Genomic DNA, 230686 nt, shown 5'->3' with positions numbered 1-230686 from the left:
CTCGTGCCGTCGGTGCCCGAGCCGCGGGAGATGCGGTTCGAGGAGCTCAAGCCGCCGCCCGAGCTGCTCGCCCGGGTCACGGCCTTTCTCGACGAGCGCCGGTGCGTCGGGGCGCGGGTGGTGGTCGAGCCGCCCTTCTACCAGGGCATCACGGTGGTGGCCAAGCTGCGGACGCGGGGTCCGCGGGAGCCGTTGCGGGCTCGTGCGCTGGCCGCGCTCAACGCCTATCTGAACCCCCTGATCGGCGGCCCGAACGGGGACGGCTGGCCGTTCGGGCGGCCGGTGCAGACGGGGGAGGTGTTCGCGGTGCTGCAGCAACTGCCGGGCGTGGAGCTGGTGGACGAGGTGCACCTGTTCAAGGCCGACCCGGTCAGCGGCGACCGCGGCACGGCCGTGCCCCGCATCGACCTGGCCAGGAACGGCCTGGTCTTCTCCTACAACCACCAGGTCAAGGTGACCACATGAGAACGGCGCTGCCCGGGCGGCGCAGCCCGCATCCGATCGGCGCGGCTCTGCCCGCCCTGTACGCCGACGACGGCTACGTCCAGCGCCTTACATCGGCTCTGGACGAGGTGCTCGCGCCGGTCTTCCTGACGCTGGACTGCCTGGACGGCTACCTCGACCCGGCGCTCGCTCCGGAGGACTTCCTGCGCTGGCTGGCCGGCTGGGTCGGGGTCGAGTCGGACGAGCGCTGGAGCACGGCCCAGCTCCGCGCGATCGTGGCCGCGGCCGTGGGGCTGCACCGGCGCCGGGGGACGTTGTCCGGGCTGGCGTACCTTCTCCGTACGCTGGCCGACCCGGACGTGGAGGTGCTGGACACCGGGGGCTGTTCCTGGTCGGAGACGCCGAACGGGTCGCTGCCCGGATCCGCCGGGGCACAGCTGATGGTCAGGGTGACCAAGGCCGAGGTGGACCTCGACTGGCTGCGGCTGCTGGCGGCGATCTCCGTGCCCGCGCACGTGCGGGTCACGGTGGTCGGGCCCGGCGCGGGGCCGGCCGATCAGGCCTCGTAGGGATCCTCCAGCGCCGCGAGGGCCTCGTTGTAGCGGCGGCGGGCCCTGGCCACGCCCATCACGTCGCCGCGCTCCCGGTTCGCCTCGATGAGCAGCCGCCAGCCGTCGTCGTAGTACTCATCGATCTCCAGGCAGCGGGTGGCCGCGGCGACCGCCTCGTCGCCGCAGCCGCGGCTCAGCTCGGCCGCGGCCAGCTCGGCCGCCGACCTCGCCGCCTGGTAGCGCAGGATCGATCGCTCGTGCAGCACCCATTCGGCGGGTCCGTCCTCAGGCAGCAGGTCGCCCGTGTAGGCCGCGACCGCGGCCCGCAGGGCGGGGATCCGCGCGTCGGGATCCCCCATGCGCCGTGCCCGTTCCGCCGCCGCCACCGAGACCCGGAACAGCTGCACGTCGCACGCCGCTCCGGCGGGCAGGTCGAGCAGGTACGCCTCGCCCGACCGGCCCACCATGCCGTGCCCGGTGTGCTCGGTCAGCAGCCTGCGCAGGGTGGACACCGCGACGTGCAGGCTGCGTATGGCGGTGGCCGGTCCGGCGTCGGGCCACAACGCCTCGATCACCTGCTCGCGGTGCACCGGCCGCCCGGTGTGCACCGCCAGCAGGCGGAGCAGCGTGCGGGCGCGCCGCCGTACCTGAGACAGGTCGACCGGCGCGCCGCCGACCTCGACGATGAAGGAGGAGAAGCAGCGGAACGTTACCTTCGGACCCATGACGCCCCCCAGGGATCGTGCCATCACAGCGTCAGACCTCGGGGCACCATCCTTGATGCAGGGCTGGGCCGGTTTTCCGCAGCCGAAGGCCCGCCACCACCAGCCCGGCGGCGGTCAGTGCCGTGCCCCATCGCGCCCAGTTGCCCATCTCTCTCGCTCCCTGTGTCCGGTGCTTCCCGGCCTCCAGGCTGACGGCCAGGCACAGGTGGCGCATGAGTAGGCATTACCCAAGTGCGGAGGGGGCGTGGAGCAGAAACCCGAACGTACGCCTAGGCCCCGATGGCCGAGAACGACCAGCCCGTGGCCTGATGGAGCGGGTCCGGTGGCATGGCGGCGCGGGCGTCGCGCAGCGCGGCGGCGGGTCCGAGGCCGCGCCGCAGGCCATCGTGCAGGGCGATCATCAGCGGCACGACGGCGTCGTCGTTGACGGGCACGCAGCTCGCCACGATGCCCGCGGTGCCGAGCGGCAGCAGCGCCGCCGCCAGCCCGAGCAGCTCGTCACCGCCGACGGGCTCCAGGCGACCGGCGTCGCATGCCGACAGGATGATCTGGTGAGGCGCGCGGCGTAACCGTTCCAGGTCGTGCACGGTGAGGGGGCCGTCGTCGAGCCGGAGCGAGGAGAACATGGGGCTGTCGGCGCGGAAGGCGCCGTGCGCCGCGATGTGGGCGACGCGGCAACCGTCGATCTCCTTCAGCACCCGCTGCGCGGCGGCCTCGCCCCGCTCCAGTACGGTCGCGGACCCGTAGGCGGCGGCCAGCGAGGGCACCTCGGCGCCGAGCCCGGCCCCTCTGACCAGCACCACCCGGTCCTCCAGCGGCCGTAACCGGCCTGCCCGCAGCCACACCTGCGCGGACGGCGACACGCTCACCGCCCGGTCCCGCAGCGACGGCAGCAACGCCCACGGCACCCCGTGCAGCCGCCCCGGCGGCACCACCACGACCGGCCCCTCCCCCAGTACGGCCCCGCCGAACAGCACCTCCTCCAGCCGCCGCCCGCACTCCTCCAGCAACCCCAGCCCGACGTCGCCGCCGTAGGCCAGCCGCCGCAGCTCGGCACAGGCGTGGTCGGCCTCAAGCGCCGCCTCCGCCAGCCGTCCGGCCCCGTACTCCCGCACCCGCCCGCGCCCGCACACCAGCACCCGCAGCTCACCGTCGACGGACACGAGCTCCACCAGCCACCCATCGCCCAGCCGTCCGAGCAGCTCGCGCACGTCGAACCGCGGACCCGCCACGCCGGAGCTCCCGTTGGCCGCCAACGTGTGCGCCCGGATCTCCCGCTCCAGCCGCGCCTGCTCCCGCCGCAACGTCTGGACCGGCCCGCCCGCGGACCTCGCGGCCTCCAACCGGCTGGAGATCTCACGGAAGGCCGTCAGATCACGGAGCAGCTCGGGATCGGCGGGCGGGCGCGGTGACGGCACCGCGAGGGCGTGCGCCCGCCACCGCTCGCTCCACTCCAGCAGTCGCCGCGGGCCACCCCCCTCGCGCCTGATCACCCGCTGCGCCAGCGTCACCAGCTCCGCTCCCTGCCCTGCCGCCCTGGCCCGCAACTCGGAGGCACCCAGGGTCATCCGGTGCTCGTCCAGCAGGTCCAGCCCTCGGTGACAGGCCGCGAACACCTCCTTGCCGTTCCCCGCCGTCTCGGCCAGGAGCGCCTGCGCCAGCCAGCCGTCCACCCGGGCGAACGCCGGTCCGCGGAACCGCCCCTGGGCCGCCGCTGCGAGCTGCACGCGTGCCTCCCCGGTGCGGCCCAGCGCCATGGCGATCCGCCCCGCCAGCAAGTGCGCCTGCGCGGCGTCCGGTGACCCCAGCTCCGCCAGCCGGGTGGCGAGCGCTCCGGCCTCCCGCGCCCACCGTCCCGACACCTCACCCCTGGCGAACCGGGTCTGGAGCAGCACCGATCGAGCCTGCGCCGACCACCACTCCCGCCCCTGCCGGGTGAAGGACCGGTAGGCGGCCCCCGCCCTGGCGATCGCCGTCTCAAGATCCCCGCAGGCGGCGGCCGCCCGCGCGGCGGCCAGCAGCAACTCAGCCCGGCGCGAACGCGCCCCGCCCAGCCGGTCGAGCCGCGCGATCGCCGCGTCGGTCTCCCGTACCGCGTCTCGTGCCAGCCCGGCGGCCAGCAGCACCGCGCACCGCTCGATGGACAGCACGTACGCCGGAGTGCCCAGCTCGGCGAAGCGCCGCTCCGCCGCCGCGAGGTGGTACAGCGCCGCGGGCAGGTCGCCGGAGCGGAACGCGGCCAGCCCTCGGTTCTCCACCGCGATGGCCTTGTCGTGCTCCTGGCCGGTGGTCTCCCACAGCCGCTCGGCGGCCGCGAAGTCGCTCTTGGCCCGCTCGGCGGACCCCATCGCCAGGCAGAGCGTGCCCCTGAGCGTGAGCGCGCGCGCCGTCCAGATGACGTCCCCGGCCCTGCGCAGGATGGGCAGCGCGCGGCGCACGTCGGCCAGCGCTTCGCCGTACCGGCCGAGCACCCACATGGCGTAGGCCCGCCGGAACAGCACGCGTGCCAGAGACTCGCCGGAGGCCAGCTGGACGCCCCTGCTCAGCGCGTCCAGGCTCTCCCTGGTACGGCCGGCGTGCACGTAGGCGACGCCCAGCGCCGCCAGCACGTCCGCCTCCCGATCCGCCGAGCGGGACCGGGCGGCCAGCGCACGGGCGCGGCGCAGATGGCTGAGCCCGCGGGCCAGCTCGCCGAAGTCGCGTTCCCAGATGCCGATCACCTGGTGGGCGATGGAGGCGTCGTACGGCCCTGGCTCGGCGGCGAGCAGCGCCCGGGCGCGATCGAGCGCCTCTCTCGGGCGCGCGAAAACCAGGGGAAGCAACTCAGCGACTCCCACGCTTCCCGAGGTCACGGATCAATGCTAAACGTGAGGAATACGTATCAAGGTGGGGGCGCCTGGATCGTTCTCATAAAGTCTCATTCGCTTCGAGAACCAAGGGGACACCCATGGCGCCGCGACGTTTCCTGGAGCAGTTCGAGCAGATCAAGCGCTCACAGGACTTCCCTGTGGCCTACACCGCCGACGGCGGCGAGGGGTCCTTCATTTACCAGAAGGGCTGTTTCGTCACCGCCAGCCACGAGGCCGACGTGGTCGAGGACCTCATCGCGACCGACCACCCAGAACTGGTGCCCACGGTGCGCCGGCGGGTGGTCAGACAGGGGACCGGGGTGACCGTGATCGAGATCGGCGACCCGGGGCGGGGCAACGACACCGGCGACCCGGACGTCGAGCTGGCCCTGAGCACGATCAACCACGGGCGCGCGGTGCCGATGGCCACCAGGATGCACATCGTCGGCATCGCCGACGTCAATTCCTGCCCCAACGACGAGCCGGAGCCGGTCGAACCGTACGGCGTCGAGCAGCTCAACCCACGGCTGGCCGACCGGATCACCACCTCCCAGGAGGTGCGGGTCGCGGTGGTCGACACCGGACTCGTCTCGGACTACAGCTCGCACGCCTGGATGAGCGAGGACGTGCACGGCCTCGGCAGGCCCGTCGAGGTGGGAGCGGACGGAGAGCTCCTGCAGTACGTCGGCCACGGCACCCACATCGCCAGCATCATCAAGGCGGTGGCGCCGAACGCCGTCGTCTGGGTGGACAACGTGCTGGCGGGCGGCAAGGCAGGCACCGCGACCGAGGAGGTGCTGGCGGAGCGCCTCATGTGGATCCTGGAGAACGAGAAACCGCACATCATCAGCCTGTCGGCCGGAACCAACACTCAGGGCGCGAGCGAACTGAAGTCCATGAAACTCTTCATGGACGCGCTGAAGGACAGCAGCACGATGTTGGTGGCCGCCGCCGGGAACAACGCCAGCACCCTCCCCTTCTACCCGGCCGCGTACGCGAAACTGCCCGCGTACCGGGACGCGGTCCTCTCGGTCGGCGCCCTGCGCAGCGACAACACGGACATGGCGTGCTTCTCCAACCGGGGCGACTGGGTACGGGTGTACGCCCCCGGCGAGCGGCTAACGGCGGCCTTCACCACCGCTCCCTACCGATATCAGCACTCCACGTCGGACCGCTGCCTGCACGGCACCGAAGACTATCCCTGCACCTGCCAGGCCCCACGCCACACCGGGGCGCTGTCGGCGGACCCGACCAGCGCCAACGCGACCGGGTTCACCGGGCTGGCCCGCTGGAGCGGCACCTCCTTCTCCACGCCGTGCGTGGCCGGCATGCTGGTCAACCAGATGCTTGCCACGAAGGAGGAGGATCCGCGCGAGGCCGCCAAGGCGCTGCTGGACTGCTACACCGTCCAGGTTCCGACCACGGACGGGCAACTGCCCTCGCTCCTGCCGCCCACTTGGACTAGTTTCAGCTACCAAGAGGCCTGACGCATAGGAAGTCCACGTGGATCACGAGTCGACCGGGGAACTGTTCCAGGCCGCCGTAGGCGGAGACGCGGCGGCCTGGAAGGCCCTCGTGGAACGGCTCAGCCCTCTGGTCTGGTCCGTGATTCGCGCGCACGGCCTGTCCCGCACCGATGGCCAGGAGGTCTTCCAGACGACCTGGTTCCGTCTGGCGCAGCACCTGCGCAGGATTCGTGAGCCGGACAAGGTCTCCTCCTGGCTGGCCACCACCGCCCGCAACGAGTCTCTCAAGGCGTTGCGGGCGGCGCGCCGGTTCACCCTCTCCGACGACGTCGAGACGTTGGAGTGGGCGGCCGACGAGCACACGCCCGAGCAGGCGGTCATCGCATCGGAGGAGGCCGTGGTGCAGGCCGAGCGGGCCAGGCAGCTCTGGAAGGCCTTCCAGGAACTCGGCGAGAACTGCCAGCGGCTGCTGCGGGTGCTGATGGGCTCGCCGCCGAGCAGCTATCGGGAGGTCGCCGTCGCGCTCGACATCGCGGTCGGCTCGATCGGCCCGATGCGGCAGCGCTGCCTGCGGCGGCTCCGTGACCTGCTGGCGGAACGAGGCGTCCGATGACCGACGACGACCGGCTCGAAGCCGACCTCCGAAGGGCTGCCGACATCATGGACCCGGTACCGGCCCACCTCATCCAGTCAGCGGTGGATGCGTTCTCACTGAGCACGCTCGACGACGAGCTGGCCGAGCTGGCCTTCGACTCGCTGGCCGAGCCCGCCGCCCCGGTACGCTCCGGTGGCGGCACCCGTCTGGTCGGCTTCACTACAGGCGCGGTCCGCATCGAGCTGGAGCTGACCATGGGCGACGATTCCTGCCGCATCCTCGGACGGCTCACCCCGCCCCAACCAGCGGACATCGAGGTGCAACAGCGCCACACCCGCACGGACGCGCTGGGCCGGTTCTCCTACGACGGCCTCGCGCTCGGGCCGTTCATTCTCCGCTGCCGCCTGCCTCATATGGTGATCGTCACCGAATGGATCACGATCTGAATCAGTCCGCCAGCGCCGGTTCCGGCAACCTGTACGTACGTGCCCGCCGTCGGTCGCGTTCCCGTTCCCGTTCGGCGTCGAGGCGTCAGCCGCCGCTGGCCTTCTGCAGCATGTCCAGGTGCGTTTGGACGATGGGCCTCGCGTCCCTGGCCAGCTGCTTCACCTCGGATGACGAGCCCTCCTGCAGTTCTTCGGCCCCGTTTGCGAGAGATCGGTGGTGGCCGGCGATCTGCGCAGCCAGCCATGCCCGGTCGAAATCCTCGCCGCTTTGCGCAGTCACTTGCTCGAGCTCGCGGCGCTGGTCAGCACTCGGCCGCTTGGGGAGGTCCACCCCTACCTGCTCGGCCACACGGCGCAGGTCGCTATCCAGTTTGGTGTGATCGGTGACTATTTTGGCGCCAAGGTCCCGGACCGTCGCGCTGGCGCCCTTCTCCTGAGCGGCTTGCCCAGCCTGGATCTCGGCCAGGTTGGATCGATGTGCTTTCCGTAGGAATTCCCGGTCCTGCTCGTTGAGGTCCGGTTGCGTGAGCGCACCGGCAGTCGCGGAAGACAGCAAGGCAACCGCAACGGCGACCAGGACAAGAGTGATCCTCTTGAACATGGAATGTCCCCCCGTGATCGAATTGTGGCCTTTGTCCGCTACCACTGAACAGGGGGATCAAACACAGAGTGATCAGTCAATGCGCGCAGCAGCCGCGTCCTCACCATTGCCCCGGAGGCAGCTCCACGCCGGCGAGGGGATCGTAGATGATGGCGCCGTCCTCCATCCGGATCACAGCTACACGTGTGACGAGGCCGGCTCCCTCCAGTGCCCGCGCCGATTCCATCGCGAACTCGGCGAAGTGGTACTGATCCCGTGAACCCGGGTAAGGCGCAGGACGCTGACACAGCACTTCGTAGCGGTCGGCGGGCCAAGGGGACACTAGTTCCTTCGTACGCTGATGACGAGAGCCATCAGTCATCTCATCCCCATCCCTACTGTCGCTCTATCCCGGTCGAAACACCACCATTTCAGCAAAAGGTGATGATCGGAACACTTCCCGTGCTCGTTTCCAGAGTAACCGGGCGGACCCCGCTGGTGATCCCAGCCGTGGCCTGGCAGAGCATTTGACCATGTTGGGGGTTATTGGCTTCCGGGTGCGGGCAAGGGCTTCAGGGCAAGCGGCAGGGCAACCGCTCCTTGCCCGACCACGGGGTTTCGCCAACTGAGGAGTCGCCGTGCTCACGCTGACCGCCGACGCGGTCGCAGCCATCCGCGACCTGACGTCACAGCCGGAAACACCGCCGAACACCGGGCTACGCATCGCATCGTCGTCTGTCGACGGTCCTGCCGGATCTCTTGAACTCTCGATCTCGGGTGGGCCGCACCCTGACGATCAAATCCTGGAAGCAGAGGGCGTCCGGGTGTACCTCGAACCGACCGCCGCCTCACTTCTGCACGACAAGACCCTCGACGCAGAGATGCTGGAGGACAGACCCACCTTCCGGATCATTCGCCAGACGACGTGATCTGACATCCGCGTGCGCGGCTCGGGGCCACCAGGGCACGGGGCGGGCGCGACTGGCTCCGTCGCTGGAGGGTAGACGCAAGGGCGACGACGCTCCTGAGGAGGTCTCATGGACAGCCCTCGTACCGCTGCCGGCAGGAGCCCCGTCCAGCTTGCGGCGTTCGTCGTCGGCGCCGTGTTCGTGCTCGTCGGCTTGCTCGGGTTCGTCCCTGGCATCACGACCAACTACGACGAGATGCGGTTCGCCGGCCACCAGTCCGGAGCGCTGTTGCTGAACGTGTTCCAGGTGTCGATTCTGCACAACCTCGTCCACCTGCTGTTCGGCATCGCCGGCATCCTCATGGCCAGGTCCTGGTCCGGCGCCCGCGCGTACCTCATCGGAGGCGGCGCCGTCTACCTGATGCTGTGGATCTACGGCATGCTGATCCGGCACGACAACCCGGCCAACTTCGTCCCGCTCAACACGGCCGACAACTGGCTGCACCTCATCCTGGCCGTCGCGATGATCGCCCTCGGCTTGCTCCTGGCCAGGCGGGGCGCCTCCGCCGTCCGCTAGGGCGAGCAGGCGTCTCGCCCTGACAAGCGACCAGACCCTGGAGAACGCCCTTCCGCGTCCACCCGGACGAGACGCGGAAGGGCGGGACCGCCGTGGGCTCGAAGAGCGGTGCATCGAGTACGGCCACACCGACGCCCGGTCAGCGTTGGAGTTGCAGGCTGCCGACCGGGTGAGGCCCCTCGGTCTCCAGGCGGTATTCGTGGCCGGACTTCTCGCGGTTGTCGTTGATGACCCGCTCGGACGGCGGCGGGTCGCCGTTCATGAGCGCCGCCTGCATCCTCTCGAACCGCTCGTGGGCCTCCTGCACGTACCCCGTCCCGAGGGTGGTGTAGTCGATCTGGGTGGCGATCAGGTCGCGGATGAACCGCTTGTTCGGCTCGAACGTGACCGGGGCGGGCAGTTCGGGGGCGCACACCTGCTCGGGGTCGCGCCCGTCGTGCTTCTTGAACAGCTCGGCGGCCAGCCACAGGTGTTCCAGCTCCATGTTGAGGTGCAGTTCCCAGATGTTCTTCACCTTGGGGTCGGACTCGGTCTCCATGAACGAGTGGTACAGGTAGCACTCGTTGTACTCGTGGTTGAGCAGCATCTCCCACCAGCTCTCGCCGGGGTCGACGAGCGATTCGTAGTGGGTGACGTGCTCCTCCTCGATCAGCCCGATCTCCTGATACAGCTGACGCGCGATCGGCTCCATGTACATGGGCCCGACGTTCATGTAGAAGTTCATGGTCTGCTGCTCCGCCGACATGATCGTCAACGCGTGCAGCTTGGACATGGGCACGGTGTTGTTCTTGTCGTACGGCTCGCGCACGTTGTCACGGGGATCGCGGTGGTGGCGGACGGTCGGCCGCCCGGGCATGACCTCGGTGAGGTTGTCGACGATCTTCTCGGCCTTGCGGTGCTCGATCATCTCGTACAGGTTGGCGTAGCGGTAGAGGTGATCGAAGTCCTCCAGCACGCCGAACTCGTAGGCCTGCCGCAGGTACGGGTCCGGCTCCATACGCGCCACCCACGAGGTCAGGTCCACGGCGACCTGCTCATAGGCGATGGTGGTCTCCAGCACCGAGGCCAGGCCGGGCAGCAGCCAGTTGACCGCCTTCTGCTGCTGCGCCTCGAGGTAACGCACGCGGGCCAGCTGCTGCTTCAGCTCGATGTCGGGGCAGTGGCGGGCCAGCTGGTGGCTGAAGAAGATCGCTTCTGTCTCGATGCCGTTCATCGTGATGATCCGGCACCGGGTGTACGGGTCGGCGTGATCGGGATCGATCGGCGTGACGTTCAGCTCGCGCCAGTTACGTAGTTGCTTGTCCAGCGGGATGCCCCGCTCCTGCAACGGATTGAAAGTCATCGGCTTCGCGCTCCTTCGCGCTGCTCGTGCTCGGCTGTGCGGGCATCCTGCTCTCGCGCTTTGTGCTCGGCCGCCTGGTCTCGCCGGCGGCGCACCCTGGTGAACGGCCGGCGGAGCGAGGCGGCGACACCCGCAGGCGGGCCTACCCGAGGACTTCGAGGACAACCTCTCCGGCTCGCTGTCGGAATCCCCAGACTCGGTAAGCCCATGCGTGACCAGCCGCCCCAGGGGTAGGCAGGCCCGTACTGGAGAGGAGAGCGATCATGAAGACGATGCCGGAGACGATGGGCGAGAGTGACGTCATCGACCTGCTGCTGGCCCAGCACGCGATGATCAGGGACATGTTCGACGAGGTCGAACAGGCGCCGCGCGATCGGCGCGGCGAGGCGTTCACCCGGCTGGTGCGGCTCCTGGCCGTGCACGAGACCGCCGAAGAAGAGATCGTCCATCCCTATGCCCGCGGCAAGATCGATGGTGGCGACGGCGTCGTCGAGGACCGTCTGACCGAGGAGAACGAGGCCAAGCAGCTCCTGCAGCGGATGGACCAGGCCGGCCCGGACGCCCCCGACTTCACCGAGAACCTCGCCGCGCTGCGCGCCGCCGTCGAAGCCCACGCCCGCAGCGAGGAACGCTACGAATTCATCCAGCTGCGCGCCCACACGACCGAGGCCGAGCGCCGCGGCATGGCGGCCGGTGTCAAGGCGGCGGAGGCGATGGCCCCGACGCACCCGCACCCGGGCACCGAGTCGGCCACCAAGAACGTCCTGGTCGGCACGCCGGTCGCGATGATGGACCGGGCACGCGACGTGATCCGCCAGGCCATGGGCAAGAAACACTAGCCGTGGAGAGGGCGGGTGCCGGCGTAGCGGGAATGGGCCACCACCAGCAGGGCGCGCCACACCCGCCCGTAGCGGGAATGGGCCACCACCAGCTGAGCGCGCCGCACCCGCCCGTGCCTTAGGGACCCGCAGCGCTGGACCAGCGGACGCCCGCGATCAAGGCGATCGGCTCACCAGCTCCACATCCCCACCCGCACCGCCACGCCGGGCGAGGCGTGCAGGATCGGGGCGCCCTCCGGGGCCGGAAGGCCGGCGGCCTGGAGCACGTCCTGCTCCAGGCTGATCAGCTCCGCGTGCTGCAACGGCCAGGCGGGATGCTCGGTCTCGGCCGCGGCCAGCCGCCCTGTCACCATCGTGAACAGGCGGTAACGGGCGGTCAGGAAGTGCGCCAGCTCGTCGCGTTCGCCCTCGGCCAGCTCCGCCCCCACGGCCACGTCCACATCGCACCGCACTCCCTCCGGCTCGGGCCACCGTCTACGGCACCGGTACCGCCTGTGGCCGCCCTCGGTGTGCACCGACATGTCCGACCAGAAGTACGGCAGCCAGTAGGAGGCGCGCCCGCCGATCGCGGCCACCAGCCGCCCGGCGTCCAACGACAGGAACCAGATGCCGGAGCGCCCGCGACCGTCACGCACATAGGTGCGGCAGTTCGTCTCCGGAAAGCTCGACAACCACGGCAGCGCCGGCATACCCGGCATCCGCGCATCCTCCATGCGGAACGGCGTCAGCCCCACCCACGCCGTCCCGTCGAACGTCTCGACCGTCAACGAGCCCGGCACCAGCGCGCTCACCACCTCGGCCGGATACCGCCAGTGCAAGAACGTCATCTGCGACCAGCGGTGATACATCACCGGGCAGGCAACGCGCGGAGGCGGCGGGGCCTTCATGCGCGCACCCGGTGTGCTGATCGCCTCGGCGACGACGCACTCGACGGTGGCTGCAACTGCGCTCCTTCGCGCTGGTCGGACCGTGCCGGCGTGGCACGCACCCGCACGCTCTACCCCAGGCTCCCGAGTCCAATCTCTCCCCCGCCCGCCCGCACGGTCTCAGCCACGGACGCCGGGCTTCGCCGATCTCGTGGGGGCAGCTGTGCGGCTGGGAGCTCGCCACGCCAGTCCGTCGTCGCCCGCTACGGCGCTGCACCCCATGCCCCACGTGGACTCAAGCAGTGCTCGCCTCTGACGCGGCGTCGGAGGAGGCACGAGATCGGACAAGGAATCCGGCGGCGGCCCCGGTGAAGAACATCAGGATGCCGTACGTCGCGGCGGGGACCGCCATCTGCGTGTTGTTCAGCAGGGCCGGGCTGAGCGCGACGGTGATCGCGAGGGTCGCGTTATGAATGCCGATCTCCATGCAGGACGCGATGGCCTGGCGGCGGCCCACTCCGGCAAGGCGGGGCGCCCAGTAGCCGACGGCCAAGCTGATCACGCTGAACAGGACCGTGATGGCGCCCACGGAGCGGATGTATCCTCCGAGATCGTCCAGCTCCTGCATCAACGCGCCGAGGATGACCAGGACCAGGATGACGACAGAAGCGATCTTCACGGGGGATTCCATCCGGTCCGCGAACCGAGGCCTGAACGTGCGCACAGCCATGCCGACCGCCACGGGGACCAGCACCAGCGCGATCACCTGCAGCGTCTTGCCGAACTGAAGGCCCAGCGTGCCTGCATCGCCGAAGTAGCTCAGGGACAGGTTGGTCACCAGAGGCAGCGTGACGACGGCCAGTACCGAGTTGATCGCGGTGAGCGTCACGTTCAGCGCGACGTCGCCTCCGAACAGGTGACTGTAGAGGTTCGCGGTCGTGCCGCCCGGCGTGGCGGCCAGGAGCATCATGCCGACGGCGAGTGCGGGGGGAAGGCCGAACGCGAGGACGAGGCCGAGGCACACGGCGGGTAAGAGCACGACCTGACAGGTCAGCGCTACGACGGCGGCCTTGGGGTAGGCCACCACACGTCGGAAGTCGGCGATCGTCAGGCTCAGACCGAGCCCCAGCATGATGATCGCCAGAGCGATGGGAAGCAAGACGCCGGCAAGGGCCATGGGCTTGATGCCTTTCCGTGTCGGACGTGCCAACGGCCACCGAGCGCGGGGCCATGCGGCGCTTCGTTGGACGAGGTCACGTGCAGACCCCCACAATGTGGGATCGCCGGGCCGATGTGAAGCGACTGCGCATGCAAGAGCACCGCCCCCCGTGCCGCTCACGTGGCAGCCAGCCGTTCTTGAGCGCGACGTCCGCCCCCTCGCCGCCCGCCGCGCTGACACCCCACGCCTGCTCCGGCGCCACGCCGCCCATCAGCCCCAGCATCGCCCCAGAGCCCGCTCTCCGCCAAGGACCGCCGGTCACAGCGCCGAGGCGGCGGCGTTGTCGCTGACCCGGATGGCCCGCGCGGCCGCTCGCTCGACGGGCAGGGCATGGACGCGCGGTGGCGCCGGTTCCGCGTACGCGGGGTCGACGCGTGAGCCGCCACCAGGGCCGGCCGAGGAGGGGTACGGCGTGGGCCACCGTACCCCTCCCGGTCAGGCGAACGCGGGCATGATCTGGTCGTGGATCAGCCTGAGCTGGGTGTCCACGTCCGCCACCTCGGGCAGTTCCCGTCCCATGAACTGCTTGACCAGCGTCGCATCGGTGATGGCCAGGATCATGTGATTGACGCCCGACGGCTCGATCTCGCGCTTGATCTTGGCCACGCACTCCTCCGGGGTGCCGGCGATGGACAGCCGCTCCCCCAGTTCGGGCGTGGTCAGCTCGATCGCCCTGGCCAGGTCGCCGGCACCGAGAGCGTCGACGATCGGCTTCATCGCGTTCGGGTCGACGCCGTTGCGTTCGAGCTGCTCGGCGGGCATGGACGAGGCGTAGAGGCCGACCATGCTGCGGGCGGCCTCCTTCGCCACGGCCGAGTCCGGGCCGGTGGCGAAGACGACCCAGGCGCCGATGTCCATCGTCGAGGCGTCCTTGCCCGCCTTCTCCGCGCCGGCTCTGAAGTGCTGGACGAGGTAGTCGTAGGCCTCGCGGGTGTAGCTGAGCGCGTGGTGCACGCCGTCGGAGTGCTCGCCGGCCGCCCGGAAGGAGCGCGGTCCGCGCATCGCGCCGAGTTTGACCGGCACGCGGTCCTGCACGGGGCGGGCGAAGGTGAACAGGCCGCTGTACTTGAAGAACTCGCCGTCGAAGGTGATCGCGCCGTCGTCCAGCAGCGTGCGCACCACGTGCGCCGCCTCCTTCACGCGCGAGAGCGGCTTGGTGACCGTCCAGTCGATGTTGTACTGCGCGAGCAGCCCGAAGTTGCCGCTGGACAGCACCGCCTCGGCCCGCCCGTCGCTGAGCTCGTCGAGCGTGGCCGCCGCCTGGGCGATCAGGGTCGGCTCGCGCAGCACCACCGAGGACACGCTGGGCCCGAACCTGATGCGGGACGTCTGCTGGGCCGCGGCGGCGAACAGCAGCCACAGGTCCTTGTGCCAGGTCTCGTCGGCCAGGCGGATAGACGCCAGCGACTCCCGCAGCGGATAATCGGGCAGCATCACGTAAGTCAACGACCCAGAGCTAAAGCCCAAGGCTTGCGCCTCACGATCCGATCTGGCCGACCGGCTCGGGACGCACTGAGCCCGCTTTCCCTGGCGGGCTCGTTGGGCATGTTGACGAATGCCCACACCGCGCTCGCCCGTCGGGAAACGTTGAGCGCGGCGATGTGGTCGGCCGGTCCAGCGAACCCGCACGACCCACAGCGAAAGCTGTCCCGGCTGGGACGATTGGCCCTCGCGGTGTGCCCGCACCAGCGGTTCGGGCACATTTGCGAGGTGTAGGCCGGATCCACCTGCACGAAGGCCACGCCGGCCCGGCGTGCCTTGTAGGCGAGGAACTCGCCTAGCTGGTGGAACGGCCAGTTCGAGAGCGTGGCCCGCTGGGATGGCCAAAGCCGTACCCGCTCGCGGATCCCCGCCAGTTCCTCGACGGCGATCCCGCGCCCGGTGCGCTGCGCATCGGCCACGATCTCGTTGGCGATCACATGGTTGGTCTCGGTCGCGAAGCGGCGCTCCCGCTTGGCCCGCCGCTTCAGCTTCCGGCGAGCCGACTTGGTGCCACGAGCCTGCAACTCGGCCCGGACCCGGGCCATCCGGCGGCGGTAGCCGGTGAGCTTCTCCCCGCTGTAATTCACACCATCGCTGGTGGTCGCCAGATTGGCGATGCCCCGATCCACCCCGATCCACCCCTGCGGGTCGGCCGTAAGCGGGGCTTGGGAGATCTCGCAGGTCGCGATCAGATACCAGGCGCCGTCGCGAAGGAGCAGATCGGACTCCCCCCGCCGATAGGCGGCCAGCGTTTTCAACTGGTCGGCAGAGCCGGTGAAGGCGATGTCCTTCACCCGGCCTCGCACCGTCCAGATCGACACCGAGCGGGTATCGTGCAGCCAGGACAGGCAGCGGTCATCGAACGGATGGGCCGCCTCTGGCCGGAAGGTGAGCGGCTTGGACTCGGCCCTGCGCCGCCGCCTGCCGGTCAGCCGGCCGTTGCGGATCAACCCTCGCAGGCTCGTGTAGGCATCGGCCACCTTCTTGATCACGTGCTGGGCCTGCTGCGCCCCCAGCCCGGCGGCCTTCAGCTCGCCGTAGACCTGGCGGCGCAAGCCGTACACCCCGAAGGTCTTGGTCTCAAAGGCGAGCCGGGAGACCTGACCGGCGGCCTGGTTGAGCTGGTGCAGGGTCGCCTCCAGCGCCTCGGCCTGCTGGGGCGTCGGCAGAAGCTTCACCTGCACCACCAGTTTCACAGTCGAACACACTATCGCGTGACCCAGGTCACCGCGAGCGATATCCCGTTAGTCGACGAGGCCGCGACGTGGTCCACAGCCTCCATGCCCACGTGCTCTTCGCACCGAAGTACCGGCGGGGCGTGTTCACCGACGAACTGCTCCGCTTGGAAGAGATCATGATCGAGGTCTACGACAGCTTCGCCGCCCCCTGCGGCGGGGCACCCCTGCCGATCATCAAGGAGCACATCGAGACGCCCGGACTGACGTCGGACCGTTTCACACCCAAAGGCAGGAAACGATTCCTCCCGGGCGAGAACCGCCGGGGTTGCTCGCTGGACAGCGCTGAACTTCATCATGCGGCCTCCTGCGGGACGGCGTCACCCGAAGGGCGTCGCCCTTGTCGCACGGCCGGCCTGGCGACCAGCAGGTAGACCAGCCCGGCGGCGACCACCAGCCCGGACAGGGCCACCAGGTAGTTGTCGTACCAGGGGGCGTCGGGGGTCCTCGGCCAGGCCATGTTGAGGATGGCGAGCACGCCCGTAGACCAGCGCGGCCACGTTGACGGCGAGCCCCGCGCGGCCCAGCGTGAACGGCCCGGACGGGCGCCAGCCGCGCAGCCTGGCCCGCAACGCCGCCAGCACCACCATCTGGAAGCCTAGGTAGATGCCGAGCACCGCGAGAGAAATGATTTTGATGAAGGCGTCTTCCGACACGTTGGAGCCGAGCACGACCAGCGCGGGCACGACGGCGGCGACCAGGAGCGCGTTCGGCGGGATCTGCCCGGCCCGGGATACCCCCTGAACGCGCGGCTGCCGGCGATCATGTCATCGCGGGCGTAGAGGCATGCAGCAGCCGGCTGGCCGCCGCCTGCAGGTTGAGCGCGGACGACAGGAACGATAGCAGCACCACGCCGAGCACGTCCTTGAGGCCGGTGGTGCCGAAAGCGGTGGTCAGCACGTTCGTGACGGGGTCGCCGTCGGCGCCGGAGACGACGGCGGCGAAGTCGGGCACGGTCAGCAGCAGCGCCAGACAGACGAACGTCGCCGCCGAGCCACCCACGTAGATGGTCATGCGCATGGCCTTGGGGATGCGCCGCTTCGGGTCGGGCACCTCCTCGGCCACATCACCGTGCGCCTCGAACCCGTAGTACTGAAATATCCCGATAAGCCCGGTGCCCAGGAATGCGACGAAATATCCGGACTCCGATCCCGCGCCGAACGAGTCGAACAGCGCCCCGAGCTCGTGGTGCCGCCGGGTGAGCAGCAGACACCCGCCCACGGCCAGCGCCCCGACCAGCTCGGTGCCGACGTGCGGGCGGCCAGGTTCGAGGCGCTGCTGCTCGGCGTGCTGGCCGCGAGCCCCACGCAGATCACGCTGGTGAACGCCGAGGGCAGGGTGGTGGCGACCAACTCGCCGCGGTTGCCCGCCGGCTCCCTGCTCCTGGATCCGGGGTCGGACCGGCTCCCGTTACCCGAGTTGCCCTGGAGCATCGTCACGTCCGCCGGGGACCGGGCGATCAGCCCCCTGTAGGGACCCGGCGCGTACTTCCCACGCGTTCCGCCGGCTCGCGTAGCAGGCCCTCTTCGGGCGCCGGAGCGGAGTCAGGCAACTGACGCGTGCGCCGGCGTCGAGCCCTGCCGCGCCCGTCGCCGAACGCGGCCGACACCCGGTCGAGGTAGATCGCGAGGATCACGACGGACAGGCCGCCCTCGAAACCGCGTCCGATGTCGAGCTGGGTGACCGCCTCGACGACGACCGCGCCCAGGCCGCCGCCGCCGACCATGCCGGCGATCACCACCATGGACAGCGCCATCATGATGACCTGGTTGACTCCGGCCATGATCGTGGGCATCGCGAGCGGCAGCTGGACGTCACGCAGGATCTGCCGGGACCGCGATCCGAAGGCGTGCGCGGCCTCGACGATCTCGGCATCGACCTGGCGGATGCCGAGCTCGGTGAGCCGGACAGCGGGCGGGATCGCGAAGACGGTGGTCGCGACGACGCCGGGCATGACGCCGATGCCGAAGAAGAAGACGGCGGGGAGCAGGTAGACGAAGACGGGTAGCGTCTGCATGAAATCGAGCACGGGGCGGAGCGCGGCGCTGACCCGTGTGCTGCGCGCCGCGGCGATGCCGAGCGGGATGCCGACGGCGACGGCCGCCACGGCGGCGACGACGACGACCGCGAGGGTCTGCATCGTCGCGGTCCACATCGCCATCGACTGGATGAGCAGGAAGGCGAGGCACGCGACGAGCGGGGGTTGCCACCGGCGCGTCGCCAGCCACGCGAGCGCGGTGAAGAAGGCCAGCAGCACCAGCGGGTGGGGGCCGATCAGCAGGACGTACGTCACGTCGACGAGCCGCAGGATCAGTGCCGAGGTCACGTCGAACACGCCGGAGAAGTGCTCCTGGAGGAACCGGACGGTGCTCTCGACCCATGTGTCCACCGGCAGGTCAGGCATGAGCTGTCACCTTCTTCGGGCTCGCGAGGGAGGAGAGGATGGCGGCGCGCGGCACCACCCCGAGCAGCCGGCCGTGTTCGTCGACCGCGGCGATCGGGACCGTGTGCCGGCCGGCGAGATGGCAGAACTCGACCAGCGGCCGGTCCACGGGCACGGTGTCGTAGTCCTGCACCAGACAGTTCCGCAGATCGTCCTCGCCGTTGCGCAGGGCGTTCGCGAGCAGGTCGTCCCGGGCGACGCCGAGGATGCGGTCCAGCTTGTCGAGCACGAAGACGCCGTTCATCTCGGCTGCTTCCAGACGTCGCAACACCTCGCCGGGGCTGTCCGACAATCGTGTGGTGCACCATGGCGGGCGCAGCACCGAGGCGGCGGTGAGCACACGTGACCGGTCGACGTCGGCGACGAAGTCGCTGACGTAGTCGTCGGCCGGTGCGGACAGCAGGTCCGGCCCGGTGTCGCACTGCACGACGCGGCCGTCCTTCATCACCATGATGCGGTGCCCGATCCGCATCGCCTCGTTGAGGTCGTGCGTGACGAAGACGATCGTCCGCTGGTCTTCGGCCTGGAGTGTCAGCAGCAGCTCCTGCATTTCCCGCTTGATCAGCGGGTCGAGGGCGCTGAACGGTTCGTCCATGAGCAGGATGTCGGCGTCGGTCGCGAGTGCGCGGGCGAGGCCGACGCGTTGTTTCATCCCGCCGGACAACGCGTCGGGACGGGCATCGCCGCGGTCACCGAGGCCCACGCGCCGCAGCGCCCAGTCGGCGCGCTCGAGCCGTTCCCTGACGGGGACGCCGCGTACCTTCAGGCCGTATGCGGTGTTCTCCCGGATGGTCCGGTGCGGGAACAGTGCGAAGTGCTGGAACACCATGCTGATCCGGCGGTTGCGCAGCTCCCGCAGGTCGCCGGCGGCCATGGCCGGCACGTCCTGGCCGTCGATGGACAACCGTCCGTCCGTGGGTTCGACCAGCCGGTTGATCATGCGGAGCACGGTCGACTTCCCCGAGCCGGACAGTCCCATGATGACGAACAGCTCCCCTCGCCGGACCGTGAAGCTCACGTCGTCGGCGCCGAGGAAGCCGCCGGCGTGCCGTACGGCCTCGTGTCGCCGATCGCCCGTCAGCAGCGGCAGCGCGCGGTTTCGCGCCAGCCCGTACACCTTGCTGAGGTGGCTGGCCTCGATCATCTGGTCACCCCTTTCCGATGACCACGTCGGCCGCGGGCTTGCCGTCGGCGCTGGTGACCCCGTTGAGCCACGTCCGCAGGACGTCGGGATGGGCGCGGATCCAGTCCTGAGCCACGGTTTCCGCGGGCTTCTTCTCCTTGTCCACACTCGAGATCCACTGCGACGCGGTGTCGGCTTCGACGCGGATCTGGGAGAGGAACCGGTACAGGTTCGGATCGTCGGTGGCGAGGCTCTGGCGCGTGAGCACCCTGATCTCACCGGCCCCCGGCCATACGCGCTTCGGGTCGTCGAGGAAGTTGAGCTTGAACTCAGGCACCATCCAGTGCGGGCTCCAGCCGAGGAACACGACCGGTTGCTGCTTCGCCGCGCGGCGCGTCACCTCGGTGAGCATCGCCTCGGTGCTGCTCTGGACCACTTTCCAGTCGCCGAGCCCGTAGGCGTTCTTCGCGATCGCATCGCTGATGAGCTTGTTGCCGGGTGTGCCTGGTTCGATCCCGAGAATCTCCCGGCCGAACGCGTCCGCGTGCTTGTCCAGATCGGCGAGCGAACGCACCCGCAGTTTGTCGGTGACGTACCCGGGGACCGCCGGCGCGTACTCCGTGCCGGTGAGCAGAGTCCCGGCGACCTCCACCTTCTTGTCCCCCAGCAGCTTGCCGAACACCGGCTCCTGACTCGGCCACCAGTTGCCGAGGTAAGCGTCCGCCTGCCCGGTCGACAGGGCCTGCCCCGCCAGGGGCACCGACACCTCCTGGGCACTGGTCTGATAGCCGAGCCGATCCAGCACCTGCGTTGCGATCTTCGTCTCCACGACGAGGTCGCTCCACGGCTGTTGCACGAACCGCGCGACATGCTTGCCGCCGGAGCCGTTACCGGAATCGGCGAACCCGCCGGTGTCCGCACCGCTGCACCCGGCGAGCAACGCGGCAATCAGCGCGAGCGCGATCGGGCCGAATGATTTCCTCGGCATCACTGAGACCTCTCTTCCACAGGAGTGCCGATCCAGATCGGCGAGGACCATGCCATTTCGCCGTCGGTCTGGTAGACGCGCACGTAGTACCAGTCCGGCGCGCCCGGCAGGTGCTGGTGCGTCACGTCGGTCCATCGCACGCGCCGCTCGCGGCCGCCGAGGGCGGTCAGCCCGCCGACGCCCGGCTGCAGTCGCAGCCGCCCCGGACCCTTGACCGGCACCTCGACGACGTTGCCGTCGAGGGCGCCCAGGGTCGTGGTGACCTCGCCCTGCGACGTCTTCACGACCACCGTGGCCGCGGGCGGTCCGATCAGGGTGAACTCGACGCCGCCGCGCTGTGCTCCGTACGGCTCGCCGAAGCTCTTCGTGGTGTTCACCCAGCAGACCCGCTGGCGGTCCACCTCGGTGATCTCCGGGCTCCAGTACGGCGTCCGCAGCACTTCGCCGCCGAGGATGCTGACTGAGCCGCTCCAGTCCGTGGGCACCGGGCTCATGCCCCACTCGACCCGGACCGGGACGGCGATCGAGTGTGGTGGCAGGCCGAGGTCCGGGAGAACGGTGTGGACGACCTCGCCGTTGCGCACGACCTCGATGCGCGCCAGGTCGCCGTACCCGCGGGCGTACACGTCCAGGTCCACCGGAGCGCCCCGCTCGGCCTCGCCACCCATGAAGACGTCGCCGATGCGCGCGTCCACGACGATGCCGCGCTGCGTGGCCGCGAACACCCGCCGCTGGTAGAGCGCGTCGAACACCGCCGCACGATCGAGCCGTTCGGCGTAGGCGCCGACGTAGCTCGCGCCGTGCCCGTGGTCGGAGGACGCGATGAGCCCGAACCGCTGCCCGCGGCGCAGGCCGTCAAGGACGAAGGTGCCGGGAAGCGTGCCGTCGGCGTACTGCCGGAAACAGCCATCGTCCTCGTAGTTGCCGCGGCAGGCTTGGAAGACCTCCACGACGCGCAGGAACTGCGGGTCGTGGTAGTCCCAGTCGAACGGCACCATCGCCGAGCCGGGATGGTGCGGAATGGTGATCGCGGGAAACTCCGGGTGCCGGCGAAGGCCGTCCCACAACCCCGCGGGCGTTTCCGATCCCTTCGCATAGGCCGAGAAGATCGGCGCGCCGCGCCGCACGTCCCCGTAGATGACGTTCTGGTGACCCATGAGCCCGGTCCACTCGAAGCCGTACAACGGCACGAAACGTCCGTCGACACGGAACAGGTCGGCCATCTTCTGGATCGACCACCACTGATAATCCGTGCTGTTCTCGGAGTGGTCGGTGACCGCCCAGAAGTCGTACTCGCACACGTCCCACGAGTAGCGGTAGAAGTCCTCGAGGGACGGCTCGTCGCCGGAGGTGCAGCGGCTGATGAGAGAGTGGCGGTGCAGGTCGCCCCAGTACAGCGCGTAGTCCTTGCCGTCCACGGTCGTCCGGTAACGGGTGCGGTCGGCATCGGCCCACCCGCGTGCCTCGCGTCGCTCGTCGCTGTGCACGACCTCGAGCCTGCGCGTCGCGATCGCCCGCCCCGCCGCGGTCAGCGTCGCGGACCTGATGGCGCCCGTCCCGTGCATCCCGTGCCAGATGACCTCGCCGTGGTGCTCCAGCAGGAACGGGCACTCCCGGCCGCCGAAACCCTCGGTCCAGGCGAGTGCGCGTTCCAGCCGGTCGTCGGTCTGCCACGCCACGAGGGCGCCGCTCGGCAGCGGGGCGAGCGCCGGTTCCTCGAGCGTGCCGTCGCTGGCGGCGAGTGTCGTCGGCGCTGACCAGCCGTCCGGGCCGAGCGTCTGGGTGGCGACCTCCCAGTAGTAGGTCATCAGGGGCAGCCGCCGGTGGATCCGGTACGCGACGGTCAGGCCGCCCGCGGGGTCGGCGACCAGGCGTGGCAACCCACTCGGGACGACGTCGAGACTGGGCGCGAGCCGGCCTTCCGGTTCGTACAAGCCGTCGTTGTCGAGGCGTACGACGCGGATCGAGGCGGAGATCTCGGGCAGCAACTCCGGGGGGATGAACTCCCCGCTCTCCCGCATCCCCAGGACACGCGGCGCGTCCGAGAGCCGGTCGGCCGGCCGTAACCGGGTGGGACCGGAGCCACCGTGGCCGGCGACCGTGATGACGTCGAAGCCGCACCAGACGGCGCCGTCCGCGGTGACCGCCAAGCTCGGGTGCAGCGCGTAGTCGCTCCCACTGGTCACCGGACGCGGGTCCGCGAGTGCGCCGGCGGGGTCGGCGCGGCGGACCACGATGCGGTAGGCGCCTTGCCGGTATTCGCACCAGGCGTAGATGCTGCCACCCCCGGGTGCCGCGGCCACCGCGGGATCCCAGACATTGCCCTCGGCCCCGCTGCTCACGGCACCTCCTTCGGAGGCGCCGTGAGCGAAATCGCTGCTGTGTCCATTTGTTCGCTCGCTTCGCTCGCTCACGAGATGTGGCTCCGACCACGCGCCGTCGCGCCACCGGCGGGCGTAAATGCCGAACCGCTTGCCCAGCGGACCCTGCCAGCAGACCTCGACGCCACCGTCGACGTGCGCGATCGCCTCCTGGTTGAAGGAGGGGTGACCGGTCGTGCTCACCAGTTCCTCACGGGTCCAGCCACCCTGTTCACCGCGGCGGCAGAAGACCGACACCTCGCCCTCGTGCGCGCGAGCGTAGAAGACCCACGGCCGGCCGTCGGCGTCGAACAGCGCGGTGGGGCGGAAGCAGTCGGCGGGTTCGCCCGAGAGCACGATGGGGTCACCCACCGCCTGCGCGCCTTCGAGGAGCCCGTCGAGGAGCAGCGCCATCACGCGATCGCCGGTGTCCTTCTCCCACTCGATCCACGCGTGGAGAACACGGCCGTCCGGTGTGGTCGCGACGCTGGGACGGGTGGCGGTCCCCGACGCCCGGACGCTCGTCCCGGCCGATCGGCGATGCCCGTCGAGACGGGGAGCCGAGGAGAGCGCCGCTTCGGCGCCCTCGAGGAACTCGGTGAGCCGGCCGCCGCCCTCGTCGACCCACATGTAGCGCAGGGGGTCCGGATCGAGCAGCGCCTCCACGCCGGACACGTCGAGGCAGTCCTCGATCGCCGCCGCCATCCGCCGGTTGAAGGTGAGCACCCGCTCCAGTTCGGCGCGCTGTCCCTCGGTGTACTCCCCGGTGTGGTGGTCGACCCCGCAGCAGCTGTGGCCGCCATGTCCCCCGTGCTGTCCGCCCACGCCATGCCCTTTCCGGAAGTCGGGTCGCCTGCTGTCACGCATCTCGGGGCAGGCATAATGGAAATGCCGATGAAATGTCGAAGAAACAAATGACGCAGTCCTCATGGAATTTCCGGACCGCCGATTGCTAAATCGTTCTTCGCGGCGACCGCGACAGTCAACAAAAACGGGCGGGCAAGCCAGACCGGCTTTCAACCGCTGCTATAGAGTCTCTCTATGGCCGTGCGAGGGCTCGTCGACGCGGCCGGGCGCGGTCTCTCTCCGCACCATCTCGACGAACGCCTGTCCCGCGTGCGACAGCGGCTCAGGACGCCACAGCAACCGGACACGGCGTACGACGGGCGGATCGATCACCCCGATGCGGGCGCCTTGACGTGCCGCGTCCTCCGCCATCGGACGGGGAAGCAGTGCCACGCCGGCACCGGCGAGCACCAAGGGGACGATCGCCGCGCGGTGCGGCGTCTCCACTGCGATGCGCAGGGGAACGCCCGCCCCCGCCAGTGACTGCTCCAGCAGTGTCCGCGTCGTCGTGCCCGGCGGCGTGGTGATCAGATCCATCGCGGCGACCTGGGTCATCTTCACCGACCGGCCGGTCGCCATTTCGGCATCCGGCGGGAGAACCGCGAGCATCTCCTGCTCCCGGAGCTCCAAAGCGCGCAACCCCGCCGACGGCACGGAGAAATCCGCGAGGCCGAGTTCGCATTCACCGACCCGCACCATTTCCGCGACCGCCGCCGCATGTTCTGGGTCCTCGATGCGGATATCGACTCCCGGATGGGCACGACGGAATGTGCCGACGAGACCGGCCAGCGGGTCCACGGCCAACGTGGTCAATGCGACGATGTCGAGGCGTCCCGCCTCCAATCGGGTGACCTGCTGAACGGACGACAGCGCGGACTGAAAGGCGCGCAGGACCTGCTGCGCGGAGCCCACGAGCGCCTGCCCCTCCGGCGTGAGCCGGACACCGCGACCCAGCCGGTGAAACAGCGAGGTGCCGAGCTCACGCTCCAGCGTCCGGATCGTGTACGAGAGCGACGGCTGCGCGACCCGCAGGGCGGATGCGGCGCTCGTGAAGCTGCCGTGCGAAGCCACCGCGAGAAAATACTCGAGCTGCCGCCGATCCACTCGAGCCTCCTACCATCATCGCCACCCGCCTCGTCGTACGGTCTCGGATCAGCGGAGGGATGCGATCGGTCCATCGTAGCTGAGACGATAGGGGCGTTCCGATCGCCCAGACGCCAGACGCCGCCCACCAGAAGGAGCGGCGGGATCGGAAGCGGTCAGGCTTGGCGCGTCACGTAGCCAGCGACAACACCACGAAGCACTACAAATCGGTCTTGACATCTGCTTTCTCCAGCCGCACGCTGTTGCGTATAGCGCTAGACGTTTCTCTTGGCGAAACCGGGATGTGACTCGATGATTCAAGCGTGCCCTCTGGCGTCACTGCCGCGAGGAGAGGCCTTCCGGGTCGAGGCCGATCCGCCGATCGCGGTGTTCCACACCGAGGACGGCGAGATCTACGCCATCGACGACACCTGCACCCACCAGGACGCCTCGCTCGCCGACGGCTGGCTGGAGGGCTGCGAAGTCGAGTGCCCCCTGCACGCCTCGCGCTTCGACCTCAGGACCGGCGACGTGGACGCACCGCCCGCCAAGCGCCCCGTCCGCACGCATCGCGTGGTGGTCGAGAACGATGTCGTCTACGTCGTTCCCTCCGAAGCTCCGCCCAACCTGCCTCCCGGCGTCACCGTGAAGGGGCAGGCGTGAGGAGCGTCTGCGTGGTCGGCGCCTCGCTCGCCGGCTTGCTGACCGCCCGCGCGCTGCGCGCCCAGGGCTACGACGGCCGCCTGATCCTCGTCGGCGAGGAGATCCACCGCCCCTACGACCGTCCCCCTCTGTCCAAGGACTTCCTCAGGGGCGTGCTCGACGATGCCGACCTGGCCCTGGAGTCCGACGGCGAGGACCTGGACGCCGAGTGGCGGCTCGGCGTGGCCGCCGTCGGCCTGAACGCCGCCGCCCGCCGCGTCACGCTGAGCGACGGCACCGAGGTCGCGGCCGACGGCATCGTCATCGCCACCGGCGCCTCGGCCCGCCGGCTCCCCGGCACGGACGGCCTGGCCGGCGTGCACACCCTGCGTACCCTGGACGATGCCCGCGCCCTTCGCCACGACCTGGCGAACGCGAAGCGGATCGTCGTCATCGGCGGCGGTTTCATCGGCACCGAGGTCGCCGCGACGGCCTGCGACCTCGGCCTGGACGTCACCCTCGTGGAGTCGGGACAGACGCCGCTGGCAGGCGTGGTCGGAGCCCAGATGGCCGAGGCCATCGCCGGCCTCCATGAGCGGCGCGGCGTCCGGTTGCTGCGCAGCGCCCGCGTGACGGCGCTCACGGGCGAGGAGCGGGTCGACGCGGTACGGCTGGCCGACGGCGCCCTCCTGCCCGCGGACGTGGTCGTCGTCGGGATCGGCGCGTCGCCCAACATCGCCTGGCTCAAGGGCAGCGGCCTGCTGCTGGGCGACGGAGTGCTCTGCGACGAGGGCGGCGCGGCGATCCGGGACGAGAGCGGCGGGCCGGCCCGCGAGAACGGCGGCGGGAAGGGCGGCGGCCCGGCGGCGGGCATCGTCGCGGTCGGCGACTGCGCGGCCTGGTTCGACCCCGCGCTCGGCCGGCACGACCGGTGTGAGCACTGGACCGGCGCGCGCCAGCGGGCCGGCGTCGCGGCGGAGACGCTGTTGTCGGGCGGCGTCGCCCGGCCCGCGCGGCCGCGGCCGGCCTACATCTGGTCCGACCAGTTCGATGTGAAGATCCAGTTCGTCGGGCGGGCCCGCCATGCCGACACGGTCGTGGTGGAGGAGGGCGACCCGGCCGATCACAGCTTCCTCGCCGTCTACCGGCAGGGCGAACGGCCGGTGGCAGTGCTGGGCGTCAACCAGGTCCGTCTCTTCTCCCGCTGGCGCCGCCAGTTGGAGACGGCGGTCTGAAACCAGGAGTGAATCAATGGCTCATGAAGTACGCGGCGTGGTCGCGACGGGCAAGGGCAAGCCGGTCGGCCTGGAGACGATCCTCGTCCCCGATCCCGGCCCCGGCGAAGCGCTGGTGAAGGTGCTCGCCTGCGGCGTCTGCCACACCGACCTGCACTATCGCGAGGGCGGGATCAGCGACGACTTCCCGTTCCTGCTCGGCCATGAGGCGTCGGGCGTGGTGGAGTCCGTCGGCGCGGGCGTCACCGACGTCGCGCCCGGCGACTTCGTCATCCTCAACTGGCGCGCGGTGTGCGGATCATGCCGGTCGTGCCTGCGCGGCCGGCCGCAGTACTGCTTCGCCACGCACAACGCCGTGCAGAAGATGACGCTGACCGACGGCACCCCGCTGAGCCCGGCGCTCGGCATCGGCGCGTTCGCCGAGAAGACGCTGGTGGCCGCGGGCCAGTGCACCAAGGTCGATCCGGCCGCCTCCCCCGCGGCGGCGGGCCTGCTCGGCTGCGGCGTCATGGCGGGCCTCGGCGCGGCGGTCAACACCGGCGCGGTCAGCCGCGGCGACTCGGTCGCGGTCATCGGCTGCGGCGGGGTCGGCAACGCGGCGATCGCCGGAGCCCGCCTGGTCGGCGCCACCACGATCATCGCGGTGGACGTGGACGGCAGGAAGCTGGAGTGGGCGCGCGGCTTCGGCGCGACGCACACGGTGAACGCCAAGGAGGCCGACCCGGTCGAGGCGATCAGGGAGCTGACCGGCGGGAACGGCGCCGACGTGGTGATCGACGCCGTGGGCCGTCCCGAGACGTTCAAGCAGGCGTTCTACGCGCGCGACCTGGCCGGCACCGCAGTGCTCGTGGGCGTGCCCACTCCGGAGATGACCCTGGACCTGCCGCTGCTGGACGTGTTCGGCCGCGGCGGGGCGCTCAAGTCCAGCTGGTACGGCGACTGCCTGCCGAGCCGCGACTTCCCCCTGCTGATCTCGCTCTACCTGCAGGGCCGCTTCGACCTGGACGCGTTCGTCACCGAGACCATCGGCCTGGACGGCGTCGAGGAGGCGTTCGCGAAGATGCACCACGGCGACGTGCTGCGCTCGGTGGTGGTGCTGTGATGGATCCGCAGCGCAGCGAGGACATCCATCACAGCGCCCGCCGGGCGGAGCCCGGCCAAGGAGCACTGCGCGTCGAGCGCCTGGTCACCTCGGGCACGTTCAGCCTGGACGGCGGCACCTGGGAGGTCGACAACAACGTCTGGCTGCTCGGCGACGGCGACCAGGTGCTGGTCATCGACCCCGCCCACGACGCCGCCGCGATCGCCGAGGCCGTCGGCGACCGCCGGGTCGCGGGGATCGTGTGCACGCACGCGCACGACGACCACGTGAACGCCGCGCCCGAGCTGGCCGCCCGCACCGGCGCGCCCGTCCTGCTGCACCCCGACGACGAGGTGCTGTGGAAGCTGACGCACCCGGCGGCCACGCCGGACCAGGCGCTGGCGGGCGGGCACATCCTGCGCTTCGGCGGCTCGGCCGTGCACGTGCTGCACACGCCGGGGCACGCCCCCGGCTCGGTCTGCCTCTACGTACCCGAGCTGGGGGTGTTGTTCTCCGGGGACACGCTCTTCCGCGGCGGCCCCGGCGCCACCGGGAGGTCGTACAGCGACTTCCCGACGATCATCAAGTCGATCAGCACAACGCTCCTCACCCTCCCCGGCGAGACGGTGGTGCACACCGGGCACGGTGACGACACCACCATCGGAGCCGAGGCTCCGCAGCTCGAGGACTGGATCCGCCGAGGACACTGACCCGGCCCGCACCCACAGGAGTACTCCCGTGACCACGTCAAGCGTGATCCCCACCCTCCCCGGCCGCTACTACGTCGACCCCGAGATCTTCGCCCTCGAGCAGAAGAACATCTTCGAGTCGATGTGGTTCTGCGTGGTGCGCTCGTCCGACCTGGGCAAGCCGGGAGCGTTCAAGACCGTGCAGGTCGGCACCGAGAGCATCCTCGTCACCAGGTCGAGGAACGGGTCGGTGCGCGCGTTCTACAACGTCTGCCGTCATCGCGGCGCCACCATCCGCACGGAGGAGTCCGGCGAGGTCAAGCGGGCCTTCCAGTGCCCGTACCACGCGTGGACCTACGACCTCGACGGCAAGCTCATCGCCGCGCCCAACCTGACCAAGATGGCCGACCTGGACCGGGTCGAGTACGGCCTGGTCAAGGTGCACGTGCGGGAGTGGCTCGGCTACGTGTGGGTCTGCCTGGCCGACGATCCGCCCTCCTTCGAGGACGACGTGCTCGGCGCGGTCACCGAGCGGCTCGGCGCGCTGGAGCTGATCGACAACTACGACGTGCCGAGCCTCGAGGTCGGACGGCGCATCGTGTACGACGTCCAGGCCAACTGGAAGCTCATCATCGAGAACTTCATGGAGTGCTACCACTGCGCCACGATCCACCCCGAGCTGACCGAGGTGCTGCCCGAGTTCGCCGACGGCTACGCGGCGCAATACTTCGTCGGCCACGGCGCCGAGTTCGGCGAGGAGATCCAGGGCTTCACCGTTGACGGCTCCCCCGGGCTCGACCGCATCCCCGGCGTGAGCGAGGAGCAGGACAGGCGCTACTACGCGATCACCGTCAAGCCGCAGGTCTTCGTGAACCTGGTGCCCGACCACGTGATCGTGCACCGGATGTTCCCGCTGGCCGTCGACCGCACGGTGGTCGAGTGCGACTGGCTCTATCTGCCCGACGTGGTGGCGAGCGGCAAGGACTTGGACAAGTCGGTCGAGCTCTTCCACCGCGTCAACGAGCAGGACTTCGAGGCGTGCGAGCGCACCCAGCCGCGCATGAGCTCGCGCACGTACGCCAAGGGCGGCGTCCTGGTGCCGAGCGAGCACCACATCGGCGCCTTCCACGAGTGGGTCCAGAACCGGATCGGCTGAGCGATGGAAGAGGAGGACGAGGGGCTCCAGGCCGGCCCGCCCAAGGACTGGGCGGGCGGGCTGCCCGCGGTGGGACACGCCTGGCCGGAGGGCGAGCACCGCAGCCCGGCGGAGTTCTGCGAGAACGGCGCCCAGGCGACGTCGGGCACCCTCCCCGGTCGGATCGTGCACCTCTGGCCGGTCAGCGTCCGGAGGGACGTGTTCACACGGGCTGGCAGCGTCGCTGCCGGTACCAGGGCACGAAGGCGATTGGCGGATGCCGGGCATTTGGCTGTGCCCAGGTCCTGTGCAACCACAGGATCGCTGAGCCGATCAGAGAGGCTCACCGAGCGCGCTGCCCAGCGCGCCCAGGGACGAACGCCGCTTCCCCACCGCGACCGGCAGGGCGAACTTCACCGTCAACCGGCTGGAGGTGCTGCGGGTGCCGCCGGGACGGCTGCTGTTGCAGGCGGTCCGCCGGGTGATCGCCTACCCGACGGCACGCGGCTGCTGCGCGGCCTATTTCCCGGAGACCAACGTGCTGGTGCCGCTGGACTCGGTGCCCGAGACGTCCAACACTCCGACGTCGAAGAGCGTGGTGGTGCGGCTGGCGCGGGCTAGTCCGCGTAGCCGAGCCGCCCGCTGATCTCGTCGGCCCCACCGATGAGGACGGAGGCGAGCTGGTGCATACGCTCGGCGCTGAAGCGGTAGGCGGGCCCGGACACGCTGACCGCGGCCACGACGTCCCCGTGGTAGGAGCGAATGGGCGCGGCCATGGCGTTCAGCCCGTCCTCCAGCTCCTCCAGGCAGTAGGCGTAGCCCGCCTTCCTGATCTCGGCGAGCTGCTTCTCGAGCTCGGCCACGTCGGTGATGGTGCGGTCCGTGAGGCGCTCCAGCGGCCTTTCGGACAGCAGCTTCGCCCGCTGCTTGTCCTCGACGTGGGCCAGGAGCACCTTGCCGCTGGAGGTGGCGTGGAGCGGGGTGAGCTGGCCGACCCAGTTGAAGGTGGTGACGGCGGACGGCCCGCGTACCTGGTCCAGGTTGACCGCGTAGGAGGAGCGGAGCACGGCGATGTTGACGGTCTCACCGATCTCCTCGGCCAGCCGCTGGCAGACGGGACGGCTGCGCCGGCCGAGGTCCATCTGGGTGTTGACGCCTCCGGCCAGGCGGATGATGCCGAAGCCCAGGCGGTATTTGCCCCGGTCCTCGGCCTGCTCGACCAGGCCGCGCGCCTCCAGGGCGCCGAGCAGCCGGAAGGCGGTCGACTTGTGCACGTCGATCTCGGCGGCCACTTCGCTGACGCCGGCTTCGCCCCGCCGGGAGAGGATCTCCAGCACGCTGATCGCCCGATCGACCGACTGCACGCCCCCACTACCCGAGTCGTTGCTCATAGCGAAACTGTAAGTGCTGTGAGGAACTCACGCGAGCTGAAGTGCCCAAAAGATCTCCTGTTGCGAGTAGTGCAACGAAATTCACATAACGCTACGATTCCGTGAAACGCGCGAGCGAGACGAGGCAACATGACGTCACAGCAGTACGACTTCGTCATCGTCGGAGGCGGCTCGGCCGGCAGCGCCCTGGCCAACCGGCTCTCCGCGGACCCTTCCACCCGGGTGCTGGTGCTCGAGGCGGGCCGGCCCGACTACCCTTGGGACGTCTTCATCCACATGCCGGCGGCGCTCCCCTTCCCGTGCGGCAACCCCTTCTACGACTGGCGTTACGAGTCCGAGCCCGAGCCGTTCATGAACGGCCGCCGGATCCACCACGCGCGCGGGAAAGTCCTGGGCGGTTCCAGCAGCATCAACGGCATGATCTTCCAGCGTGGCAATCCGCTGGACTACGAGCGCTGGGGCGGCGATCCCGGGATGAAGAACTGGGACTACGCCCACTGCCTGCCGTACTTCAAGCGGATGGAGAACTGCCTGGCCGACCCCGGCACGCCCTGGCGCGGCCATGACGGGCCGCTGGCGCTGGAGCGCGGCGCGGCGAGCACGCCGCTCTTCACGGCCTTCTTCGAGGCGGTGCAGCAGGCCGGCTACCCGCTCACCGACGACGTCAACGGCTACCGCCAGGAAGGCTTCGCCCGCTTTGACCGCAACATCCGGCGGGGCCGCAGGCTCAGCGCGGCCAGGGCGTACCTGCACCCGGTGATGAAGCGGCCGAACCTCACGGTCAAGACGCGGACGTTCGTGACGCGGATCCTCTTCGAGGGCAAGCGGGCCGTCGGCGTCGAATACGACGGCGGGACGGTGCGCGCGGGAGAGGTCATCCTGTGCGGCGGCGCGATCAACTCGCCTCAGCTCCTCCAGCTGTCCGGCATCGGGAACGCCGACGAGCTGCGCGCCCTCGGCGTCGACGTCGTGCACCACCTGCCGGGCGTGGGCGAGAACCTGCAGGACCATCTGGAGGTCTACATCCAGCACGGGTGCGGCAAGCCCGTCTCGATGCAGCCGAACCTGCAGAAGTGGCGCCACCCGTGGATCGGCGCCCAGTGGTTGTTCCTGCGCAAGGGGCCGGGCGCGACCAACCACTTCGAGGCCGGCGGCTTCGTGCGCAGCAACGACGACGTGGACTACCCCAACCTCATGTTCCACTTCCTGCCGATCGCGGTGCGCTACGACGGCTCCGCACCTGCGGCCGGACACGGCTACCAGGTGCACGTCGGCCCCATGTACTCCGACGCGCGCGGCTCCGTGAAGATCAAGAGCAGCGACCCGCGGCAACATCCCGCCCTGCGCTTCAACTACCTGTCCACCGACCAGGATCGGCGCGAGTGGGTGGAGGCCGTCAGGGTGGCCCGCGACATCCTCGGCCGGCCGGCGCTGCAGGAGTACAGCACCGGCGAGCTGTCACCGGGGCCCTCCGTCGAGACCGACGAGGAGATCCTGGAGTGGGTGGCCAAGGACGGCGAGACGGCGCTGCACCCCTCCTGCACGGCCCGGATGGGCATCGACGAGATGTCCGTGCTCGACCCCGAGAGCATGCGCGTGCACGGCGTGGACGGGCTGCGCGTGGTCGACGCCTCGGCCATGCCGTACGTGACGAACGGCAACATCTACGCGCCGGTCATGATGCTGGCGGAGAAGGCGGCCGACCTGATCCTCGGCAACACCCCGCTGCCGCCGGAGTCGGCCGAGTTCTACCGGCACCGGTCCTGACCCCGTATTCGCACGTCATCGCGGTCGGCCTGCGCGCCTCCGCCCTGCCGGGACGAAGCGGCAGGAGCGGACTGCGGGCCCGGCGAACGCTTGAGGCGGTGAGGGACTCCCTCACCGCCTCAAAGACCGGAAGGTCAGCGGAAGACGACGGTGCGGTCGCCGTTGAGCAGCACCCGCTGCTCGCTGTGCCACTTCACCGCTCTGGCCAGCACTTGGGCCTCGACGTCCCGGCCCACGGCGACCAGGTCGTCGGGGTCGAGCTCGTGGTCCACCCTGGCCACGTCCTGCTCGATGATCGGCCCCTCGTCCAGATCCGCCGTCACGTAGTGCGCCGTCGCCCCGATGAGCTTCACGCCGCGCTCGTGCGCCTGGTGGTACGGCTTGGCGCCCTTGAAGCCCGGCAGGAAGGAGTGGTGGATGTTGATCGCCCGCCCCTCGAGCTGTTTGCACAGGTCGTCCGACAGGATCTGCATGTAGCGGGCGAGCACCACCAGGTCCGCGTCGTACTCGGCGACCAGCTCCAGCACCCTGGCCTCGGCCTCGGCCTTGCCGTTCGACGTCACGGGCACGTGGTGGAAGGGGACGCCGTAGGAGGCGGCCAGCGGCTCCAGGTCCGGGTGGTTGGAGACGACCGCGGGGATCTCGATGTTCAGGCCGCCGACCTGGCGGCGGAAGAGCAGGTCGTTCATGCAGTGGCCGAACTTCGACACCATGATCAGCGTCCGGGTCGGCGTGGCGGCGTCCTTGAGCTGCCAGGTCATCTGGAAGGACTCCGCGACGTAGGTGAAGCCCTCGCGCAGCTCCTCCAGCCCGTCCTGGGAGGCGAAGTGCACCCGCATGAAGAAGCCGCCGCCCTTGCGGTCGTTGAACTGCTTGCTCTGCAGCATGTTGCCTCCGTGCTGGATGAGGAAGCTGCTGACCGCGTAGACGATGCCCGGCTTGTCGGCGCAGGAGATGGTGAGGATGAACTCGCGCCCAGGAGCCATCGCTCCTCCTTGTGTTGCGTATTACGCAAATAAGAGACTTATACGCAACAGCGTGAACGGAGAGCGGCCGGTCCGTCAAGAGGGGAAACTCCACCCAGCGCAGGGGTAAACGGATCACAACGTATGGATTCGGCCAGTGATTCCCCCAAAGCCTTGACGAACCACCAGCGGCCGGTCAATCCTGTTCCTCATTAAGCACTAGCTTGCGCCATGCGCAACGATCTGGGGTGTGTCGGATGACCGACCTCTACATCGGCGGCAACTGGACGAGGCCGATCGCCAATGGGCAGCGGCACATCCACTCGCCCGCCGACGGCAGTCTGGTCGCCACGGTGGCCGAGGCCACGGCGGCCGACGCCGAGGCCGCGATCGCGGCCGCCCGGCACGCCTTCGACGCGGGCCCCTGGCCGCAGACCCCGGCCCGCGAGCGCGGCGCACTGCTCTACAGGGTAGCTGACCTGCTGGAACGCGACCGCGACAGGTTCGCGAGAGCCGAATCGGGCGACACCGGCAAGCGCCTCGTGGAGAGCGAGTACGACGTCGACGACTCCATCGCCTCCCTGCGCTACTTCGCCGGGGTGGCCGGCACCGACGCGGGGCGGGTGATCGACACGGGCCGGGACGACGCCATCAGCCGCATCGTCCACGAGCCCGTCGGCGTCTGCGGCCTGATCACGCCGTGGAACTACCCGCTGCTGCAGGCGACGTGGAAGGTCGCCCCCGCGCTCGCCGCCGGCAACACCTTCGTGCTGAAGCCCAGCGAGCTCACCCCCAGCACCGCGATCCTGCTGATGCGCGCGCTGGAGGAGGCGGGCCTGCCCGCGGGCGTGGCCAACCTGGTGCTCGGCGCGGGCCACGAGGCGGGCGCGCCGCTGGCCGAGCACCCGGCCGTGGACCTGGTGTCGTTCACCGGCGGCGTGACCACCGGGCGCCGGATCATGGCGGCCGCCGCGGCCACCGTCAAGCGGGTGGCCCTCGAACTGGGCGGCAAGAACCCCAACATCGTCTTCGCCGACGCCGATCTCGAGACCGCGATCGACTTCGCGCTCACCGCGGTGTTCCTGCACTCGGGCCAGGTCTGCTCGGCCGGCGCCCGCCTCCTCGTCGAGGACTCCCTGCACGACGCCTTCGTGGACGAGGTGGTGCGCCGGGCGGAGCTGATCCGCCTGGGCGGCCCCTTCGACCCGGACGCGCACACCGGCCCGCTCATCTCCGCCGCGCACCTGGCCAAGGTCGAGGAGTACGTGGCGGCGGGCCTGGCCGAGGGCGCGGTCCTGCGCTGCGGCGGCCACCGGATGGAAGGCCCCGGCTTCTTCTACCGCCCCACCGTGCTCGACGAGTGCAAGCAGGGCATGCGCGTGGTGCGCGAGGAGTCCTTCGGCCCGGTGCTCACCGTGGAGCGCTTCACCACCGAGGACGAGGCCGTGCGCCTCGCCAACGACACCGAGTACGGCCTGGCCGGCGCGGTCTGGACCCAGGACGCCGGCAAGGCGCAGCGGGTGGCGGGCCGGCTGCGGCACGGCACGGTGTGGATCAACGACTACCACCCCTACGTGCCGCAGGCCGAGTGGGGTGGCTTCAAGCAGTCAGGCATCGGCCGCGAGCTCGGGCCCACCGGCCTGGACGAATACCGCGAGATCAAGCATGTCTGGCAGAACATCCGCCCACGCCCGCAGCGGTGGTTCCCAGCGAACTGACGCCCCCCGACGACCAAGAGGTGGTCATGACCGCACCGTCACTGACCGAACGCAACCCGCTCGGCACCGAGACACCCCCGATCCTCGACGTGAAGGGGCTCTGGAAGGTGTTCGGGCCCAAGGCTGACCGCGTCGTCGGCACCACCCTCAGCCGCGCGGAGCTGAAGGAGCAGACCGGCTGCGTCGCCGCCGTCCGCGACGTCTCCTTCTCGGTACGGCGCGGCGAGGTCTTCGTCGTCATGGGCCTGTCGGGCTCGGGCAAGTCCACCCTGGTCCGCTGCCTCACCAGGCTGATCGAGCCGACGGCCGGCGAGATCGTGCTCGACGGCGAGGACATCCGCCAGGCGGACGAGAAGCGGCTGCGGGAGCTGCGCAGGCACCGCATGGCCATGGTCTTCCAGCACTTCGGGCTGCTGCCGCACCGGTGTGTGCTGGACAACGTCGTCTTCGGGCTGGAGATCCGCGGGGTGCCCAAGCAGGACCGCTATGTCAGGGCACGCGAGGTCGTCGGGCTGGTGGGCCTGACCGGCTTCGAGAACTCCTACCCCGACCAGCTCTCCGGAGGCATGCAGCAGCGCGTCGGCCTGGCCCGCGCGCTGGCCGCCGATCCCGAGGTGCTGCTGTTCGACGAGCCGTTCTCCGCGCTCGACCCGCTGATCAGGCGGGAGATGCAGAACGAGATCATCCGCCTGCACCACGAGGTCGGCAAGACCATGATCTTCATCACGCACGACCTGAGCGAGGCGCTCAAGCTGGGCGACCGCATCCTCATCATGCGCGACGGGGAGCTCGTCCAGATCGGCACGCCCGACGAGGTCGTGGGCGCGCCGGCCGACGACTACGTCAGGGACTTCGTCAGCGACGTGCCGCGCTCCCACGTGCTGACGCTGCGCTGGATCATGCGCGACCCGCTGCCCGACGAGCCCCTGGACGGCCCCGAGCTGGGCCCCGACGTGGTCATCAGGGACGCGGCGCACAGCGTGATGTCGGCCGGCCGGCCGGTCCGCGTGACCGAGAACGGCGCCCTGCTCGGCGTGGTCACCAGCGTGGAGATCCTCGAGGTCATCGCAGGAGGGCAGTCCTGATGGCTCCCGTGACTGCCGCGGTGACGGCAGTGGCCACGCGGCTGCGCGGCCGGAAATACCTCATCCTCGCGGTGCTCGCGGTCTGGGTGCTGGGATGGGCGCTGCTGCACGGGCGCGACACGCTGGAGCTGGGCGGCGCGGAGCTGACGCCGGTGCACAGCTCGCTCAACCAGGGCATGGACGCCATCGACGACGGCAGGAACAGCAACCCGTTCTTCCTCTACTTCGTCAACTACATCCGGCTCTTCCTCGACGAGGCCGTGACGTTCGTCCAGGCCCTGATCAGCCAGCCGTCCTTCGGGCGCCCGCTGCCCGTGCTGGGCTGGCTGGGCGTGACGGCCCTGGCGACGGGGGTCGCCTTCCTGTACGGCAACAGGAAGTCGGCGCTGCTCACGGCGGCGGGCCTGATCTCCTTCGGGCTGCTGGGCCTGTGGGAGGAGAGCATGGACACGCTCGCCCTCACGCTGACCGCGGTGGTCCTGTCGCTGGCCGTGGGCATCCCGCTCGGTGTGTGGGCGGGGATGAGCGACCGCTTCCACCGGGTGGTCACCCCCGTGCTGGACTTCATGCAGACGATGCCGACGTTCGTCTACCTGGCGCCGCTCACGCTCTTCTTCCTCATCGGCCCGGCCAGCGCGACGGTCGCCACGATGATCTACGCGATCCCGCCGGCCATCCGCATCACCGCGCACGGCATCCGCCAGGTCTCGCCCGACACCCTCGAGGCGGGCACCTCGCTGGGCGCCACCACCGCCCAGTCGCTGCGGCACGTGCGGCTGCCGATGGCCAAACAGACGATCATCGTCGGGGTCAACCAGACCATCATGGCCGCGTTGTCCATGGCCACCATCGCGGCGCTCATCGACGCGCCGGGCCTGGGTCAGACGGTGCTGAAGGCGCTGCAGACCCTGGACGTGGGCACCGCGTTCAACGCGGGCCTGGCCATCGTCATCATGGCGGTGGTGCTGGACCGGGTGACCTCGGCGGCCAGCCGCCGGGTGGAGGCCGAGCGCAGGGCCGGCCGGCTGCTCAGCCCCGGACGGCGGCGGCTCCAGGTCACGGGCGTGCTCGGGGTCGCCGCGTTCCTGTGTTACCTGTCCTACACCTACGTCTGGGCGGCGGAGTTCCCCGCACAGGCCAACGTCGGCCCCTACGTGCGCCGAGCCGCCGACGCGGCGAGCGTCTGGGTGCAGGACAGCCTGGTCGGCGTCACCGAAGCGGTCAAGAACCTGCTCACCAACGGGCTGCTCAACCCGTTCGAGGCGCTGCTGACCGGCTCGCCGTGGTGGCTGGTCTTCGCCGTGGCCGTGGCCGTGGCGCTACTGGCGGGCAACGCGCGGGCGGCCCTGGCGACCGCGATCGGCCTGGCGGTGCTGGTCCTGCTCGGGCTCTGGCAGGACAGCATGGTCACGCTGGCCTCGACCGTGGTCGCGACGGTCCTGGTCATGGTGCTCGGCCTGGTGGTGGGCGTGTGGATGGGCCGCAGCGACCGGGCCGACACCATGCTGCGCCCCGTCCTCGACGCCGGCCAGACCATGCCCCACTTCGTCTATCTGGTGCCGCTCCTGGGCCTGTTCGGCCCGACGCGGTTCACCGCGATCATCGCGGCCGTGATCTTCGCGGCCCCGGTCGCGATCAAGCTGGTGGCCGAGGGCATCAGGCGGGTCTCCCCCACCACGGTCGAGGCCGCCACCTCGGCGGGGGCGAGCACCTGGCAGCTCATCTCCAAGGTCCAGCTGCCGATGGCCCGCAGCGGCGTGACGCTCGCGGCCAGCCAGGGACTCATCTACGTGCTCTCGATGGTCGTCGTGGGCGGCCTCGTGGGGGCGGGGGCGCTCGGCTACGACGTCGTGGCCGGCTTCTCGCAGCACCAGCTCAGGGGGAAGGGGCTGGCCGCCGGGCTCGCGATCGTCGTGCTCGGCATCGTGCTCGACCGCGTCATGCGCGCCGCCACGCAGCGGGCAGACGCGGCGGCTCACGGTGGGCAACCGCACAACTAACCGAAGACGGGCCCCTCGGCCCGAGGAACCACCAGGAGGACCTAGGTGACGAATTCGAGGAGCGGAAAGGTCAGGGCACTCGTGCTCGTAACCGGCATGGGCCTCTTTCTCAACGCCTGCGCGGGCGCGAAGGTCGGCGAGACGGCCGCACCGGCCGCCGGCGGAGGCAGTGCCAAGGCGTGCGGGACACTCAACCTCGCGATCAACCCGTGGGTGGGCTACGAGGCCAACGCCGCGGTGATCGCCTACGTGGCCGAGAAGAACCTCGGCTGCACGGTCGTGAAGAAGGACCTCAAGGAGGAGGTCGCCTGGCAGGGCTTCGGCACCGGCGAGGTGGACGCGATCGTGGAGAACTGGGCACACGACGACCTGAAGAAGAAGTACATCGACGACCAGAAGGTCGCCGTCTCGGCGGGGCCGACGGGCAACAAGGGCGTCATCGGCTGGTACGTGGCCCCGTGGATGGCCGAGAAGTACCCGGACATCACCGACTACAAGAACCTCAACAAGTACGCCTCCCTCTTCAAGACCTCCGAGTCCGGCGGCAAGGGCCAGCTCCTCGACGGCGACCCTTCCTACGTCACCAACGACGAGGCCCTGGTCAAGAACCTCAAGCTGGACTACAAGGTCGTCTACGCGGGCAGCGAGACCGCGCTCATCACCGCCTTCCGCCAGTCTCAGAAGCAACAGAAGCCGATCCTGGCCTACTTCTACGAGCCCCAGTGGTTCCTGTCGGAGCTCAAGCTGGTCAAGGTGAACCTGCCCGCCTACAAGGAAGGCTGCGACGCCGATCCGGAGAAGGTGGCCTGCGACTACCCGCCGTACCAGCTCGACAAGATCGTGAGCAAGAAGTTCGCCGACTCCGGCAGCCCCGCCTACGAGCTGGTCAAGAACTTCACCTGGACCAACGACGACCAGAACCTCGTGGCGAAGTACATCGCCGAGGACAAGATGACCGCCGAGGAGGCGGCCGCCAAGTGGGTGGCCGACAACCCGGACAAGGTCAAGGCCTGGCTGCCCAAGAGCTGACCGGCTGCCGCGAACCCGGCCCGATCGCACGCGCGATCGGGCCGGGTTCGCGTGCGTTCCGCGGCGCCGATGAGCGGCACGGAATTAGACAGAACGCCCCTTGACACCCGCAATCCGGCAGGCGACGCTTGTTGCGGGAAGCGCGTTAGGTTGCATATGTCGCAACAACACCGGAGGTGGCTATGACGGGCCCGAGAGTCGTCATCATCGGGGCCGGCGTGGTCGGCGCGGCACTCGCCGACGAGCTGTCGGCCCGCGGCTGGACCGACGTCGCAGTGGTCGACCAGGGTGACGTACCCGCCACCGGCGGCTCCTCCTCGCACGCGCCCGGTCTGGTGTTCCAGACCAACGGCTCCAAGACCATGGCCGAGATGGCCCGCTACACCGTGGAGAAGTTCGTCGAGCTGGACAGCTTCCTCCAAGTGGGCGGCCTGGAGGTGGCCACGACCCCCGAGCGCCTCGCGGAGCTGCAGCGCCGCCACGGCTGGGCGACGGCATGGGGCCTGGAGGCCCATCTGCTTTCCCCCGCCGAGTGCGTGGCCAAGCACTCGCTGCTGGACCCCGGCAAGGTGCTCGGCGGCCTGTTCCTCCCCACCGACGGCCTGGCCAAGGCGGTCAAGGCGGTCCAGGCGCAGCTCACCAGGGCGACCGAGCGCGGCGTGCGGGTGCTGGCCAGGCACGAGGTGCTGGACATCAGGACCGAGGGCGGCCGGGTCGCCGCGGTGGTCACCGACCACGGCGAGATCCCCGCCGACGTGGTGGTCTGCTGTGCCGGGATCTGGGGGCCGCGCGTGGCCCGCATGGTGGGCATGGAGCTGCCGCTCACGCCGCTGGCCCACCAGCTGGCCTGGACGGGTCAGATCCCCGACCTGGCCGGGCAGACCGGGGAGGCGACCCGGCCCATCCTGCGTCACCAGGACGCCGACCTGTACGTCCGGGAGCGCTACGACACGCTGGGCATCGGCTACTACGGCCACCGGCCCATGCCGGTCAGCCCCGACGACATCCTCTCGGTGGACGCCGCCGAGGTCATGCCGTCGGTGCTGACCTTCACCCCCGACGACTTCGCCGACGCCTGGACCGAGACCCAGAGCCTGCTGCCGGGGACGCGGTCGGCCAAGGTGGAGGAGGGCATCAACGGGCTGTTCTCGTTCACGACCGACCACATGCCGCTGATGGGTGAGTCGCGCGAGGTGAAGGGCTTCTGGGTGGCGGAGGCCGTGTGGGTCACCCACTCCGCAGGGGTCGCCATGGCCATGGCCGAGTGGCTGGTCGACGGCCACTGCTCCTCCTTCGACCTGCACGAATGCGACGTCAACCGGTTCGAGCCGCACCAGATAGCTCCCGACTACGTGCTGGCGCGCGGCTGCCAGAACTACGTCGAGGTCTACGACATCATCCACCCGCTGCAGCCCATGGAGCATCCGCGCCCGATGCGCACCAGCCCGTTCCACGTCCGCCAGCAAGAGCTCGGCGCGATCTTCCTGGAGGCCTCCGGCTGGGAGCGGCCACAGTGGTACGGCGCCAACGCCCCGCTGCTCCAGGGCCGCGACATCCCGACGCCCGGCGACTGGGCCGCCCAATACTGGTCGCCCATCGTGGGCGCGGAGGCGCAGGCCACCCGGGAGTCCGTCGCGATGTACGACATGACCGCGCTCAAGCGCCTGGAGATCAGCGGCCCCGGCGCGGTCGGCTTCCTGCAGTCCCTGGTGACCGGCGACATCGACAAGTCCGTCGGCTCCGTGACGTACTGCCTGCTCCTGGACACCGACGGCGGCATCCGCAGCGACATCACCGTCGCGCGCCTGGGCCCCGAGCTGTTCCAGGTCGGCGCCAACGGCAACCTGGACCTCGACTGGCTGGACCGGCGGCGACCGCGCGCGGTCCACATCCGGGACATCACCGCGGGCACCTGCTGCGTGGGCGTGTGGGGCCCGCGTGCCCGCGACCTCGTCCAGCCGCTCACCGGCATCGACCTGACCGCGCTGCGTTACTTCCGCGGCGCCCGGGGCTACATCGGCAACGTGCCGGTCACCATGCTGCGCCTGTCGTACGTCGGCGAGCTGGGCTGGGAGATCTACACCACCGCCGACATGGGACTCAAGCTCTGGGACACGCTCTGGGAGGCCGGGCAGCGGCACGGCGTCATCGCCGGCGGCCGCGGCGCGTTCACCAGCCTGCGCCTGGAGAAGGGCTACCGCTCCTTCGGCACGGACATGACCTTCGAGCACGACCCCTACGAGGCGGGGCTCGGCTTCGCCGTCAAGCTGGACAAGGGCGACTTCGTCGGCCGCGAGGCGCTGCTGGAGCGCAAGCAGGAGGTGCGCCGGCGGCTGACCTGCCTGCTCACCGACGAGGTCGTCATGGGCAAGGAGCCCGTCTACGACACCGACGGCGGTCCGGCCGGCTACGTCACCAGCGCCGCCTACGGATACACGATCGGCAGGGGCATCGCCTACGCCTGGCTGCCCGCCGACCTGGCGAACCCCGGCCAGGAGGTGACCATCGGCTACTTCGACCGTAACGTACGCGCCGTCGTCGCCGAGGAACCGCTCTTCGACCCCACGATGCAGCGGCTGCGCGGTTAGGAGAGGACATACATGATCGACACCCCGCTGGACGTGGTCGACCCGGAGGTCCACGCCGCCATCGGCGCCGAGCTGGCGCGCCAGCGCTCGACGCTGGAGATGATCGCCTCCGAGAACTTCGCGCCCGTCGCCGTCATGGCGGCGCAGGGCTCGGTGCTCACCAACAAGTACGCCGAGGGCTACCCGGGCCGGCGCTACTACGGCGGCTGCGAGCACGTGGACGTGATCGAGCAGATCGCCATCGACCGGGTGAAGGCGCTGTTCGGCGCGGCGGCGGCCAACGTGCAGCCGCACTCCGGCGCCCAGGCCAACGCCGCGGCCATGGCCGCGCTGCTCGAACCCGGCGACACCATCCTCGGGCTCGACCTGGCCCATGGCGGCCATCTCACGCACGGCATGCGGATCAACTTCTCCGGCCGCCTGTACAACGTGGTCGCCTACCACGTACGCGAGAGCGACCACCTGGTGGACATGGAGGAGGTCGAGCGGCTGGCCCGCGAGCACCGGCCCAAGCTGATCATCGCCGGCTGGTCGGCCTACCCCCGCCACCTGGACTTCGCCGCCTTCCGGCGGATCGCCGACGAGGTGGGCGCGTACCTGCTGGTGGACATGGCGCACTTCGCCGGCCTGGTGGCCGCGGGCCTGCACCCCTCCCCCGTGCCGCACGCCCACGTCGTCACCACCACCACGCACAAGACCCTCGGCGGCCCGCGCGGCGGCGTGATCCTGTCCACGGAGGACCTCATCAAGAAGATCAACTCGTCGGTCTTCCCCGGCCAGCAGGGCGGGCCGCTGGAGCACGTCATCGCCGCCAAGGCCGTCGCGTTCAAGATCGCCGGCGAGGACGCCTTCCGCGACCGGCAGCGGCGCACGCTGGAGGGCGCCAAGATCCTCGCCGACCGGCTGCTCGCACCCGACGCCGCCGAGGCCGGGGTCAAGGTGCTGACCGGCGGCACCGACGTGCATCTCGTCCTGGTCGACCTGCGTGATTCGGCGCTGGACGGCAAGCAGGCCGAGGACCGGCTGCACGCCGCCGGGATCACGGTGAACAGGAACGCGGTGCCGTTCGACCCGCGCCCGCCGATGGTCACCTCCGGCCTGCGCATCGGCACGCCGGCGCTGGCCACGCGGGGGTTCGGCGCCGACGACTTCGCCGACGTGAGCGACGTCATCGCGACGGCGCTCACGCCGGAGGCCGACCTGTCCTTCCTGCGCGGCCGGGTCGAGGCCCTGGCCGGCAAGCACCCGCTCTACGAGGACGTCCGATGAGCCCCCACGCCCCGGGCGCCGACCTGCCCGAGCACCCCGACCGGCTGTGGAGCGCCACCGAGCCCAAGGCGTCCTACGACGTGGTGATCGTCGGAGCCGGCGGGCACGGCCTCGCGACTGCCTACTACCTGGCCAAGAACCACGGCATCACGAACGTCGCCGTGCTGGAGCGGGGCTGGCTGGCGGGCGGCAACATGGCCCGCAACACCACCATCATCCGCTCCAACTACCTGTGGGACGAGAGCGCCGGCATCTACGAGCACGCGCTGAAGCTCTGGGAGGGGCTGGAGGAGGAGCTCGACTACCCGCTGCTGTTCAGCCAGCGCGGCGTGCTCAACCTCGCCCACAGCCTCCAGGACGTCCGCGACAGCATGCGGCGGGTCGAGGCCAACAGGCTCAACGGCGTGGACGCCGAATGGCTGGACCCCCAGCAGGTCAAGGAGGTCTGCCCGATCGTCAACGTCTCCCCCGGCGTCCGCTACCCGGTGCTGGGCGGCACCTTCCAGCCCCGGGCCGGGATCGCCAAGCACGACCACGTCGCCTGGGGCCTGGCCAGGGCGGCCGCGGCGCTCGGCGTCGAGTTCATCGAGCACTGCGAGGTCACCGGGCTGCAAGTGCGCGACGGCCGGGTGACCGGCGTGGAGACCACCCGCGGCACGATCGCGGCGGGCCGGGTGGCGCTGTGCGCCGCCGGTCACACCTCGGTCGTGGCCGCCACGGCTGGGATCGATCTGCCGCTGCAGAGCCACCCGCTCCAGGCGCTGGTCTCCGAGCTGCTGGAGCCGGTGCATCCCACGGTGGTCATGTCCAACGCCGTGCACGTGTACGTCAGCCAGGCGCACAAGGGCGAGCTCGTCATGGGGGCGGGCATCGACGCGGCCAACTCCTACCGCCAGCGCGGCGCCTTCCACATCATCGAACAGCAGATGGCCGCGGCTCTGGAGTTGTTCCCGGTCTTCGCCCGGGCGCACGTGCTGCGTACCTGGGGCGGCGTCGTGGACGTCTCGCCCGACGCGTCACCGATCATGGGCCTCACCCCGGTCGAGGGCCTCTACCTCAACTGCGGCTGGGGCACCGGCGGCTTCAAGGCGACGCCCGGCGTGGGCTGGTGCTTCGCCCACACCGTGGCCAACGACGAGCCGCATCCCCTCAACGCTCCCTTCTCCCTTGACCGATTCGTCACCGGGGCGCTCGTCGACGAGCACGGCGCCGCCGCGGTCGCCCACTGAGGAACGCCACGATGCTGCTGATCCCCTGTCCCTGGTGCGGCCCTCGCGACGAGGCCGAGTTCCACTACGGCGGCCAGGCCCACGTCGCCTACCCGGCCGACCCGGGTGCGCTCTCCGACGAGGAGTGGGCCCGCTACCTGTTCTTCCGCGACAACCCCAAGGGGTCCTTCGCCGAGCGGTGGAGCCACTCGGCGGGCTGCCGCCGCTGGTTCAACGCCGTGCGCGACACCGCCACGAACGAGATCCACGCCGTCTACCGGGTGGGCGAGCCGCGGCCGGTGACGCCGTGAGGCGCGCGAGCGGGGGCCGGATCGACCGCGGCCGCACGCTGCGTTTCCGCTTCGACGGCCGCGACTACACGGGACACCCCGGCGACACGCTCGCCTCGGCGCTGCTGGCCAACGGCGTGCGCCAGGTCGCGACGAGCGTCAAGCTCGGCCGCCCGCGCGGTGTCTTCGCCGCGGGCAGCGAGGAGCCCAGCGCGCTGGTGCAGATCGAGGAGCCGTTCCCCGAGCCCATGCTGACCGCGACCACCGTCGAGTTGTACGACGGCCTGGTCGCGCGCGGGCTGCCCGGCCAGGGCCGCCTGGCCACCGAGCCCGACCCCGCCCGCTACGACGCCACCCACGCCCACTGCGACGTGCTCGTGGTGGGCGCGGGCCCCGCCGGGCTGGCGGCGGCCAGGGCCGCGGCACGCGCGGGCGCCCGCGTGATCCTCGCCGACGAGCAGCCCGAGCCCGGCGGCAGCCTGCTCGGCACCGCCGAGCAGGTGGCGGGCCTGCCGGGCGCCGAATGGGCGGCGGCGGTGACGGCCGAGCTGGCGGGCCTGCCCGAGGTCACGATGTTGCCGCGCACCACGGTCTTCGGCTACTACGACGACAACCACCTCGTCGCCGTCGAACGGCGTACCAACCACCTCGGCGGCGCGGCGCCCGCGCACGTGGCCAGGGAGCGTATCTGGCGCATCAGGGCGAAGCGCGTCGTGCTGGCCACCGGCGCGCACGAGCGGCCTGTCGCGTTCGCGGGCAACGACCTGCCGGGTGTGATGCTGGCCGGCGCCGCGCGGACCTACGTCAATCGGTACGGCGTGCTCCCCGGCCGCCGCGCGGTGGTGTTCACCTCCGGCGACAGCGCCTACGCCGCCGCCCTCGAGCTGGCCGGCGCAGGAGTGGAGGTGGCCGCCATCGTCGACGTGCGGCCCGCGCCCGGCGCGTGCGCCGACCGGGCCCGCGCGGCCGGCATCGAGGTGCTGACCGGGCACGTGGTGACGGCAGCCGCCGGGGACCGCCAGGTCTCCTCGGTCCTGGTGGGACCGCGCCAGGAGGGCGGGGCCGTCGCCGAAGGCGAGCGGTCGTTCGACGCCGACCTGCTGCTGGTCTCGGGAGGCTGGAATCCGGTCGTGCACCTGTTCAGCCAGTCGGGCGGAACGCTGCGGTACGACGAGGCGCTGGGCACGCTGGTGCCCGGAGCGTCGCGGCAGGCGGTCGCGGTCGCGGGAGCGGCGAGAGGCGTGTTCACGCCGGCCGGATGCCTGGAGGACGGCGCCGCGGCGGGCGGCGATGTCCCTGCCGGCGTCGAGGTCGTGCCTCAGGGCGTGCCGTACTGGCTGGTTCCCGCGGCGGACTACGGCACGCACTTCGTCGACCTGCAGCGGGACGTGACCGTGGCGGACGTCGTGCGGGCGACCGGTGCCGGGCTGCGCTCCGTCGAGCACGTCAAGCGCTACACCACCGCGGGCACCGCCCACGACCAGGGCAAGACGTCCGGCCTACTGACCACGGCTGTCATGGCCCACGTCCTGGGCGTCCCGGTGGGCGATCTCGGCAGCACGACGTTCCGCGCTCCGTACACGCCGGTGAGCTTCGCGGCGCTGGCCGGGCGCGACCGCGGCCTGCTGCACGATCCCGTCCGGGTCACGGCGCTGCACGAGTGGCACGCCGCGCACGGCGCGCTGTTCGAGAACGTCGGGCAATGGAAGCGGCCGTGGTACTACCCGCGCCCCGGCGAGGACATGGAGGCCGCGGTTCTGCGCGAGTGCCGGGCGGCGCGGGAGGGCGTGGCGGCGATGGACGCCTCCACGCTCGGCAAGATCGACGTGATCGGGCCCGACGCGGCGGAGTTCCTCGACCGGCTGTACACGAACATGATGAGCACGCTGGCCGTCGGCGCCATCAGGTACGGCGTGATGTGCCGGGCCGACGGCATGGTCTTCGACGACGGCACCGTCATCAGGCTCGCCGAGGACCACTTCCTCGTCACGACCACCACCGGCAACGCGGCGGCCGTCCTCGACTGGATGGAGGAGTGGCTGCAGACCGAGTGGCCGTGGCTGCGCGTGCACCTGACGTCGGTCACCGAGCAGTGGGCCACGGTGGCGCTCGTCGGCCCCGGGTCGCGCGAGGTGCTGAACGGACTCGCCCCCGGACTGGCCGTCGGCGCGGCCGACTTCCCGTTCATGACCTGGCGGGAGGCGGAGGTGGCGGGGATTCCCGCGCGGGTGTGCCGGATCAGCTTCTCGGGCGAGCTGGCCTACGAGATCAACGTGACCTCGTGGGAGGGCCTCGCCCTGTGGGAGGCGATCATGGACACCGGGGTCGTGACGCCGTACGGGACCGAGACCATGCACGTGCTGCGGGCAGAGAAGGGCTACCCGATCGTCGGGCAGGACACCGACGGCACGGTCACGCCGCAGGACCTGGGCATGTCGTGGGTGGTGTCGAAGAAGAAGGCCGACTTCATCGGCAAGCGCTCGTTCGCCCGGGCCGACACGACCCGCGTGGACCGCAAGCAGCTCGTCGGGCTGCTGCCGGAGGACCCAGGGGTGCTGCTGCCCGAGGGGACGCACCTGGTGGAGTTCTCGAGCCTGCCGGAGCCGCCCGTGCCGATGCTCGGGCACGTGACCTCGAGCTACCGCAGCGCGGCGCTGGGGCGTACCTTCGCGCTGGCGCTGGTCAGCGGGGGGCGCGACCGCGTCGGCGAGCGGCTCTACGCGCCGGTCGGCGACGATCTCGTGCCCGTCACCGTGACCTCTCACATCCTGTACGACCCGGAAGGAGCACGCCGCGATGGCTGAGCGCAGGAGTCCGGCCGCGGCCTTCGCCGACCGGTTCGCGACCGCTTCGAAGAGCGAGGCGCTGACGCTGGCGGAGATCCCCTTTCTCCGGCAGGTCAACGTGCGCGTGGACCCGGCGAGCCCGGCCGCGGCGGACCTCGGGGCGGTGCTCGGCGTGGCGCTGCCCGTCTCGCCGGGCACCGCCGTGCGGTCGGGCGAGGTGACGGTGGCCTGGCTGGGGCCCGACGAGTGGCTGGTGATCGGCCCTGAGGGGTACGCGGCCGAGCCGTTGCGCGAAGCCCTCGGCGACCGGCACGGGTCCGTGGTGGACGTGTCGGCGCAGCGCACCACTCTGCTGGTGGGCGGGCCTCGGGCCCGGGATGTGCTGGCCCACGGCTGCGCCCTCGACCTGCATCCTTCGGTGTTCGGCCCGGGCTCGTGCGCGCAGACCATGCTGGCGCGGGCCCAGGTCGTGCTGCTGTCCCAGCAGGAGGGTTTCCTGGTGCTGGTGCGCTCGTCGTTCGCGGCCTACCTGGCCGAGTGGCTGCTGGACGCGGCGACGGAATATGTGACATGAGCATCGGCGTCTTCGACCTGTTCAAGATAGGCATCGGCCCGTCCAGCTCCCACACGGGCGGCCCGATGGCGGCCGCGCACAAGTTCGCCCGAGGCCTGCACGAGGACGGCCTCCTGCCGCGCGTGGCGCGCGTCGAGGCCATCCTGTACGGCTCACTCGGCCTCACCGGCAAGGGCCACGGCAGCGACAAGGCCGTCCTGCTGGGCCTGTCGGGCGAGAAGCCCGAACTCGTGGACGTGGACTCGATCGACGAGCGCCTGGCCGCGATGCGCGCGTCGGGCACGGTCAAGCTGTACGGCACTCACGAGATCCCCTTCGTCGTCGGCGAGGACCTGATCTTCGAACGCAAGATCTCGCTCCCCGAGCACCCGAACGGCATGCGCTTCACCGCCTACACCGCGGACGGCGGCACACTGCGGGAGAAGGTCTACTTCTCGGTCGGCGGCGGCTTCGTCGTGGACGAGCAGGCCACCGGCGCCGACCGCATCAAGCCGGACGACACCCTGCTCCCCTACCCCTTCACCACCGGCGAGGACCTGCTCAAGCACTGCGGGACCACGGGCCTGTCGATCTCTGGGCTGATGCTGGAGAACGAGCGGGCCTTCGGCCGCACCGAGGCGGAGATCCGCGCGGGGATCCTGGACCTGTGGCGGGTCATGTCCGAGTGCGTGCACCGCGGGATCTCGCGGGAGGGCGTGCTGCCCGGCGGGCTGCGCGTCAAGCGCCGCGCCCACGCGCTGCACCGGCGCCTGCGCAGCGAATCGCCGGAGAAGGACCCGCTGCAGGCCATGGACTGGGTGTCGCTGTTCGCGCTGGCGGTCAACGAGGAGAACGCGGCGGGGGGCCGTATCGTGACCGCCCCGACGAACGGCGCGGCCGGCATCATCCCCGCCGTGCTGACCTACTACACGCGCTTCGTGCCGCGGGCCGACGACGAGGGCGTGGTCCGCTTCCTGCTGACGGCGGCGGCGATCGGCGTGCTGATCAAGGAGAACGCGTCGATCTCCGGTGCGGAGGTGGGCTGCCAGGGCGAGGTCGGCTCGGCCTGCGCCATGGCCGCCGCCGGGCTCACCGAGGTGCTCGGCGGCACGCCCGAGCAGGTTGAGAACGCCGCCGAGATCGGCATCGAACACAACCTGGGCCTGACCTGCGACCCGATCGGCGGCCTGGTGCAGATCCCGTGCATCGAACGCAACGCGGTCGCCTCCATCAAGGCCATCACCGCGGCCAGGATCGCGCTGCGCGGCGACGGCCGCCACTTCGTCTCTCTGGACAAGGCCATCAAGACGATGCGCGACACCGGCCGGGACATGCTGGACAAGTACAAGGAGACCTCGCGCGGCGGCCTCGCCGTCAACGTCATCGAGTGCTGACGGGCCGCCTGATCAGCCATGATCGGCCGGCTTGGTGGCCGTCACGAGGGCGTGCGCCGGCGAGCGGGTGAGCTCCTGCCAGGGACCGGCGGTGCATCCCGCCGCCTCCAGCCATCCCCGGATCGTCTCCGCCGGGTACAGGGCGCCTCCTTGCGTGTGCCACAGGTTGAGCGAGAATCCCGCGCCGAAGGCGAGGTCGGCGGTGGTGCCGCAGGGCAGGCTCTCCAGGACGACCAGCAGGCCGCCTGCCCGTAGCGTGCCCGCCGCCTTGGCGACCAGCGCGGCGGCGTCGGGCGCGCCGAACCCGTGCAGCACGTTGAAGAGCACGGTCACGTCCTGCTCGCCCGGCAGGTCGGCGGTGAGCAGGTCGGCCGTCCGCCAGGTCAGCGGTCCGGCGGAGCGCTCGGTGACGGCGCCGTCGACGATCGTGCCTGACAGCCCGGGGTACGCCCGGCAGAACGCCTCGGCGTACACCCCGTGATCGCCGCCCAGGTCGAGCAGGCTCTTGCTGCCCTCCGGCAGCGGCACCCGCGAGACGACCTCCTCCGCCAGCCACTCGGCGAGGCCGCGTTGCAGGTCGTGGAAGGCCGAGGAGAGGTCCGGGCGGGCGGCGAGCCAGGTGTAGAAGCCGCCCGCCGGCGTCCCGGAGCGCACCGCGGCCGCGAGCCCGTCCCACTGCTCCTCCACGATGGCCTGCCACAGGCCGAGGATCCGCCCGTAGTCGACGGGTGAGGTCGAGCAGAGCCAGGCCGCCGTCGCGGGCGTGTTGGCGTGCCGGCCGTCGTGGCGTTCCACGTATCCCGTGGCACGCAGCAGTCCGAGCAGCTGCTCCAGCCCGTCGGGGGCGGCGCCGACCGCCGCGGCGAGCTCGTCGGTCGTCAACGGTCCGGCGGCGAGCGCGTCGAACAGCCCCAGCGTGCGCGCGGCCCGGATGGCGTGGCAGGCCATGAGGCCGATCAGGTCCAGCATCGGCGCCGGGGCCTCGCCCCGGCGGAAGGCGGCCACCTCGTGGGGTGACAGGTCGACTGGCATGGGGTTCCTCTCAGGTGGCTCTTCCGGTGACTTCTCAGGCGGCTCTTCCGGTGACTTCTCAGGCGACTCTTCAGGCGACGGGGACCGGGACCGGCCGGTGCTCCAGGCGGCGCAGGGCGGGCAGCGTGGCCAGGACGGCGGCCATGGCCAGCAGGAGCAGCCCGTCGAGAAGCAGGACGAAGGCGATCCCACGTCCTTCGCCGACGCCGACGAGCAGACCCACGCTGTCGGCAAGCGCCCCGCCGGGCACCAACGCCGGGTTCAGCAGGTGCTCGGCCACGGGCGCGGCGAGCAGGTAACCGACAGGGACGGCGGCCGATCCGAGGGTGTGCACGGTGCCCATGGCCCGTCCCAGCACGGCCGGATCGATGCGGCTCTGCAGCACGGCGTGCGCGCAGCCGTTCACCACGGGCAGCGTGAACAGGAACCCGGCGGCGGCCAGCCCAACCAGCAGCGGCGAGGGACTCAACGTGTGCAGCACGAGGAAGACCCCGCCGAGCGCCATGAACGCCGTCATCCCGGTGATCTTCCGGCGCGGCCCGCCCCAGGCGCCCATGACGAGGCCGCCGGCGAGCATGCCCGCGCCTCCGGCGAACATCAGCACCCCCAGCACCCCGGGGTCGGCGAAGGACAGGATCAGCGGCTGCACCAGCACCCCGGCGACGGCGAAGGTGAAGTTGAATCCGGTCAGCGCGGCCACCAGCGCCGGCAGCCCGGCCCGGGCGCGCAGGTGGCGCAGGCCCGACCCGAGATCCTGCAGTACGGCAGGCCGCTCTGTGGCGGCGCCCGGCCGCAGCACGGCGGCGGGCAGCCGGATCAGCAGCAGGGCCGACATGGCGACGCCGAAAGTGGCCAGGTCGAGCACCACCACCCCGGTCATCCCGACCGTGGCCAGGAGCGTGGCCCCGAGGACGGGCGCGGCGATCTGGATGCCGGCGGACAGGTGCATGAGCCCGTTGGCGCGGCCCAGGTGCCGTTCGGGGATCAGCAGCGGCGTCATGGCCTGGTAGGCGGTCAGGTGGAAGGCGCCGCACGCGCCGCTGACGGCGCCGGCCAGGGCGACGTGCCACACGGCCAGCGCCTGCGTCCAGATCAGTGCGGCGAGGGCGGCCGTCGACAGGGCGGCCAGGCAGTCGGTGACGATCATCACGTGGCGCCGGTCGAACCGGTCGACGATCACCCCGGCGAACGGGCCGATGAGGATGCCCGGGAGCATGCCGCTGAGCACGACGAGCGCGAACCCCGTCGGCGACCCGGTGCTCTGGTACACCCACACGCCGAGCACGAAGGTGGTGAGGCTGGAGCCGACGGACGACAGCAGCGACGCCGTCCAGATGAGCGCGAACCTGACGATGTTCATGCGTCCGCCACCTCCTGGCGCTGGACGAGCGCGCCGTCCGCGTTCATGCGTGCACCACTTCGGCCAGGCGGCCGGCGTAGCGCCGGATGAGCGCGCCGTCAGCGGGCGGGCACACGATCCCGGCGCGGGCGAGGACCCGCTCGGTGTGACCGCAGTCGAAGGCGGGCCGCCGGAACTGCGGGTCCGCCGCGGACAGCACCGGCGCGAACGGCGCCATCGGGCTGTCCGGGCCCAGGTCGCGGGCCTGCGTCCGCCACGTGTCCCACGGCACGCACGTGGCGTCGAGCGCCTCGGCCATCTCCCGGTAGGAGATCGTCGCGCCGTTGAAGTAGTGGAAGTCGCCGGCCGCCGCGGGATCGGTGATCAGGTGGGCGATGCCCGCCGCGACGTAGTCCACGGGTGCCATGTCCTCCTCGATCGGCAGGTCGGGCACCATGCCGAGGCGGACGCACGTGGCCAGCAGGCGGCTGAAGTAGTCGCCCGCGTTGCCCTGGCCGGTCTCGCTGTGCCCGCTGACCCGCGCCGGCCGGTGCACCATGACCGGCAGGCCCGCGTCCCGCGCCCGGCGCACCAGCCGGTCGGCCACCCACTTGCTCTGGTCGTAGCCCGTCTCCAGACCGGCCGGATCGTCCGGGGCGGTCGTCTCGGCCACCACCCGGTCCCGGTGGGCTCCGCCCAGGAAGACGCCGAGGGTGGAGACGAAGTGCAGGCGGGCGCCGCCGAGTCCGGCCAGCCGCAGGGCCTCGACCGTGCCGCCGACGTTGACCGGGCTCATGCGGTGGAAGCTCTCGTGGAAGTTCACCTGCCCGCCGTTGTGGCAGATCACCTCCACCGCGCCGGCCAGTTCGGCGAACCGCTCCTGGTCCAGGCCGAACCGGGCCGAGCCCAGATCGCCGGGCAGCCCGCGCAGCCTGCCCGGCGGCGCGTCCAGCCCGTAGTCCCGCAGGTTGTCCAGCACCCGCTGCCGGGCCTGGTGCTCGTCGGCGGCCCTGACCAGGCAGACGATCTCGGCGTCGGTGCGGGCCAGGAGCTCGCCGATGAGGTGGGCGCCGAGGAAGCCGGTGGCCCCGGTCAGCAGGATCGCCGGGCTGCGCCGTACCGGGGGTAGGGTCCTCGGCCGGACGGCGAGGTCGGGCGGCAGGACGGCGAGCGGTTCCAGGTCGAGGTGCTCCTGCTCGGCTCCGCCCTCCACGGCGGCGGCGAGCTCGGCCAGGTCGGCCGTCTCCAGCACCGCGCGCAGGGACACGTCCATGCCGAGCTCCCGCTTGATCTCCGCCACCACCCGCCCGGCCAGCAGCGAGTGCCCGCCCACCTCGAAGAAGTTGTCCGACCTGCGCACGTCGTGCACGCCGAGGACCCGCTGCCACACCGCGGCCAGCGCCGATTCCGTGCTGGTCGCGGGCGCCTCGCCCGCCGGGCCCGGCAGGGGCGGCAGCGCCGCCTGGTCCACCTTCCCGTGCGTGGTGCGCGGGATGGCGGCGACCATCATGAACGCGGCCGGCACCAGGTATCCGGGCAGCCGTTCGCGCAGGAACGTACGTAACGTGCCCGGCGTCAGCTCCGCCGCGCCGGTCGCCGCGTAGGCGATGAGGCGGTCTCCGGAGACGACGACGGCGCTGTCGGTGACGGCCGGGTGCGCCCTGATGGCGTGCTCTACCTCGGCCGGTTCGATCCGGTGGCCCCGGATCTTCACCTGGCGGTCGCGCCGGCCCAGGAACTCGATCGCGCCGCCCGGCCGTACCCGCGCCAGGTCGCCCGTCCGGTACAGGCGCGCCCCGTCGGGCCCTTCCGGGTCGGGCACGAAGGCCGCCGCGGTCAGGGCCGGCTCGCGTACGTACCCATCTGCCAGGCCGGCCCCGCCCAGATGCAGCTCGCCCACGCCGCCGGTCGGCACCACGCGTCCCGACCGGTCCAGGACGCGGGCGCGCACGTGTGGCAGCGGCGTGCCGATCGGCACCCGGCCCTGGTCGCCGAGCCGGTCCGTGCCGCCGATCCGGTGCACGGTGGCGCAGACGGTGGCCTCGGTGGGTCCGTAGTGGTTGAACAGGGCGCACCTGCCGCGGGTCAGCCGCTGCCAGGCGCGCACATCCTCGACCGGCACCTCCTCGCCGCCGACCATCATGATCTCGACCGGCCAGCTCTCGGGGACGCCTGTCTCGGCCAGGTCGGCGACCCAGCGCCGCCACAACGCCACCGGCGCGTCGACGGCGGTGACGCCGTGCTCGGCACAGAACCGTACGAGCTCCGCGCCGTCCAGCCGAGCCGGCTCGGGATGGATGACCAGGGTGCCGCCGGAGGCGAGCACGGGGAACAGGTCGCCGACGGAGGCGTCGAAGGTGAGGGGCGGCAACATGAGCACCCGGTGCTCGGGCCCGAAGCCGTGCACGTCGACGAACGAGCGGGTGAACTCCGCGACGGCGCCGTGCGGCACCTGCACGCCCTTGGGCGTGCCCGTCGACCCGGACGTGAAGATCACGTACGCCGGGTCGCCGGGGCGCACCCGCCGGCCACCGGACACCGGCGCCCTCGCCCCCGCCACGTCCCCGCCGGACACCGGCACCTTGGCCCCCGCGAACGTGTCCAGCTCGGCCAGCCTGCCGGGCGGCGCGACCACCGCGACCGCCTGCGCCTGACGCAGCAGAAGCGCCGCCCGGGCGGGCGGATGGCCGGGGTCGAGCGGCAGGTACGCGGCCCCGGCGAGCAGAATGCCGATGACGGCGGCGATCCCGTCCGGCCCGGCCGGGAGCGACACCCCGACCACCGCACGCCCGTCGCCGGACTCGGCGAGCGGCTGCAGCCTCGCCGCCAGCTCCAGCGCCCGGGACACCAGCTCGCCGTACGGGAGCGACTCCCCCGGGGCCAGGACGGCGGGCCGGTCCGGGGCCTGCTCGGCCTGCCGCACGATCAGGTCCGCCACACTCTCCCAGACCCCGGACGGCGGCGGCGCGGGCGGTGCGGCACGGCCCGCCCCGGCGTCGAAGGAGATCCGGCTCACCGGCAGGTCCGGGTCGCCGGTGAGGGCCTCGATGGCCGTGGTCAGATGACCCGCCAGGGTCGCCACGGTCTCCGCGTCGAACAGGTCGGCCGCGTAATCGAGGTACAGTTCGACGTCGTCGCCCACGGTGACGTACAGGGTGAGGTCGAAGCGGGCCTCCGGGGCGGGCAGCTCCCAATGTTCGAGCACCAGGTCACCGGCCGTCCGCGGGCGGCCGTCCAGGTGGTCCATGACGAGCATGACCTGGAAGAGCGGGTTGTGGCTGAGGTCGCGGCGGCCTCCGGCCAGCTCCACGACCTCGTCGAACGGCGTGCCGCCGTACGCGAGGGCCTCGGCCACGGTCCGCCTGCTCTGCCGGAGGAGGTCCGCCACGGTGGGGTCGCCGCCGAGATCCAGCCGCAGCGCGACGGTGTTGGCGAACATGCCGACCGTCTGCCCGAACTCCGGCGCCGTGCGACCGTCCATCGGGCATCCGACGACGACGACGTCCTGGTCGGCGCACCTGCCCAGCGTGACGCCCAGGGCGGTCAGCACCATGGCGAACACCGTCGTCCTGGTCCTGCGCGCGCCCTCCACCAGGCCGGTGTGCAGGTGGGCGGGCAGGACCCAGCGATGTTGCGCGCCGCGCCCACTCGGTACGGCAGGGCGGGGCCGGTCGGTCGGCAGGCCCAGCAGGGAGGGCGCGCCGGCCAGCCGGGAACGCCAGTAGTCGCGGGCGGCCGGGCTCCGCCGGGCACGGTCCCGGTTCTCCCGGCCGAGCCAGGTGACGTAGCCGGAGAACGGAACGGCAGGCGCGGCGGGCTCGAAGGTCCCGGCCAGCATGCCGTACAGCTCGGTGAGGAGGATCTGCAACGAGCGCCCGTCGCAGATCGCATGGTGCAGGCACAACACGAACACGTGGTCGTCCGGCGCCAGCCGGACGAGCAGCGCCCGCATGAGCGGCGCCCGGCCGAACTCGAACGGCCGGGCCACGAACGTGTCGCACACGTCATGCGCCGTGGCCTCGTCGGGAACCTCCACCAGCTCCAGGTCCACGTCGACCTCGTCGCTCACGATCTGGACCGGGCGCCCGTCCCCGGCGTCCGCCAGCCTCGTGCGCAGCGCCTCGTGCCTGGCGGCCAGGCGGTTCAGTGCCAGGCGCAGCCGGCCGGGGTCGAGGGGCCCGCGTAACCGGTCCCCGGCCCTGACCTGGTAACCGGATGGGTCCTGCCCGGCCTGGTGCAGGAACCACAGCCGTTCCTGGGCGGGCGTCAGGGGGAAGCTCGTGGCCGTCATGGCTTGGTCACCAGGTCTCTCAGGTGCCCGGGCACCTGCTCGCCGAACAGGTCACGGTAGGCGGCCAGGTGCATCTCGTCGGAGACGAGGAACGGCAGGTCGGTCGGCACCATGTGCCTGATCACCAGCATCGGCACCGGGCTGTGCAGCGGGCGGAAGTCGGGGTTCCACAATCCGCTCTTGTCGGGTGGCCCGTCGTGGAACTCTCCGATCATCAGGCCGTGGACCACGTAGGCGTCCTTGAGCTCGCGCTGCGCGGCGTCGATCACCTGCCGCGCGTCCCGCATGCCGGGCAGCAGGACCAGGATGGTCGTCGACTGCGCGGCGGGCCCGCCCCGGGGGGCGAGGTCGAGGAACCAGTCGCGGTAGGGCGCCAGCAGGGTGCTCAGGGACGCGACGGTGTGGCCGTGGCCCGGCTGGACGGCCAGCAGGAAGGTCCCGCGGTCAAGGGACGCCTGCGTGTACGGGCACACCGGCCCGCGCCGGCCCAGCTCCGCGTGCGGCCGGCACAGGTAGGCACGCGCCCACGCGACGACGGCCCGCAGGTCGGCCTGGTGTTCGCCGATCAGAGGGTGGGGGGCGAGGTCCGCCTCCACGTCGGCCGGATCGAACAGGACGAGGGAGTCGTCGTACGGATGTCTGATCATCGAGGGGTCCTCTCGGAGCGCCGCCCGAGCACGGCGAGCAGGCCGGCGACGGCCAGGCCTGCCCCGGTCGCGGCCAGCGCGGCGGCCACCCGGTCCTGACGCCGAGCGCGGCGCAGCGCCTCGCCGTAGGGCACGGTGGTGTGCGAGACGAGCGTGTACAGCGGCACCCAGGTGCCGGGGAACGCCTTGTGCAGCAGCAGGTCGAGGCGCTTCCTGGCCAGGCGCAGCGGCGAGCGCATGCCGTCGCGCAGCTCCAGGAAGTTCTGCGCCGACAGCTCGGCCAGGACGTCGGTGTGCGGCTTGCGGGAGTGCTCGTAGGCCGTGAAGGCGGCCTGCCGGTCGCGCGGGTGCTGGGCCAGCATGCGGTCGAGGACCAGGCAGTCCTCGAACGAGGCGTTCATGCCCTGGCCGTAGAAGGGGTAGACGGCGTGGGCCGCGTCGCCGACGAGGACCATCGTGTCCCGGTGGTGCCACGGCGCGGTGCGTACGGTCGTGAGATGCCCCATCGGCGCGGTGGACGCCTGCTCGTCGAGGTCCGGCACCAGCTCCGCGAGGTGGGGGAAGGCTTCGGACACCGGGTCCGGCGTCTCGTCGCGCGGCAGGAAGAGCGTGCAGGTCAGGCTGTTGTCGATGTTGGGGTGGGCCACCCCGAGACCGCGCTCACCCGGCCAGATGTGCAGGGCCTCCAGCGGTACCGCGGGCCCGCCGCCGGGCCTGGCACGGATGGTGACCTCCTTGTAGCCCCACTCGAGGTACTCGCGGCTGAAGTCGGCCGGCAGGCCACGCTGCATCTCGGTCCTGACGAGCGAGGAGGCGCCGTCGGCGCCGACCACGAAGCCGGCGGCGAGCTCCGTGCCGTCCTCCAGGGTGACGGTGCCGCCGTCCCTGCCGACGGCCACGCACCGGGTCTCGAAGCGCAGCCGCACGCCGGGCTGCTTCTCCGCGTGCTCGACCAGCAGGCAGACCAGCGCGTCCCGCCTGATCGAGTGCAGGATCTGCGACGGGTCCTTGCCGTAGGGATAGAATGCGGGCCGCCGGCCGGCGGTGTGCACCATGCGGCCGCGCATGGGCACGGACAGCCGCTGGGCCTCCTGCCACAGGCCCACCTCGCGCAGGGCCGTGATCGCCCGGGCCGACATGCCCAGGTTGATGGACCGGCCGCCGTCGTGGCGGGCCGAGCGGGGGTCGGGGCGGCGCTCGACCAGGTCGACCTGGTATCCGCGCCGCGCGAGCAGGCTCGCCAGCAGGGGGCCGGCCAAGCCCGCTCCCACGATGACCGCGGTGGAGTCCACGCCCCTTCACCCCCCGCCGCGTACGCTCAGGGGACGCATGTCGGTCCACACGGTCTCGATGTGCGCCAGGCATTCCTCACGGGTGCCGGCGAAGCCGGTGGCCCGCCAGCCGGGAGGCAATTCCCGGTCCGCAGGCCAGACGGAGTACTGCTCTTCGTGGTTGACAACCACCAACACGTCGCTCACACCATCTCCTCGAGAACACGCCGATCGATCTTTCCGTTGGGGGTGAGTGGCAGGGAGTCCAGGCGGATCACCCGGGTCGGCACCATGTACGCCGGCAGGATCGCGGCCAGCCGGGTACGCAGGCCGGGACAGTCACCGACGACGAACGCCACCAACGCGTCGCCGGACACGGCCGCCACGGCCTGACGCACGCCGGGCAGCTCTTCCATGGCGGCCTCCACCTCTCCGAGCTCCACCCGGTAGCCGCGCACCTTCACCTGGGTGTCGGCTCGGTGCAGGTACTCCAGGCCACCGTCCGTACGCCGCACGATGTCGCCGGTCAGGTACAACCTGCTGCCGGGCTCGCCGTACGGGTCGGGGACGAAACGTTGGGCGGTCAGGGCAGGCCGGCCGAGGTAGCCGTCGGCCACGCCCACGCCGCCGATGGCGAGCTCGCCCTGGCCGACCTGGTTCAGCCGGTCGTCCACGACGTGGACCGTGGCGCCGGGCAGCGGGTCGCCGATCGAGACCGTCTCCGGCTCCTGTGGCACCTCCCACGAGGTGGCCCAGACGGCCGCCTCGGTCGGGCCGTACATGTTGACGAGCCGGCTCACGCGGGCACGCAGGTCTCTGGCCAGGGCCGCGGGCAGCGCCTCGCCGCCGATCAGCGCGGTCAGCCGCGGGTTGCGGAACCCGGCGTACAGCAGGACCCGCCAGCCCGACGGGGTGGCCTGCATGTGGGTCACGCCCTCGCGCTCGATCAGCGCGGCGAGCCGTTTGCCGAGGATCGCCGCCTTGGGCTCGATGAGCACCAGCCGCCCGCCGGTCACGAGCGGCAGGTAGAGCTCCGGCACGGACATGTCGAAGGTGAGGGAGGCGGCCGAGAGCCAGACGTCGTCGGCCGTCGACGCCACCAGTTCGCGCATGCCGGCGAGGAGGTTGGTCAGCGCCCGGTGCGACACCATCACCCCCTTGGGGCGGCCGGTCGAGCCCGAGGTGTAGATCACGTACGCCGGGGACGCGGGGTCCTGAGGCACGGTGGGGAACTGGGCGGCAGGAGGCGGTTTCTCGTGCCCGGCACCGGCGGGGAGCCGCAGCGCCGGTGCCTCGCCGTCCAGCCGCAGCGCCGGTGCCTCGCCGTCCAGCCGCAGGGCCGGCACCGCGGTGCTGACCGGCTCGCCCGCGGTCACCTGCAGCTGGGCGCCCGAGTCGGCCAGCACGAGCTCGATGCGGGCCGCCGGGTGCGCGGGATCTAGCGGCAGGTACGCCGCGCCGGTCCTCAAGACGGCGAGCATCGCCGTCACGCAGGCCGCCGACTTGCCCGCGCAGATGCCCACGAGAGTGCCGGGCCCCGCTCCGGCCGCGGCGAGCCGGACGGCCAGCCGGTCCACGGCCGCCTCCAGCGCGGCGTAGGTCAGGCGCTCGTCGCCGGCGACGAGCGCGATCCGGTCCGGCGTGCTCGCCGCCTGGCGCTGGAAGGATTCGACAACATTTGGGAGCGCTCCCAATCTGGGCACAGTCTACTCCGGTGACATTCCGGCCGAGTCAGGCGCTCAGCAGATCTTCGATGGCCTGGGCGGCCGCCGGCAGCCCCGGCTGCGCGGCCTGCGCGTACCCGGCCACCCGTTCGCGGTAGCCGTCGGCGGCCAGAGCGGCACGCAGCAGTGGAACGATCTCCTCCGAGGTCCACCGCCGCTCGGGCAGCCAGGACCCGAGCCCGAGCCTGGCCAGGCGCATGCCGTTGTCGCAACGATCGAAGCCGTGCGCCAGCAGCACCTGCGGGACGCCGGCGGCCACGGCCCTGACGACGGTGCCGATGCCTCCGTGGTGCAGCACCGCCCGGGCGCGTGCCATGACCTGGTGGAAGGGCAGGTGCGGGAACCAGGAGACGCCCGCGGGCAGGCGGTCGGGCACCAGGTCCCGGTGCCTGGCCACGACCAGAGCGGGCACCTCCGCTGCCGCGCACGCCGCCACGGCGGCCGCGTAGAACCGCTCGTGGATCATGCGGCCCGTCCCGCCCGTCACGATCACGGCGCCGCGGTCGAGCAGGCGCTCGACCTCCGGCGGGACCGGGTCCAGGAAGGCGTCGTCGCCGTACGGCGCCCCGGTCAGGCGCACCCGCGACGGCGCGGCGACCCCGGCCCGGTCGAACCACTCCGGCCATAACCCCAGGTGGAGCCGGGCCGAGGTGAACCAGGAGGCCCAGTCGCCGACCGGCGCCAGCCCGAGCACCGCGCGCACGGCGTCGAGCCGGTCGCTCATGGTCTCCCGGTACATGTGCACGGCAGGACGTTCGGACATGTACTGGACCGGCGTCACGGCGACCCATGCGGTCGGCACCTCCAGCGCCTCGCCGGCGAAGAGCGTCGAGATCGCCGTGGTGTGGCGCCCCACGAACACCGTCTCCCCGGGCACGTGACGGGCCTTGAGCACCTCGCATTCGACCCCGATCTGGTCGAACAGCCCGATGGCGTCGTAGAAGCGCCGCCAGCGGTCCATCCCGGCGCCGAGCAGCATCGGCGTGTCCGCCAGGTACCGCTCGTAGTCGCGCTCGGTGTCGATGGGCGTGAACTCCAGGCCTTCGCGCCGGGCCACCGCCTCGAAGGGGGCGTGCGTGAGGATCTCCACCCGGTGCCCGCGCTCCCGCAGGATCCGTCCCAGGCCCACGAACGGCAGGACATCGCCGTGCGTGCCGTGGGTGACCATGATGACGGTCGTCATGAGGACTCCCCGGTCGCGACCAGGGTCCGGGACTCCTCCTCGATCGCTCGCGCCGCCTGGGCGACGGTCAGTCCCTCGACGAAGAGCACCTCCACCGGTAACTCGATCCGGAACTCGCTCTCCACCATCGCCAGGAACTGGACCATCGCCAGTGATTGGCCTCCCAGCTCGAAGAAGTCCTGGTCCGCGGAGGTGACCTCGACACCGAGAATCTCGGACCACAACCGCATGACCTCGGTTTCGAGCACGCCGAGCATCGCCATAACACGTTCTCCTCACAGCGCAGAAAGGACGCCCGTCGCCAGGCGAGAGAAGGGACCTTGCGCCTCGAACGGCGCTCATCGCCCGCGAAGGAGTTCAACACCTAGGCGCGGATCACGCGCCCGATTCCAAGATCATGGATTGCCCCCGAACCAAAACGCTAGGCTCGCGTCAGCGGGCGGGTCAACCTTTTCAGAGCCATCTTCGCTTCTGTTAGGACGCCGGTTGGGAGCGCTCCCAAAGATCCTCCATCGTCTTCCCGGCAGCCCAGGCGCCGCTCCGGCCGCATGGCGCCGGCACGCCCTGCGCGGCGACCACTCCTCTCCAAACTGCGTCCATGCAGGTCAAACCGCGGCCTTGGATCTCAGTTACCGCCGGCCGGGCTCGGGTGGCCGCCGCCGGTCGGGACTGGTGGGTGGCGAGCCTCGGTGTTGGTGCGGTGCCGAGCGGCAGCAGAATTCACCCCACAGACGCCCGCCAGAGCCGGCAAACATACCGGCGATATACCGGGCTCGATGTCACCGGGAGAGGGTCAGTCCTCCTCGGGTGCCTCGTCGAGTTGCACGGCGTTCCGCACCGCGGTGAGGTCGGGCTCGGTGTCGGAGGAGGCGAAGGGAGCATGGGGCGCGTGATCCGCTGGTGTCCGAGTCGTTCGAGGTCCTGGGCCGCCTTGCGGAACTCGACGCTGACCGAGATCGCTGTCTGCCGCACCGGCTCGTAGGCCAGGTGTGACGACCTACGGGGAGGGCGGCCGTGCCTGGCCGCCCCTTCCCTCGGAATGCGGACACGGACCATGGGTAGCGCACGGCTATGTCCGAGGTACTGATGGGACGTTACCGGCTGATCGCGGAGCTGGGCCACGGCGGGATGGGCACGGTGTGGCGCGGCCACGACGAACTGCTCGACCGGGAGGTCGCGATCAAGGCGATCGCCGGCGGCATCGATCGGCCGGAGAACGAACGGCTGATACAGCGGAGCCTTCGCGAGGCACGCGTCGCCGCACGGCTGAATCACCCCAACATCGCCGACGTCTATGACGTCGTCGAGGAAGACGGGCGGCTCTGGATCGTGTTGCAGCTGGTCCCGGCTCCGTCCCTCGGCCAGGTGATCGCCGGCAAAGGTCCGCTCGCACCGTCGGCGGCGGCGCGGGTGGGGCTGGACCTGCTGGCCGCGCTGGAGGCCGCACACGCCGCGGGGGTCGTGCATCGCGACATCAAGCCGGACAACATCCTCCTGCCGGAGGGCGGGGGCGCGGTGCTGACCGATTTCGGTATCGCGGCCGTCTCGGACGACGATGACCCGCTCACGCGGCCCGACGTGGTGCTCGGCACCCCCGCCTATATCGCTCCGGAGCGGGCCACCGGCTCGGCCGCCGGCCCCGCCTCAGACTTGTGGTCGCTGGGCGCGACCCTGTACACCGCCGTCGAAGGCCACCCGCCGTTCGCCCGCGACACCGCCATGGCCACACTGGTCGCCGTCGTCCACGACGCGCCGCAACCCTTCGGACGCGCCGGAGCGCTCGCCACGACGATCTCCGCGTTGCTCCACAAGGACCCCGCCAAACGGCCGGGCGTCGCCCGAGCGCGGGGGATGCTGCAGGCGCTGCTCTCCCAGGACCCGCTCGTCCAGACGGCTCCCACGGACACCATCGGGCGCGGGCCCGCGCGGCGCCACGTCAGGCATCTGGCGGCCGCGGTCCTGACGCTCGCAGCGTCTTTCGCGGCCGCCGTCATGCTGGATGAGCCTGCCGTACGGGCTCGTGGTCCGGCGCAACAGGCGGTCGAACCACCGCAGCAGGTTCATCACGCCGAGGCGGTCCGGCTGGTTCAGCGGATACCGAAAGAGCGGCGCGTTGCCGCCCCGGCCGGTGATGATCCGCCGCCCGCCAAGACGGAGCGACCCGTGATCACCGGCGCGTACGGCCACGACCAGAAAGGCAGCCATCCCTCGAAGGGCAAAGGCAACAACGGCAAAGGCCACAAACGCCACAAAGGCTAGACACGCTGCCTGCGATCCGGCTCGGCTCATGGCCCTGACCGCCGCGAGGTGTCGATGACGAATTCGCGGTTCCCCACCAGATCGGCCGGCTCCCGGCCCCAGCGACAGCCGGCGTCGGTGGTCTGACGTTTGGACACGCTGACCGCGAAACCGTCGATGGCTCCCGATGTGGGCGCTCCGGGTGATCGTGGAGATGGCAGGTCCCTTTGAGAACCGGAGCGTTCGCGCCGTGCGATAGATGAGGTGTGAGACCGTTCAGCTTCGGGCGGCGCGAGCCTCCTCCCGACCCGCGCAGGGACAGCACCTTCGACGTCAGCGCCGACAACGCCTCCGACGTGGAGCTCGTCGTCGCCGTGGCGGCCCGGAGCAGCGCCGCACTGCGCGTCCTCCACCGACGCCACGCACCGTGGCTGCGGGCCAGGCTGGCTCGCCGCTGCGCTGACCCGGACGTCGTGGATGACGCGCTGCAGGAAACGTTCCTAGCGGTGTGGCGGTCGGCGGGGCGGTTCGAGGGGGACGATCCGGCGGGCTGGCTGTGGACGATCGCCATCCGCCGGCTCATCTCGGCGCTGCGCGGACGTGGGTCCCGCTGGATCGGCACCGGTGTCGAACCCGACGACGTGTCGAGGGCCCCGACGGCGTCCGCCGAGGACGTCGTGCTGCTCGGCGTCGAGCACGGTGACCTGGGCGCCGCCCTGACCAGGCTCTCCCCGGAGCTGCGCGCGGTGATCGAGGCGACCGTGCTGGACGGTCTCACCACCAAGGAGGCCGCACGCCTCCTCGGCATCCCTGAAGGCACGGTCAAGACCCGCGCGATGCGGGCCAGGGGCCGGTTGCGCGAGGACCTGTCATGACTGGCTGGCACATCTCCGATGACCTGCGTGAACGCTACCTGGCGGGCACGCTCGAAGCCGCTCTCGCCATGTCCGTGGATGCCCATCTCGGGCGGTGCGCGGAGTGCCGGGCTGCGGTGCCGTATGAGCGGGACTGGCTGGAGGCGTCCTGGGCGCGGCTCGAGACCGAGCTGATCAGGCCGCGGCCGAGCATGGGCGAACGTGTGCTGCGGTACGGCGGCGTACCCGGCCACCTGGCGAGGCTGCTGTCCGCCACGTCGACGATGAGCCGGGCATGGGTGGTGGCGGTGGCGGCCGCGTTGGGGTTCGCGGTGCTGGCGGCGCGGCAAGAGACCGACGTGGTGACCGCGTTCCTCGTCGCGGCGCCGGTACTGCCGCTGACCGGGATCGCGCTGGCGTACGGTCCGCACGTGGACCGGGCGCACGAACTGATGGCCGCCACTCCGCTCGCCGGACCGCGGCTCCTGCTGACCAGGGCCACCACCGTGCTGGCGGTGGCGACGTTTCTGGCCGCGATCGCCTCACCGCTGCTGCCCGCGCCGCCCGGCCTGAGCGCCGCCTGGCTGCTGCCCTCGCTGGCCACGTCGTCAGGATGCCTGGCGTTGTCGAGCCGGCTGCCCGTGCCGATCGCCGCACTCGCCGTGGGCGGGTTGTGGCTGGCCATCGTCGGTACGGGCGGCCTGGCCTCCGGGAGCTGGCTGGCGGTGTTCGGGCCGGTCGCGCAGATCGTGTACGGCTCGATCGCCTTGTTGATGTCCTTCCGCGTCTACAGAGTGAGCATCGCATGATTCAGATCAAGGGCTTGACCAAGGCATATGGCGGCAGGCGAGCGCTCGACGGCCTCGACCTGACCCTCGGCGCCGGCGTGACCGGCCTGCTCGGCCCGAACGGCGCCGGCAAGACCACCTTGCTACGTTGCCTGGCCACCACGCTGGCCCCGTCCGGAGGCTCGATCGACGCGTTCGGGCTGGACCCGGCGGACCCCGTCCAGCGGACCTCCTTGCGGCGGAGGCTGGGCTACCTGCCGCAGGATCCGGGCTTCTATCCCCATTTCACCGCGTTCGACCTCGTCGACTACGTCGCGATCCTGAAGGAGATGACCGATCGTGAGCGGCGGCACGCCGAGGTGCGCCGGGTGCTGGCCGAGGTGGACCTGACCGGGCAGGCGAAGACGAAGGTACGGAAGCTGTCGGGCGGCATGCGGCAGCGGCTGGCGCTGGCACAGGCGCTGCTGGGCGAGCCCGATCTGCTGATCCTCGACGAGCCGACCGTGGGGTTGGATCCGGAGCAGCGGATGATGTTCCGGGCGCTGGTGTCGCGGCTGGGCGAGAGCCGTACCGTCGTGCTCTCCACGCACCAGACCGAGGACGTCGCAGCGCTGTGCGAGCGGGTGATCGTCATGCGGGACGGGCGGCCCGTCTTCGACGGGACGCCCGGCGAGCTGGCGGGGGTCGCGGCCGGGCGGGTGTGGCTGTCGGACGAGGCGCCGGCGGCCTCCAGGGTGTTCTGGCGGACCGCCGACGGGCGCTATCGCACGCTGGGCGACCGGCCACCGTCGGGGGACGTGGCGGCGCCGGGGGTCGAGGACGGCTATCTCATGCTGCTCGGCGAGGAGGAGGCGGCGTGACGCGGCAGCTGTTCCTGTTCGAGGCGCGCCGGTTGCTGCGGCACCCGCTGGTGTGGGGCGCCACCGCGCTGGTGCTGGCGCTGCAGACGTACCTGAGCCGGGGCGATCAGCCCCACCTGGGCGTCGATCCGGTCTATGTGACCGGGCTGTCCACGTGCCTGGCGGCGGCGGTGCTGATCGTGGCAAGCCTGGCCGCCTCACGGGACGGGCGGCACGGCATGCCGGAGAGCCTGGCAGGCCTGCCTGGGCGGGCCGAACACCGGACACGGGCGATCCTGCTGGCCGCGCCGCCCGTCGCGGGGCTGGCCGCGGCGGTGGCCGTGTTCGGCTACCTCGGGATCCGGTCGCTGAGCGGGCCGGCGGCGGGGCGGCTGGATCTGTGGGAGCCGTTGACGGCTGTCGCGGCCGCGGTGTTCGCCGCGACGCTCGGGGTGGCCGTCGGGCGGTGGGCGCGGTGGCTGATCGCCGGGCCGATGGTGGTGGCCGTGCTCGGCTACTTCATCTTCACGAACGCCCAGAACGGCGCCGCGGGGTGGCTGCTGCCGGTCATGCAGGAGTACCGCCCGGACTGGCCCGACCGCCCGTCCGGAGTGCACGTGGTCTACGTGGTGGCGCTCGCGGTGCTGTTCGGCGGGATCGCGCTCCTGCGGCATCGGGCACGCCTCGCGCCCGCCCTGACCGTGGTGGCGGCGCTGGGTGTCGCGGTGCCCACGGGGGCCATCGCGGCGGCCGAACCGCCGGTCGTGCGGCCAGAACCCGGCGAACTGTCCCTGGACGACGTGGATCCGCGGGTCCGCGAGCGCTACTTCGGCCAGGACGCGCATCGGTGCTCGGAGCGGCAGGGCGTCACGTACTGCGCGTATGTGGGCTATGAGCCGTGGATCCCGTTGTGGGAAGAGGTCGTGCTGCCACCGGTGGCCGCGCTGCCCGCCGCTGTGCGCGCTCGCGTGCCTCGGGTCCAGCAGACCTCGCAGATGTGGTACTTCGGCCATGACCTCGACACTCCCCTGGTCCGGACGCCGATGACGTGGGGCCGTCCGGACCAGCGCACCCTCGTGGCATTGGACGTGGCCCTGTGGGCGACCGGGCTGCACGATTCGGCCAGAAAGGCGTGGGCGGCGGCCCCCGACAAGGGGTGCGACGTGCGCGGACAAGCTCGTACGGTCGTGGCGCTCTGGATCGCCGGCCAGGCGTCCCCGCCTGAGCCGTCCCGCTATTTCGCCTCCGACTACGCGTCCGGCCTCAAGTTCGGGAGCGACTGGGGCGCCGCTGAGGTCGGCTACGCCAAGCTGCTCCTGGCCACTCCCGGTGCCCGCGAGAGGGTGCACGCCAACTGGGACACGCTCATGAGATCCACCACGACCATCGACCAGGCCCTGCCGCTGCTCGGCCTGGAGCGGAGGTTCGACGCGCCGAGGGGAGCCACGCCATGTCTCTGATGTCGCCCACCGCCAGGAACGACGTTGTGCCAGGTCACGTGCCTGCCGTCGTCCCGGCCCGCTGGCGGCCGGTCCTCCTGCTGGTCCGGCCCCTGATCAAGGCCATCGATTGGGCACCGATCGCTGTGGTCACGGCGTTCGTCGCGGCCCTGCTGGCGCTGGTGCGGGCCGGGGAGCCGCTGGCGGGGGGCGACGCGTTGGTGCTGATGCGGATCGCCGGCACCCTGCTCGGCTCGGCCGCCGCCTTCGCGCTGGTCGACGCCATGTCGGCGGACCTCGGTCCGGCGGCCGTACCGAGGTGGGTACGGCAGGCGCTGCGGTGCGCGCTGGCAGGAGGGGTGGCGGTCGCCGTGTGGTCGGCCGCGTTCCTCTACGCCCTGTTCCGGCTCCCCGCAGGCAGCCTCTTCCCGGTCGGTGACCTGCTGGTGGAGATGGGGGTATGCCTCGGGATCGGGCTGGCCGCCGCCGCGACCGCGGTCCGCTACGCGCCTGGCCGGCAGGCGGCCATGGCGGGGGTGGTGGTTCAGCTGGGGCTGGTTCTCGCGACGCTCCTGCTGCCGGACCAGGTCTGGCTGTGGCCGCCCACCTGCGGCTTCGGGTTCTGGGACGAGGCTCACCGGTTCTGGCTGGCGATGTTGCCGCTGCCGTACGTGTGGCTGGCGCTCGCCTGCCGCGACCTGCGGCGCTGATTCCGAGCAGTCACCCCAGGGGCGCCACACGTCAGCTCAGCGTGACGAGGTGTTCACGGATGACTGCTCAGGATCGTAAAGTGTCAGAATGGGAGTCGAGATCACGTGCCCGCCGTGGCACGCGAGCGCCGGTCGCCCGGGGACGGCGCAGCGAGACAAGCCTGATCCGCGTCAGCGGGGGCCCGCCTCAGTGGAGCGGCACTCCTAGACCGGCCCGTGATGCCATGTGCCTGCGCCGCGATTGATCGGCATCCCCGATGCGCGAGCGCGGGACGTAGTCCTCTGCCCATGCAGCCCCACGGCTGACGAACGACAAGGATCACCCCCCATGTCTCAGATCAGTCCTCCGAGTCCTACCGAGGCCGGCAGCGACGGCCAGCCCAGCCTGAAGCGGGTGATGGGCCCCGGCCTGTTGCTGCTGTTCATCGTCGGCGACATTCTCGGCACCGGGATCTACGCGCTGACAGGCCAGGTCGCCGGCGAGGTGGGCGGCGCCGCCTGGCTGCCGTTCGCCATCGCCTTCATCGTCGCGCTGATCACCGCGTGCTCCTACCTGGAGCTGGTGACGAAATATCCGCAGGCCGCGGGTGCCGCCCTGTACGTGCATAAGGCCTTCGGCAGGCACGTCCTGACCTTCCTGGTGTGCTTCGCCGTGATGTGCTCGGGCATCACCTCGGCATCGGCCGCCTCGCGGGCCTTCGCCGCCAACCTCACCACCGGTTTCGGTCTGGACGTGGGCAACGGCGTCATCCTGCTGATCGCCCTGGGCTTCATGCTCCTGGTGCTGGCCGTCAACCTCCGCGGCGTCGGCGAGAGCGTCAAGATGAACGTCGTGCTCACCGCGGTCGAGCTCTCGGGCCTGCTGCTCGTCATCCTGATCAGCCTGTACTTCATCGCCGGCGGCAACGCGGACTTCTCCCGCGTCGTCGCCTTCGAGACCGCCACCGACAAGAGCGTGTTCCTGGCGGTCAGCGCCGCGACGTCGCTGGCCTTCTTCGCCATGGTGGGTTTCGAGGACTCGGTCAACATGGCGGAGGAGACCAAGGATCCGGCACGGATCTTTCCCCGGATCATGTTCACCGGCATCGGTATCACGGGGCTGATCTACATCCTCGTGTCGATCTGCGCCGTCGCCGTGGTCCCCGTCGGCCGGCTGGCCGAGAGTGAGACCCCGCTGTCGACGGTGGTGCAGACCGCGGCACCCGGCTTCCCGATCTCCGACCTGTTGCCGTTCATCTCGATGTTCGCCGTCGCGAACTCCGCACTGATCAACATGCTGATGGCCAGCCGGCTGCTCTACGGGATGGGCAAGCAGGGCGTGCTGCCGTCCTTCCTGGCGAAAGTGCACCCCTCCCGGCGCACGCCACAGGCGGCGATCGTGTTCACCACGGCCATCGCCCTCGGGCTCATCACCTTCGTCTCGCTGAGCCCCGACAGCCCTGTCGTGGCGTTGCTGGGCGGGACGACGTCGCTGCTGCTGCTCGCGGTCTTCGCGCTCGTCAATGTGTCCGTTCTCGTGCTGCGCAGGGACGAGACGGGGGTGGAGCACTTCAACGCGGGCCGTGTCCTTCCGGTGGTGGGCACGATCACCTGCCTCTACCTGGTCCTGCCCTGGTCCTCCGGCCGGCCCGCAGGCCAATACCAAATCGCGGGCGTGCTGCTGGCGATCGGCGTGATCCTCTGGGTGATGACCTGGTGGTCCGCCAAGAGGAAGGTGTGACGGGGCCCGGCGCCCCGGTGGTCCGGACGAACCGCTCCTTGCGGAACATGAGCTGAGCTCTATTCTCCGTTTATGGGAGCAGTGTCGTCTGGAGCGGCGCGTCTGGCCGCAACCGCCATGGCCGCCGTCCTCGCAGGCACGTTGGTGTCCGGCCACACGCCTGACGCTGCGGCCGCGCCCACGGCCCAGACCCCGCTGACCGTCACGGCCAAGCAGCAGAGCTGGGTCTTTCGTGACGGGCACGGCCGCGAGGTGACGCTGCGCGGGTTCAACGTGTCCGGCAGCACCAAACTCTACGAGAACTCCCTGCTGCCCTTCCTCGGCGTCGCCGACGCCGCGCGCTCGGCTCAAGCCATGCGCGACCTCACCGGCGCGAACGTGATCCGGTTCCTCATCAGCTGGGAGGGCGTGCAACCGTCTCCCTCCACCATCGACTACGCCTACCTCGACAAGGCGGTCGAGCAGATCCGCGCGTTCACCGGCCGGGGAATCCGCGTCCTGGTCGACTACCACCAGGACCTCTACTCCTCGTACCTGTTCAACCAGGGCAGCTGGTACACCGGGGACGGCGCGCCGGAATGGGTGGTCAAAGCCGGGAACTACCCCAAGGAGTCGTGCGGCATCTGCTTCCTGTGGGGGCAGAACATGCAGACCAACGAGGCGGTCCGCAGGGCCGCCTACGACTTCTGGCGGGACCGGCGCATCAGCACGGCCGCGGGCGAGATAGGCGTCCAGCAAGCGTTCCTGCACCAGGCGACGGCCGCCATGAGGCACATCAAGCAGCGATTGCCGGAGGAGGAGTTCGCCTCCGTCATCGGATTCGACCCGTTCAACGAACCCTACGACGGAGGCCTTTCCGGGCAGAGCGGCCTGGAGTGGGAGAAGACATACCTGATGCCCTTCTACCAGCGCTTCCGCGCCGCCATGGACGCCGCCGGATGGGCGTCCAAGCCGGCCTTCGTGGAACCCCTGGTCTTCTGGAACACCGGCTTCTTCGAGGAGGGCGGGCTCGCCACGGTCGGCGCCCTCGGCACCCGGTACGTCTTCAACAGCCACTTCTACGACGGCGCCCGCATGACGATCGACCCGTCGCCGGCCTCGGACGGTGTGTACGACCCGGCGATGAACGAGATCCGCGAACGGGCCCGCACCCTGGCCACCGCGCCATTCGTCTCGGAATTCGGCAACAAGCTGTCGGGGAACGGCAGCGACCGCACGCCGTGGATGGTGCGAGCCATGTACCAGGCCATGGATTCCGGGGTCCCCGGGAAGAACTGGTGGCAGGACGCCGCCGCCGTCGGAGACGTACTCTCCTCCACCCAGTGGCACTGGGACATCTACAGCGGCCGGCACCACGAGCTGATGAACCGCAACCCCGACAAGGTGCAGACCGAGGGCGACGCGTGGAACGACGAGGACTTCTCCGTGGTCGCCGCCGACGCGTCGGGTGTCGTCAGCACCCGGCTGGACCGGGCGGTGCTGGATCGCCTCTATCCGTCCGCGGTCGCCGGTGACCTGCTGGCCTTCGCCTACGAGGACCTCGCCCGGTCCGGCTACGGCGGTGCCGGGCAGCAGCAGGCCTGGCTGACCGTCCCGTCCTCCATGCCCAACGTCGCCGCGCTGGCCAAGGACCGGCGATTCGGTGTCGTGGTCTGGCGCGAACCCGCCACGGCCCCGAGCGCCCCGACCGAGCTGCACCTGCCGGCATCCTTCACCGCCGCGACCACCGTCGTGGTCGGCGATGTGGCCACCCGCGTGGGCCTGCCCGCCTCCGGACCGGCGGCGATCGCGACGGAGACCGGCTCGCCCACCGCCCACCGCCTGCTGCTGACACCCTCCGGCGCGACCCCGGGCACCGTCCACGCCACCCTGGTGATCAGCGCGGCCACCGGCCCCACGCCTACCCCCACGCAGCTGGCGGCCGCCGCCGCCGAGCTGGCCGCGTGGAAGAGCCGCCGCTTCCCCACCTGATCACCGGCGAGCACCAAGCCGATCTTTCTCCGGTGGCGCGGAAGGCGCTCAAGCGCTCCTGCCCTCGGAGGTCGTCCAGCGGCCGGACGGCGCCCATGAACATCACCTTTCGGGGAATATCCGAAACTTTCACCATCCTTCCCTGTGCGCCAGGGCGTCAGAAGGCTCACCAGCCACGCCAGCTGCCTTCACAAGCCCTTCACAACACTCCACGGCGTATTGACAACTCAACTGATGCGCCCGACACTTTCGCCATCAAACCGATAGTTTCGGCGTCTCGCCCTCGCCCGGCCTTCACGAGGAGGAAGCACGCACATGAACGTCGCCCCTGCCCACTCGAAGAGTCGCAGACGCGGCCGCATCAGGCTGCTCATCGGCCGTGCCTGCGCCTTAGCCGTGGCGCTGGTCGTGGCCGTGGCGATGCCGCCCGGTATCGCCAACGCCGCCCCGATAACCTCCAACCAGACCGGCACCAACAACGGCTACTTCTATTCGTTCTGGACCGACAGTCCGGGAACGGTCTCCATGGAGCTCGGATCCGGCGGCAATTACAGCACCTCATGGAGGAACACCGGGAACTTCGTCGCCGGAAAGGGCTGGAATCCCGGCGGGCGCAGGACCGTGAGCTATTCAGGCAGCTTCAATCCGTCCGGCAACGCATATCTGACCCTCTATGGGTGGACGAGAAACCCGCTCGTGGAGTACTACATCGTCGACAACTGGGGCACGTACCGGCCCACGGGGACGTACAAGGGCACGGTCACCAGCGACGGCGGCACGTACGACATCTACCAGACGACGCGCTACAACGCCCCCTCCATCGAAGGCACCAGAACCTTCAATCAGTACTGGAGCGTCCGGCAGTCGAAGCGAACGGGCGGAACCATCACTTCCGGTAACCACTTCGACGCATGGGCTCGTTATGGCATGAATCTGGGCAGCCACGATTACATGATTCTCGCAACCGAGGGATATCAGAGCAGCGGGAATTCCAATATCACGGTGGGCGGCTCCTCCTCCGGCGGCAACCCCGGCGGCGGTGGCTGCGCCGCGACGCTGTCCGCGGGTCAGCAGTGGAGCGACCGGTACAACCTCAACGTCTCGGTCAGCGGTTCGAGCAACTGGACCGTGACGATGAACGTGCCGTCCCCAGCGAAGATCATCGCCACCTGGAACATCAGTGCCAGTTACCCCAGCGCCCAGGTGCTGACCGCCAGACCCAACGGCAATGGCAACAACTGGGGTGTGACGATCCAGCACAACGGCAACCGCACCTGGCCAACGGTCTCCTGTAGCGCGAGCTGACCCCAACCACCCGCACCGGTGTGGCGCGGCGACCGCCCATGGCCGCCGCGCCACACCGACCCGAACACGGCGGTGGCCACCGGCGACACGTCGCGATCAGGCCTGGCTGCTGACCCTGGCGTAGGCCGCGGGTGGCATGCCCACCACGGCGGTGAAGTCGCGGGTCAGGTGGGCCTGGTCGGTGTAGCCGAGTTCGGCGGCCAGCGTGGCGAGCTCGACCCCCTGGTGGACGCGCTCCGCGGCCTCATGCAGGCGGAAGCGGCGGATCACCCACTTGGGGCCGATCCCGACATAGTGGCGAAACAGCCGCTGCAGCGAGCGCACTGACCGCCCCGATCGGGCGGCCAACTCGTCGGCCCTGGTGATGGACACGTCGCGCTCCACCATCGCCACCAGCGCCGCGACCTCCTCGACCAGCGGATCCTGCGCCGGCTCCATGCTCAGCAGGAACGTCTCGATGAGCGCGATGGCGGCCCGGGCGTCGGGTTCGGCCAAGACCTGCTCAGTCAGGGTCGAACCGGCTGGGCCGAACATGTCACCGATTTCCACGAAGCGGCCGGTCACGTCGGAAACCGGGCCGCCGAGGAACGGCCGGAAGCCGCCGGGACGGAAGCGCGTGCCGATGACGCGGCCGCTGCCCTTCATCGTGTAGGAGAACCCTCCCTTGATGACTCCGGCGATTTGGCGGAAGTCCGAGGTGATGGTCATGTTCACCGTGGGGTGCGAGACGATGCGCTGTTCGTACGGCTCGGCGAGGTCGGTCCACGTGACGACCCAGAAGTGCTCGACGTACGCCGAAGCCTCGGGCGACGGCGCCTGCCGGAGGAAATCGAAGGCGTCGAGACCCGCGTACGGGTTGATCCAGCCGCGCAGTCGCGTTTCTACAAGCCGCGCCTCGGGCAGGCGGGGCACGATGGCTGCCATGGACGACATGATGCCGGTGATGACGCGTGCCATCGAACGGACCGCGGGATTGGTACGCGCCGTGCGGCAGGAGCAGTTCGGGAACTCCACGCCGTGCGCGAAGTTCGACGTCAAGGATCTGATCAATCACCTCGAGTGGGTGGCGGAGATGTTCGAGTCGCTGGGCCGCAAGGGGCCGATGACCGAGCAGGGGCCTTACGCGGGCGACTTCCCCGAGCGGGCGGAGCGCATGCTGGCCGTTTGGTCGCGGCCCGAGGCATGGGAGGGGACCAGCCCCGCCATGGGCCTGCCGATGAACGCGCTGGCCCATATGTACCTCGTCGACATGGTCGTGCACGGCTGGGACCTGGCCAGAGCCACGGGTCAGGACTACGAGCCGGACCCTGAGGCGCTCTCGCGGGCGTTTCACTTCACTGAGCAGATGGTGGAGATGGGCAGGCAGCGCGGCGCCTTCGGACCGCCGGTGGCGGTGCCGGACGATGCCCCGCAGTTCGACCGCCTCCTCGGCATGATCGGCCGGGATCCCGCCTGGACTCCCTGATCCGCTCCAGCCCTGTCCGGCAGAGTCGCAACCGTCCGCAGCCGGACCGGCTACTCCCGTGCCGTGTCGCGGGGCCAGCCAATTGAAACCAGTTACAGGCAGCTCTAGGCTGACGGCATGATCCTGGACCGCTTCCAGATCGCCGGCGCCGCCGCGATCGTCACCGGCGCGGGCCGGGGCATCGGCGCCGCCACCGCTGTCGCGCTCGCCCAGGCCGGGGCGGACGTGGCGCTCTGCGCGCGCACCGAGGAGCAGCTCCGCGCAGTCGCCGACCAGGTCGAGAAGGCCGGCCGGCGAGCCCTGGTCGTCACCGGCGACCTGGCCGTGCCGGGCGTCGCCGAGGCGCTCGCGGAGCGGGCGGTGGAGGCCTTCGGACGGCTGGACGTCGTCGTGAACAACGTGGGCGGCGCGCTGCCCCGCGCGTTCCTCGACACGAAGCGCAAGCATCTCGAGAACGCGTTTCAGTTCAACGTCGGCATCGCGCACGAGCTGACCAGGGCTGCCGTCCCCCATCTCCTGGACGGCGGTGGCGCGGTGGTGAACGTCTCGTCAGCCGTGGGCCGTGTGGCCGGCCGAGGCTACCTGGCGTACGGCACCGCCAAGGCGGCGCTCGCGCACTACACCCGGCTGGCCGCTCTCGACCTCGCCCCCGCCGTGCGGGTCAACGCGGTCGCCGTCGGCGCGGTCGCCACCTCCGCGCTCGACATCGTCATGAACGACGAGGCCCTGCGTACACAGATGGAGCAGGCCACGCCGCTGCGGCGGATAGGCGAGCCGGAGGACGTGGCGGCCGCGGTGCTCTACCTGGTCTCCCCCGCCGCCCGCTATCTGACAGGCAAGGTGCTGGAGGTGGACGGCGGCATCGACCGGCCCAACCTCGACCTGGGGCTGCCCGACCTGTCCTGACGGGCCGGCTCGCGGCCCACGTGGATCAAGTTCGGGAGCCTCATAGCCGTGTCCTGGCAGAGCGCGACCAGGCCGGCTTGATCGGCGCCAGTAGCGACAGGGCGGCCAGCAGGAACGTCGGCACGAGTGCCCAGCGCAGCAGGAGGTGGCTCACTTCCTGGCTTTTGGTCACGGTGCCGAGGGAACTGCCGATGCTCTCGTACACCTCATCCAGCGAACTGGCGGACTGCGCGTCGTAGGCGCGTCCGCCGCTGCCGTCGGCCAGCGCGCGCAGCGTCTCGGCGTTCGGCGGGACCGGCATCTGACGGCCCTCGACCTCCACGGTGCCGTCCGGGGTGCCGAAGGCGATGGTGGAGACCGGCACCTTGTTCCTGCCCGCCTCCCGTGTCGCCTCGGGCACGGTGCGGCCGGAGGTGTTGTCGCCGTCGGACAACAGCACGATCGCCGCCGGTGGCGGATCGCTGGCGGCCTGCGCGTCGAAGGAGCGGATGGCGTCCAGACCCGAGAAGACGGCCTCGCCGATGGCGGTGCCCGTCGACGGCTTGAGCGTGTCGATCGCCCGTACGACCGCCGCATGATCGATGGTCGGGGAGACGACCACCGCCGCGGACCGGGCGAAGGTCACCAGGGCGACGTTGAAACGATCGGGCAGGTTCGTGATGAACGTCTTGGCCGAGGTCTTGGCCGCCTCCAGCCGGGACGGCGGGATGTCGGTGGCCACCATGGACAGCGACACGTCGATGGCCACCACGATCGTGGCCCGGTCCCGCGGCACTTGCACCGACGCCGCCGGGCGCGCGGCGGCCACGATGAGCAACCCCATCACCAGCGTGAACAACGCCGCCGCGACATGCCGCCACCATCCCGCCCGATCGGGGGCGACCAGGTCGAGCAGCCGCAGATCGGTGAAGCGCGCCGCGTAGCGAGGCCGCCAGAGCTGGACGACGACGTACCCGGCCACGCCGGCGACCAGCACGACCAGCAACCACAGCCAGCCAGGACTCTGAAAGGTCACCCGCCCCTCCCCCGGGGATCATCGACGCTCGCGCCCCTCAAGACGGACAGAAACCCGCCCTTGCGTACGAACGCAAGCATGTCTGCATCTACCCACAGCCGCTACCGCACATTCGTTCACCAGGGCATGCACGGCACGTCACGCGGACCCGGGGTCCTCCGGACGGAGAACGTCCAGGCCGGCCGGTGAGGGCCGACCTGGACGGTCATGATCAGACGAGGTCGAACCGGTCCAGGTTCATCACCTTGTCCCACGCCGCGACGAAGTCGTTCACGAACTTCTCCTTCGCGTCATCGCTGGCGTAGACCTCCGCGAGCGCGCGCAGCTCGGAGTTCGACCCGAAGACCAGGTCGACACGGCTGCCGGTCCACTTGACCTCGCCCGTGGCCTCGTCGCGACCCTCGAAGGTGTTCGCGTCCTCGGACGTCGACCTCCACGTCGTGCCCAGCTCGAGCAGGTTGACGAAGAAGTCGTTGGTCAGGACCCCGGGGGTCTTCGTGAAGACGCCGAGCTGCGACTGCTGGTAGTTCGCGCCCAGGACGCGGAGGCCGCCGACGAGGACGGTCATCTCAGGGGCGCTCAGGGTCAGCAGGTTCGCCCGGTCGAGCAGCAGGTATTCAGCCGCCAGCCGGTTGCCCTTCCCGAGGTAGTTGCGGAACCCGTCGGCGGCCGGCTCGAGCGCGGCGAACGACTCCACGTCGGTCTGCTCCTGCGAGGCGTCCACGCGGCCCGGCGTGAAGGGCACCTGGACGTCGACGCCGGCGTCCTTGGCGGCCTTCTCGACGGCCGCGCAGCCGGCCAGCACGATCACATCGGCGAGCGAGACCTGCTTGCCGCCCGTCTGGGCGCCGTTGAAGGCCTTCTGGATCCCCTCCAGGGTGCCCAGCACCGTGGCCAGCCGGTCGGGGTCGTTGACCTCCCACCCGCTCTGCGGCTGGAGGCGGATGCGCGCACCGTTGGCGCCGCCGCGCTTGTCGCTGCCGCGGAAGGACGAGGCCGACGCCCACGCGGTGGACACGAGCTCGGACACCGACAGGCCCGAGGCGAGGATCTGGCTCTTGAGGGAGGCGATGTCCTCGGCGTCGATGAGCTCGTGCGTCACCGCGGGCAGGGGGTCCTGCCACAGCAGCGTCTCGGCCGGGACCTCCGGGCCGAGGTAGCGCACGATCGGGCCCATGTCGCGGTGGGTCAGCTTGAACCACGCCCGGGCGAAGGCGTCCGCGAGCTCGTCGGGGTGCTCGAGCCAGCGCCGCGTGATCTGCTCGTAGATCGGGTCGAACCGGAGCGACAGGTCGGTCGTCAGCATCGTCGGGGCCACGCGCTTCGACGGGTCATGGGCGTCGGGGACGGTGCCCGCCCCGGCGCCGTCCTTCGGCCGCCACTGGTACGCGCCTGCGGGGCTCTTGAACAGCTCCCACTCGTAGCCGTAGAGGATCTCGAGGAAGCTGTTGTCCCACGTCGTCGGGGTGTTGGTCCAGATGCCCTCGAGACCGCTGGTGATCGTGTCGGCGCCCTTGCCGGTGCCGAAGGAGTTCTTCCAGCCGAGGCCCTGCTCCTCGATCGGCGCGGCCTCGGGGTCGGGGCCGACGTGCTCCGACGGGCCCGCACCGTGGGTCTTGCCGAAGGTGTGACCGCCCACGATCAGGGCGGCCGTCTCCTCGTCGTTCATCGCCATCCGGCGGAACGTCTCACGGATGTCGCGGGCCGCGGCGATCGGGTCCGGGTTGCCGTTGGGGCCCTCCGGGTTGACGTAGATGAGGCCCATCTGGACCGCGCCGAGCGGCTTCTCCAGCTCCCGGTCGCCGGTGTAGCGCTCGTCGCCGAGCCAGGTGGTCTCGGGACCCCAGTAGACGTCCTCGTCAGGCTCCCAGACGTCCGCACGTCCGCCGGCGTAGCCGAAGGTCTTGAAGCCCATCGACTCCAGGGCGACGTTGCCGGCGAGGATCATGAGGTCGGCCCACGAGAGCTTCTGGCCGTACTTCTTCTTGACCGGCCACAGCAGGCGGCGGGCCTTGTCCAGGTTCCCGTTGTCCGGCCAGCTGTTGAGGGGCGCGAAGCGCTGCTGGCCGGCCCCGGCACCGCCGCGGCCGTCACTGATGCGGTAGGTGCCCGCGCTGTGCCACGCCATCCGGATGATGAACGGTCCGTAGTGGCCGAAGTCGGCCGGCCACCAGTCCTGCGAGGTCGTCAGCACCTCCGCGATGTCCCGCTTCACGGCCGGGAGGTCGAGGCTCTTGAACGCCTCGGCATAGTCGAACTCCTCACCGAGGGGGTTGGCCACGGCGGGGTTCTTCGCGAGGATCTTCAGATTGAGCCGCTCCGGCCACCACTGGCGGTTTCCGCCGCCCTGCGTCGGGTGGGGTGCGCGCGTGTGCGCGACCGGGCAGCCGCCCTCGCCCTCCGGCTTCGGGTCTGTGACGATTGCGTCGTGGTTCTCAGACATGGAAATCCTTCCGGACTATGCGGATCACAGTGCTCATGCAGTGCGGGCAGTGGAACAGTCGGGGCACAGGCCCCAGAAGACGACCTCGGCCTCGTCGATCGAGAAGCCGTGGTCGTTGGAGGCGGTCAGGCAGGGCGCGTGGCCGACCACGCAGTCCACGTCGGCGACGACACCGCACGACCGGCACACGATGTGGTGGTGGTTGTCCCCGATGCGTCCCTCGAACCGGGCCGGGCTGCCGGCCGGTTCGATGCGCCGGACGAGTCCCGCCGCGCTGAGCGCGTTGAGGGCCTCGTACACGGCTTGAAGGGAGATGTGGCCCACGCGGTCGCGCACCCCAGAGGCGATCGCCTCGACGTCGAGGTGGTCGCCGCTCCGGACGGTTTCGAGCAGCGCGACGCGGGCGGCCGTCACCCGCAGGCCGGCACCGCGCAGCTCTTCGGCGGTCGTCGGGGTCTGGGATGCGGTCATGAGCCAAACCTACCTTCATAAACGCGAACAGTTCAAGACAACGAATAGTCCAAGTTTAGGTCGCGTTCGGTAAGGTCCGTCCCATGGCGCGTCAGCCGGTGGGCTCGCCGAACGGGTGACCGCCGCCACGTGCCGCTCGAACGCCGCCACGGCCGTCTCCTCGTCCACCATGTCGGCCCCGAAGCGCCAATCGAGGCCGAAGAAGAACCGGCCGATCTGGTCCAGCGCCGGTCGCCTGCGTTCCATGGACCCGAACACCTGGCGGGCCAGTCCTGCGTCGCCTGGTAGCCGGCGAAGACCCGGTCCCAGTCCTCGCGTGCCTTCACCTCGCCGGCGGCCACCGACAGCCACCGGTCGACGTGGTCGGGATGGGTCATCACCTCGGCCATGTGGTAGCAGGGGGCGAAGCCCAGCCGTTCCAACGCGGCCTTCATCGAGGGCAGAGGCTCGACGCCCAGGTCCGATCAACGTCAGGTGTCGGTCAGCGGGGGAATCCACCCCCGCCTGGCGTGCGGGCCGCGATCAGCCCGTGCCGTCACGAGCTCGTAAGGAAGTCGCGCGGCGGATGCTCCTACGCTGACCCCATGACGACAGCGCGAGTGACCGTGATGCTGGCCGCGGCGGCCTTGGTGTTGGCAGCCTGCGGCAACGCCGGAGGCGAGGGGACGGCCAATCCGGCGGGTGACCAGGCGGCGGCGCCGCCGGCCACCGTGACATCCACGCCGGCGGGTTCGGCCGACCCCGCGGCGACGGCAGCGGCTACGCCGGCCGAGCTGGCGTTCTCGGCCACCACACTGAGCGGCGAGTCCTTCCAGGGCGCGAGCCTGGCCGGCAAGCCGGTGGTCTTCTGGTTCTGGGCGCCGTGGTGTCCCAAGTGCCGTGCGGAGGCTCCGGCTGTCAAGGCGGCCGCCGCCAAGTTCGGCGACGTGGCGTTCGTCGGCGTGGCCGGGCTGGACACCGAGGCGGCGATGAAGGAGTTCGTCCAGCAGACCGGCACCGGTGACATCGTGCACCTCTCGGACGCCAAGGGCGCGGTATGGACCAAGCTGGGCGTCAGCGAGCAGTCCACGTTCGTGTTCATGAAACCGGACGGCTCCACCGAGAAGGCGTCAGGCCCGCTCAGCCAGGACGGCCTGGACGGCCACGTCCGTCAGCTGCTCGGCCAGTGAGAGGGCGCACATGAACGCGGCCGACCTGCCGCTCGCCCTGGCGTTCACCGCCGGCACGGTGGCGGCGTTCAATCCGTGCGGCTTCGCGATGCTGCCCGCCTATCTCACCCTGCTGATCGCCGACGATGGGGCGTCGCGCCGCGGCCCGCTCCCCCGGGCGCTGCTGCTGTCGGCCGCGATGACCGCGGGATTCGTCACGGTGTTCGGTGTTTTCGGGGTGATCGTCACCGTGCTGGCGGTGTCGGTCGGCCGCTACCTGCCGTGGGTGACGCTCGTCATCGGCGCGCTCCTGGTCGGGCTCGGCATCCGGCTGCTGGCCGGGCGCGAGCTGGTGCTGCGCGTCCCGGGGCTGAACACCGGCCGCCCCACCACCTCGCCGTTGTCCCTGTACGGCTACGGCCTGTCGTACGCGGTGGCCTCGCTCTCCTGCACGGTGGGGCCGTTCCTGGCGGTGACCTCCGCCGCCCTGTCCGGGGCCGGAGTGCTCGGCGGGGCGGCGGCGTTCGTGACCTACGCGCTCGGCATGGGCCTGGTCGTGACCGTCCTGTCGCTGGCGGTGGCGCTCGCCCGCGCCGCCGCGGTGGCCAGGCTGCGGCGGCTGCTGCCGTATGTGTCCCGGGCCAGTGGCGGTCTGCTCGTCCTGGCGGGACTGTACGTCATGTATTACGGCTGGTACGAGCTACGCGTCTTCGCCGGGCAGGCCGCCGGCGACCCGATCGTGGGCGCCGCGACAGCCGTGCAGGGTGTTCTGACGGGTTGGGTGGCGGCCATCGGCGGAGGCCGGCTCGCCGTGGCGTTCGTCCTGCTGGCGCTTGCCGCGCCGGCGCTGCGTGCGCTGCGGCGGCGGCGCGCCGGAGCTCGACGCACGCTCAGCGATTCCTGATCGTCGGAACCCGGAGGTCCGCGCCGCGTACAGGCTGCCACTTGTACGCGGCACGTCGGGCGGGGGCGGCCGGTCAGCTGGTGACGGTCCTGTCCCGCAGCAGGAAGTAGCCGACGGAGTCGGCCTGCTTGTAAAGGTGGAACTTCTCGGCCTTGGGCTTGGCCGACTTGTCCGCGGTGACGATGGTGACGACCACGTACTTCTTGGCCACGTTCGCGCGGATCTGCCCGTACGCGAACGTGGCGTGGGCCATGTCCCGGCGGAAGTTCACCGGATCCCCCGTGAGCTTCCCCATCCGCGTGGCGGCGGTCTTGGCGGCCTTCTCTGTCGGGAACGACAACATGACCTGCACCGCCTTGAGATGCCCGCGGTACGCCGAGTAGGCGACCTGCACGGCGCGCTCGCAGTTGTTCTTGGCCAGCACGCCCTGGGCGTCCACCGGATCACACGTGTCGTACGTCCAGCCGCCGACCTTCTTGGCGTCGAACTTGACGCCGCCCAGGTTGAACTTCCAGTCGTCGAACTCGGTGTGAGCGATCTGTGATCCTGGCGCGGCCTGCCCCGCGGTGGGCGGGGGGTCCGTGGGCTCGGCGGGCGGGCTGTCCGTGGGGTCGGTGGCCGGCTCCGTCGGTTCGCCCGACGGCTCGGCCGGCGGGGGGTCGGACTGCCAGGGTGCCGTCGTGGGGGCCGACGTCTCGGTGCCCGGCTGGGCGGCGGCGGGCTTGGAGCCGGAGACGTTGACGTAGGCGACCGCGCCGGCCGTGCCGCCGGCCAGGAGGAGCACGCCCAAGCCGATGGACAACCCCATGATCAGGGTGTTGTTGCGCTTGGGCGGCAGACCGTAGTCGAACGGGGCCGGGGACAGGCCGTAGGGGTCGTCCTGGCCGTACTGGCTCTGCGAACCGTACGGGTTCCGGAGGTCGTACGGGCTCGGGGGGTCGTACGGACCCGGGGGATCGTAGGGGCTCGGGGGGTCGTACGGGCCCGGGGAGTCGTAGGGGCTCGGGGGGTCGTACGGGCCCGGGGAGTCGTAGGGGCTCTGCGAGTCGTACGGGCTCTGGGGCGCGTAGGGATGGTGCGGACCCTGCCGGTCAGGCGGTCCGGGTCGGCCGTGCCGGCCCGGCTGCTCGCCGAAACCGCCTGGCGGGCCCCCTTGGCGCGGCTGTGGGCCGTGTGCCGGCCGGCCGGGTAACTGGCTCTGGCCGGCGGCCTGCGATCCGTATCCGGGTCGCGGGGTCGCTGGGCCGGACGACGGCTGGCCGTACCCGGGCCGGTCGTGTCCCTGCGGTGCTCCCTGTGTCTGCGGGCCCCACGGGTCTTGCGGGTGGGGCTGTGGAGGGTAAGCCATTGCCCCATTGTGCGGTGGCCCATCACCCCTGCTCCGGGGAGCGCGCCAGATGGCATGAGAGTGAACCGGGCCTCTGCGCGCGTACGTACTAGACCAAGGCCTCGGCTGAGATCGGCCCCACCCGAAGCCTCCGCAGGGACGACAAAGCCCCCTCCGATGAGCGGAGGGGGCGTGCCGTAGCTGATGGAGGGGTCAGCCGACCGTCTCGAGCCACTTCTCGACGACCGGGATCTCAACGCGCTGGTAACCGCCGAGGTAGCGGCAGTTCTGGGTGTAGCCGTAGCTGGTCACGGCGACGATGTAGCCGTTGAGGAAGACGGGCCCGCCCGAGTCGCCGAAGCAGGTGCCGCCGGTGCCGCGGGTGTCGTTGTAGTTGCCGTTGGCCTGCAGGATCTGCTCCGTGAGCTTCTGGCCGGGCGAGGTGGCGAAGCGGCGCTGGAGGGGGTAGCTCATCGGCTGCGGCTTCTGCGGGCCGCTGACCGGCTTGCGGACCTCGGTGCCGTAGCCGACGAACGTGAAGATCGTCTTGTTGAGCTGCGGCTGCTCGTACCCGTCGAGGTAGCGCGAGGGGGCCATCTTGGCCGGGGTGATGCCCGAGACCGGCTTGTCGAGGACGATCACGCCCACGTCGTTCCAGTTGTCCAGGTCCGTGAAGTCGGAGTACTGCGGGTGGGTGCCGGCGGTGCCGGAGAGGTAACCGGCCTTGGCGAGCTCCTCGGCGGTGTATCCCTTGCCGGGGTCGGCCGCGGTGGGGAACGGCGCGGGCGGGTTCTCGGCGATGACCGAGGTGAAGGTCACGAGGGTCTTGCCGAGCGTGCCCTTGGTGCAGTGGGCCGCGGTGAGCACCACGGTGGGCGAGACGAGGGTGGCCGAGCAGCGGAACCTGCCGTCCGGCTGGTAGAAGAGGATTAAGCCGACGTTGGGGTGACGGTTGCCGTCGGCTTCTCCTCCCGTGATCGCCGAAGCGGGCAATGCCGAGGACACCATGGCGACGACGGCCACGATGGCCGCGACCACGGCATGACGGAAAACGCGCATTAGGGCTGAGATCCTTTCTTTTGTGGAAGTTCTTCCACGGAACCCCACTAGATGTCAACAGTCCCTGTGGTCACACGGCCGGCGCACGGATCACGCTTGCGTGCGCAGGCGCACCGGGCCGAAGAGTCCCGTGCGGCGCTGGCCGGCGAAGACGAAATGGGTGGGGCTGACCTCGTCGAGGTACGGGGCCAGGGTGCCGAGCACGAGGACCTCGACCACGTTGTCGCCGTCGTCCAGCTCGACGTCGAAGGCGTACGGCGAGCACACCCTGATCCCGCAGGGCCGGCCGTTCACCGTGACCTCCGCCGTACCCCTGACCCGGCCGAGGTCGATGACGCCCGGCCCTGCCTGGGCCGCGACGGTGACGCGGTAGCGGACGCCCCCGCTGTACCCCGCCAGGCCACGCTCTTCCCAGTCCCCCAGCCGCATCCGGCCCGGCCCGCAGGTGAACCGGACCGGCCCGGTGAACGCGGCGCCCGACTGCGCACTGGGGACCGTGGTCACGCGTAGCTCGCGGCCGTCCCGGCTGACCTCGACGGGCACCGCCGCGTCCACCTCGACGCCGGTCGTGCCCGGCGGCGGGTCCAGGAGGAAACGCTCCACGCGCGGGCGGGCACCCGGCACGGCGAACGTGGCGGGCAGGGCAGGAGGGCGGCCGTGGAGCCAGTCGGCCTCAGGCAGCGGGTGCGGGCGGGGACGCAGCCAGAGGGCGGCGGGGTCGCCGTGCTGGCGGCGGCGTACCCGGGGGCGGGGCGACCAGCCGGGACCGGAGACGGCCAGGCCGTCGGCCAGGACCCAGCCGTCCGACTCGATCCTGATCGTGTTGCCGCCGGGGCGCAGCAGGCGGGACACGTCGTAGCGGCGCACGCGCGGGATGTCGGCCTCCGCGTACGGGTCGAAACCGCCCTGCCTGCCCACCTCCTCACCGTTGACGAGCACGCGGCAGAACGCGGTGGAGGCCACCTGCAGCACCGGCGATCCCCCGGCGGGCACGGTCACGGTGGTCTCCAGCGGCGTGCCGGCGATCCACTCGGGACAGGCCGCGTCGGCGGGGTCGGCCACCAGGCAGGCGTAGGCGCGCAGGTCGTGCTCCTCGTCCGGGACGAGCAGCAGCTCCATCAGGTGCTCTCCGGGGGCGAGCGGCGCGAGCGTGACGGCGGCGTAGCCGGCGTCGGAGAGCGGCCGCTCGACGCCGTCGAGCCAGAGGGTCTTGGCGGCGCCCGAGCCGATCGCCAGCCAGGCCGGTGCGCCCGGCGGCACGGTGAGCACGCTGCGGAATCGGGCCTCGCCGCCCGCCGGGACCCGGCCGAAGGCGAGGAACTCCACCGGGACGCGGCCCTTGGGGCCGAGTGTCTGACGGTGCACGGGGTCCTTGTGCAGGCCGCGCGACAGTGACCACACCGAGGGGGTCCACGGGCCGTCGCCGACGCGCTGCTCGCCGCGCGGCCCGAAGGTCACGTGCACGGGCTCGCCGGCCGGCGTACGGAGAGTCCAGCGTTCGACGCCGGTGCCGCCGCCGAAGTCCGACCAGGTGTCGTCGAGGGTCGGGACGAGCTCGACGTCCCACTCGTCCCCGAGATCCACCTCCACCGGGTACGCCACCCGGGACGCCGGCGCGGGGTCGCTCCCGTCGAACACCAGCAGCGCGGCGGGCCCGTCGTCGAACGGCACGACCACCTCCACCGTGTCGCCGTCGCGGGTGTGCGGCAACGGGGCGGGCTCGCCGCCGGCGAAGGGGCGCGCGAGCAGGGGCGTGCCGGACACGCCCCTGATGGCGACGCGCATGTCGCGGGCGTACCTGGCGGGGTCGAAGCCGATCGTGGCGTCCAGCCAGCCGAGCTCCACGCCGCGCTGTCCCGGCCGGGCGACGCCGATCGTGCTCGCCATGGGGAAGGTCGCGGTCAGGAACACCAGGGTGGCGCCGTCGGCTTCGCGGACGAGTGCGGGCACCGGCGCCTCGACCCGGCGGGGCAGGGTGGCCAGTGCGTCGCCGAGGCCGGCGGCGTCCGCCACGAAGCGGACCCGGCCCGCGTCGGCGTGGGAGCGCAGGGCGTCAGGGATCGCGCCGACGGCGACCAGCAGCCCGCCGTTCGCGGCGAACTCACCGAGCCGGGCGGCGACGTCAGCGTCGAGGACGGTGACGGCGGGCATGACGACCGCGCGGTACGCCTCTTCCGCCACGGCCATGCGCCCGCCCTCGACCGTGGCACGCCGCACCGAGTCCTCGTCGATCACGTCGGCATCGAGGCGGAGCCGGTCGAGCACGCCCGGCTGGGTGGCGAACCACGCCATGTCGCCGACGATCGCCCGATACACCTCCTGCGCCCGCCGCGCCGCCGCAGCCTGGCCTGGCCCGGCCGCGATGCCCTCTTGCGCGACAGGCTGTGAAGGGGCGCCAAGGCCGCCCCCGACGTCCGCATCACCCGGCCGCGATGCGGCGGTGTCACGGGTGGACGGGACAAGGGGGTATGGGGTGCCGTCCAGGGGGGTGCCGGACTGGGCGGTGGCGGTGGGGAGGAGGACGGCGATGTCGCACGAGTGACGCCCCAGGGACAGGGCGGCGCACAGGCGGGTGACGGCGTCGGCGAAGACCCGGTGGTGCCGCCAGTACGGCTGCCGCCAGTCCGTCGACGGCGGCGCCCACTCCCACCAGCCGCGCCGCGTCGTGTAGTACACCGCGTGCGGGTTGTACAGCGTGCCCCCCGCCCGCAGCCACGGCAGCAGCCAGTCGAAGGTCTCCTCCAGCGTGCCGCCCCACCCGCTGGAGTGGAACGCCTCGATCCAGACGCGCGACCGCCCGTACAGGTGGGCGAGGGAGGCGTGCAGCCGGGCGTCGCCGTGGTGGTCGGAGCCGGGCGCGCCGTACCAGCGGTGCGTGCGCGCGTAGTCCGCGTAGAGCGCCACCCCCTCGACGGGGTGCCCGGCCCGGGCGGGATCCTGCTGGTCGCAGCCGCTCAGCAGCCCGTGCCGCTCGTGCCACTCGCTCAGCGGCCGGAAGAACGCCTCCTCGGCCAGCTCGGCGCGGGTGCGCTGGTACGCGTGCCAGTCCGGCTCCGCGAGCGAGAACTCCGCGCCCCGCCGCGCGCGGTACTCATCAGCGAAACCGGCCGACCACGTGGGCAGGGTCGGCAGCTCGTCCTGGAACGACCCGGCGATCACCCGCCCGAACCAGTGCCCGACCCGCCGCTCGAACTCCCCGTGCACCCGGTCGAGCAGCACCGCGCACGCCTCACGCGACAGGTAGTCGAAGCCGCGCAGCGTGACCGACCCGTCCGGGCCGAGCCACTGCCCGGCGAACTCCGGACGTTCCTGGACGAGCCTGGCCTGCAGGTCGGCGCCGGAGAAGCCGATCTGGTCGTAGAACCACAGGTACGCCCCCAGCTCGTACGCATCCGCGCACACCCCGTCGAACAGCTCCCACCACGCCTCCGACAGGAACGGCGGGTCGTCGGCGTCGGCCCCGAACCCCGGCCCGGACGGTGCGAGGTTGAGCACGACGAGGTTGCGCACTCCCCCGGCCACGAGCCGCTCCAGCTGCCAGCGCAGCCGGTCACGGCGCAGCGGCTCGCCGCTCCACCACCAGATGGCCGCCGGCGAGTACGCCTGCGGCGGGTCGCGGAAGACGCCGAAGACGTCGGAGACACTCACCCCTTGAGCCCGCTCGAGAAGCCCTTGATGACGTAGCGCTGCAGCGCCAGGAAGACCACCACGATCGGCAGCGCGCCGAGCACCAGCCCGGCGAAGACCAGGCCGTGGTCGGAGACGTACTGGCCGACGAAGGCGAAGACGCTGACCGGGACCGTCTCGTATCCGGAGCCGCCGAGGTAGACCAGCGGCGTGAAGAAGTCGTTCCAGATGAAGACGGCGTTGAGGATCAGCACGGTGCCGGTGATGGGCCGCAGCAGCGGGAAGACGACGCGGGTGAACGCCGTCAGGTGCGAGGCGCCGTCGATCTGGGCGGCGCTGGCGTACTCGCGGGGCAGCGCACGGATGAACCCGGTGTAGAGGAAGACGGTGAACGGCAGCTGGATGCCGGTGTAGAACAGGATCATCCCGGTGTGCGTGCCGATCAGCCCGAGGTCGCTCACCAGCTCGTACAGCGGGATCATGCCGAGCTGGAACGGCAGCACGATGCCCAGCAGGAACAGGATGTACAGCCCGTAGCCGAGCCGGCTCTGCACCCGGGCCAGGAAGTACGCGGCGAACGAGCCGAGCGCGATGAGCGCGACCAGGCTGACCACGGTGATCACGGTGCTGTTGACCAGCGACGGGCCGAGCGCCGCCGCCGACCACGCGGAGCCGTAGTTGTCGAACGTCGGCGGGTCGGGCAGCGCCAGCGGCGACCGGGAGATCTGCCCCGGGTCCTTCAGCGACAGCGACACCAGGCTGTAGACGGGGAACAGGAACGCCACCGCCACCGCGATCATGACGATTTCCAGCAAGAACGTCCTTCTCACGCGGTCACCTCCCGCCGGCGCAGGTAGTAGACCTGGACGAGCGAGACGGCGGCCACGAACAACGCCAGCACCAGCGCGACCGCCGTGCTGTAGCCGAACTTGCCGAACACGAACGCCTGCTTGTACAGCACGGTCGACAGGGTCTCGGTGGCGTAGCCGGGTCCGCCGTTGGTGGCGGCGAAGATCTGGTCGAAGAGCTTGAGGCCGCCGATCGTGGACAGCATGAGATTGATCGTGACGGCGGGGGCGAGCAGCGGCCAGGTGACGTAGCGGAAACGCTGGAAGGTGCCGGCGCCGTCGATCATGGCGGCCTCGTGCAGCTCCCGGGGCACACCCTCCAGCCCGGCCAGGAAGATGACCATGGAGTATCCCGCGTACTGCCACACCACCATGCCGGCGATCGACCACAGGGCGACCGACGGGTCGCCCAGCCAGTCGACGTGCAGGCCGAGCAGGCCGTTGAGCCCTGCGGACGGGTCGGGGTTGTAGATGTACTTCCACAGGAAGGCCACCATGACCGGGCTGACCACGACCGGCGAGAAGAAGATCACGCGGAGCAGTGCCCGGCTCTTGAGCCTGGCGTGCACGCCGAGCGCCAGCAGCAGCCCGACGCCGTTCTGGACGGCCACGATGGCCACGGTCAGCAGCAGCGTGTTGCCGATCGAGCCCATGGCCTGCTCGTCGCCCAGCAGGGTGCGGAAGTTGGCCAGGCCCACGAAGGACATGTCCTGGCCGATGCCGCTCCAGTCCGTGAACGCGTACACCACGCCGCTGATCGCGGGATAGAGCACGACCAGCGCGTACACGGCGAGCGCGGGCGCGGCGAACAACCACGGCGGCGACGCGGCGCTGAAGCGGCGCCGCGCCCCCCTGTGGGCGGGCCGCGACCGCCCGGCGGTCACTGGGGTCACTTCTTGTATGCCTCGTCCATCTTCTTCAGCGCCTCGTCGATGGTCGACTTCCCGGCCAGCAGCTCCTGGATGACGGCGAAGTGCACCGGCTGCACCTCGGCGTTGGGCCAGCGCTGGTCCATGAACGGCACCGCGCGGTCCTTGGTGAACGGCAGGAACGACTGCACGGCCGGGTCGATGCTCGAGGAGGCGTCCTGCGTGAGCGGGATGGCGGCGATCGCCTTGGCCCAGGCGTTGATGTTCTCCTGCTTGCCGAGGAAGTCGATGAACGCCTTGGCCTCCTCGGCGTTCTTGCCCTTGGCGCTGGCGCCGAGGCCGACGACGACGCCGGCCGGGATCCACACGGAGTTCGCGTCGTCGGCGCCGGGCACGGGGAACATCGACAGGTCGTCGGGCGACGAGGCCGCCTTGCGGAAGTCGGGCAGGACCGCCGACACCTGGACGGCCATGCCGGCCTTGCCGGTGGCCACCATGGAGGTCTGCTGCTCGAAGGTGGTGCCGTTGGGGTTGTCGTTGAAGAAGCCGCGTTTCTGCAGCTCCAGATACATCTCCATGGCGTCGCGCCAGCCGGAGTCGGCGAAGCTGGCCTGCCCGGCGAGCTGCTTGTCGTCGAACGTCGGGTCCTTGGCGTAGACGGTCGAGGGCACCAGCGCGTACGTGATGAGCTGGGTGACCCACGGCGTCTGGGCGCCGAGCGCGATCGGCGCCACGCCGGACTTCTTCAGCTTGTCGCAGACGGCGAGGAACTCGCTCCAGGTCGTCGGCGGCGCCTCGATGCCGGCCTTCTCGAAGACCTTCTTGTTGTAGACGGCCCCGATGACCGACGAGCCGGCGGAGAAGATGTACGTCTTGCCGTCGAGCTGGAAGGCGGGCTTGAACCCGGCCGGAATCGTCTGCGTCCACGCCTGGGCGGACAGGTCGGCCAGCAGCCCCGCCTGGGCGATCTGGGTCATCGACATCGCGCTGCCGTTGCCCGGATAGACGACGTGCAGATCGGGGGCGTTGCCGGCGCCGAGCTGGGTGCGCAGCGAGGTCTGCACCTGGTCGGTGGGAGCGTAGGAGGCGGTGATGCGCACCGCCGGCTTGCTCTTCTGGTAGGCCGCCGCGAGCTGGTCCATCGGCGCCTTCTGGTCGGCCACGCCGATGAACTTCAGCTCGGTCGTGGCCTGGCCGCCGCCGGTCGTGGCGGTGGTCTCCTGCCTGGTGGAGCAGGCGGTGGCCGCCGCGGCCGCGGCCAGACCGCCCACCATACGCAGGAACTGCCCGCGGCTCAGCCTGGCCTCGTGCAGAAGGTCGGTCATGTCCCGCCCACCTCCATGAACTGGTTGTTAAATTAACAACCAATCTTGTTACAAATGTTAGATGTGGGGAGGGTACGGTCGCCCAAGTTGGGTGTCAAGGGTAGGATTTCGCAGCCGTCCAAGAGGGTGAGAGGGCTCCGGTGGATTCGCGTCAGCACACCTCAAGCAAGGCCACCCGGTGGCGGGACATGGCCGACCACATCGTGCGGCGGGGCTCGGCCTCGGTGACGGAGCTCGCGGAAAGCTTCGGGGTGAGCGTGATGACCGTCCACCGCGACCTCGACGAGCTGGAGCGCCAGGGCATGGTGCGCAAGGTCCGGGGCGGGGTCACCGCCCAGGCCAGCAACGTGTGGGAGAGCAACATCGCCTACCGGCTCCAGGCTCACACCGCGGAGAAGGACGCGATCGCCCGGGTGGTGGCGGGGATGATCGAGCCGGGCAGCTCGGTCATGCTCGACGACTCGACCACGGCGCTGGCGGTGGCCCGGCACCTGAGCGTGCTGGCCCCGCTGACCGTGGTGACCAACTTCCTGGAGGCGATCAGGCTGCTGGCCGGCAGCCCCGACATCCGGCTCATCGCGCTCGGCGGCGAATACCGCGCCACCCACGACTCCTTCCTCGGCCTCGGCTGCGTCGACGCGGTCGAGGCGGTGAGCACCGACGTGGTCGTGGTCTCCACCTCGGCCGTCTCCGACCAGTACGCCTTCCACCAGGAGCAGGAGATCGTGCTGGTCAAGCGGGCGATGTTGCGCGCGGGCGCCCGCCGCATCCTGGCAGTGGACGGCTCCAAGCTGGCCCGCGTGGCGCTGCACCGGGTCGCGCCGCTCGACGACTTCGACGCCATCGTCGTGGACTCCGGCGCTCCGGCCGACCTGCTCCAGCGGCTGCGCGACCGGCACGGGAACGTGCACGTGGCACAGATGTAACGCAATTCGGCGTGATTTGTAACTTGAGTCTTGTTAAGAGCTCACCTGCTTGCTACAAAGTGAGGGCTTTCGACCCCCAGCTCAGGAAGCAGCATGGATCATCCCTCACGTCGATCCTTATTCGGCCTCGGCGGCGCGGCACTCGCCCTGGCCTTCACCACGAACCTGGCCGACCCCTGGACCGCCGAGGCGGCGGCCGTACGCGGCGACTACCCGTTCACGCTCGGCGTGGCCTCGGGAGACCCGCTGCCCGACCGAGTGATCCTCTGGACGCGGCTGGCTCCCAAGCCGCTGGAGCCGCTCGGCGGGCTGCCGTACAACAAGATCCAGGTGGACTGGGAGATCGCCGAGGACGAGGCGTTCACGCGCCGCGTCCGGCACGGCTCCACCTGGGCGAGCCCGGAGTACGGCCACTCCGTCCACGTGGACGCCAAGGGCCTGCGGCCGGGCCGCGAGTACTTCTACCGGTTCCGCGCCGGCGGCGAGCTCAGCCCGGTGGGCCGGACCAAGACCGCGCCCGCGCCCGGCGCCGGCCCCGACGCGCTGCGGCTGGCCTTCGCCTCGTGCGCGTCGTGGCAGGACGGCTTCTACACCGCCTACCGCCACCTCGCCGACGAGAACCCCGACGTGGTCTTCCACCTCGGCGACTACATCTACGAGTACGGCATCGTGCCGGGCGGCGGCAACCGCCGGACCCCGGTGCCCGAGCAGTTCCGGGTGCAGTGCGACACCCTCGACCGCTTCCGCATCCAGTACGGCCTCTACAAGAGCGACCCCGACCTGCAGGCCGCCCATCAGCGCGCACCGTGGATCGTCACCTGGGACGACCACGAGGTGCTCGACAACTGGGCGGGACCGAACGGCCCCGGCGGCGAGGTCACCGAAGAGGACTTCATGGTGATCCGCGCCAACGCCTTCCGCGCGTTCTGGGAGAACATGCCCGTCCGCCTGCCGGCGGCCGAGGGCCCGGACGCCCGCATCTACCGCAGGTACACCTTCGGCGACCTGGCCGAGTTCAACGTGCTCGACACCCGGCAGTACCGCGACGACCAGGTGTGCGGCGACGGGCAGCAGGTGGACTGCGCCGACCGCCTCGACCCGGCCCGGCAGATGCTCGGCGCCGAGCAGGAGCGGTGGCTGCTCGACGGGCTGGGCGACTCCCGGGCGAAGTGGAACGTGCTGGCCCAGCAGATCGCCATGATCCAGCTCGACTTCGACCCCGGCCCCGCCCAGCGGCTCAGCATGGACCTGTGGGACGGCTACAAGGCCGCCAAGGACCGCCTGATCACCGGCATGGGCGACCGCAAGGTCAGCAACCCCGTGGTGCTGACCGGCGACATCCACTACAACCTGGCCGGCGAGCTCAAGGCGAACTTCGACGACCCCGCCTCCCAGACCGTCGGGGTGGAGTTCGTGTGCACGTCGGTCAGCAGCGGCGGCAACGGCAACCCGAACACCGGCTTGCCCCCGGGCGGCAGCGACCCGGTCAACCCGCATCTGCGCTTCTCCAGCTACCAGCGCGGCTACGTCTCGTGCGAGGTCACCCGGACCCAGTGGCGGGCCGACTTCAAAGTCGTCCCGTACGTGGACCGCCCGGGCGCTCCGGTCTCCACGAGGGCGAGCCTCGTCACGCTGGACGGCGTCCCCGGCCTGCAGGCGCTCTAGGAGGTATGACTGATGCGTAAGCTCGCCGCCGCCGCGCTCGCCGCCGCCGTCGCACTGACCACGGCCGCGGCCTGGGACCCCGAGGAGCCTCCGTCCTCGGTGTCCGTCAAGGTCAAGCCGGGCGTCTCCAAGGGCACCGGCAAGCTGATCCCCCGGGCCGGCGCCGACCGGCTCGTCGCCCCGCTGGGCGTGGATCCCGCCTGCCCCGCCAAGATCGAGATCGGGATGCGCAGCGACGCGAAGAAGGCCGCGTACGCCACGATGAACGTCGAGATCGACGCGCCGCTGACCGCTTCCCGCTCGATGCTGACCAGCTACCTGCCGCCCGGCTACGAGCTCGGCGCGAAGCTGCTGGTCGCCGTCCCGCCTGGCGCGAAGGCGGGCACGTACGGACTGCGCCTGCGCACCCCCGCGCAGACGCTGCAGGTGCCGGTCGAGGTGGTCCCCCTCGACCGGCTCGACAACGGCGGCAACCTCGCGCTGCACCGGCCGGTCACCGCCTCCTCCCAGCACACCAACGCCAACTACCCGCCGTGCAGCGTCGCCGACGGCGACCGCTCCTCCAACGGCTGGGCCGGCGGCAACGGCTGGAACGACGCCACCGCCCGCGCCTGGCCGGACACCGTCGCCATCGCGCTGGGCGGCCCGAAGCAGGTCTCCCGCGTGGACCTGTACACGCTCCACACCGAGCGCTACCCGGCGAGCCGGTACGGGGTGCGCGACTGGGACGTCCAGGCCCAGGTGAGCGGCCAGTGGCAGACGGTCGCCCAGGTGCGCGGCAACACCGCCGGCAACGTGCGGTCGGACTTCGCGCCCGTCACCGCGGACGCCGTCCGCATCGTCGCGCTCGCCTCGAACGGAGCCAACGACTACACGCGGATCATCGAGGTCGAAGTCCGCTGAGCGAAGGGAGAAGCCCGTGAACACGTTCACTCGCATCACGCCGCCCCGCACCAAGGTGGGGCTGGTCGCCGGAGGGCTGGGGGCGTACTGGCCGCAGTTCCCGGACCTGCTGCCCCAGCTCCAGCACTCGGCCGCGCGGGTGTCCGAGCGGATGAAGGCGCTGGACTGCGAGGTCGTCGACGTGGGCTTCATCTCCGACGCCCAGGAGGGCGCGGCGGCGGCCGAGAAGCTGCGCGCGGCCGGGTGCGACCTCATCGTCGGGTTCCTCACGACGTACATGACGGCCACCATGCTCGTGCCGATCGCGCAGCGCAGCGGCGCGCCCGTGCTGCTGATCAACCTGCAGCCGACCGAGTCGATGGACCACGCCACCTTCGACACCGGGCAGTGGCTGGCCTACTGCGGCGCCTGCCCGCTGCCGGAGATGGCCAACGCCTTCACCCGCGTCGGCGTCCCGTTCCGCTCGGTCTCCGGCTACCTGGAGGACGAGCGGGCGTGGGAGCGGATCGGCCGGTGGGTGCGGGCCGCGCACGTCCGCGCCACGCTGCGGCATGGCCGGCACGGCCTCATGGGCCACCTCTACCCTGGCATGCTGGACGTGGCCACCGACCTGACGCTGGTCAGCGCGAACTTCGGCGGGCACGTCGAGGTGCTGGAGTTCGACGACCTGCGGGTGCGCGTGGAGAAGGTCACCGACGAGGAGGCCGCCGAACGGATCGCGCTGGCGCGGGACGTGTTCGAGCTGGCGGACTCGGTCAACGAGGAGGACCTGGGCTGGGCGGCCCGCGTGTCGGTCGGCCTGGACCGGCTGGTCGAGGACTTCGGGCTGGACAGCCTGGCCTATTACCACCGGGGGCTCGACGGCGAGATCCACGAACGGCTCGGGGCGGGCATGATCCTCGGCGCGTCCCTGCTGACCGCCCGGGGCATCCCGGCGGCCGGCGAGTACGAGCTGCGGACGTCGCTCGCCATGCTGATCATGGACCGGCTGGGCGCGGGCGGCTCGTTCACCGAGTTGCAGGCGCTCGACTTCGCCCGCGGCCACGTGGAGATGGGCCATGACGGCCCCGCCCACCTGGCCATCAGCTCCCGCAAGCCGCTGCTGCGCGGCCTGGGCGTCTACCACGGCAAGCGCGGGTGGGGCGTGTCGGTCGAGTTCGACGTGACGCGGGGGCCTGTCACCGCGTTCGGGCTGCGGCAGGACCGGGACGGCCGCTACGGGTTCGTGGTGTCGGAGGGCCAGGTGGTGGAGGGGCCGCTGCTGCAGATCGGCAACACGACCTCGCGGGTGGACTTCGGGTGCGACCCGGGCGAGTGGACCGACGCCTGGAGCGCCAGCGGCATCTCCCACCACTGGGCCCTCGGCACCGGCCACCGCCTGGCCGACCTCCGCGCGCTGGCCGACCTCCTGGAGGCAGAGGTGACACACGTCCAACCCTGAAGCGTGGCTTCAATCGTGCACGGGCCGGAACAGTTCGTTGTGACCAAGGCGAGCAGTCCTCATGTAGCCGTGCGCTCCGAGAAGGTCGCGCAGCCCTTCCTCGCTCACGTCGGTACGCTGGCGCTGCTTCACCTCCATGAGCACGGCCCGCGGCCGCAGCGTCCGGAGGGATCGGCTCATGCCCGCGAGCACGGCCGCCTCGGCTCCCTCCACGTCGATCTTGACGACGTCGAGGCGGCTCAGCCCTGCCTCCTCGGCCCAGGCGTCGAAGGGACGAACCGGCACCTGCTCGACCAATGCCGCATCGCCGTACTGGGACCGTACTCCCGCGTCGGCAGCGTCATAACGCGTGTCACCGTACAGGGAGACCGTCCCGTGATAGGCGCCCAGCGCGGTCTGCACCACCTCGACCGGCAGCCCGTTACGGCGGGCGGCGGCCCGCAGCTTCGCGGCGGAATCCGAGGCAGGCTCGAAGGCGACCACCCGGCCGCCGCCCGCGCGGCGCAGGATGCGTGCGGCGGCGAGAGCATGGACGCCGATGTGGGCCCCCACGTCCACCACGACATCCCCACGCCGGAGCTCCCGGCGGAGGAATCGGCGGACGTCCGGCTCGTAGCGCCCCGCGTAGTAGAGCATGGCCTGCAGGTTGTCGCGCAGGTCCAGCTCGAGCCTCAGCCCGTTCCTGCGAACGTGTACCGTCTCCGCCCATTCCGGCGAGATCTTGCCGAGATGCGGGTTCGCGGCCGCCAGCCTGGGCGAGATCCGGTAGGCGGTCTTCCAGTAACCGGACTCCCGTGTCGCCTGCACCCCCGCGATGAGCCGGGCGACCCTTCGGGCCACACCTGGAGGCAACCGCGGAAGGAGTCGCCAGACACCCCGCAGCACCCGCCCATCACGTATGGCCACCATGCCTCTAGCAAATCAGCGGACTCGGGGTCGGCGAGCACGGTCACGGTTTGCGGGCGATGCCCCCGAACATGAGGCGCTGGCCCACGGTCAGGTTCTCGGGGACATCCTCCTCGGGACGCCACAAGGGCAGCGGCACGACACCCGGCTCCACCAGCTCGAACCCGTCGAAGAAGGCGGTGATCTCGGCAACGGTGCGGAACCTGCCGGTGCCGAGGAGCGCGAGGAACTTCTTCTCCGCGTCACGGGAATCCTGGCTCGAGTCGCAGAAGTGGGTGATGAAGAGGTAGCTGCCGGACGGAACCGCGGCCATGTACGCCTCGACGATCCCCCGCGGGTCCTCGTCGTCGTGCAGGTGATGCAGGATGCCGACCAGCATCACGCCGACCGGGCGATCGAGATCGATGAGCCGCTTGACCGCCTCGTCGCCGAGGATCGCCGCCGGGTCGCGCAGGTCCGAGGTGACCACCGCGGTGCGCTCGTTCTCCGCCAGCAGAGCCCGGCCGTGGGCCAGCACCATGGGGTCGTTGTCGACGTAGACCACCCGCGACTCGGGGTTGGCGCGCTGGGCGACCTGGTGGGTGTTCTCCACGGTCGGCAGCCCAGAGCCCAGGTCGATGAACTGCGTGATGCCCTGGTCGACCAGGAACCGCACACCGCGGCCCAGCATCTGCCGGTTGTAGGTCGCCACGTCATAGATCTCAGGAACGACCTTGACGATCTCCGCGACGAAGGCGCGATCGACCTCGAAGTTGTCCTTGCCGTGCAGGACGACGTCGTAGGCCCTGGCGATGCTGGGCCTGGTCGTGTCGATCGCACTCTTCCAGTCGTCTGGCTTCTCGGCCACAAAGTGTCCTTCCTCGCGGAGTTTGATCACAATGATCATAGAAGGTCTTCTTGTGCTTGTGGGGTCTTGTAAGGAAGCCATGTCAGGACTACGATCTCACCATTTTTAGGAAACTTTCCTAAATAAGGAGGATGAGGTCGTGGTCCGTCCCCTGACGCGCAGGAGCCTGTTGTTACTCCCCGTCGCGCTGGTCATCACACTGATCGTCGCAACCCTGTCAGCGCCCACCGCTGTGGCAGGCAGCGCGCCGGCGACGTTCGCGCACCCCGGCGTGCTGGTCAGCAAGGCACAGCTCGACTTCGTCCGCTCCAAGGTGAACGCAGGCGCCCAGCCGTGGAAGGCCGCCTACGACCAGATGGTCGCCAGCAGCCTCGCGTCGTTGTCGCGCACCCCGAAGCCGCGGGCCGTCGTGGAGTGCGGCTCGTACTCCAACCCCAACTACGGCTGCACCGACGAGCGCCAGGACGCGCTCGCCGCCTACACCGACGCGCTGATCTGGTACATCTCCCGCGACAGCCGGTACGCGCAGAAGGCCATCCAGATCATGGACGCCTGGTCCGCCGTGATCACCGACCACACCAACAGCAACGCCCCGCTCCAGACCGGGTGGGCCGGCTCGTCCTGGCCCAGGGCGGCCGAGATCATCCGGTACACGTACACCGGGTGGTCCGCCACAGGCGTCAACCGCTTCGCGACCATGCTCAGAAACGTCTACCTGCCCGAGGTCATCAACGGCAGGGCCACCACGAACGGCAACTGGGAGTTGTCGATGATGGACGCGGCCATCGGGATCGCGGTGTTCCTGGAGGACAGGGCCGCCTACGACAAGGCCGTGAGCACGTTCCGGGCTCGCATGCCCGCCTACATCTACCTGACCAGCGACGGCGCCTTCCCCAAGGGACCGGCCGGCAGCAGCATCGACACGCGGTCCGAGGTCGTCGCGTACTGGCACGGCCAGGAGACCTTCGTCGACGGGCTGTCCCAGGAGACCTGCCGCGACCTCACCCACACCGGCTACGGTCTCGCGGCAATCGCGCACATCGCCGAGACGGCCCGGATCCAGGGGCAGGACCTCTACCCCGAGATCGCCGACCGGCTGCGGCACGCGCTCGGCCTGCACGCCAAATACCAGCTCGGTGCGGCCGTGCCCTCCTGGTTGTGCGGCGGCAACCTCACCCTGGGCCTGGGCCCGGTCACGGAGGTCGGCTTCAACGCCCTGAACCATCGCATGGGCATCGCGATGTCCAACACCCAGACCCTCACCGAGCGGCAGCGCCCGGCGGGCACCAACAATCTCTTCGTCGCCTGGGAGACCCTCACCCACGCCGGCAACCCGAACTGAAGCGTCGGCCCTTTCAGCCGCGCGGGCGACCGGCCGCCTTGGCGACCAGCAGGGCGAAGCAGACCAGTTCGGCGATGCCGAGCACGGCCATCAGGACGACCTGGAGGACCCCCGTCACACCGTTCACCACAAGGGCGAACGCCACTGCCAGGCAGCCCGCCGTGATGCTCAGCCACACCGTGGACATGTTGTCGTTCACCACAGCAAGGGTGCCGACGACGGGGGACGTTCCGGAAGTCCTGGATGTCACGCGACGGAGGTGACAGGCGTCATACGTCCGCCGCTCGGCAGACCGGCACGGTCGGGCACCACCCGGGGCAGACCGCGCAGCCACGTCTCCAGGTCCGCGGGCCACCAGCGGCCCGCGGACAGCCGGCCCAGCTCCTCCCCGACCGCGGCCGCCGAGGCGTGCACCGGCACGACCCGTACGGGCGCGGCGCCCGCCAGCACCCCGAGCCACCAGTGCCGCCAGGTCTCCGTCATCCCGTCGGGATCCAGGACAAGGTAGTAGTCGGGCAGCACCAGCCGGTCGCCGCGCAGCTCGCCCAGCGCGGCCTCGATGGCCACCTCCAGGCCGCCGACGACGCCCGTGCCGTCGAAGTACCCCGTCCACGCCGCGGCCACGTCGGCCAGCGGGTCGGCGTCGTGCACCACGTACGTCGCCGCCGATCGCGCCGCGAGCTCCATCACCTCGGCCGGCCGGCGCTCCCCTCGCGGGATCGCCCGCACGTTGTGCAGCCCGTCCAGGCCCGCGACCACGTCTCCAGCGCCGTCCCCTGCCACCACGACCACCGTACTGGTCAATCGCCGCATATCAGGCATTCTACCGGCGTAGTGGATCTCCATCGCCGCCAGGCATTTCCCGCCGCTCCTCCGATTGAGTACCGCCTACTCATTCCGCGGAGCCTGCCCAGCGGTGATGATGGTCCGTGTGACCGAGATCGAACTCACGGAGGCGCGGGCGCTCGCCGAAAGCCTGCGGAAGGTGTACACCGCGGTGGCCGAGCGCATCGGCGCGGACAACGCCGCCTCTCCCCTGATCACGAAGGTGACCGGGCATCTCGGCTGCCCGCTCAGCGACGTCGTGGTCGTGGAGGAGAAGTACCGGCTGTACGAGCACGCGGCGCTGCAGGTCGCCGCCGACCTCTACCTGGACGCGCACTCCCCCGGCGCTCAGTGGTTCGGCATCGTCGGCGGGGAGCGGCGCTGGGAGAGCATCATCAACATGCTGCTGTCGGCGATGCGCGAGGGCAGCCGGATGTTCGGCCGCCCCGACTACGGCACCGCCCCGATCGGCCCCGACGCCACCATCGAGGTCGTGCAGCTCGGCCTGGTCGCGACGACAGCGCCCGACGGCAGCCCGGTCGTCATCGGGCTGAGCAACAGGGACGACTACGACGCCTACAGCCTGCTCACCGTGCTGTCGGCCGGCCGCCAGGCGGCCACTGCCGTACGCGGCGAGATCGACCGGCTCATGCGGGAGCACGATCCGTTCCGCGGCCAGGTGCTCAGCTTCGGATTCAGCGAGCACCGGGACAACGAGCTGCTCACCTTCCTGCCCCGCCCGGAGCTCGGCGCCGAGGAGGTGATCCTGCCGGAGGGGCGGCTCGAGGCCATCGAGGATCACATCGTGGGCATCGCCGAGCTGGCCGGCCGCCTCACCGCGGCCGGTCAGCACCTGCGCCGGGGGCTGCTGCTCTACGGCCCGCCCGGCACCGGCAAGACCCACACCACGCGTTACCTCATCGGCCGGCTGCGCGACCACACGGCGGTGCTGATGACGGGCCCCGCCATGCGCAAGATCGACTACGCGGTGGCGATGGCCCGTAAACTCGCGCCGTCCATCGTGGTCGTCGAGGACGTCGACCTGATCGCCGAGGACCGCAGCCAGTACGAGACCAGCCCGCTGCTGTTCTCCCTGCTGGACGCCATGGACGGGATCAGCGGCGACGTCGACGTGACGTTCGTCCTGACGACCAACCGTGTCGAGGCCCTGGAGAAGGCCCTGGTCCAGCGGCCCGGCCGGGTGGACCTCGCGGTGGAGATCCCGCCCCCCGACGCGGCCGCCCGGGAGCGTCTGATCCTTCTGTACGCCCGGAACCAGCCCATCGTGGCCGACGTCGCCAAGGTGGTCGCCGCCACCGAGGGCGTCACCGCGTCCTTCATCAAGGAACTGCTGCGCCGCGTCATCCTGGTCGCGCTGCGCTCGGACGAGCCCGCACTCACCGACGGCCACTTCGACACGGCCCTGCAGGCCATGGCGGGCGACAATCAGGCGCTCACCCGCGCCCTCCTGGGCTCCCAGGAGACCGGCACGGTCACGGGTCCCAAGGACGAGCGAGCGCCCGCACGACTGCAGCCGCCCAGCTGCTGAACCCGGTGCGGGATTCTGACGAAGCAGGACGTGACCGCGGGGCCGTCACCATGAGGCCGTGCGCTTGGTCATCTCCTGGAGCATGAACAGGCTTGATTCGCGCGCCTTGTCCTCCCATGCGAAGACGCACGCGGTCATGATCCCGTCGAAGCCGAGGCGGCCCAGGGTGCCGAAGAACTCGTCCCAGTCGACCTCGCCCTGGCCGATGTTCAGGTGCTGGTGGACCCGGGCGGTCGAGCCCGGCGGGTTGACGATGTAGCGCAGACCGGACGAGGCACGATGGTCGAAGGAGTCGGCGACGTGCACGTGCGTGAGCAGATCACCGGCGTACTTCATGATCTCGGTCAGGTTGCCGCCCTGATGGAAGGTGTGCGGCGCGCAGTAGAGGAACGACACGAGCGGCGAGTTGATCCCGCGCACCATGTCGACGGCGGTCTTGCCGTCCTCGACGAAGTCGTCCGGGTGTGGCTCCAGGCGCAGCTCCACGCCTTCGCGCTCGAAGACGGGCAGGAGCTCCTCCATCGACCGCCAGAACATGGCCTCGCTCCGGGACGCCTGTTCGGGGCGGCCGTTGAACTCGGAGTTCATGACGGTGCAGCCGAGCTCGACCGTGATCTCGATGGCCCGCTTCCAGTAGCGCACCGCCGCCTGGCGCTCCTCCTCGGCGGGGCCGGACCAGCGGTAGAGCGGCAGCACCGAGGAGATCTTGACGTCGGCCGCGGCTAGGGCGGACCTGAAGGCCGTGACGGTGTCCCGATCGGCCCTCGGGTGCAGGAAGAAGGGCAGGAAGTCCTCGCGCGGCGACAACTCGATGTACTCGTAGCCCAGCTCCGCGACCAGCGCGGGCAGTTCGAGCAGCGGCGTGTGGCGCACCATGTACGGGTCGAGGGCGATCTTCATGGCTCGAGTTTCCTCTCAGACGTACAGGCCGGGCCGTTCGACCAGGCCGACCGGGACGGGAGCGCCCGAGTCGAGCGAGGCGACGGCGCACTCCGCGACGGCGGTGGCCGCATAGCCGTCCCACGCGCTCGGCCCGCCGACGACACCGGAGCGCAGCCCGGTGATCCACTCCTGCAGTTCGGTCAGGTACGTCGCGCCGAACCGCACCCGCCAGTCGGCCGGGACCGTCTGGGCGCGCCGGCCATGGCGGACCAGCACGTTGGCGCTGGGGTTGTCCAGCGTCACGACGCCGGTGGAGCCCACGACCTCGCAGCGCACGTCGTAGCCGTACTGGCAGTTGACGAACACCTCGACGGTGACCACGCCACCGCCGGCCAGTTCCAGCAGCACGATCTGCGGGTCGCGCACATGGGCCGCGGCCAGCGGGCTCGGCTTGGTGGGCACGACGGTCGTCCGCACGATCTCCTGCCCGAACAACCACCGGGTGACGTCGATCTCGTGAACGACCGAGTCGGTCATCGCCATCGGGCTGGTGAAGGAGTCGGGCACGACCGCGTTGCGGTGGATCATGTGAGCGAGCAGCGCCTCGCCGATCGTGCCGTCGTCGACGGCGTCCTTGACGACCTTGTAGCCGGGGTCGTAGCGGCGCATGAAGCCGACCTGGATCCATCGGCGGCCGGTGGCGACCTCCGCCTCGATGACCTTGAGACAGTCCGTCGCCGTGGTGGCCAGCGGCTTCTCGCAGAGGACGGGCTTTTGCGCGGCGATGCACGCCAGGACCTGCTCGGCGTGGAGGTCGCCCGGCGAGGCGATGACCACGGCGTCGACGCCGGGGTCGTCGATGACCTCCAGCGCGCTCCCCCGCGCCACGGCGCCGGCGCTCGCGGCGACCTGCTCCGCGCGGGCGGTGTCCACGTCGAAGACTGCGGTCACGGTGGACCCGACGACCTGGGACGACAGCCGTGTCACGTGGTCGGCCCCGATGTTGCCGGTCCCGATGACCCCGACCTTGATTGTCACGATGGCTCCTTCTTCTTTCAGGGACGCAGGCCGCAGCCGTTGAGGTACGTGCGGGTGCGGGTGGCGATGGGCAGCGGCATGTCCGCTGGGCACGGGTAGAGGTCCTGCTCGACGATCGCGAACAGGTCGGCGTCCAGCCGGCCGAGCTCGGCCAGCAACGGCTCCATGGCCGGGATGCCGGCGGGCGGCTCGATCATGGCGCCGCGCCGTACGGCCTCGGCGAAGCACAGGCCCTCCTCTCGGACCTGCCGGACGATCTCGGGATCCACCTGCTTGAGATGCACGTATCCGATCCGCTCGGGGAACGCGCGGATGATCTCGATGTTGTCCCCGCCGCAGTAGGAGATGTGGCCGGTGTCGAGGCAGAGCGAGACGACGTCGGGGTCGGTGTCCTCCAGGAACCGCAGCACACGTTCCTGGGTGTCGACGTGGCTGTCGGCGTGGGGGTGGAAGACCAGCTCGACGCCGCATTCCTCGTGGAGGACGCGGGCCAGCTCCGACATCCCGGTGGTGAGGTGCTTCCACTGCTCGGGGGTCAGGTCCACCGGCTGGGTGAGGTTCCCGTCGAGGTCGGTGTATCCCTCGGGGAGCGAGACCAGGTATTTCGCGCCGAGCGCGGTGAGCAGTCCCGCCTCCGCGCGGCACTCCTCGACGGCCTCCTTCAGCGCCTCCCGGCCGCGGTGCAGCCCGGAGAACACAGCGCCGCCGGAGAGCCGGAGCCCGCGCCGGCCGAGCTCGTCACGCAGCTGCTCCGGGTCGGTGGGCAGGTAGCCGTACGGGCCGAGCTCGATCCATTCGTAGCCGGCCGCGGCCACCTCGTCGAGGAAGCGGTTCCAGGGCACCTGGCCGGGGTCGTCGGGGAACCACACACCCCAGGAGTCGGGGGCCGTGCCCAGCCGGATGCGGGACAGGGAACCGGTGTTCGGCAACGTCATTTCCTTTCGGTGATCAGGGATTCGCGGTGGCGCCGCAGCCCGGTCTCGCCTTCGACCACGGCGGCGGTGAGCTCCTTGACGGAGGTCTGCTCGCGCGTCGTGTCGAGGATCTTGCGCCCGTGGTTCATCACGATGTGCCGGTCGCACACCTCGTACGCGTGGTGCAGGTTGTGCGTGACCAGCACGGAGCTGACGCCCTCGCCCTTGAGGCGGGTGAGGTAGGCCAGCAGGGCCTCGGTGGCCCGCACGGCCAGGGCGCTGGTGGGCTCGTCGAGAACGAGCAGGCTGCGTTTGAAGTGCACGGCGCGGGCGATCGCCACGGCCTGCTGCTGACCGCCGGACAGCGAGCTCACGAGCTGCCGGGGGCTCTTGATGCCCTCGATCGTCACGACGCTGTCGAGGATGTCCCCGGCGATGCGGTCCATCGCACGCAGCTTCAGCAGGCCGAGCCGGTTGGTGAGTTCGCGGCCCATGAAGATGTTGCGGGTGATGGTGAGCGACGGGACCAGTGCCGAGTCCTGGAAGATCGTCTCGATGCCGAGCTTCTCGGTGTCCTGGCGGGTCGGCGCGGTCAGCTTCTCTCCTCGCCAGGCGAATGCGCCCGCGTCCGCCCGGACGACCCCCGACATGATCTTGACCAGCGTGGATTTGCCCGCGCCGTTGTCGCCGAGCAGGCCGACCACCTCGCCCTTGCGGATCTGGAAGCCGACGTCGTTCAGGCAGACGTTGGGCCCGTAGCGCTTGGTGATGCCCGACAGCTCCAGGAGGACCTCGCCGCCCGGCTCGGGGCCGTTCGAGCTCATTCGGCTTTCCCTTCGATGAGGCGGTTGAAGACGGCGGCGACGACGATGATCACGCCGATGAAGAGGTTGAGGTAGAAGCCGGGGGCTCCGGAGAGCAGCAGGATGTCCTGCAGCACGAGGATGAGCGCGGCGCCGAGCACCATGCCGAGCACGCTCCCCTTGCCGCCGCGCAGCGACACGCCGCCGACCACGGCCGCGGCGATGGCCTGCAGCTCCATGCCGCGGCCGGTGCCGGGCTGGACGGACTGCGTCCGCACGGCGACGAGGATCGCGGCGAGCGCCACGCACAGCCCGAGGATGCCGAAGGCGATCAGCTTGACGCGGGTCGGGTTGATGGAGATCGCCCGGGCCGCGGACTCGTTGCCGCCCACGGCGAAGATGTGGTTGCCGAGCTTGTGGCGGTGCATGAGCACCCAGAAGAACACCGCGACCAGAGCCAGCCACACGACCTGACCGCGGAAGGGGCCGATCTGTCCGGCGAAGATGGTCTGCAGGGTCTCGCCGCGCTGCATGCGCGCGGCCGAGGTGCCGTTGTAGAACAGCGCGGCGCCGTCCCAGAACAACATCATGCCGAGCGTGACGATGAACGACGGGATCTTGAACCTGGTCACGATCACGCCGTTGAGCAGGGCGATGCCGATGCCCATGGCGAAGGTCACGACGAACGCGCCGATGACGTCCCCGCTGGAGTACCAGTGGATGAACACCAGCGCACAGAAGGTGTAGTTCATCCCCAGAGACAGGTCGAACTCGCCGGCGATCATCAGCACGCCCGCGCCGATCGCCAGGATCGCGAGGACCGGGATCGACTGGCTCAGCACGTTGAAGTTGGCCTCTGACAGGTACGGGAAGCTGTCCGGCGCCACCAGGTAGGCGACGACGCATCCGATCTGCACGAGCACGAAGATGATGCCGATCTCGAGCGCGCCGCGGCCGCGTACCAGCCGAAGCCATCCGCCGAACGGCTCAGTACGGACTCTCCGGGCGGGGATCGCCGTCGTGGGCTGATCCTCCATGGTCGGCGACGGCGCTCCGCCGCTGGTCGTGTTGCTCATGGCTGCTTGGCTCTCCATGTCCGTCGCGGTAGGCGACCGGTGGGGGCAGGCCCGGTGGCCCGTTCGGGCCCGCCCCGGTCCGGCCGGGTCAGCGGATCGTGCCTGCCAGTTGCTCGACGATCGCGACGTTGGACTTGTCCACCAGACCGCCGCCGCCGGAGTTGATCGTCGCGGGGCTGAGGTCGAAGTCGAGCTTCAGCGCCAGCTGGGCCACGGTCTGAAAGCCCTGGATGTACGGCTGCTGGTCGGCCGCGGCGAGGATGGTCCCGCTCTTGATGCCGTCGATGACCGGCTTGGACAGGTCGAAGCCGACCACCGGGACCTTGACGCCGACGTCGGTCATCGCCGCCTCGATGTTGCGGTGCGGGGTGCCGCCCAGCGGCACGATGGCCGCGATGTCCTTGTGGCCGAGCAGATACTGGCTCATCTTGTCCAGCGCGCCCGCGTCGTCGATGCCGGTCGCGACCATCTCGGTCTTCGCGCCGATGGCGTCGAGGGCCTTCTGGACCCCGGCGTTGCGCTGGATGGCGTACACCTGCTCGGGGAACTCGACCGGGGTGAACACCTTGGCGCCCTGCGGCAGCTTCGCCTCGGCGATCAGACGCCGGCCGAGCAGGAAGCCGGCCTCCTCGAAGTTCTGGCCGACGAAGCCCGAGGTGCACGCGGCGACGTCGCCTTCCTGCGTGATGTTGTACGCGAGCACCGCGATGCCGGCCTTGGAGGCGGCGCAGACGTTCTCGGTGTAGCGCTTCGGGTCGTCGATCACCACGGCGAGGGCGGCGGGCTTGTCCGCGACGGCGCTGCCGATCAGGTCGTTGTACTTGCCCGGGTCGCCCTGGCTCGTCTGCAGGTTCAGCTCGACGTTGAACAGTTCGGCCGCGTCCTTGGCGCCCTGCGAGATGGTGCCCCAGAAGGAGTCGCCGGGATCCTGGGAGAGCAGGAAGGTGATCTTGCGGTTCTGGGCCCGGCCGCCGAGCCCGGACTGCAGCCCCGCCCCCGAGGCGGCCGCGGCGGGCTCCGTGGACAGTGCGCTCGAACCGGCGCCGGCACCGTTCGAGGCATTCGAGCAGCCGGCGAGGGCGAGCGCGAGAAGGGGCACGAAAACTAGAGCGCGCAAGTTGATGACATGCCGACGACGGGGTCTGCGAATGGAGTACGGCACTTTGTTCTACCTCTCCCGGGGAGCGGCCACGGCCTTGTGGATCGGGGGGGATATCGAGAGGTCGCCGGGGCGGTGCTGTGACTCGTAGCGGCCCCTTAACGCGTCAGCCGACCGTTGTGTCGGCTGCGATTCCCCGATGTAACCGGCACATGAAGCACCTTGTCAATAGGGCGTCTTGACATTCTTTTGTCTTTACAAAGCTGACCATGAGCCGACATCCGGACTGTCACGGCATCGCACCGACCTGCGGCATCGCTCCTGACACCCGGATGCTCCGGACGCCGCAGTTCGCTAATCGGGAGCGCACGGCCTCCGGCAGCCCAGCAGGCGGAGGCGTCCTGCGACGCCACGGCCGAGCCGATCGCCGCCATCGCCTCGAGGCGAGCTCCCCTGCCCATCGAACGGTCCCGCGCGAGCGCGGCGAGCGGCAGGCATCATCGACCTGTGATGCTCCATGCGTTCGTCCGACTCTCCGAGCCGAGCACGCTCTACTAGCGCGCTCTAGTTCCTGTTACTATGAGCGGCGTCACACCGGATGTCAACAGCTTGCGACGAGCTGCGCACATCAGGAAAGGGTTGATGTTGGAGCAGGCCCCGGAATCCGAGCCGTCGAAGACGAGAGCATCGGCGCGGGCCAAGCGTCCCACGATGGCGGATGTCGCCGCGCGGGTCGGCGTGTCACGGGCGCTGGTCTCGCTCGTCTTCCGCAACGAGCCGGGAGCGAGCAAGGAGACACGCGACCGGGTCCTCCGGGCCGCCGACGAGCTCGGCTACCGTCCGGACAACGCGGCGCGGCTCCTCGCCCGCAACCGCAGCATGGTCCTCGGCGTGATGATCAATATCCGCAACGCCTTCCATGCCGACCTCGTCGAGGCCATCTACGCCGAGGCCGAACGGCTCGGCTACGAGGTCCTGCTCAGCGCCCTCGGCCCCACCCGGGACGAGCGGAAGGTCGTGGAGGCCCTGCTGGGTCACCGCTGCGAGGCGCTGATCCTGCTCGGCCCGAACGCGGGGACCGACTACCTCGCCGAGCTGGGCGCCCACACCCCCACCGTGGTCGTGGGACGCCGCGTCCCGGCAAGTGGCGTCGACACCGTCCACACCGCGGAGAACAAGGGCATGCGCCAGGCCGTGGACCATCTGGTGGGCCTCGGGCACCGCGCCATCGCGCACATCGACGGCGGTGACGGGCCCGGCTCCGCCGAGCGCCGCCGCGCGTACCGCACCGCCATGCGCGACCACGGACTCCAGGACGAGATCCGGGTCCTTCCCGGAGATCACACCGAGGAGTCCGGGGAGGCGGCAGGCGAGACCTTGCTGGGCGACGCCTCGTTGCCGACCGCCGTGCTGGCCGGCAACGACCGGTGCGCCATGGGGCTCATGCACGTGCTCAGCCGGGCGGGGGTCGTCATCCCGAAAGACATCTCGGTGGTGGGTTACGACGACAGCCACATAGCGCACCTGTCCCACATCAACCTCACCACCGTGCGGCAGGACGCCGAGCAGATGGCCACGCTCGCGGTGCGCTCGGCGGTGGAGCGCCTGGACGACCGGCGGCTCCCCTCCCGCGAGCTCATCCTCGACGCCCGCCTCGTCGTCCGCGGCACCACCGCACCGCCGCGCTCGTGACCGTCTTGCCGGGCCGGCCCGGTTCATAACCGGCGGGCTGCCCCGATCTCCGGTCGAGGCCGTGGCTCACCGGCGTTCCGGCTCACCGACGCAGGCCGGGCGGCCGCTGCTGACCGACTCGATGGCGGCCAGAGCGATGGCCAGGGCGGCCGGGCGTCCTCACCGGTGACCGCGGGGGCGTGGCGCAGACGGCCACGGGAAAGCGCGGTGACAAGCCGCAGCCAGACGGCGCTCGACGCCGCAGCGGCATTCCCCCGCCGCGGCGCGTGAGCACCGCCGTCAGTCGTTCTGCGGGAACCCGAGGTTGAGGCCGCCGTGCGACGGGTCGAGCCAGCGGGAGGTCACGACCTTGCCGCGGGTGAAGAAGTGCACGCCCTCGGTGCCGTGGGCGTGGGTGTCACCGAACAGGCTGCTCTTCCAGCCGCCGAAGGAGTAGTACGCCACCGGCACCGGAATCGGCACGTTGATGCCGACCATCCCGACCTCCACCTCGTTCTGGAAGCGGCGCGCCGCCCCGCCGTCGTTGGTGAAGATGGCGGTGCCGTTGCCGTACGGGTTGGCGTTGATGAGGTCGAGCCCCTCGTCGTACGACTGCACCCGCACGACGGACAGCACAGGGCCGAAGATCTCGTCGCGGTAGATGGACATGTCCGGCGTGACGTGGTCGAACAGGGTGGGACCGAGCCAGAAGCCGTCCTCACCGCCGTCGAAGTCCCCCTCCCGGCCGTCGACGACGAGAGCCGCCCCCTCCGCGGCTCCCGCCTCGACGTACCCTGCCACCTTGTCGCGGTGCTGGCCGGTGACCAGCGGGCCCATGTCGCAGCCGCGAGTGCCGTCGCCGGTACGCAGCTTGCTCATGCGGTCCTTGATCTTCTCGACGAGCTCGTCGGCGACGGTGTCGACCGCGAGGAGCGCCGAGATCGCCATGCACCGCTCGCCCGCCGAGCCGAAGCCGGCGTTGACCGCGGCATCGGCGGCCAGGTCGAGGTCGGCGTCGGGCAGGACGAGCATGTGGTTCTTGGCGCCGCCGAGCGCCTGGACCCGCTTGCCGTGGGCGGTGCCGGTCTCGTAGACGTACTTGGCGATCGGGGTGGAGCCGACGAAGGAGACGGCCCGTACGTCGGGGTGGGTGAGCAGCGCGTCCACGGCCTCCTTGTCGCCGTGCACGACGTTCATGATCCCGTCGGGCAGGCCGGCCTCGGTCCACAGGCGGGCCACGGCGAGCGCCGCCGAGGGATCCTTCTCGCTGGGCTTGAGTATCACCGCGTTGCCGCAGGCGATGGCGACCGGGATGAACCACAGCGGGACCATGGCCGGGAAGTTGAACGGCGAGATCACGGCCACGACGCCGAGCGGCTGCCGGATGGAGTACACGTCGACCTTGGTGGAGGCGTTCTCGGTGAACCCGCCCTTGAGCAGGTGCGGGATGCCGCAGGCGAATTCGGCGACCTCGAGCCCCCGGGTGACCTCGCCGAGCGCGTCGTCGAGGACCTTGCCGTGCTCGGCGGTGATCAGCGCGGCGATCTCGTGCTTGCGCGCGTTCAGCAGCTCGCGGAAGGCGAACAGCACCTGGGAGCGCTTGGCGAGCGAGGTGCCCGCCCAGCCGGGCCAGGCCGCCCGCGCCGTCGCGACGGCCTGGCCGACGAGCGAAGTGGAGGCGAAGTCGACGCGGCCGGTGACGGCCCCCGTCGCCGGGTTGCGCACGTCGCCGGTGCGCTCGGCAGCGCCCTCCCACGGGCGGCCGCCGATGAGGTGGGTGATGCGGGTGGTCAACGTACTCATCGTCCTTCCGGATCTGTGGCGCGGTCGCCGGGGCCGAGCTCGGGCGCCTGCACCTGCCCGTGCGGCACCGCGGCGGGTGCGGCGACCTTGCCCGGCTCCGCTCCGCGCAACTCGTGGCTGAGCTCCTCGAGCTCCTGGCCGCCGGCCATCTCCGCGGTCAGCTGCTGAAGGGTCAGCTCGTCGCGGTGCGCGTCGAGCACGACGCGGCCCAGCTTGAGAATCACGAAGTGATTGCCGACCAGGTAGGCATGGTGCGGGTTGTGCGTGATGAAGATGACGCCGAGACCGGCGTCACGGGCTTTGACGATGTACTTCAGGACGACGCCGGACTGCTTGACGCCGAGGGCGGCGGTCGGCTCGTCCAGGATGATCACCCTCGCGCCGAAATAGATGGCGCGCGCGATGGCGATGCACTGGCGCTGGCCGCCGGACAGTCCGCCCACCGGCCGGTCCAGATCGGGGATGACCACCCCCATCTTGGCCAGCTCGTCGTGGCAGATCTGCTTCATGCGCTCGATGTCGAGGACGCGCAGGAGCCCCGTGCGGATCTCGTTGCCGAGGAAGAAGTTCCGCCACACCGACATGAGGGGCGCGAGCGCGAGGTCCTGGTACACCGTGGCGATGCCGCCGGTCTGGGCCTCGCGCGGGGAGCCGAACCTGGTGGCCTCCCCGTCGACCTTCATGACGCCTTCGCTGTGGTCGTGCAGGCCGGAGATGATCTTGATGAGGGTCGACTTTCCCGCGCCGTTGTCGCCGAGCACGCAGGTGACCTCGCCCTGCCGGACCCGCAGGCTGCACCCGCGCAGCGCGTGGACGTTGCCGTAGCTCTTGCCGACGTCGTCGAGCTCGAGGATCGGAGCGCTCATCGAAGGTCCGCCTTCCTCTTGACGTACACGTTCACGATGGTCGCCAGCAGCAACATCACGCCGAGGAACGCCTTGAACCAGTCGGGGTTCCAGCCGGCGTAGTTGATGCCCAGCTGCGTCATCCCGAAGATCAACGCGCCGATCGAGGCGCCGACCACCGACCCGTAGCCGCCGGTGAGCAGGCAGCCGCCGATCACCGCGGCGATGATGAAGATGAACTCCTTGCCGACTCCCTCGCCCGACTGGACCGTGTTGAACTGGAACAGCAGGTGCATGCCGGACAGCCAGGCGCAGAAGCCCACGGCCATGAACAGGCCGATCTTCGTCGCGCGTACCGGGACGCCGATCGCCCGCGCGGCCGCGGCGTCCCCGCCGACCGCGAAGATCCAGTTGCCCACCTGCCTGCGCAGCAGGACGTGGGCCGCGACGACGGTCAGCACCACCCAGTACAGCACGGTGACCTTCAGGGTGACCGGCCCGAGCGCGATCTCGGACCCGAACACCGCCTGCGCGCTGGTGAAGCCGTCCATGTCGCTGATGTCGGCCGTGGCGACGTTGCCGGTGAGCAGCCGCGTGACGCCGAGGTTGACGCCCTGCAGGACGAAGAACGTGCCGAGCGTGACGAGGAAGCTCGGCAGCCCGGTTTTGAACAGCAGCCAGCCGTTGAACGCGCCGACGCCCAGGGCCAGGGCGAGCGCCAGGATGACGCCCACCCACACGTTGAGGCCGAAGTTCCAGGCGAGCAGCGACGCCGACAGCCCGGCGGTGGTCACCGCGACGCCCGCGGACAGGTCGAACTCGCCGCCGATCATGAGGAGCGCCACGGGGACGGCCATGATGCCGATGGCGGAGGCGCCGTAGAGGATCGTGCCGATGTTGGCGACGTTACGGAAGGGCACCGCCACCAGCATGAAGAGAGCGAAGATCACGATCGCGCCGACGAGCGACCCGATCTCGGGCCGTCTCAGCATCCGTACGGCGAGCGAACGGGTGGCGACCCGGTCGTCCAGGGCCGCCTCCGCTCTGCCCGGCTCGGTAACCGCAGCAGTCATGTCACCTCACCTCGTGCCGCTCGCGGCGAACTGCTCCACCGCGGCGACGTTGGTCTTGTCGATGAACGCCGGACCGGTCAGGGTCGCCTGACCGCCGCCGATGACGTTGCCGTTGGTCTTGTAGAGCCACAGGCTGTCGACCGCGAGGTAGCCCTGCAGGAAGGGCTGCTGGTCGACCGCCCACTCCACCTGGCCGTTCTTGATGGCGGTCACGAGCTCTTTGTTGGTGTCGAAGGTGACGACCTTGGCCGAGCTGCTGGCGTCCTTGACGGACTTGACGGCGGTCAGCGCGAACGGCGCCCCGAGGGTCAGCACGCGGTCGATGCTGGAGTCCTGCTGGAGCTTGGAGGTGATGGCGGCCTGCACGCTCGGCATGTCGGTGCCGGTGACGTAGATCTTCTCTGTGTCGGGGAAGGATGCCTTCGTGCCGTCGCACCGGGCTTCGAGTCCGACGTGGCCCTGCTCCTGGATGACGCAGAGCGCCTTCTTCGCGCCGTCCTGCTTCAGTCGCGCGCCGGCCGCCTCACCGGCGATCTTCTCGTCCTGGCCGAAGTATTCGAGGACACCCATGCTCTTCCACTGGTCGATGCCGCCGTTCAGCGCGACGACCGGGACGCCGCCCTTGAGGGCCTTCTCGACATTGGCCTTCATGGCGTCGGGCTTGGCCAGGGTGACCGCGATGCCGTCGACTTTCTTGTCGATGGCCGTCTGGACGAGGTTGGCCTGGTTGGCGCCGTCCGGATCCGCCTGGTACTCCAGTTTGATGTTGCCCTTGGCGGCCGCGGCCTCCGCGCCCTTGCGCACCAGGTCCCAGAAGGTGTCGCCGGGCGCCGCGTGCGTGATGAAAGCGACCGTCATCGTCGGTGTGCCGGCGGCGGAGGCGGGTGCGGAGGCCGCTTCGGTGGTCTGCTTGCCTCCGCTGGAACTGCACGCCGTCAACGCGAGTGCCATCATGCCACTGGTCGCCAGCACGGCGATTCTTGAGCTACGGGCCACTGTTATCTGCCTTTCGGTCTCCGCGCCCTGGATGGGGCGGATCGGGGGTGGTTTGGTGCTATTCGGGTGTCATGCGCCGCCGACGGCGCCGGCGGCCTCGTCCCCGCACCCCCCAGTGCGGGATCGTCAGTGGGGCAGGCCGCGTACGTGCGGGCGCTGCGCGGCCTTGTGCGCCGTGTACTCCTCGTAGGCACGGCGCGTGGTGTCGAGGCGGCTGACCTGGCTGACCGGTACGTCCCACCAGGACTCGCTGTCCGGGGCGTGCACCGTCGGGTCGGTCTCCACGTGGATGACGACCGGGCCGCCGTCGGCCGGCGCGGCCTTGGCGTCCTTGATCGCCTGTACGAGGCCCTCGCGGTCGCGTACCTCGATCACGGTCGCGCCGAGGCTGCGGGCGTTGGCGGCCAGATCGATCGGCAGCCGGTCTCCGTCGAGCCGGCCGGAGGCCTGGTCGCGGAAGCGGTAGCTGGTGCCGAACCGCTGGGATCCGAGCGCCTCGGACAACGAGCCGATGGAGTGGAAGCCGTGGTTCTGGACCAGCACCACGATGATCTTGACGCGTTCCTGGACGGCGGTAACCAGCTCGCCCGGCATCATCAGGTACGAGCCGTCGCCCACCATGACGAAGACGTCCCGGTCCGGGTCGGCCATCCGGACGCCGAGGCCGCCGGGGATCTCGTAGCCCATGCACGAGTAGCCGTACTCGACGTGGTAGGCCTTGCGGTTCCGGACCCGCCACAGTTTGTGCAGGTCGCCCGGCATGGACCCGGCCGCGCACACCACCACGTCCCGCGGGTCGGACAGCTCGTTGACGCAGCCGAGCACGGCGCCCTGAGTGAGCACCCCGTCGGCGAGCGCATCGGCCACCTGCGCCGGCGGATTGTAGGCCGACTCCACCCGGGCGTCCCACTCGCTCCACAACGCGGCCTGCCGCTCGCGGTAGGACGGCTCCACCTGGTATCCGTCCAGCGCCGCGGTCAGCGCGGCCAGGGCCTCGCGGGCGTCGGCCACGACCTGCAGGCCCGCGAGCTTACCGGTGTCCAGGCGGGCGACGTTGATGTTGACGAAGCGCACGTCCGGGTTCTGGAAGGCGGTGCGCGAGGCGGTGGTGAAGTCGCTGTAGCGGGTGCCGATCCCGATGACCAGGTCGGCCTCCCTCGCCAGGGCGTTGGCGGCGGTGGTGCCGGTCGAGCCGACGGCGCCCATCGCCTGCGGGTGCCCGTGCGGCAGCGAGCCCTTGCCTGCCTGGCTCTCGCCGACCGGAATGCCGGTCGCCTCGCAGAACTCGCGCAGGGCGTCCTCGGCGCCGGAGTAGTGCACTCCCCCGCCGGCCACGACGAACGGCCTCCTGGCCGCGGAGACGAGCGCGGCGGCATCGGCGATGTCGGCGGCCTCGGGCAGCGGCCTGCCCACCCGCCAGACGCGCCGCTCGAACAGCTCCACCGGCCAGTCGTACGCCTCGGCCTGCACGTCCTGCGGCAGCGCGATCGTCACCGCACCGGTCTCGGCCGGGTCGGTCAGCACCCGCATGGCGGCCAGCAGCGCCGAGGGCAGCTGCTCGGGCCGGTTGATCCGGTCGAAGAAGCGCGACAGCGGGCGGAAGGCGTCGTTGACGGTGACGTCCGCCGCGTACGGCGCCTCCAGCTCCTGCAGCACCGGCCCCGACACCCGGGTGGCGAAGGTGCCCGAGGGAAGCAGCAGCACCGGGATCCGGTTGACGGTGGCCAGCGCGGCCCCGGTGAGCATGTTGGTCGAGCCGGGACCGACGGAGGCCGTGCAGGCCCAGGTCTGCAGGCGGTCCTTGTGGCGCGCGTAGGCCACGGCCGTGTGCACCATCGCCTGTTCGTTGCGGGCCAGCACGTACGGCAGCCGGTCCGGCCCTCCGGCCAGCTCGTCCTCCAGCAGAGCCTGGCCGAGCCCGGCGACGTTGCCGTGACCGAAGATCCCGAGACAGCCGGCGAACAGCCGCTGCCGGTGGCCGTCGCGCTCGCTCCACTGGGCGGCCAGGAAACGCACGACGGCCTGGCTCACCGTCAGGCGCACGGTGCCGGATGTCGCCGAGTCCGCGACGTCATCGGATGTCGCCGAGTCCGCGACGTCATCGGATGTCGCCGAGTCCGCGACAGTGCCTGATGTACTCATCGGGGTCCTCCCATCGGCAGTCGGGGATCGACGGCTTGGCCGGTCCACGTCTGGCGCACCCAGCCGTGGGCCGGGTCGTCGCAGATCAGCCAGGCACGGGTGGCGCCGGGGCCGGCCATCACGTTGAGGTAGTAGAGGTCGTAGCCGGGCGGGGCCATGGCGGGACCGTGCCAGCCGTGCGGCACGAGGACGACGTCGCCGGTGCGGACCTCGGCGAGCACGTCGATGGGACGCTCGGCGGTGCCGTAGACGCGCTGGTAGCCGACGGGGTCCGCGCCCGCGGGGGCGCCCGGCTCGGCGCGTACCTCGAAGTAGTAGATCTCCTCGAGCTCGGTCTCCACGCCGTCGCGCTCCTCGTCGTGCTTGTGCGGCGGGTAGGAGCTCCAGTTGCCCGCGGGTGTGATCACCTCGCAGGCGATGATCGAGTCGGCGTCGAGCACCTGCGGGACCCCGAAGTTGCGTACCTCGCGCGAGGCCGTGCCGGCGCCCCGCAGTTCCACGGGCACCTCGGCCGCGGCCACGTGCCGGAACGGCGGCGGCACATCCCGCTTGCCCGCCGTCGCGCCGCACAGGGCGATCGTGCTCTCGCGGTCGCCGGCGCTGATCGTGAGGCTCGCGCCCGGCGGGACGTACGCGACGTCGGTGGGGCCGGCGAACACGCTGTCGCGCCCGGTGAGCCGGACCTTGTGGTGCTGCCCGTCGCGGTCGACGGCCGTGACGTCCGCGCCGCCCCGCAAGGGCACCACGATGATCTCGCTGTCGCCGGTGTCCAGCTCCACCCGCGCGAACGGCGCCAAGGTGGCCACGCGCAGGCTCGTGTGCGTCCACCCGGGCACGGCGTCGGTGACCGACACCGCGAAGCCGTCCTCACCGGCCGTGCCGAACGGCAGGACCCACTGTGCGTTGTCGTTCATGAGCCACCTCCGTGAACGAGCCCCGAGGCGATGTCGACCGCGGCGGCCACGTCCCCGTCCGGCGGGAACAGCAGCGCCCGCCCGACGACGAGCCCGCGCACGGCGGGCAGGTCCAGCGCCCCCTGCCAGGAGGCGTAGGTCTCGTCGGGGTGACCGGTCGGATCGCCGCCCAGCAGCAGAGTCGGCAGCGTGGTGGCGTCCATGACGCGGTCCAGGTCCTCGACCACGGGCAGCTTCAGCCAGGTGTGCCGGCTGGTGGCGCCGAGCGCGGCGGCGATGTGGATGGAGGTGATGGTCGAGTCCGGATCGAGCAGGTTGCGCACCCGGCCGTCGTGGCGGACGGACAGGAACGGCTCCACCATCGCCATGACGCCGTGGCTCGCCAGCTCGGTGACCGCCCGGCCGCTGGCCTCCAGCGTGGCGACCGTGCCCGGGTCGTCCATGCAGATGCGGGTGAGCATCTTGCCGCCCTCGAGGCCGCGGGCGGCGATCTCGTCCGCGGTGTAGGCGGTGAAGCGGTCGTCCAGCTCAAAGCTGGCGCCCTGCAGGCCGCCCCGGTTCATCGAGCCGATCGCGACCTTCTCCTCCAGCGCCCCCATCAGCAGCAGGTCGTCCAGGATGTCGGGAGTGCCGAGCACACCGTCCACGCCGGGGCGCGACAGCGCGATCGCCAGGCGTTCCAGCAGGTTGCTCCGCGAGGCCATGGCCCGGCTGTCGCTGCGGACGCCGAGCGCGCCGCGGGCCGGGTGGTCGGCGGCCACGATCAGCAGCCTGCCGTCCGCGCCCACGAGGTCGCGCCGCTTGCGGGCGGCCCATCCTTCGGCGATCCGCCACGGCTGGCGTACCCGGATCTCGGTCAGCTCGGCGATGCCCGGCCGGCTGGAGATATGGCTCATCGTCCCTTCTCCTCTTCGAGCAGGGCCAGGACTTCGGCCTCGTACGGCATGGCACTGGAGCATTCGAGGCGGCCGGCGACGATGGCGCCGGCCACGTTCGCGAAGCGCAGGACGCGGGTCAGGTCCCAGCCGCTGAGCAGGCCGTGGACCAGAGCGCCGCCGAAGGCGTCGCCGGCGCCGAGGCCGTTGACGACGTTCACGGGGAAGGGCGGCACCTCGACGCGCTCGTCCGCGGTCGCCGCGAGCACCCCCTTGGGGCCCTGCTTCACGATCGCGAGCTCCACGCCCCGCTCCAGCAGGGCGGACGCCGCCCGCTGCGGGTCGGTTTCGCCGACGGCGACCTCGCACTCCTCCCGGTTGCCGACCGCGACCGTGACGTGCTGGAGCGCCTTGCCCACCAGCGCGGCGGCCTCGCCGGGGTCGGGCCAGAACATGGGCCGGTAGTCGAGGTCGAGCACGGTGTGCGGGCGGCGGCCGCGGGCCTGCCAGGCGGCGAAGTGCGCGGCGCGCGACGGCTCCTGCGACAACCCCGTGACCGTGGCCCAGAAGACCCCCGCCTCGCGCACCGCCCCCAGCGGGACCTCATCCGGCTCGATCATGAGGTCGGGCGCGGTCGGATACCGGTAGAAGTACAGCGGGAAGTGGTCCGGGGGGAAGATCTCGCAGAACGTCACCGGTGTCGGCGGGCCGTCGACCTCACCGGCGAAGGAGTCGTCGACGCCGAAGTCGCGCAGTGCCCGGCGGACGTAGCGGCCGAACGGGTCGCGGCCGGTGCGCGTGATGATCGTGGCGCGGCGGCCGTACCGGGCCGCGGCCACCGCGACGTTGGTCGCGCTGCCGCCCAGGAACTTGGCGAACCGCTCCACGTCCTCCAGGCCGACGCCGTGGTCGAGCGGGTAGATGTCCACCCCGCACCGGCCCATGGCCACCAGGTCGTACGCCGTCATCACGCGCCCGCCGCGCTCGCCACGGCGAGCAGGTGCTCGATGCTCGCCCGGACGTCCGCGGCCGGGTCCGCGCCCGCGCCGCCGTCGGCCAGGATGGTGTCCTGCTCCAGGACGTACCAGCCGGTGTAGCCGTGGCCCTCGAGGGCGGAGACGATGGCCGCGATGTCGACGTCGCCCTTGCCGAGCGGGACGTACATGCCGCCGGCCACGGCGGCGGTGTAGGTCTCCTGGCCGGCCTGCACGAGGCGCGCCCAGTCGAGCCGGACGTCCTTGAGATGCACATGGGCGATCCGACCGGGGTGTTCGCGGGCGATCGCGACAGGGTCGCCGCCGCCGATCAGCAGGTGCCCGGTGTCCAGGCACAGGCCCACCCGGCTGCCGTCGAGCACGCGTGCCGTCTCCTCGCCGCTCTCCACCATCGTGCCGACGTGCGGGTGGAGGGTGGCCACCAGGCCGCGGGCGGCCGCGGCGCCGCTGATGCGGTCGAGGTTGCCCAGCAGGGTCGCCCAGCCGTGCTCGTCGAGGGCCGGGCGGTCGTCGTAGCCGTCCTGCCCGGTGGCGGCGGCCAGGACGACCGTCGACGCCCCGGCGGCCACCAGGCCCTCCATCGCGCGCTCGACCTCGGGAAGGGGGTCGTGCTCCGGGTCGTGCAGGACGACCGGGACGAACTGCCCGACCGCCTTCAGGTCGTACCCGGCCAGCGTCGCGGCCTTGGCCTGCGGGTCGTCGGGCAGGAAGCCGTCGGGACCGAACTCGGTGGCGGCCAGGCCGAGCGCGCGCATCTGGCGCAGCACGGTGGCCGGGTCCAGCTGGTGGCCCCAGCCCGGGACCTCGCAGACCCCCCACGAGATGGGTGCGCCGGCGATGCGGCCGGCCACTGGTGTGATCCTCATGGCTTGTCGATCCCCTCGATCTCGGACAGGGCGACGGGCCTGCGCTCGGCTCTGGACAGCTCGCACGCCTCGGCGATGCGGAAGGCCTCGAGCGCGTCGCGCACGGTGCAGGGCGATGCCAGCTCGCCGCGGGCGACGCGGGCGAAGGCGGTGAGCTCGGCCTGGTACGCCGGCAGGAACCGCTCCATGAACGACCACTTCTGCGGTCCGCGCGGGAAGTCGACGCCCTCCTCCGCCGAGCGCATCGCCAGCGAGTGGTCCAGGCCGACGGCGATCGTGCCCTTCTCGCCGTGGACCTCCATGCGCACGTCGTGGCCGCCGCCGTTGTAGCGGGTCGAGGAGATCAGCACGATCGTGCCGTCGTCCAGGGTCAGCAGGGCGCCACCGGTGTCGACGTCGCCGGCCTCGGCGAAGAAGGACGCCCCCTTGTTGCCGCCGGTGGCGTAGACGGTGGCCACCTCCCGGCCGCTGACGAAGCGCAGGATGTCGAAGTCGTGCACGTTGCAGTCGCGGAAGATGCCGCCGGAGGTCGGGATGTAGGAGGCGTGCGGCGGGGCCTGGTCGTGGGTGCCGGCCCGGATGGTGTGCACGAACCCGAGCTCGCCCGAGGCCACCGCGGCCTGCGCGCGCCGGTAGCCGGCGTCGAACCGGCGCTGGAAGCCGACGTGCACCGGCACGCCGGTGGCGGCGACGAGCTCGGTCAGCTCGGTGGTCTCCTTCAGGGTGGCGGCCACAGGCTTCTCGCAGAAGACCGGCACCCCGGCGGCGATGGCCTGGCGCAGCAGCGGCGCGTGGCCCGGCGTGGCGGTGGCGATCACGAAGCCGTCGACGCCCGCGGCCAGCAGCGCCTCGGCGTCCGGCGCCACCTTGAGGCCGAGCTCGGCTGCGACGCGCTCGGCGGCCCCGGTGTCGGCATCCGTCACGACCAGCTCGTCCACATCGTCGAGAGCGGCCAGAGTCTTGGCGTGGAAGGCGCCTATCCTTCCGACGCCCGCGAGCCCGATACGCATGCGCGTCCTCGTCCATTCACGTCGTTGGGTCGTCACTTGCCGTAGCCCGGTCCTGGTCAGGACTTCGGCGATGTGGTGAAGCCTGCCTTGTTAACAATGCCCGAGTCAAGACTTTGTCCTGACATCATTGCGTAACGTCATATACATGAGCGGAGGTACACTCTCCTCGTGGCAGTTCACGTGGGCGTGACGCTCGATCGCTCTTCTCCCGTGCCCCTCTACCATCAGCTCGCCGAGCAGCTGCGCACGGCGATCGCCAGCGGGCGGCTCCAGCCCGGCGACCAGCTGGAGAACGAGCTCGCCCTGGCCGAACGGCTCAACCTGGCGCGCCCCACCGTACGCCAGGCCATTCAGGAACTGGTCGACCGCGGGCTCGTGCTGCGGCGGCGCGGGATCGGCACCACGGTGGCGAACCCCAAGGTGCACCGGCGCGCGGAGCTCACCAGCCTCTACGACGACCTCACCCGTGCCGGCGGGCGGCCCGCGACCACCGTCCTGCGGCACGAGCTCGTCCGCGACGAACGGGTGGCCGCCGCACTCGACCTGCCCGCCGACACCGACCTGCTCTCCATCGTGCGGCTGCGGCTCTCCGGCGACCGGCCACTCGCCATCATGCGCAACTGGCTGCCCCCGCCCCACCACGGCATCAGCCGGGAAGACCTGCAGGAATCAGGCCTGTACGCACTGCTGCGCGAACGCGGGGTGCGCCCCGTCGTCGCCGCCCAGTCGATCGGAGCCCGCCCTCCGACCACTCCGGAGCGGCGCCACCTCCTGCTGAAGCCCTCCGAGCCCGTCCTCACGATGACCCGCACCGCCTTCGACTCCGGAGGCAAAGCGGTGGAGCACGGAGATCACTGCTACCGCGCCCAGGACTACAGCATCGAGGTCCTGGTCGACCAGCGCTGACGCCCCTCGGACGCCACGCGCATCATGTCTCCCCACCCGTGAAAGCGCGCAGTCTCAGCCTGGCCGCCACATTGTCGGCGAACCAGGCGTAGAAGTGCTCGTTCCGGTGGAGATCCGCGCGAACCGCCTGGCACCACTCCTCCCGGTCGAGCACCGCGAGATAGCTCCGCACAAGGTGGTCTCGGTGCTCGGGGGCGCATCCGATCTGTTCCGGCGCCTTGCTCGCCAAGTGGTCGGCGATCGCCGCGGCGTTGACGTACCTGCCGGTGGCCGGGGCCTGACGGGCAAGGTGACCGACGTGCGCCTCCAGGACAACGCGAGCAGGCGGGTAGCGCTCCAAGGTCATGCCCATGCCGGAGCACTGAGCCATGATGTTCAGCATGCGGCTGGTGTTGTCGATCAGGTCGTCGTCGACGTCCAGCCCGGTGATCGCCTCGTGGAGGTGGGCCGCCGTGGCGACCTTGCCCGCGAAGTAGCCGTTGAGGAAGTCGCCGTCGCAGGAGTGGCGCAGCAGCCACGCCCGTGCCGCGTCGCTCACGCCCCACTGGCACAACTCCTCGACAACATAGACGCGGCCCCAGCCGGCCACCCTCTGAGCCAGCCACAGCAGCGCCTCGCCGCCGAGCTTTCGCCGCAACGCCTTGGCGGCCAGCGGGCCGAAGTGGCCGGACAGCAGCCCAATCGTCTGGATCAGCTCGATGTCCTCTTCGGCCCAATCGGTGGCCAGCAGCGCCAGCCCGACGGTGACCGCACATCGATCGGTGCCATGCCGTACCAGCCATCGGCCGGTCCGCCGGACCCGTCGCAGGTCCGCCCGTAAGGCCGCCGCGGCAATGTGCTCGTTGTGATGGATAGGGATATACAGGCCATGAAAGGCGTCGGCGAGTTCGGCGGGTGCGGCATCTGCCCTGGCGAAGTGCGCATCCAAGACGACGGCGACGTCCATCCCTTCCAACCGCCGATCCTCCGGCGGCTCCGCACTGGACCGATGCAGGTCTTCGTCGGGGTACGGCTCGCCATCGCGGGCAAGAGGAGCGTCAGGGCTTTGGCGGTGCAGGCGCAGCGCGTGGTCGAAGAGACTGATCTGGGATCCGAGCAGCCTGGGCTCGGTCGTCTCGCTCACCGGCGGACAGTGGACTCGATTCTCTTGATCATGCCTGGGAGAATACCAAGCCGCACCGTTCTTGGCGTGCGGCGGGGACGCCACGTTCGGGCCCGCGCCTCCGGGCCGGGGCTTCCAGGTCTCGGTACGGCTCCCGCGCGGGAGTGCGGAGGTGACCGGGTGACGATCACGGTGGTGGTGGCCGACGATCAGGAGCTGGTCCGCAGCGGATTCGCGCTGATCCTGGACACGCAGGCGGACATCTCCGTGGTGGCGGAGGCGGGCGACGGGCACGCGGCGATCGAGGCCGTGCGCGCGTACCGCCCCGAGGTGCTTCTCCTCGACATCCGTATGCCGTACATGAACGGCATCGACGCCGCCCAGGTGGTGTGCGCGGAGACGGATACGCGTGTCCTGATGCTGACCACCTTCGACCAGGACGACTACATCTACGGCGCGCTCCGCGCCGGGGCGAGCGGCTTCTTGCTCAAGGACGTGCGCAGAGACGACCTGGTGCACGCCGTCCGGGTGGTGGCCGCCGGCGAGGCGCTGCTCGCACCGGCCGTGACCCGCCGGTTGATCGACGACATGGTGTCCAAGCGGCCCAGGAAACCGCACGTCGGGCTCGACCTTCTCACCGCCAGGGAGCGGGAGACGCTCATGCTGCTCGGCCGCGGGCTGTCCAACGCGGAGATCGCCGCGGCGTTCGTGGTCAGCGAGCACACGGTGAAGACCCACGTCAGCAACGTGTTCGCGAAGCTGGCGGTCAGGGACCGGGTGCAGGCGGTCATAGCGGCGTACGAGTCAGGCCTGATCCGGCCGGGGGGCTGAAGCCCCGGCTCCCGGCCGGGCTATCGGCTGGAGCCGGGGCGACAGCGGAGAATCTCAGGAGACTCTCAGGTAGAACGCGGTGTCGGTCGCGTATCCGTAGGAGGCGTGGCTGCGGACGGCGATGGTGTTGTGCCAGTCACCGCCGCACGCGCGGGACCCGCGCTGCACGGACAGCGAGCGCGGGGACCAGTATCGGCCCACGGCCCGGGCGTAGAGCTCCTCCGCACCGTCCAGGTCGACCTCGGGCTCCACGACGACGCAGTAGGTTCCCCGGTACGCTCGCCAGACGTCGACGATGTTCCTGCTCCTGATGATCGACCCGTCCGCCGACACCACGGCCGAGGCTTGGCCGTAGCCGTAGCCATGGTCGTGGCCGTGGCCGTGGCGGTGCGGACTGTCCGCGAGGGCGGGCGCCGGCGCCAGGATGGCGGCCGCCGCGAGCGTGAGTGCGCAGACGCGCTTGATGCTTTTCATCTCGGTGTTCCTTTCTGGTCAGGCGATGACGAGGTCGAAGCTGCCGTCGGCGAGCCGTCCGGTGCTGGGGTGGTAGACGTTGACGGTGACGGTGTTGTCCTGGCCGCAGGTCGACCACGGGCTCCCGTAGACCGGCGGCGTGTGCCTGTGTCCCGGCGGCGTGTGCCTGTGACCCGGCGGCGTGTGCCTGTGACCCGGCGGAATGTGCCTGGTGCCCTGCGACGGGCTCCTGTAGATCGGCGACGGGTTCCTCTGGACCGGCGACGGGTTCCCGTAGCCAGGCGACGGATGCCTGTAGACCGGCGACGTGCTCCCGTAGACGACGTGGGCGAGCCGCAGCGCCTCGCGGGAATTGACCTGCATCAGCGAGTCGGTGACATCCACCCTGGGGGCGACCTGGACGCAATAACGTCCGAGGCCGGCCCGCCATGATCTGATGACGTTCTTGCCGTAGGTGAGCGTGCCGTCGGCGCTGACGATCGCCGCGGCTCGCGCGTACGGGGCCCTCTGATCAGCCTGCGCGGCCGGGCCGGCGGCCATGACGAGACCGGTAGCGGCGAGCGTGAGGCCGGCCGCGAGCATGCCACGAAGCATGGAAGTTCCTCTCGATCACTTAGCGGATAAGCGACACGACAGAAAGTAAGCTCGTGGAGGCCTTCAGGACACGAGCCACCCCGCATCGAAGATCCAAAGATTCTTGGGCGGTCGCATCCGAACCAGTGGCTCAGATCAAGCGTCCTAACCGGTCCCCTCTCCGGCCGCTGGGCCCGCCGTTCCAGGGCCGCGGCCGTTTGAGCGCGCTTTACCTCAGGCGACGGAGCGGTGATCCGGCATGCGAGGCGACGCGTCCGGCCGAGCGTGTCAGCCTGGGCCGAAATGCATGCATCTCGGTATATAGGCCGAAAAATGTTGACCTTTGCACCTTCCTGTTGGTTAATCGAGAAGGGTGTGTCGCTTTCAACGGGGGAAGCGGCAGTTCATGGCCATGGGGGAAACATGACCAAGCGTCTTGTCGGCATGCTCTTAGCGGCTTCCGTCGCGACGGGGGTTCTCGCGGCGACGCCGACGGCGGCCTCGGCGTCCGCGACCAGCACGTCGGCTGGTCCGCATCTGATCGACTACAAGATTTACTTCGGTAAGTGCGAGGACACCTGCCGCATCAAGGTGCGGATCAAGAACGTGTCCCGCAAGAGGCTCTACGACGTCAGCCTGAACGCTCGCCTCTGGGTCAACGGCACGAAGGTCGGGGCCTGCTACGACTACGTCGGCGGCATCCGGCCCAAGGGAGTCCGCTGGGCCGGGTGCACCGTACGCTCGGCGAAACTCGCCCGCCTGTGGACCCGCTATCTCGACGGCGAGATCGACTTCGACACCGAGACCAAGACCAAGGTCCATTACGAGTACTACTCCTGACCAGCGGGCCAGGGGCCGATCGCTCCTCCTCGGCCCCTGGCCGCCGGGAAACACATCCGATCTATGGCGGACAACACCACGCCAATTACCCGCCCTAGCCTGTTGACAGGCCTGACATTTCGTGGGATCACCATCAAAAGATCCCACCTTTGAGGTGGGATGCTCGACCCCCGAGGAGCACCATGCGTCAGGACCTTTCCAAGCTGAGCCGCCGAGCGCTCGTCGGCGGCGCGGCGGCGGCCATCGCCGCGCCCGCGCTCGCGACCGGAACGGCGACCCGAGCCGAGGCCGCCCGCGCGTCGGGCCGGCCGGCGGATGCGTCTCTGCTTGAGGAGTGGGCGCAGGCGCCCGGATCCCACCCGGTGATACCCGACATCTCTCGCGCGGGTTACCGCCTCGGGTCCCGCCTGCCGCGGCCGAACGTGGTCACCCGGGTGACCGACCACGGCGCCCGTGCGGACGGGAGCACGGACTGCGCCCCGGCGTTCAACGCGGCGCTGCGCGCGGCCGGGGAACGGGGCGGCGGCGTGGTGCTGGTGCCGCGCGGCACCTACCTGCTGTCGTCGCCGGTCTTCATGCACTGGTCCAACGTCGTGCTCCGCGGCGCCGGGCGCGAGACAACGGTGCTGCACTTCAGCCGGACACTGGACGACGGCTACCGACCGGCCCGGCAGTCCAACGGGAACAGCCGCTGGTCGTGGACCGGCGGGCAGGTCTGGTTCATCGCGGCCGAGCGGCGGGCCCGGTCGGAGGCCGAGGACTTCGCCGGCACCGAGGGCTGGCTGCTGGGCGACACCCTCGCGGAGGTCGGCGCCGCCTCCCGAGGCCAGCGCACGCTTCTGGTGTCCAGCACCAGCGGGCTGCGCCCGGGTGACATGGTGATGCTCGAGTGCGACAACCCGCCGGACGCGAGCCTGCTGACGCACCTGGCCGGGGAGATCCCCGGCGCCCGATCGTACGACTGGCCGCGCCGCGCGCCGCAGCTCGTCACCGGCTCCGGCGGCCAGTACGTGCAGTACGCCTCCCTTCAGTGGCCCGTCCGCATCGAGGCGATCCTCGGCGACCGGCTGGTCGTCCTGGCCCAACCGCTCAAGTACGACCTGCGCCCCGGCTGGCCGGCCCGCCTGCGCGCGCTCGGCCCGACCGTCCACGACAGCGGCGTCGAGCAGCTGACCATCCGCAACGAGCCGGTCGCGATGACCGCGCACAACAAACATCCCGGCTCGAACGGGGTGTGCTTCCAGGCCGTGCACGACTGCTGGGCGAGCGACGTACGCGTGGAGAACTGCGACCTCGGCTTCGGCTTCACCTACGCCAAGTCGACCACCCTGTCCAGAGTCGTCGTGGGCGGCCGGGCCGCGCATCACAGCTTCGCCTGCCGGATGCAGTCGCACGACAACCTCGTCGACGACTTCGAGATCGAGGCGTTCACCGTGCCGGTGCCGTCCGGCGCCGTCCACCACGGACTCAATCTGGAGGGCCTGTCGTCCGGCAACGTCTGGCGGCGCGGCCGGATGGCCGAGGGCACCTTCGACACCCACCGGGCGCTGCCGTTCGAGAACGCCCGGACCGACATCACCATGGTGAACAACGGCCGTGTCGGCGGCTCGGGCGCGTCCGGCCCGCTGTTCGGCGCCCGGATCGCGCACTGGAACGTCCGCGTCACCAGCGGCAGCGCGTACGCCGTGACGATCGCCGACGTCGCACCCCGCAGCGTGACGGTGGGCGTCCAGGGCACCAACGGCACCGACAGCGAGCTTCCCCCGGACTTCACCGGCGACCTGGAGAACCTCATCGTCCAGCAGGGCTCACGCCCCCACGTCACCGACTTGTACGCCGCCCAACGCGACCGCACTGATTAAGGAGTCCAATGCCCCAGGAAGGCCCGGACCGTGTACGCGCGGGCCTCGTCGTCGGTGAGCTGCGGCCGGTCGGCGTTGACGGCCGCGCCGGGCCCGGTGTTGCGGTATTCGGCGAAGCGGCCCTCGCCCTCCCACGGGTCGTCCTTGACGTGCGCACCGAGCCAGGAGTCGCGGACCACGACGTGAGCGCCGGCGCCGGAGCGTCCCAGGGAGACGGACTTGGCCGCATCGCCTTCCAGCCGGCTGCCGGCGATGAGGAAGGAGCCGCCCGCCGTCACGGTGCCGGCGCCGAGCGACTTGATCACGCACCGGTCCAGGACGGCGGTGCCCTGGCCGCGGACGATGTCCACGTCGCCTTCCACGTGGCAGTCTCGCAGGTAGGCGCGGCCGTCCGCCTGGTAGACGCCCTCGTTGCCGAGGAACCGGGTGCCCTTGAAGGTGACCCGGTCACCGGCGGCCTGCACGGCCGGTGCCGGGCCGGCGGCGAGGGACTCGTCGTAGGCGTTCTGCAGGGTGACGTCCTTGACGGTGATGCCGCTGCCGAGCACGCCGAAGGTGGCGCTGTCCGTGGTCCCCCACGTGCCGCCGTAGAACTTCGCGCCGTTCGCGGGCAGCTCGTAGGTGATGACCACGTCCTGCGGGTTTCCGGTCGCGCCCTTGATCGTGAGGTCCCTGCTGCCCGCCCACACCCGGACCATCTCCCGGTAGACGCCCGCCTTGACGGTGATCACCGCGCCGCGGGGGGCCGCGCCGACGGCGGCCTGGACGCTGGCGAAGTCGCCGGTGCCGTCGAGCGCGACGGTGATCTCGCGTGGCTCGGGACGCTGCCCGCCGAGCGGTCCGGCGCCGTGAGTGACGATGGCGGGCACCCGGTCTGTGGGGTCGAGCCTGTAGGCGTAGTAGGCGGACGGGTCGAAGGCAGCGCCCACGTTGTCGGTGCGGCCCCGGGTGCCGTCGAAGACGTTGCCGCGCTGGACCACCTGGGAGGCGGGGTCCTTGGCCACGATCGGGTCGGGCACCGACTTGTAGTAGCTGTTCTCGACGACCAGGCGGCCGCCGCCGCGGATCATCGTGCCGTACATCGCGGTGTCCTGGACGTAGTTGTTGTACCAGTGCGCGGCCTGGGTGTTGTCGATGCTGGCGTTGCGCTGGTGGGTGCCGCGGATCCAGTTGTGGTGGAGGGTCACCTTGGTCACCACGTTGGGGGTCCAGCCGACGCCGACGGCCTTGTTGTGGTCGCTGAAGACGTTCCAGGAGACGGTGACGTAGTCGCTGTCCTTGCGGATGTCGAGCAGGCCGTCGCCGGTGCGGGTGAAGTGGTTGTGGTCGATCCACACGTGGTGGGCGCCGTCCATCTGCACGCCGTCGTAGTCCTTGGTCTTGCCGTCCCAGTCGCCGGGCACGTAGGAGTCGCGGATGGTGAGGTTGCGGATGATGACGTTGTGCACGCCGTTCAGGAAGAACCCGCCCTGGACGATCTCGGCGCCGACGCCGTCGCCGACGATGCTCTTGTCGGAGGCGACCGCGATCTCCTTGCCGTAGGGCTCCATGCGGATCGAGCCCCTGACCTTGATCACGTACGGCTCCGCTGCCGTGGCGTACCGCTCCAGGTCGGCCTGGTTGTCCACGGTCACGGTCGGGCCGGCCGCCCCACCGGTGGTGCCGTCCACGCCGAGCGCGTTCAGCCCGGCGAACCCGTCGGCGCGTCCGGACCACGGCGTGTCCGCCGTGGCCGGGGACGGGACGGCCGCCGCCAGCACCACCGCGAGCAGGACGAGCAGGGTGGGGCGTTTCATCAGGAGCCTCCGGCGGGGCGGTGCGATCAGTCGGAGGAAACGTTGCGTCAGCCCGAACGCAACGTCAACGGCAGGAAAACGCCCGCTCACCCTGCTAGCAGGCAGGATTCCCGCAATTTCGAAATTTTCGCGGCTGAGCAGCCGGAAGGCCGGCTGCGCTCGCCGGACGGCCCGGCACGGGCCTCCACGTGAAAGTTTCATCCGCGACCATGGGTTTTCCGGCCCGATCGCGGTTGTTCAGTTGACAGATCTCTTGGACGTGCTTCTTCCTCGGTGGCTACGAGGAAGGAGCACACGACATGTTCGTGCGCAAGCACGCAGGCCTCGCCCTGCTCACGGCGATCGCCTGGTGGTCGGCCCCACCGGCGGCGCAGGCGGACGTGCCCGTGCCGGGCGGCGTCTATCAGCTCAAGGTGACCAAGAGCGGCATGTGCCTGGACGTGGTGGGCGGATCCGTGGACAACGGCGCGTTGTTGCAGCAGTGGGGGTGCTCGGGTGCCACCTGGCAGCAGTTCACCCTCCGCTCGGCAGGCTCGGGCATCTACAACCTGGTCAACGTCAACAGCGGACGCTGCGTGGACGTCCCCAGCGGTTCCACTACTTCGGGGGTACGCCTGCAGCAGTGGGGATGCGGTGACGGCACCAAGCCCAACCAGCAGTGGCGGCTGACCCCGTCCGGCACCGGCACGTACCAGATCATCAGCGTCGCCAGCGGCCTGTGCATGAGCGACCAGGGCGCCTCCACGTCCTCGGGAGCGGCGATCATCCAGGAGACCTGCACCGCCAACACCAACAAACAATGGTTGTTCACCCCGGCCGGCGGACACGCCTGGTCCGACAATGCCGACGGCTTCGCCGCCACCAGCGGCAACGGCCTGACGACCACCACGGGCGGCGCGGGCGGCGCCACGGTCACCGTCACCACCTACGCCGACCTGGTCCGGTACGCCACCGCCAGCGCCCCCTACATCATCAAGGTCGGCGGCCCGATCACCGTCACGCCGTACGGCACCGAGATCAAGGTCGCCTCCAACAAGACCATCGTCGGCGTCGGCACCAGCGGCCACATCGTCAACGGCGGCTTCTTCCTCGGCGCCGGCGTGAGCAACGTCATCATCAGGAACCTGACCATCCGCGACACCCGGATGGCCGACGACGACCCCGGCGACGACCTCTACGACTACGACGGCATCCAGATGGACACCGCCCACCACATCTGGATCGACCACAACTACATCACCCGCATGAACGACGGCCTGATCGACAGCCGCAAGGACAACAGCTACCTGACCGTGTCCTGGAACGTCCTGGCCGACAACAACAAAACCTTCGGCATCGGCTGGACCGAGAACGTGACGGCGCGGATGACGATCCACCACAACTGGTTCCGCGGCACCAACTCGCGCAACCCCAGCACCGACAACGTGGCCTACGCGCACCTCTACAACAACTACCTGCAGAACGTCACCGGCTACGGCAACTACGCGCGCGGCGCCACCAAGATGGTGATCGAGAACAGCTACTACGACACGGTCAAGGACCCGTACTACAAGGACGACGCCGCCCAGTTGCGTCAGTCCGGCAGCATCGTGGTCAACTCGTCCGGGCAGCAGGAGACCGGCGGCTCGGCCTTCACCCCGAGCTCGTTCTACTCCTACACCCTCAACCCCGCCGCCAACGTGCCGTCCCTGCTCAGGACGTACGCGGGACCCCAGGCCACCATCGGCACCTGACGCTCAACGGCGGGACAGGCGGGCGTTCAGCCCAGTGACCGCGAGGGACAGGCGGGCGATCAGCCCAGTGACCGCAAGGGCAGGCGGGCGATCAGCCCGGTGACCGCCAGCCCGGCGGCGCACATGCCGGCCAGGGCCCACAGGCCCGCGTCGAAGGAGCCGGTCGCGTCCTTGAAGGCGCCGAGCCCGTAGGCGAAGGCCACTCCCCCGAGGTTGGCGCAGAAGTTGCTGAACCCCGTCACGAGGCCCGCGTTCGCCGTGCCGACATGCTGCAACGGCACGGCGAACAACGGCCCGAAGTAGAGCTGGAGGAAGACGGAGTTCACGGCGATCACCGCGATCAACAGCGGCAGGGCGTCCACGAACGGAATGAGGAAGATCGTGACGGCCAGCATGGCCAGGGACACCCCGACGACGGCCAGCGGACGTCCGAGACGGTCGGACACCCAGCCGCCGAGGAAGTTCGCCGGTGCCGTGACCGCCGCGCCGATGGCGACGACGGCACCGGCCACACCGAGCGAGAAACCCTTGTCCTCGACGATGAGGCTCGGCAGCCAGAACCCGATCCCGGTGACCACCGCGAGCCGGACGAACTGGATGAAGCCGGCCAGCCACACGACCCGGTGCGACAGGATCTCGCGAGCGTCCGCCCAGGTCGGCGGCTTCGCGTCGGCCTTGTGCGGGGCCGAGTCACCGAGCCGAGCGAAAGCCAGCAGCACCAGCAGGCCGCTGCCGCCGAAGAGGATCATCAGCGAGCGCCACCCGAGCGGGCCGACCAGCACCGGGCCGAGCGCGTTGAGCAGGATGTTGGAGGAGAAACCGCCGGCGACGTAGAGCCCCATGGCCGTGGCCCGGCGGTCCTCGGCGAACTGGCGGCTGATCAGCAGCAGGCCCGGCGCGAACACCAGCGCACGGAAGACCCCCGAGACCGCCTGATTGACCACGAGCCAGCCGAAGGAGTCCAATGACGCGAACGTGAGCGTCAGCAGGTTGGTGCCGACCAGCCCCACCACGAACAGCCGCTTGGTGTCGAACCGGTCGGAGAGGTATCCGGACGGGATCTGCATGAGCGCGTACGTGAACGTGCCCGCCGCAGCCAGCAGCCCGGCCTGCGACGGGCTGATCCCCAGGTCCTGCCTGATGAGCGGGAGGAACAACGCGATGCCGCCGAAGCAGAGGGCCTGCATGCTCTGACACACGACGATCAACGTGCGGTTGAGCACGGGCCTGCGCCGACGAGCCGCGGGGCTCACGACCTCCGTCACCGCGCGCCCCGAACTCACGATCGCCATGGTATCGGTCAGGTGTCCGGTACGTTATCGAGGTCCATGTCGGTCCTGGTCACCCACGCGGGCTCGGCCACCAGGAGGCTGAGCTGCGCGTCGGCCAGGTCCACGTCGACGACGTACCGGAACCCGGCGGCCTCCGCGGCGGCGATCCCGGCCAGATCGCCCTCCGGGACGGCGTACACCACTCGGCGGCATCGCGGGTCCGCCACGCTCACGGCCTCGACCAGCGCCCGGAGGAGTCCGGTCGTGGCCTCGTTCACTCTCAGCTCAAGGTCGTGGGCGGCCACGGGGTAGGCGTCGCGGAGCCGCCCGGTGGCGCAGCGCTCAAGCCGGACATCGGCATCATGGAGGGCCGGGGCGAGGTCGGGCACGGGCGGCACCGGCATCATGTCAGCCGCCCTCCTCGACCATGCGCCGGATGACGAGCTTCTCCAGCTTGCCGGAGGCGTTGCGCGGAACGTCGGGCACCACCTTGAGCGTCCTGGGCAGCTTGTACCTGGCCAGGTGCGCGGAGGCGTAGTCCCGGACGTCCTCCAGCGTGAGGGTCACGCCCTCGGCCGGGGACACGACCGCGACGACGGTCTCGCCCCACTGCTCGTCGGGGGCGCCGACGACCGCGACGTCCACGACGCCCGGCATGGTGGACAACACCCGCTCGACCTCGGCCGGGTAGACGTTCTCCCCGCCGCTGATGATCATGTCCTTGAGCCGGTCGACGATGTACACGCAGCCGTCCTCGTCGAGGTAGCCGATGTCGCCGGAGTGGAACCAGCCCTCGTCGTCGAGCGCGGCGGCGGTCGCCTCGGGGTTCTCCCAGTAGCCGGGGGTGACGTTGGGCCCGCGGACCACGAGCTCGCCTGCCTCGCCCGGCTTCAGCGGCTGGTTGGTGTTGGCGTCGACGACGCGCACCTCGGTGTACGGCATCGGGATGCCGGCGGAGCCGACCTTCGTCAGGGTGCGCTCGGCCGGCAGGTGGGTGGCGAACGGCGCGGTCTCGGTCAGCCCCCACGCCTGCTGCAGCAGCACGCCATGGGCGGCGTACAGCTCGATGAGCGCGGGCGGCACGGGCGCGCCGGCGACCACGACGGCGCGTAGCGAGGTGAAGTCCATGTCGAAGACGCCGGGGACCCGGCTGAGCGCGGCGAACATGGCGGCGACGCCGAACATCGAGTTGACCCGGTACGTGGCCAGGTCGTCGAGGAACCCGACCGGGTCGAACGCCCGGCGGACCAGCACGGTGCCGCCGCGTACGAGTGCCCGCAGCGCGAAGCTGTTGAGCGCCCCGATGTGGAACAGCGGCGCGCCCGCGTACGTGACGTCGCCGCGCCGGGTGTCGAGGACGGAGTCCACGTTGACGGCGTTCCACCAGGCGTTGCCGTGGGTGAGGATGACCCCCTTGGGCAGCCCGGTGGTGCCGGAGGTGAACATCAGGATCGCCGGGTCGTCGAAGGACTTGGCGACCACTGACGGCGTCGGCGTGGCCGCGGCGATCGGGCCGGACCAGGGCTCCCATCCGGGGACGCCGAAGGTGGCGGGCACCGCCGAGTCGTCGTCCACCAGGAGGAACCGGGTCAGCGCGGTGCCGCCTCGGACGTTCTCCACGCGTGCGCGGTGCCCCTCCTCGCAGACGATCGTGCGGGCGCCGCTCTTGTCGAGCACCCGCTCCAGTTCGGGCGCGGCGAGCCGGAAGTTGACCGGGACGAACATGGCGCCGATCCGGAACGCGGCCAGCATGGTGACGAGAAAGGAGGCGCTGTTGAGTCCGAGGTAGGCGACACGGTCTCCGTCCGCGACCCCGCCGTCGGACAGGACGGTCGCCAGCCGGGCCGCCTTGTCGTCGAGCTGGGCGTAGGTGAGGTCGCCGTCCGGGTAGCGGATGGCGACGACGTCGGCCTGGTAACGGGCGTTCCGCGCGACCGCCGAGGCGGGATTGACGTCGACCGGGGAGTGGGGGTGGGTCACGATCGGCTCCTCAGAGGTGGTCGCCGCCGGCGGCGCGGGCGAAACCCCGAACGCCGATGCCGCCGTCGGCAGAGATCGCGTGGCCGGTGATGGGGCCGCTCTGCTCGCGGGCCGCGAGCAGGACGTAGGGCGCGGTGAAATCGCGCGGGTCGGTGCTGGAATCATGCAACGGGATCGGCGGGGCGTCGCGACGTTCGGCGAAGGAGGCCGCGATCGAGCGATCGCCCAGCGCCAGCGATTCGGGGCCGCGCAGGTCGGTGTTCATGCCGCCGCAGGCGACGCCGTTCACCCGGACCTTGGGGGCGAGCTCGTAGGCGAGCTCGCGCATGAGGCCGAGGCAGGCGTGCTTGCTGGCGGTGTAGAGCGGGCCGCCGCCGTTGACGTGGAACGAAGCGTTGGACAACGTCATGACGATGCTGCCGCGCGTCTTCACCAGCTCCGGCCAGGCCGCCTCCGCCGCGAGCAGGTAGCCCTTGACGTTGATGGAGAAGACCTCGTCGAAGGCCGCGTCGATCTCCTTGGCGGTCAGGCGGGTGAGCTGGCGCTGGTAGTCCCACACGCCGGCGTTGGCCACGAGCGTGTCGAGTTTGCCGAACCGCTCGACGGTCTCGGCGACCGCGGCGTGCAGCCCCTCGGAGTCGCGTACGTCGGTGACGAACGTGTGCACCCTGGACGGGTCGGCGGCGGCGTGCGCGACGTCGGCGAGCTGGTCGCGGTCGCGGCCCACGATGGTGACCGAGGCGCCCTCGGCGAGGAAGCGTTCGGCGACGGCGCGGCCGATGCCGGAGCCGCCGCCGGTGATCAGCGCGGCGTACCCCTCGAGCCAGCCGCTCACGTCAGGAACCCGGTGACGAGGTCCTCGAACTCGCGCTGCCGCTCCAGCTGCACCCAGTGGCCGCACCGCCCGAACACGTGCAACTGCACGTCGCGGATCTGCTTGAGCATGAGCTGCGCGCCGTCGAGGGTGATCGTACGGTCGTCGCGGCCCCACAGCAGCAACGTCGGCGCCTTGATCTTGTGCAGGTCCTTCCACAGCGGGTCCATGCCGCCGCGCTTGGCGAAGGCGGCGTTGTAGCGGCGGTAGAAGGCGATGTGGCTCTCGTCGAGCGAGGCCTCGTAGCGGCTCCTGACGACGTCCTCGCCGAACTGCCGGTGGTCGAAGACCATGGTGCGGATGAACGCGGCCATCTTCTTCTCGCTCGGCCCGCCGCCGTTGTAGTAGCGGAACATCTCCTTCTGCCCCTCGGTGGGGGTGGGCCCGAACGGCAGCCATCCGCCGCCGGGCGCCATCAGCACCAGCCGGGTGACCCGCTCGGGACGCTCCTGCGCCATCGCGATCGCGGCGGCGCCGCCCAGGCTGTTGCCCAGCAGGTGGAAGGTGCCGATGCCGAGGGCGTCGAGCGCCTGGAAGAGCGCGTCCACGGTGATCTCGGTGATCGACCGCTTGTCCAGCTCCTCCTCGGTGGGGCGGTAGCTGCCGCCGAAACCGGGCTGGTCGGGCAGCACGACGCGGAAGTGGCCGGCCAGCGCCGGGAGGTTCTGGTGGTAGTTGCTCACGCCGGAGGCGCCCGGACCGCCGCCGTGCAGCATCACCAGCACGGGCCCCTCGCCGATCTCGGCGACGGCGATCTCGCCGAGCGTGGTGGTCACGCTGTGGTGCTTCACTGGGGCTCCCATCAGAAGAAGGTCGAGATGTTCTTCGCCAGCAGGATGTTCTGGTCGAGCAGGATGGTCCGCCGGGCGACCCGGAAGCCGTCGCCGGCGCGGCGCAGCACGTCGGTACGGCTGCCGGCGAAGACGTTCTCCTCCCGCTCCAGGCGGTTGCGGTAGACCAGGAACGCCGAGCGGACGAGCAGGTCGTCCTCGGTGAAACCGGGATGCTCGGCGGGGTCGACGTGCCGGACCATCACGTTCGTCACCAGGTGGCGGGTGCGCGAGGGCGGGTCCTCGGCCCAGGCCATGCCGGAGTCGAACCGGCGGATGCGCCAGGCCAGACTCTCCTTGCTCTCGTCGTAGTAGGCAGCCTCACCGCGTGCGGCCACCGACAGCGCCTGCTGGCGGCGCAGCCGGTTGGTGCGCGTGGGCATCCAGTAGTCGAGGTCGTCGGCCAGCAGGTCGAGCCAGTCGGCGTAACGGCCGGCGTCGAGGAGGTCGGCCTCCTCGTAGTAGAACTGCTCGACCTCGAAATGGGTGTCGCGGTCGGCACGCATCCCGGCCCGCGAGTCGGTGGCGGTGCTCACGGTGTCATTCGATCCCTTCTGGAGGGTGGAGTGGAACGGGTTGTGCCGCAGGGCGGCACGTCAGCCGCGGAGCAGCACGCGCACGTTCACGGACGGGTCGGACAGCCGCGCCGGGTCGGCCGGGATCCGGCGGTCGATCATGCGGCGCGCGGCCCGTACGGCGGTGGAGTCGTCGACCGCGGCGGCGGCGACGACCAGCCCGTCACGCAGGCCGAAGACGGAGAAGGACGGGTCTTCGAACGAGCCGCGCACGATGATCTGGTCGGCCGCGTCCATGTGGCCGACAACCTCGACGTGGCGGCCGTGCCGGTCCGTCCAGAACCACGGTGCCGGTGGCTCGGGTGCCGGCGTGCCGAGAATGGTGGCCGCCGCGCGGGCGCCGTCGTGCTGGGCCGCCTCCCAGTGCTCGACCCGCGGCCCTCGACGGGTCCGCGCGCCGTCGCCCACCGCGAGCACGGCCGGGTTCGAGGTGACCTGGCCGGCGTCCACGAGGACGCCGCCATCGACGTCGAGTCCGGCCGCCTCGGCGAGGGCGGTCTGGGGCGTCATGCCGACGCCGAGCACAACCGCGTCGAACGCCCGCAGCCGCTCCGCTCTCGCAACCGCTCCGAGCGCGGCCGCGTCGGACGTCCGCGGCTCGACGCCGCCCGCGAAGCTCGCCTCGACGCCGCCCGCGAAGCTCGCCTCGACGCCGTCGCCGGTCTCAGCGAAGGACGCGATGCCTGCCCGCAGGGTGGTGATGCCGCGCCGCGCGTGCAGTCCATGCAGCCAGGCGGCGAGGTCCTCGCCGAGTGCCGCGGCGAGCGGCATGGCCACGGGGTCGGCCAGGACGACCTCGCAGCCGAGGTCGACAGCAGTGGACGCGGCCTCGGCGCCGATCAGCCCGGCGCCGACGACCAGGATCCGAGCGCCGGGGACCAGCACCGCACGCAGGCGGTCGGCGTCCTCCGCCGTGCGCAGCACGTGCACGCGGTCGCCGACCGCACCGGGAATGGGTGGCCGGGCCGCGCCGCCGCCGGTCGCCAGGACCACCCGGTCGGCAGGCAGCAGCGTGCCGTCCCCCAGCTCGATGCCGCCGTCCGGGGTCCGCAGGGCGGTCACCGTGGTGCGGGTGAGCAGCCTCACCCCCTGCTCGTCGTACCAGTGCGGGCGTTGCAGGGCGATCTGCTCGAGGTCCTTCGACCCGGCCAGGTAGTCCTTCGACAGCGGCGGCCGGTCGTAGGGGAACTCGCCGGCGTCCACCAGCGTGAGATCCCCGTCGAAGCCGCCCGCCCGCAGGGCCGCGACCGTGCTGACGCCGGCCACGCCGCCGCCGACCACCACCACCCTCATGGCGCCTGACCGGGGAAGAGGTAGACCTCGCCGTCACGCACCTCGACCCGGTGCGGGCAGGTGCTCCGGGTGGCGGGCAGCCCCTGGACCTCGCCGTTCTTCAGGCAGAACTTGCTGGAGTGCAGCGGGCATTCGACGTAGCCGTCCTCGACCCAGCCGTCGGCCAGGGAGGCGTCCTCGTGGGTGCAGGTGTCGTCGAGCGCCCAGACGCTGCCGTCGGTGTCGCGCAGCAGCGCGATGTCATCGGCGGTGCCGGTGATCGCCTTGTCGATGGCGATGCCCTCGCCCTCGGGAATGTCGTCCAGCGCCGCGACACGGATCCCGTCGGTGCTGCTGTGCCCATTGGTTCGCTCGCTGCGCTCTCTCACTTGTCCTCCTCGTGCCAGGCGGGGGTGGTCATCAGCTCGCGCCAGCGCGCGTAGAAGGCCCGTCCTGCGGCGTCGCTGTAGAGCTCGCTGGTCGTGCCGGGGTGGCGGCCGTCCTCGCGTTCGGAGCCGAGGCCCATCTGGTAGTTGAGCGGCAGGCCGTTGGTGATGAAGCCGTGCGAGACGGCCTGCACCTCGCTCCAGTTCTCGCCGTCGTCCTGCTCGAAGATGCCGCTGGGGCCGAACGTACGCAGGTTGTACAGGCGCTGCGCCTCGCGGACCTCATGCGGCATCGACTTGTCCACGATCGTCCAGGCCCAGACCTCCATGCGGTCGGGGCCCTTGGGGTGCCAGATCCGGACGGAGCCGTTGACCGGCAGGTAGGAGAAGTTGGGGAAGACGGTGGCGTGCCCGTTGGTCAGCGGGCCCTCGACGCGGGCGTCGCCGAGCCGCTCGCGCAGCGCGTCGTAGTCCGTCCACTGGTGCACGGTCTTGGCGTCGAAGCGGTTCTTCGGGTGCACGGGGAAACCGGCGCCGTGGCCGTTCCGGCCGGCGTACTGGCGGCCGGTGCGGTGCACGATCTCGTCCTTGGGGCCCTTGCCGGTGGGCGAGAGCAGCATGAGCGCCGAGGCGTGGCTCATGTTGACGTGGTACCAGTCGGTGGCGAACTGCTCGGCCGCCAGCTTCCAGTTGCCTTCGAGCACCCACTTGTGCACGCCGCCCACGACCACGGTGCCCTCGTCGTCGTGGTCGAGCATCGCGTCCATGTACCAGGCCATGTCGCCGAGCGACTCGCGCAGCGGCACCGGGTCCGGGTTCCAGGTGCCGAAGATCAGGCCGCGGTAGGACTCGACGTGGGGCACTTCGAGCAGGCCCCATTGTCCCGTGTCGAAGGACTCGGGGTAGCCGCTCTTGTTCGGCACGCTGACCAGCTTGCCTTCGAGGTCGTACGACCAGCCGTGGTAGGTGCAGGTGAAGTTGCGGGTGGCGCCGTGGTCGGCGCGGCAGACGCGGGCGCCGCGATGCCGGCAGGAGTTGAGGAAGGCGCGGACGCGCCGGCTCCGGTCGAGGGTGACGATGACCGGGTCCTCACCCATGTAGGTGGTGAAGAAGTCACCCGGCTTGTGGAACTGGTCGGCATGGGCGAGGAACAGCCAGCTCGGCGCGAACACGCGGCGCAGCTCCTGCCGGTAGATCTGCTGGTCGGTGAAGATGGCACGATCCACCAGCCCGCCCTCGGCATCGACGAGCCCGGAGACGTCGATGGTGCGCGCCAGCTCGGCCGGGCGCCGCAGAGCCCCGCGCGGGGGTTCGCTCGTGGAGGTCATGGCGCTCAGACAACAGCAGCGGGCGGGTCCGGTTCCAACGGTCGTTCCGTACGACGGCACACGCGCTGTTCTCCGGCGATGACCGTCGGACAGCGTGGGGACATGCTTGCCGCCACCGCCGTCTCCCAGAGCGCGACCGACCCACTGGCCGGGCTCGTCCTGGGCGACGTTCCCGAGCCCGAGCGCCGGCCAGGCTGGTCGATCGTCCGGGTCGTCTCGTCCTCGCTCAACATGCACGACCTGTGGACGCTGCGCGGCGTCGGCCACCCGCCCGACCGGCTGCCGATCATCCTCGGCTGCGACGCCGCCGGGTACGACGAGGACGGCAACGAGGTCATCGTGCACCCCGTCATCGCCGACCCCGACGCCGGCCGCGGCGACGAGACCCTCGACCCGAACCGGGCCCTGCTGTCCGAGCGGCACAACGGCGCCTTCGCCGAGTATCTGACGGTGCCCACCCGGAACCTGGTCACCAAGCCTGCGTGGCTGTCGTTCGACGAGGCCGCCTGCCTGCCGGTGGCCTGGACGACCGCGTACCGGATGTTGTTCACCCAGGCCAGGATCACCGCCGGCGACCGGGTGCTGGTGCAGGGGGCGGGCGGGGGTGTCGCCTCGGCCGCGATCAAGCTGGCCGTCGCCGCCGGCGCCGTCGTGTACGCCACCAGCCGCAGCGAGGACAAGCGGCTCCAGGCTCTCGCCTGGGGCGCCCGAGCGGCGGTGCCGACCGGCGAGCGGCTGCCCGAGCGGGTGGACGTCGTCATCGAGACGGTCGGCGAGGCCACCTGGTCCCACTCGCTGAAGTCGCTGCGCCCCGGCGGCACGATCGTCATCGCCGGCGCGACCAGCGGCACGAACCCGCCCGCGGACCTCGGTCGCGTCTTCTACCTGCAGCAACGCATCATCGGCTCCACCGGATGCACCCGCGGCGAGCTGGTCGCGCTGCTCAGGATGATGGACGCGACGGGCCTGCGCCCGGTGATCGACCGCACCCTCCCGCTCGACGAGATCCACAAGGGCTTCCAGCTCATGCTCGACGGGCGGCTCACCGGCAAGCTCGTCATTAAGGAGATCGCCCCATGACTCCCGCCCACCTCCCCAGGCGCCGCTCCATCGCCGTCGGCTTGTCCCATTCGCCTCTCATCGGCAAGAACGACCCCGCGCCCGAGGTCGTCGCGGCCGTGGACGCCGCCGTGAACGCGGCCCGGGCCTTCGTCCGCGCGTTCGACCCCGAGCTGGTCGTGCTGTACGCCCCCGACCACTACAACGGCTTCTTCTACAAGGAGATGCCGCCCTTCTGCCTGGCCACCGAGGCGAACGCGGTCGGCGACTTCGGCTCGGCGGCGGGAGCGCTGTCGGTGGACGCCGAGGCCGCCCGCGCCATCGCGCGCGGCGTGCTCGACCGCGGTGTGGACCTCACCGTCTCGGCGCGGATGACCGTGGACCACGGGTTCGTGCAGCCGCTGGAGGTGCTGTTCGGCGGCATCGACCGCGTCCCCGTCGTGCCGGTGTTCGTCAACGGGGTCGCCACCCCGCTCGGCCCGGTCAGCCGCATCCGCGCCCTCGGCACCGCCGTCGGCGAGGCCGCCGCCGAGCTGGACCGGCGGGTACTGTTCCTAGGCTCCGGCGGGCTGTCGCACGACCCGCCCGTCCCGGTGCTGGACGGCGCCCCACCCCGCGTCGCCGACGCCCTCATCGAGGGCCACCCGCCCACGCCGGAGCAGAGGGCGCGCGGCGAGCAGCGGGTTATCCAGGCCGGCCGCGACTACGCGGCCGGTTCGACCACGATGCTCCCCATCAACCCGACCTGGGACAACCTGGTGCTGGACACACTGGCGAGCGGCCGTCTGGAGGACGTGGACGGCTGGAGCGTGGAGTGGATGGGCGCCGAAGGCGGCGGCTCCGCCCACGAGGTACGGACCTGGATCGCCGCGTTCGCCTCCCTCGCCGCCACCGGCGAATACCGGATGACCTCCCGCTTCTACCGGGCGATCCCCGAGTGGATCGCCGGCTTCGCGGTCGCCGCGGCAGAGCCGGAGGCGAGCCGATGACCGCCATGGAGCAGGCCGTGGACCGGCTGGCAGCCGCGGCTCTTACCGGCAAGCCGTGCCGGCCGGTCCGCGACCTCATCACCGACGTCGCGGACGCCTACGAGGTGCAGCGCCGCCTGAACGCGAACCGGACGGCCCCGGTAGCGGGCCGGAAGATCGGCCTCACCTCCCCCGCCGTGCAGCGGCAGCTCGGCGTGGACCAGCCCGACTTCGGGGTCCTCTTCGCCGACATGGAGGTGAAAGGCACCGCCCCCGTCCAGCAGCTCCTGCAGCCCAAGGTCGAGGCCGAGATCGCCTTCGTGCTCGCCGCCGATCTGACCGGCGATCTCGACCTGGGCACCGTGCGGGCAGCGGTGGAGTATGCCGTCCCCGCCCTGGAGATCGTGGACAGCCGCATCGCGAACTGGGACATCACGATCACCGACACCGTCGCCGACAACGCCTCCAGCGGCCTGTACGCGCTGGGCGCCGACCGGCTGCCGCTCAGCGCGTTCGAGCCGGTCGAGACCACGATGCGCATGTACGCCGACGGCCGGATCGTCTCCGAGGGCAACGGCGCCGCCTGCCTCGGCGACCCGCTCAACGCGCTGCTGTGGCTGGCCCGCACCGCCCGCGACGTCGGCGACCCGCTGCGCGCCGGCCAGGTGATCCTGTCCGGCGCCCTGGGACCGATGGTCCCCGTCTCCCCCGGCCTCACCGTGCGCGCCGAGATCTCCGGACTCGGCACGGTGGCCGTGACCTTCGACGACGAGGCTTCATGAACAAGACCAAGGTGGCCGTGATCGGCTCCGGCAACATCGGCACCGACCTGATGATCAAGGTGCTGCGACTCTCCGCCACTCTCGAAATGGGCGCCATGGTCGGCATCGACCCTTCCTCGGACGGCCTCGCCCGCGCCCGCCGCTTGAAGGTCCCCACCACCCACGAGGGCGTGGACGGCCTGATCGCCATGGACGGCTTCGCCGACATCGACATCATCTTCGACGCCACCTCCGCCAAGGCGCACATCGCCAACGCCGCCAAGCTGGAGCCCTACGGCAAGACGCTCATCGACCTCACCCCTGCGGCCATCGGCCCGTTCGTCGTCCCCCCGGTCAACCTCGACGCCCACCTCGGCGCGCGCAACGTCAACATGGTCACCTGCGGCGGCCAGGCCACCATCCCCATCGTGCACGCGGTCTCCCGGATGACCCCCGTGGCCTACGCGGAGATCGTCGCCTCCATCGCCTCCAAGTCGGCCGGCCCCGGCACCCGCGCCAACATCGACGAGTTCACCGAGACCACCGCGGCCGCCATCGCATCGGTCGGCGGCGCCGTCCACGGCAAGGCCATCATCATCCTCAACCCGGCCGACCCGCCGCTCATCATGCGCGACACCGTCTTCTGCCTGATCGGCGACGCCGACCACGACGCCATCAGCACGTCCGTCGAGGAGATGGTGGCCGAGGTCGCCAAGTACGTCCCCGGCTACCGGCTCAAACAGGACGTGCAGTTCACCCCCGTCGACGAGCCGGTGACCACGCTCACCGCCGAGCCGGTGACCACCCGCGTATCGGTGTTTCTCGAAGTCGAAGGGGCGGCCCACTACCTGCCCGCCTACGCCGGCAACCTCGACATCATGACCTCCGCCGCCCTGCGCGTCGCGGAGCGCATTTCAGGAGCCACCGCATGAACCTCTACATCCAGGACGTCACCCTCAGGGACGGCATGCACGCCGTACGGCACCGCATCTCGCCGCACGATGTGGGCCGCATCGTCGCCGCCCTGGACGCCGCAGGCGTGGACGCCATCGAGGTCGCCCACGGCGACGGCCTGGCCGGCGCCTCGGTCAACTACGGACCCGGCAGCAACACCGACTGGGAGTGGATCGAAGCCGCCGCCGAGGCGGTGAACCGGGCCACGCTCACCACCCTCCTCCTGCCCGGCATCGGCACCATCGCCGAGCTCAAGCACGCCTACGAGCTCGGCGTCCGCTCCATCCGCATCGCCACCCACTGCACCGAGGCCGACGTCGCCGCCCAGCACATCACCACCGCCCGCGAGATCGGCATGGACGTCGCCGGCTTCCTCATGCTCAGCCACATGGCGCCCCCTGCCGAGCTGGCGAAGCAGGCCAAGCTCATGGAGTCCTACGGCGCCCACTGCGTCTACGTCACCGACTCCGGGGGCCGCCTCACCATGGACGGCGTCCGCGACCGCGTCCGCGCCTACCGCGACGTCCTCGACCCCGGCACCCAGCTCGGCATCCACGCCCACCAGAACCTCTCCCTCGCCGTGGCCAACTCCGTCGTCGCCGTCGAAGAAGGCGTCACCCGCGTGGACGCATCGCTCGCCGGGCACGGCGCAGGCGCCGGCAACTGCCCCATCGAACCGTTCATCGCCGTCGCCAGCCTCAACGACTGGACCCACGGCTGCGACCTGTTCGCCCTGCAGGACGCCGCCGACGATCTCGTCCGCCCGCTGCAGGACCGCCCGGTCCAGGTGGACCGCGAGACCCTCACGCTCGGCTACGCCGGCGCGTACTCCAGCTTCCTGCGCCATGCCGAGGCAGCCTCCCGGCAGTACGGCATCGACGTGCGCACCATCCTGCTCGAAGTGGGCAGGCGCCGCCTCGTCGGCGGGCAGGAGGACATGATCGTCGACATCGCCCTGGACCTTCTCAACGCCTGAGTGACTGGCTTCCAAGTCGGTCACAAGTATGGAGGCCTATCTCTAGGAGTGTTCCGATTCACGTTGCACTCCCGGAGTCCCCTCATGCGTATGCGTCTGCTCACCCTCCTCGCCGCCGCCGCCCTTCCGCTGGCCGTGCTGGCCACCCCCGCCACCGCCACCCCGGCCATCTGGAAGTGGCGCACCGTCCACTCCGCCGACGGCATGGCCAGCGCCTGGGGCAAGGTGGCCATCAGCCAGTTCGGTTACGTCGTGTACGGCAACCTGGAGGACACCCGCGGCAAGGGTTGCGCCTGGGCCGTGCTGCGCGCCCAGAACGCCAGCAACGGTCGCTGGAAGGTCTACGGCTTCTACAACTGCACGCCCGGCACCGGCACCTTCCGCAAGAACTACGGCAGCGTCCTGCAGATCAAGGTCCAGGTCTGCCGCGGCGACTCCAAGCGCCCCACCGGCGAGTGCTCGAAGCAGAAGACCATCATGACCCAGGGCGGGTAGCCCACCCTGGCGGAGGCCGGTGTCCGCCCCCGCAGCCGACAGGGCTCCATCGCCCGCCGTCGCCTGCCCGCGTGGACCTTGTAGCCCTATGATCGGGTTACCCGTATTCGTCCCCGCCAGGAGTCTTGTGCCGGACATCCAGCCCCTCAAGCCCGGAGATCCCAGGTCCGTGGACCGGTACCGGATCGCGGGCCGCATCGGCGAGGGCGGGCAAGGGACGGTCTTCCTCGGAGTCGACGACGACGGCGGGGAAGTGGCGATCAAGATAATGACGTCCGTCGACGCCTCCGACACCGAGTCCCGGCTGCGTTTCCAGCGGGAGATCGAGGTCGCGTCCAAGGTCGCGTCGTTCTGCACGGTGCGCGTGCTGGGTCACGGGGTCACCGACGACCGCCTCTACATGGTGAGCGAATACGTCGCGGGCGAGTCGCTGCAGCAGCACGTCCTGGCCCGGGGGCCGCTGGACGCCTCGGCGCTCACGCGGCTGGCGGTCAACACGTCCACGGCGTTGCTCTCCATTCACAACACCGGCATCATTCACCGGGACTTCAAGCCCAGCAACGTCCTGCTCGGGCCGGACGGCCCGTACGTGATCGACTTCGGTGTGGCGCGCGCGTTCGACGACAAGACCGTGACCGTCTCGGGCGTTCTGGGCACCCCGGCGTACATGTCTCCCGAGCAGCTCGCGGGCGAGCGGGTCACCCCGGCCTCCGACATGTTCAGCTGGGGCCTGACGATGACCTTCGCGGCGCTGGGACGGCCGCTCTTCAGCGGCAACACCATCGCGGCCATGGCCATCACCCTGCGCCAGGACGAGGTCGATCTCAGCGGGATCACCGAGCCGCTGCGCTCGATCATCGCCTCCTGCCTGGTGCGTTCGCCGGAAGCACGGCCGACCGCGCGCGAGGTGCTCAACTCCCTCATCGGTCCCCCGTCGGACCCCCGTGCGGCCGATCGCCGGCGGCCCGCCGGCCGCCCGGCGCCCGCCCCTCCCGCCTTCGCACCGCCCGATTCCCTGGTCGCGTCCTTCGTGCCGCCCGACTCGGCGCCCGTCACCGTCCCGCCGGCCCAGGCGGAGATCCACGACCCGATCTCGCAGCCGACGGACGCCACTCCCGCGGCCCCGTCCTCCGACAGGCGGGCAGGGCGGCTGGCCATCGCGGTGGCGGTGCTGGTGGCGCTCACCGGAGCGGGCGCGGTGGTCCTGCCCCGGTTGATCTCGGCGCCGGCGGCGGTCCCCAGCTCCGCGCCGGCCTCCGCCGGGTTCGGGGCGCCGATCGGCTGGCGGCCCACCGGCCACTTCGCGGCGGTCACCGCCGTCGGCACGGCCGAGGTCGCCGGGCGCCTGGTCGCGGTCACCGCCAGCGAGGACGGAACCGTCCGGCAATGGGACGCGCGTACCGCGCAGCCGATCGGCGCGCCCTTGGCGGGCCACGGCGACTGGGTGCGCGCGGTGGCGACCACCTCCGTGAACGGCAAGCCCGTCGCGGTCACCGGTAGCGACGACAAGACGGTGCGGATGTGGGACCTCGCCACCGGCCGCCCCATCGGCACCCCGCTCACCGGCCACACGGGCGCCGTCCTCGCCGTCGCCACCACCACCGTGAACGGCAAGCCCGTCGCGGTCACCAGCGGCGACGACAAGACAGTGCGGATGTGGGACCTCGCCACCGGCCGCCCCATCGGCACCCCGCTCACCGGCCACACGGGCGCCGTCCTCGCCGTCGCCACCACCACCGTGAACGGCAAACCCGTCGCGGTGAGCGCGGGCAAGGACCGGGTGCTGCGGCTCTGGGATCTGGAGACCGGCGAACCCGTCGGCCGCGCCAGGGCCGGGCACACCGACTGGGTGCGGGCGCTGACCGCCACGCCGGACGCGATCGTCTCGGCATCGGACGACAAGACGGTCCGGGTGTGGGACCTGGCTTCCAACCGGGTCAGCACGATCCGCGACCTGCCCGATGTCGTGATCTCGCTCGCGGCGATCAAGACGGGGACCTCCTGGACGCTGCTGGGCGCGGGCCGTGACGGCATGATCCGCGGCTGGGACACCGCGGGCAAGCCGGTCGGCGCCCCGCTCACCGGCCACACGGGATATGTCATGGCCGTCACGGCGACCGTGGTCGACGGGGTCCCGCTCGCGTTCTCCGGCGGCGCGGACAAGTCCCTGCGGATGTGGGACCTGGCCAAGTGGAGCGCCTCCGCCGTGGCTGCGGGCAACCCGGGGCATTCCGCCGGGGTCAGGGCGGTCGCGCTGGCGGCCGTCGGCGGCAAGCCGGTGGCCGTCTCCGGCGGGGTGGACAAGACGGTCAGGATGTCGGATCCCTCGACGGGGTCGGCCATCGGCACGCCGCTGCTCGGGCACGCCGGTCAGATCATGGCGATGGCGGCAGGCGTCGTGGACGGCAAGCCGGTGGCCGTGAGCGGTGATGCGGCAGGGGTCCTGCGCATGTGGCGGCTGGACACGGGAGCGGCCATGGGCAAGCCGCTCATCGGCCACAAGGGAAGCGTCAACGCCGTCACGTTGATCAATGACCTCGTCGTCTCCGGCGGCGCCGACGGTCGGCTGCACTTCTGGAACGCCGTCACGGGAGCCCCCGCCGGTCCGCCCGTCTCCGGGCATCGCAGTCCGATCAGGGCGCTCGCGTCGGCGGTCGTCAACGGCCGGCCCGTGGCGATCTCCGCGAGCGAGGACCACGAGCTGCGGTTGTGGGACATCACCGGCGGCAAGCAGATCGGCGCCCCGCTGACCGGCCACGACGGTGTCGTCCTCGCGGTGGCGACCGGCGTCGTCGACGGCCGTCCCGTCGCGGTGTCGGCGGGTGAGGATCGTACGTTGCGCCGCTGGGACCTGATCACCGGGACGGCCATCGGCGCCCCGCTCACCGGGCATACCGATTGGGTGCGGGCGCTGGCGGTGAGCGGCGAGCGGGTGGTCTCGGCGGGTGACGACCGGTCGCTGCGGGTGTGGAGCCTGCGTACCGGCGAGGCGGCCGGCAAGCCGATCACCGGCCACGCCGGTCCCGTGTACGCGCTGGCCGCCGGCCAGGTCGGCGGCACCCCGGTCGCGGTCTCCGCCGGCACGGACTGGACCGTACGCACCTGGAGCATCCGCGGGGACTGACCAGCAGATCCTGACCATCCACGGCGAACCCGCCAACAGCCCCTGACCATTGCGCGACCGGCTACCGGACCGTGTCCACCGCATTCGCCTGCCCGGTCCGCTTGACGTATTCGCGGACGCGGTCGTTCTTGATCGCTTCGCACAGCGCGCGGGTCTTGCGATCGTCCAGGTAGACGACGCTCTGCTGCCCCTCCGTGCCGGTCCCCCGGGTGGGCATCGTGAGGAAACCGGACGCCTCCAGCCCCGCCAGGTCGACGAGGCGGCTCCGGAGCAGATCCAGGGTCACGCCGTCGTCGACGGTGACCGACTTGGTGATCGCGCGCAGCAACCCGTCGACCTTGACGGGGTTGGCCAGGGTGCCGGCGCTCAGCACCCGGTCGGAAAGGCCCTTCAGCAGCGCCTGCTGGCGCTTGATCCGGTCGAAGTCCCCGCCGGGCAGGTTGTAGCGCTGCCGGACGAACTGCAGGGCCTGCTCGCCGTTGAGATGGTGGCGGCCCGCCGTCCAGGTGACGCCGCTGCTGGTGTCGCGTACGGTCTTGGCCACCTCGACGTCCACCCCGTCCACCGCGTCGACGGCCGTGGCGAAGCCCTTGAAGTCGATGGCCGCGTAGTGGTCGATGCGGATGCCGGTCAGCGACTCGATGCTCTTGATCAGCAGGGCCGGCCCGCCCCAGGAGAACGCCGCGTTGATCTTCGCTCGGCCGCGGCCGGGGATGCTCACCCAGGAGTCCCGGGGGATCGACACGATCGCGGCGTGCCGGCGGTCTTCGGAGAGGTGGGCCAGCATGATCGTGTCGGTGCGCTGCGAGCCGGGCTGCCAGAGCGCCACCTTGGCGCCGTCTCCCGTGGTGGCGTCGTCGGCCCGGCGATCGGTCCCCACGAGCAGCCACGTCTCGCCGAAACCGGGCTTTGGCCGCGGGCGCTGCTTCTCCTCCTCCTTGGAGGTGGGCAGCGCCGCGGGTAACCGGACGATGTCGCTGTCGAGACTGGCCTGATAGATGAAGAGACCGCCGGTGCCGAGCCCTCCCAGCACCACCAGGGAAGCCAGGGATATCCACAGCAGGCGACGGAAGCGGCGCATCCCTTGTTACCTCCCAAGATCGGTCAGTGGACTATAGCTAATTGCCGGGGAGCGCCTTGCCGTCGAGATATCCGAGCCAGCGCTTCTCGACCGGGTCGTAACGCCCACCGGTGATCGCGTTCAGCGCCGACAGCTGGGTGACGTGCAACGAGTGGTAACTCCAGCGGGCGGGGTTGGGCGGCGTCGCCGTCGTCCGCGTGTAGTGGAGCAGGTCGTACGTGGTCCTGGATGCCAGATCGTAGAGCGGGAGGACCCGGTCCAGGGTCTTGAGCCCCCGCTGGAACATCTCCTTCGCGGCCTCGTCGTCCATGAGCTCGCCGACGTCGTACACGCCGATCAGGGCGAACAGGTAGCCGTTGAGCACATGTGTCGGGGTCGGCGTCGGGTACTCCTCGAACCAGTCGAGGCGGCCCTCGAACCGGCGGAGCACGCCGCCCTCCCCGACCTCCGTCCGCATGGGGCCGAGTGCCCGCAGCGCGGCGTCGCCGTAGCGCGACTCGCCCGTCTTGTCGTGCATCTTGGCCAGGAAGGCAGCCCCGATGCCCTGGGCCATGCCCGAATACCAGCCGGCGCGCAGCTCGCCGGCCAGCCCGTCGCGATAGGAGTAGGCGAAGGGCACCGGCCAGCCGCCCTTGGCATCCTGATGCTCCAGCAACCAGCGGGCCACCGTCTCGGCTTTGGCGCGGTATTTCGCATCGCCCGTGGCGACCCACTTGCTGTAATTCTCCATGCCGTATTGCACGACTTCGACCGGGTATTGGAACGTGCCGAAATCGTAGGTGCTCACCGGGATCCCGTCCGGCCCGATGGCGATGCGCCGCCAGGTGGTGACGTCCACGGTGGCGAAATGCAGCCAGGGCCCGCGCGGGTCGTGCTTCTTGACCAGCGGCGTCTCGTCCTCGAAGTACGTCGCCCGGACGACGCCGTCGGAGCCCGTGGAAACGGTCAGTCCCAGCCGTCTCCCCAGTACGTCGAGCGGCACGTAGAGCTCGTCGTTGACGCGCAATCCCGGCACGGTCTCGTTGATGAGCCCGACGGGAACCTGTGTCGCCGCGACCGAGGGGGTCTTCCGCGCGACGGCTGACTCCGACGAGGTGCAACCGGTCAGAGCGAGCAGGGCGATCAGCGCGACGATGAACTTACGCAACACAGGCACCTCTGATACCGCCCTTAACGCCTATTTCCAGAAATGGTAAGGTCGGGCCCTCACTGATCATCCCCAGGGATCCCTGCCTCCATGAACCATGATCGCGTGCATTTAGCCTATAACGGGATAGATGTCGATCCCGAAACCCAGGCCCTGACCAGGAACCGGCTGCACTGGCTCCTGGATCATCTCCCTCCGGGGCGGATCCTCGACCTGGGCTGCTCCCAGGGAACCCTGTCCGTCCTCGCCGCCCGCCGCGGCGACCGCGTGACGGGCGTCGACATCGAGGAAGAGGCCATCGCCTTCGCCTCGGGCCTGGCCGCCGAACTGCCCGCCGACGTGGCCGCGAGGCTCGCCTTCGTACGGGGCGACGGCGCGTGCCTCGGCTTCCCCGACGCGTCCTTCGACTCGGCGATCGCCGGAGAGCTGCTCGAGCACGTGGCCGACCCCGGGGTGGTCCTGACCGAGCTGCACCGGGTCCTGGCCCCGGGCGGGACGCTCCTGGCCTCCGTGCCTCACGGGCTGATGCCGCACCACGACCATCACCGCACCTTCTACCGCGCGGGCCTGCGCCGCCTGCTGGAACCGCTGTTCGAGGTCCGCGAGCTGACCGTCCTGGACCGGCACATCGCCGCGGTGGCCGTGCGGCGGGAGACGCCGCAGGGCGTGCCCGCCTTCGTGCTCACGCAAGAGGAGGCGGACTTCCTCCAGCGCGAGGAACGCCTGGAGCAGCAGCTTCAGAGCCTCCGCGACAAGCTGGCCCGGGCCAACGGCCTCTACCGCGACGTCACCGCGGCCAACGCCGAGCTGAAGGCGCAGATCGGCGGGAGCAGGGCCGGACAGTATGTCCTCGATCAGTTGTCCGCGCTGCAGGACACCGTCCAGCGGCTGTCCGCCGGCGTCGCCGACGGCGCGGCCACGGAGCGGAACGAGCTCCAGGAGTCGCTGCGCGAGCTGACCGAGGAGCGCGACCGGCTACGCGCCGACCTCCGCATCGCCGAGACGGAGATCGGCTTGCTCCGCGAGGCGGCCGGCACCGCCAAGGTGGAACGGGACAGGCTCCTGGAGTCGATTCACGGGCTGAGCTCCGGGCTGGAGGCACTGCGGGAGACGGCCGAAGCCGTGACGCTCCAGCGGGACGAGCTCCGCGCTCTCGTCCGGGCTCAGGCCGAGAGCCTGCGCACGGCCGAGGCCGCCCACCGCGACGTCGATGCCGAGCACGTGACGGCCCAGCGGGGCATGCGCGAGCGGATCATCGAGCTGGACACGGAGCTTCAGACGCAGCAGGCGGAGCTGGCCAGAATCCGTACCGTCTACAACGGCGAGCGGCACCGGCACGAGCTGACCCAGCAGCGCCTGGCCAAATCCGTCACCCTGGAGTCGAAGCTCCGGCAGGAGAACGAACGGTTACGGGCCAAACTGGAGACGGTGACCGGCCGGCTGGCGGACTACCGTGACCAGGTCACCAGGATCCGCTCGTCGCGAGCCTGGCGCATGTTGTCCGTCTACCGGCAGCTTCGCCGCCCCGGCCGGTCCAACCCCACGCAGCTCACCCGTGAGACCCGGCCCGCGACCGCGACCGGCGCCCCGACCCGCATGGTCGTCCGGCGCCCGTCGCCGCCCGCCCGCCCCGCCCCGGCGCCGCAGCCGGCGGCGGCCGCACCGGTGCCGCTGGAGGAGTTCAGGGACGGCCTGCGCGAGTGGATCGCACGGGCGAGGGCGGCCGAAGGCGACGAGGTGGTGCTGATGTTCTCGGGCACCACCTTCGTGCAGGAGGCCCGCGGCAACAGGCCCATCCGCCTGACGCGCGTCTACCTCGACCGCGACTGCCCGGTCTTCTTCAACTACTACCGCTGGCGCGACACCGACCCGCTCCCGTCGCACCCTGATCCGTTGTTGTTCCAGAGTCCGATCGACATCACGCCCCGGCTGCTCGACGAGGTGCTGAGCGCCGACTTCGGCGGCAAGCGGAAGTTGCTGTTCGCCTCGTTCCCGCACGAGACGATGGTGCGGACGCTGACGCACGCCGCCTCACGCGGCTGGGTGACCATCTACGACGCACGCGACGACTGGGAGGAGTTCGCCAAGATCGGCATGGCGAAGTGGTACCACCCCGGTTACGAGCGCTACCTCGTCGCCCACGCCGACGTGGTCACTGCGGTCTCCGCGCCGCTGGCCAAGAAGATGGAGACGCTGGGCGGGCGCAAGGTGAGCGTCAACGCAAACGCCCTCGATCCGGCCTTCCCCACCCCGACGACCCCGCGCCGGCCCGACGCCACCAGGATCGGCTACTTCGGGCACCTGACCGACAAGTGGTTCGACTGGGACCTGGTGCTCCGCACCGCCAGGACGTACCCCAGCCACACGTTCGAGCTGGCCGGCCACCAGAACCCCGACCTGCGGCTGCCGGACAACGTGCGCCTGCTCGGTCTGCTCGGCCATCGGGAGCTGGCCGAGCTGAGCGCCGAGTGGGCGCTGGCGCTGATCCCGTTCAAGAACGGCGCGCTGGCCGATGCCGTGGACCCGATCAAGGTCTACGAGTACCTCCATCTCGGCCTGCCGGTGCTGACCACCTACTTCCCGCAGTGCGTGGACTATCCGGGGGTGCGGGTCACCGAGTCCGCGGCCGAGTTCGTCGCCGCCCTCCCCCAGGTGGCCGACTCGGCCCTCGACCTCGAGGAGATCCGTTCCTGGCTGGCGCGCAACACCTGGGAGTGCCGGGTGGACGCGTACTCAGAGCTGGCCGAGCGGGTCGTGCGCAAGGGCCGCGAGGGTCTGCTGACGCTGCTGGAGTGCCGATGAAGGTGTTGTTCTGCTACCGGTACGGGGTGATCGGCGGGGTGTCCACCCAGCTGCTCAACCGGTACACCCATTTCTCGGCCGAATTCGACATCGGCGTTCTCTACGAGTCCGATCACGGCATGGTCGGGCACTTCCCGCCGGGCGTGGCCCGGGTCGCGGCCACCGACGAAGCCCGCGAGGCCGCCATCAGGGAGGCGGAGCCGGACGTGCTCGTCGTGATCGACAGCCCCAGCTTCCTGTCCGCGTGGCAGCGCGCGGGCTCGCCCGGGTCGTTGATCCTCGAAGTCCACACGACGACGACCAACCTTTCCTACGTGAGTGAGCTGGCGGTCCGCCCCGACCACATCGTGACCGTCAGCGAGTACATGCGGGGGAAGCTGAGCGCGCTGGGTCTGTCCCCGATCAGCGTGGTCCCCAACTGCCTGGACGAGCGGTGGTACGCCGAGACCGTCCCGCCCGCGCTGGAGTCCTCACCGGTGGCCTGGATCGGCAAGCTGGACGGCCACAAGCGGTGGCGGGCCGCCGCCGACCTGCTCGACCGGATCGCCACCGAGCGCCCCGGCGTCACACCGCTCATGGTCGGCGGGTACACCGCCCCGGCGAGCGAGGTGGCCGCGCTGACCACCAAGCTCACCGGCTCGCCCGCCCTCGGCTCGGCCCGGTGGCTGCCGCGCGTCGACTACGAGCTGATGCCCGCGCTCTACTCGGCCATCGGGGCGAACGGCGGGCTGACGGTCTCGACGACGACTGACGAGTCGTTCGGCATGTCAGTCGCCGAGGCGTTGGTGCGCGGGTGTCCGGTGATCGCGCCCGCGGTCGGCGCACTCCCCGAGATCCTGCCTGAGGAGGCGCTCTACGCGCCGGGGGACTCGGCGGCCGCGGCGGCCAAGGCGCTCCAGGCGCTGTCGGATCCCGCCTTCCGCGCCTCCCTGCTGAGCACGGCTCAGCTGGTCAGGGAGCGCACGCATCCGGAGTACGCGCTGGCTGCCTTCGCGAACGTGCTTCAGCGCAGCGCGAAGTCGTCGATGGTGGCCTGACCGGGCGCGGTGAGCACCAGGCCGAAGCTGATGCCCTCGGCCTGCGCCGTCCGGGGCGTCCATGTGGCCTGCCGCCAGGTCGAGGCGGCGGGGAAGACGGGGCCGTCGACCCAGCGCGACCACGCCCCGTCACCTGTCCTCGTGCTGAGTGTGAACCGCACCGGCACGGTCGAGGTGTACCAGACCGACAGGCGGCCTGCCTTCGGCGCGCACTCCCCGTCATCCTGCTTGATCGCCAGCCTGAGCCTGTACGGGTTGCCTGCCGCCACTTGGATGCGGCCGGCCCAGCGCCCGGTGCGCGCCCCTGGCACCCGGCTGAACGTGGCCGTCGCGGACCTCCCGTCCAGCTGCCAGCAGTCCGGCACCCCGTCCTTACCGAAGTAGTTCTCCAGCGAGGCGTTGATCACGATCGACGGGGCCTTGACCGGCGGCACGGGCCGCACGTCGCCGCCGATGACGTCGCCGACGGTGCGGACGGCGACCTTCCGCCCCTTCAGCCAGTCGAGGACGTCGGTGAAGATTTTCGGCTTCACCCCTAAAGGCCCGCAGTCGTCGCAGTAGTCGTGGAAGACGAGGATGGCCCAGCTCTTGCGTTGCTCGGCCGCGATCACGTACTGCTGGATCTCGGCAAGCGTGGTGCGCGCGCCGATCGACAGCGGCGTGTTGAGGTTGTACGGGTCTCCCGGGGTGATCCGCTCCGCGGCGACACCCGCCTGACCCCGGCCGCTGTTGTAGCCGCACTCCTTCACCACGGCCTCCGCCGCCGCGTTGACCGCGTGGAACGGGTAGGCGAACGATCTCGGGGTGAAGCCCATCGCTTCCAGCGCCGACCGGTCGCCGCACACCTCCCTGCGCTGCTCGTCGCGATGTAAGGCCGGCAGCCTGGCGTGCGTGCGGGTGTGCCCGCCGATCTCGTGCCCCGCCTGCGACAGCTGCGCCAGCTGGGCCTGGCTGAGATAGCCGGCGGCCTGGATGCGGGTGCTGAGGACGTAGAAGGTGCCGGACATGCCGCGTGTGGTGAGCTCCCGCGCCATCTGTTGCTGGCGCTCGAGACCGTCGTCGAACGTCAGGGAGACCACGCCGCCGTCCGCCGGCACGCCGCTCGCCGGTACGGCGCTGGGAGTGGGCCTGGCACTCTGCCCGCTGCACCCGGCGGCCGACACGGCAATGGCGATCGCCACACCCATCATCACCACACGACCCACTGTTCTCTCCTCCCCACTAGGCGGCCGACATCCTCCCATGCAGGGCTGTTTAAGCGCATGAAAGTGGATCTCAAGTGGTCCGCAGCAAAATGAGCAAAAGCCAGATGCCCGGCCACGGAGAGCTACCATGGCCCCACAAGCGGATACCGTTCGGGACATTCTTACCGTGTTGACACGCTCTGTAGTGCGGTGTTTACAGTTGGCCCCATACGCTAGATCCACAACTCTACTGCGGCAAAGACTGGGGAATCGTGAGCCCTTTGCGCCGGCGTCCAGCAGACGACCCCAGCGAGCGGCGGCGAAACCAGGAGCTGCGCTGACCATGCAGCCCATGCTGGAAGCGCGGAACCTGACGAAACGGTTCGGTCCGGTCACGGCGGTCAGCGACGCCAGCTTCGCCATCCGGTCAGGCGCCATCACCGGCTTCCTGGGACCGAACGGCGCCGGCAAGTCGACGACGTTGCGTCTCTTCCTGGGTCTCGTGCAACCGACCTCGGGCTCCGCCCTCATCGACGGCAAGCCGATCCACGAATGGCCCATTCCCAGCCTCAAGGTGGGCGCCGCCCTGGACGCCCAGTGCGTCCATCCTTCCCGGCGGGCGATCGACAGCGTGCGGTGGGCGGCCAGGCTGGCCGGCGTGCCCACCTCCCACGCCGAGGACCTGCTGGAGCGGGTCGGGCTCAGCGCGGTGGCCCGTCAGCGCACGGGCAAGTTCTCCCTCGGCATGCGGCAGCGTCTCGCGCTGGCGATCGCGCTGGTCGGCGACCCCGAGATCGTGGTGCTGGACGAGCCGATGAACGGGCTCGACCCCGAAGGCATCGCGTGGCTGAAGGACCTGCTGCGCTCGCTCCGCGACCAGGGGCGTACGGTGCTCATCTCCAGCCACCTGCTGGCCGAGCTGGAAGATCTGGTGGACGACCTCGTGGTGATCGCGGGCGGAAGGATCATCGGCAGCGGCTCCGCCACCGCGTTCATCGATCGATTCCATCCGCAGACGATCAGCGTCCTGTCGGACAAGCCGGAACCGCTGTGCGCCGCCGTGATCGAGGCCGGCGGCGAGGTCCTCGACATGCAGGGCCAGCGCATGGAGATCAGCGGGCTGACCTCCATCCAGCTCGGCGAGATCGCTCGGGACGCGGGGATAGCGCTCTTGGGGCTCACGGAGGAGCGCAGCCTGAAGAGGGCCTTCACGCACGCGACCGCCACCATCACCGACATCCCCGGCGAGCTCGGCTAGTGGCCTCTTGCGCACATGCCGCCTCGCCGCACTCCCCACACACCCCGCCCCTCCTCCGCGCACCTCGTCCCTCCGGCCCTCCCCAGGCGCCTTCGCACCCTCCGGCCCTCCCCAGGCGCCTTCGCGCCCTTCGGCCCTGCTCCCCCAGAAGGACCGTCACGAACGCAACTCCTTCCCTCGCGAAGGGACCCGCGCCGAAGCGCGGCGGGGTCGAAGGGACGCAGACAGCCGCCCCTCTCCCAAAGGATCCGCACCCGAAGCGGCGGGAAGAGACGTGCGGTGGACGACGCTAGTGGTCGTCGCGCGCCGGTTTGCGGGTTGCCTCGCCGTTGCCGTTGAGGAAGGCACGGGCCCGCCGCGCCCGGAGGGCGGTCCGCTTCACGCCGGCGACCTTCGCGATCTCCTCAGCGGTGACCAGGTTGTCGTAGGCGGCCCTGGGGTCACCGAGCAGGATCCGTGTCGTTCCGAGGTCGAGCAGGATGTCCGACAGCACGACCCGGTCGCCGATGAACGTGGCGATCTCCAACGCCTGAAGCAGCTCGGGATAGGCCTCCTCCGGTGTGCCCGCCCGGGCGGCGTGCATGGCCACCCCGCGCCGGATCTGGGCCTCGCTGCGCAGGCTGCCGCCCTCGCGGCACAGGACGAGCGCCCTTTCCAGACACTCCTGGGACGCCTGCTCCTCCCCCGTGCTGTGCAGCACCATCGCGAGCCCGCCCAGCGCGTCGGCCTCGCCCACCGGGTCCCCGCTCCTGCGCAGCACCTCGGCGGCCTCCTCGTACGTCCGGCGCGCCTTGGCCGGCTCCTGGCGGATCCGGTCGAGGTCGGCGAGCAACCGCAGCGCCAGCCCGCGGCCGTGGTCGTCGGCCAGGTGCTGGAACAGCCGCAAGGCCTCCTCCAGCCGGCGGGCCGCCCCGGCGTAGTCGCCGACCAGCAGTGAGCGATAGCCGAGGGAGTAGAGCAGGGCCGCCTCGCCGCGGATGTTCCCGGCGCCGCGGACGCTGGACAGGGCCAGCTCGTGGGACTCGAGCCATTCGTCGAAGCGGGATCCCGCCTCGTAGCGGGCGAGCGGTGCGACGGCCAGCTCCCAGCACGTCTCGGGGAACGGGACCGCCCGCCGTACGGCCGCCAGTATCGCCTCGAGGTTGGCGTCGAACCAGGCCGCTCCCTCACCGGACCACGCGGCGGCTCCCCGCGGCTGGTAGCGGGGGGCCGTACCGCGCGGGATGGAGTTGTCCTGGCCGCGCATCGAGGTGTGCGCGGCATCGGTGAGCGTCAGCCAGCCGCCGAGCGCGCGTTGCACGGCGGCCCGCAGGTCCTCCTCCGGGTCCTCGGCGAGCGCGCGGCCGGCTCCGAAGCCCAGCAGCAACTCGTGGCAGCGGAACCGCGCGCCGTCCCGCAGCGTGACCATGAAATGGCTCTCGGCCAGCTCTTCCAGCATGTTCTCCGCCACGTCCATGGGGACGTCGGCGAGCGCCGCGGTGGTCCTGGCGGTGACCTCCGCGCTGCCGTAGAAGCCGATCCTGCGGATCAGCGAGCGTGGTCCGGCGGGGAGCACCTCGTAGCCCCGCATCAACGTCGGGACGACGCTCTGGCCGTCGTGCCGCAGCTCGCTGAGGATCTTCGCCGGGTCGGCGAGGCGTTCGGCCAGGCGGGCGAGGGTCCAGTGGGGCCGGGTGGCCAGCCTGGCCGCGGCGATGTGCAGGGCCACCGGCAGCCGGGCGCACAGGTCGATGATCCGGTCCGCCGCGTCCGGCTCGGCCGCCATCCGCTCCTCGCCGGCGCCCGTGGCCAGCAGCGCGCGGGCGTCGGCGCGATCCAGCGCGGACACGGGTACCCGGACGGCGCCCTGCAGCAGGGCCAGCGGTGAGCGGCTCGTCACGAGGACGGCGCAGCCCGGATGCCCGGGCACGAAGGAATCGATGTGGCGGGCGCCGCTCACGCCGTCCAGCACGATGAGCACGCGGCGGCCGGCCAGCAGGCTGCGCAGCAGCGCGGCGCGCGCGCCCATGCCGTCCGGGATCTCGCCGGCGGCGGCCCCGAGCGCGGTCAGGAACGCGGCCAGCACGTCGCCGGGCTCGCTCAGATCGTCGGCGTAGAGCTGACCGTCGGGGTACCGGACGGCCACGCGGTGCGCGGCCTCCAGGCACAGCGCGGTCTTGCCGACGCCGCCCGGCCCGGTGACCACCACCACGGGACACGTGCCGTGGTCGTCCATCGCGTCGGTGATCCGCCGCAGCTCCGCATCCCTGCCCACCAGGGCGCCCGAGCGTGCGGGCAACTGCCGTGGCACGGGCGGGGGCGCCGGTTCGCCGGGGTTCTGGCGCTGGACCGGAGCGCCGGAGTCGGAGTCCTGCTGCGGGATCCACGTCCCGAGGTCGAGGGACGAGTCCTGGGGCGGGATCCGCGTCCAGAGGTCGAGGGCGGAGTCCTGGCGCAGGATGCGTGTCCTGAGGTCCCGCAGCGCGGGGCTGGGATCGGTGCCGAGCTCCTCCCTGAGCCGGTCCTCCAGGTCGGTGAAGGCCTGCAGCGCCTCGCTGCCCCGCTGCGACCGGTATAACGCGAGCATGAGCTGACCGCAGAAGGCCTCCCGCAGCGGGTGCTGGTCGGCGAGCTGCTGCAGCTCTGCGATCACCTCGCGGTGCCGGCCGAGCGCGAGGTCGGCGTCGATGCGGGCCTCGATGGCGGTGAGCCTGCGCTCGTCCCACACCGCCGCCTCGGCGAGGAACGCCTCGCTGTCGAGGCCGGACAGGGCCGAGCCGCGCCACAAGGCCAGGGCCTCGCCCAGCATCGTGGCCGCCCCCGCATGATCCCGATCGCCGGCCAAGAGCCGCGCCTGGTCATATAAGCGCATGAAGACGAAGGCGTCGATGGTGTCCTCGGCCGCCTCCAGCCGGTAGACGTTGTCGTGCACGTCGATGGTGACGCCGTACTTCCTGAGCTCACCGACGCCGCGGTGCACCTGGTTCCTGGCGCTCTTCGTGGGCGCGTCCCCGTAGATCGCGTAGATGAGGCTCTCGATCGAGGCGGAGCGGGCCGGGCTCAGCAGCAGATGTGCCAGCACCGCGCGCGACCGCCGAGTGGCGAGCCTGATCTCCTGGTCATGGCGCCAAATTGCCGGTTGGCCCAGAATTCCAAAGCGCATCAGAGGCACGATCCCCCTAGTTCCCCTCTGATCATCCCCTATTTAAGCAGCTTTGTCCCGGCTTACACACGACAATTCGCGACATCCACCCCGCTTGTCACCGTCACCACTTGACTGCTGCCCCCCGGCAAGTCAAGTGAGCTGGGATTTTTCTCCGTAGCGAATGGTCAGGCGATGTCCCGTCGTTCGGCGACGAAGAAGGTCACGGCGATCACGATCGCGACGTACAGCGCGAAGATCCCGAGGCCCAGCACCGGCCCCGGCCCTTCGGGCAGGATGCCCGGGCCCGCGCCGACCATCATGAACGGCAGATAGGGGTCGATCGTGTCCGGGAGGACGATCGCCAGGATCCCCTCGCCGGCGAAGGCCCACACCAGCAGGATGGACAGGGCGCCCGCGGTGCTCTTCACCAGCACCCCGACCGCGACCCCAAGCGCGGTGACCAGCGGCACGCTGCCCAGGAACGCCAGGATGGTGGCGGCTCCCCCGTTGGACAGGGGCGCGTAGGCGGTGCCGCTCGCGGTGATCAGCGAGCTGCCGTACGCGATCAGCAGGCCGACGATCGTGACGCCGAAGGCGATCGCGGCGAGGGTGACCATCTTGCCGGTGAGGACCCGCCTCCGCCAGGGGGCGACGGAAAGGGTGATCCGGAAGGTGCCGTTCCTGATCTCGCTCGTCGCGGAGAGCACCCCGAGGATCATCATCGAGAACATCACGAACTGCATGGGCGAGGCGACGGCCTGCGAGCCGGGCGGGCCCTGGACGAGATTGCCGTTGGGGCCGATGTTGGACCCCATCAGCAGGCCCACGGCCGCCACGCCCACGAGGGCGCACAGCAGCGTGATCCTGTTGCTCAGGAGCGTACGGAACTTGAGCAGCTCCGCGGCGCACACGTTGGCGAAACTCACCTAGCCCACCTCTCCCTTGATGCTCGACCTGTCCTGTGTGGCCTGCGCGAACGCGTGGTGCAGGCTGCGCTCCTCCCGCAGCTCGTAGAGCGCCACCATGGTGTCCCGCGCGATGGTCCCGACCTGCCCGGAGGCCAGCCCGGTGACCTGGATGCCATGAGAGCCGCTCGCCTGCACCCGGCCGCCGGCCTTCACCAGCGCGGGCGCCAGCGCCTTGGGGTTCTCGCACCGCACGGTGACCTTCTTCACCTGGAACCGCTGCATGAACGCCGCTGCCGAGCCGCTGCCCACGATCCGGCTCTGGGCGATGACCACGAGGTCGTCGACGAGGTCCTCCATCTCCGCCAGGAGGTGGCTGGACACGAACACCGTGCGCCCCTGGTCGCGGAACTGCCGCAGGAGGTCCTTCATCCACGAGATGCCGTCGGGGTCCAGCCCGTTCATCGGCTCGTCCAGCACGACGATCTCCGGGTTGCCGATCAGCGCGATGGCCAGCGCGAGCCGCTGCCGCATGCCGAGGGAGAACCTGCCGACCCGCTGGTTGGCCACCTCCGTCAGGCCCACCCGGTCGAGCATCACCTCGCCCTGCCTGGGGTCGACCCCGATCATCTTGGCGACCCAGCGCAGGGTGTCGATCGCCCGGCGGCTGGGGTGAGCGCACTGCGTGTCGAGAGCCGCCCCGATCTTGCGGGCGGGGACGGGCCATTCGCTGATGGGCTTCCCGTCGATGAGGGCCGAGCCGCTGGTGGGGTGGTCGAGGCCGAGGAACATCCGCAGGGTCGTCGACTTGCCGGCGCCGTTCGGCCCCAGGAAGCCGGTTATGGCGCCGGCCCGGACCGAGAAACTCGCATTGCTTACCGCTAACACCGGCCCATATCTTTTTGTCAACCCCACTGCCTGCAGAACAGTCATGAATATCCGTCCTTCGTCATCATGCGTTATTGCTCCACCCGCTCGATGAATTGCGCCAGCAACCCGGGAACCGCCTCGTCGGCCAGGACGAGGCCGTCCCCGTAGCCGACGTCCCGCACGGTGTAGGCGCCGAGCGTGCCCGCCGCCGTCGTGGCCGCGATGTTCGCCAGGCCCGACCTCCGCTGGAACGGCGAGCGGGTGATGGTCCAGCCGATGACGCCGGTGCGCTGCAGCGCCACGGTGCGGCGTACCAGCGCGCCGGACCGGGTCACCAGGTAGGCGCCGTGGAGCGTGTGTCCGAGCGACCGGTAGGAGTCGGCCGCGAGCAGGAGGGAGACCGGCACCGCGACCGCGGCCGCGACCGCCATCGACCAGCCGGCGGACCACCCCGTCAGCGCGGCGAGCACCGCCGCCGCGACGATGGCCGCCGCGCTCGCCAGGGCGGCGCGGAACATCCTGCGGCGCAGCGCGGCGCGGGGGTGGGTGCGTAGTCGCGTGGGCAGCAGTGGGCTCTCCCGCTCCCCCAGCGCCGACGCCGCCGTGGCGTGCGCCATCTGGCGGGGCGCCGGCGGCAGCAACGCGCCGGAGCCGCCGCGTGGGCCGTCCATGGTGTGGCGCAGCCCGCTCGCGAGCGCCTTGAGCCGGGTCCCCTTCCCCCAGCGCAGCATGAACGGCTCGATCAGCTCGGCGCCGCGCAGCCGCCGCTCCTCCAGCGTGAAGGAGCGCGTCGTGAGCAGCCCCCGGGTCACGCGCAGGGTGCCGGTCCGGGGCTCGCGCTCGAGGCGGAAGCGCCACCACGACTCGGTGAACAGCAGCACGGTGCCGATCGCCCCGGCGACCAGCATCATGAGGACGAACACGACGAACAGCCAGCCGGGCGCCGACTCCAGGAACGCGACGGCCCCCAGCACCGCCCCTTCGATGTCCACGGGAACGCCTAGCCTCTCGGCCAGGTTGTACGCCTGGGTGAGCGGGGCGAGGCCGATGACGAACACGAGCGGGCTCAGCGGCGCGTACCGCACCCACCGCGGGTCGATCCGGGCGATCTCCTCCGCCGCCGGCTCGGCGGTTTCCCGCGGCTCGGCGGCTTCGTTCGGCTCTGCGGCTTCCTGCGGTTCGGCGGGTGCGGGGATCGTGGCGGCGGCCTGTGCCCGGGGCAGGAGCTCCGCACGGAGGGTCGCCGCCTCGGCCGCGGAGACGGCGTCGAGCTTGACCTGATCGCGACGGTCGGTCCGGAGCGCCTGGCCGGTGCCCATGGTGACGATCGACAGGCCGAAGATCCGGTGCACCGGCCCCGACGTCACGTCCACGGTGCGGATGCGGTCGCGGGGTATCGCGACGTGCCGCCGCCACAACAGGCCGGAGTGGACCTCGACCTGCTCATCGGTCACCCGGTAGCGCGTGGTCCGCCAGCGGATCATCTCACTGCAGGTGAGGTAGACGAACAGCAGGGCCGAGACGATCTGCAGCTTGTGATCTTCCCAGTTGACGCCGCCCGAGGCCAGCGCGGTCAGGGCGATGATGCCCAGCGGCGGCAGCAGCCAGCGCAGGTTGACCAGGCACATGCGGGGGTCGAGCCGGCGCCAGCCGACGGACTGCACCCTCATGTCCTCCACCGTCACGTCGCATCCCCCGGTGTCGCCTGGGTCACCCTGTTGAGCCGGTCCACGAGGTCCCTCGCGAACTCCTCGTCCAGGCCGTCGATCCGCAGCGGCCCCATCGCCGACGCGGTGGTCACGGTCACCGCCGACAGCTTGAAGAGCTGGTAGAACGGGCCCCGCATGGTGTCCACCGTCTGGATGCGCGACATCGGCGCCACCCGGTACTGATGCCACAACCAGCCGGAGCTCGTGTAGACGGCGTCGTCCGTCACCTCCCAGCGATGCACGCGGTAGCGCCACCGCGGCACCACGATCGCGTAGCAGGCGCCGGCCAGAGCCGTCAGGAACGCGAGCACCACGAACAGGGTGCCCGCCCCGTCGGCGAACGCCGCCAGACCCAGGAACACCACGGCCACCAGCCCGTACGCCACGGCGGACCGGGTGGTCCACATCGTGATCGCCCGGGGGTGCACGGCGTTCTGGGGTGGCCTCAGGCGTACCGCTCCGGCCTGCTGCGCCACGATCAGTCTCCTTCCAGTTCGGTGACCTCGCGCTCGATCTCGTCCGCCAGCCAGTCGGCGTCGATGTCGCCGACGACCATGCTCGGCAGGGGCATCCGCCCGTACGTGCTCACCGCCGCCTCCACGACCTCGTCGGCGGTGATCTGCCCGAGCCGGTCGTACAGGCGGGTGAGCAGGCCGGCTCCCTGGCCGAACGAGACGCCGATGCGCACGAGATCGGCGATCTTCGCGGGCGAGTCCAGCCCCCACAACATCTCCATGACGCAGTACTCCCTGGCCCGGTCGAGCTCGACGGGCTCCGGCGGCTTGGCCGTGAGCTCGGGCAGCCTGTCCAGGACCTCGGTGAACACGTCCGGCACCTGCTCCTTGGGCCGCATCACCTGGATGTACGCCCGAGGGAAATCGACGAGGACGTCCCTGCCGAGGAACGCCTCGTAGCCGCTGGCCCCGAGGCCGGTGGTGCCGGGGGCGTCACGGATCGAGCGGTTGCGGTGATAACGGCCGAGCACTCCGGTGGCGAGATAGCGTGCCACGTCGTCCGGGCCGTCGGGCGGCTCCGGCGCGCTGAAGGTCACCAGGACGTTCGACAGGTCCTCCCGGGGGACGAGCAGGATCCCGCCATCCGCGGCGGTGGCGGGCACCGGCTGCGCCTGCCCCTGCCACCACTCCAGGGCGTCTTCCAGCCGGGAGAGTATCCAGGCGGGATCGGCGTTCCCCACGGCGACGAACGATCCGCCCGCCGGCACGATCATGGTCCGGTGCACGTCCGCGAGCCCGGCAGCCTCCGACGGCGCGGGCCCGAGCAGGTACGCGCGCAAGGCGTCGTCGGCGATCCGCGCCGGCGTGCGTCCGCGCAGCAGGACCCGGCCCTGCGACAGCGGCTCGGCCGCGGCCGCCGGCGTGAGGACCTCCGACAGCACGCCGAGCCACGCGTCCAGTCCGTCCGTGGTGGCGTATCCGGCGACGTCGAGCCACTGCCCATCCGTCCTGACGGTCAGCTCGCCGCCCGCGCCGCGGGCGTGCAGGCCCACGCGGGCGCGCCGGGCGAGCACATGCGCCAGGAGCTCGAGATGGTCCGGGCGCCGCCAGCCCGCGGGACCGGCGGGCAGGCGGAGGCGGAGCTCCACCACGGGCGCGCCGCCCGCGCGGATGGCGACGGCCCGCAGGCCGTTGCCGAACGTGGCCTCGACGTGCTCGCCGAGCACGGGACGCGGCTGGTCCTCCCGCCCCGGCACGGTCCTCGGCCCGCCTGACGGCTCCGGGATCCGGATGGCCTGGCCGGCCTCGCGTGCGGGCCGCTCCGTGTGCCCGGGCTTGGGCCGGGTGCGCCTGCGGCCCGGCTCGATCGTCATCACCGCGCAGGCCGCGCCGTGCAGCCGCGCCGCCGCCTTGCCGACCTGCGCGGGGGTCACCTCGCCGAGCCGCTCCGGCAGCTCGTCGAGCAGCTCGGCCCGGTCGAAAAGGGTCTCCATGCGGCCGAGCGCGCGGCAGCGTGTCTCGATGTCGTCGTGGTCGCGGTGATGCTCGGACACCAGCTCGTTGACGGCCGCCGACACCTCGCCGGAGATGTCGCCTTTGGACCACATGCCCCACTGCGTACGTACGGCTCCGACCATCTGCACGGCCGGGGTGGCGGGCGGCACGAGGACCGTCAGGAGCAGCGCGTCCGGGGCACGGGCGTCGAGCGGGCCGAAGAACCCGCAGCTCGTGCTGACCGCGGACGTCCCGTCCGGGGTGATCTGCCGGGCCATCATGCGGGCCAGGACGACGTGCGCCAGGTATCCGGGCAGGTCGGCCGCCGGATCGGGCAGCCACTGCCCGATGGTGATCGCGGTGGCGGGGATGCCCGGCTCGGTGAAGGAGGCGGTCTGGTCCATGAAGAACCCGGGCTCGGACAGGTCCGGTTGCGGGGCCGCGTCCCTCGCGGGGATGTCGCCGAAGTAGCGCTCCACCCGATCCGCCACGTCGCCGGGATCGACGTCGCCGGCCACGGTGACCACCGCGTTGCCCGGCGTGTAGTAGCGGGCGAAGAACTCCTCGCAGTCCTCCAGAGTCGCCTTCTTCAGCTGTTCGGGATCCCCGTAGCCGTCATGCGCGTTGGCGAACGACGTGTAGAGCAGCCCCGCCATGTGCGGCCACGGCATGCCGCCGTACGGCCGTTCGACGATCATCTCGCGGATCTCGGCCGCGACCCCGGCCAGTTGCTCGGTCAGCGCCTCCTGCGTGAAGCTCGGGGCGCGCATCCGGTCGGCCTCGCTGAACAGCGCCTGATCGAGCGCCGAGCGCGGCACCACCTGGTAGAACTCCGTGTAGTCCTGGTGGGTGCGCCCGCTCGCCACGCCGGCGGTGTCCCGCACATGGTCGAAGAACCCGCCGTCGGGCAGGCTCTGGCTGCCGACGAACATCAGGTGCTCGAACAGGTGGGCAAAGCCCTCCATGCCTGGAGGCTCGACCCGGAAGCCCACGCGGTAGTGGACCGCTACGGCGACCCGGGATGTGCCCGCGACCGGCGCCACCAGCAGCTTCAGCCCGTTCGCCAGCGTCCGCCTATGAATTCCGGGCATGCGGCGATCCTCCATCGAGATTGACAAGAAAATCAAGGAAGCCCGCGTACGTGGCGAGGAGCGAGGCGTCAAGCCCGACGTAGGCGGATATGTCGTGCAGGTGGCGGGCGATCCTCATGGCGACGAGCCGGTTCGTGTCCTCGCCCAGGTCCCGGCCGTACCCGTCGAAGAGCGCGTCGATCAGGCGCTGCCAGTCCCGCGGGTCGCCCTCGTTCAGCCACCGCATCTCCACGAGCTCCCCGGCGAGCCAGGCGAGATCGTGATACCAGGGGGCGGCGCACAGGTCCTCGCCGATCAGCAACTCGCCGGTGCCCTTGTCCGGGTCCACGGCGAGCGAGCCGAGACCCGGCGCGCCGTGGGAGAGCACGACGTCGGGATCGGCGTCCTGCTCGGCGCACCACCCGCGCAGCCGGTCCCAGGTCTTCGCGCCGAGCCGGTCGGCCAGCACGGCCCCGGCCGCGGCCGCCGTCGCGCTGCGTGAGCGGCCGGCCAGCCACTCCTCGAGCCTGCGCATGGCGCGGGGCGGGCCGGTGATCTCGCCCGGCGGGAGGGCGTGCAGCTCGCGCAGTGCCCGGCCGACACCGCGCAGCAGCCGTTCCAGCGGCTCCCCCGGGCCGTCGCGCAGGAGGATCCGTGCCGCGGACTCGGCACCGGCCACGTGGTAGGCGCGGAACTCGCCGTGCTGCTCGCCCGGCGCCAGCCGTACGTCCGCGCCGTCGAGCAGCCCGGCGAGCGTGCCGTTCAGCGCGGGGTCGACGGGTGCGAAGGCGCTGTGCGCGAGCGGCCCCGGCCTGCGGCGCCAGACGAATCCGCCGGCGTCGGGCGTCACCTCCATCACCAGGTGGCCCGTGCCCTCGTCGGCGGGCGCCGCTTCCTGGCGGGAGTGCTCCTCCCACCGTGCGTCGACCGCCTCGATCGCCTGCGCCAGCGTCGACAACCACGAGTCCGGCCGTCCGGTCGCGGTGCTGATGCCGGGGCGCGGGGGGACGAGCACCACGTTCGGGCGTGCGCTCAGGGTGCTCCAGTGCGCCTGGTAGGCGGCGCTCTCCACCCCGCCGGGCGGCAGCGCCGGCGCGAGGGCGACGAGCGCGCGCGTGCACTGAGCGGCCAGCAGCGCGGGGGTGTCGGCCAGGCCGAGTGCCAGCCGGCCCATGAAGTGGAGCGTCATCGGGTAGACGACGATGACCTCCGCCCACTCCGCCCAGTCGACGTGCCGGGCCTGCGCGGCGTCCTGCGGCCACTCGTCCACCATGACCTCCGCCTCGGGCGCCAGGGCCGCGCGCGTGACGAACCGCTCCGCGCTGCGCGTCACCACCACCCTGATGCTCAGTCCCGGCCGGGACTCGCGCAGCAAGGTCAGCGCGAACGGCAGGTTGCGCGCCGCCAGGGAGCCCGTGGCGACGAGCAGCAGCCGGGAGAAGCCGGGCCGGGGTGAGGTGGACGGCGCGTTCACAGTGCGGCCTGCCCCAGGATGGTCTCGATCTCGGACAGCGCCGCCTGCGGCCCGTAGGAGCCCGCCACTCCGGTCAGGTTGATCACGACCTCCTCCACGCCGGCGGCGTGGAACTCGCCCATCTGCCGGCCGATCTCCTCCGGGTCCCCGGTGAGGAACGCCCCGCCGCTGATCAGCCGCTTGACCGTCTCGACCGGCTGCTGCGGGTCGATCTCGATGCCCGACCTGGTCAGCATGTCGACGTAGTGGGGCAGCATGAGATGGCCGGCGTTGGACTGCAGGACGATGCGGGTCGGGTCCCGGTCGGGCTGGGCCACGAACATCGGCACCATCGCCACCAGCCGGGGCAGGGGACGCCCCGCCTGCTTCGCGCCTTCCTCCATCGCGGGGACGATCACGTCGCGGATGTAGGAGGCGGGGGTGAGCCAGGTGATCGCCACGTCGGCGATCTCGCCGGCCAGGCGGGCCATCGCCGGCCTCAGCACGCCGAGGCCGATCTCCACCGGCGGCGTCGGCAGGGGCGGCAGCACGTCGTGGGCGGTGAAGTGCTCACCGTCCAGGTCCACCTCTTCGCCGTCGAGGAGGCCGCGCATCGCGGTGACGTACTCCCTGACCGCCTTGAGCTGGCTGCCGTACGCGGCGCCGGCGATGTTGCGCTGGAAGTCGATCCCGCCCGGCCCGATCCCGGCGACGAAGGGGTGGCCGGAGGCCACCGCCACGGAACGGGCGTGCACGGCCGCGTCATGCGGGTGCCGGAGCGGCATGAGCGTGACGCCCGTGCCCATCGGCACCCTGAAGCCGGCGCCCGCGGCGAAGACGAAGCTGTGGTGCGGGTCGAGCGACAGGGCCTGGCCCTGCCACAGGCGCACCGCGCTCGTCCATTGCACCAGGGCGGCGAAGGACAGGATCTGCTCGTGCCGGGTGGGCATCATCGGCAACAAGACAGAGAGGCTGGGCATCATCACTCCTGTTCAGGACATCCGGACGGAATCCACGGGGCGGAGCATCTGGCCGTGGACGAGCTGGGCGTAGGGCTCGCTCTCGCTCATCAGCCGCTCGTGCGTCCCCTGCGCCAGCACCTTCCCCTGCTCCAGGAGGATGACGTGGCGGGCGTGCTGGACGGTGGACAGCCGGTGCGCGACGACCAGGACCGCCCTGTCCTCGGCGAGCCGGTCGACGACCTCACGGAGCCGGCCCTCGTTGAGGCTGTCGAGCTGGGACGACGGCTCGTCGAGCAAGACCAGCCGGGCGTCGCTGAGCAGCACGCCGGCCAGGGCGAGACGTTGCCGCTGGCCGCCCGACAGGTCGTTCTCCCCGCCGATCGGCGTGTCGAGGCCCTGGGGCAGGGCGGAGATCTCCTCGCGCAGGCCGACCTGCTCCAGCGCGTCGAGCAGGACCTCGTCCGGCACGGTCTTGTCGAGCCCGAGCAGGAGGTTGTTGCGTACCGTGTCCCGCAGCAGGGTGAAGGACTGGTCGACGTAGGCGATGCGGCCGCGCAGCTCCGACAGCGGCCAGTCGGACACCTCGCGCCCGAAGACGGAGATCGACCCCGAGTCGAGCTCCATGAAGCGCTCGATCAGGCCGAGCACGGTGGTCTTGCCGGCCCCTGACCTGCCGACCATCGCGGTCAGGCCGCTCGGCGGCACGGCGAAGCCGACGTCCTCGAGCACTGGCCGGCCCGCCTCGTAGGCGAAGCCGACCCCCTGCAGCACGACGGCGGGGGTCCCGGGCGCCACGGCCACCGGCTCGCCGCCCTCCGTGCGGTCGTCGACCTGCTCGTACGGAAGCGAGAAGACGGACTCGAACCGTTGCTTGGCCACGAGACCGGCCTGGATGGCGCCGATCGCCTGGATGGCCATGACCAGCGGAGCGGCCAGCTGGAGCAGCAGGAGCAGGAACGAGACGAGGTTCGGCAGCGAGATCTCACCGGCGACGTAGCGCACGCCGCCACCCATGATCACGACGACGAGTGCGACCTGCTGGGCGAGCGTCATCACCGGCACGACCATGGCCTCGAGCCGGGCGGCGGCGATCTCAAGGCCGCCCAGGTTCTCCGCCCGCTCGGAGAAGCTCCGCACCAGCCTGCTCTCGGCCCGGTGGGCCTTGACGACGGTGAGCGCCTCCAGGGTCGCGACGAAGTCGTCGGACAGCTTGCCGACACCCGCCTGCAGCGCCTCGAACTTCTTGCGTATCGCCTTGACGACGAAGACGACCCCGACGATCGCGATCAGGAACGATCCGACCGTCATCAGCAGCAGGATCCCGTCCAGGAAGCCCATGATGACGAGCGTCGCGAGCACCTGCAGCGCGGCCATGGGCAGTTGCAGCGGCCCGACCTCCGTCAGGCCGCGCACCTGGGAGGAGTCCGAGGTGAGCCGGGCGGCCAGGTCTCCCGTCCCCTCCCGCCTGGCGATCTTCAGCGGCAGTCCCAGCGAGTGCTTCAACGTGCGTACGCGCAGCTTGGTGACGAGGTCGATGCCGAGCTTGGACAGCAGGTAGCCGGACAGGGTGCCGGTGACCGCCGCGGCCAGCCCCACACCGACCATCCAGAGCGCGGCCGAGGTCACCGCGCCGCCGCCCTTCTCGAGCTCGGCGACGAAGGCACCGCCGATCAGCGGCAGGGCGAGCGTGGTGATGGTCGACAGCAGGGCGAGCACCACGATCGCGGCCACCTGGTTCGCCTTGCCGGCCGTCATCTCGCGTGAGAGCGCGAGCTTCTGCGTGGCGGGTTGCGCGTCCGCGGCATGCGTGGGGGCCTGCTCGGCCTGCGTGGAGGCTTGCTCTTCCGCGGAAGGCTGTGCTTCCGCGATCTTCGTGGGCGCCTGCTGTTCCACTTCTCACCTGTCCAAGAGAGTGCGTGTCAATGAGCGCGGAACTCCAGGAGCGTCCGCCTTCTCGTCGTCGGGCCCTCCCACGAGAGCTCGAGGCCGGCGGCCGCGCCGAGCCGCTTGAGCTGTTTGAGCGTGCGTACGGGCACCGGGACCGTACCGGTCAGGAGAAGGTTCATCCGGGCGGCGTCCGCGTCGTCGTCGTAGATGAGGTTCATGTCGGCCACGAGCACCCGGCCGTCCGGTCCCGCCGCATCCCCGCACCGGCGCAGGATCTTGACGGCGTCGTCGTCCGGCCAGTCGCACAGGATGGCCGACAGGAGGTAGACGTCGAACCCCGGCGGGATCGGGTCGAGAAAGCTGCCCTCGATCGCCTCGCACCGGCCGCCCAGGCCCGCCCGCTCGATGCGCTGCGCGGCGGCCCGCGCCATCCCGGGCAGGTCGAGCACGGCGCCGTGCAGGTGGGGGTGGGTGCGGGCGAGCTCGATGAGCAGCGTCCCGTTGCCGCCGCCGACGTCCATCACCCGGCGCACGCCGGACCAGTCGTAGGTGTGCACGATCAGCCGGCCGTCTCCGGCCAGGCCGCTCGCGACCTCGTCCGCCAGGACGTTGGCGTCGTCCGGCACGTCGCTCACGTCCTGCCAGAAGTCCCTGCCGAAGGCCGCCTTGTATCCGGCCTCCCCCGTGCGTACGGTGTGCAGCAGCCCCACCAGGCCCAGCTCGGCCAGGCCCAGCAGCCCGTCCATGCTCAGGCGCCGGCGCACGCTGCCGGGCGCGTCGTCCAGCAGAGGAGCGCCGAGCTCGGTCACCTCGTAGCCGCCTTCCTCGCTCCACCGGAAGATCCCACGCGAGACGAGGTAGCGCAGCAGCTTCTTCAGCGTCGCGGGATGGGCGTCCACCTTCTTGGCGAGGCCCGCCCCCGTCGTCACCCCCGCGGCCATGTGGTCCGCCAGGCGGAGCGTGGCCGCCACCCGGATGGCGAGGGGCGTGAGCAGGTCCGCCATCGCGGCCAGGTCGTCGGCGTTCGAATCTCGCATGCGTTTCCTTGAGACGTGACGAACTGGACCGGTCGGGTGTGGGCAGGCGCCCTGCATATATCGCCTGCCCACCCTTACATCCGGCTTTTCAGCAACCGAAGATGAAGGTTCTGTCCCACGCCTTGCGGGCGATCCCGCTGACTACGTAACTGGTGGCGAAACCGCCAAGTACGAGAATCGTCACAGGCGTGGCGGCGGGAGCCTCGGATTCGGCCGGCAAACTGAACTCAGATGCATCGGCATAAGCGTCGTAGCCCGCCGTGAGTTCCATAATCGCCGCCGTCTTCGACGGCCGCACGACATCGTGCATTATTTCCCTCCCTTCGCTTTCATCGCGACGAAATCGGGTCCTGTCCGCAGCGCGGTACTAACGGTTCAGGATCCAGCCGGAAACGGCGCCGGACGCGGCCGAGGCCCAAATGGCGCACTTGGCGGAGCTCACGCGGACGCCGTAGCTGACGGCCCAGATCGTGAACCACAGCTCGGGGGCGTCGGAGATCGCGGAGACCTGCAACTCACCCGGCTCGGCGTACGAGTCGTAGCCCGCGACCAACTCCATGATGGCGGTGCTCTTCGTCATGCTGTTCACCTCCTTCCTGCATCAGGTACCGGGGGGCACGTGCCGCCGCCCCCCGTCATCGCCTGGGGCGACGTCTGATTCCGTGCGAGGTCGCACGGGTCGATGTTGGCTTCGGTCAACCGGGCGGCGACCAGCGTGGAGGCCGGGACCTTGCCGGCGGCGGCCTCCACGAGCGCCTGCCCGAGCACGCCGGCCCGGTGCTGGCCGAAGCTCATGCCACGCATGACCGGCCTGCGGTCGTCGGGTTCCCACGCGGCGGCCACTCCGGGGCCCAGGGCGTGCGCGAACGCGGACGTCTCCGTACCCACGCCGGGAACGCCTGCCACGAGGGCGGCGAGATCGGTCGCGAGGTCGCGGGAGCGGGCGCCGAGATAGATCACGAGCCCGTCGCGCCGCGGGTAGAGCAGCGGGGAGGACAGCACCTTCGCGCGGTACTCGGCCTCCTGCTCCTCCAAACGGGTCAGGACCAGGCGCCAGACGGCCGGGGCCTGCTCCGGTGCCGCCAGGTGGAGGTAAACGCGCAGGATGTCGCCCCGCATGTCGCTCGGCGCCGAGCCGTGCACGAAGAAGAAGCCCGGTGAGAGCGCCGGCCGCAGCGGGGACAGGGTGACGTTCACCCGCTGTCCCGGCGCGAACGGCGGCTCCTCCAGGATCCTGTCGCGGGGCACCCAGACCCGCGGGCCCCCGCACACGACCAGGATCTTCCCGTCCACTTCCTCGTCGTCGGCGATCAGCCCCTCCGACACCGTGGTCTCGTGGGGGACGTTCTCCGCGAGGGCCTGCTCGAACTCCCTGTCCCGCAGGTGGAACGGCAGTCCCTGGCCGTCGTCCGAACGCCGCCCGGTGTGGAGCACCTCGTAGAGCGCCTGGGAGAGTTTCACCGCCAGTTCGGCGGCGCTGTCGGCCTCGACCGTGACGTCGGCGACGGTCGCGCGGAGCCGGTCGATGTCGACGGTCACCGCGTCCAGCACCGGGGCGATCCCGCCCGGCGCCACGAGGTCAGCGACGCTCATTCATCCTCCAAACCCAGGGCGATCGTGAAGCGGGCGGGCGCCAGCAGCGCGGTGCGGCCGATGCCGGCGGCGGCGCGCTGGATGCCGGAGAGCTTGGCCGAGCGCGCCCCCGAGGCCAGCAGGCGGTCCATCATGTGCCAGCCGGCGAATGCCGTGGCCCGCGCCGCGAACTCGTCGTCGAGTCCTGGCCGGACGGCCCGGTAGCCCTGCCAGAAGCCGTGGATGCGCGGCCGCAGCCGCTCGATCTTCTCCGCGCCACGCTGGAGCACCATCTCGTGGGTGAACTCGGCCGCCTCGAAGACGACCTCGTCGCCGCGCGCGCTGACGATGTCCAGGATGGAGCGGAAGAGCCATTCGCCGGCGAACGCGCCGACGTCGCGGGCCGGATCCCCGAGGCGGAAGTCCTCCCAGTCGGTGATCTGGAATCCGCCGTCCTCCGGCAGCAGGAGCTGGTCGACCCGGAAGTCGCCGTGGACCGGGACCTTGGCCGACCGACTCTCCCACTCGCACAGCGCGAGGATGCCGCGCATGAGCTCGGGGTCGCCGTGCAGGATGCTCCAGCTCTCCATCTCGCCGTAGCTCAGGTTGTGCCACATCTCCAGTGGCAGCCCGCGCAGGAGCCGCAGGTCAGGCAGTGGGAAGGGCCCGTCGTCGAGCCCTTCGCCGGCCTGGGTACCGGCATTGTGCAGGTGGCCGATCGCCTCGCCCACCTGCCTGGCGAGCTCGTCGCCGAACGATTCCTCGATCATCGCCTCGGCGCCGTTCCTGGCCTCGTGCATGAAGTCGAAGGCCACGAGCCCGGCGTCCTCGTCGGCGCCCAGGAAGGCGGGGGTCCTGACCTGGTCCGCGAGGACCGGCCGGGCCGCCTTGAACCGCTCGAAGGCGAGCATGCGCCGCAGCCTCGGCTTCGCGTCGTCTCCCCCGATGAGACGTTTGACGAAGACCTTCCTGCCGCTGTCGGTCCGGCCCGCCCACACTTCGTTTCGGCCGATGGGCGCCACCAGGGTCTCCCGATCGAACCGGCCGTAGCCGAGCCGGTCGAGAAACGCCTCGACGTCAGGCACCCGATCGAGATCGATCGGTGCCATCCAGCCTTTGGCCGTGTCCTTCTCCCCGTTTGTCAGCGCCGTCATCGCTCCCCCGTCCGAGCAGCTCCAAGGTGCTGGGAGCAAAGCTAACAACCGCCACTTCCTCCCGGCTTCCTCGCAACTTCCATGGCTTGACCTGCGCAAATGCGGGGATCGTCGGGCCAGGGACCGCTCCCCTCGGCGCCCGGCGGCCGCCGCATGACAGATGTCACATGCCGCTGATGACATCAGCGTCTACGCCGGCCGGCGGGGCGGAGTCAGACTCGTGGTATGGCCACGGAACAGCTGACGTTCGCGGAAGAGCTCATGTTGCTCGCCCATCGGGAGACCGACGGCAAGCAGCTGATCCCCAACAATGTGCTGAACATCAGCCTCACCGCCGCCGAGCTGGCCGAGCTGGCCGCGTTGGGCAAGGTGGAAGTGAGGGGCGCCGACCTGGCGGTGGTGGACAGGCGGCCGGTCGGCGACGCCGAGCTGGACGCCGTGCTCGCCCGGATGGTCAAGGTGGGCAAGACGCTGCCGGCCGGCCGCTGGCTGATCATGATCAATCCCGTTCGCAAACACCGGAACTACCTGCGGCGACTGTCGGAACGGGGTGCGTTCAAGGCCGACAGGTCCCGGATGCTGGGGCTGATCCCGGTCGAGCGGTACGGCTACGACGACACCACGCTGGTGCGCGCCGTCAAGGACAGGATCGGCAAGGTGATACGCGGCCAGAAACCCGACGCCCGCACCGTCACCCTGCTCGCCCTGGCCCACGGCAGCGGCGTGCTCGGACGCCTGGCCAACCCGGGCAAGCGGGTCGAGCAGCTGGTCCAGGACGACTGGGCCGGGCAGGCCGTCAAGGCCTATGTGGACAAGACGACGACGAAGCCCGACGACTCGGGTGACAGCGTGACCATATTGGCCGCGGGCGGGTCATAGTATCTGTTCAGTACGGCTGGCGCCGGATTCCTGCATAGTCCGGCGCCAGCCGTACGCACGTCATGGGAGACGCCGATGGGGGACGTCATCCGAGTGCTGCTCGCCGACGGCGAGCGCCTGATCCGAGAAGCCCTGGCGACGTTGCTCGACCTCGAAGCGGGCATCGAGGTCGCCGCCCAGGTCGGCCACGGGGACGAGATCGCCCGGGCGATCGAGGAGCATAGGCCTGACGTCGCCGTCCTCGACATCGAGATGCCCGTAGACGATCTCGCGCAGATCGCCCACCGGTGCGGGATCGTCATCCTGGCGAGTCTCGCCCGGCCCGGCCACCTCCGCCGTGCGATGGCCGCCGGCGTGGGAGGTTTCCTCGGCAAGGACGCCTCCGCGGAGGAGCTCGCGGCGGCGATCCGCAAGGTCGCGGCCGGCGGTCGCTACCTCGACGCCGAGCTCGCCGCCGCCGCGATGGCCACCACCGACAGCCCGCTCACCGAGCGCGAGCGGGACGCCCTGCGCCTGGCCGGCGGCGGTGCCACGATCCCCAGGATCGCGATCGCGCTCCACCTCACCGAAGCCCTCGTGCGCGGCCACCTGTCGAGCGCGATGTCCAAGCTCAACGCCGCCAGCGGCCCGGAGGCCGTCAGGAACGCGCAGCGGCTCGGCTGGTTGTGACGCGGGCATGACCGAGGCCCTCCGCCCGGCGGCGGAGGGCCTCAGCGGAGCCCGGCACGCGGGCGGTCACCTCACGAAGTACCGCTTCGCGCCGTCGGTCATCAGCAGCCCGATGAGCAGCGCGGACAGGAGCAGGGAGATCACGTTGGACACGTAGTCGGTGGTCAGGACCGCCGTGATGACGGCGACGGCGGCGGAGACGGCGTAGAGCCAGATGATGGCGGTGCGGGTGCCCGCCTGCTGGCGGGGGATCCTGATCACCAGGACCAGCTGCGCCACCACCAGGACGGCCGCGATCAGCATCAGCACCCACATCACTGCCATCGGCGGCAGCGCGGTGGAGGCGGCGGCGATCTCGGGGTCGGCCGACAGGGCGCTGACCGCGACCAGGCTCAGCGACCCGATCACCACCGCGATGATGCCGAGCACCACACCGATCCACATGAAAACCTGGACGACTCTGACCGTCCCCGGCATCTGGGGGCTTAACTCATTGTTGTGAACCATCGACCTTTCCTCTCTGGGTCGGAGAAATCGTAAGGGAGCCGCCGAGTCACTCTCCAGGGGCAAATAGTCTCAGAACAATTTCAAAGTAGCCCAGCGGCGAATTCTGGACTCCCCGCTAAGGAGATTTCTCAAACCACGAGCCGAGTTGGACAAATCGGACATACGACCCTTGGGTCACAAAATTGACTAAATCTCGATTTTTGATCGTCAACCTTGACAAGTGAGTGCGATCGTTGTTATTCGTGGAATGTCCTGCGGAGCGTTGATGCGCACGGAGTGCGGACGGGTGAGGCATGCACGGCGGGCCGGATGAACAGTCTCAGGGGAACGCGGACGAGCAGAACAAGGGCGGGGTAAACGGGGAATCAGTCGTGGATCCGGATCTGACGCGCACCATACGCTTCCCGCCGCCCAACAGGTCGACGGGCGCGCCGGCCGTCGACAAGCCGCCGCCACCACCGCCGGTCGGGTTGTGGCGGCAGCAGGACAGGGCCGGCTCCGAGCCTCCTGCCCCGGCTCCGGCTCAGGGGCACTTCGACAGGTGGAACGCCCCCGGGCCGGCCGCCTGGCCCAGCCCGGGAGGCCCTCCTCCCGGCGCGGGGGACTCTCCTGAGAACGAGCAGGCCGGATGGCGCGGCGGCGAGCCCGGACCGGGCGTCCCCGGGGCGAGCGCTCCGGGCATCGGCGAGGCAGGCGTTCCGCAGCCGGCCGAGGCCGCACCGCGCATCCCCGAGTCAGGCGTACCCAAGCCCGGCGAAGCCGCGCCGCCCCGGCGGGTCTTCCCGCCGCCTGGTCAGCCGCCGCACGTCTCCCTGCTCCCGCAGCCGGAGCAGCCCTCCTGGGAGCCGGTGGCGTCCCCGCCCCTCCCGCAGCCGGAGCAGCCCTCCTGGGAACCGGCGGCGCAGGAGCAGCCCTCCTGGGAACCGGCGGCGCAGGAGCAGCAGCCCTCGTGGGAGCCGGCGGCGCCTGTCCAGCAGCAGCCGGCCGGGGCCGCGCCGGATCCTGACCCGGCCGGGCCGGCGATGTCGTCCGAGAGCCTGCGCCCGGAGCGCTTACTGCGTACCCGCAGGCGGCCACCGTCGGGTGGCTGGCGCAAAGCCGTGTACACGCTCTCCGGCGGCCTCATACGGCCGCAGGACTCCAAGGCCGAGCGCCGCCGCCACGAGCTGATCGAGCGCATCAGGCGGCCTGTCGCCTCGGGCCACTTCAGGATCGCCGTCATGAGCCTCAAGGGCGGCGTGGGCAAGACCACGACCACCATCGGACTCGGCTCGACGCTCGCCCACCAGCGAGGCGACCGGGTCATCGCGGTCGACGCCAACCCGGACCGCGGCACCCTGTCGGAGAAGCTCCGGCTGGAGTCCCCCGCCACCGTCCGCCACCTGCTCAACGACCGGGGCGGCATCTGGCGCTACGCCGACGTGCGCTCGTACACCTCCCAGGCGCCCTCGCGGCTGGAGGTGCTGGCCTCCGACCGCGACCCCGCGATCTCCGAGGCCTTCAACGCCGACGACTACCGTGCCGTCGCCCAGATCCTGGAGCAGTTCTACTCCATCTCGATCACCGACTGCGGCACCGGAATGCTGCACTCGGCGATGGGCGCGATCCTGGACATGGCCGACCAGATCGTGCTGGTCAGCCCGGTCACGGTGGACGGGGCCAGGTCGGCGTCGGCGACCCTCGACTGGCTGCAGGCCCACGGCCATCAGAAGCTGGCCAAGGACGCGGTCGTGGTCCTGTCCGCGGTCAAGAACACCCGCAGGAACCCGGTCAACCTCGAAGAGCTCAAGGGCCACTTCGCGCAGCGCTGCCGCGCCGTGATCGGGGTGCCCTTCGATCCGCATCTGGAGCAGGGGGCGGAAGTCGACCTCGATCTCCTGCGCACCGCGACGCGGGACACGTACCTGGAGGTGGGCGCCACCATCGCCGACCGCTTCAGCCAGCGAGCAGGCGCATGACGCCGTTGCTCGACGTCACCGACCTCAGCAAGGCGCAGGCGCTGGAGGAGGTGTCGTTCACCGTGGAGCGGGGCGAGATCGTCTGCGTGGTGGGGCCGCCGGGCAGCGGCAAGACCACGCTGATCGAGTGCCTGGCCGGCGCCGCGGAGCCCGACTCGGGCAGCGTGGAGGTCCTCGGCCGCACGGTCGGGCCGGGTGATCGCCACCCGCCGGGCCTGGCCGTGAGCCTGCGCAACGAGAGCCTTCCCGATCGGATGAAGGTGGCCGAGGCCATCTCGCTGTTCTCACGCCTGTACGGCACGCGCGGCCTGCCCCCGCGCCTGATCGACCTGCTCGATCTGGAGCCGCTGCTGCCCAAGCGCTTCAAGACCCTCACCGAGGGCCAGCGCCGGCGGACCATGATCGCCCTGGCTCTGGTGGGCAACCCCGAGCTCGTCCTGCTGGACCAGCCGACGACCGGGCTCAAGCCCGGCAGCAGGCAGCGCGTCGAGCAGACGATCAGTGAGTTGCGCGCCGGCTACGGCGGGGTGTGCGTCACGCTCGACGACCTGGCCCAGGCGGAGAAGCTGGCCGACCGCGTCGTGCTGCTGCGCCGGGGACGGGTTCTCGCGGAGGGCTCGCCGTCGCGGCTGATCCGGCTGCTCGGCTCGGTCTTCGTGCTGCGGGTGCCGTCGCACATGAAGGTCGGCCGGCCGCAGGACGTACGCGTCCTGCCCTATGCGAGCTCGACCTACCTGTACGGGTCGCGGCAGGCCCTGGAGGCGGCGATCCAGGAGCTGTCCCCCATGAGCGGCGACCGGATCTGGTCGATCCGCCCGCCCACGCTCAGGGACGCCTACCTCACCCTGGCCGCCGTTCCCGAACCCGCTGCTCTGGAGAGCGGGCGATGAACGGCACCCTGTGGGCGATGGTCCGCATCGAGCTCATGCTGCTCGTGCGGTCCCCGGCCGTGCTCGCGTCCGCGGTCGTCCTGCCGTTCGCGGTCCTGCTCCTGCTGATGTTGTTCATCGGCTTCTCCTTCCCCACGCTGGAGTTCGGCGCCATGCCGGGGGTGCGGGTCATCGACCGGTTGCTGCCGGAGATGGCGGGCACCGTCGCCGCGTCGGTCGGGGTCATGGTGCTCACCACCCACGTCGCGGATCTGCGCGACCGCGGGATGCTCAGGCGCCTGAGCCGTACGCCGGCGCGTGCGGGCTCCTACGTCCTGGCCCACGCGGTCGCCGCCGGCGTGCTGGTCATCGCCTCGGTGGCGTTGTTCGCCGCCGTGACGTTCCTCATCTACGGGCCGCCGCGCTCGTGGAATCCGCTGAGCCTGGCCGGCGCGGCTCTGATCGTCGCCTACTGCGCGTTCAGCACCGGGCTGCTGCTCGGCGGCCTGCGCATGCCGTCCGCCGGCGCCCGCGTGGCGGCGCCGCTCTGCTTCGTCCTGCTGTTCGCGGGGAGCGGCCTGGGCGTCCCCCGCGAGGGGTGGAAGGGGGTGGCGCCGTGGTTCTACGAGATCACCAACTACAACCCGCTCGCCCAGCTCAACGACTTCGTCTTCCAGGCCTCCCTGGGGCGGCTGTCCGAGACCTGGCCCGCCGTGGCCGGGCTGCTCGTGGCGGCGGTCGTGGTGAACGTGCTGACCAGGCGTACCTTCGACTGGGACGGCCGCCCATGACCAGGATTCTCGCCACGCTCGCCGCCGCGTTCGTCGGCCTGACGGCGCTCACCGGCTGCGCCCAGCGGGACGAGCGCCACCCCATCGCCATCGCCATCGCGGCCACCCCGGGCGCCACGGCCAAGGCGGCGGCGGCCGCTCCCAAGGGGTCGGCGGCGCCCACGGGCGATCCGAACGACGCGATGCTGAAGCTCACCCAGTGCCTGCGCCAGAACGGCATCGACGTGCCCGACCCCGGCTCTCCCGAGGAGAAGACCTGGAAGTACGAGGGCGACCAGGCCACGCTGGAGAAGGCGACGAAGGCCTGCGAGGAGTACGCGTCGCAGATCCCCAACCCGCTCGAGGACCCGAAGGTGCGCGACCAGCTGATCCAGGTCGCCAGGTGCATGCGGGAGCAGGGCTTCGACGTGCCGGACCCGCCCCAGGAGAACCCCAACCTCAACCCCAACGATCCCAAGCTCCAGGCGGCCGCGGAGAAGTGCGCGCAGCAGCACCTGCAGGGCCAAGGAGGTGCGCCGTGAACGGCCGGCTCAAAGGAGTCCTTGTCGCGCTGGGCACCGCGGCCGTCGGCAGCGCGGTGACCGCCGGGGGCGTGCACGCCTCGGCCGCGTTCTTCGACGCGGGCCCGCGCGCCCAGGCGGACAGCACGCCCACCCCGCGTACGGTCTCCACCGCCACCAAGCCGATCACCCGCGGCGACCTCGTCGACAGGGAGAGCATCGACGGCACGCTCACGTACGCCGGCAACCGCACGATCAAGGCCGGCTCGGGCGGCACGATCACCAGCCTCCCGGCCGAGGGCAAGGTCATCAAGCGCGGCGGTGCGCTGTACCACATCGACCGCCACCCGCGGATCCTGCTGTACGGCAAGCTGCCCGCGTACCGGACGCTCAAGAACGGCGTCAAGCGCGGCCCGGACGTCGAGCAGCTCGAACGCAACCTGCGTGCCCTCGGCTACAAGAAGGGCATGACCGTCGACACCCGCTTCACCGACGCGACCCGGCGGGCCGTCCGCGAGTGGCAAAAGGACCGGGGAATGGAGCGCGACGGCGAGGTGTCGCCCTCGGACATCGTCTTCCTGCCGGAGAAGGTGCGGGTGAGCGAGACGAGCGTCGAGGTGGGCGACCAGATCGCCCCGCAACGTCCTGTTCTCGACGTCACCGAGACCGACCGGCTGGTGCGCATCAACCTTGACGCCGACAAGCAGGACATCGCCAAGGTCGGCAGGAAGGTCACCGTCAAGCTGGCCGGCGGCCAGAAGGCCACCGGCAAGATCTCCCGGATCGCGAAGGTGGCCAAGACCGTCAAGCGGTCGGACAACCAGGAGAGCGGCGCCACGGTGGAGGTGGAGATCAAGGTCTCGGCCAAGTCGCTCGGCTCCCTGGACGAGGCGCCGGTGACCGTCGAGCTCGAACGCCGGCGCGCCGAGGACGTCCTCACCGTGCCGGTGGAGGCGCTGCTCGCGCTGCCCGAGGGCGGGTACGGGGTTGAGGTCGTCGAGCCGGGCAAGCCGCCCGCGCGGATCCCGGTGAAGACCGGCGCCTTCGGCAACGGCCGGGTGGAGGTGAGCGGCGCCGGGCTCGCCGAAGGCATGCAGGTCTCGGTGTCGGGCCGATGAAGATCCTGGAGATCCGCGGCGTGAGCAAGAGCTACGGCAAGGTGCAGGCTCTGCGCGAGGTGGACCTGGTCATCCGCGGCGGGGAGATGGTCTCCATCGTCGGCCCGTCCGGCTCCGGCAAGTCGACCCTCCTGCAGATCGCGGGCACCCTCGACCGGCCGACCTCCGGGACGGTACGCGTGGCCGGCCATGACGTGAGCAGGCTGTCGGACAGCGAGCTGTCGGCGCTACGCGCCCGCTACATCGGCTTCGTCTTCCAGCAGTTCCACCTGGCGCCCGGCTCGTCCGCGCTCGACAACGTCGCCGACGGCCTGCTCTACTCCGGGCTGTCCAGGAGGCAGCGGCGCGAGAAGGCCGCGGCGGCACTGGAGCGGGTCGGCCTGGGCCACCGTCTCGATCACCGGCCGCACCAGTTGTCCGGCGGGCAGATGCAGCGGGTCGCCGTCGCGCGGGCCGTCGCCGGCGAGCCACCGCTCCTGCTGGCCGACGAGCCGACCGGCAACCTCGACTCCGAAGCGGGGGCCGAGGTCATGTCGCTGTTCCGGAGGCTGAACGCGGCAGGCATCACCATCATGATCATCACGCATGACTCCGAGGTGGCGATGGCGTGCCCGCGCCGGATCCGGGTCCGCGACGGTCTGGTCAGGTCAGAGGTCTCATGACGGCCCTTCGGCCGGCCCGGCTGCGGGCGACGGACCTGGCCCGGCTCGGCACCTCGGGGCTGCGGGCCAGGCCGATGCGCGCGATCCTCGCCGCGCTCGGCATCTCGATCGGGATCGCCACCATGGTCACCGTCGTCGGCATCTCCGCCTCCAGCCAGGAGCAACTGCTGCGCCAGCTCGACGCGCTCGGCACCAATCTGCTGCGCGTCCAGCCGGGCGACAGCCTCTTCGGCGACAAGGTCAAGCTGCCCAAGGCCGCCGCCGACATGGTCAGGCGGATCGACGGCGTCACGAACGCCAGCCAGACCGGCGAGACGGGCGTCACCGTGCGGCGCAACGACCTCATCCCCAGCGGCGTCTCACTCGGCATCACGGTCCAGGCGAGCAGCCTCGACCTGCTCGACACCCTCGACGGCAGGATCCGCACCGGCACCTGGCTCAACGCGGCCACGGAAAGGCAGCCCGTGGTGGTGCTGGGCGCGGTGGCGGCCGACCGGCTCGGGCTGAGCGCCCCCGACGTGCAGGTCTGGATCGGCAACAGGTGGTTCACCGTCATCGGCATCCTGGACCGGATGCCGCTGGCCGAGGAGATCGAGCGGTCCGCGCTGATCGGCTTCCCCGCCGCCAAGGACTATCTGAACCACGACGGTCACCCGACCACCGTGTACGAGCGATCGGCGGACGAGGCCGTCGAGAGCGTCCGCGCGATGCTGGCCCGCACGGTGAGCCCGGAGAAGCCGAACGAGGCCAAGGTGAGCAGACCGTCCGACGCACTCAAGGCCAAGGCCGCAGCGGCCGGGGCGTTCACCGGGTTGATGCTCGGCCTGGGCGCGGTCGCTCTGTTCGTCGGCGCGGTGGGGGTGGCCAACACCATGGTGGTCGCCGTCTTGGAGCGGCGCAGGGAGATCGGGCTGCGCAGGTCGTTCGGCGCCACCAGGGGGCAGGTCCGCAGCCAGTTCCTGGTCGAGGCCGTGCTGCTGTCCGCCTTCGGCGGGGGCGCCGGGGTGTTGCTCGGCTCGCTGGCCACGTTCGTGTACGCGCGGCTCAATTCGCTGCCGGCCGTGGTGCCGATGTGGGCGCTCGGCGGAGCGCTGGGCACGACGATCCTGATCGGCGCACTGGCCGGGCTCTACCCGGCGCTCCGGGCGGCGCGCGTTCCCCCGACAGTCGCGCTCACCGCCCAGTGAGGCCGGCGCTCATTGAGGGTTCTCGTTCTCGTTGGAGGGCAGGGGGGCGCCGACGCCCTCGGCCGTCTCCCACTCTTCAAGGCTCATCAACAGCAGCTCGAAGTAGTCGCGGAGTTTGCCGCGGTATTCGCGGTTGGCGGCACGCACCCGGGCCGCCTCGCGCTCCCATGACTCATCGCCGGCGCCCGTGCCCGATGCCGTGTGCTCAGAGCTCGCCGTCGACAACAGCTCGTGCCGCCTCCTGCGAGCGTCCTCGACCAGCTCGCGGCTGTATCGCTGGGCGTCCTGGATGTACTGGTCCGCGGTCTGCTGGGCCTGGGACAAGAGGCTGGCCGCGTACACGTGGGCCTCGTGCATCTTGCCGGCCACCGCCTGCGACTCCGCGGCGCCCGCGGGCTCCACGCGCGTCAGACCGGTCCCGCGGCCGACGGGGGTGGTGCCCTCCGCCTGTGTCTGCTGCGGTTCCTGCTGCTGCGGCAGCGCGGCCTGCCCGGAGTCGGTGACGTACCCGCGCAGGAGCTCGAGCTCGCTCGCGAGCGCGTTCTTCTCCTGCGTCAGCCGGGTCAGCTCTTCCTCCACCCGGTCCAGGAGGCTGTTGACCTGGTGCTCGTCCAGCCCTCGTTTGCCCAGCGGAGCGCGCCTGAAGACGATGGAGCGCAGTTGTCCCGGCGTCAGCCGTTCAGCGGAGCGCCCGAGCGACGAGGACTCGGCCTTGCGTGGCTCGTCCCACTGCGGCTCTTCCCAGGAGCCGTCCGTCGTGTCACCGGGCTCGCGCCAGACCTCGGCCTCCGCGCCGCCGTCGTCGTCGGCGAAGTGGAACGCGTCGCCGTTGACGTGGAAGCCGTTGCCGTTGTCCTGCTGGGCGGGGTATCCGGTGTGGAAGTGCTGGACCGAGTCATTCATCAGGATTTTTGGCGCGGAGACCCGGTCCTTCAGGACCGAATAAAGCACCATCCTCCTTTCGAAAACAGTATGGAAAAACCTGGTGACAGACGGTAATCTGTGCGTTGGGTGGGACGCTGGTGACGGGAGGTACGCGATGGCGATCCGCCGCTCTGCCACCAAACGGCACGGCCTGCCCTCGATGGTGCAGCTCCGGCTCGCCCTCACCCCGGCCCAAGGAGTGGCGAATCTGGCCGTCACCAACGACGGCGCGGTGCTGCCCGGCCCCGCGCTGCCCGGTCCGATCGATGGTAACGGGCATGTGCGTAGTCTGCGGGAGCGCAGGGATCGGCAACGCCGGCGTTTGCAGAAGAAGGGCACCCCTTCGGCGCGGCGGGTGCTGCGCCGCCTGTCCGGGCGTGAGCACCGGATGATGACCGACACCAACCACCAGATCTCGAAGTTCGTGGTGCGCGAAGCCGAACGCACCGGCCGCGGCATCGCCCTGGAGGACCTCCAGGGCATCCGCGGCCGGGCAAGGTCTCACCGGCTCCAGCGGCGCACCGTGCACGGCTTGGCGTTCGCCCAGCTGATCGAGTTCACCCGCTACAAGGCCGCCCGGGCCGGGGTCGCCTTCCTGCTGGTCGACCCGGCCTACACCTCGCAGGCCTGTCCCGACTGCGGGTGCGTCTCCAGAGCGAATCGGCCCGCCCGGGGTCGGTTCTTCTGCACCGGGTGTGGCCTCGCTGGGCACGCCGATCACATCGCGGCCTGCAACATCGCCGTACGCGGCGTTGCAGGCTGGGCTGCTGTCAACCAGCCGCACGCTACCGGCCTCCCTTCAGCCAGACGGGACCGTGAGAGCAAACCACCAACTTCAACCGGTGGTAGTTGACGTGGCGAACCTCTGTGTTGGAGCGGCCGCGCTCGCGAACCTCTCCAGGCGTATACGACTGTCGCTGAACCCGTTCTCGCGCAACATGCTGACCGTGCTGTCAACCATGGCAGGCGGACCGCACACATACGCGTCATAGCCGGCCCATCGCCCGTAGCGGCTGACGACCTCGCTCACCGTCCCCGAGGCTGCCACGTCCGGGTCGCCGATCTCGGACAGGGCAGCCCGGACATTGAGCCAGGAGTGTTTCTCAGCCCAGGTGCGGACGATGTCGAAGTCGTAAAGACCCTCGGGTTCGCGTGCACCGACGAACAGGGAGACCCACGGCGGCACCGGCAGCCTGATCACGTGCTCCATAATCGCCTTTATCGGAGCGAATCCCGTGCCGCCCGCGATGAGCAAGATGTTTCGCTCGGTATTCGGATTGAGAGTGAGAGTTCCGACGGGCGCGCCGAGTTTCACGATATCGCCCTCGTGCATCTCACGGACGATGGTTTGGCTGACCGCGCCGTCGGCTTTCACATGAATTTCGATGGTGTTGTCCTGCCTCGGCACATTCGCCATCGAATAATAGCGCCAGGTGTTCGGCCATTTTCCGACCTGAACGGGGGCGGACTGGCCCGGAACGTACGGGAAGGGCTCGTCGACGAGTAACCGGATCACCGCGGTGTCGATCGCCCTGCGCTCGTGACTGATGATCTCCGCTGACCAGTGCGGCGGTCTGGTCCGCGCGTCCTGCTGCGCCCCGTCGACGAGCACCTGCGACAGGTTGGCCAGGAACTCGCGCCACTCGCGCTCGAGCCCGTCGTTCCAGGCGTTCCCGGAGAACCGCTGCATGGTGTTGACCACGCTGGCACTCCACTGGGCGTAGTGCTCGGGCTCGGTGCCGAACTTGCGGTGGCAGCGAGCGAGCTGGTGCAGGTAGGAAGTGATCTCCGCGAGATTTCCGCAATTCTCCACGGCTAACGTGAGCGCACTCATGAGCCGGTCCCGCTGGCTCCGCATGTTCACCGGAAACATTTCCCGCAGCTGTGGCGCGCGCAGAAACATGTCGGAGAACAGGTACAACGGCACGCCATCCCCGTACTTGGCGACCAGCTCGAAGTTATCTCTTAGTCGCTGACAGCCCAACAAGGCCCCCCCAGCAGCGCTTCGCACCCCGAGAAACAAGTTACTGAACCGAGTCTAGACAGGGAGGCTTCGAATGTCCATTAATACTGGTAAGTTAGGTTTTCTCTCTTTGACGGCCGCTGTCGAGCGGCGCGCCGCGAGGTGGAGCATCGGCGAAGCGACCATCTCGGCTAACTCTGCCGCACCGGCGAGGCGGGCGCACTCTCGTCCACGGTGACGCGCCCGCCCTTGACCAGGAGCCAGACCATGAGCACAACCTCGCCGACGAAGGTGAACATGGCGGCTTCGATCGAAGAGCCCGGCACGAGAAGCCGGCCGAGGCTGTCCACGAGATAGCCGAGCCCCGCGATCAGGACCAGGACGCCGACCAGCCTGGGCACATAGCGCGCCTTGTACGCCAGGTATCCCAGGAGGGCCAGGTGAAGCCCGAAGAGGCTGAGGCCGGCGTCCCAGATGTCATGGAAGGCGTTGATCTTCGACAGCACCTCGGCGTCCAACCGGCCGCCGGTGGTGTCGGCGGCGCCGAGGAGCGACGGCACCCCGGCAAGCTGGGCGATCGCAACGGTGAACACTCCTGCGTACACCGCCCTGAACCAGGCCGCGAGCGTGGCGACGCCTTCGTGCACCGGCGCGAAGAACACCAGAAGCGCCCAGGCCACGACCACGTCGAGAACGGCGACCACGAGGAATCCGGCCACGCCGTAGCGGAACAGCGTCTCCGCCTCGCGTATGTTCTGCGCCGTCCGCTGCGCGTCACCTTCCGCGACGAGGTTCTCCAGGACGCCGAAGTTGGCGAAACCGGCCAGGACGGCGAGCACCAGGAGCGCGGTTCCCCCGATCAGGGCTGCCCGGCGTATCGGCTGATGGGTCGTCTCGGATGTGGTCATGCTCTCTCCCGCTGACGTGCTCGACGATGTATAAAATCTTTGACATCCACCAACGTAACGAATTTTTGACGTTATGTCTAGAATCTTTTACATCGCTTCCATCGCTGAGTGCGCTGATGCCAGAGCACGGCATGACAGCCAGGCACACGGTCTTCGGGCTTGGTCAGCCGGGAGGCAGGACGGTGGCGCCGTAGCGGGCGGCCCTGCCGGCGTGGCCGGCCTGGCGCATTCGAGGATCGCATCGCCCCCGCCGCTCGGGCGCCTGCCCGTCACGTTCCGTGTGAATGCGGCGTCAGCAGGTTACCTTCTTCACGTGGAAGGCACACGTCCCGACCAGAGGAGCCCTATGCCGACCCTCGCCCGGTTGATCGCCGCCGCCCTGCTGCTCACGCTCGCGGCCTGCGCAGACTCGTCCGCGACGCCGACCACGACACCGCCGACCACGGCACCGGCGACCGCGACACCGGCGACCACGACACCGCCGGCGACGGGTTCCGCGACACCGGGAACGGCGTCCCCGCCTCCTCCCACCGCCTCCACCCCGACTCCGTCCGCCGGACCGCAGGCGGCCGACCGGAACGATCTGGCGGCCTGCAAGGACGGCGACTGCGAGGTCGACATCAAGGCCGACGACCGGATCGCGATCGACAAGCGGTTCGGCGTGGAGCGGCTCACCATCAGCTCACTCGACGCCGACGAGGTCAGGGTCACGCTCCTGGGCTCCTCCGGCGGGCTGCAGGTCGAGGGGATGAACGTCAGCGTCAGCGGCAACTGCGTCAACGGCCGCTGCCGCGACGAAGGGAATCTCTCCCTGGCTCCCGGCCGGCCCGGCCGGATCAACGACCTGCGGGTGGAAGTCACCCACCTCACCGACGACCGCGCCATCCTGCGGCTCTCACCGGAATGAGGCGCGATGCCGGCCGTGCCCGCCGAGCAGGCTCGCCGGGGACACGACCGGCGAGGGTGTCACAGCGAGCCGTTCTCCCAGGGGCCGGTGATGGCGAAGGTGATGCCGGGCGACTGGATGTTGGCGAACAACCATCCACCGTCCCGGCTGTCGAACACCGAGCCGCACCACTCCGACCCGGTGTAGGTGCCGGGCGCCACGGACTTGCCCGGCACGCCACCGGCCGGGATGACGACCGCGTTCTCCGCGAACGGGAAGATCTCGCCGTCGGTGGTGAGCCCGTGCAGGTACTCCACGCCGGACCCGTCCTCGCACAACACGATGCCGCCGCGCGGGCTGACGCAGATGTTGTCGGGGTTGTTCAGCACGGTCGCGTCCGGCGAGGCGAACAGCACCCGCATGGTGTTGGCGGCGATCTCGTACTCGAACACCTGGCCCTGCCCGGCGGGACCGCCGCTGGTGCTGACGATGTAGATCTTGCCGTCGTGGTACCAGGCGCCTTCCAGGCGGGCGAACGAGGCGCCGCCCTTGGCGATGCCCTGCCGCACGACACTGGTCTCGTTCGCGCCGGGGTCGGGGCTGTCGATGACGACCCAGCCGATCTCCGGGTAGGCGACGCCGGTGCCGTCCTTGTAGGTGGTGTACGCCGAGGCGCCGATCGTCATCATCTCCAGCACGCCGCCCTGCGCCAGGTCGCCCTTGGCCTTCGGCCGGAAACGGTAGAAGCCGCTGGGGGTGGCGTCCTCGGTCTCGTACACCCAGCCGGTCTCCGGGTCCACGGCCACGGCCTCGTGCGAGAACCGGCCCATCTCCTTGTACGGCTTCGCGTCTCCGATCCCGTCGTGCGGCACCTCGAAGACGTACCCGTGCCGGTAGGAGCCGTTGATCTCCGTGGTCTCCTCGCACGACAGCCAGCTGCCCCACGGGGTCGGCCCGCCGGCGCAGTTGCGGATGGTTCCGCCGAGGCTCGCCCAGCTCTCCAGGAACTCACCCTTGCGCGTGTCGAAGATCAGCGACGTGGTCCCGCCGCCGGCCGCCGGGTTGTAGGCGGGTTCGACGAAGGCGCCGCGGTAGCTGCCCACCTCGTGGTTGCGGACCAGAACGGTCCAGTGGCCCTTGCCCGCGCCGCCTGCTCCACCCGCCGGCGTCCGGTCCTTGAGCGCGTCGCTGGGCGTGAACGCGGCCATGCCGTCGTGCGCGCCAGGCGTCGGACGCCCGTCGGTCATCCGGTCGCCGGTCCAGCCATGGGTCACGTACTCGAACCCGCGGGGCAGTTTGAGCAGCTCCAGGCCGGTGGTGTGGTCCTTCACCGGGTACAGCGGCCCGTAGTCGGGGCTGAAGGCCCGCTTCACCATCGTGGAGGCGTCCGCGGTGCGGGCGGACAGCGCCGCCAGCGGCCCGCCCGCCACAACGCCAAGGGTGGCGGCCGTCAGGCCGGTACGCAGGAATCCCCGCCGGTCGATGTCGGTCATCGTCAAGCTCCTTGCTCATCACGAGGGTGCCGCGCGGTGTGGACACCCCGCTGCGAGTCACCCTCCGGCCTCCCGATGTCGGTACGGCGAAACGGGGATGTCCCGCGCCTTAACACGACCTGGGAAGCGCGGACAGGCCCGGCGCGCGGTAGGAAGAGATCGAGACGCATGGGAGGAGCCGACGGTGACGTCCAAGAGCCGCGAGGAGCGCCTGCGCAGGTACTGGGACAAACATGCCCCCTCCTACGACCGGCAGATGGCGTTCTTCGACCGCAGGTTCTTCGGCGACACCCGCGCGTGGATCTGCGGTCAGGCCAGGGGCGACACGCTCGAGGTCGCCATCGGCACGGGCCTGAACCTCCCGTTCTACCCGGAAGGCGTGCGCCTGACCGGCGTCGAGTGGAGCCCGGCCATGCTGGCTCTCGCCCGGCGGCGAGCGTCCGGCCTCGGCCTCCACGCGGACCTGCGTGAAGGAGACGCCCAGGCGCTCGAGTTCCCTGACGACACCTTCGACACCGTGGTGTGCACGTTCTCTCTCTGCGGGATTCCCGATGACCGGCGGGCGCTCGGCGAGATGGTCCGCGTGCTGCGGCCTGGCGGGCTCCTCCTGCTGGCCGACCACGTCGCCGCGGCCCCCTGGCCGGTCCGCCTGGTGCAACGCCTGCTCGAAGTGGTGACCGTGCCGACGGGCGGGGAGCACTTCCTGCGCCGCCCCATCATTCTGCTTCCCGGCCACGGCCTCACCGTCGAACGGCACGACCGCTTCAGACTGGGGATCGTCGAACGCCTGGCCGCCCGCAAACCCGCGCGACCAGGCGAGGCGTGAACGAGGTCAGCGCTCGACGGCCAGCCGTACCCCCAGCCCGATGAAGATGCCTCCGGTGGCGATGTCCACCTTGCGGCGGGCGGCGGCCCGGTGGCGCAGCCAGCCGCCGATCCGCCCGGCGAGCACGCCCACGGTGCCGTCCACCACGAACTCCAGCGCGATGAGGATGACGCCGAGGATCGCGAACTGCAGCCAGACCTGGCCCAGCTCCGGGTTGATGAACTGCGGGAGGAAGGCGATGGTGAAGGTGACCATCTTCGGGTTCAGCAGGTTCGTCAGCAGACCGCTGGTGAACGCCCGGCGGCTCGACAGCGTGCCCCGGCCCTCCACGGTGATCTCGCTGTCGACGCCCTTGCGGTTCCGCAACATCTGCACGCCGAGGTAGATCAGGTACGCGGCTCCGACGATGCGTACAACGGTGAAGGCGACCGGCACGGCCTCGAAGAGCGCCGCCAGGCCGGCCGCGGCCACGGCGACGTGGACGGCCTCACTGGTGGCCACGCCGGCCGTGGCGAGCAGTCCGGCACGCGGGCCGCCGCGCATCCCGCAGCCCAGGACGAAGAGCATGTCCGGCCCCGGTGTGATCATGGCGACGATCGTGGTCATGGTGAACAGCACAAGGAGATGCGGGTCGATGGGCATGAACGGATCCTCTCAGATCGCCCGTTACGGAGCACTGAGCCAGATATGCCGCGCGCACCGACACCCTTTATTCATGAGGTGTTTCATGTCCGGTTCTGCGCTGGCGGGATAGGGGGACTTCGATCAGCCGGGAGCTTCACCGACAGCCTGGACAAGACCACGTTCGAGGGCACGGCCGTCGCGGGCGTGTCCGCCCTCGCGGTCACCCGCCCGTCGCGCGCTCTGGCGCTCGCGGACAACCTCGGCACCACCCCGCCGCACCGCCGTTGACCTGCTGCGCATCGCCGACCCGAAGGGCATCGGGCGCATCCCGGGCCGGGCCGACGACACCGAGGTGATCGTCATCGACGTGCCCGGCCTGCGCGACTGACGCACTATCGCGGGGTGAGGCTCTCGGGCACCGGTGAGCCCTTCGGTTCAGCGGGCGAGCCAGCCGCCGTCGACGGTCAGCACGTGGCCGCACACGTAGTCGGACGCGGGTGCGGCCAGGAAGACGGCGGCGCCGACGAGATCGGCGGGCGTGCCCCATCGGCCGGCCGGGATACGGCCGCGGATCTGCGGCTCCCGCACCGGGTCGGCGCGCAGCGCGGTCGTGTTGTCGGTGGCGATGTAGCCGGGCGCGATGGCGTTGACCTGGACACCGTCGCCGGCCCACTCGTTGGCCAGGGCGCGGGTCATGCCGACGACCGCGTGCTTGCTGGCCGCGTACGCGGCGACGTTGACACCGCCTTGGAAGGACAGCAACGACGCGATTGAGATGATCTTGCCGGTGCGGCGGACCAGCATCTGCCGGCCCGCCGCCCGCGTGATCGTGAACACGGCGTCGAGGTTGACGGTCATCACCGCGTCCCAGTCCTCGCCGCCCATGCTCACGGCGGGAGAGCGGCGGATGATGCCCGCATTGTTGACCAGGATGTCCACGCGGGTCTCGGCGAGCAGGCCCTCGACGTCGTCGGCGAGCCCGGAGACATGGGAGAGGTCGCGAATCCACCGCCGGGCCGAGCGGCCATGAGCCTCGACCGCCCGCTGGGTCTCGTCGAGGTCGTCGTGGTGACCGTGGAGCACCAGGTCGGCTCCCGCCCGGGCGAGGCCGATCGCGATCGCCTGGCCGATGCCGGTGCGCGCGCCGGTGACGAGCGCCGTCCGGCCGGTCAGGTCGAACAGCGGGTTCATCGCAGCTCCGTGATCGGGTACGGCTCGACGTCGGCGTAGTCGATGTTCTCCCCGCCCATGGCCCAGACGAACGCGTAGTTGCCGGTGCCGAAGCCGCAGTGGATCGACCAGGGCGGCGAGATGACGGCCTGCCGGTCGGCGACGATGAGGTTGCGAGTCTGGTCGGGGCGGCCCATCAGGTGCACGACCCGATCCTCCGGCTCGAGGCCGAAGTAGAGGTAGACCTCGGTGCGCCGGTCATGAACGTGCGCGGGCATGGTGTTCCACATGCTGCCGGCGGCGAGCTCGGTGATGCCGAGGACCAGCTGGCAGCTCTGGATGCCCTCGGCGTGAATGAACTTGTAGATGGTGCGCTCGTTGGAGCTGCGCTGCTCGCCCAGCCGGATCGGGGTGGCGTCGGCAAGGGTGCCCTTGCGCGTGGGGTGCGTGGCGTGCGCCGGTGTGGAGACGAGATAGAAGGCGGCCCCGCCCTCGCCGGCGAAGGACACCTCGCGGCTGCCTCTGCCGACGTAGAGGACCTCCTTTGCCCCTAGCTGGTGGTCGGCACCGTCGACGGTGACGGTGCCGGGATCGGTGCCGACGTTGACGACGCCGAGCTCGCGGCGGGCGAGGAAGTGGCCGGCACGCAGCGGGTCGGCGGTCTCCAGCGTCACCGGCCCGGCCGACGGGCGTACGCCGCCGACGACGATCCGGTCCTCGTGGCTGTAGACCATGCTGATGGCGCTGCCGAAGAGGTCCTCGACGAGGAAGCGTGAACGCAGCGCGTCGGTGTCGAATCCCGGGATCTGGTCCGGGTCGGTGGCGTGCCTGACCTTCATGTCGTCTCCCGGAGAGCTGCCGCGTACGCCTGCAGGGCCAGGCCTTGGCCCCAGGGTTGGATCATGTCGTCGCGGATGACGGAGTAGCCGAACGGCAGCAGCTGCAGGACCGTGCCGGCGCTGGTGCGGGTGAGCGTGCCGTCGTCGGCGACGTACGCGTGGACGCCGGCGAGTGCGCGCCACGCGGACCGGCGAAGTCGTTCCGGCTCGATGCCGAGGGCGGCCGCGCGGAACATGGCGGCGGCGATGCCGGCGGCGGCGGAGGTTTCGAGGATGCCGCGGTTCTCCGGCTGCCCGTCGACCAGCACGTCCCAGATCCCGTACGCGGGCTGGTGGCCGGCCAGCGCGAGCAGCTGGCGGCGCAGCACCTCGCGTACCGGCTGCGACAGGGCTCCCCCGGCCTCCAGGTATTCGACCGACGCCAGAGCGGTCCAAGCGTTGGCGCGGCCCCAGAAGTTCCAGATCGTCCGGCCCTCGTGGGAGCCGTGCGCGTACAGCCCGGTTTCGGGGTGTTGGAGGATCTCGGCGTGGGCGAGGATCTGCTCGCCCGCCTCCTCGATCAGCTCTGGCCGACCGGCGTGCAGTCCATAGTGGATGAGGAAAGTGCCGCCCATGTAGACGGTGTCGGCCCAGACACCGCCGGGCCAATGCTCGATGGCACCGCCGGGCGCGCGGGTCACGGCGTCGTCGTGGCGTAGCCAGTCCAGCATGCGCTCGCACGCGTCGGCGTAGCGGCGTTCCCCGGTGGCCCCGTACAGGTCGGCGCAGACCGCGCCGGGCGCGAGGTTGTTGACGTGGCCGAGCTCGATGCCGTCGCGGAGATGCCCGTCGACGAACTCGGTGACGAACGGGTGTACGGCTCTCATTAGCTCGGGAGCTCCGCTTCCTTCGCCGGCCAGGCGCATCATGCCCTGCAGGACGACGCCCTCGCCCCAGAACCAGTGGGTGAGGCCCATGGCCACGGCCCGGTCGGCGATGCGCCCGGCGGTCTTGGCGAGCACCTGCGGGGTGAGGTCCGCCAGGTCGGCGGGGCGCTGCGGCGGCTGCGACCGGCTCGCCTGGCTGGTGTCCAGGCCACGCCCCTTACTCATGTGCTCCGGCCTTTCTGGAGGTCGATCATGTGCGATCCGATGGACAGTGTCGTGTCGCCGAACCCGAGGCGGGCGTAGGGGTTGTCGAGTTGGGGAACCTCGGCGATCGTGCCGTCGGGCGCCAGGTCGGCCGGGCGGCCGTTCACGGTGAAAGGGCCGTGCCACGTCAGGTTCAGCTCGTCGCCTTCGGGGGTGGTGAAGGCGACCCCGTCGCGGATGAAGCGGGGTTCGGTCAGGGACGCGATGAAGTCGGCGTGCCGTCCGACGGTGCAGATCCAGGCTGTTCCCGGGCCGCGTGGCCGAAGCTCCTGCCAGGCGTCGGGCCCGGTGGTCACCGGCTCCGCCCCGCCCTCTGTGGCGAGGGCGACGTAGCCGGCGCCCTTACGCCCGACGGTCCACACGCCCTGCTGAATCCACTCGTCGAACTCGGCGATGGGGAACCACGCGTGCGTATAGCCCATGACGTCGTCACCGGGGATCCGGTACAGCGACAGCACCGTGCCTTCGTGCTGGCGGGCCCTGGGCAGGATCCGGTTGCCGGCCCAGGCGTTGGGCCGCGCCGACGGTGAGGTGGAGGAGTTCGGCGCGTGCGTCACGAACACCTGGGTCTCCGGCCCCAAGGTGGCGCCCCAGATGTGTTCCTGGAGGCCGGGCAGGCCGGGCCGGTAGTCGTTCGCGCACGAGAGCATCACGTCCGGGGTCTTGAACACCGTCACATCCGACCCGTACGGCCTGCTGAGCAGGTCATGGGCGAAGCGGTACGTCCCGCGATAGCTCTGCCTGCCCCACCACCGGTCCGGCAGGTCGTTCGCGGCCTGGCGGATGACCTCGGGCATGCGGTAACGGCGCGCGGTGGCGATGGCCGCGGCCGGGAGGACGGCGTCGTTGAGCGCGCCGGTGCCGAAACAGAGCCACATGATCGGCGCGGTCTCCTCCAGCCGCGACGACCGGAGCGTGGACACATAGGAGCGGCCGTGCGCGCACCCGTGGATGCCGCGCCAGGAGTTCGCCGCCAGGCTGAACAGCACCCGATCCGCGACCCCCGCCGCCAGCGCCCTGATCTCGGCGTCCTCGGCGAACTCCACCAGCGAGACAAGGGCGAGCAGGTCGATCGCGAGATAGGCGTTGGAGTCGAACTCGCTGAACCCGCCGGCGAGCTTGCGGCGCATCCACTCGGCCGCCATCTCGCGCCCGTGCGCGGAGTGCTGGGCGCCGGTCCAGCCGGTGTTGGAGAACGTCTCGTCGCTCAGCGCCGCACCCCACAGCAGCTCCGCGGTGTGCCAGACGAGCTGGTGATTCTCGGTGAAGTAGCACATGGCGTCCAGGCCGGGCTGGTCGATCCAGTACTTGAAGCCGAGCATCGCCTCCCGTACGCGCTCGCGCAGGCCGGGTTCCCACGCGTGGGCCCGGTGCCACAGATGCGCCAGCCCGACCGCCTCGAAGTCGGCGCAGTCGGCCCGGTTGCCGATCATCCACAGGGCGCGTTCCAGGCCGGTGACGACATATGACGGGTCCTCGACGACGCGGACCAGCTCGGCGGCCGAGGTTCCTTCCATGGTGGCGGCGTGGCGCAGGAATTCGGCCCGCCAGGTGGCGGGGTCACCTTCCGGAGCGGAGCGGTACTCCGGGGGCAGGACGGCGACCGGGAACTCCCTGAACACCGGCGAACCGTCGAGGGAGATCCGCAGCACCGTCTCGCCCGTCGACAACATGGAGGCGTTCCCGACCTCGTCGTCGCCTTCGGTCTTGTCCAGCCGCAGGGTCGCCCGTCCGCCGGTGAGCCGGACCAGACGCTCCTGATCCGCCCAGCGGACGCGCAGCGCGGCGCCCTCCGGGCCGATGATCGGCACCGTGCCGTCGGCCGTCCCCCAGCGGGTCACTCCCACGGCGTCGAGAACACGTTCGGCGACGGCGCCGGTGTCCTCGCGGCCGCCGCCGGGCAGCACGACGCGGACGGGCAGCCCTTCCACCCGCAGCCGCAGCACCTGGCGGCACTCGCGGAAGGCCACCTGCCACGAGGCGACGACCACCGTCGAAGTGCCGGAGGGAAGCCAAACCCGCCGGGCACGTTCGGCAGGCTCCATGTAGGTGAAGCCGTCGGACTCCTCCAGCAGCTCGCCGTTGACGAACAACAACGTCGGCCCGGTCGACGCCAGCCGGAGCGTGCGCCACTCGGCCTGGTCGACCTCCAGGTGGGTGGCTGCGAGCGCGACCCGGTACTCCGGCGTGAAGCAGAACGCGCTCCAGTCCACCAGTCCGTCGGCGCCGGTGTGCGTCCGGCGCCACTCCCCCGTGTGCTCCAGGTAGCCGATCGGGCCGCCGTCGACGATCGGCCCTATGACCGGGTCGCGCGGCAACGGCCGGTGCCGGTACAGCTCCTGCTTGAACAGGGTCACGTCCGGGCCGTTGGTCAGCACCCACCGACCCCGCTCTCCCCACGGGTCTCCGTCGGCTCTCAGATGTTTCCCGAGGTCGTCAGCGGGTTCCCGCCAGACGGGACTGACCAGCCAGTCCAGTACGGTGCCGCGGCCGTCGAGCGCGTGCACGGTGCGATCCATGTGAACCTCTACTTGAATCCGGTGTTGGCGATGCCGCGGACGATGTGGCGCTGGAGGATCAGGAAGATCACCACAACGGGGAGCATGCTGACCACCGACATCGCCAGGATGTAGTTGAACGGCACGGACAGCTGGCTGTTGAACTGCGCCAAGGCCACCGGCAGGGTGTACTTCGCCTGGTCCTGGCTGATGATCAGCGGCCACAGGAAGTCGTTCCACCGCCACATCACCGAGAAGATCGTGACCACGGCGAGGGCCGCGCCGCAGAGAGGCACCACGATCCTGGCGAAGATGCGGAACTCACCCGCGCCGTCGATGCGGGCCGCCTCGATGAGGTCGTCGGGGATGCCCAGCATGTACTGGCGCAGCAGGAACACGCCTGTCGGGGTGGCCGCGGGCGGGATGATCAACCCCCACAGCGAGTTCACCAGTCCGAGCTGCGCGGCCATCTGGTAGACGGGGATGAAGATGAGCTGCAACGGGATCATGATGGTGCCGAGCACGATCAGGAACAACACGTCACGGCCGCGGAAGTTGTACTTCGCCAGTCCGTAGGCGCACATCGTGTTGACGACCACGGTCAGCAGCGTCGCGCCGACCGTCACGATCACGCTGTTCTGCAGATAGAGGCCGAAGTCGAACGAGCTGAGCGCCTCGGTGTAGTTGGCCGTCGCCAGTGATGACGGCAGCGGTGCCGGCGGGCGCTGCGCCAGCTCGCTCTGCGTCTTGAACGACGAGAGCACCGCCCACACCACGGGGGCGAGCACCACGATGCTCAACCCGATGAGGATCGCATAGGTGAGGACCTGTCCCACGGACGGGACGGCGCTCCCGCCGATCGAGGTCCACCGACGCCGGCTCACGTCGCCTCCTTGCGCCTGCCGTACAGGAAGTTGAGCAGAGTCAGCGCGAACACCGTGACGAACAGCACCACGGACGCCGCCGCGGCCAGGCCGTACCGGATCGGGGACTGGAAGGCGTTCTCGTAGATGTACTGGACCATCAGCGTGGTCGCGCCGATGGGCCCGCCGCCGGTGAGCGTCCAGATGTAGTCGAACGCCTGGAATCCGGCGATGAGGCTGAGGATCACCACCACCATCGTGGTCGGCCGCAGCAGCGGCAGCGTGATCTTCCGCAGCTGTTGCCAGTTCGTGGCGCCGTCCATCCTCGCGGCCTCGTAATACGTCGGATCGATGCCCTGCAGCCCGGCGAGGATGATGAGGATGTAGAAGCCGATGTGCATCCACAACCCCACGAAGATCACGACGATCGTCGCCAGGCCTCCATCGACCAGCCACCCCGGCTGCCCCAGGCCGATCCGTGCCAGCACGGTGTTGAGCAACCCGTTGCCGCGGTCGAAGATCCAGCCCCAGATCAGGCCCACCACGACCGGCGAGAGCACGACCGGCAGGAAGAACACCGTGCGGAAGAACGCCCGGCCCTTGATGCGCTGGTTGAGCATCAAGGCCAGCGCCACTGACAGGACCGTCGTGAGCACCACGAAGCACGTGGCGAACACCACGGTGGCGCGCGCGGCGCTGCAGAACGCCTCCGAGCCGAACAGTTCCTGGTAGTTCGCGCCGCCCACGAAGGTGAAGTCGCGGCCGTTGCGGCTGTCGTACAGGCTGATGTTGAAGTTGTTGATCGCCGGATACACGACGAACAACCCGAAGATCAACATGTTGGGCAGGACGAACAGGTACGGTGCGAGCCGCTGGTTCCACGGTTTGGCGCGGGCGCGGCGTGAGGGAGTAGAGCTCACTTGGTGTCCTTGAGCGCCTTCTCCGCCGCGGCCTTGATCGTTTCGACGGCCTGCTCCGGTGACTGGCTCTTGGCGAGCACCTTGCCCAGGGCGTCGACGGTGGCCTTCGCCGTGGCGGCGAACGCCGGGCTGTAGGAGGTGGCGAAGGCCTGCGGCGGGGTCCGGCTCACGTCCGCGAGGAACACCTTCATGTCGGCGTCACGCTGGGGGTAGTCGATGCCGGAGGAGATGAGGTCCTTCCTGGTGGGCAGGAAATTGGCCTCCTTGGCCAGGCGTTCCTGCGACTCCTTCGAGTTCATGTAGGCGATGAAGTCGGCCGCGGCCTGCTGCCGCTTGCTCTGCTTGAACGACGCCATGAACTTGCCGCCGGGGAACCCGCCGCAGGTCTCCTGGCAGGGGTTCGGCGCGGCGGCCCAGGTGAACGTCGCGTCCTTGGCGAAGGCGCTGACCTGCCAGTTCCCGCTGATGTACACCGGGGTCTGCTGGGCCAGGAAGATCTCGTTCGCGGCCTTGTACTTGGAGCCGGCCTGCAGCCACAGGTCCGCGGGCAGCACGCCGGAGGCGTTCAGGTCGGCGAAGAGCTTCACCGCCGCCGTGGCCTTCTGCGTGTCCAGCCCCACCGAGGTGCCGTCCGCGCTGAAGAACGTGGTGCCGAACTGGCTCAGCATGGTGGAGAAGCGGTGCCCCGAGACGTCCATCGCGATCGCGTACTGGGTCTTGTTGGCCTTCTGCACCTTCTGGGCTGCCGCCACCATCTCATCCCATTTCCAGGGCTTGGTGACGTCGGGCAGCGACACCCCTGCCTTCTTGAACTGGTCCACATTGACCAGCGGGCCGTTCATGGTCAGGTCGCTCGGCACCGCGAGCAGTTCGCCGCCGGCTCCCGTGATGTAGGCCTTGGCGCCGTCGATGAACTGGCCGTCCAGCGCCGCCTTCTGGAACTTGTTCAGGTCGAGCAGATCGCTGCGGAAGGGTGAGATGTCCGTCAGCCGCGCCACGTCCGGCGCGTTCCCCCCGGACAGGCGGGCCTGGAGCCGCTGCTCCAGGTTGTCGAAGGGGACGATCTGGAGATCGACCTTCACGCCGCTCTTCTTCTCGTAGTCGGCGATCAGATTGCGGGTCGCCTGCTCGTCGGGCCCGTCGGTGAAATAGAGGTACGTCAGCGTCTTGTCATCGACCTGTTCATTCCCGCCTCCGCTTGTCGTGCCCGGCGCGCATGCGGCGAGCGTCACCATTGCGATGCAGGAGGCCAGGATCCGTCGCATCTTTGGGCTACCTTCCCAGATTCACGAAGTTGACAGGCCCGACGAATCCGAGCCGGCGGGAGATCGCGAGTGCCACTTCGGACACTCTGCGGGGGACCACGTCCTGTTTTCCGAGCATCCGCTCGCGCGGGCCCGCCACGCTGATCGCGCAGATGGGCATGCCGCGTTCGTCGCGGATCGCGGCGCCGAAGCAGAGCACGTCCGGCTCGTTCTCGCTGTTGTCGATCGAGTAGCCGCGGGCGCGGGTCTCGTCGAGCTCGGCGCGCAGCCTCGCACGGTCCGTGATCGTGGTCGGTGTGTGGGGGGTCAGGTCGAGCCGGTCGATGAGGGCATCGACCTCGTCGATCGGCAGAGCCGCGAGATACGCCTTGCCGAGCGACGTGCTGTGCATCTGGCGGCGCACGCCGAGCAGCCGGCGGACCGCGATGGAGTGGTCGGTGACGTCCTCATGGGCGACGTACACCATCTGCTCGCCGTCGCGCACCGCCATCAGGGCGGCTTCGGACAGTTCCCGGGACAGATCCCGCAGATGCGCCTGGGCGGCGAGGTAGGGGTCGAAGTTGCTGAGAGCGGCCATGCCGAGGGTGACGGCACGCTGGCCGAGACTCACCTGTTCGGTGCCGTCCCAGTCCACGTAGCCCCGCTGGCGGAGCGTACCCAGGATCCGGTAGGTGGCGCTTCGCGACAGACCCAGCCGGTCCGCGATCTGCACCGCTGTGATCGACCGCTCCGCGGCGAGCAACTCCAGGATCGCGAAACCGCGCTCCAGAGTCCCAGCCAGACGGTCAAGCTCCGCCATAGTTCCCTCTAACGGCCCGATGAATGGGAGGTGATACCGATAACTGGGAGCGAAGCTACTGATATCGCAGCGATGAGTCAATAGTCGGTAATGTGGAGCTTTGCATTACCCCATGGCCCTGGCGGTTGGTTTCGGCCCCTCCCGGGATCTCTACACCGAGGCGGAGAGGACATCGCCGAGCGCACGGAGGTCAGCATGGTGATCTTCGATTCCACCGCGCCGATCGGCACCGCGCAGGCCGTCTACCTGCTCGCCACCGCCGGGCGACTGCCGGACGACGAGTTCGAGCGGCACGTGGACCATGCCTGCCGCGCCAGGTTCCCCGAGCAGCGGGTGTTTCCGCGGGACGAGCTGCAGGGGCCGGCGCCGCTGCGCCTCTGCCGGGCGCGCGTGACCGAGCATTCGGTGCACGTCAGGGGCAGTGCTCCCGTCCATGGCAAGGGTGTCGACTCCCGGCTGGCCGTCGATCTGGGGTCCTCGGCACCGGGCCAGGGAGCCGCGACCGGTTTGCCGGGAAGATCTGCGACCCCTTGACGAACGGCAGCGCCCCGCCATCCGGTGCGCTGCCTATGTTGAGAGCATGCAGGCAGACAACCCCGACGCGACGGCCAGGGCCTGGGACGACTCCCGCTACCTGCCGATCGGGGAGCACGGGCTGATCGGCGACCTGCGGACCGTCGCGCTCGTGGGCACCAACGGCACGATCGACTGGTACTGCTGTCCGAGATTCGACTCGCCCAGCGTGTTCGGCTCGATCCTGGACGCCGACAAGGGCGGCTCGTTCGAGCTGGCGGCCGACACTCCGGCGACCACCAAGCAGTTCTACTTCCCCGACACCAACGTCCTGATCACCCGTTTCTTCGCCGAGGACGGGGTCGGCGAGATCCAGGACTTCATGCCGATCGCCGGCGACAGCCTGGAAGCCGACCGGCACCGGCTGATCCGCCGGATCACCTGCGTACGCGGCACGATGCCGTTCCGCGCCCGGGTGGCGCCCCGGTTCGACTACGCCAGGCAACCTCACACCCTCCACCAGGACGGGTCACGGACGACGTTCGAGTCGGAGTCGCTGTCCCTCGCCCTGTCCGCCAGCGTGCCCGTGGAGCCCGACGGTCAGGACGTACGGAGCCGGTTCGAGCTGGCCGAGGGCCAGCACGCGGTGTTCGCCCTCGACCGCGTGGGCGCGGGGATAGCGCCTCGGGGCTGCCCGATCGAGGAGGCGGAGGAGGAGTTCGCCGCCACGGTGCGGTTCTGGCGGAAGTGGCTGTCGGCCTCCCGCTACCGGGGCCGGTGGCGCGAGGTCGTCCACCGCTCCGCCCTGACACTGAAGTTGCTCACCTACGCGCCGACCGGTGGGATCGTCGCCGCCCCCACCACGAGCCTGCCCGAGCGGATCGGCGGCGCACGCAACTGGGACTACCGCTACGTGTGGGTCCGCGACGCCGCGTTCTGCGTCTACGCCCTGCTCAGACTCGGCTTCACCGAGGAGGCCGAGGCGTTCATGGGGTTCCTGTCCAAGCACGTCGGGTCCGACAGCGGCCTCGGCACCGGTCCGTTGCAGATCATGTACGGCATCGACGGCCGCAGCGACCTGCCCGAACAGGAGCTGACCCACTTCGAGGGCTACCGGGGATCGTCCCCCGCGCGCGTGGGCAACGACGCGGTCGGCCAACTCCAGCTGGACATTTACGGAGCGCTCATCGACTCCATCTACCTGTACAACAAATGGGGCACACCGATCTCCAGCGAACGCTGGGAGGAGGTGTGCACGCTGGTGGACTGGGTCTGCGACAACTGGGACCAGCCCGACGAGGGGATCTGGGAGACCCGCGGCGGACGCAAGAACTTCGTCTATTCGCGCCTGATGTGCTGGGTGGCCATCGAACGCGCCATGCGCATGGCGGCGCAGCGCGGCCTGCCCGCCGACATACCGCGCTGGCGGCAGGCCCGTGACGCGATTTACCGCGACATCATGCGACACGGCTGGTCCGACAGTCTGCAGGCGTTCGTCCAGCACTTCGACGACGATGTCCTCGACGCGTCCATCCTGATGATGCCGCTGGCCAAGTTCGTCTCACCCACCGACCCCAAGTGGCTGTGCACGCTGGACGCGCTCGGCCGCGGCCTGGTCTCCGACTCGCTGGTCTACCGCTACGACCCGGAGGTCAGCCCCGACGGGCTGGCAGGCCCGGAAGGCACCTTCTCCATCTGCTCGTTCTGGTACGTCGAGGCCCTGGCCCGCGCCGGCCGCCTGGACGAGGCCCGCCTGGCCTTCGAGAAGATGCTGACCTACGCCAACCACCTCGGTCTGTACGCCGAGGAGATCGGCCACACCGGAGAGCAGCTCGGCAACTTCCCGCAGGCGTTCACCCACCTGGCGCTCATCAGCGCCGCCTTCAACCTCGACCACGCCCTCGGCTAGGTGCGGTACCGCACCTAGACATCCTCGATGCTGCCCGAGAGGCTGCGGCACATCCTGTCGGAGCCGGCCAGCCATACGACCCTGAACTGGTAGCCCTGGGCCTCCCTGAGCACGGTGTCGGCGCAGAACATGGCTGTCGGCCGGCCCTCCGCCCGCACGCCGAAGCCTGGAGTGAAGGGCACCTGTTTGGCCAGCAGGCAGATCGCATCCTCCGCCAATGCCTCTACGTCGCCTCGCACCACGGCCACGACGCCCAGCGACCAGCCGTACTCGGGATCTTGGTAGACCGAGACCGCCAGGTGGTCGTTCTCGTACGCGCAGTCCGCGGCATCCGCCACCAGGACGACCTGCTTGGCGAAGGTCCTCAGCCCCGTGCGGAACTTGCGCAGCTCCTCCTCGTTGGCCATCTCCTGTTGCGGGATGGCGTCGAGCACGAGGCCGAGGAAGCCGTTCACGCCGAGGCAGGGATTCGTGGCGATCCGCTCGACGCCCTCGGGCGAGGGCAGCAGCGAGCGGGTGATCGGCCCGGCCTTGGGGCAGAAACCCTTCTTGGCCGGTGGCGGGTCCTTGGGTTGCGCCTGGGGCGGCTGATCGGCGCTGGCCTGATCACCCTGGAACTCACACCCGGTGAGGAAGCTGAAGGAGAGGATCGCGATCAACAGCCCGCTGGCAGCGGAGCGACGATTCATGGAATCAAGCGTGTGATCCCGCTCGCCGGATCGTCATGAGTAGCCCCTACTCAAACGCGTAGCGGTCGTGTGACCGGAAACGATCACCGACTTGTGCGGTGCGACCGCCCAGCCGATGACCAGCCCGGATATGAAAGGGTGCCACGTGAGAACATGACAGAGTGTTATGTTAATACTGGTGCGTGCATAACCCAGGACTCCGTCGGCGGCCGGTCCAGAAGCGCAGCATCGAGAGGTTCGAGCGCATCCTCGACGCCTGCACGCAGCTTCTCGACGAGGTGGGGCTCGACGCGCTCACGACACTGGAGGTCGCCAGGCGCGCCCGCGTGCCCAGCGGCACCATCTACCAGTTCTTCGACGGCAAACCCGGCCTGCTGTGCGAGCTGGCGCTGCGCAATCTCGAGCTGCTGCTGGTGCGGCTGCGCCGGCGCATGGTCGAGGAGACGGCCGTCACCTGGCCGCGCGCGGCGGAGATCGTTCTGATGGAGACGGTCGAGATGCGCAGGACCGTGCCCGGCTTCACCGTGGTCGACTTCGCCGACACCCGGCCCGGCGGCTCGACGTTCCTGCCGCCCGGCAAGGTGGAGGAGGGCGGCGACGTGCTGGCCGAGCGGCTCTACCACTTCGCGCTGGACGAGGCCGGGCTGCCGCCGCTGCCCGACTCTTATCGGGTCATGCGGCTGGCCATCCAGATCACGGCGGCCTCCCTCCAGCTCGCCTTCACGGCCGACCCGGAGGGCGACCCCGCCATGATCGAGCAGGGCCGCAGGGTGCTGCGGGCCTACTTCGCCGACCTGTCCGGCGCCGACGAACCGGCGACCGCCGCCCACACCCGGTCGGGCGTCAGCGGCATGTCCAGGTAGGGCACGCCGGCCTGCCGCAGCGCGTCCATGACGGCGTTGACCACGGCCGGTGTGGACGGCACCGCGTAGTCCAGGTGCCACAGTCGTCGACGGCCAGGGAGTCGATGATCTCGATGCGGTCCCGCGGAATACGTGAACATCACCGATGCCGTGCCCCGCATCACCGCGAGAGCCTGCGGGCGTGAAAGAACTGGCGGAGCAGTCCGAGATCGTGATGTGGGTGCGGCGGGCGGGCGGACCATGGACGGGCAGGCCGATCTGGGTGGTGGTGACCGGCGGCGAGGCCTACGTGCGCGCCGCCTTCGGCGCCCGCAGCGCCTGGTACCGCGTGGTACGCGGCGGCGCGCAGGCGGCCATCCAGGTCGGTGGTGAGGTCTTCCCCGCGCGGCTGGAGGCCGTCGGAGATCCCGAGCTGATCGACCGGGTCTCCGGGTGTTACCGGGCCAAGTACGCCCTGAGCTGGCCCGGTCCCGTGGAATCCATCGTGGCTCCCGAGATCGCGGTCACGACGATGCGGCTGCGGGTCGAGACCTCGTCACAGGCCGAGACCGCGTCACAAGTTGAGATCCCGGAGCTGCCTGCGTGAGGTGATGCCGAGCTTCCTGAAGATGTTGCGCAGGTGCGCGTCGACCGTGCGCGGGCTGATGAACAGCCGGGCGGCGACCTCCCTGGACGTCTCACCCCCGGCCACCAGGCGGGCGATGTGCACCTCCTGCACGGTGAGCTCCTCGCCGGCCTGGTTGGCGCGGCTGCGTACGTGCTCGCCGGTCGCGCGGAGCTCTCCCGCCGCGCGGGCCGCGAACGCCTCCATGCCGATGTCGGAGAACATCTCATGCGACTGGCGCAGCCGCTCGCGGGCCTCGCGCCGCCGCCCCTCGCGACGCAGCCACTCCCCGTACAGCAGGCGCGCCCGCGCGCGGGCCACGGTCGCGAGGCTGCCGTCCAGGTGCTCGATGGCCGCGCGGAAGGACTCCTCGTCCCCGGTGACCATGCCTCGCGCGTACGCCTCGACGCCGAGTCCCCAGGGGGTGCCGGCGGCCTGCGTACGCTCGGTCAGGGAGCGCAGCGCCGAGGCCGCCTGCTCCTCCTCGCCGCACCTCATCGCCGCCTCGATGAGCTCGGGCAGCGCGAGTCCGGCGTTGGCCAGGTCGCGCGAGGCGACGGCGCGCTGGGCGGCGGCGAGCGCGGCCGGGTAGTCGGCCAGGCCGTTGTTCAGCACCGCGGTCGCCCAGTGCACGCTGATCGTCATGAGCTGGCTCGCCGCGAGCACGCGGTCGAACAGCTCCGTGGCCTCCTGCTTGCGCCCGCGCATGGCGGCCAGGTGGATGCTGGGGTAGACCAGCGGCGACGCGCCGGTCGCCTCGACGATCGCGGCGCCTTCCGAGATCATCTCCATGGCGGCGCCGAAGTCGCCCGCGTGCACGCCGGCCGTGGCCGCCATGGCGAGGCCGATCGGCAGGGTGAAGAACGAGCCCGACGTGCGGCCCAGCTCCACGATCCGGTGCCCGATGCCGCGGAGGGAGTCGAAGTCCCAGACCTCGGCCGCGAGGATCAGTGCCAGCGAGGGGCGCCGTGTCCAGTGCTCGCCGCCCACGTCGGAGATCAGGGGCCGCAACACCGGCACGGCCGCGCGGTGTCCCTCGGTGACGAGGCTGACGATGGCGTCCAGGAGCACGTCGGTCCCCTCGCCGGGGGGCGCGTCCTTGGCCGCCGCGACGATGTCGTCCAGGCCGCCGATCAGGATGCCCATCTCGATCGCGTCGAGATAGCGGGCGCGTGACCACGCCGGGTCCAGCTCGGCCATGCGCCGTGCCGCGCCGAGCAGGTAGGCGTGGGCGCCCTCGGCGCCTCGGTGGCGTACGAACGACAGCCGGCCGCGCAGCACGTCGGCTCGTGCCAGCTGGTGCGCCGAGCCGGTCGCCACGGTGCTCAGCAGCCCGGCCGCGCGCTCGTAGTCGCCGACCTCCAGCTTGGCCTGGGCGGCGGCGAGGACCCGCTCGACCCGGCGTTCCGGATCGGTCGAGAGCTCCGCCGCGCGTTCGAGGAAGGCCGCCGTGGCCGCCACGCCGCCGCGCGACTGGGCGCGTGCCGCGGAGCCGTCCAGCTCGGCCGCGATCTCTTCGTCAGGGCCCACGCTGGCCTGGGCGTGGTGCCAGGCCAGCCGGTCGGGGTCGGTCACCGGGTCGGTGGCCGCGGCCAGCGCCTGGTGCGCCCGGCGCCGCTCCCCCGGGTCGGCGGAGTTGTAGGCGGCCGCGCGGGCGAGGGGATGGCAGAAGCGGATCCGGGTGCCGAACTCGATCAGCCCGGAGCCGGCCGCCGTCTCCGCGCTGCCGGGCTCGATGCCGAGCGACTCGGCCGCCTTCCACAGCAACTGCGGGTCGCCGACGGTGTCGGCGGCGGCGACGGTCAGCAGCAGCCGTACGCCGGTGGGCAGGCGTTCCAGCCGGGCTTGGAAGCTGCGCTCGATACGGCTCGACAGCGGTGACGCGCCAGGGAGCGCGAACCCGCCCGCCATGCCGCTCAGCCCGGCGCTGCGCGGGAGTTCGAGCAGTGCGAGCGGGTTGCCGCGGGACTCGGCCAGGATGCGGTCGCGTACCCGCTCGTCCAGAGGCGCGCGGACCTCCGCCTTCAGCAGGGCACGCGCGTCGGCCTCCGCCAGCCCGGCGAGAACGAGGGCGGGCAGCCGGTCGAGCTCGGCCAGCCGGCCCTGCTCCGGCGACGGCTCCCCCGGCCTGCCCCGCTCGGGTGCGGGCTCGCGCAGCCCGAACAGCACGGCCACCGGCTCGGCGGCGACCCGGCGGGCGACGAAGGCCAGAGCCTTGGCAGAGGCGTGGTCGAGCCACTGGGCGTCGTCCACCACGCACAGCAGCGGGCGTTCGTCTGCGGTCTCGGACAGCAGGCCGAGCGTGGCGATGCCGACCAGCAACGGGTCGGGCGTCCCGGTGTCCAGGCCGAACGCGATCTCCAGTGCCTTGCGGTGCGGCGCCGGCAGGCCGGCGACGTGGTCCAGGACGGGCGCGCAGAGCTGATGCAGGGCGGCGAACGGCAGCTCCATCTCGAACTCGGCCCCGGCGGCGTCCATGACCCGGAACCCGGACGCCGCCTGCCGGGCGTAGCCCAGCAGCGTGCTCTTGCCGATGCCGGGCTCGCCCCGCAGGACCATGGCCCCGCCCTTGCCCTGCCTGGCCGCGTCGAGCAGGGCGTCGATCTGACGGATCTCGGCGTGCCTGCCCACAAGGGCGCCGTCCGGGGACATGAGAATCACCGGCCAATGCTACGGGGCCCGTCCTGCCGGATCCGGGCGGCCTCGGGATCGCGCCTCAGGCGGTGCGGCGGCGGTGCCGGCCGCCGATCCAGCGGGATCCGGACGACGCGCGACCTGAGGATCACGGCCAGGCGCGCGACCTGAGGATCACGGCCAGGCGCGCAGCCGCGGTGACGGTCGCCGACACGGCGGCGGCGGGCGGATCGGTGATTTCTACCGATGCGACGGTTGCGGAGCCAGTGGGAGCGTGGCGGCAGCGGGGAGAACCCCCGCCCCACTCTCGCCCAAGGAGCAGTCACCGTGAACACGTTGGACACCGCCGCCACGGCCGGCCGGAGCACGACGGGCTCACCGGGCTCGCCGGGGCGGGCGCTGGCAGTCCTGGCGACGGCCCAGTTCCTGGCCGTGCTCACCACCTCGATCGTCAACATCGCGCTTCCGCAGATCCGCGGCGGTCTCGGCCTGTCGGCGGCCGGCCTGTCGTGGGTGGTCAACGCCTACGTGCTCGTCTTCGGCGCCCTGCTGCTGCTCGGCGGCAGGCTGGGAGACGCGTACGGGCTGCGGCGCGTGTTCCTGTCCGGCACGGCGTTGTTCGCGGTGGCCACGCTGGCGGCCGGCCTGGCCCCCGGCGCGACCGTCCTGATCGCCGCCCGCGCCGTGCAGGGTGTCGGGGCGGCGCTGCTCGCCCCGACGGCCCTCGCACTGGTGCTCACCCTTTACCCGGCCGGGGCGGGCCGCGGGCGGGCGCTCGGGATCTGGGGCTCGGTGTCCGGGGCGGGCGGCGCGGCGGGCGTGCTGCTCGGCGGCCTGATCAGCGGTGCGTACGGCTGGCGCGCCGTGTTCCTCGTGACCGTCCCCGCCGCCGTCGCCGTCCTGGCCGCCGGCCGGCTGCTCTTGGCCGTGGACCGGCCGCGCGCAGGCCACCTGGACGCGCCCGGTGCTCCGACCACGACCAACCAGCCACGTGGGCAGCACCTCGACGCGACCGGGGCACCGACCACGACCGACCAGCCACGTGGGCAGCACCTCGACGCGACCGGGGCACCGACCACGACCGACCGGCCACGTGGGCGGCGCCTCGATGTGGCCGGGGCACTGACCTCGACCGGCGGGCTCATCGCGGTCACCTACGCCTTGTCATCCCTGTCGGGCGTGGGCGGTGTGGCCGCCTGGGTGGCGCTCGGCGCCGGGGTGGCGCTGCTGGCGGTCTTCGTGGCCGTGCAACGGCGAGCCGCCGCGCCGCTGGTGCCGCCCCGAGTATTGCGGGCCGGCCGGGTGGGGGCGGCCAACGTGCTGATGAGCCTGGTGGGCGCCGTCTGGATCGGGCTGTTCTTCTTCCTGCCGCTCTACCAGCAGCGGGTGCTCGGGTTCACGCCGCTGGAGGCGGGACTCACCCAGCTTCCGCTGGCCCTGTCGATCATCGTCTTCTCCTGGGCCACGCCCCGCCTGGAACGGCGGCTGCCGGGCCGGGCCGTGCTGGCCGGTGCGCTGGCCGCGCTGACGGCAGGCCTGGCCTGGTTGTCGCGGGCCCCGTCCGACGGCACGTTCCTCGCCGACCTGCTCGGCCCGTCGCTGCTCATCGGGGCGGGGCTCGGCGTGGCCTTCGTCCGGCTCACCGCCCTGTCGTCGGCGGGGGTCGCCCCGGCCGACAGCGGCGTGGCCGGCGGCCTGGTCAACGCCTCCCGCCAGATCGGCGGCGCGGCCGGGCTGGCGGTCCTCACCGCCGTGTCGGGCGGCAGCGCGTACGGGGCCGCCTTCGCCGCCGCCGCCGTGATCGCCGCCCTGACCACACTGCTCTCCCTCGTCCTTTGATCACCTCTGTCACCTGGAAAATCCTGGAAAGGTTCGTCATGAGTTCCGACAAGATGAGCGTCGACCTGGCCAAGCCGTACCTGGCCGGCCACTACGAGCCGGTCGCCGACGAGACGACCGCCCGTGAGCTGACCGTCCACGGTGCGATCCCGCCGGAGCTGGAGGGCCGTTACTTCCGCAACGGCCACAACCCCAAGCCGGGCGTCACCCCGAGCCACTGGTTCAAGGGCACCGGCATGATCCACGGCGTGCGGTTGAGCGGCGGGCGCGCCGAGTGGTACCGCAACCGGTGGGTACGCACCCCCTACCTGGACGGTGTCCCGTTCACCGGCACGAACCCCGAGGTCAGCGCCGCCGGGACCAACATCATCCACCACGGCGGCCGGTACCTCGCGCTCCAGGAGGCCAACCTGCCGTGGGAGGTCACGGCCGAGCTGGAGACCGTGGGCCCGTACGACTTCGGTGGCAAGCTCACCACCGCGATGACCGCCCACCCCAAGGAGGACCCGGTCACCGGCGAGCTGTTCTTCTTCGGCTACAGCCCGTTCCCGCCGTACCTGACCTTCTACGTCGCCTCGCCCACCGGGGAGATCACCCGCGCCGAGGTCATCGACGGGGCGGGGCCGTCGCTGATGCACGACTTCGCCATCACCGCCGACCACGTCATCTGGCTGGACCTGCCCGTGGTGTTCGACATGGCGGAGCACTCGGGCATCCCGTACCGGTGGAGCGACACGTACCAGCCGCGCATCGGCGTGATGCCCCGCTCAGGACCGGCCGAGGTCACCTGGTTCGAGGTCGAGCCCGGCGCGCTGCTGCACGTCTCCAACGCCTACACCGACCAGCGCGGCCGCGTCGTCGTCGAGGGCCCCCGGTACGACCGGTCGGCCTGGGAGTCGTCGTGGAAGTGGTGGATCGGCGCCCCCGGCCACGGCGTCACCCCCGAAGCCGGCTCGGTGCACCACCGCTGGATCCTCGACCCGGCCACCGGCCGCGCCACCGAGGAGCCGCTGGACGCCCTGGTCACCGAGTTCCCCACCATCAATGAGACCGTGCTGGGACGGCCCAGCCGCTACAGCTACGCGGTCGCCTTCCCCGGCGCGGGCCTGGACCGTTTCGCCGTCGTCAAGTACGACACCTCGACCGGCGAACGCCACCTCCACAGCTTCACCCCCGACCAGATGCCGGGCGAGGCCGTCTTCGTCCCCGCCGAGGACGGCGTGGCGGAGGACGACGGCTACCTGCTCACCATCACCAGCGACCTGCGCGCGAACGCCTCCCAGCTTCTCATCCTCGACGCCTCCGACCTGCGCGGCGGCCCCATCGCGACCGTCGAGCTGCCCCGCCGCGTACCGGCGGGCATCCACGGCAACTGGCTCCCCGACCACCACTAAGGAACCTTCGAAATGATCAACGCAATCGACACCGAAGCCCCCGTCGTCGTCCGCCTCGACACCACCATCGACGCCCCCATCGAGCGGGTCTGGAGCCTGCACACCGACGTCGCCGCCTGGCCGAGCTGGCAACACGACATCACCACCGCCAGCGCCGCCGGCCCGCTCGCCCCCGGCGAGACCTTCCACTGGACGACGTTCGGCCTGGACATCGCCTCCACCGTGCACATCCTCGAGGCGCCCCACCGGATCCTGTGGGGCGGCCCGGCCCACGGCATCACGGGCATCCACCAGTGGAGCTTCGAGGAGCGCGACGGCAGGACTCACGTACGCACCGAGGAGTCCTGGGACGGCGACCCGGTCCGCGCCGACGCCGAGAACATGCGGGCGGCCCTGGAGCAGTCGCTCACCACCTGGCTCGCGCTGCTCAAGAAGACCGCCGAGTCCTGACCTCATCACTCCCCCAGCAGGGGCGGCCCGTCCAACGGGCCGCCCCTTCCCCGTCTACGCCGGCCACCATGTACATCGCCGCCGCTCTGACTCACGGGATGGCGATCTTCCTCCTGGCCGGCGGACTGGTTTGATCGCACTGCCGTGCCCGCCCTCGGGCACTCCTGGCCAGTCCTGGCCGGCGGCTGCCGAAGAGTGGTTGATTCCCGGCGGCTTCCGACGTGCAGGCGGCGGTTGAAGTGGCTCTGTGCCACGGTCGGGCGCCTTCCTCGACACTGCTCGGCAAGCAGTCACACTTCCGCACTGGCCGACTACTCAGCGGGCACGGATGCCCTAGGGTTGCCCGCAGTTAACGAGAGTTGAGCTGATTGGTGTGGACATGCCGGATGTGACGCCCGCGATGATCGCCGGGCGCTATGTGTTGATCGAGTTGATCGGCCAGGGCGGCATGGCCGAAGTGTGGCGAGGGCACGACCAGCGGCTGGACGTGGGCGTCGCGGTCAAGATCATGAATCCGTTGACGGGTGGCATCGCCGCGGGCGAGCGGTTCGCTCGCGAGTCGAAAGCCGCGGCGCGGATCGTGCACCCCAACGTGGTGACCGTGCTGGACGTCGGGCAGGACGAGCAGCGGCGCTACCTCGTCATGGAGTTGCTCACCGGTCGCAGTCTGGCCGCCGAGCTGGCCGTGCGCGGCCCGCTGCCGGTCGCTGAGGCGTGTCATCTGCTCAGTCAGGCCGCGGCCGGGCTGGACGCCGCGCACCGCGCGGGCGTGGTCCATCGCGACGTCAAGCCCGCCAATCTGCACCTGACCGCCGACGGCAGACTCAAGGTGGTCGACTTCGGTCTGGCGCACATGGCCACCGAGGCGTCGAGGCTGACCACCGTGGGCACCATCATCGGCACGCCCGCCTATCTCGCGCCCGAGCAGATCGACGGTTCGGGCGGGGAGGCCGCCACCGACATCTACGCCCTGGGCTGCGTGGCCTACGAGCTACTGTGCGGCAGGCCGCCGTTCACCGGCTCCCCCGCCGAGCTGGTCTACCAGCACGTCCATCACGCACCCGCGCCGCCCGGCAACCAGCGGCCGGACATCCCGATCGAGCTGGAGCGGCTCATCTTGGCCATGCTCGCCAAGAACCCCGCCGACCGCCCGGCCGGCGCCGAGCACGTACGCCAGGTCTTCGGCGCCGTCGCCCACGCCGCCCGCGCCCGGGGGCGGCACGCGCATCAACCGACCCAGGTGACACCGGTGCCCCCGCCCGGTGCCGCGCGGGCGCGAGAAACTCGTGTCCTGGACGCCCCGCCGTCCGGCATTCTGAACGCCGGATCGCCGCCGGGGCCGGGTTCCTCGGACGGGCGGCGGCTGCTCCTCCAGGTCGCCGCCGCCGTCGCGGCCATCGCTGTCATCACGCTGGGCGCTACGGCGGTGTTCTCCGGCTCGGGGGATCAGGCCGCGGCGCCACCGTCGGCGACGCCTTCCGATGCGGATCGCGTGTCGGAACAGCCTCAGCCGCCGGCGACCGCCAAGCCGTCCGTACGGCCGACCCCTTCGCCGACCCGAACTTCGACGCGGCCGGTCGCACGCGACCCACGGACCTGGCTGGTCGCCCTCGACCAGGCCGTGAGCGCCCAGCAGGCCCAGGGCGGCATCGACGGTGACGTGGCCGGCAAGGCGCACGAGAAGATCCGGGAAGCGGCCAAGAAGCTGGTCGAAGGCAAAACCCGGGAGGCCCGCGAGAAGATTCAGGAGCTGGGCAAGGACCTGGCCGAGGCCCGGCGCGAGGGCAAGCTTGCCGACGGCCCGCTCACCCAGTTCCTCAACCGCTCCGGGCTGGTCCTGGCCGGTGAGGGCGCCGAGGAGGAGGACGACGACTGACCGCACCGCCTGCGCGGCGCTCTTCTCAGCCGCGCCTGCCCTAGGGCATGCACGCATCCAAGCCAAGGCGCGCTGATCTTCAACAGCCGACGTTGACGTTCTACGTCTTGGAGGGCAGATGTCGCGGGCCCATGGCCTTGTTGGTGCGCACCCGGTCTTCCACCTCGGCCTGGTCTCGGTGACGGCGTCGATGAAGGCGAGCTCGCGCGAGCCGGATCCGCGGTCGCTGCTGACACAACTAGGCGCGTGGGCAGCGGCGGACGGTCACTCGGGGATCCGGTCCTCGGTGTACGGGGTGGTGACGCCCGCGTACCCGAGGTGCATGACCATGCCCTCCGAGCCGTGCTTGAAGTTGTGGCAGTGGTCCATCCAGATGCCGGGGTTGCCGGCCGTGAAGGCGACCTCGAACACCTCGCCGGGAGCCACGTTGAGCGTGTCGGTCCACCACGGGCTGCCCGTGGCCGGCACGCCGTTGCGTGACAGGACGCGAATCCGGTGGCCGTGCAGGTGCATCGGGTGGTCGATGAGGCTGCGGTTGGCGATGCGCACCTTGACGCGGTCACCCGCGCTCACCATCAGCATGGGGACGGCGGGGTAGAGCCGCCCGTTGATCGAGCTGCTGACGTAGTTGAACCGGCCCATGGCGAAGCCGAATCCGTCGTCCAGTCTGAGGTCGAAGGCGCGGTCGTAGCGGTCTTCGCCGGCCGGGGCGGCGGTGCCGTACGTGAGCGGGTCGAACAGCGGTCCCATGCCGAGTGTGTCGGGCGGGGCCGTGCCGTCGGGGCTGAAGGCCAGTGCCGCGGTGTTGGGGATCTCGTTGACGTCGATGGACAGCGTCACCGTGCTCCGGGGCATGGTGAAGGCGAGGTCGTATCGTCCGCCTGCGGCCAGCAGGAGGTCGGTCCCGGCGGTCAGCGGTGTCGCTCCCTGGATCGGGTTGCCGTCGATGGCGGTCACGGTGTACGCCGTGCCGCCGACGTGGATGCGGTGCGGCTCCTCCGAGCTGTTGATCAGCCTGAGCAGGACCGGCTCCCCCGCGGCCACGGCCTCATTGGAGGGCCGGTCGGCGGTGCCGAAGGCGGCGATCGCCTCCTCCGCCCGCGGCCACAGGTGGGTGAACACCGTCTTCTCCACCCCCTGGTGGGCGGCCTGCTGGGGGTTCTCCACGATCAGGGCGCCGAACAACCCGCGCTCGACGGTCTCGGCGGCGTCCCGGTGGGTGTGGTACCAGAACGTGCCCGGACGGTCGGGGACGAACCGGTACACGTGCCGGCCTCCCGGCAGGACGGCCTCCTGGGTGACGCCGGGCACGCCGTCCTCGGCGTTGGGCACGTCGACGCCGTGCCAGTGCAGGGTCACGCCCTCCTCGACATCGGTGTTGATCAGGGTCACCTCGACGAGCGAACCCAGCCGTACGCGGAGTTCGGGGCCTGGCGCCTTGCCGTTGAAGGTCAGTGCGTCGATCTCGCGACCCGAGCCGAGCCGCACCTTGCCGCGCGCCGCGGTGAGCGTGAAGCGCGCGTCCGGCGTCTTGTCGCGCGGGCCGGTGAGCTGATCAACGGACCTGGCCTGGGCAGCGTGGTGCGGCATGGCGCCGCTCCCCCAGTCCATCGACCCGCCGTGATGGCCGCCGGCGTGTGCGGCGGCGACGTTGGCCTGGTAGGACAGGCCCAGGACCACGGCGGGGGCGAGCAGGTACACGACGGCCGCCCACGGCAGGCGCGCCAGTCGTGAGCCGCCGGTACGCCACCTGCCCACGAGGGCGGACAGCCCGACGGCCGGCACCGAGACGATCAGCTGGATGACCGGGTCGAAGGGGATGAACAACCACACGCCCGACAGCAGGACCCCGCCCGCGGCGGCGTGGGCGGCCATGACGGGGTCGTGACGGCGGACAGCCATCAGGGCCCAGGCGATCGGCAGCACCGCCAGCGGCACCTGGACGATCAGCCGCGAGTCGGCCAGGGCCAGGCCGCCGGTGAGGATCAGGACGGCCACCGCCAGGCGCAGGACCACCAGGGTGGCAGTGCCGTACAGCGCGAAGCGGAGCCGGCGCAGGCCGGCGGGGCGCCGTGCCAGGCGTCCCGCCAGCCCGCCGGTGACCACCGCCGCGATGATCGCGGCGAGGGCCAGCAGCATGTCAGTGAGGAAGAGGGGCTCGAACATCGGTGTCAGTCCCACAGCGCCAGCGCGATCACGAGGGCCGCCACCGGCAGCAGCAACCACGGCTCGGCCAGCACCAGCAGTGCGGTGACGATCAGCGCGAACCACGCCAGCCCCTTGGCCGCCAGCCGCCTGGCCTTGCGCTTCCCGCTCTTCTTCCTCGTCTTCTCACCGCCGCCCTGTTCGATCTCTCCCTGTTCGATCTTTCCGGGCTCGACGGCCGGCACATCCTGACGGATGTCGGTGAGGGTCTCCTGCGGAGTGGACATCGGGTTCTCCTTCGCTGGTTCGTGCACCCACAGTGACGAAAGAGCGGGAGCCATCGCGTCGGCGACAATCGCCTACTCCGCGAAGCGACCTGCCGAGGCTACTCGTAGTCGGAGTCGTGCAGCCGGCCTGCTGGCACGGGTATGGCGGGGAACGGGTTGCCGGGTAGCAGGACGACCCGGCGTGCCTGGCTCGAGATGCAGCAGGGCCGGGCCGATGCCGGCCGTTCGCAGCCGGCCGATCGCTGGTGGACCATAGGGCACGTGACGTCGGAGAAAACCGCACCGGCCCCCGCCCGCGCGGCCCACTCGCCGGTGCTCGTGTTCGCCGCCGGGACGGCGGTGGGCGTGCTGGGCGGGATGATCGGCCTCGGCGGCGCGGAGTTCCGGCTGCCGCTGCTGATCGCGTTGTTCGGGTTCGCCGCGCTGCCGGCGGTCATCGTGAACAAGGCGATGAGCTTGATCGTGGTGCTCGCCGCCATTCCCGCCCGGCTGGCCGCCGTCCCGCTCGCCGACCTGGGCGCGCACTGGACGGTCGCGGCGAATCTGCTGGCCGGGAGCCTACTGGGCGCGTGGACGGGAGCGTCATGGGCGGTGCGGATGCGCGGCGCCACCCTGCACAAAGTGCTCGCCGCCCTGATGGTGCCCATGGCCGGCGCCCTGGTGCTCGCCCACACCGCCACCGTGGGCACGCTGATGCTGCCCGGTCCGGCGCAGGCGGTCGCCGGGGTGGTGGCCGGGTTCGGCATCGGTGTGGTCGCCGCCGTCATGGGCGTGGCCGGCGGCGAACTGCTGATCCCCGCCATCGTGCTGCTGTACGCCGTGGACATCAAGACCGCGGGCAGCCTGTCGTTGCTGGTGTCCCTGCCGACGATGCTGGTGGCCTTCGCCCGTTACAGCCGTGACGACAGCTTTGCCGTGCTCCGCGCCAACCTGCGTTTCACGGGGATCATGGTCGCGGGGTCGATTGCCGGAGCCCTGCTGGGCGGTCTGCTGCTCGGCGTGGTCCCCGACCTGGTGCTCATCCCTCTTCTGGCGGCCATCCTGCTGATCTCGGCGGTCAAGCTGGCCCGGCACTCGACTACTGGTGATCCGGTGACCGACCGTTAACTGGGGGCTTCGGTGCGGCGCAGTGCGAAGCGCGGGTGCGGGCCGGCCTGGCCGAGCGCCAGGTCGGCGGCCATCCGGCCGATCAGCGGGGCGAACTTGGCTCCATGCCCGGAGCAGGGCGAGACCATCACGACGGGACCGACCCGATCCAGGATGAAGTCCTCGTCCGGCGTGACGGTGTAGAGGCAGCTGGCCTCGGCGACGGGCACGGGGTCGAGGCCGGGCAGCCGCTTGTCCACCCATGCGGAGACGGCGGCCCGGGAGGCGGGGTCCACGACGCCGTCGCGGGTGCTCGCGGTGGTGGGGGTGCCGCCGTGGTGCTCCGCGACCTTGACGGCGGGCGCCGCTCCCCCGTCGCCTCCCGACGGCAGGCCGTACACGTCCAGGTCGTCCGTGGCGACCAGGGTCGGCCACGACTGGCCGGGATCGCGCTGACGGAAGTGGAACACCTGCTGCTGCGTGACCCGCAGCGGCGGCAGTCGGAGCGGCACACCGATGGCGTCGGCCAGCTCGGGCAGCCACGCCCCGGCCGCCACCACGACCGTGTCCGCCGCAAGCTCCGCGCCGTCGTCCGTGCACACCCGCACGCCGTCGCGTACGTCGATGCCGGTCACGCGGGTGTTCGTGCGCACGTCGGCGCCGAGTTCGGCGGCCCGCCGCACGCACGCCGCCACCGTGGCGTCCGCGTCCACCACCCCGGCCTCGGGGTGGAACAACACCGGACCGTCGAAGCGGATGTAAGGCCAGCGCTCTGCTGCCGCCCGCGCGGACAGCAGCTCGTGCGGCACTCCGGCGACGGCGAGCACCCGCGCCAGGCCCTCGGGGTCGTGGCCCGCGCCGAAGTCGAGGCCGCCGGTCGTGCGGAGCAACGCCGTGCCCGAGTCCGCCTCCAGCTCGCGCCAGCACTCCCCCGCCCGCCCGGTCAGCTCGACGTAGAGCGGGTCGGCGTAGGCGCGGCGGAAGATCCGCGACGTGCCGTGTGAGCTGCCGTTGCGGTGCCCGATCTCGTACGCCTCGATCAGCGTGACCTCGATGCCGCGGCGGGCGAGCTCCCAGGCGGTGGCCGCGCCCATCAGTCCGGCACCGACGATGACGATCATAGAGGGGCTCCAGGTATATCCAGTCGGTGCCCGCGAGCGGGCCACGGGTCACGGGCCACGGCCGCGGAGTCTGCGCCTCCATGGTAAGCACCCCCAAGTACCCGGCCGGGCCGCCGTGGCGCGGGCCGGGCGGGCCGGCCAGATCGCCGGCAGCGACGCCTTCCACGCCGACTTCGCCCGCGCCGAGGCGACGTCCCGCGCGGCGGAGGCCCTGGTCCACGAGACGTGGGCGGACGCGGAACGCACCCTCGACTCAGGCACGGTGCTCGGCGTGCGCCAGGAGACGATGGTGCGGCTCGCGCTCAACCACGTCACGTCGACGCTCGCCGACGTGGCCCGATTCGTCTACGCCTCCGGCGGCACCTCGGCGCTCCGCGACGGGCTGATCCAGCGGCTGTTCAGGGACGTGCACGCCGGCACGCAGCACATCACCTCCAGCCCGCAGGTGCTGCAGGAGTGCGGCCACGAACTGGCCGGACTGGCTCCGGATCAGTCGTGGGTGGTCTTCGCGCTGGAGTCGTGAGCAGGCACTTCCGGGAGAAGATCGAGGCATGATATACAATATTTCATGCACCAGCATTCGGCCTCTCGCACGAGCTACGCCGTCGCGGATGACGGGACCAGGCTTCACTGTGAGGAGACCGGGACCGGCTTCCCCCTCCTCTTCATCCACGAGTTCGCCGGCGACCACCGCAGCTGGGAACCTCAGGTCCGGCACTTCTCCCGCTCCTACCGTTGCATCGCCTACGCCGCCCGCGGATACCCGCCGTCGGACGTGCCGTCACAGCCCGAGCAGTACTCGCAGGCCCGGGCCGTGACGGACGCGATCGCGGTGCTCGACCATCTGGGCATCGACCGGGCGCACGTGGTAGGGCTCTCGATGGGCGGCTTCTGCGCCCTGCACCTGGGCCTGCGCCACCTGGAGCGGGCAGCGTCCCTCGTGGTCGCCGGCTGCGGCTACGGCGCCCAGCCGGAGCGGCAGGCAGGCTTCCGCGAGGAGTGCGAGGCCATCGCCACGGCCCTGGAGGCGGAGGGCGCCGCGGCCTTCGCCGCCCGCTACGCGCAGGGGCCCGCACGAGTGCAGTTCCAGAACAAGGACCCGCGCGGCTGGGCCGAGTTCGCGCGCATGCTGGGCGAGCACTCCACCCCGGGCTCCGCGCTCACCATGCGCGGGGTGCAGAAGTCCCGCCCTTCGCTGTACGACCTGCGCGAGGAGCTCTCCCGGCTGACGGTCCCCACGCTGATCATGACCGGCGACGAGGACGAGGGGTGCCTGGAGCCGGACCTGATGCTCAAGCGCACGATCCCCACGGCGGGCCTCGCCGTCCTTCCCAGGTCCGGTCACACCCTCAACCTGGAGGAGCCGGACCTGTTCAACCGCACGGTGGGCGACTTCCTCGCGGCGGTCGAGCGCGGCGCCTGGGGACGGCGTGACCCGCGCTCGTTGTCGGCGAGCACGACCGGCATCGAGTGACGCCTCAGGGAGCGTGATTGTCCAGGTGCTCCGCGCCCAGGATGTGCTCGCGGGTGATCCGGGCCGCCCGCGCGCCGTCCCGGGCGCGCAGCGCGTCGATGATCTGGGCGTGCTGCCGGGTGGACTCCAGATGCGTGCGCAACACCCGCGGGCCCTGCGGCATCGACTGCCAGAGCAGTCTCATGATCGCGAGCAGCAGCGGGCTGCTGGCGGCTTCGTAGATCAGGTGGTGGAAGTGGCGGTTGAGGTCCGCGTAGCGGGGATCCCCGTCGGGGATGCCGGCCAGCTCGGCGTTGAGCTCTTCCAGCCGTTCGAGGTCGGCCTCGCCGATGCGCGGGGCGGCCAGCTCGGCGCCGAGGGACTCCAGTGCCGCGCGGATCTGGAAGTTCTCCTCCGTCGCGCCTTTGTCGGCCTCGCTGACCGTCGCCCCCTTGTGCAGGTCGCCGCGCACCAGCCCTTCGGACTCCAGCCGCTGCAACGCCTCACGGACGGGCGTCTGGCTGACCCCGAACCGCTCGGCCAGATCGCGCTGCCGTAGCGGGGAGCCGGGCCGCAACTCGCCCGCGATGATCAGCTCGCGGAGAGTGGCAGCCACCATGTCGGTCTTGCTCGTGTACGTCGCCACGCTGGTGTTTCCTCCGTTGACAGGCCCGGTGGGCGAGGCGGCCGCGAAAAATTGTATATGAAATGTAAAGCGCTTCAGGACCCTCCCACGGCGAGCAATCGCCGCAGGGCCGCCGCATCCGTACGCAGCGCCTGCGGGTCGGCGGTCTCGTGGACGACCCGCCCGCGTTCGAGCACGAGGGCCCGGTCGACGCGGCGCAGCGCGAAGTCGACCTTCTGCTCCACCAGGATCGCGGCCGTGCCCCGGCGCCGCAGCTCGTCGACGACGTCGCCGATCCTGGCCACGGTCTGCGGGTCGAGTCCCTCGGTGGGCTCGTCCATCAGCACGAGCCGGCCGTTGCCCACCAGGGCCCGGCCCATGGTGAGCATCTGCTGCTGCCCGCCCGAGAGCTTCCCGGCCGGCAGGCTCCACCGTTCCCGCAGCACGGGGAACCGGTCGGCGACGTCGTCGATCGTCCACGCGCCACGGCGCGCGGCGACCTTGAGGTTCTCCCGCACAGTGAGGGACGGGAAGACCCGGTGCCCCTGAGGGACGAGGCTGAGCCCGGCACGGGCGATGCGCTCGGCGGGCGCGCCGGCGATGGGCCTGCCGCCCAGGGTGATCTCGCCTTCCCTGGGCCGTAGCAGGCCGCTGACGGTGTGGATGAGCGTGGTCTTGCCCATGCCGTTGCGCCCGAGTATGCCGAGCACCTCGCCCTCGCGGACGGTCAGCGACACGCCTTGGAGCACGTGGCTGGAGCCGTAGTAGGTGTGGACTCCGCGTACGTCGAGCAGCGCCTCAGTCATGCGCCACCTCCCCGAGATAGGCCTCGATCACCCGCTGGTCGGCCGAGATCTCCTCGGGCGTGCCCTCGGCCAGGAGCCGTCCCTGCTGGAGCACGCTGACCCGGTCCGCGAGCCCGAACGCCACCGCCATGTCGTGTTCGATCATGACGATCGTGATGGACCTGGGCAGCGCGGCGACGAGCGAGGTCAGCCGCTCGGCGTCGGCCGGGGCCAGTCCGGCGGTGGGCTCGTCGAGCAGCAGCACGCGCGGGCCGCGGCACATGGCGAGCACGATCTCCAGCACCCGCTGCTGCCCGTACGCGAGCCGCCGGACCGGCCAGTCGGCCGTGTGCTCCATGTCCCACTCGGCCAGCACCTCCACCGCACGATCACGCAACATGTCCGGCCCGCGCCAGAACACCCAGTGCGCCCGCGCCTCGGCGGCCAGCGTGAGCTGCACGTTCTGTGCCACGGTGAGCTCGCCGAAGAGGTTGGTGATCTGGAACGTCCGGGCCAGCCCCATGCGCGCCCGCCGGTGCGCCGGCCGCCGGGTCACCTCGCGGCCCAGCAGGTCCACGCGGCCGCCGACCGGCCTGACCTGCCCCGCGAGCACCCCGAACAACGTCGTCTTGCCCGCGCCGTTCGGGCCGATCAGGGCGCGCCGCTCCCCCGCGGGCACGACCAGGGTCACGTCGTCGTTGGCGTGGAAGGCGCCGTACCGGACGGTGACGCCGTGCCCGGCGATGGCGATGTCGTTCATTTCCGCACCTCCACGATCACCGGCTCGTCCGGCGCCTGTTCGGCCGGCGGCGAGGTTCCCCGGCGGAGCCTGCGCAGCCTGCCCAGGACGCCGTCGGTGAGAAACAACGCCGTCAGGATGTAGACCACGCCGAGTGCCGTCGTCCAGCGGTCGGTGTAGGTGCTCACCCAGACCTCGAGCCCCGTGACGATGGCCGCGCCGAGGAACGGGCCGAGGAACCTGCGTGCCCCGCCGAGGATGGCGAACACGAGCACCTCGGCGCTGATCTGCCAGCTCAGGCTGGCGGTGGAGACCGACCCCTGCAGGTAGACCTCGAGTGCCCCGGCCACCGCGGAGAACGCGCCGGACACGGCGAAGGCCATGACCCGGATCGTGTTCACCTGGTAGCCGGTCGCGCTCATCCGCGACTCGCTCTCCCGCATGCCGAGGATGGTCATGCCCGCGGGAGAGCGCTGGAAGGCCCAGAGCGCCGACACGCAGACGGCGGTGACGGCCAGGGCGAGAAGGTAGAACCCGCCGCCCGTGGGCACTCCGTCGCGGGGGATGCCGGGGATGCCGTTGTCGCCGCCGGTGAGCTCGGTCTGGTAGAAGGCCAGGCCGAACACCGCCTGCGAGAGCGCCAGAGTGATCAGCAGCAGGTAGACGCCGCGGACCCGCAGGCAGAACAGCCCGAAGACGGCGCCGGCCACCGCGCCGAGCACCAGCGCGACGGGCATGGTGAGCGCCATCGGCCAGGCCCAGCGGGTGATGGCGATGCCGACGGTGTAGCCGCCGATCCCGAAGAAGGCCGCGTGGCCGAGCGACGGCATGCCGCCGTACCCGAACACGACGTTGTACGCCGTCGCGAACAACCCGAGGATGAGGATCCGGCTCGCGACGAACACGGAGAACGAGTCGAGCACGACGGGCACGGCCAGCAGCAGCACGGCCGCGACCACCACCGCGAGAATCCGGCCCTTCATCGGGGCGCCGCCTTCCCGAGCAGGCCCTGGGGCCGCAGCGCGAGGACGAGGGCCACCGACGCGTACAGGGTGAACATCGCCCACCCGGGGAACAGCACCCTCCCGAACTCCTCGACGAGGCCGACGGCAAGGGCCGCGACGTAGGCCCCCGGGATGGAGCCGAGGCCGCCCACGACCACGACCACGAGCGCGAGCAGCAGCACCTCGAACCCGCTGTCCGGCGACAGGCTGGTGAAGGCGCCGCCCCAGACGCCGGCGAAGGCCGCCAGCCCGGTGCCGAGCCCGAAGACGAGCAGGAAGATGAGCGGCACGCGGATCCCGACGCTCCGCGCCATCTCCTGGTCGTCGACCGCCGCGCGCACCTTGGCGCCGATCGGGGTGTAGCGCAGCAGGGCGCTGACGAGCAGCGCCAGGCCGAGGGCGATGCCGATGAGCACCAGCCGGAACTTGGGGAAGACCAGGGCGCCGAGCTCGACCGGTCCGGTCAGTCCTGGAGGCGTCGGCGGGGAGATCGGATCGCCGCCGTAGTGGGCGAGGATCTGGTCGCCGATGACGAGCGCGACGCCGAGCGTGAGCACGATCTGCGGCAGCTCCTGACCGGTGAGCCGGTGCAACAGCAGCCGCTGCGCGGCCATCCCCGCGACGGCCGCGCCCACGACGCCGATCACCATGGCCAGCCAGTAGTCGGTGCCGCGGCTGGCCAGGTCGTACGCCAGGTAGCCGCCGAGCAGGTAGAAGGCGCCGTGCGCGAGGTTCACCGTGCGCATCAGCCCGAACGTGATCGTCAGCCCGCTGGCCACCAGGAAGAGCAGCGACCCGTAGGCGAGCCCGTTGAGCGTGTGCGTGAGCCAGCTCATCACTTGGCCCAGGTTCCCTTGAGTTTGTCGTAGCCGGGGAAGGTGAGGTACTTCTCCTCGCCGTAGGTGAAGAACTGGTTCACGTCGGGGATCGTCGAGACGATGCTGTTGACCCAGCCGCCGTCGCGCTGCTCCACCTTGCGGATGTAGATGTTGTAGACGGCCTGGCCGTAGGCGTCGAAGGACACCGGGCCGCGGGGGGACTCCACCTTGACCTTCGCCAGGGCGGCCCGGAGGTTCTCCGCCGTCGGGGCGCCGTTGATCTGGGACAGCGCCTGTTCGAGGACCATCCCGGCGGTCCAGCCGTCGTCGGCGTACTGGTTGGCGCTCTTCTTCCGCTCCTGGGTGAACGCGGCGACGAGGGCGTCGTTCGCGGCGGACTTGATCTGCGGCGTGTAGTGCAGGCTGCTGATGACGCCCTCGGCGGTGTCGGCCTCCGTGGGGAGGGTCGTCTCGTCGACGGTCGATCCGTGGGCGACCATCGGGAGCTTCACGCCGAAGTCGCGGTAGGCCTTGAGCAGCCGGATGCCGTCCGAGCCCGGCGCCACGACATAGACGACGTCCGCCTCGTCCTTCTTGATCTGGTTGACGTACGGCCCCCAGTCCTGGGTCGCGAGCGGGGCGTAGATCTCCTGGATCACCGCGCACCCGGCGTCCTCGTACGCGCGGGCGAAGCCGCCGGCGGCCTCCCAGCCGAAGGAGTAGTCGAGCCCGAGGATCGCGGCCTTCTTGTGGCCGAGGGTCTTGCAGGTGTACTCGCCGAGCGGCATGACGTCCTGGGAGCTGGTGTACGACACCCGGAAGGTGTTGCCGCCCTTCTTCCTGGTGAGCCCGTCGGCGCCGGCCACCGTGATGAGCAGCGGGACGCCGGCCTGCTCCAGGTACGGAGCCACCGCGTAGGCGATCGCCGAGTTGACCAGGCCCACGACCATCTGCGCCTTGCTCTGCTCGACGAGCTGCCGCGCCTTGGTGGTGCCCTGGGCCGGGTCGGTGCCCTCGTCCTCCTTGACGACCTTGATGCCGTACCCGGACAACACCCCGCCCTTGGACTTGAGGTAGAGCTCGAACCCGGCGTTGACGTCCGTGCCCAGTGCCGCGAACGGCCCGGTCAGCGGGTTGAGCAGGCCGACGGTCAGCGTGCCCTTGTCGCCCTTGGCGGTGGTCTCGGCGGTCGGGGCGCCCTCGACCGAGGGAGACCTGCTGCCGCAGGCCGCGACGGCCAGGAGCGCCGCCACGACGGCGGAAACGAGAAGCCGGGAAGGAGGTGATCCCATGTCGTTCTCCTCTGGGCGGGGGGCAAAGGCTCCCGGGATTACGCCTGATGTTTGGTATATCAAGTTTGATCGGTCACGTCTATGCGTGGGTTAGCGCGATGTTACGAAACGTGTGACGGCAGCAACTCGATCACGCGGGAGGCGGACAGCGGCAGCGCCCCCACACCGCCCGGCAACCCGAGCGCGTCGCGTACGGCGTTGGCGATCGCCGCCCCGGCGGCCGACAACCCGCCCTCTCCCGCGCCTTTGACGCCCAGCGGGTTGTCGGGCGACGGCGCGTCCTCGGTGACGATCGTCTCCACCCGCGGCGTCTCCGCCGCGGTCGGCACGAGGTAGTCCATGAACGTCGCGGCGAGCGGCTGCCCGTTGTCGTCGTACCGGAACTCCTCCATCAGCGCCCCGCCGATGCCCTGCGCCACCCCGCCGACGAGCTGGCCTTCGACCAGGGTGGGGTTGATGGCGCGGCCCACCTCGTAGGCGACCAGGTAGCGGCGCACCCGGACGCCGCCGGTGCCCTGGTCCACCTCGGCCAGGGCCACGTGCACGCCGTACGGGTAAGTCATGTGCTCGACCTCGAACGTACGCCGCGCCGACAGGCCCGCCGGCTCGTCCGCGGCGAGATGCGGGCTCCCCGGAGCGCACGCGGCGGCGGCCTCGCCGAGCGTCAGCCGCACGTCCGGGGTGGCGCCCACGATCACGCCGTCCGCCAGCCGGAGCTCGGACTCCGGAACGCCGAGCACGCGGGCGGCGACGCGCACGGCCCGGCCGGCCACGGCCTCGGCCGCCAGCCGCACGGCCGAGCCGGACACCACGGTCGAGCGGCTGGCCCACGAGCCCCCGCCGAACGGCTGCAGCTCGGTGTCGCCGTTGACCACCTCGACCGCGCGCGGATCGACGCCGAGGGGCTCGGCGGCGATCTGGGCCAGCACGGTCTCGATGCCCTGCCCGAGCGAGGTGCCGCCGGAGTGCACGCGCACGGTCCCGTCGGCACCGACCAGCACGTCGGCGGTGTCGTGCGGGCCGAGACCGCTCTTCTCCAGGAACACCGCGAGCCCCAGCCCCGCGAGGCGGCCCTCGGCCCGCAGCGCGGCGACCTCCTCCCGCCAGCCGGCGACGTGCGCGACGGCCGTGTCCAGCAGTTTCGGGTAGTCGCCCGCGTCCAGCACCACGTCGGTGCCGATCGTGTTGAGCGGGCGCACGTGCGGGATCTCCTCCGGCCGCAGCAGGTTGCGGCGGCGCAGCTCCACCCGGTCGACGCCGAGCCGGTCGGCGGCCACGTCGAACAGGTGCTCGCGGGCGAAGGTGCCCTCGAAACGACCCGGCGCGCGGTAGGTGCCGCAGGGGGTCTTGTTCGTGAGCACGACCCTGGCCCGCCCGGCGTAGGCGGGCACCCGGTACGGGCCCGGCAACATCGCGAGCGTCAGCTCCGGCACGAGCACGCCGTGCGTGCGCATGTAGGCCCCGTTGTCGTGGACGACGTCGTCACGCAGGCCCAGCAGCGTGCCGTCCGCCGCGAACGCCGCCTCGATGCGGTGGCGCTGCTGGCGGGAGTGGTTCACCGCGACGAGGTGCTCGGCCCGGTCCTCGGTCCACTTCACCGGGCGGCCCAGCCGCCGGGCCAGCCAGGGCACGAGGAAGTCCTCGGGGTAGAACTCGCCGCGGGGGCCGAACCCGCCGCCGGCGTCCATCGCGTGCAGACGGATCCGGTGCTCGGGCAGGCCGAGCATCGAGGCGAGGACCCGCCGGTTGAAGACGGGCACCTTGGTGGCGCCCCAGATCTCCAGCCGGCCGGTGCCGGCGTCGTAGTCGGCGACCAGGCCGCGCGGCTCCATCGGCACCGCGCTGTGGCGGCCGACGTCCAGCGTGAGCGCCACCACGGTGTCCGCGGCGGCGAAGGCGGCCGCGCAGTCGCCGTAGCCGAGGTCGAGGACGGCGGCGACGTTGCCGGCCTCGTGCAGTGCCGGCGCCGCCATCGCGGTCTCGCCGTCGAGCACCGCGCCGAGGTCGTCGTAGGACACCTCGACGAGTTCGGCGGCGTCCTCCGCGACGTACGGGTCCTCGGCGACGACCGCGGCCACCGGCTCGCCGACGTACCGGACCTTGTCCTGGGCGAGCACCGGTTGCAGGAACGCGCTGAGGTCGTGGCCGCCGACGTTCAACCGGACCGGGATCGGCGCGACGTCCTTGACGTCCTCGCCGGTGACCACCGCTGTGACGCCCGGCAGCGCCTGCGCCTGGCCCGTGTCGATCGACAGGAGGCGGGCGTGCGCGGCCTGCGCCCGGACGACCCGCAGGTGGAGCGCGCCGACCCGGCTGACGTCGTCGGCGAACCGGCCGAGCCCGCGCAGCAGCCGCTCGTCCTCCAGCCGCCGCACCCGCCGCCCGTCGCTGGTCACGATCCCGCCTTGCGTCGCTCGGCGGTGGCCAGCAGGGCTTCCACGATGCCCTGGTAGCCGGTGCACCGGCACAGGTTGGCCGCCACGACGTCGCGGACCTCCTCCTCGGTCGGCGAGGGGTTCTCGGCGAGGAACGCCTCGCCGAGCATGAGGAATCCCGGCGTGCAGAAGCCGCACTGCAGCGCATGGCAGCGGGAGAACTCCTCCTGCAGGTCGGACAGCCGCTCCCCGTCCGCCAGCCCTTCGACGGTGCGGATCTCGCAGCCGTCGGCCTGCACGCCGAAGACCAGGCAGGACCGTACCGGCTCACCGTCGACGAGGACCGTGCACGCGCCGCAGATGCCGTGTTCGCAGCCCAGATGGGTGCCGGTGTAGCCGAGGTCGTGCCGGAGCACGTCGGCGAGGGTGCGGCGGGACTCGACAACGGCCTCGTGGTCGGCGCCGTTGACGGTCAGGCTGATCAGATGCAGGTCTTTCACGTGAGCACTCCCAGGATCTGCTCGGGACGGACCGGGATGGTGTCGAGCACCTGGGTACCGGCGGCGTCGTTGACGGCGTTGACGACCGCGGCCGGGGCGCCGATGGTGCCGCCCTCGCCCATGCCCTTGGCGCCGGTCTCGCTGTGGGACGAGGGCGTCTCGAGATGGAGCACCTCGATCGGCGGGATCTCGGTCGCCGTGGGGACGAGGTAGTCCATGAGCGTCGCGGTGACCGGCTGGCCGCCTTCGTCGTAGCGGATCTGCTCGTACAGGGCCGCGGCGATGCCCTGCGCGACGCCGCCGCGTACCTGCCCGTCGACGACGAGCGGATTGATGATCACACCGCAGTCCTCGACGACGATGTACCGCAGGATCCGGGTCCGGCCCGTGCCCGGGTCGAGCTCCACCACGACGGCGTGGGTGGCGTTGGAGAAGGTGCCCGGCGGGTCGTAGGACGCCGAGGCCTCCAGCAGGTGGTCGCCGTTGAGCCGGTAGGACTGGAAGTGGGCGATGCGGGCGACCTCGGCGATCGGCATCGACGCCGCCGGCACGCCCCGCACGGCCACCGCGCCCCCGGCGAGCACGAGGTCGCCGGGATCGGCCTCCAGCAGGTGCCCGGCCGCCCGGCGGACCCGCTCGGCCAGCAGCACGGCGGCCCGCCTGGCGGCCCCGCCGCCGACGACCACGGACCGGCTCGCGAAGGTGCCCCAGCCGTACCCGCCGACGTCGGTGTCGCCCTGCCTGATCCGCACGTCGTCCGGGTGCAGCCCGAGCTGGTCGGCGACGATCTGCGCGAACGTCGTCTCGTGCCCCTGCCCGTGCGAGGCGGTCCCGGTGGTCACGAACACCGTGCCGGAGGGGTCCATCCGGATGTGCGACACGTCGTATCCGGGCGTCATGGCCATGCGCCGCTGCATGAACGCCGGCGTCCCGTACGCGGTGCGCTCGGAGAAGCAGGACAGGCCGATGCCGACGAGCCGGCCTTCGGCCCTGGCGGCGTCGCGGCGGGCGTACCAGCCTTCGGCGCGCAACCGCTCGGTGGCCAGGTCGAGCGATTCGCGGTAGCTGCCGGGGTCGTAGGTGATCCCGGTGACGCCCGTGTAGGGGAACTCGTCCTTGACGATGAGGTTGCGCCGGCGGATCTCCGCCGGGTCGAAGCCGAGCCGGGCCGCGGCCTTGTCCATCAGCCGCTCCATGACGAAGGTGATCTGGGGGCGGCTCACCCCGCGGTACGGCGCGGTGGGCGCCTTGTTCGTCGCCACGGCGCGGCTGCGCGCACGGTAGTGCCGGAGCTTGTAGGGTCCGGGCAGCTCGGTGGCGGCCATCAGCGGCTCCACCCCGGACGTGAACGGGAACGCCGAGTACGCCCCGACGTCGCAGCGGATGTCGGCGTCCACGGCGAGGATGCGCCCGTCGGCGTCGAACGCCGCGCGGATGTCGTACTCCTGCTCGCGGGCGTGGAAGGCGGCGGTCAGGTTCTCCTGCCGGTCCTCCACCCACTTCACCGGGCGGCGCAGCCGGTGGGCCACCGCGGCGACGGCGATCTCCTCACGTCCGGCCACGCACTTGAGCCCGAACCCGCCGCCGACGTCCGGCGCCACGACGCGCACCCGGCTCTCCGGCAGGCCGAGTGAGGTCGCGATGGCGGTGCGGACCTGGTGGGGGACCTGAGTGGAGACGTGCACGACGAGTTGCTCGTCACGGTCCGACCATTCCGCCAGGCAGGCCCTGCCCTCCATCGGCAGCGCCGCCAGCCGCCCGCTCGTGAAGGTCTCGGTGAGAACGAGCGGCGCGGCGTCGACGACGGCGTCGATCTCGGGGTCGTCGAACATCGTCAGGTCTACGAAGATGTTGCCGGCCACCCCGTCGTGCACCTGCGGCGCGGCGTCGAGCGCCTGCCGCAGGGACGACACGGCCGTGCCGGGCTCGATGTCGGCGATCACGGCCTCGGCGCCGTCCTCCGCGGCGTACGCGTCCTCGGCCACGACGACGGCGACGGGCTCGGCGACGTGGCGTACGGCGTCCTCGGCGAGGATCGGCATGGTGGACGGGCGGAACTCGGGCCGTTCGAGCACGGCCCGCAGCCCGGCGAGCGCGAGGTCGGCGGCGGCGAAGGCGGCCACGACGCCGGGCACCGCCCGTGCCGCGGTCAGGTCGACGGATCCCAGCGTGCCGGCCGCGACCGGGCTGCGGGCGAACGCGGCGTAGAGCGTGCCCGGCGGCGCCAGGTCGCCGACGAACCGGCCACGCCCCTGCAGCAGCCGGCGATCCTCTTTGCGGGGGACGGCCGCGCCGATCCAGCGGCCGTCCGGGCCGAGCGCGGCCTCACGCGTCATGGGCCGCGGCCTCCTCCAGCGCCCGGGTCACCAGGGTGCGCACCAGCCTGCGCCGGTAGTCGGCGCTGCCGTGAATGTCGCCGGGCGGTGACGCCTCGCGGGCGGCCACGTCGGCGGCAGCCGCGAAGGCGTCCGTGGTGAGCGCCGCCCCGGCCAGCACCTGCTCCGCCGCGGGAACCCGCACCGGCCGGGCGTCGACGCCGCCGAGCACGATCCGCGCGCCGGTGCAGGCGGTGCCGTCGGTGTCGAGGGCGGCGGCCGCCGCGACGATCGCGAAGTCCCCGCGCCGCTGGGCGAACTCGGTGAGCGCCGCACGCGGGGCGGGGCGCGGGAACACCACCTCGACCAGCATCTCGTCCGCGCCGAGCGCGGTGGTCAGGAAGCCGTGGAAGAAATCGGCGGCGGGGATCGTCCTGCGGCCGTGCGGGCCCTCGGCGACGATCTCCGCGTCGAGCAGCAGGGCGAGCATGCACCACTCCGAGGTCGGGTCGGCGTGCGCGATGCTGCCGCCGAACGTGCCCCGGGTGCGGATCGGGTAGTGGCCGACCCAGTGCGCGGCGCGCGGGAGCACCGCGTAGCCGCCGAGGACGGCGGGGTCCCGGGTGGTCTCCACCGCGTGGTGGCGGGTGAGCGCCCCGATGCGCAGCCGGTCGCCGTCACGCCGCAGGTACGACAGCCCGGAGATGCGGTTGACGTCCACCAGCGCGCTCGGCCGGGCCAGGCGGAAGTTCATCATCGCGACGAGGCTCTGCCCACCAGCCAGGATCTTGGCGTCGTCGCCGAGCTCGCCGAGCAATTCCACGGCTTCGCGGACGTCGTAGGCGCGGTGGTAGGCGTACGCTGCCGGCTTCACGCGGACACCGCCTGATGTGTCATGGGCGATCCCTTGACTGGAAGCTCTGATTTAAGTTTGGTATATCATGCATCAACTGGAGGGTGGATGGTCAAGGGTAATGGCCTGGTCCTCGATCCGTCCCGGCCGGGCGTCCTGCGCCTGCGGCTCGACCGGGGGCAGCGGCGCAACGCCCTGGACCCCGGCCTCGTGTCCGGGCTGCGTGACGCCTTCCGCACGGCCGTCGAGCGGGTGGTGATCCTGGACAGCGCCGATCCGGCGGTGTTCTGCGCGGGCGCCGACCTCGACCTGCCGGACCAGGTCCGGGCCGGGCTGAGTGACGACTTGTACGCACTCTACGAGCAGATGGCCGCGCATCCGGGCCCGGTGATCGCCGTGGTGGAAGGGCCCGCGGTCGGTGGTGGCGCGCAACTGGCCCTCGCCGCCGACCTGCGCGTCGGCGGCCCCGCTGCCCGGTTCCGTTTTCCCGGCGTGGGACACGGCCTGGCCGTGGGCGCGTGGGGCCTGCCGGCGCTCGTCGGCGCGGGTCGCGCCATGGACCTGTGCCTGACCATGCGCTGGGTGGCGGCTGACGAGGCCGCGCGCATCGGGCTGCTGACCAGGCTGAGCGACACCCCCGGCGACGAGGCGCTGGCGCTGGCGGACGAGCTGCTGCGATGCGACCGCGACGCGATCCGCCGCGTCAAGGCGGCGATCCGGGACCCGGCGCTCTTGGAACGGCTGGCGGCCGAACGCGTGGGCAACCGCCGCGCCTGGGACGGCTCGGTGGCGTTCCTCCGGCAAGAGAGGGGCACGCCCCGTGGCTGACCTCGGACGCCGGGCCCTGGGAGCGGCACATGGATGACCTGGGACGGGCGGCTTGGGAGCGGCACATGGATGACCTGAGACGGGCGGCTTGGGAGCGGCACGTGGAGGACGACGTCGCCGGCGTGCTCGCGGGGCTCGCGGAGGGTACGCTGGGGGAGGCGTTCCAGCGGACGGCGCGCCTGCGTCCCGATGCCGTCGCCATACAGGTGGACGATGACGCGCTGACCCACGCCGAGCTGGACCGACACGCGGCGGCGGTGGCCGGCTGGCTGCGCGGACGCCTCCCTGCCGGCGCCCGCGTCGTCATCGCCGCAC

204 protein-coding genes and 1 pseudogene (2 of these 205 cut by a window edge) are annotated in these 230686 nt (G+C 70.8%); 88 read left to right on the top strand and 117 right to left on the bottom strand.

The window, feature by feature from the left end; translation table 11 throughout:
• Together EDD27_RS06525 and EDD27_RS06520 are read left to right on the top strand one after the other, a co-directional pair.
• A protein-coding gene (locus tag EDD27_RS06525; RefSeq protein ID WP_127931547.1) for a putative baseplate assembly protein crosses the window boundary here: on the top strand, positions 1-465 show its final stretch. It extends 1452 nt beyond the left edge of the window; 465 of the gene's 1917 nt are visible here — the last part of the coding sequence; its start codon lies beyond the left edge, outside the window; it ends in the stop codon at positions 463-465.
• The gene (locus tag EDD27_RS06520) at positions 462-1013 is read left to right on the top strand and encodes a phage tail protein (RefSeq protein ID WP_127931546.1); all 552 of its coding nucleotides are present in this window, start codon (positions 462-464) and stop codon (positions 1011-1013) included. Before EDD27_RS06525 ends, EDD27_RS06520 begins: the two co-directional genes overlap by 4 nt.
• Here EDD27_RS06520 and EDD27_RS06515 read toward each other — a convergent pair.
• A complete protein-coding gene (locus EDD27_RS06515; protein WP_164903509.1) occupies positions 1001-1720 on the bottom strand; it encodes an AfsR/SARP family transcriptional regulator in 720 nt (239 codons plus the stop codon). The genes EDD27_RS06520 and EDD27_RS06515 overlap by 13 nt on opposite strands.
• Positions 1721-1989: 269 nt before the next feature.
• Positions 1990-4572, bottom strand: coding sequence for a CHAT domain-containing protein (locus EDD27_RS06510; RefSeq protein ID WP_127931544.1), 2583 nt, complete (start codon positions 4570-4572; stop codon positions 1990-1992).
• A 95-nt stretch (positions 4573-4667) separates the two neighbouring features.
• Here EDD27_RS06510 and EDD27_RS06505 point away from each other — a divergent pair, with 95 nt between their 5' ends.
• The 3 genes from EDD27_RS06505 to EDD27_RS06495 are packed head-to-tail and all read left to right on the top strand — an operon-like array spanning position 4668 to position 7076.
• A complete protein-coding gene (locus EDD27_RS06505; RefSeq protein ID WP_127931543.1) occupies positions 4668-6056 on the top strand; it encodes a S8/S53 family peptidase in 1389 nt (462 codons plus the stop codon).
• Positions 6057-6072: 16 nt separating this feature from the next.
• Positions 6073-6648, top strand: a complete 576-nt coding sequence (locus EDD27_RS06500) for an RNA polymerase sigma factor (protein WP_127931542.1) — start codon at positions 6073-6075, stop codon at positions 6646-6648.
• Positions 6645-7076: a hypothetical protein gene (locus tag EDD27_RS06495; protein ID WP_127931541.1), complete on the top strand. Its 432-nt coding sequence runs from the start codon at positions 6645-6647 to the stop codon at positions 7074-7076. The genes EDD27_RS06500 and EDD27_RS06495 overlap by 4 nt, the downstream gene beginning before the upstream one ends.
• A gap of 85 nt (positions 7077-7161) precedes the next feature.
• Here EDD27_RS06495 and EDD27_RS06490 read toward each other — a convergent pair whose 3' ends face one another.
• Positions 7162-7677 carry a DUF4142 domain-containing protein gene (locus tag EDD27_RS06490; protein ID WP_127931540.1) on the bottom strand — a complete coding sequence of 172 codons (516 nt, stop codon included), beginning with the start codon at positions 7675-7677 and terminating at the stop codon, positions 7162-7164.
• 617 nt (positions 7678-8294) lie between these two features.
• On the opposite strand from EDD27_RS06490, the gene EDD27_RS06485 reads away from it, so the two are divergent.
• Positions 8295-8585, top strand: coding sequence for a Fe-S cluster assembly protein HesB (locus EDD27_RS06485; protein WP_127931539.1), 291 nt, complete (start codon positions 8295-8297; stop codon positions 8583-8585).
• A 108-nt stretch (positions 8586-8693) separates the two neighbouring features.
• Positions 8694-9140 (top strand): DUF4383 domain-containing protein, encoded by a 447-nt coding sequence (locus EDD27_RS06480; protein ID WP_127931538.1) that lies wholly within the window; start codon positions 8694-8696, stop codon positions 9138-9140.
• Between the two features lie 139 nt (positions 9141-9279).
• Here the strand turns inward: EDD27_RS06480 and EDD27_RS06475 are convergent, their stop codons facing one another.
• Positions 9280-10482 (bottom strand): hypothetical protein, encoded by a 1203-nt coding sequence (locus EDD27_RS06475; protein WP_127931537.1) that lies wholly within the window; start codon positions 10480-10482, stop codon positions 9280-9282.
• Between the two features lie 263 nt (positions 10483-10745).
• Between EDD27_RS06475 and EDD27_RS06470 the strand changes: the two genes are divergently transcribed.
• Complete coding sequence (locus EDD27_RS06470; protein ID WP_241563898.1) at positions 10746-11321, top strand: hemerythrin domain-containing protein; 576 nt, start codon at positions 10746-10748, stop codon at positions 11319-11321.
• Between the two features lie 170 nt (positions 11322-11491).
• On the opposite strand, the gene EDD27_RS06465 is transcribed toward EDD27_RS06470, so the two are convergent.
• The 7 genes from EDD27_RS06465 to EDD27_RS55365 all read right to left on the bottom strand — a co-directional run bounded on the left by EDD27_RS06465 (position 11492) and on the right by EDD27_RS55365 (position 17344).
• Positions 11492-12148, bottom strand: a complete 657-nt coding sequence (locus tag EDD27_RS06465; protein WP_206641283.1) for a YqjF family protein — start codon at positions 12146-12148, stop codon at positions 11492-11494.
• Between the two features lie 334 nt (positions 12149-12482).
• Positions 12483-13364, bottom strand: coding sequence for a bile acid:sodium symporter family protein (locus tag EDD27_RS06460; protein WP_127931535.1), 882 nt, complete (start codon positions 13362-13364; stop codon positions 12483-12485).
• A 477-nt stretch (positions 13365-13841) separates the two neighbouring features.
• Positions 13842-14840 (bottom strand): LLM class flavin-dependent oxidoreductase, encoded by a 999-nt coding sequence (locus tag EDD27_RS06455; protein WP_241563897.1) that lies wholly within the window; start codon positions 14838-14840, stop codon positions 13842-13844.
• Between the two features lie 8 nt (positions 14841-14848).
• Positions 14849-16084, bottom strand: coding sequence for an RNA-guided endonuclease InsQ/TnpB family protein (locus tag EDD27_RS06450; protein WP_241563896.1), 1236 nt, complete (start codon positions 16082-16084; stop codon positions 14849-14851).
• Positions 16085-16095: 11 nt separating this feature from the next.
• Positions 16096-16422, bottom strand: a complete 327-nt coding sequence (locus EDD27_RS58550; RefSeq protein WP_164903508.1) for a hypothetical protein — start codon at positions 16420-16422, stop codon at positions 16096-16098.
• The gene (locus EDD27_RS55370; protein ID WP_206641282.1) at positions 16419-16601 is read right to left on the bottom strand and encodes a hypothetical protein; all 183 of its coding nucleotides are present in this window, start codon (positions 16599-16601) and stop codon (positions 16419-16421) included. Before EDD27_RS55370 ends, EDD27_RS58550 begins: the two co-directional genes overlap by 4 nt.
• Before the next feature lie 284 nt (positions 16602-16885).
• A complete protein-coding gene (locus tag EDD27_RS55365; protein ID WP_206641281.1) occupies positions 16886-17344 on the bottom strand; it encodes an amino acid permease in 459 nt (152 codons plus the stop codon).
• Between the two features lie 30 nt (positions 17345-17374).
• Here EDD27_RS55365 and EDD27_RS55360 point away from each other — a divergent pair, with 30 nt between their 5' ends.
• Complete coding sequence (locus tag EDD27_RS55360) at positions 17375-17596, top strand: hypothetical protein (RefSeq protein ID WP_206641280.1); 222 nt, start codon at positions 17375-17377, stop codon at positions 17594-17596.
• On the opposite strand, the gene EDD27_RS06435 is transcribed toward EDD27_RS55360, so the two are convergent.
• The 5 genes from EDD27_RS06435 to EDD27_RS06415 form a co-directional block, all read right to left on the bottom strand.
• A complete protein-coding gene (locus tag EDD27_RS06435) occupies positions 17583-18527 on the bottom strand; it encodes an ABC transporter permease (protein WP_127931532.1) in 945 nt (314 codons plus the stop codon). The genes EDD27_RS55360 and EDD27_RS06435 overlap by 14 nt on opposite strands.
• Positions 18520-19710 carry a quaternary amine ABC transporter ATP-binding protein gene (locus EDD27_RS06430; protein ID WP_127931531.1) on the bottom strand — a complete coding sequence of 397 codons (1191 nt, stop codon included), beginning with the start codon at positions 19708-19710 and terminating at the stop codon, positions 18520-18522. The genes EDD27_RS06435 and EDD27_RS06430 overlap by 8 nt, the downstream gene beginning before the upstream one ends.
• 4 nt (positions 19711-19714) lie before the next feature.
• Positions 19715-20677 (bottom strand): ABC transporter substrate-binding protein, encoded by a 963-nt coding sequence (locus tag EDD27_RS06425; RefSeq protein WP_164903507.1) that lies wholly within the window; start codon positions 20675-20677, stop codon positions 19715-19717.
• Entirely contained in the window at positions 20677-23862 is a 3186-nt protein-coding gene (locus EDD27_RS06420; protein WP_127931529.1) for a DUF3604 domain-containing protein, read from the bottom strand. Before EDD27_RS06420 ends, EDD27_RS06425 begins: the two co-directional genes overlap by 1 nt.
• A gap of 201 nt (positions 23863-24063) precedes the next feature.
• A complete protein-coding gene (locus EDD27_RS06415; protein WP_127931528.1) occupies positions 24064-24987 on the bottom strand; it encodes a LysR family transcriptional regulator in 924 nt (307 codons plus the stop codon).
• 291 nt (positions 24988-25278) lie between these two features.
• Here EDD27_RS06415 and EDD27_RS06410 point away from each other — a divergent pair, with 291 nt between their 5' ends.
• From EDD27_RS06410 to EDD27_RS06385, 6 genes and pseudogenes are all read left to right on the top strand, one after another.
• On the top strand, positions 25279-25629 hold the full coding sequence (locus tag EDD27_RS06410) for a bifunctional 3-phenylpropionate/cinnamic acid dioxygenase ferredoxin subunit (RefSeq protein ID WP_127931527.1): 351 nt from the start codon (positions 25279-25281) through the stop codon (positions 25627-25629).
• A complete protein-coding gene (locus EDD27_RS06405) occupies positions 25626-26843 on the top strand; it encodes an NAD(P)/FAD-dependent oxidoreductase (protein WP_127931526.1) in 1218 nt (405 codons plus the stop codon). Before EDD27_RS06410 ends, EDD27_RS06405 begins: the two co-directional genes overlap by 4 nt.
• A 16-nt stretch (positions 26844-26859) precedes the next feature.
• Positions 26860-27945, top strand: a complete 1086-nt coding sequence (locus EDD27_RS06400; RefSeq protein ID WP_127931525.1) for an S-(hydroxymethyl)mycothiol dehydrogenase — start codon at positions 26860-26862, stop codon at positions 27943-27945.
• On the top strand, positions 27945-28634 hold the full coding sequence (locus EDD27_RS06395; protein ID WP_127931524.1) for an MBL fold metallo-hydrolase: 690 nt from the start codon (positions 27945-27947) through the stop codon (positions 28632-28634). Before EDD27_RS06400 ends, EDD27_RS06395 begins: the two co-directional genes overlap by 1 nt.
• A gap of 28 nt (positions 28635-28662) precedes the next feature.
• Positions 28663-29769, top strand: coding sequence for an aromatic ring-hydroxylating oxygenase subunit alpha (locus tag EDD27_RS06390; protein WP_241563895.1), 1107 nt, complete (start codon positions 28663-28665; stop codon positions 29767-29769).
• 334 nt (positions 29770-30103) lie between these two features.
• Positions 30104-30394 (top strand): annotated as a pseudogene (locus EDD27_RS06385) (hypothetical protein); the annotation flags it as partial.
• Here EDD27_RS06385 and EDD27_RS06380 read toward each other — a convergent pair.
• Positions 30366-31139, bottom strand: coding sequence for an IclR family transcriptional regulator (locus EDD27_RS06380; RefSeq protein ID WP_206641279.1), 774 nt, complete (start codon positions 31137-31139; stop codon positions 30366-30368). The pseudogene EDD27_RS06385 and the gene EDD27_RS06380 overlap by 29 nt on opposite strands.
• A gap of 129 nt (positions 31140-31268) precedes the next feature.
• Between EDD27_RS06380 and betA the strand changes: the two genes are divergently transcribed.
• On the top strand, positions 31269-32906 hold the full coding sequence (gene betA, locus EDD27_RS06375; RefSeq protein ID WP_127931523.1) for a choline dehydrogenase: 1638 nt from the start codon (positions 31269-31271) through the stop codon (positions 32904-32906).
• A 134-nt stretch (positions 32907-33040) separates the two neighbouring features.
• On the opposite strand, the gene purU is transcribed toward betA, so the two are convergent.
• On the bottom strand, positions 33041-33892 hold the full coding sequence (gene purU, locus EDD27_RS06370) for a formyltetrahydrofolate deformylase (RefSeq protein ID WP_127931522.1): 852 nt from the start codon (positions 33890-33892) through the stop codon (positions 33041-33043).
• A 236-nt stretch (positions 33893-34128) separates the two neighbouring features.
• Between purU and EDD27_RS06365 the strand changes: the two genes are divergently transcribed.
• The 11 genes from EDD27_RS06365 (at position 34129) to EDD27_RS06320 (ending at position 49791) form a co-directional block, all read left to right on the top strand.
• The gene (locus EDD27_RS06365; protein ID WP_127931521.1) at positions 34129-35589 is read left to right on the top strand and encodes an aldehyde dehydrogenase family protein; all 1461 of its coding nucleotides are present in this window, start codon (positions 34129-34131) and stop codon (positions 35587-35589) included.
• A 26-nt stretch (positions 35590-35615) separates the two neighbouring features.
• The gene (locus EDD27_RS06360; protein WP_127931520.1) at positions 35616-36674 is read left to right on the top strand and encodes a quaternary amine ABC transporter ATP-binding protein; all 1059 of its coding nucleotides are present in this window, start codon (positions 35616-35618) and stop codon (positions 36672-36674) included.
• Positions 36674-38674 (top strand): ABC transporter permease subunit, encoded by a 2001-nt coding sequence (locus tag EDD27_RS06355; protein ID WP_127931519.1) that lies wholly within the window; start codon positions 36674-36676, stop codon positions 38672-38674. Before EDD27_RS06360 ends, EDD27_RS06355 begins: the two co-directional genes overlap by 1 nt.
• A gap of 45 nt (positions 38675-38719) precedes the next feature.
• Positions 38720-39703 (top strand): ABC transporter substrate-binding protein, encoded by a 984-nt coding sequence (locus tag EDD27_RS06350; protein WP_241563894.1) that lies wholly within the window; start codon positions 38720-38722, stop codon positions 39701-39703.
• Positions 39704-39885: 182 nt separating this feature from the next.
• Positions 39886-42291 (top strand): GcvT family protein, encoded by a 2406-nt coding sequence (locus tag EDD27_RS06345; protein WP_127931518.1) that lies wholly within the window; start codon positions 39886-39888, stop codon positions 42289-42291.
• A 12-nt stretch (positions 42292-42303) separates the two neighbouring features.
• Positions 42304-43560 (top strand): serine hydroxymethyltransferase, encoded by a 1257-nt coding sequence (gene glyA / locus EDD27_RS06340; RefSeq protein WP_127931517.1) that lies wholly within the window; start codon positions 42304-42306, stop codon positions 43558-43560.
• Positions 43557-44789, top strand: a complete 1233-nt coding sequence (locus tag EDD27_RS06335) for a sarcosine oxidase subunit beta family protein (RefSeq protein WP_127931516.1) — start codon at positions 43557-43559, stop codon at positions 44787-44789. Before glyA ends, EDD27_RS06335 begins: the two co-directional genes overlap by 4 nt.
• A gap of 11 nt (positions 44790-44800) precedes the next feature.
• Complete coding sequence (locus EDD27_RS55355; RefSeq protein WP_206641278.1) at positions 44801-45079, top strand: sarcosine oxidase subunit delta; 279 nt, start codon at positions 44801-44803, stop codon at positions 45077-45079.
• The gene (locus EDD27_RS06330) at positions 45076-47862 is read left to right on the top strand and encodes a 2Fe-2S iron-sulfur cluster-binding protein (protein WP_241563893.1); all 2787 of its coding nucleotides are present in this window, start codon (positions 45076-45078) and stop codon (positions 47860-47862) included. Before EDD27_RS55355 ends, EDD27_RS06330 begins: the two co-directional genes overlap by 4 nt.
• Positions 47855-48418: a sarcosine oxidase subunit gamma gene (locus tag EDD27_RS06325; RefSeq protein ID WP_127931515.1), complete on the top strand. Its 564-nt coding sequence runs from the start codon at positions 47855-47857 to the stop codon at positions 48416-48418. Before EDD27_RS06330 ends, EDD27_RS06325 begins: the two co-directional genes overlap by 8 nt.
• The gene (locus tag EDD27_RS06320; protein WP_127931514.1) at positions 48415-49791 is read left to right on the top strand and encodes an L-serine ammonia-lyase; all 1377 of its coding nucleotides are present in this window, start codon (positions 48415-48417) and stop codon (positions 49789-49791) included. The genes EDD27_RS06325 and EDD27_RS06320 overlap by 4 nt, the downstream gene beginning before the upstream one ends.
• Positions 49792-49803: 12 nt before the next feature.
• On the opposite strand, the gene EDD27_RS06315 is transcribed toward EDD27_RS06320, so the two are convergent.
• The 9 genes from EDD27_RS06315 to EDD27_RS06275 form a co-directional block, all read right to left on the bottom strand.
• The gene (locus EDD27_RS06315) at positions 49804-50823 is read right to left on the bottom strand and encodes a methyltransferase family protein (RefSeq protein WP_206641277.1); all 1020 of its coding nucleotides are present in this window, start codon (positions 50821-50823) and stop codon (positions 49804-49806) included.
• Positions 50824-50893: 70 nt separating this feature from the next.
• Positions 50894-52183, bottom strand: a complete 1290-nt coding sequence (locus EDD27_RS06310; RefSeq protein ID WP_206641276.1) for an MFS transporter — start codon at positions 52181-52183, stop codon at positions 50894-50896.
• Between the two features lie 43 nt (positions 52184-52226).
• Positions 52227-56453 (bottom strand): non-ribosomal peptide synthetase, encoded by a 4227-nt coding sequence (locus tag EDD27_RS06305; protein ID WP_127931513.1) that lies wholly within the window; start codon positions 56451-56453, stop codon positions 52227-52229.
• Positions 56450-57100: a DUF6875 domain-containing protein gene (locus EDD27_RS06300; RefSeq protein ID WP_127931512.1), complete on the bottom strand. Its 651-nt coding sequence runs from the start codon at positions 57098-57100 to the stop codon at positions 56450-56452. The genes EDD27_RS06305 and EDD27_RS06300 overlap by 4 nt, the downstream gene beginning before the upstream one ends.
• Positions 57097-58392, bottom strand: coding sequence for an FAD-dependent oxidoreductase (locus EDD27_RS06295; protein ID WP_127931511.1), 1296 nt, complete (start codon positions 58390-58392; stop codon positions 57097-57099). Before EDD27_RS06295 ends, EDD27_RS06300 begins: the two co-directional genes overlap by 4 nt.
• Before the next feature lie 6 nt (positions 58393-58398).
• A complete protein-coding gene (locus EDD27_RS06290) occupies positions 58399-58578 on the bottom strand; it encodes an MbtH family protein (RefSeq protein WP_127931510.1) in 180 nt (59 codons plus the stop codon).
• A complete protein-coding gene (locus EDD27_RS06285) occupies positions 58575-60074 on the bottom strand; it encodes an amino acid adenylation domain-containing protein (protein WP_127931509.1) in 1500 nt (499 codons plus the stop codon). The genes EDD27_RS06290 and EDD27_RS06285 overlap by 4 nt, the downstream gene beginning before the upstream one ends.
• A gap of 28 nt (positions 60075-60102) precedes the next feature.
• Complete coding sequence (locus tag EDD27_RS06280) at positions 60103-61278, bottom strand: glycosyltransferase (RefSeq protein WP_127931508.1); 1176 nt, start codon at positions 61276-61278, stop codon at positions 60103-60105.
• On the bottom strand, positions 61275-61541 hold the full coding sequence (locus EDD27_RS06275; protein WP_127931507.1) for a phosphopantetheine-binding protein: 267 nt from the start codon (positions 61539-61541) through the stop codon (positions 61275-61277). The genes EDD27_RS06280 and EDD27_RS06275 overlap by 4 nt, the downstream gene beginning before the upstream one ends.
• Before the next feature lie 808 nt (positions 61542-62349).
• On the opposite strand from EDD27_RS06275, the gene EDD27_RS06270 reads away from it, so the two are divergent.
• The 9 genes from EDD27_RS06270 (at position 62350) to EDD27_RS06230 (ending at position 73142) form a co-directional block, all read left to right on the top strand.
• The gene (locus EDD27_RS06270) at positions 62350-63537 is read left to right on the top strand and encodes a serine/threonine-protein kinase (RefSeq protein WP_127931506.1); all 1188 of its coding nucleotides are present in this window, start codon (positions 62350-62352) and stop codon (positions 63535-63537) included.
• Positions 63538-63782: 245 nt separating this feature from the next.
• Positions 63783-64391 (top strand): RNA polymerase sigma factor, encoded by a 609-nt coding sequence (locus EDD27_RS06265; RefSeq protein WP_127931505.1) that lies wholly within the window; start codon positions 63783-63785, stop codon positions 64389-64391.
• A complete protein-coding gene (locus EDD27_RS06260; protein WP_127931504.1) occupies positions 64388-65179 on the top strand; it encodes a cupin domain-containing protein in 792 nt (263 codons plus the stop codon). The genes EDD27_RS06265 and EDD27_RS06260 overlap by 4 nt, the downstream gene beginning before the upstream one ends.
• Positions 65176-66018, top strand: coding sequence for an ABC transporter ATP-binding protein (locus EDD27_RS06255; RefSeq protein ID WP_127931503.1), 843 nt, complete (start codon positions 65176-65178; stop codon positions 66016-66018). Before EDD27_RS06260 ends, EDD27_RS06255 begins: the two co-directional genes overlap by 4 nt.
• Complete coding sequence (locus EDD27_RS06250) at positions 66015-67457, top strand: hypothetical protein (protein WP_127931502.1); 1443 nt, start codon at positions 66015-66017, stop codon at positions 67455-67457. Before EDD27_RS06255 ends, EDD27_RS06250 begins: the two co-directional genes overlap by 4 nt.
• Complete coding sequence (locus tag EDD27_RS06245) at positions 67448-68146, top strand: hypothetical protein (RefSeq protein ID WP_127931501.1); 699 nt, start codon at positions 67448-67450, stop codon at positions 68144-68146. The genes EDD27_RS06250 and EDD27_RS06245 overlap by 10 nt, the downstream gene beginning before the upstream one ends.
• 328 nt (positions 68147-68474) lie before the next feature.
• Entirely contained in the window at positions 68475-69866 is a 1392-nt protein-coding gene (locus tag EDD27_RS06240; RefSeq protein WP_127931500.1) for an APC family permease, read from the top strand.
• A 72-nt stretch (positions 69867-69938) separates the two neighbouring features.
• Positions 69939-71837, top strand: a complete 1899-nt coding sequence (locus EDD27_RS06235; protein WP_241563892.1) for a cellulase family glycosylhydrolase — start codon at positions 69939-69941, stop codon at positions 71835-71837.
• A gap of 315 nt (positions 71838-72152) precedes the next feature.
• Positions 72153-73142, top strand: coding sequence for a glycoside hydrolase family 11 protein (locus EDD27_RS06230; RefSeq protein WP_127931499.1), 990 nt, complete (start codon positions 72153-72155; stop codon positions 73140-73142).
• Between the two features lie 96 nt (positions 73143-73238).
• Here the strand turns inward: EDD27_RS06230 and EDD27_RS06225 are convergent, their stop codons facing one another.
• Entirely contained in the window at positions 73239-74066 is an 828-nt protein-coding gene (locus EDD27_RS06225) for a helix-turn-helix domain-containing protein (protein ID WP_164903506.1), read from the bottom strand.
• Here EDD27_RS06225 and EDD27_RS06220 point away from each other — a divergent pair.
• Together EDD27_RS06220 and EDD27_RS06215 are read left to right on the top strand one after the other, a co-directional pair.
• The gene (locus EDD27_RS06220; protein WP_164903505.1) at positions 74065-74607 is read left to right on the top strand and encodes a TIGR03086 family metal-binding protein; all 543 of its coding nucleotides are present in this window, start codon (positions 74065-74067) and stop codon (positions 74605-74607) included. The genes EDD27_RS06225 and EDD27_RS06220 overlap by 2 nt on opposite strands.
• Positions 74608-74724: 117 nt before the next feature.
• Entirely contained in the window at positions 74725-75513 is a 789-nt protein-coding gene (locus EDD27_RS06215; protein ID WP_127931497.1) for an SDR family oxidoreductase, read from the top strand.
• A 40-nt stretch (positions 75514-75553) separates the two neighbouring features.
• On the opposite strand, the gene EDD27_RS06210 is transcribed toward EDD27_RS06215, so the two are convergent.
• The 4 genes from EDD27_RS06210 to EDD27_RS58545 form a co-directional block, all read right to left on the bottom strand.
• Positions 75554-76528, bottom strand: coding sequence for a VWA domain-containing protein (locus EDD27_RS06210; protein ID WP_127931496.1), 975 nt, complete (start codon positions 76526-76528; stop codon positions 75554-75556).
• Positions 76529-76739: 211 nt separating this feature from the next.
• A complete protein-coding gene (gene katG / locus EDD27_RS06205) occupies positions 76740-78971 on the bottom strand; it encodes a catalase/peroxidase HPI (protein ID WP_127931495.1) in 2232 nt (743 codons plus the stop codon).
• 33 nt (positions 78972-79004) lie between these two features.
• Entirely contained in the window at positions 79005-79442 is a 438-nt protein-coding gene (locus tag EDD27_RS06200) for a Fur family transcriptional regulator (protein WP_127931494.1), read from the bottom strand.
• Positions 79443-79474: 32 nt separating this feature from the next.
• A complete protein-coding gene (locus tag EDD27_RS58545; RefSeq protein WP_164903504.1) occupies positions 79475-79876 on the bottom strand; it encodes a sulfotransferase in 402 nt (133 codons plus the stop codon).
• Positions 79877-80026: 150 nt separating this feature from the next.
• Between EDD27_RS58545 and EDD27_RS06195 the strand changes: the two genes are divergently transcribed.
• Together EDD27_RS06195 and EDD27_RS06190 are read left to right on the top strand one after the other, a co-directional pair.
• Positions 80027-80611: a redoxin domain-containing protein gene (locus EDD27_RS06195; RefSeq protein ID WP_206641275.1), complete on the top strand. Its 585-nt coding sequence runs from the start codon at positions 80027-80029 to the stop codon at positions 80609-80611.
• Positions 80612-80621: 10 nt separating this feature from the next.
• On the top strand, positions 80622-81494 hold the full coding sequence (locus tag EDD27_RS06190; RefSeq protein ID WP_127931493.1) for a cytochrome c biogenesis CcdA family protein: 873 nt from the start codon (positions 80622-80624) through the stop codon (positions 81492-81494).
• Between the two features lie 73 nt (positions 81495-81567).
• On the opposite strand, the gene EDD27_RS06185 is transcribed toward EDD27_RS06190, so the two are convergent.
• The 6 genes from EDD27_RS06185 to EDD27_RS06160 all read right to left on the bottom strand — a co-directional run bounded on the left by EDD27_RS06185 (position 81568) and on the right by EDD27_RS06160 (position 90549).
• Positions 81568-82842: a hypothetical protein gene (locus tag EDD27_RS06185; protein ID WP_127931492.1), complete on the bottom strand. Its 1275-nt coding sequence runs from the start codon at positions 82840-82842 to the stop codon at positions 81568-81570.
• A gap of 192 nt (positions 82843-83034) precedes the next feature.
• Positions 83035-83880 (bottom strand): S1 family peptidase, encoded by an 846-nt coding sequence (locus tag EDD27_RS06180; protein WP_127931491.1) that lies wholly within the window; start codon positions 83878-83880, stop codon positions 83035-83037.
• Positions 83881-83970: 90 nt separating this feature from the next.
• A complete protein-coding gene (locus tag EDD27_RS06175; protein WP_127931490.1) occupies positions 83971-87528 on the bottom strand; it encodes a hypothetical protein in 3558 nt (1185 codons plus the stop codon).
• Complete coding sequence (locus tag EDD27_RS06170; RefSeq protein WP_241563891.1) at positions 87525-88337, bottom strand: carbohydrate ABC transporter permease; 813 nt, start codon at positions 88335-88337, stop codon at positions 87525-87527. Before EDD27_RS06170 ends, EDD27_RS06175 begins: the two co-directional genes overlap by 4 nt.
• Positions 88334-89239, bottom strand: a complete 906-nt coding sequence (locus EDD27_RS06165) for a carbohydrate ABC transporter permease (RefSeq protein ID WP_241563890.1) — start codon at positions 89237-89239, stop codon at positions 88334-88336. Before EDD27_RS06165 ends, EDD27_RS06170 begins: the two co-directional genes overlap by 4 nt.
• 5 nt (positions 89240-89244) lie before the next feature.
• Positions 89245-90549: an extracellular solute-binding protein gene (locus EDD27_RS06160; RefSeq protein WP_127931488.1), complete on the bottom strand. Its 1305-nt coding sequence runs from the start codon at positions 90547-90549 to the stop codon at positions 89245-89247.
• 140 nt (positions 90550-90689) lie between these two features.
• Between EDD27_RS06160 and EDD27_RS06155 the strand changes: the two genes are divergently transcribed.
• From EDD27_RS06155 to EDD27_RS06140, 4 genes are all read left to right on the top strand, one after another.
• Positions 90690-91475 (top strand): DeoR/GlpR family DNA-binding transcription regulator, encoded by a 786-nt coding sequence (locus tag EDD27_RS06155; protein WP_241563889.1) that lies wholly within the window; start codon positions 90690-90692, stop codon positions 91473-91475.
• 93 nt (positions 91476-91568) lie between these two features.
• A complete protein-coding gene (locus EDD27_RS06150) occupies positions 91569-93140 on the top strand; it encodes an alkaline phosphatase D family protein (protein ID WP_127931487.1) in 1572 nt (523 codons plus the stop codon).
• Positions 93141-93152: 12 nt separating this feature from the next.
• Positions 93153-94043, top strand: coding sequence for a discoidin domain-containing protein (locus tag EDD27_RS06145; protein ID WP_127931486.1), 891 nt, complete (start codon positions 93153-93155; stop codon positions 94041-94043).
• A gap of 16 nt (positions 94044-94059) precedes the next feature.
• Positions 94060-95484, top strand: a complete 1425-nt coding sequence (locus tag EDD27_RS06140; protein WP_127931485.1) for an L-fucose/L-arabinose isomerase family protein — start codon at positions 94060-94062, stop codon at positions 95482-95484.
• A 9-nt stretch (positions 95485-95493) separates the two neighbouring features.
• On the opposite strand, the gene EDD27_RS06135 is transcribed toward EDD27_RS06140, so the two are convergent.
• Both EDD27_RS06135 and EDD27_RS06130 read right to left on the bottom strand, forming a co-directional pair.
• Positions 95494-96324 carry an FkbM family methyltransferase gene (locus EDD27_RS06135; protein ID WP_164903503.1) on the bottom strand — a complete coding sequence of 277 codons (831 nt, stop codon included), beginning with the start codon at positions 96322-96324 and terminating at the stop codon, positions 95494-95496.
• A 109-nt stretch (positions 96325-96433) separates the two neighbouring features.
• Positions 96434-97276, bottom strand: a complete 843-nt coding sequence (locus tag EDD27_RS06130) for an SAM-dependent methyltransferase (protein ID WP_127931483.1) — start codon at positions 97274-97276, stop codon at positions 96434-96436.
• A 100-nt stretch (positions 97277-97376) separates the two neighbouring features.
• Between EDD27_RS06130 and EDD27_RS06125 the strand changes: the two genes are divergently transcribed.
• Positions 97377-98579 carry an alginate lyase family protein gene (locus EDD27_RS06125; protein WP_127931482.1) on the top strand — a complete coding sequence of 401 codons (1203 nt, stop codon included), beginning with the start codon at positions 97377-97379 and terminating at the stop codon, positions 98577-98579.
• Positions 98580-98592: 13 nt separating this feature from the next.
• Here EDD27_RS06125 and EDD27_RS06120 read toward each other — a convergent pair whose 3' ends face one another.
• A complete protein-coding gene (locus EDD27_RS06120; RefSeq protein ID WP_127931481.1) occupies positions 98593-98778 on the bottom strand; it encodes a hypothetical protein in 186 nt (61 codons plus the stop codon).
• A 47-nt stretch (positions 98779-98825) separates the two neighbouring features.
• Positions 98826-99392 carry a hypothetical protein gene (locus EDD27_RS06115; RefSeq protein ID WP_127931480.1) on the bottom strand — a complete coding sequence of 189 codons (567 nt, stop codon included), beginning with the start codon at positions 99390-99392 and terminating at the stop codon, positions 98826-98828.
• A gap of 118 nt (positions 99393-99510) precedes the next feature.
• Here EDD27_RS06115 and EDD27_RS06110 point away from each other — a divergent pair, with 118 nt between their 5' ends.
• A complete protein-coding gene (locus EDD27_RS06110; RefSeq protein ID WP_206641274.1) occupies positions 99511-100953 on the top strand; it encodes an AAA family ATPase in 1443 nt (480 codons plus the stop codon).
• Positions 100954-100998: 45 nt separating this feature from the next.
• Here the strand turns inward: EDD27_RS06110 and EDD27_RS06105 are convergent, their stop codons facing one another.
• The 6 genes from EDD27_RS06105 to EDD27_RS06080 form a co-directional block, all read right to left on the bottom strand.
• Positions 100999-101853 carry a sugar phosphate isomerase/epimerase family protein gene (locus tag EDD27_RS06105; RefSeq protein ID WP_127931479.1) on the bottom strand — a complete coding sequence of 285 codons (855 nt, stop codon included), beginning with the start codon at positions 101851-101853 and terminating at the stop codon, positions 100999-101001.
• A 15-nt stretch (positions 101854-101868) separates the two neighbouring features.
• The gene (locus tag EDD27_RS06100) at positions 101869-102873 is read right to left on the bottom strand and encodes a Gfo/Idh/MocA family protein (RefSeq protein WP_127931478.1); all 1005 of its coding nucleotides are present in this window, start codon (positions 102871-102873) and stop codon (positions 101869-101871) included.
• Positions 102874-102890: 17 nt separating this feature from the next.
• Positions 102891-103808 carry a TIM barrel protein gene (locus EDD27_RS06095; protein ID WP_127931477.1) on the bottom strand — a complete coding sequence of 306 codons (918 nt, stop codon included), beginning with the start codon at positions 103806-103808 and terminating at the stop codon, positions 102891-102893.
• Positions 103805-104611 (bottom strand): ATP-binding cassette domain-containing protein, encoded by an 807-nt coding sequence (locus EDD27_RS06090; RefSeq protein WP_127931476.1) that lies wholly within the window; start codon positions 104609-104611, stop codon positions 103805-103807. Before EDD27_RS06090 ends, EDD27_RS06095 begins: the two co-directional genes overlap by 4 nt.
• Positions 104608-105666 (bottom strand): ABC transporter permease, encoded by a 1059-nt coding sequence (locus tag EDD27_RS06085; protein WP_206641273.1) that lies wholly within the window; start codon positions 105664-105666, stop codon positions 104608-104610. Before EDD27_RS06085 ends, EDD27_RS06090 begins: the two co-directional genes overlap by 4 nt.
• A gap of 88 nt (positions 105667-105754) precedes the next feature.
• Positions 105755-106765 (bottom strand): substrate-binding domain-containing protein, encoded by a 1011-nt coding sequence (locus EDD27_RS06080; protein ID WP_164903502.1) that lies wholly within the window; start codon positions 106763-106765, stop codon positions 105755-105757.
• 711 nt (positions 106766-107476) lie between these two features.
• On the opposite strand from EDD27_RS06080, the gene EDD27_RS06075 reads away from it, so the two are divergent.
• Positions 107477-108457, top strand: a complete 981-nt coding sequence (locus tag EDD27_RS06075; RefSeq protein WP_127931474.1) for a LacI family DNA-binding transcriptional regulator — start codon at positions 107477-107479, stop codon at positions 108455-108457.
• Between the two features lie 279 nt (positions 108458-108736).
• Here EDD27_RS06075 and EDD27_RS06070 read toward each other — a convergent pair whose 3' ends face one another.
• The 10 genes from EDD27_RS06070 to EDD27_RS06025 form a co-directional block, all read right to left on the bottom strand.
• Complete coding sequence (locus EDD27_RS06070; RefSeq protein ID WP_127931473.1) at positions 108737-110239, bottom strand: CoA-acylating methylmalonate-semialdehyde dehydrogenase; 1503 nt, start codon at positions 110237-110239, stop codon at positions 108737-108739.
• Entirely contained in the window at positions 110236-111105 is an 870-nt protein-coding gene (locus EDD27_RS06065) for an ATP-binding cassette domain-containing protein (RefSeq protein ID WP_127931472.1), read from the bottom strand. Before EDD27_RS06065 ends, EDD27_RS06070 begins: the two co-directional genes overlap by 4 nt.
• A complete protein-coding gene (locus tag EDD27_RS06060) occupies positions 111102-112157 on the bottom strand; it encodes an ABC transporter permease (RefSeq protein ID WP_127931471.1) in 1056 nt (351 codons plus the stop codon). Before EDD27_RS06060 ends, EDD27_RS06065 begins: the two co-directional genes overlap by 4 nt.
• A gap of 6 nt (positions 112158-112163) precedes the next feature.
• Complete coding sequence (locus EDD27_RS06055; protein WP_241563888.1) at positions 112164-113129, bottom strand: substrate-binding domain-containing protein; 966 nt, start codon at positions 113127-113129, stop codon at positions 112164-112166.
• 150 nt (positions 113130-113279) lie between these two features.
• Complete coding sequence (iolD, locus tag EDD27_RS06050) at positions 113280-115295, bottom strand: 3D-(3,5/4)-trihydroxycyclohexane-1,2-dione acylhydrolase (decyclizing) (protein ID WP_127931470.1); 2016 nt, start codon at positions 115293-115295, stop codon at positions 113280-113282.
• Positions 115292-116209 carry a 5-deoxy-glucuronate isomerase gene (iolB, locus tag EDD27_RS06045; RefSeq protein WP_127931469.1) on the bottom strand — a complete coding sequence of 306 codons (918 nt, stop codon included), beginning with the start codon at positions 116207-116209 and terminating at the stop codon, positions 115292-115294. The genes iolD and iolB overlap by 4 nt, the downstream gene beginning before the upstream one ends.
• Complete coding sequence (locus EDD27_RS06040) at positions 116206-117105, bottom strand: Cgl0159 family (beta/alpha)8-fold protein (protein WP_127931468.1); 900 nt, start codon at positions 117103-117105, stop codon at positions 116206-116208. The genes iolB and EDD27_RS06040 overlap by 4 nt, the downstream gene beginning before the upstream one ends.
• Positions 117102-118052 (bottom strand): 5-dehydro-2-deoxygluconokinase, encoded by a 951-nt coding sequence (gene iolC / locus EDD27_RS06035; protein ID WP_127931467.1) that lies wholly within the window; start codon positions 118050-118052, stop codon positions 117102-117104. Before iolC ends, EDD27_RS06040 begins: the two co-directional genes overlap by 4 nt.
• Positions 118052-118945, bottom strand: coding sequence for a TIM barrel protein (locus EDD27_RS06030; protein WP_127931466.1), 894 nt, complete (start codon positions 118943-118945; stop codon positions 118052-118054). Before EDD27_RS06030 ends, iolC begins: the two co-directional genes overlap by 1 nt.
• Positions 118942-119955: a Gfo/Idh/MocA family protein gene (locus tag EDD27_RS06025; protein ID WP_127931465.1), complete on the bottom strand. Its 1014-nt coding sequence runs from the start codon at positions 119953-119955 to the stop codon at positions 118942-118944. The genes EDD27_RS06030 and EDD27_RS06025 overlap by 4 nt, the downstream gene beginning before the upstream one ends.
• A 168-nt stretch (positions 119956-120123) precedes the next feature.
• Here EDD27_RS06025 and EDD27_RS06020 point away from each other — a divergent pair, with 168 nt between their 5' ends.
• A complete protein-coding gene (locus EDD27_RS06020; protein ID WP_127931464.1) occupies positions 120124-120861 on the top strand; it encodes a GntR family transcriptional regulator in 738 nt (245 codons plus the stop codon).
• A 22-nt stretch (positions 120862-120883) separates the two neighbouring features.
• Here the strand turns inward: EDD27_RS06020 and EDD27_RS06015 are convergent, their stop codons facing one another.
• Positions 120884-121984, bottom strand: coding sequence for a hypothetical protein (locus EDD27_RS06015; RefSeq protein ID WP_127931463.1), 1101 nt, complete (start codon positions 121982-121984; stop codon positions 120884-120886).
• Positions 121985-122143: 159 nt separating this feature from the next.
• On the opposite strand from EDD27_RS06015, the gene EDD27_RS06010 reads away from it, so the two are divergent.
• On the top strand, positions 122144-122794 hold the full coding sequence (locus EDD27_RS06010; RefSeq protein ID WP_127931462.1) for a response regulator: 651 nt from the start codon (positions 122144-122146) through the stop codon (positions 122792-122794).
• 54 nt (positions 122795-122848) lie between these two features.
• On the opposite strand, the gene EDD27_RS06005 is transcribed toward EDD27_RS06010, so the two are convergent.
• Together EDD27_RS06005 and EDD27_RS06000 are read right to left on the bottom strand one after the other, a co-directional pair.
• Positions 122849-123268 carry a hypothetical protein gene (locus EDD27_RS06005; protein WP_127931461.1) on the bottom strand — a complete coding sequence of 140 codons (420 nt, stop codon included), beginning with the start codon at positions 123266-123268 and terminating at the stop codon, positions 122849-122851.
• A gap of 18 nt (positions 123269-123286) precedes the next feature.
• Positions 123287-123862: a hypothetical protein gene (locus EDD27_RS06000; protein WP_127931460.1), complete on the bottom strand. Its 576-nt coding sequence runs from the start codon at positions 123860-123862 to the stop codon at positions 123287-123289.
• A gap of 402 nt (positions 123863-124264) precedes the next feature.
• Here EDD27_RS06000 and EDD27_RS05995 point away from each other — a divergent pair, with 402 nt between their 5' ends.
• Positions 124265-124681 (top strand): hypothetical protein, encoded by a 417-nt coding sequence (locus EDD27_RS05995; protein WP_127931459.1) that lies wholly within the window; start codon positions 124265-124267, stop codon positions 124679-124681.
• A gap of 182 nt (positions 124682-124863) precedes the next feature.
• Positions 124864-126543 (top strand): glycosyl hydrolase family 28-related protein, encoded by a 1680-nt coding sequence (locus EDD27_RS05990; RefSeq protein ID WP_127931458.1) that lies wholly within the window; start codon positions 124864-124866, stop codon positions 126541-126543.
• On the opposite strand, the gene EDD27_RS05985 is transcribed toward EDD27_RS05990, so the two are convergent.
• A complete protein-coding gene (locus EDD27_RS05985) occupies positions 126540-128339 on the bottom strand; it encodes a pectinesterase family protein (RefSeq protein ID WP_164903500.1) in 1800 nt (599 codons plus the stop codon). The genes EDD27_RS05990 and EDD27_RS05985 overlap by 4 nt on opposite strands.
• A 299-nt stretch (positions 128340-128638) precedes the next feature.
• Between EDD27_RS05985 and EDD27_RS05980 the strand changes: the two genes are divergently transcribed.
• A complete protein-coding gene (locus EDD27_RS05980) occupies positions 128639-130072 on the top strand; it encodes an RICIN domain-containing protein (RefSeq protein ID WP_127931456.1) in 1434 nt (477 codons plus the stop codon).
• A gap of 59 nt (positions 130073-130131) precedes the next feature.
• Here the strand turns inward: EDD27_RS05980 and EDD27_RS05975 are convergent, their stop codons facing one another.
• Genes EDD27_RS05975 through EDD27_RS05935 form a run of 9 tightly spaced genes read right to left on the bottom strand, consistent with a single transcriptional unit; the run spans position 130132 to position 138588 of the window.
• On the bottom strand, positions 130132-131355 hold the full coding sequence (locus EDD27_RS05975; protein ID WP_206641272.1) for an MFS transporter: 1224 nt from the start codon (positions 131353-131355) through the stop codon (positions 130132-130134).
• Between the two features lie 17 nt (positions 131356-131372).
• Positions 131373-131750, bottom strand: a complete 378-nt coding sequence (locus EDD27_RS05970) for a hypothetical protein (RefSeq protein ID WP_127931454.1) — start codon at positions 131748-131750, stop codon at positions 131373-131375.
• Position 131751: 1 nt separating this feature from the next.
• Positions 131752-133323, bottom strand: coding sequence for an AMP-binding protein (locus EDD27_RS05965; RefSeq protein WP_206641271.1), 1572 nt, complete (start codon positions 133321-133323; stop codon positions 131752-131754).
• A 10-nt stretch (positions 133324-133333) separates the two neighbouring features.
• Complete coding sequence (locus EDD27_RS05960) at positions 133334-134158, bottom strand: SDR family NAD(P)-dependent oxidoreductase (RefSeq protein ID WP_127931453.1); 825 nt, start codon at positions 134156-134158, stop codon at positions 133334-133336.
• On the bottom strand, positions 134155-134988 hold the full coding sequence (locus EDD27_RS05955) for an alpha/beta fold hydrolase (protein ID WP_206641270.1): 834 nt from the start codon (positions 134986-134988) through the stop codon (positions 134155-134157). The genes EDD27_RS05960 and EDD27_RS05955 overlap by 4 nt, the downstream gene beginning before the upstream one ends.
• An 11-nt stretch (positions 134989-134999) precedes the next feature.
• Positions 135000-135563: a 3-phenylpropionate/cinnamic acid dioxygenase subunit beta gene (locus EDD27_RS05950; RefSeq protein WP_127931451.1), complete on the bottom strand. Its 564-nt coding sequence runs from the start codon at positions 135561-135563 to the stop codon at positions 135000-135002.
• 60 nt (positions 135564-135623) lie between these two features.
• The gene (locus EDD27_RS05945) at positions 135624-136895 is read right to left on the bottom strand and encodes an NAD(P)/FAD-dependent oxidoreductase (RefSeq protein WP_127931450.1); all 1272 of its coding nucleotides are present in this window, start codon (positions 136893-136895) and stop codon (positions 135624-135626) included.
• The gene (locus EDD27_RS05940) at positions 136892-137263 is read right to left on the bottom strand and encodes a non-heme iron oxygenase ferredoxin subunit (protein ID WP_127931449.1); all 372 of its coding nucleotides are present in this window, start codon (positions 137261-137263) and stop codon (positions 136892-136894) included. The genes EDD27_RS05945 and EDD27_RS05940 overlap by 4 nt, the downstream gene beginning before the upstream one ends.
• A complete protein-coding gene (locus EDD27_RS05935; RefSeq protein ID WP_127931448.1) occupies positions 137260-138588 on the bottom strand; it encodes an aromatic ring-hydroxylating dioxygenase subunit alpha in 1329 nt (442 codons plus the stop codon). The genes EDD27_RS05940 and EDD27_RS05935 overlap by 4 nt, the downstream gene beginning before the upstream one ends.
• Before the next feature lie 102 nt (positions 138589-138690).
• Here EDD27_RS05935 and EDD27_RS05930 point away from each other — a divergent pair, with 102 nt between their 5' ends.
• From EDD27_RS05930 to EDD27_RS05900, 7 genes are all read left to right on the top strand, one after another.
• Complete coding sequence (locus tag EDD27_RS05930; RefSeq protein ID WP_127931447.1) at positions 138691-139668, top strand: zinc-binding dehydrogenase; 978 nt, start codon at positions 138691-138693, stop codon at positions 139666-139668.
• A complete protein-coding gene (locus tag EDD27_RS05925; protein WP_127931446.1) occupies positions 139665-140636 on the top strand; it encodes a 3-carboxyethylcatechol 2,3-dioxygenase in 972 nt (323 codons plus the stop codon). The genes EDD27_RS05930 and EDD27_RS05925 overlap by 4 nt, the downstream gene beginning before the upstream one ends.
• Positions 140633-141397: a 2-keto-4-pentenoate hydratase gene (locus EDD27_RS05920; RefSeq protein ID WP_127931445.1), complete on the top strand. Its 765-nt coding sequence runs from the start codon at positions 140633-140635 to the stop codon at positions 141395-141397. Before EDD27_RS05925 ends, EDD27_RS05920 begins: the two co-directional genes overlap by 4 nt.
• The gene (locus EDD27_RS05915) at positions 141394-142308 is read left to right on the top strand and encodes an acetaldehyde dehydrogenase (acetylating) (RefSeq protein ID WP_127931444.1); all 915 of its coding nucleotides are present in this window, start codon (positions 141394-141396) and stop codon (positions 142306-142308) included. Before EDD27_RS05920 ends, EDD27_RS05915 begins: the two co-directional genes overlap by 4 nt.
• Positions 142305-143306, top strand: a complete 1002-nt coding sequence (gene dmpG / locus EDD27_RS05910; RefSeq protein WP_127931443.1) for a 4-hydroxy-2-oxovalerate aldolase — start codon at positions 142305-142307, stop codon at positions 143304-143306. The genes EDD27_RS05915 and dmpG overlap by 4 nt, the downstream gene beginning before the upstream one ends.
• Before the next feature lie 84 nt (positions 143307-143390).
• Positions 143391-143801, top strand: coding sequence for a hypothetical protein (locus EDD27_RS05905; RefSeq protein WP_127931442.1), 411 nt, complete (start codon positions 143391-143393; stop codon positions 143799-143801).
• 127 nt (positions 143802-143928) lie between these two features.
• A complete protein-coding gene (locus EDD27_RS05900) occupies positions 143929-146925 on the top strand; it encodes a WD40 repeat domain-containing serine/threonine protein kinase (RefSeq protein WP_164903499.1) in 2997 nt (998 codons plus the stop codon).
• A 61-nt stretch (positions 146926-146986) separates the two neighbouring features.
• Here EDD27_RS05900 and EDD27_RS05895 read toward each other — a convergent pair whose 3' ends face one another.
• Both EDD27_RS05895 and EDD27_RS05890 read right to left on the bottom strand, forming a co-directional pair.
• Entirely contained in the window at positions 146987-148006 is a 1020-nt protein-coding gene (locus EDD27_RS05895) for an LCP family protein (RefSeq protein WP_127931440.1), read from the bottom strand.
• 37 nt (positions 148007-148043) lie between these two features.
• Positions 148044-149153, bottom strand: a complete 1110-nt coding sequence (locus tag EDD27_RS05890) for a D-glucuronyl C5-epimerase family protein (protein ID WP_127931439.1) — start codon at positions 149151-149153, stop codon at positions 148044-148046.
• 105 nt (positions 149154-149258) lie between these two features.
• Between EDD27_RS05890 and EDD27_RS05885 the strand changes: the two genes are divergently transcribed.
• Together EDD27_RS05885 and EDD27_RS05880 are read left to right on the top strand one after the other, a co-directional pair.
• Positions 149259-151955: a methyltransferase domain-containing protein gene (locus tag EDD27_RS05885; protein WP_164903498.1), complete on the top strand. Its 2697-nt coding sequence runs from the start codon at positions 149259-149261 to the stop codon at positions 151953-151955.
• Positions 151952-152992, top strand: a complete 1041-nt coding sequence (locus tag EDD27_RS05880; protein ID WP_127931437.1) for a glycosyltransferase family 4 protein — start codon at positions 151952-151954, stop codon at positions 152990-152992. The genes EDD27_RS05885 and EDD27_RS05880 overlap by 4 nt, the downstream gene beginning before the upstream one ends.
• On the opposite strand, the gene EDD27_RS05875 is transcribed toward EDD27_RS05880, so the two are convergent.
• Complete coding sequence (locus EDD27_RS05875; protein WP_164903497.1) at positions 152959-154197, bottom strand: polysaccharide deacetylase family protein; 1239 nt, start codon at positions 154195-154197, stop codon at positions 152959-152961. The two genes, EDD27_RS05880 and EDD27_RS05875, sit on opposite strands and share 34 nt — an antisense overlap.
• Before the next feature lie 331 nt (positions 154198-154528).
• Between EDD27_RS05875 and EDD27_RS05870 the strand changes: the two genes are divergently transcribed.
• The gene (locus tag EDD27_RS05870) at positions 154529-155434 is read left to right on the top strand and encodes an ABC transporter ATP-binding protein (RefSeq protein WP_164903496.1); all 906 of its coding nucleotides are present in this window, start codon (positions 154529-154531) and stop codon (positions 155432-155434) included.
• Between the two features lie 289 nt (positions 155435-155723).
• Here EDD27_RS05870 and EDD27_RS05865 read toward each other — a convergent pair whose 3' ends face one another.
• The 14 genes from EDD27_RS05865 to lxmK form a co-directional block, all read right to left on the bottom strand.
• A complete protein-coding gene (locus EDD27_RS05865; protein WP_127931434.1) occupies positions 155724-158576 on the bottom strand; it encodes an AfsR/SARP family transcriptional regulator in 2853 nt (950 codons plus the stop codon).
• Between the two features lie 167 nt (positions 158577-158743).
• Positions 158744-159484, bottom strand: coding sequence for an ABC-2 transporter permease (locus EDD27_RS05860; RefSeq protein WP_127931433.1), 741 nt, complete (start codon positions 159482-159484; stop codon positions 158744-158746).
• Positions 159485-160351, bottom strand: a complete 867-nt coding sequence (locus EDD27_RS05855; protein ID WP_164903495.1) for an ABC transporter ATP-binding protein — start codon at positions 160349-160351, stop codon at positions 159485-159487.
• 71 nt (positions 160352-160422) lie between these two features.
• The gene (locus tag EDD27_RS05850; RefSeq protein WP_127931431.1) at positions 160423-162003 is read right to left on the bottom strand and encodes a PH domain-containing protein; all 1581 of its coding nucleotides are present in this window, start codon (positions 162001-162003) and stop codon (positions 160423-160425) included.
• A gap of 11 nt (positions 162004-162014) precedes the next feature.
• Positions 162015-162521, bottom strand: coding sequence for a PH domain-containing protein (locus EDD27_RS05845; protein WP_421917255.1), 507 nt, complete (start codon positions 162519-162521; stop codon positions 162015-162017).
• On the bottom strand, positions 162521-165082 hold the full coding sequence (locus tag EDD27_RS05840; protein ID WP_164903494.1) for a M16 family metallopeptidase: 2562 nt from the start codon (positions 165080-165082) through the stop codon (positions 162521-162523). The genes EDD27_RS05845 and EDD27_RS05840 overlap by 1 nt, the downstream gene beginning before the upstream one ends.
• Positions 165066-166535 carry a flavoprotein gene (locus tag EDD27_RS05835; RefSeq protein ID WP_127931429.1) on the bottom strand — a complete coding sequence of 490 codons (1470 nt, stop codon included), beginning with the start codon at positions 166533-166535 and terminating at the stop codon, positions 165066-165068. Before EDD27_RS05835 ends, EDD27_RS05840 begins: the two co-directional genes overlap by 17 nt.
• Positions 166532-167467 (bottom strand): LLM class flavin-dependent oxidoreductase, encoded by a 936-nt coding sequence (locus tag EDD27_RS05830; RefSeq protein ID WP_241563887.1) that lies wholly within the window; start codon positions 167465-167467, stop codon positions 166532-166534. Before EDD27_RS05830 ends, EDD27_RS05835 begins: the two co-directional genes overlap by 4 nt.
• Before the next feature lie 39 nt (positions 167468-167506).
• Positions 167507-169369 carry an ABC transporter ATP-binding protein gene (locus tag EDD27_RS05825; protein WP_206641269.1) on the bottom strand — a complete coding sequence of 621 codons (1863 nt, stop codon included), beginning with the start codon at positions 169367-169369 and terminating at the stop codon, positions 167507-167509.
• A gap of 26 nt (positions 169370-169395) precedes the next feature.
• Positions 169396-170400, bottom strand: coding sequence for a methyltransferase (locus tag EDD27_RS05820; protein WP_127931427.1), 1005 nt, complete (start codon positions 170398-170400; stop codon positions 169396-169398).
• Positions 170401-170488: 88 nt separating this feature from the next.
• Complete coding sequence (locus tag EDD27_RS05815) at positions 170489-170710, bottom strand: LxmA leader domain family RiPP (protein ID WP_127931426.1); 222 nt, start codon at positions 170708-170710, stop codon at positions 170489-170491.
• A 57-nt stretch (positions 170711-170767) separates the two neighbouring features.
• Entirely contained in the window at positions 170768-170980 is a 213-nt protein-coding gene (locus EDD27_RS05810) for an LxmA leader domain family RiPP (RefSeq protein ID WP_127931425.1), read from the bottom strand.
• Between the two features lie 5 nt (positions 170981-170985).
• On the bottom strand, positions 170986-171993 hold the full coding sequence (locus EDD27_RS05805) for a T3SS effector HopA1 family protein (protein WP_127931424.1): 1008 nt from the start codon (positions 171991-171993) through the stop codon (positions 170986-170988).
• On the bottom strand, positions 171990-173126 hold the full coding sequence (lxmK, locus tag EDD27_RS05800) for a class V lanthionine synthetase subunit LxmK (protein ID WP_206641268.1): 1137 nt from the start codon (positions 173124-173126) through the stop codon (positions 171990-171992). The genes EDD27_RS05805 and lxmK overlap by 4 nt, the downstream gene beginning before the upstream one ends.
• Before the next feature lie 225 nt (positions 173127-173351).
• Between lxmK and EDD27_RS05795 the strand changes: the two genes are divergently transcribed.
• Together EDD27_RS05795 and EDD27_RS05790 are read left to right on the top strand one after the other, a co-directional pair.
• A complete protein-coding gene (locus EDD27_RS05795) occupies positions 173352-174005 on the top strand; it encodes a GOLPH3/VPS74 family protein (protein ID WP_127931423.1) in 654 nt (217 codons plus the stop codon).
• Positions 174006-174080: 75 nt separating this feature from the next.
• Positions 174081-174674: a response regulator transcription factor gene (locus EDD27_RS05790; protein WP_127931422.1), complete on the top strand. Its 594-nt coding sequence runs from the start codon at positions 174081-174083 to the stop codon at positions 174672-174674.
• Between the two features lie 66 nt (positions 174675-174740).
• On the opposite strand, the gene EDD27_RS05785 is transcribed toward EDD27_RS05790, so the two are convergent.
• Positions 174741-175181, bottom strand: coding sequence for a hypothetical protein (locus EDD27_RS05785; protein WP_127931421.1), 441 nt, complete (start codon positions 175179-175181; stop codon positions 174741-174743).
• Between the two features lie 371 nt (positions 175182-175552).
• On the opposite strand from EDD27_RS05785, the gene EDD27_RS05780 reads away from it, so the two are divergent.
• Genes EDD27_RS05780 through EDD27_RS05750 form a run of 7 tightly spaced genes read left to right on the top strand, consistent with a single transcriptional unit; the run spans position 175553 to position 182266 of the window.
• On the top strand, positions 175553-177139 hold the full coding sequence (locus EDD27_RS05780; protein ID WP_241563886.1) for a MinD/ParA family ATP-binding protein: 1587 nt from the start codon (positions 175553-175555) through the stop codon (positions 177137-177139).
• On the top strand, positions 177136-178029 hold the full coding sequence (locus tag EDD27_RS05775) for an ATP-binding cassette domain-containing protein (RefSeq protein ID WP_127931419.1): 894 nt from the start codon (positions 177136-177138) through the stop codon (positions 178027-178029). The genes EDD27_RS05780 and EDD27_RS05775 overlap by 4 nt, the downstream gene beginning before the upstream one ends.
• Entirely contained in the window at positions 178026-178799 is a 774-nt protein-coding gene (locus EDD27_RS05770) for an ABC transporter permease (protein WP_127931418.1), read from the top strand. Before EDD27_RS05775 ends, EDD27_RS05770 begins: the two co-directional genes overlap by 4 nt.
• Positions 178796-179320 carry a hypothetical protein gene (locus EDD27_RS05765; RefSeq protein WP_127931417.1) on the top strand — a complete coding sequence of 175 codons (525 nt, stop codon included), beginning with the start codon at positions 178796-178798 and terminating at the stop codon, positions 179318-179320. Before EDD27_RS05770 ends, EDD27_RS05765 begins: the two co-directional genes overlap by 4 nt.
• On the top strand, positions 179317-180417 hold the full coding sequence (locus EDD27_RS05760; RefSeq protein ID WP_127931416.1) for an efflux RND transporter periplasmic adaptor subunit: 1101 nt from the start codon (positions 179317-179319) through the stop codon (positions 180415-180417). Before EDD27_RS05765 ends, EDD27_RS05760 begins: the two co-directional genes overlap by 4 nt.
• The gene (locus tag EDD27_RS05755) at positions 180414-181079 is read left to right on the top strand and encodes an ABC transporter ATP-binding protein (protein WP_127931415.1); all 666 of its coding nucleotides are present in this window, start codon (positions 180414-180416) and stop codon (positions 181077-181079) included. The genes EDD27_RS05760 and EDD27_RS05755 overlap by 4 nt, the downstream gene beginning before the upstream one ends.
• Positions 181076-182266: an ABC transporter permease gene (locus EDD27_RS05750; protein WP_127931414.1), complete on the top strand. Its 1191-nt coding sequence runs from the start codon at positions 181076-181078 to the stop codon at positions 182264-182266. Before EDD27_RS05755 ends, EDD27_RS05750 begins: the two co-directional genes overlap by 4 nt.
• A gap of 9 nt (positions 182267-182275) precedes the next feature.
• Here the strand turns inward: EDD27_RS05750 and EDD27_RS05745 are convergent, their stop codons facing one another.
• Complete coding sequence (locus EDD27_RS05745) at positions 182276-183220, bottom strand: DivIVA domain-containing protein (RefSeq protein ID WP_127931413.1); 945 nt, start codon at positions 183218-183220, stop codon at positions 182276-182278.
• An 85-nt stretch (positions 183221-183305) separates the two neighbouring features.
• On the opposite strand from EDD27_RS05745, the gene EDD27_RS05740 reads away from it, so the two are divergent.
• Complete coding sequence (locus EDD27_RS05740) at positions 183306-184043, top strand: RNA-guided endonuclease InsQ/TnpB family protein (protein WP_127931412.1); 738 nt, start codon at positions 183306-183308, stop codon at positions 184041-184043.
• Here EDD27_RS05740 and EDD27_RS05735 read toward each other — a convergent pair.
• A complete protein-coding gene (locus tag EDD27_RS05735) occupies positions 184026-185117 on the bottom strand; it encodes a globin domain-containing protein (RefSeq protein ID WP_241563885.1) in 1092 nt (363 codons plus the stop codon). The two genes, EDD27_RS05740 and EDD27_RS05735, sit on opposite strands and share 18 nt — an antisense overlap.
• A gap of 227 nt (positions 185118-185344) precedes the next feature.
• The gene (locus EDD27_RS05730; protein WP_127931410.1) at positions 185345-186061 is read right to left on the bottom strand and encodes a DUF4386 domain-containing protein; all 717 of its coding nucleotides are present in this window, start codon (positions 186059-186061) and stop codon (positions 185345-185347) included.
• A gap of 346 nt (positions 186062-186407) precedes the next feature.
• Between EDD27_RS05730 and EDD27_RS05725 the strand changes: the two genes are divergently transcribed.
• Positions 186408-186968 carry a hypothetical protein gene (locus EDD27_RS05725; RefSeq protein WP_127931409.1) on the top strand — a complete coding sequence of 187 codons (561 nt, stop codon included), beginning with the start codon at positions 186408-186410 and terminating at the stop codon, positions 186966-186968.
• 59 nt (positions 186969-187027) lie between these two features.
• Here the strand turns inward: EDD27_RS05725 and EDD27_RS05720 are convergent, their stop codons facing one another.
• Entirely contained in the window at positions 187028-188440 is a 1413-nt protein-coding gene (locus EDD27_RS05720; RefSeq protein ID WP_127931408.1) for a PhoX family protein, read from the bottom strand.
• A gap of 184 nt (positions 188441-188624) precedes the next feature.
• Here EDD27_RS05720 and EDD27_RS05715 point away from each other — a divergent pair, with 184 nt between their 5' ends.
• The gene (locus EDD27_RS05715; protein WP_241563884.1) at positions 188625-189266 is read left to right on the top strand and encodes a class I SAM-dependent methyltransferase; all 642 of its coding nucleotides are present in this window, start codon (positions 188625-188627) and stop codon (positions 189264-189266) included.
• A gap of 6 nt (positions 189267-189272) precedes the next feature.
• Here the strand turns inward: EDD27_RS05715 and EDD27_RS05710 are convergent, their stop codons facing one another.
• On the bottom strand, positions 189273-189908 hold the full coding sequence (locus EDD27_RS05710; protein ID WP_127931406.1) for a LysE family translocator: 636 nt from the start codon (positions 189906-189908) through the stop codon (positions 189273-189275).
• A 78-nt stretch (positions 189909-189986) separates the two neighbouring features.
• On the opposite strand from EDD27_RS05710, the gene EDD27_RS05705 reads away from it, so the two are divergent.
• Positions 189987-190178, top strand: coding sequence for a hypothetical protein (locus EDD27_RS05705; RefSeq protein ID WP_127931405.1), 192 nt, complete (start codon positions 189987-189989; stop codon positions 190176-190178).
• Positions 190179-190325: 147 nt separating this feature from the next.
• On the opposite strand, the gene EDD27_RS05700 is transcribed toward EDD27_RS05705, so the two are convergent.
• From EDD27_RS05700 to EDD27_RS05665, 8 genes are read right to left on the bottom strand one after another with little or no spacing between them, the layout of a single operon-like run.
• Positions 190326-191081, bottom strand: a complete 756-nt coding sequence (locus EDD27_RS05700) for an SDR family oxidoreductase (RefSeq protein ID WP_127931404.1) — start codon at positions 191079-191081, stop codon at positions 190326-190328.
• On the bottom strand, positions 191078-191899 hold the full coding sequence (kduI, locus tag EDD27_RS05695; RefSeq protein WP_127931403.1) for a 5-dehydro-4-deoxy-D-glucuronate isomerase: 822 nt from the start codon (positions 191897-191899) through the stop codon (positions 191078-191080). Before kduI ends, EDD27_RS05700 begins: the two co-directional genes overlap by 4 nt.
• A complete protein-coding gene (locus EDD27_RS05690; protein ID WP_127931402.1) occupies positions 191896-192990 on the bottom strand; it encodes a glycoside hydrolase family 88 protein in 1095 nt (364 codons plus the stop codon). The genes kduI and EDD27_RS05690 overlap by 4 nt, the downstream gene beginning before the upstream one ends.
• Positions 192987-195548: a hypothetical protein gene (locus tag EDD27_RS05685; RefSeq protein WP_127931401.1), complete on the bottom strand. Its 2562-nt coding sequence runs from the start codon at positions 195546-195548 to the stop codon at positions 192987-192989. Before EDD27_RS05685 ends, EDD27_RS05690 begins: the two co-directional genes overlap by 4 nt.
• 8 nt (positions 195549-195556) lie before the next feature.
• Positions 195557-196411 (bottom strand): carbohydrate ABC transporter permease, encoded by an 855-nt coding sequence (locus tag EDD27_RS05680; protein WP_127931400.1) that lies wholly within the window; start codon positions 196409-196411, stop codon positions 195557-195559.
• Positions 196408-197310 carry a carbohydrate ABC transporter permease gene (locus EDD27_RS05675; RefSeq protein WP_206641267.1) on the bottom strand — a complete coding sequence of 301 codons (903 nt, stop codon included), beginning with the start codon at positions 197308-197310 and terminating at the stop codon, positions 196408-196410. Before EDD27_RS05675 ends, EDD27_RS05680 begins: the two co-directional genes overlap by 4 nt.
• Positions 197307-198575: an ABC transporter substrate-binding protein gene (locus EDD27_RS05670; RefSeq protein ID WP_127931399.1), complete on the bottom strand. Its 1269-nt coding sequence runs from the start codon at positions 198573-198575 to the stop codon at positions 197307-197309. Before EDD27_RS05670 ends, EDD27_RS05675 begins: the two co-directional genes overlap by 4 nt.
• A gap of 7 nt (positions 198576-198582) precedes the next feature.
• Positions 198583-199374, bottom strand: coding sequence for an IclR family transcriptional regulator (locus EDD27_RS05665; RefSeq protein WP_127931398.1), 792 nt, complete (start codon positions 199372-199374; stop codon positions 198583-198585).
• A 195-nt stretch (positions 199375-199569) separates the two neighbouring features.
• Between EDD27_RS05665 and EDD27_RS05660 the strand changes: the two genes are divergently transcribed.
• A complete protein-coding gene (locus EDD27_RS05660) occupies positions 199570-199908 on the top strand; it encodes a hypothetical protein (RefSeq protein ID WP_127931397.1) in 339 nt (112 codons plus the stop codon).
• Positions 199909-199954: 46 nt separating this feature from the next.
• The gene (locus EDD27_RS05655) at positions 199955-201796 is read left to right on the top strand and encodes a glycoside hydrolase family 15 protein (protein WP_127931396.1); all 1842 of its coding nucleotides are present in this window, start codon (positions 199955-199957) and stop codon (positions 201794-201796) included.
• Between the two features lie 14 nt (positions 201797-201810).
• On the opposite strand, the gene EDD27_RS05650 is transcribed toward EDD27_RS05655, so the two are convergent.
• Positions 201811-202485 (bottom strand): hypothetical protein, encoded by a 675-nt coding sequence (locus EDD27_RS05650; protein WP_127931395.1) that lies wholly within the window; start codon positions 202483-202485, stop codon positions 201811-201813.
• A gap of 182 nt (positions 202486-202667) precedes the next feature.
• Here EDD27_RS05650 and EDD27_RS05645 point away from each other — a divergent pair, with 182 nt between their 5' ends.
• The gene (locus tag EDD27_RS05645; RefSeq protein ID WP_127931394.1) at positions 202668-203348 is read left to right on the top strand and encodes a TetR/AcrR family transcriptional regulator; all 681 of its coding nucleotides are present in this window, start codon (positions 202668-202670) and stop codon (positions 203346-203348) included.
• Positions 203349-203529: 181 nt separating this feature from the next.
• On the top strand, positions 203530-203934 hold the full coding sequence (locus EDD27_RS05635) for a DUF2255 family protein (protein ID WP_164903492.1): 405 nt from the start codon (positions 203530-203532) through the stop codon (positions 203932-203934).
• On the opposite strand, the gene EDD27_RS05630 is transcribed toward EDD27_RS05635, so the two are convergent.
• Positions 203902-206604, bottom strand: coding sequence for an ATP-binding protein (locus EDD27_RS05630; protein WP_127940515.1), 2703 nt, complete (start codon positions 206602-206604; stop codon positions 203902-203904). The two genes, EDD27_RS05635 and EDD27_RS05630, sit on opposite strands and share 33 nt — an antisense overlap.
• Before the next feature lie 309 nt (positions 206605-206913).
• Here EDD27_RS05630 and EDD27_RS05625 point away from each other — a divergent pair, with 309 nt between their 5' ends.
• The 4 genes from EDD27_RS05625 to EDD27_RS05610 all read left to right on the top strand — a co-directional run bounded on the left by EDD27_RS05625 (position 206914) and on the right by EDD27_RS05610 (position 212145).
• Entirely contained in the window at positions 206914-208425 is a 1512-nt protein-coding gene (locus EDD27_RS05625; RefSeq protein ID WP_206641266.1) for an MFS transporter, read from the top strand.
• Positions 208426-208463: 38 nt separating this feature from the next.
• Entirely contained in the window at positions 208464-209819 is a 1356-nt protein-coding gene (locus EDD27_RS05620) for a carotenoid oxygenase family protein (protein WP_241563883.1), read from the top strand.
• Positions 209820-209831: 12 nt separating this feature from the next.
• Positions 209832-210269 carry an SRPBCC family protein gene (locus tag EDD27_RS05615; protein ID WP_127931390.1) on the top strand — a complete coding sequence of 146 codons (438 nt, stop codon included), beginning with the start codon at positions 209832-209834 and terminating at the stop codon, positions 210267-210269.
• 379 nt (positions 210270-210648) lie between these two features.
• Positions 210649-212145, top strand: coding sequence for a serine/threonine-protein kinase (locus EDD27_RS05610; RefSeq protein ID WP_127931389.1), 1497 nt, complete (start codon positions 210649-210651; stop codon positions 212143-212145).
• 264 nt (positions 212146-212409) lie between these two features.
• On the opposite strand, the gene EDD27_RS05605 is transcribed toward EDD27_RS05610, so the two are convergent.
• Both EDD27_RS05605 and EDD27_RS05600 read right to left on the bottom strand, forming a co-directional pair.
• Positions 212410-214311: a multicopper oxidase family protein gene (locus EDD27_RS05605; protein ID WP_127931388.1), complete on the bottom strand. Its 1902-nt coding sequence runs from the start codon at positions 214309-214311 to the stop codon at positions 212410-212412.
• Positions 214312-214316: 5 nt separating this feature from the next.
• A complete protein-coding gene (locus tag EDD27_RS05600; protein ID WP_127931387.1) occupies positions 214317-214577 on the bottom strand; it encodes a hypothetical protein in 261 nt (86 codons plus the stop codon).
• Positions 214578-214838: 261 nt separating this feature from the next.
• Here EDD27_RS05600 and EDD27_RS05595 point away from each other — a divergent pair, with 261 nt between their 5' ends.
• On the top strand, positions 214839-215684 hold the full coding sequence (locus EDD27_RS05595) for a sulfite exporter TauE/SafE family protein (protein ID WP_241563882.1): 846 nt from the start codon (positions 214839-214841) through the stop codon (positions 215682-215684).
• Here EDD27_RS05595 and solA read toward each other — a convergent pair.
• Positions 215681-216784 (bottom strand): N-methyl-L-tryptophan oxidase, encoded by a 1104-nt coding sequence (gene solA / locus EDD27_RS05590; RefSeq protein ID WP_127931386.1) that lies wholly within the window; start codon positions 216782-216784, stop codon positions 215681-215683. The two genes, EDD27_RS05595 and solA, sit on opposite strands and share 4 nt — an antisense overlap.
• Positions 216785-216899: 115 nt before the next feature.
• Between solA and EDD27_RS05585 the strand changes: the two genes are divergently transcribed.
• Together EDD27_RS05585 and EDD27_RS05580 are read left to right on the top strand one after the other, a co-directional pair.
• Entirely contained in the window at positions 216900-217307 is a 408-nt protein-coding gene (locus EDD27_RS05585; RefSeq protein WP_164903491.1) for an acyl-CoA dehydrogenase family protein, read from the top strand.
• A gap of 45 nt (positions 217308-217352) precedes the next feature.
• Positions 217353-218258, top strand: a complete 906-nt coding sequence (locus EDD27_RS05580; RefSeq protein WP_127931384.1) for an alpha/beta fold hydrolase — start codon at positions 217353-217355, stop codon at positions 218256-218258.
• A gap of 4 nt (positions 218259-218262) precedes the next feature.
• Here the strand turns inward: EDD27_RS05580 and EDD27_RS05575 are convergent, their stop codons facing one another.
• From EDD27_RS05575 to EDD27_RS05530, 10 genes are all read right to left on the bottom strand, one after another.
• Positions 218263-218883, bottom strand: a complete 621-nt coding sequence (locus EDD27_RS05575; protein ID WP_206641265.1) for a GntR family transcriptional regulator — start codon at positions 218881-218883, stop codon at positions 218263-218265.
• Between the two features lie 74 nt (positions 218884-218957).
• Entirely contained in the window at positions 218958-219668 is a 711-nt protein-coding gene (locus EDD27_RS05570) for an ABC transporter ATP-binding protein (RefSeq protein WP_127931383.1), read from the bottom strand.
• Entirely contained in the window at positions 219661-220407 is a 747-nt protein-coding gene (locus tag EDD27_RS05565) for an ABC transporter ATP-binding protein (protein WP_127931382.1), read from the bottom strand. The genes EDD27_RS05570 and EDD27_RS05565 overlap by 8 nt, the downstream gene beginning before the upstream one ends.
• Positions 220404-221369 carry a branched-chain amino acid ABC transporter permease gene (locus EDD27_RS05560; protein WP_127931381.1) on the bottom strand — a complete coding sequence of 322 codons (966 nt, stop codon included), beginning with the start codon at positions 221367-221369 and terminating at the stop codon, positions 220404-220406. The genes EDD27_RS05565 and EDD27_RS05560 overlap by 4 nt, the downstream gene beginning before the upstream one ends.
• The gene (locus EDD27_RS05555; protein ID WP_127931380.1) at positions 221366-222226 is read right to left on the bottom strand and encodes a branched-chain amino acid ABC transporter permease; all 861 of its coding nucleotides are present in this window, start codon (positions 222224-222226) and stop codon (positions 221366-221368) included. Before EDD27_RS05555 ends, EDD27_RS05560 begins: the two co-directional genes overlap by 4 nt.
• Positions 222226-223500, bottom strand: coding sequence for an ABC transporter substrate-binding protein (locus EDD27_RS05550; RefSeq protein ID WP_127931379.1), 1275 nt, complete (start codon positions 223498-223500; stop codon positions 222226-222228). Before EDD27_RS05550 ends, EDD27_RS05555 begins: the two co-directional genes overlap by 1 nt.
• A 101-nt stretch (positions 223501-223601) precedes the next feature.
• Positions 223602-225896: a xanthine dehydrogenase family protein molybdopterin-binding subunit gene (locus EDD27_RS05545; protein ID WP_127931378.1), complete on the bottom strand. Its 2295-nt coding sequence runs from the start codon at positions 225894-225896 to the stop codon at positions 223602-223604.
• Positions 225893-226375, bottom strand: a complete 483-nt coding sequence (locus EDD27_RS05540; RefSeq protein ID WP_127931377.1) for a (2Fe-2S)-binding protein — start codon at positions 226373-226375, stop codon at positions 225893-225895. The genes EDD27_RS05545 and EDD27_RS05540 overlap by 4 nt, the downstream gene beginning before the upstream one ends.
• Positions 226372-228711, bottom strand: a complete 2340-nt coding sequence (locus EDD27_RS05535; protein ID WP_127931376.1) for a xanthine dehydrogenase family protein molybdopterin-binding subunit — start codon at positions 228709-228711, stop codon at positions 226372-226374. The genes EDD27_RS05540 and EDD27_RS05535 overlap by 4 nt, the downstream gene beginning before the upstream one ends.
• Positions 228701-229564, bottom strand: coding sequence for an FAD binding domain-containing protein (locus tag EDD27_RS05530; RefSeq protein WP_127931375.1), 864 nt, complete (start codon positions 229562-229564; stop codon positions 228701-228703). The genes EDD27_RS05535 and EDD27_RS05530 overlap by 11 nt, the downstream gene beginning before the upstream one ends.
• Before the next feature lie 87 nt (positions 229565-229651).
• On the opposite strand from EDD27_RS05530, the gene EDD27_RS05525 reads away from it, so the two are divergent.
• Positions 229652-230371: an enoyl-CoA hydratase/isomerase family protein gene (locus EDD27_RS05525; RefSeq protein ID WP_127931374.1), complete on the top strand. Its 720-nt coding sequence runs from the start codon at positions 229652-229654 to the stop codon at positions 230369-230371.
• 65 nt (positions 230372-230436) lie between these two features.
• Positions 230437-230686, top strand: the 5' portion of a protein-coding gene (locus EDD27_RS05520) for a class I adenylate-forming enzyme family protein (RefSeq protein WP_127931373.1). It continues 1304 nt past the right edge of the window; 250 of the gene's 1554 nt are visible here — the first part of the coding sequence; it begins with the start codon at positions 230437-230439; its stop codon lies off the right edge, out of view.

Origin of the sequence: Nonomuraea polychroma, from assembly GCF_004011505.1 — a bacterium.
In the GTDB taxonomy this organism is placed as follows: Bacteria; Actinomycetota; Actinomycetes; order Streptosporangiales; family Streptosporangiaceae; genus Nonomuraea; species Nonomuraea polychroma.
This window is presented reverse-complemented; position numbering and strand designations above follow the sequence as displayed.

Excerpts from the sequence above, each read along its gene's own strand:
- EDD27_RS05620 (WP_241563883.1), top strand. The coding sequence starts at position 208,464 with ATGAGTTCCGACAAGATGAGCGTCGACCTGGCCAAGCCGTACCTGGCC.
- EDD27_RS06070 (WP_127931473.1), bottom strand. The coding sequence starts at position 110,239 with ATGAGTACGTTGACCACCCGCATCACCCACCTCATCGGCGGCCGCCCG.
- EDD27_RS06365 (WP_127931521.1), top strand. The coding sequence starts at position 34,129 with ATGACCGACCTCTACATCGGCGGCAACTGGACGAGGCCGATCGCCAAT.
- EDD27_RS05690 (WP_127931402.1), bottom strand. The coding sequence starts at position 192,990 with ATGAGTAAGGGGCGTGGCCTGGACACCAGCCAGGCGAGCCGGTCGCAG.
- EDD27_RS05865 (WP_127931434.1), bottom strand. The coding sequence starts at position 158,576 with ATGCGCTTTGGAATTCTGGGCCAACCGGCAATTTGGCGCCATGACCAG.
- EDD27_RS06455 (WP_241563897.1), bottom strand. The coding sequence starts at position 14,840 with ATGCTGCCCGATTATCCGCTGCGGGAGTCGCTGGCGTCTATCCGCCTG.
- EDD27_RS05990 (WP_127931458.1), top strand. The coding sequence starts at position 124,864 with ATGCGTCAGGACCTTTCCAAGCTGAGCCGCCGAGCGCTCGTCGGCGGC.
- EDD27_RS05720 (WP_127931408.1), bottom strand. The coding sequence starts at position 188,440 with ATGACCGACATCGACCGGCGGGGATTCCTGCGTACCGGCCTGACGGCC.
- EDD27_RS06240 (WP_127931500.1), top strand. The coding sequence starts at position 68,475 with ATGTCTCAGATCAGTCCTCCGAGTCCTACCGAGGCCGGCAGCGACGGC.
- EDD27_RS06280 (WP_127931508.1), bottom strand. The coding sequence starts at position 61,278 with ATGACGACCGTCATCATGGTCACCCACGGCACGCACGGCGATGTCCTG.
- EDD27_RS06335 (WP_127931516.1), top strand. The coding sequence starts at position 43,557 with ATGAGCCCCCACGCCCCGGGCGCCGACCTGCCCGAGCACCCCGACCGG.
- EDD27_RS06355 (WP_127931519.1), top strand. The coding sequence starts at position 36,674 with ATGGCTCCCGTGACTGCCGCGGTGACGGCAGTGGCCACGCGGCTGCGC.
- EDD27_RS06470 (WP_241563898.1), top strand. The coding sequence starts at position 10,746 with ATGAAGACGATGCCGGAGACGATGGGCGAGAGTGACGTCATCGACCTG.
- EDD27_RS05755 (WP_127931415.1), top strand. The coding sequence starts at position 180,414 with ATGAAGATCCTGGAGATCCGCGGCGTGAGCAAGAGCTACGGCAAGGTG.
- EDD27_RS06215 (WP_127931497.1), top strand. The coding sequence starts at position 74,725 with ATGATCCTGGACCGCTTCCAGATCGCCGGCGCCGCCGCGATCGTCACC.
- EDD27_RS06085 (WP_206641273.1), bottom strand. The coding sequence starts at position 105,666 with ATGAGCAACACGACCAGCGGCGGAGCGCCGTCGCCGACCATGGAGGAT.
- EDD27_RS05810 (WP_127931425.1), bottom strand. The coding sequence starts at position 170,980 with ATGACGAAGAGCACCGCCATCATGGAGTTGGTCGCGGGCTACGACTCG.
- EDD27_RS05945 (WP_127931450.1), bottom strand. The coding sequence starts at position 136,895 with ATGAGGGTGGTGGTGGTCGGCGGCGGCGTGGCCGGCGTCAGCACGGTC.
- EDD27_RS06305 (WP_127931513.1), bottom strand. The coding sequence starts at position 56,453 with ATGACGGCCACGAGCTTCCCCCTGACGCCCGCCCAGGAACGGCTGTGG.
- EDD27_RS06515 (WP_164903509.1), bottom strand. The coding sequence starts at position 1,720 with ATGGGTCCGAAGGTAACGTTCCGCTGCTTCTCCTCCTTCATCGTCGAG.
- EDD27_RS05560 (WP_127931381.1), bottom strand. The coding sequence starts at position 221,369 with ATGAAGGGCCGGATTCTCGCGGTGGTGGTCGCGGCCGTGCTGCTGCTG.
- EDD27_RS05795 (WP_127931423.1), top strand. The coding sequence starts at position 173,352 with ATGGCCACGGAACAGCTGACGTTCGCGGAAGAGCTCATGTTGCTCGCC.
- EDD27_RS05895 (WP_127931440.1), bottom strand. The coding sequence starts at position 148,006 with ATGCGCCGCTTCCGTCGCCTGCTGTGGATATCCCTGGCTTCCCTGGTG.
- EDD27_RS06380 (WP_206641279.1), bottom strand. The coding sequence starts at position 31,139 with ATGAGCAACGACTCGGGTAGTGGGGGCGTGCAGTCGGTCGATCGGGCG.
- EDD27_RS06095 (WP_127931477.1), bottom strand. The coding sequence starts at position 103,808 with ATGACGTTGCCGAACACCGGTTCCCTGTCCCGCATCCGGCTGGGCACG.
- EDD27_RS06180 (WP_127931491.1), bottom strand. The coding sequence starts at position 83,880 with ATGCGCGTTTTCCGTCATGCCGTGGTCGCGGCCATCGTGGCCGTCGTC.
- EDD27_RS05985 (WP_164903500.1), bottom strand. The coding sequence starts at position 128,339 with ATGAAACGCCCCACCCTGCTCGTCCTGCTCGCGGTGGTGCTGGCGGCG.
- EDD27_RS05850 (WP_127931431.1), bottom strand. The coding sequence starts at position 162,003 with ATGAGGGTGCAGTCCGTCGGCTGGCGCCGGCTCGACCCCCGCATGTGC.
- EDD27_RS06195 (WP_206641275.1), top strand. The coding sequence starts at position 80,027 with ATGACGACAGCGCGAGTGACCGTGATGCTGGCCGCGGCGGCCTTGGTG.
- EDD27_RS05610 (WP_127931389.1), top strand. The coding sequence starts at position 210,649 with ATGCCGGATGTGACGCCCGCGATGATCGCCGGGCGCTATGTGTTGATC.
- EDD27_RS05725 (WP_127931409.1), top strand. The coding sequence starts at position 186,408 with ATGCCGACCCTCGCCCGGTTGATCGCCGCCGCCCTGCTGCTCACGCTC.
- EDD27_RS06490 (WP_127931540.1), bottom strand. The coding sequence starts at position 7,677 with ATGTTCAAGAGGATCACTCTTGTCCTGGTCGCCGTTGCGGTTGCCTTG.
- EDD27_RS06325 (WP_127931515.1), top strand. The coding sequence starts at position 47,855 with ATGGCTGAGCGCAGGAGTCCGGCCGCGGCCTTCGCCGACCGGTTCGCG.
- EDD27_RS05650 (WP_127931395.1), bottom strand. The coding sequence starts at position 202,485 with ATGAATCGTCGCTCCGCTGCCAGCGGGCTGTTGATCGCGATCCTCTCC.
- EDD27_RS05750 (WP_127931414.1), top strand. The coding sequence starts at position 181,076 with ATGACGGCCCTTCGGCCGGCCCGGCTGCGGGCGACGGACCTGGCCCGG.
- EDD27_RS05700 (WP_127931404.1), bottom strand. The coding sequence starts at position 191,081 with ATGAACCCGCTGTTCGACCTGACCGGCCGGACGGCGCTCGTCACCGGC.
- EDD27_RS06130 (WP_127931483.1), bottom strand. The coding sequence starts at position 97,276 with ATGATCATTGTGATCAAACTCCGCGAGGAAGGACACTTTGTGGCCGAG.
- EDD27_RS05925 (WP_127931446.1), top strand. The coding sequence starts at position 139,665 with ATGACTCCCGCCCACCTCCCCAGGCGCCGCTCCATCGCCGTCGGCTTG.
- EDD27_RS06430 (WP_127931531.1), bottom strand. The coding sequence starts at position 19,710 with ATGATCGAGGCCAGCCACCTCAGCAAGGTGTACGGGCTGGCGCGAAAC.
- EDD27_RS06000 (WP_127931460.1), bottom strand. The coding sequence starts at position 123,862 with ATGCTTCGTGGCATGCTCGCGGCCGGCCTCACGCTCGCCGCTACCGGT.
- EDD27_RS05820 (WP_127931427.1), bottom strand. The coding sequence starts at position 170,400 with ATGCGAGATTCGAACGCCGACGACCTGGCCGCGATGGCGGACCTGCTC.
- EDD27_RS05805 (WP_127931424.1), bottom strand. The coding sequence starts at position 171,993 with ATGAGCGTCGCTGACCTCGTGGCGCCGGGCGGGATCGCCCCGGTGCTG.
- EDD27_RS06255 (WP_127931503.1), top strand. The coding sequence starts at position 65,176 with ATGATTCAGATCAAGGGCTTGACCAAGGCATATGGCGGCAGGCGAGCG.
- EDD27_RS05770 (WP_127931418.1), top strand. The coding sequence starts at position 178,026 with ATGAACGGCACCCTGTGGGCGATGGTCCGCATCGAGCTCATGCTGCTC.
- EDD27_RS06465 (WP_206641283.1), bottom strand. The coding sequence starts at position 12,148 with ATGACGTTCTTGCACTGGCGGTATCCGGCCGAGGTGGTGAGCGCGCTG.
- EDD27_RS06030 (WP_127931466.1), bottom strand. The coding sequence starts at position 118,945 with ATGAGGATCACACCAGTGGCCGGCCGCATCGCCGGCGCACCCATCTCG.
- EDD27_RS05790 (WP_127931422.1), top strand. The coding sequence starts at position 174,081 with ATGGGGGACGTCATCCGAGTGCTGCTCGCCGACGGCGAGCGCCTGATC.
- EDD27_RS05535 (WP_127931376.1), bottom strand. The coding sequence starts at position 228,711 with ATGACGCGTGAGGCCGCGCTCGGCCCGGACGGCCGCTGGATCGGCGCG.
- EDD27_RS05685 (WP_127931401.1), bottom strand. The coding sequence starts at position 195,548 with ATGGATCGCACCGTGCACGCGCTCGACGGCCGCGGCACCGTACTGGAC.
- EDD27_RS58550 (WP_164903508.1), bottom strand. The coding sequence starts at position 16,422 with ATGATGAAGTTCAGCGCTGTCCAGCGAGCAACCCCGGCGGTTCTCGCC.
- EDD27_RS06345 (WP_127931518.1), top strand. The coding sequence starts at position 39,886 with ATGACGGGCCCGAGAGTCGTCATCATCGGGGCCGGCGTGGTCGGCGCG.
- EDD27_RS06495 (WP_127931541.1), top strand. The coding sequence starts at position 6,645 with ATGACCGACGACGACCGGCTCGAAGCCGACCTCCGAAGGGCTGCCGAC.
- EDD27_RS05935 (WP_127931448.1), bottom strand. The coding sequence starts at position 138,588 with ATGACCTCCACGAGCGAACCCCCGCGCGGGGCTCTGCGGCGCCCGGCC.
- EDD27_RS05570 (WP_127931383.1), bottom strand. The coding sequence starts at position 219,668 with ATGACTGAGGCGCTGCTCGACGTACGCGGAGTCCACACCTACTACGGC.
- EDD27_RS06025 (WP_127931465.1), bottom strand. The coding sequence starts at position 119,955 with ATGCGTATCGGGCTCGCGGGCGTCGGAAGGATAGGCGCCTTCCACGCC.
- solA (WP_127931386.1), bottom strand. The coding sequence starts at position 216,784 with ATGATCGTCATCGTCGGTGCCGGACTGATGGGCGCGGCCACCGCCTGG.
- EDD27_RS05670 (WP_127931399.1), bottom strand. The coding sequence starts at position 198,575 with ATGCGACGGATCCTGGCCTCCTGCATCGCAATGGTGACGCTCGCCGCA.
- purU (WP_127931522.1), bottom strand. The coding sequence starts at position 33,892 with ATGGCTCCTGGGCGCGAGTTCATCCTCACCATCTCCTGCGCCGACAAG.
- EDD27_RS06245 (WP_127931501.1), top strand. The coding sequence starts at position 67,448 with ATGTCTCTGATGTCGCCCACCGCCAGGAACGACGTTGTGCCAGGTCAC.
- EDD27_RS06320 (WP_127931514.1), top strand. The coding sequence starts at position 48,415 with ATGAGCATCGGCGTCTTCGACCTGTTCAAGATAGGCATCGGCCCGTCC.
- EDD27_RS06275 (WP_127931507.1), bottom strand. The coding sequence starts at position 61,541 with ATGGCGATGCTCGGCGTGCTCGAAACCGAGGTCATGCGGTTGTGGTCC.
- EDD27_RS06060 (WP_127931471.1), bottom strand. The coding sequence starts at position 112,157 with ATGACTGCTGCGGTTACCGAGCCGGGCAGAGCGGAGGCGGCCCTGGAC.
- EDD27_RS05660 (WP_127931397.1), top strand. The coding sequence starts at position 199,570 with ATGGTGATCTTCGATTCCACCGCGCCGATCGGCACCGCGCAGGCCGTC.
- EDD27_RS06425 (WP_164903507.1), bottom strand. The coding sequence starts at position 20,677 with ATGCCGAGGAAATCATTCGGCCCGATCGCGCTCGCGCTGATTGCCGCG.
- EDD27_RS06475 (WP_127931537.1), bottom strand. The coding sequence starts at position 10,482 with ATGACTTTCAATCCGTTGCAGGAGCGGGGCATCCCGCTGGACAAGCAA.
- EDD27_RS06360 (WP_127931520.1), top strand. The coding sequence starts at position 35,616 with ATGACCGCACCGTCACTGACCGAACGCAACCCGCTCGGCACCGAGACA.
- EDD27_RS05785 (WP_127931421.1), bottom strand. The coding sequence starts at position 175,181 with ATGGTTCACAACAATGAGTTAAGCCCCCAGATGCCGGGGACGGTCAGA.
- EDD27_RS05830 (WP_241563887.1), bottom strand. The coding sequence starts at position 167,467 with ATGATGCCCACCCGGCACGAGCAGATCCTGTCCTTCGCCGCCCTGGTG.
- EDD27_RS05840 (WP_164903494.1), bottom strand. The coding sequence starts at position 165,082 with ATGCCCGGAATTCATAGGCGGACGCTGGCGAACGGGCTGAAGCTGCTG.
- EDD27_RS06065 (WP_127931472.1), bottom strand. The coding sequence starts at position 111,105 with ATGAGCGCTCCGATCCTCGAGCTCGACGACGTCGGCAAGAGCTACGGC.
- EDD27_RS05580 (WP_127931384.1), top strand. The coding sequence starts at position 217,353 with ATGCACCAGCATTCGGCCTCTCGCACGAGCTACGCCGTCGCGGATGAC.
- EDD27_RS05565 (WP_127931382.1), bottom strand. The coding sequence starts at position 220,407 with ATGAACGACATCGCCATCGCCGGGCACGGCGTCACCGTCCGGTACGGC.
- EDD27_RS06105 (WP_127931479.1), bottom strand. The coding sequence starts at position 101,853 with ATGAAGATCGCCCTCGACCCGTACATGGTGCGCCACACGCCGCTGCTC.
- EDD27_RS06005 (WP_127931461.1), bottom strand. The coding sequence starts at position 123,268 with ATGAAAAGCATCAAGCGCGTCTGCGCACTCACGCTCGCGGCGGCCGCC.
- EDD27_RS06395 (WP_127931524.1), top strand. The coding sequence starts at position 27,945 with ATGGATCCGCAGCGCAGCGAGGACATCCATCACAGCGCCCGCCGGGCG.
- EDD27_RS06235 (WP_241563892.1), top strand. The coding sequence starts at position 69,939 with ATGGGAGCAGTGTCGTCTGGAGCGGCGCGTCTGGCCGCAACCGCCATG.
- EDD27_RS06310 (WP_206641276.1), bottom strand. The coding sequence starts at position 52,183 with ATGAACATCGTCAGGTTCGCGCTCATCTGGACGGCGTCGCTGCTGTCG.
- EDD27_RS05915 (WP_127931444.1), top strand. The coding sequence starts at position 141,394 with ATGAACAAGACCAAGGTGGCCGTGATCGGCTCCGGCAACATCGGCACC.
- EDD27_RS05745 (WP_127931413.1), bottom strand. The coding sequence starts at position 183,220 with ATGGTGCTTTATTCGGTCCTGAAGGACCGGGTCTCCGCGCCAAAAATC.
- EDD27_RS06460 (WP_127931535.1), bottom strand. The coding sequence starts at position 13,364 with ATGGCCCTTGCCGGCGTCTTGCTTCCCATCGCTCTGGCGATCATCATG.
- EDD27_RS05550 (WP_127931379.1), bottom strand. The coding sequence starts at position 223,500 with ATGGGATCACCTCCTTCCCGGCTTCTCGTTTCCGCCGTCGTGGCGGCG.
- EDD27_RS06260 (WP_127931504.1), top strand. The coding sequence starts at position 64,388 with ATGACTGGCTGGCACATCTCCGATGACCTGCGTGAACGCTACCTGGCG.
- EDD27_RS05815 (WP_127931426.1), bottom strand. The coding sequence starts at position 170,710 with ATGCACGATGTCGTGCGGCCGTCGAAGACGGCGGCGATTATGGAACTC.
- EDD27_RS06160 (WP_127931488.1), bottom strand. The coding sequence starts at position 90,549 with ATGACCGACCTTCTGCACGAGGCCAGGCTGAGCCGCGGGCAGTTCCTG.
- betA (WP_127931523.1), top strand. The coding sequence starts at position 31,269 with ATGACGTCACAGCAGTACGACTTCGTCATCGTCGGAGGCGGCTCGGCC.
- EDD27_RS05630 (WP_127940515.1), bottom strand. The coding sequence starts at position 206,604 with ATGTCCCCGGACGGCGCCCTTGTGGGCAGGCACGCCGAGATCCGTCAG.
- EDD27_RS06150 (WP_127931487.1), top strand. The coding sequence starts at position 91,569 with ATGGATCATCCCTCACGTCGATCCTTATTCGGCCTCGGCGGCGCGGCA.
- EDD27_RS06115 (WP_127931480.1), bottom strand. The coding sequence starts at position 99,392 with ATGCGGCGATTGACCAGTACGGTGGTCGTGGTGGCAGGGGACGGCGCT.
- EDD27_RS05970 (WP_127931454.1), bottom strand. The coding sequence starts at position 131,750 with ATGATGCCGGTGCCGCCCGTGCCCGACCTCGCCCCGGCCCTCCATGAT.
- EDD27_RS06435 (WP_127931532.1), bottom strand. The coding sequence starts at position 18,527 with ATGCCTGACCTGCCGGTGGACACATGGGTCGAGAGCACCGTCCGGTTC.
- EDD27_RS05870 (WP_164903496.1), top strand. The coding sequence starts at position 154,529 with ATGCTGGAAGCGCGGAACCTGACGAAACGGTTCGGTCCGGTCACGGCG.
- EDD27_RS05920 (WP_127931445.1), top strand. The coding sequence starts at position 140,633 with ATGACCGCCATGGAGCAGGCCGTGGACCGGCTGGCAGCCGCGGCTCTT.
- EDD27_RS05880 (WP_127931437.1), top strand. The coding sequence starts at position 151,952 with ATGAAGGTGTTGTTCTGCTACCGGTACGGGGTGATCGGCGGGGTGTCC.
- EDD27_RS06270 (WP_127931506.1), top strand. The coding sequence starts at position 62,350 with ATGTCCGAGGTACTGATGGGACGTTACCGGCTGATCGCGGAGCTGGGC.
- EDD27_RS06145 (WP_127931486.1), top strand. The coding sequence starts at position 93,153 with ATGCGTAAGCTCGCCGCCGCCGCGCTCGCCGCCGCCGTCGCACTGACC.
- dmpG (WP_127931443.1), top strand. The coding sequence starts at position 142,305 with ATGAACCTCTACATCCAGGACGTCACCCTCAGGGACGGCATGCACGCC.
- EDD27_RS06400 (WP_127931525.1), top strand. The coding sequence starts at position 26,860 with ATGGCTCATGAAGTACGCGGCGTGGTCGCGACGGGCAAGGGCAAGCCG.
- EDD27_RS05740 (WP_127931412.1), top strand. The coding sequence starts at position 183,306 with ATGGCGATCCGCCGCTCTGCCACCAAACGGCACGGCCTGCCCTCGATG.
- EDD27_RS05710 (WP_127931406.1), bottom strand. The coding sequence starts at position 189,908 with ATGCCCATCGACCCGCATCTCCTTGTGCTGTTCACCATGACCACGATC.
- EDD27_RS05930 (WP_127931447.1), top strand. The coding sequence starts at position 138,691 with ATGCTTGCCGCCACCGCCGTCTCCCAGAGCGCGACCGACCCACTGGCC.
- iolD (WP_127931470.1), bottom strand. The coding sequence starts at position 115,295 with ATGAGTACATCAGGCACTGTCGCGGACTCGGCGACATCCGATGACGTC.
- EDD27_RS05605 (WP_127931388.1), bottom strand. The coding sequence starts at position 214,311 with ATGTTCGAGCCCCTCTTCCTCACTGACATGCTGCTGGCCCTCGCCGCG.
- EDD27_RS05775 (WP_127931419.1), top strand. The coding sequence starts at position 177,136 with ATGACGCCGTTGCTCGACGTCACCGACCTCAGCAAGGCGCAGGCGCTG.
- kduI (WP_127931403.1), bottom strand. The coding sequence starts at position 191,899 with ATGAAGGTCAGGCACGCCACCGACCCGGACCAGATCCCGGGATTCGAC.
- EDD27_RS06520 (WP_127931546.1), top strand. The coding sequence starts at position 462 with ATGAGAACGGCGCTGCCCGGGCGGCGCAGCCCGCATCCGATCGGCGCG.
- katG (WP_127931495.1), bottom strand. The coding sequence starts at position 78,971 with ATGTCTGAGAACCACGACGCAATCGTCACAGACCCGAAGCCGGAGGGC.
- EDD27_RS05765 (WP_127931417.1), top strand. The coding sequence starts at position 178,796 with ATGACCAGGATTCTCGCCACGCTCGCCGCCGCGTTCGTCGGCCTGACG.
- EDD27_RS05905 (WP_127931442.1), top strand. The coding sequence starts at position 143,391 with ATGCGTATGCGTCTGCTCACCCTCCTCGCCGCCGCCGCCCTTCCGCTG.
- EDD27_RS06225 (WP_164903506.1), bottom strand. The coding sequence starts at position 74,066 with ATGGCAGCCATCGTGCCCCGCCTGCCCGAGGCGCGGCTTGTAGAAACG.
- EDD27_RS05655 (WP_127931396.1), top strand. The coding sequence starts at position 199,955 with ATGCAGGCAGACAACCCCGACGCGACGGCCAGGGCCTGGGACGACTCC.
- EDD27_RS06040 (WP_127931468.1), bottom strand. The coding sequence starts at position 117,105 with ATGAGCCATATCTCCAGCCGGCCGGGCATCGCCGAGCTGACCGAGATC.
- EDD27_RS06190 (WP_127931493.1), top strand. The coding sequence starts at position 80,622 with ATGAACGCGGCCGACCTGCCGCTCGCCCTGGCGTTCACCGCCGGCACG.
- EDD27_RS55355 (WP_206641278.1), top strand. The coding sequence starts at position 44,801 with ATGCTGCTGATCCCCTGTCCCTGGTGCGGCCCTCGCGACGAGGCCGAG.
- iolC (WP_127931467.1), bottom strand. The coding sequence starts at position 118,052 with ATGACGGCGTACGACCTGGTGGCCATGGGCCGGTGCGGGGTGGACATC.
- EDD27_RS06220 (WP_164903505.1), top strand. The coding sequence starts at position 74,065 with ATGGACGACATGATGCCGGTGATGACGCGTGCCATCGAACGGACCGCG.
- EDD27_RS58545 (WP_164903504.1), bottom strand. The coding sequence starts at position 79,876 with ATGAAGGCCGCGTTGGAACGGCTGGGCTTCGCCCCCTGCTACCACATG.
- iolB (WP_127931469.1), bottom strand. The coding sequence starts at position 116,209 with ATGAACGACAACGCACAGTGGGTCCTGCCGTTCGGCACGGCCGGTGAG.
- EDD27_RS05615 (WP_127931390.1), top strand. The coding sequence starts at position 209,832 with ATGATCAACGCAATCGACACCGAAGCCCCCGTCGTCGTCCGCCTCGAC.
- EDD27_RS06410 (WP_127931527.1), top strand. The coding sequence starts at position 25,279 with ATGATTCAAGCGTGCCCTCTGGCGTCACTGCCGCGAGGAGAGGCCTTC.
- EDD27_RS05525 (WP_127931374.1), top strand. The coding sequence starts at position 229,652 with ATGGTCAAGGGTAATGGCCTGGTCCTCGATCCGTCCCGGCCGGGCGTC.
- EDD27_RS06480 (WP_127931538.1), top strand. The coding sequence starts at position 8,694 with ATGGACAGCCCTCGTACCGCTGCCGGCAGGAGCCCCGTCCAGCTTGCG.
- EDD27_RS05980 (WP_127931456.1), top strand. The coding sequence starts at position 128,639 with ATGTTCGTGCGCAAGCACGCAGGCCTCGCCCTGCTCACGGCGATCGCC.
- lxmK (WP_206641268.1), bottom strand. The coding sequence starts at position 173,126 with ATGACGGCGCTGACAAACGGGGAGAAGGACACGGCCAAAGGCTGGATG.
- EDD27_RS05995 (WP_127931459.1), top strand. The coding sequence starts at position 124,265 with ATGACCAAGCGTCTTGTCGGCATGCTCTTAGCGGCTTCCGTCGCGACG.
- EDD27_RS06090 (WP_127931476.1), bottom strand. The coding sequence starts at position 104,611 with ATGAGCTCGAACGGCCCCGAGCCGGGCGGCGAGGTCCTCCTGGAGCTG.
- EDD27_RS05665 (WP_127931398.1), bottom strand. The coding sequence starts at position 199,374 with ATGGCGGAGCTTGACCGTCTGGCTGGGACTCTGGAGCGCGGTTTCGCG.
- EDD27_RS06200 (WP_127931494.1), bottom strand. The coding sequence starts at position 79,442 with ATGACCGCATCCCAGACCCCGACGACCGCCGAAGAGCTGCGCGGTGCC.
- EDD27_RS05600 (WP_127931387.1), bottom strand. The coding sequence starts at position 214,577 with ATGTCCACTCCGCAGGAGACCCTCACCGACATCCGTCAGGATGTGCCG.
- EDD27_RS06185 (WP_127931492.1), bottom strand. The coding sequence starts at position 82,842 with ATGGCTTACCCTCCACAGCCCCACCCGCAAGACCCGTGGGGCCCGCAG.
- EDD27_RS05730 (WP_127931410.1), bottom strand. The coding sequence starts at position 186,061 with ATGACCACATCCGAGACGACCCATCAGCCGATACGCCGGGCAGCCCTG.
- glyA (WP_127931517.1), top strand. The coding sequence starts at position 42,304 with ATGATCGACACCCCGCTGGACGTGGTCGACCCGGAGGTCCACGCCGCC.
- EDD27_RS05555 (WP_127931380.1), bottom strand. The coding sequence starts at position 222,226 with ATGAGCTGGCTCACGCACACGCTCAACGGGCTCGCCTACGGGTCGCTG.
- EDD27_RS06075 (WP_127931474.1), top strand. The coding sequence starts at position 107,477 with ATGGCGGATGTCGCCGCGCGGGTCGGCGTGTCACGGGCGCTGGTCTCG.
- EDD27_RS06315 (WP_206641277.1), bottom strand. The coding sequence starts at position 50,823 with ATGCCAGTCGACCTGTCACCCCACGAGGTGGCCGCCTTCCGCCGGGGC.
- EDD27_RS06505 (WP_127931543.1), top strand. The coding sequence starts at position 4,668 with ATGGCGCCGCGACGTTTCCTGGAGCAGTTCGAGCAGATCAAGCGCTCA.
- EDD27_RS06300 (WP_127931512.1), bottom strand. The coding sequence starts at position 57,100 with ATGATCAGACATCCGTACGACGACTCCCTCGTCCTGTTCGATCCGGCC.
- EDD27_RS06230 (WP_127931499.1), top strand. The coding sequence starts at position 72,153 with ATGAACGTCGCCCCTGCCCACTCGAAGAGTCGCAGACGCGGCCGCATC.